This is a genomic window from Streptomyces sp. NPDC048481 (genome assembly GCF_043200075.1).
Taxonomy (GTDB): Bacteria; Actinomycetota; Actinomycetes; order Streptomycetales; family Streptomycetaceae; genus Streptomyces.
Genome location: NZ_JBICXC010000001.1, coordinates 1,086,634 through 1,316,158, shown reverse-complemented (window position 1 = coordinate 1,316,158; position 229,525 = coordinate 1,086,634). Strand labels below are relative to the sequence as shown.

General features: G+C 72.2%; 195 protein-coding genes, 2 tRNA genes and 6 pseudogenes (2 of these 203 running past the window's edge). 79 read left to right on the top strand and 124 right to left on the bottom strand.

The annotated features are described in order from the left end of the window. The 4 genes from ACGFSH_RS05620 to ACGFSH_RS05605 all read right to left on the bottom strand — a co-directional run. Positions 1–66: the beginning of a TROVE domain-containing protein gene (locus ACGFSH_RS05620; protein ID WP_393345225.1), read on the bottom strand. 1,536 nt of this gene lie to the left of the window's left edge; the window shows 66 of its 1,602 coding nt (coding positions 1–66); its start codon is at positions 64–66; its stop codon lies beyond the left edge, outside the window. 390 nt (positions 67–456) lie between these two features. Continuing rightward, a tRNA-Ile gene (locus ACGFSH_RS05615) sits at positions 457–526 on the bottom strand. 59 nt (positions 527–585) lie between these two features. Next, positions 586–2,043, bottom strand: a complete 1,458-nt coding sequence (locus ACGFSH_RS05610) for an alkaline phosphatase PhoX (RefSeq protein ID WP_393345223.1) — start codon at positions 2,041–2,043, stop codon at positions 586–588. 209 nt (positions 2,044–2,252) lie between these two features. Continuing rightward, a complete protein-coding gene (locus ACGFSH_RS05605; RefSeq protein WP_393345221.1) occupies positions 2,253–3,680 on the bottom strand; it encodes a hypothetical protein in 1,428 nt (475 codons plus the stop codon). A 295-nt stretch (positions 3,681–3,975) separates the two neighbouring features. Between ACGFSH_RS05605 and ACGFSH_RS05600 the strand changes: the two genes are divergently transcribed. Then, positions 3,976–5,802: an endonuclease/exonuclease/phosphatase family protein gene (locus tag ACGFSH_RS05600; protein ID WP_393345219.1), complete on the top strand. Its 1,827-nt coding sequence runs from the start codon at positions 3,976–3,978 to the stop codon at positions 5,800–5,802. A gap of 65 nt (positions 5,803–5,867) precedes the next feature. Here ACGFSH_RS05600 and ACGFSH_RS05595 read toward each other — a convergent pair whose 3' ends face one another. Both ACGFSH_RS05595 and ACGFSH_RS05590 read right to left on the bottom strand, forming a co-directional pair. Next, a complete protein-coding gene (locus ACGFSH_RS05595) occupies positions 5,868–6,332 on the bottom strand; it encodes a DUF3618 domain-containing protein (RefSeq protein WP_393345217.1) in 465 nt (154 codons plus the stop codon). Next, positions 6,329–6,748, bottom strand: a complete 420-nt coding sequence (locus ACGFSH_RS05590) for a phage holin family protein (protein WP_393345215.1) — start codon at positions 6,746–6,748, stop codon at positions 6,329–6,331. The genes ACGFSH_RS05595 and ACGFSH_RS05590 overlap by 4 nt, the downstream gene beginning before the upstream one ends. A 148-nt stretch (positions 6,749–6,896) precedes the next feature. Between ACGFSH_RS05590 and dapA the strand changes: the two genes are divergently transcribed. Together dapA and helR are read left to right on the top strand one after the other, a co-directional pair. Continuing rightward, positions 6,897–7,832, top strand: coding sequence for a 4-hydroxy-tetrahydrodipicolinate synthase (gene dapA, locus ACGFSH_RS05585; protein ID WP_393345213.1), 936 nt, complete (start codon positions 6,897–6,899; stop codon positions 7,830–7,832). 407 nt (positions 7,833–8,239) lie between these two features. Continuing rightward, positions 8,240–10,417, top strand: coding sequence for an RNA polymerase recycling motor ATPase HelR (gene helR, locus ACGFSH_RS05580; RefSeq protein ID WP_393345211.1), 2,178 nt, complete (start codon positions 8,240–8,242; stop codon positions 10,415–10,417). Positions 10,418–10,515: 98 nt separating this feature from the next. Here the strand turns inward: helR and dapD are convergent, their stop codons facing one another. The 3 genes from dapD to ACGFSH_RS05565 all read right to left on the bottom strand — a co-directional run bounded on the left by dapD (position 10,516) and on the right by ACGFSH_RS05565 (position 12,514). Beyond that, complete coding sequence (gene dapD / locus ACGFSH_RS05575) at positions 10,516–11,505, bottom strand: 2,3,4,5-tetrahydropyridine-2,6-dicarboxylate N-succinyltransferase (protein ID WP_393345209.1); 990 nt, start codon at positions 11,503–11,505, stop codon at positions 10,516–10,518. Between the two features lie 140 nt (positions 11,506–11,645). After that, the gene (locus ACGFSH_RS05570) at positions 11,646–12,194 is read right to left on the bottom strand and encodes a TetR/AcrR family transcriptional regulator (protein ID WP_393345207.1); all 549 of its coding nucleotides are present in this window, start codon (positions 12,192–12,194) and stop codon (positions 11,646–11,648) included. Further along, a complete protein-coding gene (locus ACGFSH_RS05565; RefSeq protein WP_393345206.1) occupies positions 12,194–12,514 on the bottom strand; it encodes a DMT family transporter in 321 nt (106 codons plus the stop codon). Before ACGFSH_RS05565 ends, ACGFSH_RS05570 begins: the two co-directional genes overlap by 1 nt. A gap of 189 nt (positions 12,515–12,703) precedes the next feature. On the opposite strand from ACGFSH_RS05565, the gene ACGFSH_RS05560 reads away from it, so the two are divergent. Beyond that, entirely contained in the window at positions 12,704–13,546 is an 843-nt protein-coding gene (locus ACGFSH_RS05560; RefSeq protein WP_393345204.1) for an AbfB domain-containing protein, read from the top strand. A gap of 128 nt (positions 13,547–13,674) precedes the next feature. Here ACGFSH_RS05560 and ACGFSH_RS05555 read toward each other — a convergent pair whose 3' ends face one another. The 8 genes from ACGFSH_RS05555 to ACGFSH_RS05520 all read right to left on the bottom strand — a co-directional run bounded on the left by ACGFSH_RS05555 (position 13,675) and on the right by ACGFSH_RS05520 (position 20,263). Continuing rightward, the gene (locus ACGFSH_RS05555; protein ID WP_020130530.1) at positions 13,675–14,007 is read right to left on the bottom strand and encodes a metal-sulfur cluster assembly factor; all 333 of its coding nucleotides are present in this window, start codon (positions 14,005–14,007) and stop codon (positions 13,675–13,677) included. Continuing rightward, positions 14,004–14,471: a Fe-S cluster assembly sulfur transfer protein SufU gene (gene sufU / locus ACGFSH_RS05550; protein WP_393345502.1), complete on the bottom strand. Its 468-nt coding sequence runs from the start codon at positions 14,469–14,471 to the stop codon at positions 14,004–14,006. The genes ACGFSH_RS05555 and sufU overlap by 4 nt, the downstream gene beginning before the upstream one ends. Before the next feature lie 19 nt (positions 14,472–14,490). After that, entirely contained in the window at positions 14,491–15,747 is a 1,257-nt protein-coding gene (locus ACGFSH_RS05545) for a cysteine desulfurase (protein ID WP_393345201.1), read from the bottom strand. Next, the gene (sufC, locus tag ACGFSH_RS05540; protein WP_069771125.1) at positions 15,744–16,508 is read right to left on the bottom strand and encodes a Fe-S cluster assembly ATPase SufC; all 765 of its coding nucleotides are present in this window, start codon (positions 16,506–16,508) and stop codon (positions 15,744–15,746) included. The genes ACGFSH_RS05545 and sufC overlap by 4 nt, the downstream gene beginning before the upstream one ends. 7 nt (positions 16,509–16,515) lie before the next feature. Continuing rightward, complete coding sequence (locus tag ACGFSH_RS05535; protein WP_393345199.1) at positions 16,516–16,848, bottom strand: non-heme iron oxygenase ferredoxin subunit; 333 nt, start codon at positions 16,846–16,848, stop codon at positions 16,516–16,518. Beyond that, on the bottom strand, positions 16,848–18,029 hold the full coding sequence (gene sufD, locus ACGFSH_RS05530) for a Fe-S cluster assembly protein SufD (RefSeq protein ID WP_393345197.1): 1,182 nt from the start codon (positions 18,027–18,029) through the stop codon (positions 16,848–16,850). The genes ACGFSH_RS05535 and sufD overlap by 1 nt, the downstream gene beginning before the upstream one ends. A gap of 72 nt (positions 18,030–18,101) precedes the next feature. After that, positions 18,102–19,523: a Fe-S cluster assembly protein SufB gene (sufB, locus tag ACGFSH_RS05525; RefSeq protein WP_393345195.1), complete on the bottom strand. Its 1,422-nt coding sequence runs from the start codon at positions 19,521–19,523 to the stop codon at positions 18,102–18,104. Beyond that, positions 19,520–20,263, bottom strand: a complete 744-nt coding sequence (locus tag ACGFSH_RS05520) for a helix-turn-helix transcriptional regulator (RefSeq protein ID WP_393345193.1) — start codon at positions 20,261–20,263, stop codon at positions 19,520–19,522. The genes sufB and ACGFSH_RS05520 overlap by 4 nt, the downstream gene beginning before the upstream one ends. A 183-nt stretch (positions 20,264–20,446) precedes the next feature. On the opposite strand from ACGFSH_RS05520, the gene ACGFSH_RS05515 reads away from it, so the two are divergent. The 4 genes from ACGFSH_RS05515 to ACGFSH_RS05500 all read left to right on the top strand — a co-directional run bounded on the left by ACGFSH_RS05515 (position 20,447) and on the right by ACGFSH_RS05500 (position 24,088). Beyond that, positions 20,447–21,244, top strand: coding sequence for an aminoglycoside N(3)-acetyltransferase (locus tag ACGFSH_RS05515; protein ID WP_393345191.1), 798 nt, complete (start codon positions 20,447–20,449; stop codon positions 21,242–21,244). Positions 21,245–21,332: 88 nt separating this feature from the next. Beyond that, positions 21,333–22,256 carry an ABC transporter ATP-binding protein gene (locus ACGFSH_RS05510; protein ID WP_393345190.1) on the top strand — a complete coding sequence of 308 codons (924 nt, stop codon included), beginning with the start codon at positions 21,333–21,335 and terminating at the stop codon, positions 22,254–22,256. Positions 22,257–22,306: 50 nt separating this feature from the next. Next, positions 22,307–23,023 carry an ABC transporter permease gene (locus tag ACGFSH_RS05505; RefSeq protein ID WP_393345500.1) on the top strand — a complete coding sequence of 239 codons (717 nt, stop codon included), beginning with the start codon at positions 22,307–22,309 and terminating at the stop codon, positions 23,021–23,023. 72 nt (positions 23,024–23,095) lie between these two features. Then, entirely contained in the window at positions 23,096–24,088 is a 993-nt protein-coding gene (locus ACGFSH_RS05500) for a heme A synthase (RefSeq protein ID WP_393345498.1), read from the top strand. 75 nt (positions 24,089–24,163) lie between these two features. Here the strand turns inward: ACGFSH_RS05500 and ACGFSH_RS05495 are convergent, their stop codons facing one another. The 3 genes from ACGFSH_RS05495 to ACGFSH_RS05485 all read right to left on the bottom strand — a co-directional run bounded on the left by ACGFSH_RS05495 (position 24,164) and on the right by ACGFSH_RS05485 (position 26,757). Continuing rightward, positions 24,164–25,270 (bottom strand): amidohydrolase family protein, encoded by a 1,107-nt coding sequence (locus ACGFSH_RS05495; RefSeq protein ID WP_393345188.1) that lies wholly within the window; start codon positions 25,268–25,270, stop codon positions 24,164–24,166. Between the two features lie 82 nt (positions 25,271–25,352). Next, entirely contained in the window at positions 25,353–25,709 is a 357-nt protein-coding gene (locus ACGFSH_RS05490; protein WP_393345186.1) for a hypothetical protein, read from the bottom strand. 94 nt (positions 25,710–25,803) lie between these two features. Next, complete coding sequence (locus tag ACGFSH_RS05485) at positions 25,804–26,757, bottom strand: heme o synthase (RefSeq protein WP_393345184.1); 954 nt, start codon at positions 26,755–26,757, stop codon at positions 25,804–25,806. Between the two features lie 355 nt (positions 26,758–27,112). Here ACGFSH_RS05485 and tkt point away from each other — a divergent pair, with 355 nt between their 5' ends. From tkt to pgl, 5 genes are read left to right on the top strand one after another with little or no spacing between them, the layout of a single operon-like run. Next, on the top strand, positions 27,113–29,200 hold the full coding sequence (gene tkt / locus ACGFSH_RS05480) for a transketolase (protein ID WP_393345182.1): 2,088 nt from the start codon (positions 27,113–27,115) through the stop codon (positions 29,198–29,200). Positions 29,201–29,232: 32 nt separating this feature from the next. Then, the gene (gene tal, locus ACGFSH_RS05475) at positions 29,233–30,351 is read left to right on the top strand and encodes a transaldolase (protein ID WP_393345180.1); all 1,119 of its coding nucleotides are present in this window, start codon (positions 29,233–29,235) and stop codon (positions 30,349–30,351) included. Positions 30,352–30,355: 4 nt separating this feature from the next. Further along, positions 30,356–31,903 carry a glucose-6-phosphate dehydrogenase gene (gene zwf, locus ACGFSH_RS05470; protein ID WP_393345178.1) on the top strand — a complete coding sequence of 516 codons (1,548 nt, stop codon included), beginning with the start codon at positions 30,356–30,358 and terminating at the stop codon, positions 31,901–31,903. Continuing rightward, positions 31,900–33,039, top strand: coding sequence for a glucose-6-phosphate dehydrogenase assembly protein OpcA (opcA, locus tag ACGFSH_RS05465; protein WP_393345176.1), 1,140 nt, complete (start codon positions 31,900–31,902; stop codon positions 33,037–33,039). Before zwf ends, opcA begins: the two co-directional genes overlap by 4 nt. Next, complete coding sequence (gene pgl / locus ACGFSH_RS05460; RefSeq protein ID WP_393345175.1) at positions 33,036–33,818, top strand: 6-phosphogluconolactonase; 783 nt, start codon at positions 33,036–33,038, stop codon at positions 33,816–33,818. Before opcA ends, pgl begins: the two co-directional genes overlap by 4 nt. Before the next feature lie 84 nt (positions 33,819–33,902). Here pgl and ACGFSH_RS05455 read toward each other — a convergent pair whose 3' ends face one another. From ACGFSH_RS05455 to ACGFSH_RS05435, 5 genes are all read right to left on the bottom strand, one after another. Beyond that, positions 33,903–34,742, bottom strand: a complete 840-nt coding sequence (locus ACGFSH_RS05455) for a carbohydrate ABC transporter permease (RefSeq protein WP_393345173.1) — start codon at positions 34,740–34,742, stop codon at positions 33,903–33,905. Beyond that, positions 34,739–36,097: an ABC transporter permease subunit gene (locus ACGFSH_RS05450; protein WP_393345171.1), complete on the bottom strand. Its 1,359-nt coding sequence runs from the start codon at positions 36,095–36,097 to the stop codon at positions 34,739–34,741. The genes ACGFSH_RS05455 and ACGFSH_RS05450 overlap by 4 nt, the downstream gene beginning before the upstream one ends. 5 nt (positions 36,098–36,102) lie before the next feature. After that, positions 36,103–37,431 (bottom strand): ABC transporter substrate-binding protein, encoded by a 1,329-nt coding sequence (locus tag ACGFSH_RS05445; protein WP_393345169.1) that lies wholly within the window; start codon positions 37,429–37,431, stop codon positions 36,103–36,105. A gap of 77 nt (positions 37,432–37,508) precedes the next feature. Beyond that, positions 37,509–39,131: an alpha-amylase family glycosyl hydrolase gene (locus ACGFSH_RS05440; protein ID WP_393345167.1), complete on the bottom strand. Its 1,623-nt coding sequence runs from the start codon at positions 39,129–39,131 to the stop codon at positions 37,509–37,511. A gap of 263 nt (positions 39,132–39,394) precedes the next feature. Beyond that, positions 39,395–40,666, bottom strand: coding sequence for an ABC transporter substrate-binding protein (locus tag ACGFSH_RS05435; protein WP_393345165.1), 1,272 nt, complete (start codon positions 40,664–40,666; stop codon positions 39,395–39,397). A 122-nt stretch (positions 40,667–40,788) separates the two neighbouring features. On the opposite strand from ACGFSH_RS05435, the gene ACGFSH_RS05430 reads away from it, so the two are divergent. The 3 genes from ACGFSH_RS05430 to ACGFSH_RS05420 are packed head-to-tail and all read left to right on the top strand — an operon-like array spanning position 40,789 to position 44,392. Continuing rightward, positions 40,789–41,304, top strand: coding sequence for a PadR family transcriptional regulator (locus ACGFSH_RS05430; RefSeq protein ID WP_329408688.1), 516 nt, complete (start codon positions 40,789–40,791; stop codon positions 41,302–41,304). After that, positions 41,301–42,050 carry an ABC transporter ATP-binding protein gene (locus tag ACGFSH_RS05425; protein ID WP_329408690.1) on the top strand — a complete coding sequence of 250 codons (750 nt, stop codon included), beginning with the start codon at positions 41,301–41,303 and terminating at the stop codon, positions 42,048–42,050. Before ACGFSH_RS05430 ends, ACGFSH_RS05425 begins: the two co-directional genes overlap by 4 nt. Positions 42,051–42,109: 59 nt before the next feature. Then, entirely contained in the window at positions 42,110–44,392 is a 2,283-nt protein-coding gene (locus tag ACGFSH_RS05420) for an ABC transporter permease (RefSeq protein ID WP_393345163.1), read from the top strand. A 72-nt stretch (positions 44,393–44,464) separates the two neighbouring features. On the opposite strand, the gene ACGFSH_RS05415 is transcribed toward ACGFSH_RS05420, so the two are convergent. The 13 genes and pseudogenes from ACGFSH_RS05415 to uvrC form a co-directional block, all read right to left on the bottom strand. Beyond that, positions 44,465–45,418 (bottom strand): hypothetical protein, encoded by a 954-nt coding sequence (locus ACGFSH_RS05415; RefSeq protein ID WP_393345161.1) that lies wholly within the window; start codon positions 45,416–45,418, stop codon positions 44,465–44,467. Positions 45,419–45,525: 107 nt separating this feature from the next. After that, positions 45,526–46,254: pseudogene (locus ACGFSH_RS05410) on the bottom strand (glucose-6-phosphate isomerase); the annotation flags it as partial. 38 nt (positions 46,255–46,292) lie between these two features. Next, positions 46,293–47,486 carry an MFS transporter gene (locus ACGFSH_RS05405; RefSeq protein WP_393345160.1) on the bottom strand — a complete coding sequence of 398 codons (1,194 nt, stop codon included), beginning with the start codon at positions 47,484–47,486 and terminating at the stop codon, positions 46,293–46,295. 227 nt (positions 47,487–47,713) lie between these two features. Then, complete coding sequence (locus ACGFSH_RS05400) at positions 47,714–48,049, bottom strand: RNA polymerase-binding protein RbpA (protein WP_003957010.1); 336 nt, start codon at positions 48,047–48,049, stop codon at positions 47,714–47,716. Positions 48,050–48,260: 211 nt separating this feature from the next. Then, positions 48,261–48,497, bottom strand: a complete 237-nt coding sequence (secG, locus tag ACGFSH_RS05395) for a preprotein translocase subunit SecG (RefSeq protein ID WP_256915905.1) — start codon at positions 48,495–48,497, stop codon at positions 48,261–48,263. A 189-nt stretch (positions 48,498–48,686) separates the two neighbouring features. Further along, positions 48,687–49,463 (bottom strand): triose-phosphate isomerase, encoded by a 777-nt coding sequence (gene tpiA, locus ACGFSH_RS05390; RefSeq protein ID WP_329408702.1) that lies wholly within the window; start codon positions 49,461–49,463, stop codon positions 48,687–48,689. A 6-nt stretch (positions 49,464–49,469) separates the two neighbouring features. Next, positions 49,470–50,681, bottom strand: coding sequence for a phosphoglycerate kinase (locus ACGFSH_RS05385; protein ID WP_393345157.1), 1,212 nt, complete (start codon positions 50,679–50,681; stop codon positions 49,470–49,472). Between the two features lie 133 nt (positions 50,682–50,814). Continuing rightward, positions 50,815–51,825, bottom strand: coding sequence for a type I glyceraldehyde-3-phosphate dehydrogenase (gene gap / locus ACGFSH_RS05380; protein ID WP_393345155.1), 1,011 nt, complete (start codon positions 51,823–51,825; stop codon positions 50,815–50,817). Positions 51,826–52,056: 231 nt separating this feature from the next. Then, a complete protein-coding gene (locus ACGFSH_RS05375; protein ID WP_393345154.1) occupies positions 52,057–55,011 on the bottom strand; it encodes a M14 family zinc carboxypeptidase in 2,955 nt (984 codons plus the stop codon). A 145-nt stretch (positions 55,012–55,156) separates the two neighbouring features. Beyond that, positions 55,157–56,146 (bottom strand): DNA-binding protein WhiA, encoded by a 990-nt coding sequence (whiA, locus tag ACGFSH_RS05370; protein ID WP_069770129.1) that lies wholly within the window; start codon positions 56,144–56,146, stop codon positions 55,157–55,159. Then, the gene (gene yvcK, locus ACGFSH_RS05365) at positions 56,137–57,204 is read right to left on the bottom strand and encodes a uridine diphosphate-N-acetylglucosamine-binding protein YvcK (RefSeq protein ID WP_329408711.1); all 1,068 of its coding nucleotides are present in this window, start codon (positions 57,202–57,204) and stop codon (positions 56,137–56,139) included. Before yvcK ends, whiA begins: the two co-directional genes overlap by 10 nt. Next, positions 57,201–58,268, bottom strand: coding sequence for an RNase adapter RapZ (gene rapZ / locus ACGFSH_RS05360; RefSeq protein ID WP_393345151.1), 1,068 nt, complete (start codon positions 58,266–58,268; stop codon positions 57,201–57,203). The genes yvcK and rapZ overlap by 4 nt, the downstream gene beginning before the upstream one ends. Beyond that, positions 58,265–60,454 (bottom strand): excinuclease ABC subunit UvrC, encoded by a 2,190-nt coding sequence (gene uvrC / locus ACGFSH_RS05355; RefSeq protein WP_393345149.1) that lies wholly within the window; start codon positions 60,452–60,454, stop codon positions 58,265–58,267. Before uvrC ends, rapZ begins: the two co-directional genes overlap by 4 nt. Positions 60,455–60,763: 309 nt before the next feature. Between uvrC and ACGFSH_RS05350 the strand changes: the two genes are divergently transcribed. Together ACGFSH_RS05350 and ACGFSH_RS05345 are read left to right on the top strand one after the other, a co-directional pair. Further along, positions 60,764–61,810, top strand: a complete 1,047-nt coding sequence (locus ACGFSH_RS05350) for a hypothetical protein (RefSeq protein ID WP_393345147.1) — start codon at positions 60,764–60,766, stop codon at positions 61,808–61,810. Positions 61,811–62,175: 365 nt separating this feature from the next. Further along, complete coding sequence (locus tag ACGFSH_RS05345; protein ID WP_393345145.1) at positions 62,176–63,096, top strand: carbohydrate kinase; 921 nt, start codon at positions 62,176–62,178, stop codon at positions 63,094–63,096. 140 nt (positions 63,097–63,236) lie between these two features. Here the strand turns inward: ACGFSH_RS05345 and uvrA are convergent, their stop codons facing one another. Beyond that, entirely contained in the window at positions 63,237–66,314 is a 3,078-nt protein-coding gene (gene uvrA, locus ACGFSH_RS05340; RefSeq protein ID WP_393345143.1) for an excinuclease ABC subunit UvrA, read from the bottom strand. A 232-nt stretch (positions 66,315–66,546) separates the two neighbouring features. On the opposite strand from uvrA, the gene ACGFSH_RS05335 reads away from it, so the two are divergent. Together ACGFSH_RS05335 and ACGFSH_RS05330 are read left to right on the top strand one after the other, a co-directional pair. Further along, positions 66,547–67,242, top strand: a complete 696-nt coding sequence (locus tag ACGFSH_RS05335) for a maleylpyruvate isomerase family mycothiol-dependent enzyme (protein WP_393345141.1) — start codon at positions 66,547–66,549, stop codon at positions 67,240–67,242. A 9-nt stretch (positions 67,243–67,251) separates the two neighbouring features. Continuing rightward, positions 67,252–67,908 (top strand): MBL fold metallo-hydrolase, encoded by a 657-nt coding sequence (locus tag ACGFSH_RS05330; protein WP_393345139.1) that lies wholly within the window; start codon positions 67,252–67,254, stop codon positions 67,906–67,908. A 285-nt stretch (positions 67,909–68,193) separates the two neighbouring features. Here the strand turns inward: ACGFSH_RS05330 and aroQ are convergent, their stop codons facing one another. After that, positions 68,194–68,667 (bottom strand): type II 3-dehydroquinate dehydratase, encoded by a 474-nt coding sequence (gene aroQ / locus ACGFSH_RS05325; RefSeq protein WP_393345138.1) that lies wholly within the window; start codon positions 68,665–68,667, stop codon positions 68,194–68,196. A gap of 98 nt (positions 68,668–68,765) precedes the next feature. Here aroQ and ACGFSH_RS05320 point away from each other — a divergent pair. After that, positions 68,766–69,334: pseudogene (locus ACGFSH_RS05320) on the top strand (LD-carboxypeptidase). Between the two features lie 64 nt (positions 69,335–69,398). On the opposite strand, the gene ACGFSH_RS05315 reads toward ACGFSH_RS05320, so the two are convergent. The 7 genes from ACGFSH_RS05315 to ACGFSH_RS05285 all read right to left on the bottom strand — a co-directional run bounded on the left by ACGFSH_RS05315 (position 69,399) and on the right by ACGFSH_RS05285 (position 78,495). Beyond that, positions 69,399–70,499: a calcium:proton antiporter gene (locus ACGFSH_RS05315; RefSeq protein WP_393345136.1), complete on the bottom strand. Its 1,101-nt coding sequence runs from the start codon at positions 70,497–70,499 to the stop codon at positions 69,399–69,401. Positions 70,500–70,701: 202 nt separating this feature from the next. Next, the gene (locus tag ACGFSH_RS05310) at positions 70,702–71,016 is read right to left on the bottom strand and encodes an antibiotic biosynthesis monooxygenase family protein (protein WP_393345134.1); all 315 of its coding nucleotides are present in this window, start codon (positions 71,014–71,016) and stop codon (positions 70,702–70,704) included. Between the two features lie 129 nt (positions 71,017–71,145). Beyond that, complete coding sequence (locus ACGFSH_RS05305) at positions 71,146–72,144, bottom strand: TerC family protein (RefSeq protein WP_393345132.1); 999 nt, start codon at positions 72,142–72,144, stop codon at positions 71,146–71,148. Between the two features lie 231 nt (positions 72,145–72,375). Further along, positions 72,376–74,394 carry a TerD family protein gene (locus tag ACGFSH_RS05300; RefSeq protein WP_393345130.1) on the bottom strand — a complete coding sequence of 673 codons (2,019 nt, stop codon included), beginning with the start codon at positions 74,392–74,394 and terminating at the stop codon, positions 72,376–72,378. Positions 74,395–74,453: 59 nt separating this feature from the next. Beyond that, on the bottom strand, positions 74,454–75,032 hold the full coding sequence (locus tag ACGFSH_RS05295) for a TerD family protein (protein WP_057580284.1): 579 nt from the start codon (positions 75,030–75,032) through the stop codon (positions 74,454–74,456). A gap of 231 nt (positions 75,033–75,263) precedes the next feature. After that, on the bottom strand, positions 75,264–77,408 hold the full coding sequence (gene uvrB, locus ACGFSH_RS05290) for an excinuclease ABC subunit UvrB (RefSeq protein WP_393345128.1): 2,145 nt from the start codon (positions 77,406–77,408) through the stop codon (positions 75,264–75,266). Positions 77,409–77,628: 220 nt separating this feature from the next. Further along, positions 77,629–78,495, bottom strand: coding sequence for an MHYT domain-containing protein (locus tag ACGFSH_RS05285; RefSeq protein WP_393345126.1), 867 nt, complete (start codon positions 78,493–78,495; stop codon positions 77,629–77,631). A gap of 274 nt (positions 78,496–78,769) precedes the next feature. Between ACGFSH_RS05285 and ACGFSH_RS05280 the strand changes: the two genes are divergently transcribed. From ACGFSH_RS05280 to ACGFSH_RS05265, 4 genes are all read left to right on the top strand, one after another. Further along, the gene (locus ACGFSH_RS05280; RefSeq protein WP_393345124.1) at positions 78,770–79,642 is read left to right on the top strand and encodes a glycerophosphodiester phosphodiesterase; all 873 of its coding nucleotides are present in this window, start codon (positions 78,770–78,772) and stop codon (positions 79,640–79,642) included. A gap of 51 nt (positions 79,643–79,693) precedes the next feature. Continuing rightward, positions 79,694–80,257 (top strand): methylated-DNA--[protein]-cysteine S-methyltransferase, encoded by a 564-nt coding sequence (locus tag ACGFSH_RS05275; RefSeq protein ID WP_393345122.1) that lies wholly within the window; start codon positions 79,694–79,696, stop codon positions 80,255–80,257. Between the two features lie 120 nt (positions 80,258–80,377). Beyond that, positions 80,378–81,286 (top strand): pseudouridine-5'-phosphate glycosidase, encoded by a 909-nt coding sequence (locus ACGFSH_RS05270; RefSeq protein WP_393345120.1) that lies wholly within the window; start codon positions 80,378–80,380, stop codon positions 81,284–81,286. Next, positions 81,283–82,227, top strand: coding sequence for a carbohydrate kinase family protein (locus ACGFSH_RS05265; protein WP_393345496.1), 945 nt, complete (start codon positions 81,283–81,285; stop codon positions 82,225–82,227). The genes ACGFSH_RS05270 and ACGFSH_RS05265 overlap by 4 nt, the downstream gene beginning before the upstream one ends. Positions 82,228–82,264: 37 nt before the next feature. On the opposite strand, the gene ACGFSH_RS05260 is transcribed toward ACGFSH_RS05265, so the two are convergent. Beyond that, the gene (locus ACGFSH_RS05260) at positions 82,265–83,059 is read right to left on the bottom strand and encodes a methyltransferase (RefSeq protein ID WP_393345118.1); all 795 of its coding nucleotides are present in this window, start codon (positions 83,057–83,059) and stop codon (positions 82,265–82,267) included. A 305-nt stretch (positions 83,060–83,364) separates the two neighbouring features. Here ACGFSH_RS05260 and ACGFSH_RS05255 point away from each other — a divergent pair, with 305 nt between their 5' ends. After that, positions 83,365–84,492 (top strand): magnesium and cobalt transport protein CorA, encoded by a 1,128-nt coding sequence (locus tag ACGFSH_RS05255; RefSeq protein WP_393345116.1) that lies wholly within the window; start codon positions 83,365–83,367, stop codon positions 84,490–84,492. A gap of 96 nt (positions 84,493–84,588) precedes the next feature. On the opposite strand, the gene ACGFSH_RS05250 is transcribed toward ACGFSH_RS05255, so the two are convergent. After that, the gene (locus ACGFSH_RS05250) at positions 84,589–85,233 is read right to left on the bottom strand and encodes a uridine kinase (RefSeq protein ID WP_393345114.1); all 645 of its coding nucleotides are present in this window, start codon (positions 85,231–85,233) and stop codon (positions 84,589–84,591) included. Between the two features lie 317 nt (positions 85,234–85,550). Here ACGFSH_RS05250 and ACGFSH_RS05245 point away from each other — a divergent pair, with 317 nt between their 5' ends. The 4 genes from ACGFSH_RS05245 to ACGFSH_RS05230 all read left to right on the top strand — a co-directional run bounded on the left by ACGFSH_RS05245 (position 85,551) and on the right by ACGFSH_RS05230 (position 90,227). Then, entirely contained in the window at positions 85,551–86,345 is a 795-nt protein-coding gene (locus tag ACGFSH_RS05245; protein WP_393345112.1) for a DUF2293 domain-containing protein, read from the top strand. A 136-nt stretch (positions 86,346–86,481) separates the two neighbouring features. After that, positions 86,482–86,961: a DUF1772 domain-containing protein gene (locus tag ACGFSH_RS05240; protein ID WP_393345110.1), complete on the top strand. Its 480-nt coding sequence runs from the start codon at positions 86,482–86,484 to the stop codon at positions 86,959–86,961. 217 nt (positions 86,962–87,178) lie between these two features. Beyond that, a complete protein-coding gene (locus ACGFSH_RS05235; protein WP_393345108.1) occupies positions 87,179–88,666 on the top strand; it encodes a glutamate synthase subunit beta in 1,488 nt (495 codons plus the stop codon). 118 nt (positions 88,667–88,784) lie between these two features. Further along, positions 88,785–90,227 carry a PLP-dependent aminotransferase family protein gene (locus tag ACGFSH_RS05230; RefSeq protein ID WP_393345106.1) on the top strand — a complete coding sequence of 481 codons (1,443 nt, stop codon included), beginning with the start codon at positions 88,785–88,787 and terminating at the stop codon, positions 90,225–90,227. A 272-nt stretch (positions 90,228–90,499) separates the two neighbouring features. Here ACGFSH_RS05230 and ACGFSH_RS05225 read toward each other — a convergent pair whose 3' ends face one another. Further along, positions 90,500–90,775 carry a DUF397 domain-containing protein gene (locus tag ACGFSH_RS05225; protein WP_256919290.1) on the bottom strand — a complete coding sequence of 92 codons (276 nt, stop codon included), beginning with the start codon at positions 90,773–90,775 and terminating at the stop codon, positions 90,500–90,502. Beyond that, the gene (locus ACGFSH_RS05220) at positions 90,776–91,636 is read right to left on the bottom strand and encodes a helix-turn-helix transcriptional regulator (protein WP_329408754.1); all 861 of its coding nucleotides are present in this window, start codon (positions 91,634–91,636) and stop codon (positions 90,776–90,778) included. It lies immediately after the preceding gene. A 269-nt stretch (positions 91,637–91,905) separates the two neighbouring features. On the opposite strand from ACGFSH_RS05220, the pseudogene ACGFSH_RS05215 reads away from it, so the two are divergent. The 3 genes and pseudogenes from ACGFSH_RS05215 to ACGFSH_RS05205 form a co-directional block, all read left to right on the top strand. Then, positions 91,906–92,424: pseudogene (locus ACGFSH_RS05215) on the top strand (ATP-binding protein); the annotation flags it as partial. A 422-nt stretch (positions 92,425–92,846) separates the two neighbouring features. After that, positions 92,847–93,293, top strand: a complete 447-nt coding sequence (locus ACGFSH_RS05210; protein ID WP_393345104.1) for a hypothetical protein — start codon at positions 92,847–92,849, stop codon at positions 93,291–93,293. A gap of 558 nt (positions 93,294–93,851) precedes the next feature. After that, positions 93,852–95,717: an ABC transporter ATP-binding protein gene (locus ACGFSH_RS05205; protein ID WP_393345494.1), complete on the top strand. Its 1,866-nt coding sequence runs from the start codon at positions 93,852–93,854 to the stop codon at positions 95,715–95,717. A 4-nt stretch (positions 95,718–95,721) separates the two neighbouring features. Here ACGFSH_RS05205 and ACGFSH_RS05200 read toward each other — a convergent pair whose 3' ends face one another. From ACGFSH_RS05200 to ACGFSH_RS05190, 3 genes and pseudogenes are all read right to left on the bottom strand, one after another. Next, on the bottom strand, positions 95,722–95,898 hold the full coding sequence (locus ACGFSH_RS05200) for a hypothetical protein (protein ID WP_393345102.1): 177 nt from the start codon (positions 95,896–95,898) through the stop codon (positions 95,722–95,724). Positions 95,899–96,381: 483 nt separating this feature from the next. Next, positions 96,382–96,924: pseudogene (locus ACGFSH_RS05195) on the bottom strand (DUF899 domain-containing protein); the annotation flags it as partial. A gap of 385 nt (positions 96,925–97,309) precedes the next feature. Continuing rightward, the gene (locus tag ACGFSH_RS05190) at positions 97,310–99,262 is read right to left on the bottom strand and encodes an FUSC family protein (protein WP_393345100.1); all 1,953 of its coding nucleotides are present in this window, start codon (positions 99,260–99,262) and stop codon (positions 97,310–97,312) included. Positions 99,263–99,660: 398 nt separating this feature from the next. On the opposite strand from ACGFSH_RS05190, the gene ACGFSH_RS05185 reads away from it, so the two are divergent. Next, positions 99,661–99,906, top strand: coding sequence for a hypothetical protein (locus ACGFSH_RS05185; RefSeq protein WP_393345098.1), 246 nt, complete (start codon positions 99,661–99,663; stop codon positions 99,904–99,906). Between the two features lie 171 nt (positions 99,907–100,077). On the opposite strand, the gene pip is transcribed toward ACGFSH_RS05185, so the two are convergent. The 4 genes from pip to ACGFSH_RS05165 form a co-directional block, all read right to left on the bottom strand. Then, a complete protein-coding gene (gene pip, locus ACGFSH_RS05180) occupies positions 100,078–101,034 on the bottom strand; it encodes a prolyl aminopeptidase (protein ID WP_393345096.1) in 957 nt (318 codons plus the stop codon). Between the two features lie 41 nt (positions 101,035–101,075). Next, entirely contained in the window at positions 101,076–101,753 is a 678-nt protein-coding gene (locus ACGFSH_RS05175; RefSeq protein WP_393345094.1) for a uracil-DNA glycosylase, read from the bottom strand. Positions 101,754–102,430: 677 nt separating this feature from the next. Then, a complete protein-coding gene (locus ACGFSH_RS05170; RefSeq protein ID WP_393345092.1) occupies positions 102,431–103,108 on the bottom strand; it encodes a class I SAM-dependent methyltransferase in 678 nt (225 codons plus the stop codon). Positions 103,109–103,265: 157 nt separating this feature from the next. Then, positions 103,266–104,180: an acyltransferase domain-containing protein gene (locus ACGFSH_RS05165; RefSeq protein ID WP_393345090.1), complete on the bottom strand. Its 915-nt coding sequence runs from the start codon at positions 104,178–104,180 to the stop codon at positions 103,266–103,268. A 237-nt stretch (positions 104,181–104,417) separates the two neighbouring features. Here ACGFSH_RS05165 and ACGFSH_RS05160 point away from each other — a divergent pair, with 237 nt between their 5' ends. Then, entirely contained in the window at positions 104,418–104,684 is a 267-nt protein-coding gene (locus ACGFSH_RS05160) for a DUF6343 family protein (RefSeq protein ID WP_393345088.1), read from the top strand. A 102-nt stretch (positions 104,685–104,786) separates the two neighbouring features. On the opposite strand, the gene ACGFSH_RS05155 is transcribed toward ACGFSH_RS05160, so the two are convergent. From ACGFSH_RS05155 to rpsA, 4 genes are all read right to left on the bottom strand, one after another. Then, on the bottom strand, positions 104,787–105,167 hold the full coding sequence (locus ACGFSH_RS05155; RefSeq protein ID WP_393345086.1) for a tetratricopeptide repeat protein: 381 nt from the start codon (positions 105,165–105,167) through the stop codon (positions 104,787–104,789). A 50-nt stretch (positions 105,168–105,217) separates the two neighbouring features. Next, positions 105,218–105,838 (bottom strand): dephospho-CoA kinase, encoded by a 621-nt coding sequence (gene coaE, locus ACGFSH_RS05150; protein ID WP_393345084.1) that lies wholly within the window; start codon positions 105,836–105,838, stop codon positions 105,218–105,220. Between the two features lie 78 nt (positions 105,839–105,916). Continuing rightward, positions 105,917–106,855, bottom strand: a complete 939-nt coding sequence (locus tag ACGFSH_RS05145) for a PAC2 family protein (protein WP_393345082.1) — start codon at positions 106,853–106,855, stop codon at positions 105,917–105,919. A 457-nt stretch (positions 106,856–107,312) separates the two neighbouring features. Continuing rightward, a complete protein-coding gene (gene rpsA / locus ACGFSH_RS05140; RefSeq protein ID WP_256920750.1) occupies positions 107,313–108,812 on the bottom strand; it encodes a 30S ribosomal protein S1 in 1,500 nt (499 codons plus the stop codon). 377 nt (positions 108,813–109,189) lie between these two features. Between rpsA and ACGFSH_RS05135 the strand changes: the two genes are divergently transcribed. Both ACGFSH_RS05135 and hrpB read left to right on the top strand, forming a co-directional pair. Further along, complete coding sequence (locus tag ACGFSH_RS05135; protein ID WP_393345492.1) at positions 109,190–110,014, top strand: class I SAM-dependent methyltransferase; 825 nt, start codon at positions 109,190–109,192, stop codon at positions 110,012–110,014. Between the two features lie 100 nt (positions 110,015–110,114). After that, complete coding sequence (hrpB, locus tag ACGFSH_RS05130; RefSeq protein WP_393345490.1) at positions 110,115–112,643, top strand: ATP-dependent helicase HrpB; 2,529 nt, start codon at positions 110,115–110,117, stop codon at positions 112,641–112,643. Here the strand turns inward: hrpB and ACGFSH_RS05125 are convergent. The 3 genes from ACGFSH_RS05125 to ACGFSH_RS05115 all read right to left on the bottom strand — a co-directional run bounded on the left by ACGFSH_RS05125 (position 112,633) and on the right by ACGFSH_RS05115 (position 115,825). Then, positions 112,633–113,634, bottom strand: coding sequence for a DUF3068 domain-containing protein (locus ACGFSH_RS05125; protein WP_393345080.1), 1,002 nt, complete (start codon positions 113,632–113,634; stop codon positions 112,633–112,635). The two genes, hrpB and ACGFSH_RS05125, sit on opposite strands and share 11 nt — an antisense overlap. Positions 113,635–113,694: 60 nt before the next feature. Then, positions 113,695–113,829: an SPW_0924 family protein gene (locus tag ACGFSH_RS05120; RefSeq protein ID WP_393345078.1), complete on the bottom strand. Its 135-nt coding sequence runs from the start codon at positions 113,827–113,829 to the stop codon at positions 113,695–113,697. Between the two features lie 205 nt (positions 113,830–114,034). Next, positions 114,035–115,825, bottom strand: coding sequence for a lytic transglycosylase domain-containing protein (locus ACGFSH_RS05115; protein WP_393345076.1), 1,791 nt, complete (start codon positions 115,823–115,825; stop codon positions 114,035–114,037). 422 nt (positions 115,826–116,247) lie between these two features. Here ACGFSH_RS05115 and ACGFSH_RS05110 point away from each other — a divergent pair. Beyond that, positions 116,248–117,096 (top strand): annotated as a pseudogene (locus tag ACGFSH_RS05110) (DUF4184 family protein); the annotation flags it as partial. A gap of 937 nt (positions 117,097–118,033) precedes the next feature. On the opposite strand, the gene polA reads toward ACGFSH_RS05110, so the two are convergent. Continuing rightward, entirely contained in the window at positions 118,034–120,760 is a 2,727-nt protein-coding gene (polA, locus tag ACGFSH_RS05105; protein ID WP_393345074.1) for a DNA polymerase I, read from the bottom strand. A gap of 346 nt (positions 120,761–121,106) precedes the next feature. Here polA and ACGFSH_RS05100 point away from each other — a divergent pair, with 346 nt between their 5' ends. The 9 genes from ACGFSH_RS05100 (at position 121,107) to ACGFSH_RS05060 (ending at position 131,239) form a co-directional block, all read left to right on the top strand. Next, positions 121,107–123,398, top strand: coding sequence for an FdhF/YdeP family oxidoreductase (locus ACGFSH_RS05100; protein ID WP_393345072.1), 2,292 nt, complete (start codon positions 121,107–121,109; stop codon positions 123,396–123,398). 49 nt (positions 123,399–123,447) lie between these two features. Continuing rightward, complete coding sequence (locus ACGFSH_RS05095; RefSeq protein ID WP_393345071.1) at positions 123,448–123,915, top strand: PaaI family thioesterase; 468 nt, start codon at positions 123,448–123,450, stop codon at positions 123,913–123,915. A gap of 261 nt (positions 123,916–124,176) precedes the next feature. Next, positions 124,177–124,614 carry a hypothetical protein gene (locus ACGFSH_RS05090; protein ID WP_393345069.1) on the top strand — a complete coding sequence of 146 codons (438 nt, stop codon included), beginning with the start codon at positions 124,177–124,179 and terminating at the stop codon, positions 124,612–124,614. Then, complete coding sequence (locus tag ACGFSH_RS05085) at positions 124,611–125,225, top strand: Tat pathway signal sequence domain protein (protein WP_393345067.1); 615 nt, start codon at positions 124,611–124,613, stop codon at positions 125,223–125,225. The genes ACGFSH_RS05090 and ACGFSH_RS05085 overlap by 4 nt, the downstream gene beginning before the upstream one ends. A gap of 287 nt (positions 125,226–125,512) precedes the next feature. Continuing rightward, a complete protein-coding gene (locus ACGFSH_RS05080; protein ID WP_393345066.1) occupies positions 125,513–126,742 on the top strand; it encodes a branched-chain amino acid ABC transporter substrate-binding protein in 1,230 nt (409 codons plus the stop codon). A gap of 108 nt (positions 126,743–126,850) precedes the next feature. Then, on the top strand, positions 126,851–127,783 hold the full coding sequence (locus ACGFSH_RS05075) for a branched-chain amino acid ABC transporter permease (protein WP_256920677.1): 933 nt from the start codon (positions 126,851–126,853) through the stop codon (positions 127,781–127,783). A gap of 5 nt (positions 127,784–127,788) precedes the next feature. Next, the gene (locus ACGFSH_RS05070; protein ID WP_393345064.1) at positions 127,789–129,615 is read left to right on the top strand and encodes a branched-chain amino acid ABC transporter permease; all 1,827 of its coding nucleotides are present in this window, start codon (positions 127,789–127,791) and stop codon (positions 129,613–129,615) included. Positions 129,616–129,620: 5 nt separating this feature from the next. Next, on the top strand, positions 129,621–130,526 hold the full coding sequence (locus ACGFSH_RS05065; RefSeq protein ID WP_393345063.1) for an ABC transporter ATP-binding protein: 906 nt from the start codon (positions 129,621–129,623) through the stop codon (positions 130,524–130,526). Next, positions 130,523–131,239 carry an ABC transporter ATP-binding protein gene (locus tag ACGFSH_RS05060; RefSeq protein WP_393345061.1) on the top strand — a complete coding sequence of 239 codons (717 nt, stop codon included), beginning with the start codon at positions 130,523–130,525 and terminating at the stop codon, positions 131,237–131,239. Before ACGFSH_RS05065 ends, ACGFSH_RS05060 begins: the two co-directional genes overlap by 4 nt. Positions 131,240–131,314: 75 nt before the next feature. Here the strand turns inward: ACGFSH_RS05060 and ACGFSH_RS05055 are convergent, their stop codons facing one another. Then, a complete protein-coding gene (locus ACGFSH_RS05055; RefSeq protein WP_030596546.1) occupies positions 131,315–131,971 on the bottom strand; it encodes an ANTAR domain-containing response regulator in 657 nt (218 codons plus the stop codon). Positions 131,972–132,073: 102 nt separating this feature from the next. Here ACGFSH_RS05055 and ACGFSH_RS05050 point away from each other — a divergent pair. Both ACGFSH_RS05050 and ACGFSH_RS05045 read left to right on the top strand, forming a co-directional pair. After that, positions 132,074–132,146: transfer RNA gene (locus tag ACGFSH_RS05050), tRNA-Leu, on the top strand. Between the two features lie 107 nt (positions 132,147–132,253). Then, positions 132,254–132,997, top strand: a pseudogene (locus ACGFSH_RS05045) (transcriptional regulator); the annotation flags it as partial. A 5-nt stretch (positions 132,998–133,002) separates the two neighbouring features. On the opposite strand, the gene pyk reads toward ACGFSH_RS05045, so the two are convergent. Next, complete coding sequence (gene pyk, locus ACGFSH_RS05040) at positions 133,003–134,439, bottom strand: pyruvate kinase (protein ID WP_393345060.1); 1,437 nt, start codon at positions 134,437–134,439, stop codon at positions 133,003–133,005. 415 nt (positions 134,440–134,854) lie between these two features. Between pyk and ACGFSH_RS05035 the strand changes: the two genes are divergently transcribed. Beyond that, positions 134,855–136,666, top strand: a complete 1,812-nt coding sequence (locus tag ACGFSH_RS05035) for a bifunctional metallophosphatase/5'-nucleotidase (RefSeq protein WP_393345059.1) — start codon at positions 134,855–134,857, stop codon at positions 136,664–136,666. Positions 136,667–136,777: 111 nt separating this feature from the next. Here ACGFSH_RS05035 and ACGFSH_RS05030 read toward each other — a convergent pair whose 3' ends face one another. Continuing rightward, positions 136,778–138,202, bottom strand: coding sequence for a lysine N(6)-hydroxylase/L-ornithine N(5)-oxygenase family protein (locus ACGFSH_RS05030; protein WP_393345057.1), 1,425 nt, complete (start codon positions 138,200–138,202; stop codon positions 136,778–136,780). Beyond that, positions 138,199–139,575 (bottom strand): pyridoxal phosphate-dependent decarboxylase family protein, encoded by a 1,377-nt coding sequence (locus tag ACGFSH_RS05025; protein ID WP_393345055.1) that lies wholly within the window; start codon positions 139,573–139,575, stop codon positions 138,199–138,201. The genes ACGFSH_RS05030 and ACGFSH_RS05025 overlap by 4 nt, the downstream gene beginning before the upstream one ends. Before the next feature lie 172 nt (positions 139,576–139,747). Here ACGFSH_RS05025 and ACGFSH_RS05020 point away from each other — a divergent pair, with 172 nt between their 5' ends. Beyond that, a complete protein-coding gene (locus ACGFSH_RS05020) occupies positions 139,748–140,341 on the top strand; it encodes a GNAT family N-acetyltransferase (RefSeq protein ID WP_393345053.1) in 594 nt (197 codons plus the stop codon). Positions 140,342–140,783: 442 nt separating this feature from the next. On the opposite strand, the gene pepN is transcribed toward ACGFSH_RS05020, so the two are convergent. Together pepN and ACGFSH_RS05010 are read right to left on the bottom strand one after the other, a co-directional pair. Further along, complete coding sequence (gene pepN / locus ACGFSH_RS05015) at positions 140,784–143,276, bottom strand: aminopeptidase N (protein WP_393345051.1); 2,493 nt, start codon at positions 143,274–143,276, stop codon at positions 140,784–140,786. 90 nt (positions 143,277–143,366) lie between these two features. Continuing rightward, positions 143,367–143,768, bottom strand: a complete 402-nt coding sequence (locus tag ACGFSH_RS05010) for a chorismate mutase (RefSeq protein WP_393345050.1) — start codon at positions 143,766–143,768, stop codon at positions 143,367–143,369. Positions 143,769–143,853: 85 nt separating this feature from the next. Between ACGFSH_RS05010 and ACGFSH_RS05005 the strand changes: the two genes are divergently transcribed. Further along, complete coding sequence (locus ACGFSH_RS05005) at positions 143,854–144,753, top strand: hypothetical protein (RefSeq protein WP_393345048.1); 900 nt, start codon at positions 143,854–143,856, stop codon at positions 144,751–144,753. Between the two features lie 92 nt (positions 144,754–144,845). On the opposite strand, the gene ACGFSH_RS05000 is transcribed toward ACGFSH_RS05005, so the two are convergent. After that, positions 144,846–145,790 (bottom strand): SDR family oxidoreductase, encoded by a 945-nt coding sequence (locus tag ACGFSH_RS05000; protein ID WP_393345046.1) that lies wholly within the window; start codon positions 145,788–145,790, stop codon positions 144,846–144,848. 1 nt (position 145,791) lies between these two features. After that, complete coding sequence (locus ACGFSH_RS04995; protein ID WP_393345044.1) at positions 145,792–146,541, bottom strand: SDR family oxidoreductase; 750 nt, start codon at positions 146,539–146,541, stop codon at positions 145,792–145,794. Positions 146,542–146,595: 54 nt separating this feature from the next. On the opposite strand from ACGFSH_RS04995, the gene ACGFSH_RS04990 reads away from it, so the two are divergent. The 4 genes from ACGFSH_RS04990 to ACGFSH_RS04975 are packed head-to-tail and all read left to right on the top strand — an operon-like array spanning position 146,596 to position 149,975. Further along, positions 146,596–147,372, top strand: coding sequence for an enoyl-CoA hydratase family protein (locus ACGFSH_RS04990; protein ID WP_393345042.1), 777 nt, complete (start codon positions 146,596–146,598; stop codon positions 147,370–147,372). Further along, positions 147,365–148,201 (top strand): CoA transferase subunit A, encoded by an 837-nt coding sequence (locus tag ACGFSH_RS04985; protein ID WP_393345489.1) that lies wholly within the window; start codon positions 147,365–147,367, stop codon positions 148,199–148,201. Before ACGFSH_RS04990 ends, ACGFSH_RS04985 begins: the two co-directional genes overlap by 8 nt. Then, positions 148,198–148,917: a CoA-transferase subunit beta gene (locus tag ACGFSH_RS04980; protein WP_393345040.1), complete on the top strand. Its 720-nt coding sequence runs from the start codon at positions 148,198–148,200 to the stop codon at positions 148,915–148,917. Before ACGFSH_RS04985 ends, ACGFSH_RS04980 begins: the two co-directional genes overlap by 4 nt. After that, positions 148,917–149,975 carry an NAD(P)H-dependent flavin oxidoreductase gene (locus ACGFSH_RS04975; protein WP_393345038.1) on the top strand — a complete coding sequence of 353 codons (1,059 nt, stop codon included), beginning with the start codon at positions 148,917–148,919 and terminating at the stop codon, positions 149,973–149,975. Before ACGFSH_RS04980 ends, ACGFSH_RS04975 begins: the two co-directional genes overlap by 1 nt. Here ACGFSH_RS04975 and ACGFSH_RS04970 read toward each other — a convergent pair. The 3 genes from ACGFSH_RS04970 to ACGFSH_RS04960 form a co-directional block, all read right to left on the bottom strand. After that, positions 149,959–151,116, bottom strand: coding sequence for an acetyl-CoA C-acetyltransferase (locus ACGFSH_RS04970; protein ID WP_393345036.1), 1,158 nt, complete (start codon positions 151,114–151,116; stop codon positions 149,959–149,961). The two genes, ACGFSH_RS04975 and ACGFSH_RS04970, sit on opposite strands and share 17 nt — an antisense overlap. Before the next feature lie 142 nt (positions 151,117–151,258). Continuing rightward, on the bottom strand, positions 151,259–151,873 hold the full coding sequence (locus ACGFSH_RS04965) for a TetR/AcrR family transcriptional regulator (RefSeq protein WP_393345034.1): 615 nt from the start codon (positions 151,871–151,873) through the stop codon (positions 151,259–151,261). 26 nt (positions 151,874–151,899) lie between these two features. Beyond that, positions 151,900–152,688 (bottom strand): SDR family oxidoreductase, encoded by a 789-nt coding sequence (locus ACGFSH_RS04960; protein WP_393345032.1) that lies wholly within the window; start codon positions 152,686–152,688, stop codon positions 151,900–151,902. 60 nt (positions 152,689–152,748) lie between these two features. Between ACGFSH_RS04960 and ACGFSH_RS04955 the strand changes: the two genes are divergently transcribed. Both ACGFSH_RS04955 and ACGFSH_RS04950 read left to right on the top strand, forming a co-directional pair. Further along, positions 152,749–153,891 (top strand): acyl-CoA dehydrogenase family protein, encoded by a 1,143-nt coding sequence (locus tag ACGFSH_RS04955; protein ID WP_393345030.1) that lies wholly within the window; start codon positions 152,749–152,751, stop codon positions 153,889–153,891. A 23-nt stretch (positions 153,892–153,914) separates the two neighbouring features. After that, positions 153,915–154,874 (top strand): acyl-CoA dehydrogenase family protein, encoded by a 960-nt coding sequence (locus ACGFSH_RS04950; protein WP_393345487.1) that lies wholly within the window; start codon positions 153,915–153,917, stop codon positions 154,872–154,874. Between the two features lie 11 nt (positions 154,875–154,885). On the opposite strand, the gene ACGFSH_RS04945 is transcribed toward ACGFSH_RS04950, so the two are convergent. Then, positions 154,886–155,377: an FBP domain-containing protein gene (locus ACGFSH_RS04945; protein ID WP_393345028.1), complete on the bottom strand. Its 492-nt coding sequence runs from the start codon at positions 155,375–155,377 to the stop codon at positions 154,886–154,888. A gap of 121 nt (positions 155,378–155,498) precedes the next feature. Between ACGFSH_RS04945 and ACGFSH_RS04940 the strand changes: the two genes are divergently transcribed. Further along, positions 155,499–156,071 (top strand): TetR/AcrR family transcriptional regulator, encoded by a 573-nt coding sequence (locus tag ACGFSH_RS04940; RefSeq protein WP_393345026.1) that lies wholly within the window; start codon positions 155,499–155,501, stop codon positions 156,069–156,071. Between the two features lie 92 nt (positions 156,072–156,163). Here ACGFSH_RS04940 and ACGFSH_RS04935 read toward each other — a convergent pair whose 3' ends face one another. Next, positions 156,164–157,834: a cytochrome bc complex cytochrome b subunit gene (locus ACGFSH_RS04935; RefSeq protein ID WP_393345024.1), complete on the bottom strand. Its 1,671-nt coding sequence runs from the start codon at positions 157,832–157,834 to the stop codon at positions 156,164–156,166. A 93-nt stretch (positions 157,835–157,927) separates the two neighbouring features. Next, on the bottom strand, positions 157,928–158,650 hold the full coding sequence (locus ACGFSH_RS04930) for a vWA domain-containing protein (RefSeq protein ID WP_393345022.1): 723 nt from the start codon (positions 158,648–158,650) through the stop codon (positions 157,928–157,930). Positions 158,651–158,768: 118 nt separating this feature from the next. On the opposite strand from ACGFSH_RS04930, the gene ACGFSH_RS04925 reads away from it, so the two are divergent. Beyond that, complete coding sequence (locus ACGFSH_RS04925; RefSeq protein ID WP_393345020.1) at positions 158,769–159,725, top strand: chitosanase; 957 nt, start codon at positions 158,769–158,771, stop codon at positions 159,723–159,725. 139 nt (positions 159,726–159,864) lie between these two features. Here the strand turns inward: ACGFSH_RS04925 and ACGFSH_RS04920 are convergent, their stop codons facing one another. The 3 genes from ACGFSH_RS04920 to ACGFSH_RS04910 all read right to left on the bottom strand — a co-directional run bounded on the left by ACGFSH_RS04920 (position 159,865) and on the right by ACGFSH_RS04910 (position 167,035). Continuing rightward, complete coding sequence (locus tag ACGFSH_RS04920) at positions 159,865–161,328, bottom strand: glutamate synthase subunit beta (protein WP_393345019.1); 1,464 nt, start codon at positions 161,326–161,328, stop codon at positions 159,865–159,867. After that, entirely contained in the window at positions 161,321–165,919 is a 4,599-nt protein-coding gene (gene gltB, locus ACGFSH_RS04915) for a glutamate synthase large subunit (RefSeq protein WP_393345017.1), read from the bottom strand. The genes ACGFSH_RS04920 and gltB overlap by 8 nt, the downstream gene beginning before the upstream one ends. Before the next feature lie 384 nt (positions 165,920–166,303). Continuing rightward, positions 166,304–167,035: a VIT1/CCC1 transporter family protein gene (locus ACGFSH_RS04910; RefSeq protein ID WP_393345015.1), complete on the bottom strand. Its 732-nt coding sequence runs from the start codon at positions 167,033–167,035 to the stop codon at positions 166,304–166,306. Between the two features lie 280 nt (positions 167,036–167,315). Here ACGFSH_RS04910 and ACGFSH_RS04905 point away from each other — a divergent pair, with 280 nt between their 5' ends. The 7 genes from ACGFSH_RS04905 to ACGFSH_RS04875 are packed head-to-tail and all read left to right on the top strand — an operon-like array spanning position 167,316 to position 175,259. Next, positions 167,316–168,398: an ADP-ribosylglycohydrolase family protein gene (locus tag ACGFSH_RS04905; RefSeq protein WP_393345013.1), complete on the top strand. Its 1,083-nt coding sequence runs from the start codon at positions 167,316–167,318 to the stop codon at positions 168,396–168,398. Continuing rightward, complete coding sequence (locus ACGFSH_RS04900; RefSeq protein WP_393345011.1) at positions 168,395–169,786, top strand: ADP-ribosylglycohydrolase family protein; 1,392 nt, start codon at positions 168,395–168,397, stop codon at positions 169,784–169,786. The genes ACGFSH_RS04905 and ACGFSH_RS04900 overlap by 4 nt, the downstream gene beginning before the upstream one ends. An 8-nt stretch (positions 169,787–169,794) precedes the next feature. Beyond that, positions 169,795–170,970, top strand: a complete 1,176-nt coding sequence (locus ACGFSH_RS04895) for an ADP-ribosylglycohydrolase family protein (protein WP_393345009.1) — start codon at positions 169,795–169,797, stop codon at positions 170,968–170,970. Then, complete coding sequence (locus ACGFSH_RS04890; RefSeq protein WP_393345007.1) at positions 170,958–172,346, top strand: ADP-ribosylglycohydrolase family protein; 1,389 nt, start codon at positions 170,958–170,960, stop codon at positions 172,344–172,346. Before ACGFSH_RS04895 ends, ACGFSH_RS04890 begins: the two co-directional genes overlap by 13 nt. Continuing rightward, positions 172,343–173,236, top strand: coding sequence for a ribokinase (rbsK, locus tag ACGFSH_RS04885; protein WP_393345005.1), 894 nt, complete (start codon positions 172,343–172,345; stop codon positions 173,234–173,236). Before ACGFSH_RS04890 ends, rbsK begins: the two co-directional genes overlap by 4 nt. Continuing rightward, a complete protein-coding gene (locus ACGFSH_RS04880) occupies positions 173,233–174,429 on the top strand; it encodes a CaiB/BaiF CoA transferase family protein (RefSeq protein ID WP_393345003.1) in 1,197 nt (398 codons plus the stop codon). Before rbsK ends, ACGFSH_RS04880 begins: the two co-directional genes overlap by 4 nt. Next, complete coding sequence (locus ACGFSH_RS04875; protein ID WP_393345001.1) at positions 174,426–175,259, top strand: HpcH/HpaI aldolase/citrate lyase family protein; 834 nt, start codon at positions 174,426–174,428, stop codon at positions 175,257–175,259. Before ACGFSH_RS04880 ends, ACGFSH_RS04875 begins: the two co-directional genes overlap by 4 nt. An 80-nt stretch (positions 175,260–175,339) precedes the next feature. Here the strand turns inward: ACGFSH_RS04875 and lgt are convergent, their stop codons facing one another. From lgt to hisI, 11 genes are all read right to left on the bottom strand, one after another. Further along, positions 175,340–176,416 carry a prolipoprotein diacylglyceryl transferase gene (lgt, locus tag ACGFSH_RS04870; protein WP_393344999.1) on the bottom strand — a complete coding sequence of 359 codons (1,077 nt, stop codon included), beginning with the start codon at positions 176,414–176,416 and terminating at the stop codon, positions 175,340–175,342. A gap of 96 nt (positions 176,417–176,512) precedes the next feature. Beyond that, positions 176,513–177,289, bottom strand: a complete 777-nt coding sequence (locus ACGFSH_RS04865) for a thioredoxin domain-containing protein (protein ID WP_393344997.1) — start codon at positions 177,287–177,289, stop codon at positions 176,513–176,515. A gap of 77 nt (positions 177,290–177,366) precedes the next feature. Then, a complete protein-coding gene (gene trpA / locus ACGFSH_RS04860; RefSeq protein ID WP_393344995.1) occupies positions 177,367–178,185 on the bottom strand; it encodes a tryptophan synthase subunit alpha in 819 nt (272 codons plus the stop codon). Continuing rightward, positions 178,182–179,465: a tryptophan synthase subunit beta gene (gene trpB, locus ACGFSH_RS04855; RefSeq protein ID WP_393344993.1), complete on the bottom strand. Its 1,284-nt coding sequence runs from the start codon at positions 179,463–179,465 to the stop codon at positions 178,182–178,184. The genes trpA and trpB overlap by 4 nt, the downstream gene beginning before the upstream one ends. 112 nt (positions 179,466–179,577) lie before the next feature. Next, positions 179,578–179,751: a tryptophan biosynthesis modulator TrpM gene (gene trpM / locus ACGFSH_RS04850; protein WP_329408864.1), complete on the bottom strand. Its 174-nt coding sequence runs from the start codon at positions 179,749–179,751 to the stop codon at positions 179,578–179,580. A gap of 21 nt (positions 179,752–179,772) precedes the next feature. Beyond that, a complete protein-coding gene (trpC, locus tag ACGFSH_RS04845; RefSeq protein ID WP_393344990.1) occupies positions 179,773–180,582 on the bottom strand; it encodes an indole-3-glycerol phosphate synthase TrpC in 810 nt (269 codons plus the stop codon). Positions 180,583–180,802: 220 nt separating this feature from the next. Continuing rightward, positions 180,803–181,237, bottom strand: a complete 435-nt coding sequence (locus ACGFSH_RS04840; RefSeq protein ID WP_393344988.1) for a DUF2752 domain-containing protein — start codon at positions 181,235–181,237, stop codon at positions 180,803–180,805. Between the two features lie 108 nt (positions 181,238–181,345). After that, a complete protein-coding gene (locus tag ACGFSH_RS04835; protein WP_393344986.1) occupies positions 181,346–181,603 on the bottom strand; it encodes an HGxxPAAW family protein in 258 nt (85 codons plus the stop codon). Between the two features lie 144 nt (positions 181,604–181,747). Next, on the bottom strand, positions 181,748–182,398 hold the full coding sequence (locus tag ACGFSH_RS04830) for a TIGR02234 family membrane protein (RefSeq protein WP_393344984.1): 651 nt from the start codon (positions 182,396–182,398) through the stop codon (positions 181,748–181,750). Between the two features lie 88 nt (positions 182,399–182,486). After that, on the bottom strand, positions 182,487–183,971 hold the full coding sequence (locus ACGFSH_RS04825; RefSeq protein WP_393344982.1) for an anthranilate synthase component I: 1,485 nt from the start codon (positions 183,969–183,971) through the stop codon (positions 182,487–182,489). Between the two features lie 11 nt (positions 183,972–183,982). Further along, the gene (hisI, locus tag ACGFSH_RS04820; protein ID WP_393344980.1) at positions 183,983–184,435 is read right to left on the bottom strand and encodes a phosphoribosyl-AMP cyclohydrolase; all 453 of its coding nucleotides are present in this window, start codon (positions 184,433–184,435) and stop codon (positions 183,983–183,985) included. 130 nt (positions 184,436–184,565) lie between these two features. Between hisI and ACGFSH_RS04815 the strand changes: the two genes are divergently transcribed. Beyond that, positions 184,566–185,201, top strand: coding sequence for a TIGR03085 family metal-binding protein (locus tag ACGFSH_RS04815; RefSeq protein ID WP_393344978.1), 636 nt, complete (start codon positions 184,566–184,568; stop codon positions 185,199–185,201). Between the two features lie 48 nt (positions 185,202–185,249). On the opposite strand, the gene ACGFSH_RS04810 is transcribed toward ACGFSH_RS04815, so the two are convergent. The 10 genes from ACGFSH_RS04810 to hisD form a co-directional block, all read right to left on the bottom strand. Then, positions 185,250–186,506 (bottom strand): MFS transporter, encoded by a 1,257-nt coding sequence (locus ACGFSH_RS04810; RefSeq protein WP_393344976.1) that lies wholly within the window; start codon positions 186,504–186,506, stop codon positions 185,250–185,252. A gap of 11 nt (positions 186,507–186,517) precedes the next feature. After that, positions 186,518–187,105, bottom strand: a complete 588-nt coding sequence (locus ACGFSH_RS04805) for an ArsR/SmtB family transcription factor (protein WP_393344974.1) — start codon at positions 187,103–187,105, stop codon at positions 186,518–186,520. Between the two features lie 134 nt (positions 187,106–187,239). Further along, entirely contained in the window at positions 187,240–187,995 is a 756-nt protein-coding gene (gene hisF / locus ACGFSH_RS04800) for an imidazole glycerol phosphate synthase subunit HisF (protein WP_393344972.1), read from the bottom strand. Next, entirely contained in the window at positions 187,992–188,390 is a 399-nt protein-coding gene (locus ACGFSH_RS04795; RefSeq protein ID WP_393344970.1) for a RidA family protein, read from the bottom strand. The genes hisF and ACGFSH_RS04795 overlap by 4 nt, the downstream gene beginning before the upstream one ends. After that, entirely contained in the window at positions 188,387–189,112 is a 726-nt protein-coding gene (priA, locus tag ACGFSH_RS04790) for a bifunctional 1-(5-phosphoribosyl)-5-((5-phosphoribosylamino)methylideneamino)imidazole-4-carboxamide isomerase/phosphoribosylanthranilate isomerase PriA (protein WP_393344968.1), read from the bottom strand. The genes ACGFSH_RS04795 and priA overlap by 4 nt, the downstream gene beginning before the upstream one ends. Beyond that, on the bottom strand, positions 189,109–189,756 hold the full coding sequence (gene hisH / locus ACGFSH_RS04785; protein ID WP_393344966.1) for an imidazole glycerol phosphate synthase subunit HisH: 648 nt from the start codon (positions 189,754–189,756) through the stop codon (positions 189,109–189,111). The genes priA and hisH overlap by 4 nt, the downstream gene beginning before the upstream one ends. After that, on the bottom strand, positions 189,747–189,911 hold the full coding sequence (locus ACGFSH_RS04780; RefSeq protein ID WP_329408889.1) for a hypothetical protein: 165 nt from the start codon (positions 189,909–189,911) through the stop codon (positions 189,747–189,749). The genes hisH and ACGFSH_RS04780 overlap by 10 nt, the downstream gene beginning before the upstream one ends. Before the next feature lie 4 nt (positions 189,912–189,915). Beyond that, positions 189,916–190,509: an imidazoleglycerol-phosphate dehydratase HisB gene (gene hisB / locus ACGFSH_RS04775; protein ID WP_393344964.1), complete on the bottom strand. Its 594-nt coding sequence runs from the start codon at positions 190,507–190,509 to the stop codon at positions 189,916–189,918. Continuing rightward, positions 190,506–191,615 carry a histidinol-phosphate transaminase gene (locus tag ACGFSH_RS04770; protein ID WP_393344962.1) on the bottom strand — a complete coding sequence of 370 codons (1,110 nt, stop codon included), beginning with the start codon at positions 191,613–191,615 and terminating at the stop codon, positions 190,506–190,508. The genes hisB and ACGFSH_RS04770 overlap by 4 nt, the downstream gene beginning before the upstream one ends. Further along, positions 191,612–192,937 (bottom strand): histidinol dehydrogenase, encoded by a 1,326-nt coding sequence (gene hisD / locus ACGFSH_RS04765; protein ID WP_393344961.1) that lies wholly within the window; start codon positions 192,935–192,937, stop codon positions 191,612–191,614. Before hisD ends, ACGFSH_RS04770 begins: the two co-directional genes overlap by 4 nt. A 167-nt stretch (positions 192,938–193,104) precedes the next feature. On the opposite strand from hisD, the gene ACGFSH_RS04760 reads away from it, so the two are divergent. The 4 genes from ACGFSH_RS04760 (at position 193,105) to ybaK (ending at position 197,131) form a co-directional block, all read left to right on the top strand. Then, a complete protein-coding gene (locus ACGFSH_RS04760; protein WP_393344959.1) occupies positions 193,105–194,694 on the top strand; it encodes an oxidoreductase in 1,590 nt (529 codons plus the stop codon). Positions 194,695–194,812: 118 nt separating this feature from the next. Further along, positions 194,813–195,856: a hypothetical protein gene (locus ACGFSH_RS04755; protein ID WP_393344957.1), complete on the top strand. Its 1,044-nt coding sequence runs from the start codon at positions 194,813–194,815 to the stop codon at positions 195,854–195,856. Between the two features lie 11 nt (positions 195,857–195,867). Next, entirely contained in the window at positions 195,868–196,608 is a 741-nt protein-coding gene (locus ACGFSH_RS04750) for an LON peptidase substrate-binding domain-containing protein (RefSeq protein ID WP_393344955.1), read from the top strand. 19 nt (positions 196,609–196,627) lie between these two features. Then, positions 196,628–197,131 (top strand): Cys-tRNA(Pro) deacylase, encoded by a 504-nt coding sequence (gene ybaK, locus ACGFSH_RS04745; RefSeq protein WP_393344953.1) that lies wholly within the window; start codon positions 196,628–196,630, stop codon positions 197,129–197,131. A 121-nt stretch (positions 197,132–197,252) separates the two neighbouring features. On the opposite strand, the gene ACGFSH_RS04740 is transcribed toward ybaK, so the two are convergent. From ACGFSH_RS04740 to ACGFSH_RS04725, 4 genes are all read right to left on the bottom strand, one after another. Then, entirely contained in the window at positions 197,253–197,951 is a 699-nt protein-coding gene (locus ACGFSH_RS04740) for a DUF2567 domain-containing protein (RefSeq protein WP_393344951.1), read from the bottom strand. 34 nt (positions 197,952–197,985) lie between these two features. After that, positions 197,986–198,810 carry an ABC transporter permease gene (locus tag ACGFSH_RS04735; RefSeq protein WP_393344949.1) on the bottom strand — a complete coding sequence of 275 codons (825 nt, stop codon included), beginning with the start codon at positions 198,808–198,810 and terminating at the stop codon, positions 197,986–197,988. Positions 198,811–198,913: 103 nt separating this feature from the next. Then, the gene (locus tag ACGFSH_RS04730; RefSeq protein WP_393345485.1) at positions 198,914–199,888 is read right to left on the bottom strand and encodes an ABC transporter ATP-binding protein; all 975 of its coding nucleotides are present in this window, start codon (positions 199,886–199,888) and stop codon (positions 198,914–198,916) included. Between the two features lie 108 nt (positions 199,889–199,996). Continuing rightward, a complete protein-coding gene (locus tag ACGFSH_RS04725) occupies positions 199,997–201,217 on the bottom strand; it encodes an NYN domain-containing protein (protein WP_393344947.1) in 1,221 nt (406 codons plus the stop codon). Positions 201,218–201,440: 223 nt separating this feature from the next. Between ACGFSH_RS04725 and ACGFSH_RS04720 the strand changes: the two genes are divergently transcribed. Further along, positions 201,441–201,605 (top strand): hypothetical protein, encoded by a 165-nt coding sequence (locus ACGFSH_RS04720; RefSeq protein WP_329408910.1) that lies wholly within the window; start codon positions 201,441–201,443, stop codon positions 201,603–201,605. Positions 201,606–201,699: 94 nt separating this feature from the next. Here ACGFSH_RS04720 and dnaE read toward each other — a convergent pair whose 3' ends face one another. After that, entirely contained in the window at positions 201,700–205,239 is a 3,540-nt protein-coding gene (gene dnaE / locus ACGFSH_RS04715) for a DNA polymerase III subunit alpha (RefSeq protein WP_393344945.1), read from the bottom strand. A gap of 214 nt (positions 205,240–205,453) precedes the next feature. Between dnaE and ACGFSH_RS04710 the strand changes: the two genes are divergently transcribed. The 4 genes from ACGFSH_RS04710 (at position 205,454) to ACGFSH_RS04695 (ending at position 210,502) form a co-directional block, all read left to right on the top strand. Continuing rightward, positions 205,454–206,779: a DUF2252 domain-containing protein gene (locus ACGFSH_RS04710; protein ID WP_393344943.1), complete on the top strand. Its 1,326-nt coding sequence runs from the start codon at positions 205,454–205,456 to the stop codon at positions 206,777–206,779. Between the two features lie 67 nt (positions 206,780–206,846). After that, the gene (locus tag ACGFSH_RS04705; RefSeq protein WP_393344941.1) at positions 206,847–207,542 is read left to right on the top strand and encodes a hypothetical protein; all 696 of its coding nucleotides are present in this window, start codon (positions 206,847–206,849) and stop codon (positions 207,540–207,542) included. Positions 207,543–207,714: 172 nt separating this feature from the next. Beyond that, positions 207,715–208,539 carry a thioredoxin domain-containing protein gene (locus ACGFSH_RS04700; RefSeq protein ID WP_393344940.1) on the top strand — a complete coding sequence of 275 codons (825 nt, stop codon included), beginning with the start codon at positions 207,715–207,717 and terminating at the stop codon, positions 208,537–208,539. Positions 208,540–208,831: 292 nt separating this feature from the next. Next, positions 208,832–210,502 (top strand): alkaline phosphatase D family protein, encoded by a 1,671-nt coding sequence (locus ACGFSH_RS04695; protein ID WP_393344938.1) that lies wholly within the window; start codon positions 208,832–208,834, stop codon positions 210,500–210,502. Between the two features lie 6 nt (positions 210,503–210,508). Here the strand turns inward: ACGFSH_RS04695 and ACGFSH_RS04690 are convergent, their stop codons facing one another. After that, complete coding sequence (locus ACGFSH_RS04690) at positions 210,509–211,078, bottom strand: dienelactone hydrolase family protein (RefSeq protein ID WP_393344936.1); 570 nt, start codon at positions 211,076–211,078, stop codon at positions 210,509–210,511. Positions 211,079–211,176: 98 nt separating this feature from the next. Here ACGFSH_RS04690 and ACGFSH_RS04685 point away from each other — a divergent pair, with 98 nt between their 5' ends. Then, positions 211,177–212,289: a mechanosensitive ion channel family protein gene (locus ACGFSH_RS04685; protein ID WP_393344934.1), complete on the top strand. Its 1,113-nt coding sequence runs from the start codon at positions 211,177–211,179 to the stop codon at positions 212,287–212,289. A 258-nt stretch (positions 212,290–212,547) separates the two neighbouring features. Here ACGFSH_RS04685 and ACGFSH_RS04680 read toward each other — a convergent pair whose 3' ends face one another. From ACGFSH_RS04680 to ACGFSH_RS04660, 5 genes are all read right to left on the bottom strand, one after another. Continuing rightward, positions 212,548–214,134 (bottom strand): Na+/H+ antiporter, encoded by a 1,587-nt coding sequence (locus tag ACGFSH_RS04680; protein ID WP_393344932.1) that lies wholly within the window; start codon positions 214,132–214,134, stop codon positions 212,548–212,550. Positions 214,135–214,200: 66 nt separating this feature from the next. Beyond that, positions 214,201–214,671, bottom strand: coding sequence for a GNAT family N-acetyltransferase (locus ACGFSH_RS04675; RefSeq protein WP_393344930.1), 471 nt, complete (start codon positions 214,669–214,671; stop codon positions 214,201–214,203). Continuing rightward, the gene (locus tag ACGFSH_RS04670) at positions 214,668–215,612 is read right to left on the bottom strand and encodes an RluA family pseudouridine synthase (RefSeq protein WP_393344928.1); all 945 of its coding nucleotides are present in this window, start codon (positions 215,610–215,612) and stop codon (positions 214,668–214,670) included. The genes ACGFSH_RS04675 and ACGFSH_RS04670 overlap by 4 nt, the downstream gene beginning before the upstream one ends. Positions 215,613–215,728: 116 nt before the next feature. Beyond that, positions 215,729–216,325, bottom strand: coding sequence for a signal peptidase II (gene lspA / locus ACGFSH_RS04665; protein WP_393344926.1), 597 nt, complete (start codon positions 216,323–216,325; stop codon positions 215,729–215,731). A gap of 67 nt (positions 216,326–216,392) precedes the next feature. Further along, on the bottom strand, positions 216,393–217,421 hold the full coding sequence (locus tag ACGFSH_RS04660; protein ID WP_393344924.1) for a TraR/DksA C4-type zinc finger protein: 1,029 nt from the start codon (positions 217,419–217,421) through the stop codon (positions 216,393–216,395). A gap of 606 nt (positions 217,422–218,027) precedes the next feature. Here ACGFSH_RS04660 and ileS point away from each other — a divergent pair. Next, the gene (ileS, locus tag ACGFSH_RS04655; RefSeq protein ID WP_393344922.1) at positions 218,028–221,171 is read left to right on the top strand and encodes an isoleucine--tRNA ligase; all 3,144 of its coding nucleotides are present in this window, start codon (positions 218,028–218,030) and stop codon (positions 221,169–221,171) included. A 199-nt stretch (positions 221,172–221,370) separates the two neighbouring features. On the opposite strand, the gene ACGFSH_RS04650 is transcribed toward ileS, so the two are convergent. From ACGFSH_RS04650 to ftsW, 9 genes are all read right to left on the bottom strand, one after another. After that, the gene (locus tag ACGFSH_RS04650) at positions 221,371–222,612 is read right to left on the bottom strand and encodes a DivIVA domain-containing protein (RefSeq protein ID WP_393344920.1); all 1,242 of its coding nucleotides are present in this window, start codon (positions 222,610–222,612) and stop codon (positions 221,371–221,373) included. A gap of 52 nt (positions 222,613–222,664) precedes the next feature. Beyond that, positions 222,665–222,949, bottom strand: coding sequence for a YggT family protein (locus ACGFSH_RS04645; protein ID WP_020129925.1), 285 nt, complete (start codon positions 222,947–222,949; stop codon positions 222,665–222,667). A gap of 82 nt (positions 222,950–223,031) precedes the next feature. After that, positions 223,032–223,673 carry a cell division protein SepF gene (locus ACGFSH_RS04640; RefSeq protein WP_329408939.1) on the bottom strand — a complete coding sequence of 214 codons (642 nt, stop codon included), beginning with the start codon at positions 223,671–223,673 and terminating at the stop codon, positions 223,032–223,034. A gap of 128 nt (positions 223,674–223,801) precedes the next feature. Continuing rightward, a complete protein-coding gene (locus ACGFSH_RS04635) occupies positions 223,802–224,521 on the bottom strand; it encodes a YggS family pyridoxal phosphate-dependent enzyme (RefSeq protein ID WP_393344918.1) in 720 nt (239 codons plus the stop codon). Between the two features lie 5 nt (positions 224,522–224,526). After that, positions 224,527–225,255: a peptidoglycan editing factor PgeF gene (pgeF, locus tag ACGFSH_RS04630; protein WP_393344916.1), complete on the bottom strand. Its 729-nt coding sequence runs from the start codon at positions 225,253–225,255 to the stop codon at positions 224,527–224,529. Then, positions 225,252–226,448 carry a cell division protein FtsZ gene (ftsZ, locus tag ACGFSH_RS04625; protein ID WP_256906829.1) on the bottom strand — a complete coding sequence of 399 codons (1,197 nt, stop codon included), beginning with the start codon at positions 226,446–226,448 and terminating at the stop codon, positions 225,252–225,254. The genes pgeF and ftsZ overlap by 4 nt, the downstream gene beginning before the upstream one ends. A 277-nt stretch (positions 226,449–226,725) precedes the next feature. Further along, a complete protein-coding gene (locus ACGFSH_RS04620; protein WP_393344914.1) occupies positions 226,726–227,520 on the bottom strand; it encodes a cell division protein FtsQ/DivIB in 795 nt (264 codons plus the stop codon). Between the two features lie 26 nt (positions 227,521–227,546). Then, entirely contained in the window at positions 227,547–228,644 is a 1,098-nt protein-coding gene (gene murG, locus ACGFSH_RS04615; RefSeq protein WP_393344912.1) for an undecaprenyldiphospho-muramoylpentapeptide beta-N-acetylglucosaminyltransferase, read from the bottom strand. Positions 228,645–228,650: 6 nt separating this feature from the next. Next, a protein-coding gene (gene ftsW, locus ACGFSH_RS04610; protein WP_329408949.1) for a putative lipid II flippase FtsW crosses the window boundary here: on the bottom strand, positions 228,651–229,525 show its 3' portion. The gene runs 490 nt beyond the window's last position; only the last 875 of its 1,365 coding nucleotides appear in the window; its start codon lies off the right edge, out of view; the stop codon is at positions 228,651–228,653.

Sequence of the window (229,525 nt, the reverse complement as noted above, 5' to 3'; positions counted from 1 at the left end):
CCGGCCCGTGGTCGTCACGGGCGAGACGGGCCGCGCCTTGCGCACACGGACATTGAAACGCGCCATGGTGAATTCCCCCGAATTCAAGAGATGTCGAGTTCGTCGTCCGACGACTCGTTTTTTCGGGGAGGCGCAACAAAGGGAAGGTGCCCGAGATCAGGGGTCGGCGACGGACTTGCCAGATGCTCTACCCGACTGAGCTACGCCGGCCCTGGGCCGACGACGGGACTCGAACCCGCGACCGTCCGATCCGATGAAGTAACCGTTGCCTGCGCACCGGGCACCCACCTCATGCTGCGCCTCCCGAGATCAGTTCGGCGGCGGCGTGGGATTCTTTTGGAGAGAAGTAGCCGCAGCCCGCGCACCGGAAGGTGCTGTGCAGTTGTGGTGTCCAGAGATCGAGGCCGGCGGAACCGACAAGGTGCTCTGCCCCTGAGCTACACCGGCGTGTCGTGCCGGTGGCGGGATTCGAACCCGCGGCCGCCCCATTATCAGTGGAAGTAGGTCCTGCCTTCGCACCTGGACAGGGATTACTTTAGGAGGGCGGCCGCGGACGGGGCGAACGAATTAATTACCGGCCGCCGCCTACCGCTTCTGCCGCTTCCAGGGTCCGGTGATCGCCAGCATGATTCCCGGCGTCTGGATGTTGGCGTAGAGGGTGCGGCCGTCGGGCGAGAAGGTGACGCCGGTGAACTCGCTGTATTCGGGCTCCTCCGCGGTGCCGATGTTGAGTTCGTTGCGGGCGATGGGGTAGGTGCGGCCGCTGTCGGTCGCGCCGAAGAGGTGCTGGACGCCTTCGCCGTCCTCGGCGATGACGAGGCCCCCGTAGGGGGAGACGGTGATGTTGTCGGGGCCGTCGAAGGCGCCGTCGGCCGACGGGTCGGGGTTCACGCCGAGCAGCACCTTCAGGGTCAGCGTGCGGCGCCGGGGGTCGTAGAACCAGACGGCACCGTCGTGCTGGACGGGGCTCTCGTCACGGGCGTAGGAGGAGACGACGTAGGCGCCGCCGTCGGCCCACCACATGCCCTCCAGTTTGCGGGCGCGGGTGACCTGCCCGGCGGCGAACTGCTTGCGCACCGGTACCGACCTCGCGTCGCGGTCGGGGACGTCGACCCAGTCGACGCCGTACACGGTGCCGGTCTTCGTGGCGCGCGAGAGGTCGTCGACGAACCGCCCGGCGGAGTCGAAGCACTTGAAGGCCTGGAGGACGCCGGCGTCGTCGGCGAGGGTGCGCAGCCTGCCCCGGCCGTGGCGGAACCCGGTCGGCGGGGTCCACCGGTAGAGCAGGCCGTTGGGGCCCGAGGCGTCCTCGGTGAGGTACGCGTGGCCGTGCCGGGGGTCGATGACGACGGCCTCGTGGGCGTACCGGCCGAACGCCTTGACGGGCTTCGGATCGCGGTTGGCGCGGCGGTCTGCGGGGTCGACCTCGAAGATGTAGCCGTGGTCCTTGGTCATGCCGTTCTGGCCGGCCTTGTCCTCGGTCTCCTCGCCGGAGAGCCAGGTGCCCCACGGGGTGGCGCCGCCCGCGCAGTTGGTGGAGGTGCCGGCGATGCCGACCCACTCGGCGACATGGCCGCCGGGACGCACCTCGACGACCGTGCAGCCGCCGGCCGCGGCCGGGTCGTAGACGTGGCCGGCGGTGAGAGGGACGGGGTACTGCCAGTCGGCGCGCGGGCCCTTGAGCTCGTGGTTGTTGACCAGCAGGGTCGCTCCGCGCGGGCCGCGGAAGGCGGCGGTGCCGTCGTGGTTGGACGGGGTGATCTCGCCGGACTCCAGCCGGGTGCGGCCGCTGTGGGTGACGACGCGGTACGTGAAGCCGGCGGGCAGCGCGAGGACGCCGGCCGGGTCGGGCAGCAGCGGGCCGTAGCCGGGCCCGTGGTGCCGGGCGGACGCCGGCTCGCGGGACACGGCCGCGGTGTCCTCGGCGTCGGTGGCGGCGAGGGCGTTCGGCGCGCTGGCCAGGGCGCCGACGCTGCCCGCGAGCGCGATCCCGGCGCCGGTGACCGCGGATCGCCGGGTGAAGTCCCTGCGGGTGAGCGACATGGTGTCTCCTGAGACGGTGGAAGTGCCGTGGAGGTGGCGGACTCCGGTTTCGGCGACACCGTCCCGTCCATGCCTGAACGGGAGTTGAACGGGGGGCGGCCACGGGGGACCTGCTTCCATGAATCCGTACGGATCTCGTCGGCAGGTCCCCGAGAAGGCCCCCGCGAGGACGGCTCCCGTGGCCGGGGAGGGCTCTCGCGCGGCGGCGGTCAGCCGCCGTGCTGCGAGCGCGCCTTGAAGGCGGCCTTGCGGGCCTCCTTGGCGATGCGCTTGTCGGGGTGCAGGCGTCCCATCGCCTCCAGGACGTCCGCGGTGGCCGGGTGGTCGACGCGCCAGGCGGCCGCGAAGAAGCCGCCGTGCTGCTGGGCCAGGCCCTCGACGAGGGCCTGGAGCTCCTCGGAGTTGCCCTCGGCGGCGAGCTGGGCGGCCAGGGTGTCGACGGTGAGCCAGAAGACGAGGTCCTCGGAGGGGGCGGGCACGTCGGTCGCGCCGAGTTCGCTCAGCCAGACCCGGGCGAGACCGCCGAGTTCGGGGTCGTCGAGCACTTCGCGCACGGCGGGTTCGGCCTGCCCGCCGACGAGGGACAACGCCTGCTGGCAGCGCAGCCGGCGCAGCGGCGCCCCGGGGTCGGAGCCGCGGGCGGCGGCGAGCAGTTCCTGTGCGGCGGCGAGGGGGTCGCGGCGGGCGAGCCAGTGCTCGGTCTCGGCGAGCGCGGCGCGCGGGCCGTAGCCGGCACCGGCGTCGAGGAGGACGTCGGCGCCCTTGTCGGCGAGGTCGCCGACGGCCGGGGCGTCGAAGCCGGCCTCCTGGAGGCGGGCGCGCAGCCCGTACAGGCCGAGCGGGGTGAGGCGGACCATGCCGTAGCGGGAGACGTCGGTGTCGTCGAGGGGGGCGGAGGGCTCCTCGTCGGCGTCGACCATCAGCTCCTCGTCGACGGGCCGGTAGGCGACGATGCCGATGGGTTCCAGCAGCCGGAACTGGTCGTCGAGGCGCATCATCGCGTCGGAGACCTGCTCCAGGACGTCGTTGGTGGGCTCGTCCATGTCACCGGGGATGATCATGGAGGCGGCGAGCGCGGGCAGCGGGACGGGGGCGTCGCCGGGGCCGTCCTCGCTGGCGGTGAGCAGGTAGAGGTTGCCGAGCACGCCGTCGAGGAACTCGGCCTCGGCCTCGGGGTTCCAGTCCAGCCGGGAGAAGTCGACCTGGCCGCCCTCGTCCATGGCCTCCATCAGGTCGTCGAGGTCGGGGACGGCGGCCTCGGCGAGGACGGTCTCCAGGGCGTCGAGCCAGACGGCGAGGACGTCGTGCGGGGCGCCGCCGGTCAGCAGGGCCAGGTCCTCGCCGGCCGCGACCGTGCCTGCCTCCTCGTCGACGACCTCCACGAGCCCGGCGTCCACGGCGACCCGCCAGGCCTCGCTCGCACAGGCGGCGGCGTCCTCGCCGGTCAGGCCGAGCGCCTCGGCGGCCGCGGCGAGCTGCTCCTCCACGAGGGAGCCCCCGGCGTCGACGCGGGTGCCGGGGCCGGCCCAGCGGGCGAGCAGGGCGGCCCGGGAGAGCAGGGGCGTGGACAGGGCGTCGCGCGCCAGCTCCGCTTCGGGGTGCAGCCGCACCGGCGGCAGGGGGGAGCTGTCTGACATCGGCTGGTTCTCCTAGGGCGCGTGGTGCCGCCGGCCCGCTGGGGCCACTGGGCCACTCAGCCTAGACGGATATGGCCCCATGCCGCCCGGTTCATCTCCCCGCCGGGCCCCGTACATGGCTGAAACCTTGACAAGTGGCCGGAGCAGGCAGGAGATTGACGCGCGTAGAAATCCACTGGACAGCTGTTCACTGTATTTTCTACGCGCGTCGCGCACCCGTTCCGCGGGCCGCGGCCCCCTCGTTCCGTGCTCCACCCTCGTCCCGGCGCTCACGTACGTCCCCGGAGGGATTCCGTTGCCGAGCAAGAAGTCCGCGCGTCTCGCCGCGCTCACCGTCGCCGCCGTCTGTTCCGCGGCCTCCACCGTCGCCCTCGGCGCACCCGCGCAGGCGGACACGGTGGCCATTCACGACATCCAGGGCACGACCCGGATATCGCCCTACGCCGGCAAGGCGGTCACGGGTGTGGCCGGAATCGTCACCGGCGTGCGCACCTACGGTTCGTCCAAGGGGTTCTGGATCCAGGATCCGAACCCGGACGCCGACCCCGCCACCAGTGAGGGCGTGTTCGTCTTCACCAGCTCCGCCCCGAAGGTCGCCGTCGGCGACTCCGTCACGGTCACCGGCACGGTCTCGGAGTTCGTGCCCGGCGGCGCGGCCGGCGGCAACCAGTCGGTCACGGAGATCACCAAGCCGACGGTGACGGTCGTCTCCGGCGGCAACGCGGTCCCGGCCGCGACCGTGGTGAACGCGCGGTCGGTCCCGGCCGCGTACACCCCGGACGGCGACCCCGCCGCCGCGGGCTCCGTCAACGGCCTGACCCTGCGCCCCGGCCGGTACGCCCTGGACTACTACGAGTCCCTCGAAGGCATGAATGTCCAGGTCGCCGACGCCCGTGTGGTGACCGCCACCGACCCCTACAGCGAGCTGTGGGTCACGGTGAAGCCGCGCGAGAACGCTACCCGCCGCGGGGGCGCCCTCTACGGCTCCTACACGTCGCAGAACACCGGCCGGCTGCAGATCCAGTCGCTGGGCGCGACCGCCGACTTCCCCGTCGCGAACGTCGGCGACACCCTCGCCGGCGTCACCGAAGGCCCCCTGGACTACAACCAGTTCGGCGGTTACACCCTCGTCGCCGGGCAGCTCGGCACGCTGAAGAGCGGCGGCCTGGAGCGGGAGACGACGCGGAAGCAGAAGCGGGGCGAACTGGCGGTCGCCACCTACAACGTCGAGAACCTCGACCCCTCGGACACCACGTTCGAGCGGCACGCCTCCGCGATCGTGAACAACCTGAAGTCCCCCGACATCGTGTCCCTGGAGGAGATCCAGGACGACAACGGCGCCAAGGACGACGGCACGGTCACCGCCGGCGCGACGGTGACCCGGCTGATCGACGCGATCGTCGCGGCCGGCGGCCCGGCGTACGACTGGCGCGCCATCGACCCGGTCAACGACCAGGACGGCGGCGAGCCGGGCGGCAACATCCGCCAGGTGTTCCTCTTCAACCCGCAGCGGGTGTCCTTCACCGACCGCCCGGGCGGCGACTCCACCACCGCGGTGGGCGTCTCCAAGGTGCACGGCAAGGCGCAGCTGACGGCCTCCCCCGGCCGCGTCGCCCCCGGCGACGACGCGTGGAAGTCCAGCCGCAAGCCGCTCGCGGGCGAGTTCGTCTTCCGCGGCCGCACGGTCTTCGTCATCGCCAACCACCTCAACTCCAAGGGCGGCGACCAGGGCCTGACCTCGCAGTACCAGCCGGTGGCGCGCAGCTCGGAGGTCCAGCGCCACGCCCAGGCGACGCTGGTCAACGCGTTCGTCAAGAGCATCCTGGACGTCCAGAAGAACGCGGACGTCATCGCGCTCGGCGACATCAACGACTTCGAGTTCTCCGGCACCGCGCAGATCCTGGAGGGCCGCGGCGAGCTGTGGTCGGCGATCAAGTCGCTGCCCGAGAGCGAGCGTTACACCTACGACTACCAGGGCAACCAGCAGGTCCTGGACCAGATCCTGGTGAGCCCGTCGATCCGGCGCGGCTGCGACCTCAGCTACGACAGCGTGCACATCAACTCGGAGTTCCACGACCAGGTCAGCGACCACGACCCGCAGGTGCTGCGCTTCGAGCCGTGACCGTCCGCCCTGTCAGGACCGGCCGAACCGTCGTCATCGGTTCGGCCGGTCCTGGCAGGCCGCTGTCAGCACCCGCGGCGCCTCGCCCGGCTTCCGCCCGGCGTCTTGCCCGTGCCCTGCGTCCCGGCCAGCACGGCGGCCACCACCGCGGCCCCGGCGAGCGCGGTCGGCCACGGATGGCGCCGCACGAAGTCCACGGGCGCGCGCAGCACGCCGGGGGCGGAGCCGTCAGCGGTGCGCGCGGCCCCGGACGCCTTGTCGTGCAGGTCGTGGCGGGTGCGCACCGCCCGCTCCTGGACGGCGTGACCGGCGCGGTTCGCTCGTTCGTGCATGTGCCGTCCCGCCTCGGCGGCCGAACTGCGCAACTGCACGCTCATCGCGCCCGCACGGTCCCTGAGGTCGGCGGCACGGGCGCGGGCGCGTCCGCGCACATCGGCCTTGGCCGCCAACTCCTCGACGGTCTGCCCCAGTTGGTGCCTCGTCTGCTCGATCTGCCGACGCAGGTCCGCCGCCGCCGCCTTGTCCGTCATCGGTGGGCCCTTTCCTTGATCTCCTCGACGTCGGCCTTCATGCTGCCGAGGGCCTCCTCGGGCGTCGGCGGCGTCGCCCGGCGCAACTGGGCACGGCCCGCCAGGCCCAGTACGGCGGCGATCACGAACAGCACCGCCGTCACCACGAGCGCCGCCGCCCAGACGGGCAGCACCAGCGAGAGAGCGGCCACGGCCGTGCCCGCGAGGGCGAGCAGACCGGCGTAGCCGAACGCGCCCGCGGCCCCGAGCAGCCCGCCGCCGCGACCGGCGCGCCGCCCCTTCTCGGCCAACTCCGTCTTCGCCAGGGTGAGTTCCTGCCGTACCAGCAGGGAGAGCTGTTCGGTGGCCTGGCCGACGAGTTCGCCGACCGTGCGATGCCCGTCCTGGACGGGCCGGAAGTCCGTGGTGCCGGTCACGGGGCTCCGCCTCCTCTCGGTTCCCGGAGCCCTTCGGGTACCCCTGCCGCCGCTCACTAAGCGAGCACCGGACGTCGCAGCATCCCTTACCCGTATCTCGTAGAAGAATTAAGTAGAGCTTCACAGTCGGTCCGCCCAGACTGCTCCCATGACGACAGCCTCCTCCGCCGCCCCGACGCCCGCCCCGATCCCCGCACCGGCCCGCACCGCGCCTTTCGGCCGGACCCTGTGCGCGATGGTCACGCCCTTCACCCCCTCCGGCGCGCTCGACCGCGACGGCGCACAGCGGCTGGCCGACCGGCTGGTGTCCGCGGGCTGCGACGGACTGGTGCTCTCGGGCACCACCGGTGAGTCGCCGACCACGTCGGACGCCGAGAAGGCGGAGCTGGCGGCGGCGGTGCGGGAGGTGGTCGGCAACCGGGCGTCGATCGTGACGGGGATCGGCACCTCCGACACCCGCCACACCGTCGGCCTCGCGCGGGCCGCCGAGAAGGCGGGGGCCGACGGCGTGCTCGTGGTCACCCCGTACTACAGCAGGCCCCCGCAGGCGGCCGTCGAGGCCCACTTCCGTGCGGTCGCGGACGCGTCCGCCCTGCCGGTCATGCTGTACGACATCCCCGCCCGCACCGGCACCCGGATCGAGCCGGACACCCTGCTCAGGCTCGCCGAGCATCCCCGGATCGTCGCGGTGAAGGACTGCTCCTACGACTTCCTCGGCACGCAGAGGGTGCTCGCGCGCACCGACCTGGCGTACTACGCGGGCTGCGACGAGCACAACCTCGCCCTGTACGCGGTCGGCGGGGCCGGGTACGTCAGCACGGTGGCCAACGTGGTCCCGGACCGGATGCGAGCCGTCCTGGACGCCTTCGACGCCGGGGACACCGCCGCGGCCGCCCGGCTGCAACGGGAGGTCACCGAGCTGGTGGCGGCGATGATGGCGTCGGACCTGCCCGGCGCGGTCACCGCCAAGGCCCTCCTGACCGACCTCGGCCTCCCCTCCGGTCCGCTCCGGGCGCCGCTGCACCCCGCGCCCCGCGAAACGGTCGGCGAGCTGCGCGCCGCCTACGAACGCCTGGTCGCCTGACCGGGCGCACGCGGGGGGGGGCCGTCCACACATCGGGCGGGGCCGGAACCGGGCGGTCGCGGGCGGAGGGCCGGTGAGGGCCGGTCGAAACGGGGCCGGGAGGGGATGCGGGGACCGGATCCCGGAAGGGGGAACGACAAAGGCAAGGAGGTCGCGCCTCCCTGCCACTTACAACGTATAGCGCACGGGGGGGCTTGCCGCAAGGCCCCCGTCGTGGCGGAGAATCCTCGGCCCGGGCCGGTGCACGGCGGACGGGCCGAGCGGCCGCGTCCGGTGTCCGCCGCCCGGTGTCCGGACCCCTTCGCCCGCGGCCGAGAACCCGAACGCTCACGAGCCGCGAGAATGGACGTACCCGGACGGCACGGACCGACCGCGGTCGCAAGCGATCTCATATCGGAGCTGATGACGTGACCCCCCTGACCACCGGGGCCTTCGACCTTCCCGAGCGGCTGGCCCACAAGGCCGACCCGAAGCTGATCGCCGGCGACGAGCGGCACTTCGCGGCGCTCGCGGAGTGCCTCGAACAGTCGATCGCCGAGGTGTCCGAGCGCCTCGACGCCGAGCGCCGGGCGCCCGGCGGACTGGGCCGCGGGGCGATGGACCGCGACACGGAGATCCACCGGCTCACCGCCCGGCTGCGCGCACTGCGCCGCTTCGGGCTCGACCTCTGCCTCGGGCACATGGTCGGCGCCGACGACGGCGAGCCCGTGTACGTCGGACGCCTCGGACTCACCGACAGCACGGGGCGCCGGCTGCTGCTCGACTGGCGCTCCCCCGCGGCCGAGCCGTTCTTCGGGGCGACCCACGCCAACCCGATGGGCCTGGCCAGCCGCCGCCGGTACCGCTGGACCCGCGGCCGGATCAGCGACTACTGGGACGAGGTGTTCGCGGCGGAAGGGTTCGCCGGGCACGCGGCGGCGCTCGACGACCAGTCCGCGTTCATCGCCAGCCTGGGCGGCAACCGCTCGGCCCGGATGCGCGACGTCCTCGGCACCATCCAGGCCGACCAGGACGCCGTCATCCGGGCGGGCTCCCGCGGCGCCCTGGTCGTCGACGGCGGACCGGGCACCGGCAAGACCGTCGTCGCGCTGCACCGTTCCGCCTACCTCCTGTACTCCGACCCCCGTCTCGGCCACCGCCGGGGAGGCGTGCTGTTCGTCGGCCCGCACCGGCCCTATCTGGCCTACGTCGCCGACGTGCTGCCCAGCCTCGGCGAGGAGGGGGTGCAGACGTGCACGCTGCGCGACCTCGTCGCCGAGGGCGCGCAGGCGCGGCCCGAGGCCGACCCGGAGGCGGCCCGGCTGAAGTCGTCCGCGCGGCTGGTGCGCGCGATCGAGAAGGCCGTCGCGTTCTACGAGGAGCCCCCCGCCACGGGGATGACGGTCACCACCCACTGGTCCGACATCGCCCTGACGGCGGACGACTGGGCCGTGGCTTTCGACGCGGCGGATCCGGGCACGCCGCACAACGAGGCGCGCGAGCACGTCTGGGAGGAACTGCTCACCCTCCTCACCGACAAGCACGACGGCGACGCCCCGCCCGCGCTGCTGCGCAAGTCGCTGCTGCAGAACCGGGAGCTGGCGGCGGCGTTCAACCGGGCGTGGCCGCTGCTCGAAGCGGCCGACGTCGTCGGCGATCTGTGGACGGTGCCCGCCTACCTGAGGATGTGCGCGCCCTGGCTGAAGCCGGACGAGGTGAACCTGCTGCAACGTGCGCAGGCCCGGGCGCACGCCTGGACGGTGTCCGATCTGCCGCTCCTGGACGCGGCGCGCCACCGCGTCGGCGACCCGGAGGCGGCCCTGCGCGCCCGGCGGCACAAGGCCGTCCTCGCTGCCCAGCGCGAGCGCATGGACCTCGTCGTGGACAACCTGATCCGGGCCGTGGCCGACTCGGGGGCCGACGGTGACGACGGCGAGGGCCTGGTGACCATGCTGCGCGGCGAGGACGCCAAGGTCAGCCTGGTCGACGACGCCGAACTGCCGGTCGCCGACCCGGACCTGCTGGCCGGCCCGTTCGCGCACATCGTCGTCGACGAGGCGCAGGAACTGACCGACGCGGAGTGGCAGATGCTGCTGCTGCGCTGCCCCTCCCGCAGTTTCACCATCGTCGGCGACCGCGCCCAGGCCCGGCACGGCTTCACCGAGTCGTGGCAGGAGCGGCTGGCCCGCATCGGGTTCGACCGGATCGGCCTGGCCTCGCTGACCATCAACTACCGCACGCCGCAGGAGATCATGGCGGAGGCCGAGCCGGTCATCCGGGCGGTGCTCCCGGACGCCAATGTGCCGACCTCGATCCGCAGCGGCGGCGCCCCGGTCGTCCACGGATCCGTCACGGAGCTGCACTCGGTCCTCGACGCCTGGCTCGCCGAGCACGCGGACGGGATCGCCTGCGTCATCGGCGACCCCACGTTCCGCGCCACCCCCCGGGTCCGCTCCCTCACCCCCGAACTGTCGAAGGGCCTCGAGTTCGACCTCGTCGTCCTCGTCGACCCGCAGAAGTTCGGCGAGGGCGTCCAGGGAGCGGTCGACCACTACGTGGCGATGACCCGAGCCACCCAGCGACTGGTCGTCCTGACGACCCCGTGAACGAACCGATCTGCCGTCGGCCGCGGGCCGGTCGGACACCCTCATGTCCGGCCGACCGGTGGCCGGCCGGGGCGGCCGCAGGTCGCGGCCGGCCGTGATCAGTTATGGCTGTGCAGGATCTCGTTCAGGCCGCCCCAGACCGCGTTGTTCGGGCGGGCCTCGACGGCGCCGGTGACCGAGTTGCGGCGGAACAGGATGTTGGAGGCGCCGGAGAGTTCGCGGGCCTTGACGATCTGGCCGTCGGGCATGGTGATGCGGGTGCCCGCGGTGACGTACAGGCCGGCCTCGACGACGCACTCGTCGCCGAGGGCGATGCCGACGCCCGCCTCCGCGCCGACGAGGCAGCGCTCGCCGATGGAGATGATGACGCTGCCGCCGCCGGACAGCGTGCCCATCGTGGAGGCGCCGCCGCCGATGTCCGAGCCGTCGCCGACGACGACGCCCGCGGAGATGCGGCCCTCGACCATGGAGGTGCCGAGGGTGCCGGCGTTGAAGTTGACGAAGCCCTCGTGCATGACCGTGGTGCCCTCGGCGAGGTGCGCGCCGAGGCGGACCCGGTCGGCGTCGGCGATGCGGACGCCCTTGGGGGCGACGTAGTCCGTCATGCGGGGGAACTTGTCGATGGAGGTGACCTGGAGGTGCAGGCCCTCGGCACGGGCGTTGAGCCGGACCTTCTCGACGTCGTCCACGGCGACCGGTCCGAGCGAGGTCCACGCCACGTTGGCGAGGTGGCCGAACATGCCGTCCAGGCTCTGCCCGTGCGGCTTGACCAGCCGGTGGGAGAGGAGGTGCAGGCGCAGGTAGACGTCGTGCGCGTCGAGGGGCTTGTCGTCCAGCGAGGCGATGACCGTGCGGACCGCGACGACCTCGACGCCACGGCGGGCGTCCGGGCCGATCGCCTTGGCCGCGCCCGCGCCGAGCAGTTCCACGGCCCGCTCGGCGGACAGCCGCTCGGTGCCGGAGGGGCCGGGCTCCGCGACCAGCTCGGGGGCGGGGAACCAGGTGTCGAGAACGGTGCCGTCGGCGGCGATGGTGGCGAGGCCGCCGGCCACGGCGCCGGTGGTGCGAGGAGCAGTCGTGTCGGTCATGAGGGCAACCTAACCGGCGCGGGCCCGCGGAGGCCAACCCGCGCAGCGGTGTCTCAGGTGGCGGTCCCACGGTCCGCGCCGACGGGGCGCGGGTCAGCGGCCCTGGACCCACAGAAGGCGTGGAGGCGGGCCGGTGCGGGTCAGCGGTCCGGGTCGGGCATGAGGCGGGAGAGCGCTTGCCTGGCGTACTCCTCGTCGTAGGGCACGCCCGTCAGCAGGACCTGGAGGCAGATGCCGTCCATCAGCGCCACCAGGGCGCGGGCGGTGAGGGGATCGGTGTGGCGGGCGAGCAGGGCGGCCGTGTCGTCGGCCCATTCGGCGGCGACGGGGCGCAGGGCCGGGCGGCGCAGGGCGGCCAGGTACAGCTCGTACTCCAGTTCCACGCCGGTGCGGTCGCCGGCGAGCCATTCGCCGAGGAGTCCGGCCAGTTCGGCGGGGAGGTCGGCGCCGGCGCCGGCCAGCCGGCCGCGCGCGGCGACCGCCTTGGCGAAGCCCTCGCCGGCCTGGCGCAGGGCCGCGGTCATCAACTCGTCGAGCGTGGCGAAGTGGTAGGTGGTGGAGCCCAGCGGCACGTCCGCCTCGGCGGCGACCGTGCGGTGGCTCAGTCCGGCCAGGCCTTTGGCGCCGACGACGCGGATCGCCGCGTCGATGATCCGCCGGCGGCGTTCGGGGTCGTGACGACGGGGCATCAGTGCGCACCTCCGAGGTTCAGCACGACGACGCCCGCGATGATCAGCAGGAGGCCGGCGGCCTTGGTGAGGGTCAGGGACTCGCCGAACAGGGTGAGTCCGAGGAGGGCGATGGCGGCGGTGCCGGTGCCGGCCCAGATGGCGTACGCGATGCCGATGCCGACGGTCTTCAGGGTCTGGGCCAGGAGGAAGAAGGAGACGACGTAGCCGACGACCGTCAGCAGCGAGGGCCAGAACCTGCTGAAGCCGTCGCTGTACTTCATGACCGTGGTCGCGGCCACCTCGGCGGCGATGGCGCCGGCGAGCGTCAGGTATCCCATGTGTACGAGCGTACACAGCGATGCGTACGCCTGTACACATCGCCGTCGGAGTCGAAAGCGTTATGGAAAGCGCTCGCTCAAACGGATGAACGCGAGCCTCCCGTTCCACTACTGTTTCACCGTTCACACACCGGGCCTTCGCAGTCGCAGCCGCGGCCGCGGTCATGGGCGCCCCTGGAGGACCAGCGCATGCCAATGAACAAGTCCCGGCCGCCCCAGGAAGAACCCTGGGAGAACGGCTGGGCCCCGGACAGTTCCCGGGCCCCCGGAACACGACGCCTGTGGTTGGCCGGCGGCCTCGCCGTGGCCACCATCGTGGCCTGTGTGACCGCCATCGCCCTGAACGACAGGCCTGCTGACGAGACGTCAGGCGCCCGGCAGGGGCGGACGCTGGCGGACGACAAGACGGAGGGCGGCGGCCTGATCTCGTTCGCCACGCCCTCCGCGGGCGCCTCGGCGACGCCCGCGCGCCACGCGAGCGGGTCCCCGTCCGCCTCGCCGTCGGCGTCCCCGTCGGCGTCGTCCTCGCCCGGTGCGCAGGGCAGTTCGTCGCCGGGCGCGTCGACCGCACCCGCGCCGAAGCCGACGAAGAAGCCGTCCGGCCCGGGGCAGGCCGCCGTCGGCCGGTCCGTGCAGGCGGTCAACTACCCGGACCGCTACTGGCATGTGAGCCAGGGTCTGGTGCGGCTCGACGCGCCGCGCGGCCCGGAGTCGCGCGCCGACTCCACCTTCGACGTGGTCGCCGGACTGGCCGACAGCTCGTGCCTGTCGTTCAGGACGGCCGGCGGCGCCTACCTGCGTCACCGCAACTTCGTCCTGCGCGCCGAGGGCAACGACGGTTCGGGCCTGTTCGCACAGGACGCCACCTTCTGCGTGGCGTCCTCGTACGGCGACACGGTGATGTTCCGTTCGGTGAACTACCCCGACCGCATGCTGCGGCACGCGGACTTCGGGCTGCGCCTGGATCCGTACGGCTACAACACGACCGGCCGCCAGGACTTCATGTTCCGACTGGTCGGCGGGCTGGGCTGAGGGCGGCCGACGGCACCGCGCGCGTCCGCCGGCGCGCGGTCCGTCCGGCGAGGGACGGCGCTCCGTAGAACTCCCTGAACAGAAGTGGCCCCCCGGCCGATTGCCGGGGGGCCACTTCTGTCGGGTCGTCAGACGTTGAAGCCGAGCGCGCGCAGCTGCTCGCGGCCGTCGTCCGTGATCTTGTCCGGGCCCCACGGCGGCATCCAGACCCAGTTGATGCGCAGTTCGTTGACCAGGCCGTCCGTGGCGGACTTGGCCTGGTCCTCGATGACGTCCGTGAGCGGACACGCCGCCGACGTCAGGGTCATGTCGATCGTCGCGATGTTCGCGTCGTCGATGTGGATGCCGTAGATCAGGCCGAGGTTGACCACGTCGATGCCCAGCTCGGGGTCGACGACGTCGTACAGCGCCTCGCGGACTTCCTCCTCCGAGGCGGGCTTCATCTCAAGGGTCTCGCTCATGCCGTGTTCCTTTCGGCTTCGGCTCCGCCCAGGGCCTGGGCCGTCGCGTCCTTCCACGCCATCCAGCTGAGGAGGGCGCACTTGACCCGGGCCGGGTACTTGGAGACGCCGGCGAACGCGACCGCGTCCTCCAGCACCTCCTCCATCGCGTCGTCGGGCTCGATCTTCCCCTTGGACTGCATCAGCTCCAGGAAGGTCTCCTGGATCTTCTGCGCGTCCGTCAGGTCCTTGCCGACCAGCAGGTCGTTCAGGACGGAGGCGCTGGCCTGGCTGATGGAACAGCCCTGGCCCTCGTAACTGACGTCCTCGATCGTCGTGCCGTCGTACTTCACCCGCAGGGTGATCTCGTCGCCGCACGTCGGATTGACGTGGTGCACCTCGGCGTCGCCATCGCGCAGACCACGCCCGTGCGGGTGCTTGTAGTGGTCCAGGATGACTTCCTGGTACATCGAGTCCAGCTTCATCCGCTCGCTCGCCAACCCCTCAGCCGAAGAAGTTCCGTACGTGCTCCAGACCGTCGACCAGAGCGTCGATCTCGGCCGGCGTGGAGTACAGATAGAACGACGCTCGTGTGGTCGCGGGAATTCCGTAGCGCAGGCAGACGGGGCGGGCGCAGTGGTGGCCCACCCGGACCGCGATGCCCTCCTCGTCGAGCACCTGGCCGACGTCGTGCGGATGGATGTCGCCGAGCGTGAAGGAGATCGCCGCGCCCCGGTCCTCGGCCGTGGTCGGGCCGATGATGCGCAGGTCGGGGACCTCGCCGAGCTTCTTCACCGCGTACTCGGTGAGCGCGTGCTCGTGGGCGAGGATCTTGTCCATGCCGATCGAGGACAGGTAGTCGATCGCCGCGCCGAGGCCCACGGCCTGGGCGATCGGCGGGGTGCCCGCCTCGAACTTGTGCGGGGCGGGGGCGTAGGTCGAGGAGTGCATCGACACGGTCTCGATCATCTCGCCGCCGCCGAGGAACGGCGGCAGGTCCTCGAGCAGCTCCTGGCGGCCCCACAGGACGCCGATGCCGGTCGGGCCGCACATCTTGTGGCCGGTGAAGGCCACGAAGTCGGCCTGGAGCGCCTGCACGTCCAGCGGCATGTGCGGCGCGGCCTGGGAGGCGTCGATGCACACGAGCGCACCGACCTCCTGCGCGCGGCGCACTATCGCCTCGACCGGGTTCAGGGTGCCGAGGATGTTCGACACCAGCACGAAGGAGACGATCTTCGTCTTCTCCGTGATGATCTCGTCGATGTTCGACAGGTCCAGCCGGCCGTCGTCGGTGAGGCCGAACCACTTCAGCTTCGCGCCGGTGCGCTGCGCCAGCAGCTGCCACGGCACGATGTTGGAGTGGTGCTCCATCTCCGTGATGACGATCTCGGTCTCGTGGTCGACCCGGTAGGGCTCGTCGGCCCAGCCGAGCATGTTGGCCACGAGGTTGAGCGACTCGGAGGCGTTCTTGGTGAAGATCACCTCGTCGCGGCTGGGCGCGTTGACGAACGCGGCGACCTTGTCGCGCGCGCCCTCGTACAGCGCCGTGGCCTCCTCGGCGAGCACATGCACACCGCGGTGGACGTTGGCGTTGTAGCGCTCGTAGTACTCGTTGAGGGCGTCCAGCACCTGGCGCGGCTTCTGCGACGTCGCCGCGTTGTCCAGGTACACGAGCTTCTTGCCGTCGTGGACCTGGCGGTCCAGGATGGGGAAGTCCTTGCGGATCGCCTCGGTGTCGAGGAGGCCCGGCAGCTGCGTCACGCGGATACGCCACCCTTCGTGTAGACCTCGTAGCCCTCGTTCTCCAGCTTGTCGGCGAGCTCGGCGCCGCCGGACTCGACGATGCGGCCGCCCGAGAAGACGTGGACGAAGTCGGGCTTGATGTAGCGCAGGATGCGCGTGTAGTGCGTGATCAGCAGGGTGCCGACCTCGCCGGTCTCGCGGACGCGGTTGACGCCCTCGGAGACGATGCGCAGCGCGTCCACGTCGAGGCCGGAGTCGGTCTCGTCGAGGATGGCGACCTTCGGCCGCAGCAGCTCCAGCTGGAGGATCTCGTGGCGCTTCTTCTCGCCGCCGGAGAAGCCCTCGTTGACGTTGCGCTCGGCGAAGGAGGTGTCCATGTTGAGGCGCTCCATGGCCTCCTTGACCTCCTTCACCCAGGTGCGCAGCTTGGGGGCCTCGCCGCGCACGGCGGTGGCGGAGGTGCGCAGGAAGTTCGACACGGAGACGCCGGGGACCTCGACCGGGTACTGCATCGCGAGGAACAGGCCGGCGCGGGCGCGCTCGTCGACGGACATCTCCAGGACGTCCTCGCCGTCGAGGGTGACGGTGCCGCCGGTGACGGTGTACTTCGGGTGACCCGCGAGCGAGTAGGCGAGCGTCGACTTGCCGGAGCCGTTGGGGCCCATGATGGCGTGCGTCTCGCCCTGCTTCACGGTGAGGTCGACGCCCTTGAGGATCTCCTTCGTGGCGTTGTCGGCCTCGACGGTGACGTGCAGGTCTCGGATTTCAAGCGTTGCCATGGGTGCCTCAGGACTCCTGGGAAAGGGAGACGAGCACGTCGTCCCCTTCGATCTTTACGGGGTATACGGGGACGGGGCGCGTCGCGGGAAGGCCGGACGGCTTGCCGGTGCGCAGGTCGAAGGAGGAGCCGTGCAGCCAGCACTCGATCTGGCAGTCCTCCACCTCGCCCTCCGAGAGCGAGACGTTCGCGTGCGAGCAGATGTCGTTGACGGCGAACACCTCGCCCGCGGTGCGGACGACGGAGACCGGCGTGCCGTCGAGTTCCACCCGCTTCGGGGTGTCCTCCTCCAGCTCGCTCAGTGCGCAGGCCCGGACGAAGCGGGCGGGGTCGTCGGCCATCAGACGGTGGCCTTCAGCTCGGTCTCGATCCGGGCGAGGAGGCGCTCCTCGATGTCGTCGACGCCGATCTGCTGGACCAGTTCGGCGAAGAACCCGCGCACCACCAGGCGACGGGCCTCGTCGGCGGGGATGCCGCGGGCCATCAGGTAGAAGAGCTGCTCGTCGTCGAAGCGGCCGGTGGCGGAGGCGTGGCCGGCGCCCACGATCTCGCCGGTCTCGATCTCCAGGTTCGGCACCGAGTCGACCCGCGCGCCGTCGGTGAGGACGAGGTTGCGGTTCATCTCGTAGGTGTCGGTGCCCTCGGCCTTGGCCTCGATGAGCACGTCGCCGATCCAGACGGCGTGCGCGGCCTCGCCCTGGAGGGCGCCCTTGTAGACGACGTTGGACTTGCAGTGCGGGACGTTGTGGTCGACCAGCAGGCGGTGCTCCTGGTGCTGACCGGCGTCCGTGAAGTACAGACCGAACAGCTCGGCCTCGGCGCCGGGGCCGGCGTACGCCACGCGCGGGTGCAGGCGGACGAGGTCGCCGCCGAAGGTCACCACGACCGACTTGAAGGTCGCGTCGCGGCCGACGAGGGCGTTGTGCTGGGCCACGTGCACGGCCTTGTCGTCCCAGTCCTGGACGGAGACGACGGTCAGCTTCGCGCCGTCGCCGAGGACGTAGTCGACGTTGGCGGCGAGCACGGCGTCACCGGTGTGGTCGAAGACGACGACGGCCTCGGCGAAGGCGCCCAGCTCGACGACCTGGTGGCCGTAGGAGACCCCGCCCTCGCCGTGCACCGTGATGCGGATCGGCTCGGTGAGCACCGTCTCCTTGGGGACGGTGATCACGCCGGCCTTCTCGAACGCGGAGTACGCCTGGGCGGCGACGCGGTCCACCGGGACGCCGGCCCTGCCGAGGCGCGCGTCGTCGCGGTCGACGAGTTCGACGACGACGCCCTCGGGGGCCTCGACGGCGACCTTGACGCCCTCGCCGGCGGCGACGGCGGTGCCGTCGTGCAGGCCGCGCAGCCGCTCCAGCGGCGTGAACCGCCACTCCTCCTCGCGGCCGTGCGGGACCGGGAAGTCCGCGACGTCGAAGGACGGGGGCGCGCTCATGCGCGTCGCGACGGTCGACTCGGCGGCCACCGCGATCTGGCCGGCGGTGGTGCTGCCCACCGGGATATTCGTAGCCTCAGCCATGGCTGTCGGTCTGCTCTCTTCCTACGTCAGAAAACTGCTGCGCTGCTGTCAGGGGCGGGACGGGGGCGGGGCCTAGCCGACCGCGCCTTCCATCTGCAGCTCGATCAGCCGGTTGAGTTCCAGGGCGTACTCCATCGGCAGCTCCTTCGCGATGGGCTCGACGAAGCCGCGCACGATCATCGCCATCGCCTCGAACTCGCTGAGGCCACGGCTCATCAGGTAGAAGAGCTGGTCCTCGGAGACCTTGGAGACGGTCGCCTCGTGGCCCATGGACACGTCGTCCTCGCGGACGTCCACGTAGGGGTACGTGTCGGAGCGGGAGATGGTGTCGACCAGCAGCGCGTCGCACAGCACGTTGGACTTCGAGCCGTGCGCGCCCTCGCCGATCTCGACGAGACCGCGGTAGGAGGTGCGGCCGCCGCCGCGCGCCACGGACTTCGAGACGATGTTGGACGACGTGTTCGGCGCCATGTGGACCATCTTGGAGCCGGCGTCCTGGTGCTGGCCCTCGCCCGCGAAGGCGATGGACAGGGTCTCGCCCTTGGCGTGCTCGCCCATCAGGTAGACGGCCGGGTACTTCATCGTCACCTTGGAGCCGATGTTGCCGTCGATCCACTCCATGGTCGCGCCCTCGTACGCCACGGCGCGCTTGGTGACCAGGTTGTAGACGTTGTTCGACCAGTTCTGGATGGTCGTGTAACGACAGCGGGCGTTCTTCTTGACGATGATCTCGACCACGGCGCTGTGCAGCGAGTCCGACTTGTAGATCGGCGCCGTGCAGCCCTCGACGTAGTGCACGTAGGCGCCCTCGTCGACGATGATCAGGGTCCGCTCGAACTGGCCCATGTTCTCCGTGTTGATGCGGAAGTAGGCCTGGAGCGGGATCTCGACGTGCACGCCCTTCGGCACGTAGATGAAGGAGCCGCCGGACCACACCGCGGTGTTCAGCGACGCGAACTTGTTGTCGCCGACCGGGATGACCGTGCCGAAGTACTCCTTGAAGAGCTCCGGGTGCTCCTTGAGCGCGGTGTCGGTGTCGAGGAAGATGACGCCCTGCTCCTCCAGGTCCTCGCGGATCTGGTGGTAGACGACCTCGGACTCGTACTGGGCCGCGACACCGGCCACGAGGCGCTGCTTCTCCGCCTCGGGGATGCCGAGCTTGTCGTACGTGTTCTTGATGTCCTCGGGCAGGTCCTCCCAGGACTCCGCCTGCTTCTCGGTGGAGCGCACGAAGTACTTGATGTTGTCGAAGTCGATGCCCGACAGGTCCGAGCCCCAGTTCGGCATGGGCTTCTTCTCGAACAGCCGCAGGCCCTTGAGGCGGAGCTTCGTCATCCACTCCGGCTCGGACTTCTTCTCGGAGATGTCCCGGACGACGTCCTCGTTGATGCCGCGCTTCGCAGAGGCGCCGGCAGTGTCGGAGTCGGCCCAGCCGTATTCGTACTTACCCAGGCCCTCGAGTTCGGGGTGGGCAGTCTCCGTGGGGAGAGTCATGCGGGGTTCCTCCCGGCCGTGCTTGCGGATGCGTTGTGGGTGCCTGTGGAAACTCTGGGGATGAACGTCGTGCAGACGCCGTCGCCGTGCGCGATGGTCGCCAGCCGCTGGACGTGCGTTCCGAGCAGCTGGGAGAAGAACTCGGTCTCCGCTTCGCAGAGCTGCGGGAACTTCTCCGCGACATGGGCGACGGGGCAGTGGTGCTGGCACAGCTGCTCGCCGACCGGTGCGCTGCGCGCCGTAGCAGCGTACCCGTCCGCGCTCAGGGCCTTGGCCAGCGCTTCGGTGCGCTCCTCGGGGGCGGCGGCCTCGACGGCCTCGCGATAGGCGTCGGCCTGCGCGGCGATCCTCGCGCGCGCGAAGGCGACGACCGCCTCGTCCCCGCCGAACCGCTCCTGGATGAAGCGCAGGGCGTCCGCGGCGAGCTTGTCGTAGGACTGGTCGAAGGCGTCGCGGCCGCAGTCGGTGAGCGCGAAGACCTTGGCGGGGCGCCCGCGCGTGCGCGCGCCGTAGACCCGCTGCTCGCGGGGCTGCACGACGTCGTCGGCGACCAGGGCGTCGAGGTGGCGGCGGACGGCGGCGGGGGTCAGTCCCAGCCGTCCGGCCAGCTCGGTGACGGTCGACGGCCCGTGGTCCAGGATGGATCGCGCGACGCGGTTGCGGGTGGACCGCTCCCGGGTCGCGAGCTCCTCCTGGGGGGTCCCCGTGGGGGTCTCCCGAACCTCGCCGACGTTTTTCACAACGCCATTGTTGCGTAATTCCTCGGAGACAGGCAAGCGCGGTCCGGCGGGAGGGGCGGTGCCCTGCGTCACTTAGGTGAACCTAATCTGACCTGGGGAAACGGTTCACCGCCGCACCGGGCGGAGCGGTCGGGCGAACAAACCGCTGGCCCCCGCGACACCGTTCGGGGACACTGCGACACCATGCCCACACCCCCTCCCACCGGCCCACTCGTCACGCGTGACTCCCTCGCGGCGGAGCTGGGCGCCCTCGGCGTCGCAACCGGAGACATCCTGCTCGTGCACTCCTCGCTGCGCTCGCTCGGCTGGGTGTGCGGGGGTGCCGTCACGGTCGTGCGGGCCCTGCTGGACACGCTCGGCCCGCACGGCACGCTCGTGGTCCCCACGCACACCGCGGACCTGTCCGACCCGGCGGTGTGGCGCGACCCGCCGGTGCCCGAGCGGTGGTGGGAGACCATCCGGGCGACCATGCCCGCCTACGACCCGCTCCTCACCCCCTCCCTGGGCGTCGGGGTGATCCCGGAGACGGTCCGCACCTGGCCCGGCGCCCGGCGCAGCGCCCATCCGCAGACCTCGTTCGCCGCGCTCGGGGCGCGGGCGGCCGAGATCACGGCCGGGCACGCGCCGGACTGCCGGCTGGGCGAGCACAGCCCGCTCGCCCGGCTGGAGGAGCGGGCCGCCCGGGTGCTGCTGCTCGGCGCGGGTTACGACGCATGCACCGCCTTCCACCTCGCCGAGTACCGCGTTGCCGCACCCCCGGTGCGGGTGGGGCGGCCCGGCCCGCACGGCTGGGAGGAGGTGACCGAGGTGTCCGTCGCCTCCGACCGCTTCGACGAGCTGGGCCACGACTTCGAACGCGACCGGACCGTCCTGCGCGGCAGGGTCGGGGCCGCCGACGCCCGGCTGTTCCCGGTCGCCGACGCGGTGGCCTACGCCGAGCGGTGGCTGCCGGTGCACCGGCCCCGCGAGGACGGGTTCTGACCGCGCCCGCCGGGTCCGTCACCCGCGGGCGGCCGGTTCGCACACCCCGCGGTCCGGGCCGTGGCCCGCGAACCTAGACTCTGGGGTCATGCGAAGCGAGCCTGTCGTCCGGGTCCAGGCCCTGGTGAAGCGGTACGGGGCGAAGACCGCGGTGAACGGCCTCGACCTGACGGCCGGGGCGGGCGTCACCGCCGTCCTCGGGCCCAACGGCGCCGGCAAGACGACCACGATCGAGACCTGCGAGGGGTACCGCAGACCGGACTCCGGCACGGTCCGCGTCCTCGGTCTCGACCCGGTCCGGCAGGCCGCCGACCTGCGCCCCCGCATCGGCGTGATGCTGCAGTCGGGCGGTGTGTACTCCGGGGCGCGGGCCGACGAGATGCTGCGGCACATGGCCCGGCTGCACGCGCATCCGCTGGACGTCGACGCGCTCGTCGAACGCCTCGGGCTCGGCTCCTGCGGCCGCACGGCCTACCGCCGGCTCTCCGGCGGCCAGCAGCAGCGCCTCGCGCTCGCGATGGCCGTCGTCGGCCGGCCGGAGCTGGTGTTCCTGGACGAACCGACGGCCGGACTCGACCCGCAGGCCCGCCGCGCCGCCTGGGACCTGGTGCGCGACCTGCGCGCGGACGGCGTGTCGGTCATCCTCACCACGCACTACATGGACGAGGCCGAACAGCTCGCCGACGACGTCGCGATCATCGACGCGGGCGGGGTCATCGCCCAGGGCTCCCCCGAGCAGCTGTGCCGGGGCGGCGCCGAGAACACCCTGCGCTTCGCCGGCCGTCCCGGCCTCGACGTCGGCTCGCTGCTCAAGGCGCTGCCCGCCGACAGCTCCGCCGCCGAGCTGACCCCGGGCTCCTACCGCGTCATGGGCAAGGTCGATCCGCAACTGCTCGCCACGGTCACCTCGTGGTGCGCGCAGCACGGGGTGATGCCGGAGCGGATCTCGGTCGAACGGCACACCCTGGAGGACGTCTTCCTCGAACTGACCGGCAAGGAGCTGCGCTCGTGACCGCCACCGGCACCTACACGCCGAAGCCCGGAGCCGCCCCCCTGCCCCGCATGATCGGGGCCCAGGCCGCGCTGGAGACCAGGATGCTCCTGCGCAACGGCGAGCAGCTGCTGCTCACCGTGGTGATCCCGGCCCTGCTGCTGGTCCTGTTCAGCGGAGTGGACATCGTGGACACGGGCGCCGGCGAGGCGGTGGACTTCCTCACCCCCGGCATCCTCGCGCTCGCCGTGATGTCGACGGCCTTCACGGGGCAGGCCATCGCGACCGGCTTCGAGCGGCGCTACGGCGTCCTCAAGCGCCTGGCCTCCTCTCCTCTGCCGCGCTGGGGGCTGATGACGGCGAAGACGCTGTCGGTGCTGGTCACGGAGGTTCTCCAGGTGATCCTGCTGACGGCGATCGCCTTCGCGCTGGGCTGGGACCCGCACGGCAACCCCGCGGTCGTCGTGCTGCTGCTGGTCCTCGGCACGGCGGCCTTCTCCGGCCTCGGTCTGCTGATGGCGGGCACCCTCAAGGCCGAGGCGACGCTCGCCGCGGCCAACCTGGTCTTCCTGCTGCTGCTCGTGGGCGGCGGGGTGATCGTGCCGCTCGACAAGTTCCCGCCCGCCGCGCAGGACGTCCTCGCCCTGCTGCCGGTCACGGCGCTCTCCGACGGGCTGCGCGACGTGCTCCAGCACGGCGCCGGCATGCCCTGGGGCGACCTGGGGATCCTCGCGGCCTGGGCGGTCGCCGGGCTCGCGGCGGCCGGCCGGTTCTTCCGCTGGGAGTGACGCGGGCCCGCCCCGGGGGACCCTCGTGAAAGCGTGCACAAGCGGCCCGCTTACGATGGGAGCGTGCTGAACGTGACCCGTGCCGACGCCGTAGCCGCCGTGCGCAACCCCCTCTCCTTCATCGCCGCACGCTGGACCCCGGCCCCCCGGACGGTCCGGCGCGCGGCCCTGTTCGCGCTCGTGATGTCGGTGGTCATCGTGGTCACCGGCGGCGCGGTCCGCCTGACGGGTTCCGGACTGGGCTGCCCGACCTGGCCCAAGTGCACCGACGACTCGCTCACCGCGACGAGCGCGATGGGCTTCCACGGCGCCGTCGAGTTCGGCAACCGCATGCTGACGTACGTGCTGTGCGCGGCCGTCGGCTGGGCGATCATCGCCGCGCGCTCGCAGAAGCCGTACCGCAGGAGCCTGACCCGGCTGGGCTGGGCGCAGTTCTGGCTGGTGATGAGCAACGCCGTGCTCGGCGGGATCGTCGTGCTCGTCGGCCTGAACCCCTACACGGTCGCGGCGCACTTCCTGGCCGCCTCGGCGTTGATCGCGGTCGCCACGGTGATGTGGCAGCGGTCCTCGGAGGGCGACCGGGAGCCCCGGGCGCTGGTCGGCCGGCCCGTGCGGCAGCTGGTCTGGTTCCTGGTCCTCGCCGCGGGGCTGCTGATCGCCGTCGGCACGGTGGTCACCGGCGCGGGCCCGCACGCCGGCGACTCCAGCGAGGTCGCCCGGATGCCGCTGGACTGGGAGACGGTGGCCAAGCTGCACGCCGTCCTCGCCTGGATCGTGGTGACGCTGACGTTCGCCCTGTGGTTCATCCTCAAGGCGGTCGACGCGCCGAAGAGCCCGCTGGACCGCACCCGGGACCTGTTCCTGGTGCTGCTCTCCCAGGGCGTCATCGGCTACGTCCAGTACTTCACCGACCTGCCGGAGATCCTCGTGGGCCTGCACATGCTCGGATCGTGCCTCGTGTGGATCGCGGTCCTGCGGGTGCCGCTGGCGCTGCGCGAACGGTCCGCCACGACGGTCGGCCTGCCGGGCCCGTCGGCGGAGGCCACGGTCGGCACCCGCGCCTGATCCCCGCGCGCGGGCCCCGCGGGCACGGCCGCGCCCGCACCCGTCACGCGTACGCGGTGACCGGTTCTCCCCGGCTCAGCCCAGCCGGTACACCCGGTGGGCGTTGCCCGCCGCGATCAGGTGGGCGACCCGTTGCGCGTCCCCCGGCGACCACGCGCCCTCCGCGACCCAGGCCCCCAGCACCCGGGCCAGGGCCTCGCGGAACAGCATCGCCCCGACCACGTGCAGCTCGGGCAGGCCGTGGGCTCCGCTGGAGAAGAGGATCTTGCCGAACGGGGCGAGTTCCAGGATCTCCGCGAGGACCGTCGCCGCGCGGGCGCCGGTGCGCACGAGCGCCGCGCCGGAGTCGGCGTAGACGTGCGGGAAGACTGCGGCGAGGTGGGCGGCGTGGCGGTGGTAGGGGTAGCCGTGCAGCAGGACGAGGTCGGTGCCGAGCCCGGCGGTCGCCCGGACGAAGTCGGTGAGCAGGGCGGGGTCGGTGCGGTCGATGCGCGCTCCGGGCGCCCCGAGTCCGGCGTGCAGCTGCAGGGGCAGCCCGGAGGCGACGGCGATCCACAGCAGGTGCCGCAGCAGCACCGGGTCGCTCAGCTCGCCGCCGGCCCCGCGAGCGGCCAGCCAGCGTCCCGCGGCAGCGCGCACCTCCCCCGGGCCGGGCGGCTCGGGCGCGAGGGCCGGCCCGTGCCGGACGCCGGCGACGGAGGTGAAGGCCACGGCGGTCGCGGCCGCCGCGTGGACCGCCTCCGCGAGGTTGGCGAGAAACGACTCGACGGTGCCGGAGGTGTCGGCGACCTGCTCGGCGAGGAGCTCCAGCCGCACGATCTCGCGGGCCTCGGCCGCTCCCGCGCCGGCCAGCTCGCCGGGCCCGGTGAGGTCCCCGGGCAGGCCGGTGTCGACGAGGTAGGTGGTGATGCCGCTGCCCCGCAGCAGCCGGCGGCCCGATTCCAGTACGCCGAGTTCACGACGCCGGGCGAGATAACGGGCGGGCGGGGCGTGCGGTTCCAGGCCGAGGAGCGGCGGGCACCAGCGGCGTACCGCGAAGCCGGTCTGCGTGTCGAAGAGCGTCGTGCCCGGCGCGGGCGGGCCCTCGGTGCGGGCCAGCTGGGCCTCGAAGGTGCCGAGGCCCAGCTCCGTTCTCAGGACGCCGTGGCAGTACTGGTCCACCAAGGACGGCGTTTCGAGCATCCGGACTCCCGGGAGATGGACCGCGTCGCTTCCACGGGTCCTAACGGGTGAACCGGGCGTCAGGTGTTGGCGTGCGGGAGGATCAGCCGTTCTTCGGTCCGCCGACCTGGAGGCCCGCCATCCGCGTCCACTCGTACGGGCCCGTGCGCACCTTGGCCGCGAACTCGCCGTCGAAGGACTCGTGGGCGGTGATCCCGGCCTTGTGCACGGCCTGTTCGGCCACCGCGACGGAGGGGGCCACCAGGTCGCCCCAGCCGCCGTCCTCGCCGACGAGCACGATGCGGGCGCCGCGCTCGCCGATGTACGCGATCTGGCCCTCGGCCCCGCCGTGCGCCTTGGAGAACGCGCTGATCCGCTTGGCGAGCCGCGCCGCCCTGCGCTCGGCCCTGGCGGCCCGCCTGGCGTCGGCCGCCTCGTCAACCTGCTTGGTGTCTGCCATGGCCAGGATGCTACCGACGGGTAGATCGAACGGCGACGGCCGGGGTGCGTGGCCTTGGCCACGCACCCCGGCCGTCGGGCCGCGAGACGGGACGTCAGCGCAGGAAGGGGTCCACCGCGACCGCCACGAACAGCAGCGACACATAGGTGATGGACCAGTGGAAGAGCCGCATCTCCTTGAGCTTGCCGCCGGTGACCTCGGCCTTCGCCCGGTTCTGCAGTCCGTGCGCCTCCCACAGCCACCAGCCGCCGGCCGCCAGGGCCACCGCGGTGTAGAACCAGCCGGTGTAGCCCAGCGGCTGAAGGAGCAGCGAGACGCCGACCATCACCCAGCTGTAGAGGACGATCTGCCGGGCGACGGTCTTGTTGGAGGCGACGACCGGCAGCATCGGCACGCCCACGCGCGCGTAGTCGTCCTTGACCTTCATCGACAGCGGCCAGTAGTGCGGGGGCGTCCAGAAGAACATCACCAGGAAGAGGACGACCGGGGCCCAGGAGAGGGAGTTTGTGACCGAGGACCAGCCGATCAGCACCGGCATGCAGCCGGCGATGCCGCCCCACACGATGTTCTGCGAGGTGCGGCGCTTGAGGATCATCGTGTAGACGACGACGTAGAAGAGGAGCGCGCCGAGGGCGAGCCAGGCCGACAGCCAGTTGACGGTCAGCCCGAACAGCAGGGTCGAACCCACCGCGAGGGTGATGCCGAAGGCGAGGCATTCACGCGGGCTGACCATGCCGGTGACCAGCGGGCGCTGCGAGGTGCGGTCCATCAGCGCGTCGATGTCGCGGTCGATGTACATGTTGAGGGCGTTCGCGCCGCCCGCGGACAGGTAGCCGCCGAGGCAGGTCAGAAGGACGAGCCCGAGATCCGGTACGCCCTGCTGCGCCAGGAACATCACCGGGACGGTGGTGATCAGCAGCAGTTCGATGATCCGCGGCTTCGTCAGCGCCACGAACGCCTTGACCCGGGCCCCGGCCGGCCGCCGGCTCGGGCTCTGGCTCGCCCCGACGATCCCTACTGGACGGGATTCAACGGCCGTCACGCACACCCCTGACAGAGACTCCCAGCAAGCCCGCGGGTGTGAACTCCCCGTAAAGGCTCGCGCGTACCACGCCACTGTAGACGTTGCCCATACCCCGATATTCGCGGGGGTGGGGTCGTGTTGGACGACGCCCGCGGAAGAGCCGGGAGGCACTCGGTTGAGCACTCGTACGAGCGGCTCCGTATTCACTTGCTGAACAGGGAACACACCGGTCGGGAGGCGGATCGCGAAGCTACCCGGCAGTCTGTAATGACTCGAAAAAATGCGCGTTCGCACGGGGGTAGGCTCGACAACGTCCGGTGGGCGCCGCGTGCACCGGCATTCGACATGCGTGACATGTGGAGAGGAGCCCTGACCCAGGGTGAGCACCAAGCCGACCACCACAGACCTCGAGTGGACCGAGCTGGACCAGCGGGCCGTGGACACCGCCCGCGTCCTGGCCGCCGACGCCGTACAGAAGGTCGGCAACGGCCATCCCGGTACGGCGATGAGCCTCGCGCCTGCCGCGTACACCCTTTTCCAGAAGGTGATGCGGCACGACCCGGCGGACGCCGACTGGGTCGGCCGGGACCGCTTCGTGCTGTCCGCGGGACACTCGTCCCTGACGCTCTACACCCAGCTGTACCTGGCCGGCTTCGGCCTGGAGCTGGACGACCTGAAGTCGTTCCGCACCTGGGGCTCGAAGACCCCGGGGCACCCGGAGTACGGCCACACCACGGGCGTGGAGACGACGACCGGCCCGCTGGGCCAGGGGGTCGCCAACGCGGTGGGCATGGCCATGGCCGCCCGCTACGAGCGCGGTCTGTTCGACCCGGAGGCCCCGCAGGGCGAGTCGCCGTTCGACCACTTCGTCTACGCGATCGCCGGTGACGGCTGCCTCCAGGAGGGCATCTCCGCGGAGGCGTCCTCGATGGCCGGCCACCAGAAGCTCGGCAACCTGATCCTGCTGTGGGACGACAACCACATCTCGATCGAGGGCGACACCGAGACGGCCGTCTCCGAGGACACCGTCAAGCGCTACGAGGCGTACGGCTGGCACGTGCAGCGCGTCGCCCCGAAGCCGGACGGCGACCTCGACCCGCACGCCCTGTACGACGCCATCGAGGCCGCGAAGGCGGTGACGGACAGGCCGTCCTTCATCGCGATGCGCTCGATCATCGCCTGGCCCGCGCCGAACGCGCAGAACACCGAGGCCGCGCACGGCTCGGCGCTCGGCGACGACGAGGTCGCGGCCACCAAGCGCGTCCTGGGCTTCGACCCGGACAAGACGTTCGACGTCGCGGGCGACGTCATCGCGCACACCCGGGGCGCCCTGGAGCGCGGCCAGGCGGCGCGCGCCGTGTGGGAGAAGTCCTTCCAGCAGTGGCGCGACAACAACCCCGACCGCGCCGCCGAGTACGACCGCGTCGCCGCGGGCGACCTGCCGGCCGGCTGGGAGGAGAAGCTCCCGGTCTTCGAGCCCGGCAAGGGCGTCGCCACCCGCGCCGCGTCCGGCAAGGTGCTCCAGGCGCTCGGCGCGGTCATCCCCGAGCTGTGGGGCGGCTCCGCCGACCTCGCCGGCTCCAACAACACGACGATCGACAAGACGTCGTCGTTCCTGCCCGAGGGCAACCCGCTGCCCGAGGCGAGCCCGTACGGCCGCACCGTGCACTTCGGGATCCGCGAGCACTCCATGGCCGCGGAGATGAACGGCATCGCCCTGCACGGCAACACCCGCATCTACGGCGGCACGTTCCTCGTGTTCTCCGACTACATGCGCAACGCCGTCCGGCTGTCCGCCCTCATGCACGTGCCGGTCACCTACGTGTGGACGCACGACTCCATCGGCCTCGGCGAGGACGGCCCCACCCACCAGCCCGTCGAGCACCTCGCCTCGCTGCGCGCCATCCCCGGCCTGAACGTGGTCCGCCCGGCCGACGCCAACGAGACCGCGATCGCCTGGCGCGAGATCCTCAAGCGCTGGACGAAGGTCTTCGGCAAGGGCGCCCCGCACGGCCTGGTCCTCACCCGCCAGGGCGTGCCCACCTACGAGCCGAACGAGGGCGCCGCCAAGGGCGGGTACGTGCTCTTCGAGGCCTCCACCGGGACGCCCGAGGTGATCCTCCTCGCGACCGGCTCCGAGGTGCACGTCGCCGTCGAGGCGCGCGAGGCGCTGGAGGCGGACGGCGTGCCCACGCGCGTCGTGTCCATGCCGTCCGTGGAGTGGTTCGAGGAGCAGGACCAGGGGTACCGGGACAGCGTCCTGCCCCCGTCCGTCAGGGCCCGCGTCGCGGTCGAGGCGGGTATCGGTCTGACCTGGCACCGTTACGTCGGGGACGCCGGCCGCATCGTCTCCCTGGAGCACTTCGGTGCTTCCGCCGACGGCAAGGTCCTCTTCGAGAAGTACGGCTTCACTGCCGAGAACGTGGCCGCGAAGGCCCGGGAATCCCTCGCCGCCGCCCAGCGCTGACGCTCACACACGACCGTAGGAGATGTAATTCCATGACAGACGCACTCAAGCGCCTCTCCGAAGAAGGCGTCGCGATCTGGCTGGACGACCTGTCGCGCAAGCGGATCACGTCCGGCAACCTCGCCGAGCTGATCGACCAGCAGCACGTCGTGGGCGTCACCACCAACCCGTCGATCTTCCAGAAGGCGATCTCGCAGGGCGACGGCTACGACCAGCAGCTGTCGGACCTCGCCGCGCGCAAGGTGACGGTCGAAGAGGCCATCCGCATGATCACGACGGCGGACGTCCGTGACGCCGCCGACATCCTGCGCCCCGTCTTCGACGCGACCGGCGGCCAGGACGGCCGGGTGTCCATCGAGGTCGACCCGCGCCTGGCGCACCACACCAAGCCGACGGTCGCCGAGGCCAAGCAGCTCGCCTGGCTGGTCGACCGCCCCAACACGCTGATCAAGATCCCGGCCACGATGGGCGGCCTGCCGGCCATCAGCGAGGTCATCGGCCTGGGCATCAGCGTCAACGTCACGCTGATCTTCTCGCTGGAGCGCTACCGCCAGGTCATGGACGCGTACCTGTCGGGCCTGGAGCAGGCCAAGGAGCGCGGCCTGGACCTGTCGAAGATCCACTCCGTGGCGTCCTTCTTCGTGTCCCGGGTGGACACCGAGATCGACAAGCGGCTCGACGCGCTCGGCACCGACGAGGCCAAGGCCGCCCGCGGCAAGGCCGGTCTCGCCAACGCCCGCCTCGCCTACCAGGCGTACGAAGAGGTCTTCGCCGGCGAGCGCTGGGCCGCGCTGGAGAAGGCGGGCGCCAACAAGCAGCGTCCGCTGTGGGCCTCCACCGGCGTGAAGGACCCCGCGTACAAGGACACCCTGTACGTGGACGACCTGGTGGCGCCGAACACGGTGAACACCATGCCCGAGGCGACCCTCTTCGCCACCGAGGACCACGGCTCGATCACCGGCAACACCGTCGCCGGCACCTACGAGCAGGCCCGCGCGGAGATCGACGCCGTCGAGAAGCTCGGCATCTCCTACGACGAGGTGGTGCAGCTCCTGGAGGACGAGGGCGTCGAGAAGTTCGAGGCCTCCTGGAACGACCTGCTCAAGTCGACCGAGGCGGAGCTGGAACGCCTCGCCCCCTCGGAGGGCTGAGAACTTGTCGCCCCTTTCCGGCCTCACCGGTCACGGAGCCAACCCGCTCCGTGACCCCGCCGACCGACGGCTCCCGCGTATCGCGGGGCCGTCGGGCCTGGTCATCTTCGGCGTCACGGGCGACCTGTCGCGCAAGAAGCTCATGCCCGCCGTGTACGACCTCGCCAACCGGGGTCTGCTGCCGCCGGGCTTCTCGCTGGTCGGCTTCGCCCGCCGCGAGTGGGAGCACGAGGACTTCGCACAGGAGGTCCACGACGCGGTCAGGGAGCACGCCCGCACCCCCTTCCGCGAGGAGGTCTGGCAGCAGCTCGTCCAGGGCATGCGCTTCGTGCAGGGCACCTTCGACGACGACGACGCCTTCGAGCGGCTGCGCGGCACGATCGAGGAGCTCGACAAGGCACAGGGCACCGGCGGCAACTTCGCCTTCTACCTCTCGGTGCCGCCGCGTTCCTTCCCGGTGGTCATCCAGCAGCTGAAGAAGCACGGGCTGGCCGACCAGAAGAACGGCTCGTGGCGCCGGGCGGTCATCGAGAAGCCGTTCGGCCACGACCTCGCCTCGGCCGAGGAGCTGAACAAGGTCGTCCACGAGGTCTTCGGCTCGGACCAGGTCTTCCGCATCGACCACTACCTGGGCAAGGAGACCGTCCAGAACATCCTGGCGCTGCGCTTCGCCAACACGATGTTCGAGCCGATCTGGAACCGGTCCTTCGTGGACCACGTGCAGATCACCATGGCCGAGGACATCGGCATCGGCGGCCGGGCCGGCTACTACGACGGCATCGGCGCCGCCCGCGACGTCATCCAGAACCACCTGCTCCAGCTCATGGCCCTGACGGCCATGGAGGAGCCGGCCTCCTTCGACGCGGACGCGCTGGCCGCCGAGAAGACCAAGGTGCTCGGCGCCGTCCGGCTGCCGAAGGACCTGGGCCGCGACACCGTGCGCGGCCAGTACGCGGCGGGCTGGCAGGGCGGCGAGAAGGCCGTCGGCTACCTCGAAGAGGACGGCATCGACCCCCAGTCGAAGACCGACACCTACGCGGCCGTCAAGCTGGGCGTGGACAACCGCCGCTGGGCGGGCGTCCCGTTCTACCTGCGCACCGGCAAGCGGCTCGGCCGGCGTGTCACCGAGATCGCGGTGGTCTTCCAGCGTGCCCCGCACTCGCCCTTCGACTCCACCGCCACCGAGGAGCTCGGCGCGAACGCGATCGTCATCCGCGTCCAGCCCGACGAGGGGATCACGGTCCGCTTCGGCTCCAAGGTGCCCGGCACTTCCATGGAGATCCGGGACGTGTCGATGGACTTCGCCTACGGCGAGTCCTTCACGGAGTCCTCGCCCGAGGCGTACGAGCGGCTGATCCTCGACGTCCTGCTCGGCGATTCGAACCTCTTCCCCCGCACGGAGGAGGTCGAGCTGTCCTGGAAGATCCTCGACCCGATCGAGCAGCACTGGGACAAGAACGGCAGGCCCGCGCAGTACCCGTCGGGCACCTGGGGTCCCGTCGAGGCCGACCGGATGCTCGAGCGAGACGGACGGAGCTGGCGCCGGCCATGAAGACAGATCTCACGGACACCACGGCCAGCAAGATCAACAAGGCGCTGGTGCAGGGCCGCCGCGCGATAGGCACCCCCGCCGTCGGCATGGTGCTCACCCTCGTCGTCGTCACGGACGAGGAGAACGCCTACGACGCCCTGAAGGCCGCCGACGACGCCTCGCACGAGCACCCCTCGCGCACGCTGGTGGTCATCAAGCGCGTCTCGCGCTCCCCCCGGGGCCGCACCCAGTCCCGCCTGGACGCCGAGGTGCGGCTGGGCGCGGACGCCGGCAGCGGCGAGACCGTCATCCTGCGGCTGTACGGCGAGGTCTCCGACCACGCCCAGTCGGTCGTCCTGCCGCTGCTGCTGCCGGACGCGCCGGTGGTGGTCTGGTGGTCGGTGGACGCCCCGCGCGATCCGGCGGGCGACCCGCTGGGCGCCCTCGGGCAGCGCCGGGTCACCGACAGCTACGCGGCCGAGAAGCCCATCGAGGAGCTGCGGGTCCGGGCCGAGAGCTACGAGCCGGGCGACACGGACCTGGCGTGGGCCCGGATCACCCCGTGGCGCTCGATGCTGGCCGCCGCGCTCGACCAGGTCTCTTGCGAGATCGTGTCCGCCGAGGTGGCGGGCGAGGAGTCCAACCCGAGCGTCGAGCTGCTCGCCATGTGGCTCGCCGACCGGCTCCGTGTGCACGTGCGGCGCGCGGTCTCGGCCGGTCCGGGTCTGACCCAGGTCCGGATGGAGACCACCGGCGGCCCGATCACGCTGCACCGGTCGGACGGGGCGATGGCGACCCTGGCGCTGCCGGGCCAGCCGGACCGCGCGGTGGCGCTCAAGCGCCGCGAGACGTCCGAGCTGCTCGCGGAGGAGCTGCGCAGGCTCGACCCCGACGACACCTACGCGTCCGCGCTGCGGTTCGGCGTGGACCGGCTCGGCGGCCAGTCGGCCGCGGAGCGCGAGGCGGAGCGGGCCGCGGCCGCGGCCCAGCCCACGCCGGCCCTCCCGGTGCGCACGGTGGCGGACCCGGCCGCCCCGGCGGACAGCGCCGGCGACGCCGCACCGGCCCGTCCGGCCGCCGTCCCGGCGAGCCAGGGCGAGACCGACCGGCCCTCCCCGGCGCAGATGCCCCCGGTCCGGAAAGCGGATCCGCAGTGAGCACCCCGCAGCTGGTCGTGCATCACGACAAGGAGCTGATGGCGCAGGCCGCGGCGGCCCGGCTGATCACGAAGATCGTGGACGCCCAGGCCTCGCGGGGTCTGGCGTCCGTGGTCCTGACGGGCGGCCGCAACGGCAACGGGCTGCTCGCCGCGCTGGCGTCCGCGCCCGCCCGGGACGCCGTCGACTGGGGCCGTCTGGACCTGTGGTGGGGCGACGAGCGGTTCCTGCCCGAGGGCGACCCGGAGCGCAATGTCACGCAGGCCCGTGAGGCCCTGCTGGACTCCGTCCCCGTGGACCCGGAGCGCGTGCACGCCATGCCCGCGTCGGACGGTCCGCACGGCGGGGACGTGGAGGCGGCCGCGGTCGCCTATGCCGAGGAGCTGGCCCGCGCGGCCGGTCCCGGCAGCCACGGCGGCGTGCCCGCGTTCGACGTGCTGATGCTGGGCGTCGGCCCGGACACCCATGTGGCCTCGCTCTTCCCGGAGCTGCCGGCCGTACGGGAGACCGAGCGCACGGTGGTGGGCGTGCGCGGTGCGCCGAAGCCCCCGCCGACCCGGGTCACCCTCACGCTCCCGGCGATCCGGGCGGCCCGTGAGGTGTGGCTGCTCGCGGCCGGCGAGGACAAGGCGCAGGCCGCGGCGATCGGCCTGTCCGGCGCGGGCGAGATCCAGGCCCCGGCGGCGGGCGCCCGCGGCAGGTCGCGCACGCTGTGGCTGCTGGACTCCGCGGCGGCCTCCCGGCTGCCGAGGTCGCTGTACCCTCCGGCCTCGCCGTGAACGACGGGCGGCGGGGGTGTCCCACCCCCGCCGCCCGCGTCGGCGTGCGCGCCCCGTCCGAGCCCGGTGCCCGGCGGGGCGGTTCTATTTGACGGACCCTGCCATCACGCCCTGCACGAAGTGCCGCTGGAAGGCGAAGAACACGGCCACGGGGACGATCAGGGACAGGAACGCGCCCGGGGCGAGGACGTCGATGTTGCTGCCGAACTGCCGTACCTGGGACTGGAGGGCGACGGTCAGCGGCTGGGCGGAGCTGTCGGCGAAGAGCAGCGCCACGAGCATGTCGTTCCACACCCACAGGAACTGGAAGATGGCGAGGCTCGCGAGGGCGGGCCGGCCCACCGGCAGCACCAGCCGGGTGAAGATCCGCCATTCGCCGCCGCCGTCCATGCGCGCCGCCTCCAGCATCTCCTTCGGTATCTCGGCGAAGTAGTTGCGCAGCAGGAACACCGCGAACGGCAGCCCGTAGGCCACGTGGAACAGCACGACGCCGGGGATCGTCCCGAACAGGCCCAGCTGCCCGAAGAGTTTGGCCACCGGCAGCAGGCCGATCTGCACGGGCACCACCAGCAGGGCCACCACGCCGAGGAAGACGGCGTCCCGGCCCGGGAAGTCCAGCCAGGCGAACGCGTATCCGGCCAGTGCCGCGAGCACCACGACCAGGACGGTCGTCGGCACCGAGATCAGCACGGTGTTCCAGAAGGCGCGTGTCATGCCCGAATCGGCGAGCAGCGCCGAGTAGTTGTCGAAGGACAGCTGTCCGGGGGCGGCGAACACCGTCCACCAGCCGCCCTTGGCGGTGTCCTGGGCGGACCGGGCGGAGGACAGGAACAGTCCGGCCAGCGGTGTCACCCAGACCAGGCCGACCAGCACGAGGACGACCTGCACGACACCGTTGCCGAGGCCGCGCCGTACGGCGTTCATCGCTGACTCCTTCGGAACCGACGGACGTTGAAGACCATGGCGGGGACGACGAGGAGCAGCAGCAGGACGCCGAGGGCGCTGCCCAGGCCCTGGTTGTTGCCGCCGCCGAACGACACCAGCCACATCTGGGTCGCGAGGACGGTGGCGTCCTCCTGCACCGGGCCGGGGGCGATGATGTAGACGAGGTCGAACACCTTCAGCACGTTGATCACCAGCGTCACGAAGACCACGGTGAGGACGGGCGCCAGCAGGGGCACGGTGATCCGCCGGAAGATCTGCCACTCGTCGGCCCCGTCCATGCGCGCCGCCTCGAGCGCGTCGCGGGGCAGCGCGGCGAGTCCCGCGCCGATGAGCACCATGGCGAAGCCGGTCCAGATCCACAGGTACGCCCCGATGATCGCCGGTGTGACGAGCGCCGGACCGAGCCAGGAGACGCCGCCGTAGGGCTGGGCGAAGTTCGACGCGGGCAGTGTGAGCGTGTACGGGCCGGCGTCCAGGCCGGTGAAGGAGAAGGAGCCGTCCGCGGCGGTGGTGGTGCTCGCGACCGTCCGGCCGTCGCGCACCGCCTCGACCTCGGCCCCCGGCAGTCCGCTCTCGCGGGGGTCGACCCTGCCCTGCTCTCCTCCTCCGCCGGGGGTGAAGTCCAGGTAGACGACGCCGCGCAGCTCGTCCGGCGCGGCCTTGCGGGCGGCCGCCGGGGATGCCGGGCGGGCGTCCGCGGGGAGGTCCTTGGGCGGGACGCCGACCAGGGGGAGGGCGAGGGAGTCCCCGGGGGAGACGCTCGCGCCCGTCCGGTAGGCGCCGTCCGCGTCCCGGGTAAGCGTTCCGCCCTCGCGGGCCCGGCCCTCTGGATACGGCGAGGTGCCCCGGAAGGCGTCGTGGACGGAGACGACGGCGGCGTTCAGGACGCCCTTGTCCGGGTCCTCGTCGTAGGCGAGCCGGAAGATGATGCCCGCGGCGAGGAAGGACACCGCCATCGGCATGAAGAGCAGCAGCTTGAAGGCCGTCGCCCAGCGGACCTTCTCCACGAGGACGGCGAGGACCAGGCCGAGGCCGGTGAGCAGGGCCGGGGCGACCACGACCCAGATTGCCGTGTTGCGCACGGCGTTGAGGGTGGCCGGGTCGTGGAACATCTCGGTGTAGTTGTCGCCGCCCACGAAGCGGGTGCCGGAGGCGTCGAAGAAGCTGCGGCCGACGGAGAACAGCACGGGGTAGACGACGAGGGCGCCGAGCAGGAGCAGCGCCGGGAACGCGAAGACCAGGGCGATGATCCGGGCCCGCCGCCGGGGGCGCCGGCGGGGGGCGGCGGCGCCGACGGGGGGCGGGGTCGCCTCTTTCAGCAGGGTCGCGGTCACGGCCGTCAGCCCTTGTAGGCCTTGGCGGCCGCGGTCTCGAGCGCCGCCGCGGTCCCCTTGGGGTCGGACGGGTCGCGCAGGAAGTCCTGGAGCAGCTTCCACTCCCCCGCGCCCTTGGTGCCGCCGAAGGCCGCCGGCGCCTGGTCGGACATGTCGAAGCGGACCGAGTCCCCGGCGCCCACGAGGGACTTGGCGGTCGCGCGGGTGACGTCGTCGCCGTACGAGGCGAGGTCGAGCGACTTGTTCGGGGACAGGAAGCCGCCGGCCTTCGCCCACACGGCCGCGGCCTCGGGCGTCGCCAGGTACTCCACGAGCGCCATGCCGGCCTTGGTGTTCTTGCCGTCCTTGAGGACGACGGCCGCGTCGCCGCCGCTGACCACCGGGGCGTCGCCGCCGTCGACCGCGGGGAAGGGGAAGAAGTTCGCGTCCTTGCCGATGGTCCTGCCGAACTGGTCCTTGGCGACCCCGGCGACGAAGTCGCCCTCGTAGACCATGCCCGCCTCGGGCTTCGGCCCGAAGACCTTCTCCACGGAGCCCGGGAAGTCGGTGTTCAGGGCCCCCTTCTGTCCGCCCGCCATCAGCTGCCGGTCCTTGAACAGCTCGCCGAGCGTGGTGAGCGCCCGGACCACCGACGCGTCGGTCCACTTGAGCGTGTGGGCGGCGAGGGCGTCGTACTTGGCGGGTCCGGCCTGGGAGAGGTAGACGTTCTCGAACCAGTCGGTGAGCGTCCAGCCGTCCTGGCCGGCCACCGAGAAGGCGGCGAGGCCGGAGTCGGAGACGGTGTGTCCGGCCTTCAGCAGGGCGTCGTAGGTGGTGGGGGGCTGGACGCCGGCCTGGGTGAGGGCGTCCGGGCTGTACCAGACGGTCGACTTGTGGGCGGCCTTGAAGTAGAGGCCGTACAGGGAGCCGTCGACGCTGCCGTAGTCGTTCCAGACCTTCGCGTAGTTGCCCTTGACGGAGGTGCGCACGGTCGGGGACAGCGGCTTGAGCCAGCCGTTCTTCGCGAACTGCTGGAGCACGCCGACCTGGGGGACCATGACCACGTCGGGTGCGTTGCCGCCCTCGATCTTGCTGCCGACGACGGTGGAGACGTTGTCGCCGGTGGACACGAACCGCGTCTTGGCGCCGGTCTTCTCGCTGAACGCGTCCAGCACCTTCTGGAAGTTCTTCTGCTCGCTGCCGGACCAGACGCCGGCAACGGTGACGGTCTGGCCGCCCAGGGCCTGGTCGCCGCCGCCGGCCGCGACCGGTTCGCCGCCTCCGCAGGCGGTCGCGCCGAGCGCGAGGACGAGGGCGGTGCAGCCGGTGAGCAGGGTGGTACGTCGTCGCATCATCGTTGATGTCCCTTCGGGGAATGGGGGAATGACGGTCGTTCGGGCCGTGCGGTGGGGTTCGGAGGCGGGTGGTCCGGTCAGAGGTCGGTGAGCCACCAGGCCGCCGTCGAACCGGGGAGCACCCCGGCCGGGCAGGGGCCGCTGGACAGCAGCGGGGTGCCGGAGACCGGTGCGGGCGTGGGCGCGGTGCCGAAGTTGACGGCGCAGACGAGGCCGTCGCCGCGGGTGAAGCCGAGGACGTCCGGGGCGGTCTCCAGCCAGCGCAGCGAGCCCTCGCCCAACTGGTCGAGCGAGGAGCGCAGTTGGAGGCCCTCGCGGTACAGGTGCCAGAAGGAGCGGGTGTCGGCGAGGGCGCGGTCGGTGGCGTGCTCGGCGAAGTACTCGGGTTGCGGCAGCCAGGGCCTCGCGCCCTCGGCGCCGGAGGTGAAGCCGAACGGCGAGGCCTGTCCGGACCAGGGCAGCGGCACCCGGCAGCCGTCGCGGATGCGGGCCCGGCTGCCGGTGCGGCGGAAGATCGGGTCGGTGAGGACGTCGTCGGGCAGGTCGACGACCTCGGGCAGGCCCAGTTCCTCGCCCTGGTAGATGTACGCGGCTCCGGGCAGCGCCAGCATGAGCAGGGCGGCGGCCCGGGCGCGGGCGGGGCCGAGGCCGCTGCCCCCGGTGGCGGGTTCGCCGTAGCGGGTGACGGTGCGGACCTGGTCGTGGTTGTTGAGGACCCAGGTGACCGTGGAGCCGGTGCCGGCGATGTCCTGCATGGCCTCGGAGACGACCTTGCGGAAGGCGCCGGCGTCCCAGGGGGCGCTGAGCAGGTCGAAGAAGAACGCCTGGTGGAGTTCGTCGGGGCGGACGTAGCGGGCGTGTTCGCGGGCGGTGGGCACGGACACCTCGCCGACCAGCAGGCGTTCGCGTCCGTCCCGCGCGGCGTAGGCGTCGCAGACCGAGCGCCAGTGCCGCCACACGTCGTGCACCTCGGGCCGGTTCCAGGCGAGCGGGTTGACCGAGTCGCGGGTGCGGGCGTCGGCCTCCGGGTCCGGGGAGTCGGGCAGCTCCGGGTGCTTGAAGAGGCCGGCCGCCACGTCGATGCGGAAGCCGTCGACGCCGCGGTCGAGCCAGAAGCGCAGTGTCCGGTCGAACTCCGCGGCCACCTCGGGGTCGCGCCAGTTCCAGTCCGGCTGCTCCGGCGTGAACATGTGCAGGTACCACTGGCCGGGCCGGCCGTCGGCCTCGGTCACGCGGCTCCAGGCCGGGCCGCCGAACATGGCGTGCCAGTTGTTGGGGGGCTCGTCGCCGTGCGGGCCGCGGCCGTCGGCGAAGTGGAAGCGGGCGCGGGCCGCGCTGCCGGGGGCGGCGGCGAGGGCCTCGCGGAACCAGGGGTGCTCGCTGGAGCAGTGGTTGGGGACGATGTCCAGGAGCACCCGGACGCCGAGCCGGCGGGCAGCCGCCATCAGCAGGTCGAACTCGGCGAGGTCGCCGAAGACCGGGTCGACGTCGCGGTAGTCGGCCACGTCGTAGCCGTGGTCGGCCTGCGGCGAGGGGTAGATGGGGCTCAGCCAGATCCCGTCGACCCCGAGCTTCTTGAGGTACGGCAGTCCGGCCCTGACCCCGGCGAGATCGCCGATCCCGTCGCCCGTGCTGTCCAGGAAGCTGCGGACGTAGACCTGGTAGATCACGGCGTCGCGCCACCAAGGGAGCCTGTTCAACCCATTGACCCGTCTCTGTGAAAGCCCTGCGGTTATGCATGCATGTTAGGTAGACGGGTCGCGAGGGTGTCAATGATGAGGCGGAAGCTACCGAAGAGTTGGCGCTTTATAGAGGGATTTGTCCTGGTCCAGACAGACACGCAGACGCCTGCCCGTTACCTAACATGTAACTAGGGCGCGTGGGGATGCGAGGGAAAGGCCGGTGCGGAGCCGGCGGCTCACGTCGTGCGCCGGGGCCCGGACGGCGACCCCGTGGCGGGACCTCAGCGGTCGGAGACGGCCGCCAGTTCGCGGGCCAGCCGCCGCACCGCGTCCTCGGGCGTCTCGTGCCCGGTCATCGCGTCGCGCACGACCGCCTGCACGACCAGGCTCACCTGGTCGTAGTGCGGGCTCTTGGGGCGCGGCGCGGCCCGGACCACGCTCGCGCGCAGGGTCGGCAGATACGGGAACGCGCGTACCAGGGCGGGATCGTCGTACAGCGCGGCACGCACGGGCGGCAGCGCGCCGCGCACCAGGACCTGGCGCTGGACGGGCTCGCTGGTCAGATAGGCGATCAGCCGCGCGGCCGAGTCGGGGTGGCGGGCATGGGTGCCGACGGCCAGGTTGGAGCCCCCGAGGACGCTCCGCCCCGGCCCGGACGGCCCGGGCAGCGGCACGGCGCCGATCCGGCCGACGACCGGGGAGCCCGGGGCCGACGCGAGGGCGTAGGCGTAGGGCCAGTTGCGCAGGAAGAGCAGGCGTCCGTCGCGGAAGGCCTGCTTGGACTCCTCCTCCTTGTACGTCAGCGCCTGCCTCGGGATCCAGCCCTCGCGCACTCCGCGGGCGAGGAAGCCGATGCCCTCGCGGGCGGCCGCCGAGTTCACGGTGACCCGGGCGCCCTCGTCGCCGAGGATCGAGCCGCCCGCCGAGTACACCGCCTCCGCCGCGTTCACGGTGAGCCCCTCGTAGGGCAGGAACTGGCCCGCGTAACCGTCGAGTCCGTGCCGCGGGGCGATGGTCTTCGCGTCGTGCTCCAGCTCGGCCCAGGTGCGCGGCGGCGGGACGCCCTCCGCGGCGAGGACGTCCTTGCGGTAGAGCAGCAGGCCGGCGTTGGTCACGTACGGGACGGCGTACAGACGTCCGTCGTAGGTGGCGGTGTCGACGACCGGCCGCAAAAACGATGTCAGCGGAAAGCGGTCGCGCGGCAGCGGACGGATCCAGCCCGCCGCGGCGAACTCCGAGGTCCAGCTGACGTCGATGTTGAGGACGTCGAACCGGCCGCGGTCGCCGCCGCGCAGGTCCGTGGCCATCTGCGCGTGGGTCTCGTCCGCGGAGTCCGGCAGCTCCACCAGCGTCACCTTCTCGCCGGGATGGGTGCGGTTCCATCCCTGGAGGAGCGGGCCGAGATAGCCGGTGAGGTCCCCGGCGGTGGCCAGGGTGAGCGGGCCGCGGTCGCCCGACGTGCCGTCGTCGGCGTGCGCGCCGGAGGCGACGTAACCGGTCAGGACGACCACCAGGACGAGAAGGCCCCTACCGGCGGCGCGCATCCACCGCATAGGTTCCTCCCTGTACACCGGCGCCGGGCGCCCTCGCCCTCCGTCAGGGGCCATGTATACCTGTTAGGTATGGGCGATACTAGGGCCTGGAGCACATTACGCAGACTAGGAGGACAGCACGAGTGCGCCTGCCCCTCCTGGCTCTCCTCGCGCGCGGCCCGGCCCACGGTTACGAGCTCAAGCAGGACCTTGAGCAACTGCTGGGGTCCGCGTACCCTCAGCCGAACGTCGGCCAGATCTACGTGACCCTCGGCCGCCTCGAGAAGACGGGACTGATCGAGGGCGAAGAGGTCGAGCAGTCGAGCCGGCCCAACAAGAAGATCTACCACCTCACCGACGCCGGCCGCGACGAGCTGCGCGACTGGTACGAGGAGACGGCGGACGAACCGCGGGTGCGGGACGAGTTCTTCATGAAACTGGCCCTCGCCCCGCAGACCGGTCTCGCCGACCAGATCGCCCTCATCAACAGACAACGGCGCCAGTACCTCACGACCATGCGCAACCTGTCGAAGCTGGCCGCCGCCGAGAACCGCGACAACCGCGTCGCGCACCTCCTCATCGAGGGCGCGATGCTGCACCTCCAGGCCGACCTCGACTGGCTGGAACGGTGCCAGGAAGAGCTGGAGGAGCCGCAGTGAGCGACAGTCCCGCTCCCGTGCTGCGCGCCGAGCGACTGGTCAAGACCCACCACGGCGAAGGCGCCCCGGCGCACGCCGTGCGCGGCGTCGACCTGCGGGTGCGACGGGGCGAGTTCGTGGCGGTCACCGGTCCGTCCGGCGCCGGGAAGTCGACGCTGCTGCACCTGCTGGGCGGTCTCCAGCGGCCGGACAGCGGCAGCCTCTGGCTGGACGGCGAGTGCACCGACGGCTACAGCGAGGCCCGCTGGGCGGTGGAACGCCGCAAGCGCCTCGGGATCGTCTTCCAGTTCTTCAACCTGGTGTCCGGTCTGTCGGTCGCCGACAACGTGGAGCTGCCCGCGCTGCTCGCCGGAGTCTCCCCCCGGCGGGCCCGCGCCGAGCGGGAGGAGCTGCTGGCCGAGCTCGGGCTGACGGGCAAGGAGCGGAGCATGCCCGGCGAGCTGTCCGGCGGCGAGCAGCAGCGGGTCGCGCTGGCCCGCGCCCTGGTCAACCGTCCGCCGCTGCTGCTGGCGGACGAGCCCGCGGGCAGCCTGGACAGCAGGGGCACCCGCGAGGTCATGCGGCTGCTGACCCGCTTCCACGGGCGCGGCCAGACGATCGTCCTGGTCACCCATGACGCCCGGCTGGCCAGCGCCGCCGACCGGGTGATCAGCTTCTTCGACGGGCGGATCGCCGACGACGCGGAACTGGACGGCGTGCCCCCGCGCGCGGCGGGCACGTCCGGCGTGCTGGAGCTCAGGGACTGACATGCCCGTTCCCGTGGACGACCGCGCCACCGCACGGCGCGAGACAAGGGGCTGAGCCGGTGCGAGCCGTCCTGCGCTGGGCGCACTCCGATCTGCGCACCCACCGCGGCGAGGCGCTGTTCCTGGTCCTCGCCACCGCCGGCATCGTCGGCTCGCTGCTGCTGGCCATGGCGCTGTTCGGTTACGCCACCAACCCCTGGCAGCGGGTGTTCGCCCAGGCGAACGGCGCGCACGTGTATCTGCACACCGGCCCGTCCGCGCGGGTGGGAAAGCTGGCCGGGCTGGACGGCGTCGAGTCGGTGGCCGGCCCCTACCCCACCGAGTCCGCCACCGTCGTCTCACGCGGCGCGCGCGCCTCCGTCGAACTGCGCGGCACGCCCGCGCGGCCCGCCGTGGGCCGGCCGCTGCTGACGTCCGGCTCCTGGCTGGACCCCGACGACGCCGACGGCGTGGTCCTGGAGAGCCGGCTGGCCCGCGCGCTGCTCGCCGAACCGGGCGACACCCTCACCCTGCCCGGCACCGCGCGCAGACTGACCGTCCTCGGCGTCGCCGACAGCGCCGAGCCCCGCTACCGGCCGGGCGAGCGGCCCGGGCTGGTGTGGGCGCTGCCGTCCGCCCTGCCCGACCCGCGGGGCGACGTGATCGGGCTGCGGCTGTCGGATCCCGGCGACACCGACTACATCGTGCAGCGCGCGGTCACCGTGCTCGGCTCGGGCGCCGTCGGCGAGGTCTCTACCTGGAGGCAGGCGCGGGCCGAGGCGCAGGGCGACAACCGCCTCCTCGGGCAGGTGCTGGCCCTGTTCGGGCTCGGCGCGCTGGTCGCCGCCGGGCTCGCCGTGCACGGGGCGATCGCCACCCGCATCCGCGGCCACCTGCGGGACATCTCCGTCCTCAAGGCGATCGGGTTCACACCGGGCCAGGTGGTCCGCGTCTTCCTGTTCCAGCACCTGACGTACGCGCTGCTGGGGGCCGTCGCCGCGGCGGCGCTCATCCGGGCGCTGGGCAGCCGGATCCCGGGCCGCTTCGGTGACGCCGTCGGCGTGTGGCAGGGACTGCCCGCCACCGCGGCGGCGCTGGTCGCGGTGCCCGCGGGGGCGGTCCTGTTCATCGGCGCGACGACCGGTCTCGCCGCGTGGCGGGCCGGACGGGTGCCGCCGGTGCCGGTGCCGCGGCCGGCCGGCGCGACGGGCGGGGCCCTCTCGGGCCTGGCACGCCGGGCGCTCGGGCTGCGGCTGCCGCCCGCGCTGGTGCTCGGCTGGCACACGGCGTTCGCCAAGCGCCCGCGCTCGCCGGCGGCGGTGGCCCGGCTGGCGCTTCCGCTGCTGCTGATCGTCGTCGCGATGAGCGCCTGGACCACCATCGACCGCTTCCGCAGCAGTCCCGAACAGGTCGGGCTGCCGGCCGCGCTCAGCGTCCGCGTCGACTCCGGCGCGAACGGCCCGGACACCCTCGCCCTGCTGGAGCGCGATCCGCAGGTGGCCGCCGCCTACCCCGGCGCCCAGGTGGCGGCACTGGTACCGGGCCAGACGGCCACCATCGCCCTGCGCGGCCTCGGCACCGGCCGCGAACCGTACCCGTACGCCCTGGCGGAGGGCGACCGGCCGCACGGCCGCGACGAGGCGGTGGCCGGACAGGGCCTGCTCGACCTGCTCGACGCGCGGGTGGGCGACTGGGTGCGGGTGACCGTCGGGGAGCAGCCGCAGATCCTGCACATCGTCGGCCGCAGCATCGAGCCCGAGAACGCCGGACGGGTCATCTCCACCTCGCTGGACACCCTGCGCGAGAACGACCCGGGCCTGGGCCCCACGCTCTACCAGCTCCGGCTGCGTCCCGGCGCGGACGCGCGGGAGGTCGCCGCCCGGCTGACCGCAGCCGGGCAGGGCCGCCTGGACGTGCACACGGTGACCAACCCGGCCGACGGGCTGTCCTCGCTGCGGGCGGTGGTCGCGGGCCTGATCGCCGTCCTCGCCCTGATCGGGCTCATCGAACTGCTCACCGTGATCGGCGGCACGGTGCGCGAGGGCGAGCGGGACCTGCTCGCCCTCAAGGCCGTGGGGCTGTCCCCCCGGCAGATCACCGCGGTCACGGTCACGGCCACCGGCTGCACCGTCCTGGCCGCGGTCCTCGCCGCCACCGCCGTGGGCACGCCCTTCGCCCGGTGGCTGATCGACGCCCAGGGCCGGTCGAGCGGCATCGGCGCCGGGATCGCGCGGGGGCCGTCGCCGGTCCTGCTGGCGCTGTTCGCCGCGGCGGCGGTGCTGGGCGCGTGCGCCCTCGCCGCGCTCCCGGCGTCCCGTGCGGCCCGGCGCAGACTCGCGGACACCCTGAGCGCGGTGGCCTGAGCACCAGGGCCTGTCGTTTGGATCACCGCCGCAGACGCGGTCGCGGCGGCCCGGCCACGCGGTTGCGGCCGGTCAGCCGCCGAGCGGGCGCCCGCCCGGATGGGGCGGCCACGGCGCGTACGGGTTCCCGCCGCCGTGCCCGTACGGGTTTCCGCCCTGGGTGTACGGAGCACCCTGCGGATACGGCCCGCGCGCGCCCGGCGCGTACGGCGCCCCGTAGGGGTGGGTCCCGGACGGCGTGGGCAACCGGGCCGGCGGCCCGGTCGGCGGCGGTGCGGGCGTCGGGGGCAGGGTCGCCGGATGGGCCGCGAGACGGATGCCGTAGCGCCGCCTGAGCCGGCGGGTCTCCACCAGGGCGATGCCGGTGACGGTCAGCGGCGCGCCCAGGATGAAGACGACGCCCATGGTGAGGCTCAGACCGTGCAGGTCGCCCGTGACCAGGTCGGGGACGGCCATCAGCCAGGTCGTCACCGTCGCCAGCAGGGGCGGCAGACAGCGGTGCACGGCGGCGGTGCCGAAGAAGTTGCCGGACAGCCGCACGGCGCCCGCCGCCACGAACACGGCCATCCACAGGCCGGCGAGGGACAGCAGGAGCCTGGGGACGAATCCCACCGCCTCGCTCGCCTGGAAGATCCCCACGGTCGCGAAGACGCAGCCGACGAAGAGCAGCAGCAGCTTCAGCGCGTCGACGAGCGGCACCTTCAGCTGCCGCACGGTGCCGGTGCGCCGCCACACGAAGAGCATCGCCCCGACCGTCGTCGGCGTGAGGAAGAACAGCACGGCGGAGGCGATCGCGGTGTTCTCCAGCATCTCGTCGAAGGCGAACCCGCCCTCCACGAAGGTGTAGACGCCGAACGCCGCCACCGCCCCGGCGACGACCCGGATCCGCTTGAGCTTCTCCACCGTCGGGTCGAGCGACGGCGGTATCCACGCCGGGTGGAACACCGCGCGCGCCACACGATGAGGCCGGAGGAGGGATCCGGCGGTCAGCGATCCGTCGGTCCATCTCCTGCGTGCACCGGTCATGTAGCGGCTCCCCCGAGTCGTCGTGCTGATGATCGCCGGGGATTCTACGGGAGGCGGACGCGCGCACACCGTCCGCCTCCCGTGCCGGGCGTTCCCGCCCGGTGCCGTCAACGGCCGCGCATCTCACGGTACTTGGCGACCAGAGCCCGGGTGGAGTCGTCCAGTCCCGGCACCTGGACCCCTTCGGTGAGCGCGGGCTCGACCCTCTTGGCGAGGACCTTGCCCAGCTCCACGCCCCACTGGTCGAAGGAGTCGATGTTCCACACCGCGCCCTGCACGAACACCTTGTGCTCGTAGAGGGCGACGAGCTGACCGAGGACCGAGGGCGTCAGCTCAGGGGCGAGGACGGTGGTCGTCGGGTGGTCGCCCTTGAACGTCCTGTGGGGCACCAGTTCCTCCGGGACGCCTTCCGCGCGCACCTCGTCGGCGGTCTTGCCGAAGGCGAGCGCCTGCGTCTGGGCGAAGAAGTTGGCCATCAGCAGGTCGTGCTGGGCGCGCAGTTCGCCGCCGAGACCGGCCAGCGGCTCGGCGAAGCCGATGAAGTCGGCCGGGATCAGCTGGGTGCCCTGGTGGATCAACTGGTAGTAGGCGTGCTGCCCGTTGGTGCCCGGCGTGCCCCAGACGACTGGTCCGGTCTGCCAGCCCACCTCCTCGCCGTCCCGGCCGACGGACTTGCCGTTGGACTCCATGTCGAGCTGCTGGAGGTAGGCGGCGAACCTGGACAGGTAGTGGCTGTAGGGCAGCACGGCGTGCGACCGGGCGTCGTGGAAGTTGCCGTACCAGATGCCGAGCATGCCCAGCAGCAGGGGGACGTTGGACTCGGCGGGCGCTGCCCGCTCGCACGGCATTGCCGCGCCGGCGCCGACCTGGTCGGTCAAGGGGCGACGCGAGTCGTCGCGGCGCCGTCGTGCGGTGCACCGACAGATACGTCCGCCCGGCCCGCGGGTATCAACGCGGCGGCCGCCAGTGCGAAGAGCAGGGCCGCGAGGAGCGCGGGCGCGTTGAGGCCGAAGTGCCGGGCCGCCGCTCCGCCGAGGAGGGCGCCCGCCGGGGCGCCGGCGGTGGACGCCGTACGGAACGCGGCGGAGACGCGGCCCACCATGGACGCCGGGCTGCGCTGCTGCATCAGCGTCGTCTGGTTGACGTTCCAGACCATGCCCATGGAGCCGAGCAGCAGCACGCCCACGAGCAGGGCGGCCAGGTGCTGGACCGCGCCCATGAGCAGCAGCGACGCCGTCTGGACCGTCCCGGCGAGCAACAGGGCCCGGGCCCTGCCGACGCGGCGGGCTGTCCGCTGGGCGAGCAGGCCGCCGGCGAGACTGCCGAGCGCGTACACCGTCATCGCGGCGGCGAATCCGGTGTCGCCCACGCGCAGCCAGCGCGTCACGTGCAGCACCAGGGTGGCGATCAGCGCGCCCATGCCGATGTTGCACAGGAGGGTGGCCAGACAGACCGGCCGCAGGACGCGGTCGCGCCGCAGATGCCGCAGGCCCTCGGCGATCTCGGCGCGCAGTGTGCTGCCCGCCGGGCGCGGCTCACGCGCGGGCGGCCGCACCCGCAGGGACGCCACCAGCCCCGCGGCCAGCAGATAGGTGCCCGCGTCGGCCGCGAACGGCGCCCACGCGCCGAGGCCGATCAGCAACGGGACGACGGGCCCGGCCGGCAGGCCGCCCGCGAGCTGCTGACCGGTCATCAGACGGGCGTTGGCCCCGCCGAGGGCCCGCGCGTCCACCAGGGAGGGAAGCAGTGCCGTGGACGCGTTGTCGAAGAGTGTCTGCAACGCCGTCAGCAGGAAGGCCAGGGACAGCAGCAGGGGGACGGAGGCGTGGCCCAGGCCCACCACGAGCGCGAAGGCGGCGACCAGCACACCGCGCGCAGTGTCCACGGCCCACATGGCGCGCCGTTGGTCGACCCGGTCGGCGACGGCTCCGCCGAGCAGCCCGAACAGCAGCCAGGGAAGATAGCCGCAGGCGGTGACGGAGGCGATGACCACGGGGTCGTCCGTGAGCCGCACGGCGAGCAGGGGCAGCGCGGTGGTGCGCAGCGCGTCCCCGAAGCGGGAGATCACCGCGGCACTCCACAGCCGTCCGAACCCCCCGCGCCACGCGGGCGCGCGGCTTTCCGCAGTGCCGACCGTCGCCACGACTCCCCCTCACGGCTGACCGGTTCACCGCGAGGGCGGGAACCGTGGGAAAACCGTAGAGGGTGCCACTGACAATCGGTCCGCGGACGGGCGGCGGCCCGCCCCGCGACGCATGCGGCCAGGCTCCCTGAGGCGCCCGGCCGGTCGTGCTGTCAGATCTCGCCCCGCAGTTTGGCGAGCGCCTCGGCGAGGATCGCCTCGCCGTCCGCGTCGCTGCGCCGCTCCCTCACGTACGCGAGGTGCGTCTTGTAGGGCTCGGTGCGCGGTGGGTCCGGGGGGTTGTCCCGGTCCTGTCCGGCCGGGAACCCGCAGCGGGGGCAGTCCCAGGTGTCGGGGACCTGCGCGTCGCTGGCGAAGCTGGGCTGCGTCTCGTGTCCGTTGGAGCACCAGAAGGAGATGCGCAGACGGGGCGCGGACTCGCCCCGCTCGGCCTCGCCCATCGGCCCCGCCCCGACCCGGCTTCCTCGGATCGCGTTGCCACTTGCCACGGTCGTAACTCCCTGCGTGATGGTGCCGCGAAGCGAGTCGGCGTTTCGCTCCGCTGCGAGCGCCTCAGTCTACGTAAGGCCCAACGCGCGTCCAGTGCTTGGAGTTACAGCTTCCACACCTGGACGCAAGCCCCATGATAGGCGGCGCTCAGCTGCGCGTACCGAACATGGGGCGTTACGTACCGGAATGTGCGTGCCTGTGAGAAGCTGATCAGTTGTTCGTCTTCATCACGATGCAGAGCACGATGATGCAGGTGAACCAGAGCAGCCCGACGACCACGGTGATGCGGTCGAGGTTGCGCTCGGCGACCGAGGAGCCGCCGACGGAGGACTGCATGCCGCCACCGAACATGTCGGAGAGACCGCCGCCCTTCCCCTTGTGCATCAGCACCAGCAGCATCAGCAGCAGGCTGAAGACGATCAGGGCGATCGAGAACCCCAAAACCACGGCTGGACCAACTTCCTCGGATTCGGATGACGCATTGGGCGAACGGTTCGGACGACAGGGGCACAGCGTCGTTGTCCCGGCGCGGCTCGGCCGCGCGGCGCTGTGCCCCCGCAAGGGTACGACGGATCGCCGCTACCGCATACTCACAGCTCGGATCACCGCGGGATCACCGGCGGATCACCCGGCGGATCACTGGTCGCGGAAGCGCACGATCTTGACGAACTCGTCGGCGTCCAGCGAGGCGCCACCGACCAGCGCGCCGTCGATGTCGGCCTGCGCCATGATCTCGGCGACGTTGCCGGATTTCACGGAGCCGCCGTACTGGATGCGGACCTTGTCGGCCAGCTCCTGGGTGTACAGCTCGGCGACCCTGGCGCGAATCGCCGCGCAGACCTCCTGCGCGTCCTCGGCGCCGCAGACCTTGCCCGTGCCGATGGCCCACACGGGCTCGTAGGCGATCACGATCGTCTCGGCCTGCTCGGCCGGCACGTCCTTGAGACCGCCGTCGACCTGGGCGAGGGTGTGGGAGACGTGGTTGCCCGCCTCGCGGACGTCCAGCTCCTCGCCCACGCACAGGATCGGGGTCAGGCCGTGCTTGTAGGCGGCCTTGACCTTGGCGTTCACGAGTTCGTCGGTCTCGTTGTGGTACTGGCGGCGCTCGGAGTGGCCGATCGCCACGAACGTGCACTTCAGCTTGGCGAGCATGGCCCCGGAGATCTCGCCGGTGTAGGCGCCGGAGTCATGCGCCGAGATGTCCTGGGCGCCGTACTTGATCTTGAGCTTGTCGCCGTCGACCAGGGTCTGCACGGAGCGCAGGTCGGTGAACGGCGCGAGGACGGCGACCTCGACGGCCTCGTGGTCCTTGTCGGCCAGGGCGAAGGCGAGCTTCTGGACGTGGGCGATGGCCTCGAGGTGGTTGAGGTTCATCTTCCAGTTGCCCGCCATCAGCGGCGTACGAGTGGTCATGCGGGGTCAGTCCTCCAGTGCGGCGAGGCCGGGGAGCGTCTTGCCCTCGAGGTATTCGAGGGAGGCGCCGCCACCGGTCGAGATGTGGCCGAATGCGTTCTCGTCGAAGCCGAGCGTGCGCACGGCGGCGGCGGAGTCTCCGCCGCCGACGACGGTGAAGCCGTCCGAGTCGACGAGGGCCTGGGCGACCGCCTTGGTGCCCTCGGCGTAGTCGGGGTGTTCGAAGACGCCCATCGGACCGTTCCAGAACACGGTCGCGGCGTCGGCGAGCTTGCCCGCGTACAGCTCACCGGTCTTGGGGCCGATGTCCAGGCCCAGCTGTCCCTCGGGCATCCGGTCCGCGTCGACGGCGGAGTGCTCGTTGGACGCCTTGGTCTTCAGGTCCGGGAATCCGGGCGAGACGACGACGTCGACCGGGACGACCAGCTCGACGCCCTGCTTCTCGGCGCGTTCCAGGTACTCGGTGACGGCCGGGATCTGGTCCTCCTGAAGGAGGGAGGCGCCGACCTCGTGGCCCTGGGCCTTGAGGAAGGTGAAGGCCATGCCGCCGCCGATGAGGATGCGGTCGGCCTTCCCCAGCAGCTGGTCGATGACGGCGAGCTTGTCGGAGACCTTGGAGCCGCCGAGCGCCACGACGTAGGGGCGCGCGACGTCCTCGGTGAGCTTCTTCAGGACGCCGACCTCGGTGGCGATCAGGTAGCCGGCGTAGTGCGGCAGCCTGCCCGGCAGGTCGTACACGGACGCGTGCTTGCGGTGCACCGCGCCGAAGCCGTCGCCCACGTACACGTCGGCGAGGGTGGCCAGCCGGTCGGCGAAGGCGGCGCGCTCGGCGTCGTCCTTGCTGGTCTCGCCCGCGTTGAAGCGCAGGTTCTCGACGACCGCGACCCGGCCGTCGGCGAGGCCGGCGACGGTGGACGTGGCGGAGTCGCCGACGGTGTCGGTCGCGAAGGCCACGTCGGCGCCGAGGAGTTCACCGAGGCGCGCGGCGGCGGGAGCGAGGGAGAAGGCGGGGTCCGGAGCGCCCTTGGGGCGGCCCAGGTGGGAGGCGACGACCACGCGGGCGCCCGCCCCGGCCAGCGCCTTGACGGTGGGCAGCACGGCGCGGATACGGCCGTCGTCGGTGATGGTCGTGCCGTCCAGCGGCACGTTCAGGTCTGCGCGGACGAAGACGCGCTTGCCTGCGACGCCTTCGGCGAGAAGTTCGTCGATCGTCTTCATTGAGTGGGCTCCCTGGAGGACGGGTGGTGCTCGTGATCCTAAGAGGGCTGGTCTGCACGTGCGTCAGGGCCCGGGCGGCGCGTCCTTGCGCCGCCCGGGCCCTGCTCTCACATGGACGTGCTCGCTCTGTGGATCAGAGCTGGTCGCCGACGAAGACCGTGAGGTCGACGAGGCGGTTGGAGTAGCCCCACTCGTTGTCGTACCAGCCGAGGATCTTCACCGAGTTGCCCTCCTGGACCATGGTCAGGGAGGAGTCGAAGGTGCAGGACGACGGGTCGCCGACGATGTCCGAGGAGACGATCGGGTCCTCGGTGTAGGTCAGGAAGCCCTTGAGGTCGCCGTCCTCGGAGGCCTTCTTGAACGCGGCGTTGACCTCGTCCTTGGTGACCTCGCGCTGGAGGGTCACGACCAGGTCGGTGGCCGAGCCGGTCGGGACCGGGACGCGCATCGCGATGCCGTCCAGCTTGCCCTTGAGCTGCGGCAGGACCAGGGCGGTGGCCTTCGCGGCGCCCGTCGTGGTGGGGATGATGTTCTCGGCGGCGGCGCGGGCGCGGCGCAGGTCCGAGTGCGGGAAGTCCAGGATGCGCTGGTCGTTGGTGTACGCGTGGACCGTCGTCATCAGGCCCTTGACGATGCCGAAGTTCTCGTCGAGAACCTTGGCCATCGGCGCCACGCAGTTGGTGGTGCAGGAGGCGTTGGAGATGACGTGGTGGTTCGCCGCGTCGTACTTGTCCTGGTTGACGCCCATCACGATGGTGATGTCCTCGTCCTTGGCCGGAGCCGAGATGAGGACCTTCTTGGCGCCGCCCGCGATGTGCTTCTCGGCGTCGGCCTTCTTGGTGAAGATGCCGGTCGACTCGATCACGATGTCGACGCCGAGGTCGCCCCACGGGATGTCGGCGGGGTTGCGCTCGGACAGCACCTTGATGGTGTGCCCGTCCACGGTGATCGTGTCCGCCGTGTGCGACACCTCGGCCTTGAGGCGGCCCAGGATGGTGTCGTACTTCAGCAGGTGGGCGGTGGTCGCGGTGTCACCGAGGTCGTTGACAGCCACGATCTCGATGTCAGCACCCTGCTCCAGCAGCGCGCGGAAGTAGTTACGACCGATGCGGCCAAAGCCGTTGATGCCTACGCGGATCGTCACGAACCGATCTCCTCGTTGGTACGCCGGCCCATGCAGTGCCGGCGAGCTGTATTTGGGATGTCCCCGACCACCACCGACCCTACCTCTCCGGGGCGGCCGGAGTGACATCGAGTCGGCCCATACACGGCACGGCGGTCCGTACCCGCCAGTAGGGGTACGGACCGCCCGGGCCGGACGGGCCCGATCACTCGATTCGGTCACGAATCTTCACGCCGAGTTGACTTCGGCGTGTCAGTCGTCAAGTGAGTGGAGCGCCTTTCCGATGAGCGTTGTGCGGTCGGCCGCCGAGGGGAGGTGCTCCAGACCGAAGCCCAGCAGCACCGTGTCGTCGGTGGTGACCGCGCCGTAGGTCTGGAAGAGCACGCCGGTGCGGGCCCAGTCCTTCAGCACGGCCGGGCTGCCCGCGGGCGGACCGCTCGCCCGCCACGCGCCCAGCGACGTCTCGAAGCCCTCGGTCTCGGTGGCCCCGCCGCCGACGACCAGGGAGGCGTCGTCGGCGAGGACGCCATGGCCGCCGCTGCCGGGGTCGGTGACATAGGCGATCGAGACCTCGACCTTCTTGCCCGCGTAAGCGCTCAGGTCGAAGCTCACCTGCTGCCATCCGCTGGACGCGCCGGTGAGCGCGTTCCACGACCCCGTGGAGCCGGTCGCGGTGCAGCCCCCGGACGTGAGGGTGAGGTAGTGCCGCAGCCACGGGTGCTCGCCGATGTAGAAGCCGGCCCCGCACTCCGCGGGCACGGCGGTGCCTGTCGCGCCGCCCGCCTCGGGAAGCGTGGTCCAGTCCTCGGCGCCGACCGTGTGGATCTCCACGACGGCGTTGTCGTAGCCGGGCTCGGTGTCCCACAGCAGCCGGGTGCGCAGCGCGGGCCTGCTCGCCGCGGCGACCCCGCCGAGGTCGATGGTGCGGGTGAGGCGTTTGTAGGCGTCGTCGGTGTGGACGGCCGCGGCCATGTACGAGCCCGCGTAGGGCCCGTAGGGGTTGACCGTCCCGGCGAACCTGCCGGCGCCGGAGGAGGCGAACTGCGGGTACTGGGCGGCGGGCAGCTCGTCAGAGGTGACCCCGTAGGTGCCGGCCTTGTCCAGCGGGTTGCCCGCGGTGGCCCCGAGGGCGCCCGTGAACCCGTTCAGCGCACCCGAACCGGTGAAGCCGGTGGCGCCGGGGGTCGACGTACGGGAGTACGCGCCCAGGTAGTACTGGCTGAAGTCGTTGGACGGGGTGCCGTCGGCGAGCGAGACGTTGCCGCCGGCCAGTTCGCCCGCCTCGATCAGCTTGCCGCCCTCGTTGAGGAAGGCGCGCAGTTCGAGCTGGGTCGGATTGCCCGGGGCGCTCGCGCCCGTGTAGTGGACGACCGTGGCGAAGTGGCTGAGCACGCCGAGCGCGTCGGGCGCGCCCCGGGTGGCGACGTCCCAGACGACCGCCCTGCGGCCGTTGGCCTTCAGCGCGTCGACGTAGGTCTGCGCCTGCGTGGCGGCCGCGCCCTCCTCGGCGACGACGAGCGTGTCGGCCCGGTAGGTAGGGGCGACCGTGTAGGTGAAGTGAGAGCTGGAGACCTTCTTGCCGGCCCCGGTCTCGCCGGTGAACCACACCTCGACCTTGTCGCCCGGCCCGCCGTCGCGCACGGTGGCCCGGTACTCGTCGTAGTGGAGGTTGTCGTCGCCGCCGTAGGTCTCGCCGCCCTTCCACGCCCGCAGGGGCCGCTCCCGCGTGCGGCCGCCGTTGACGCGGTACTTGAGCTCCTTGTCGCGGACCGCCTTGCGGACGACGACGGAGACCTCCTGGCCCGCGCCGCGCGCGTAGGAGGTGGTGAACGGCGCCGGGGTGAAGTCGGCGGCGGTCAGTCCGACCGAGGACTTCGGCCGGTCGGGGTGGGCGACGGACTCGGCGACGGAGAGCGCGAACGGGACGTTCTTGGCGAACTCGCCCTGGATCAGCTTCTCGTCGTCGGGGAAGTTGAAGACGGACTGGCAGTCGGCCGCGTTCCAGCGGTCGTCCGGGTCGGCGTCGGACGCGGTCTGGCAGGTCGACATCTCGGGGGTGAACATCCCCATGCCGTTGACGTTCCCGGCGTGGCCGTCGGCCTCGCCGTTGGTGGTGTAGAGCTCCGAGGAGACCTGCGGGTGGTAGCCCGGGACCGCGGAGTTGCCGGGGGTGCCGGCGAGCGCCCGGTAGGCGACGTCGTCCGGGGTGTCGGTGGCGACCTGCCAGCCGACGCCGTAGAGCAGCAGCTCGGCGGCCGAGTGGTAGTTGATGCCGTACGTGAAGCCGATCCGCTTCTCGAAGGCGTCGAGCGCCCTGGTCTCGGGCTCTGAGGAGGGACTCGCGCCGCGGTAGGTCTCGCTGGTCGGGTTCGGTGAGGAACCCTCGTTGTCGTAGCCCCACTTGTAGGCGAAGTTGCGGTTGAGGTCGACGCCGTCGCCGGTGGAGATCGCGCCGTCGCCGTTGACGTCCCGCAGGTTCTTGCGCCAGAGCCGGTTGGCGGGGTCCTGGAACGTGTAGTCGTAGCCGTCGGGGTTGGCCGACAGGACGAACCACAGCTCGCTGGAGTCGACGATCTTCCGGACGCGCCGGTCGGTCCGGTAGTTGTCCAGGTAGTAGTGCATCAGCCGCCGGGTCATCTCCGGGGTGATCCACTCGCGGGCGTGCTGGTTGGACATGTACAGCACCGAGGGCTTAGAGCCGTCCTTCGACTTCTTCGCGTTCGTGGTCAGTTTGAGCGCGAGGATGTCCTGGCCGCGGACGGTTCTGCCGATGGAGACGACCTTGGTGAGGCCCGGGTTCTCCCTGGCGGTGCGGAGGATCTCCTCGCGGAGGCCGCCGCTGCCGCTGTAGGGGCGGAACACTCCCCCGGCGGCCGCGCCCAGGCGCTTCTCCGCCGTGGCGGACAGGGTGTGCTCGGTGAGCCGCACGCCCTGTTTCCCGAGCTTGTCCGCCTGCTTGTCGGTGAGGTAGACCTCGACCGTGGCGGCGCCCCCGCGGGGCACCCGCTCGCTGAGTTCCTGACCGTCCTGGCCGGCCGCCAGCAGCAGGGGTACCTGCTGCCGGGTGACGTCGGCGCGGAAGACCTTCACCTCGTCGGCGTCGGGCTTCGGTGCGGTGCCGGGCTGTGCCTGGGCGACGGGTGCGAGTGCCGCTCCACCGAGCAGCAGCGCGCCGACAGCGAGGATCGATCTCGCTCTTCGTCTCATGAACCCCCCTTGCCTGAGTCCGCCCCAGCAGCGAACCCTGCCAGGCTCATGACAGTTCATGATCGAGTCAAGAGCGCGTCGGCGCCACGGAAAACGCCGGTGTGGTCGCCCGATCGGGCGACCACACCGGCGTTCTGAGGAAGCGTCAGCCGACCAGGTTGTCGGCGAGTTCGTCGCTCAGGTTGGCGTCCGTGCCCGGGATGCCGAGGTCCGAGGCGCGCTTGTCGGCCATCGCCAGCAGCCGGCGGATCCGGCCGGCGACCGCGTCCTTCGTCAGCGGCGGGTCGGCGAGCGCGCCCAGCTCCTCCAGCGAGGCCTGCTTGTGGTCCATGCGCAGCCGGCCGGCCGCCGCGAGGTGCTCGGGCACGTCGTCCGCGAGGATCTCCAGGGCGCGCTGGACGCGGGCCCCGGCGGCGACGGCCGCGCGGGCCGAGCGGCGCAGGTTGGCGTCGTCGAAGTTCGCCAGGCGGTTCGCCGTGGCCCGCACCTCGCGGCGCATCCGGCGCTCCTCCCAGGCGAGCACCGACTCGTGGGCGCCCAGGCGGGTGAGCAGCGCACCGATCGCGTCGCCGTCGCGGACGACGACCCGGTCGACGCCGCGCACCTCGCGCGCCTTCGCCGCGATGGACAGCCGGCGGGCGGCGCCGACCAGCGCCAGCGCGGCCTCCGGACCCGGGCAGGTCACCTCCAGGGAGGACGAGCGGCCCGGCTCGGTGAGCGAGCCGTGCGCCAGGAACGCGCCGCGCCAGGCGGCCTCGGCGTCACAGGTCGCGCCGGAGACCACCTGCGGGGGCAGGCCCCGGATCGGACGGCCGCGGCCGTCCACCAGGCCCGTCTGCCGGGCCAGCTGGTCACCGCCGGCGACCACGCGCACGACATAGCGCGAGCCGCGGCGGATCCCGCTGGGGGCCATCACGATCAGCTCCGAGCCGTGGCCGAAGATCTCCAGGATGTCCCGCTTGAGCCGGCGGGCCGCCATCGCGGTGTCCAGCTCCGCCTCGATCACGATGCGCCCGCTCACCAGGTGGAGGCCGCCGGCGAACCGCAGAAGGGCGGAGACCTCCGCCTTTCTGCAGCAGGTCCGGGTGACGGGGAGCCGGGAGATCTCGTCCTTCACCGCTGCCGTCATCGCCATGGGCCGATCCTTCCATGCATCCGAAAAATACGGTCGTACGCGGCGGCCAACAGCTCCGGGTCGTGCCTCGGGGTTCCGTCGGGCCGGGCCACCGGCGCCAGTTCGACCGCCGCCCCGAACCGTTCGGCGGCTTCGGCCAGCGAGTCGCGGTCGGGCACGGCGGCCTCGTCGGCCAGCACCACGTCCAGGGCGAGTTTAGGGGCGTGTCGTCCCAAAACCTCCAAATGACGCTGCGGGGAGAAGCCATCGGTTTCTCCGGGCTGCGGCGCGAGGTTCAGCGAGAGCACCCGGCGGGCCTTCGTCGCCATGAGGGCGTCCAGCAGGTCGGGGACCAGCAGATGCGGCATGACCGAGGAGAACCACGAGCCCGGTCCGAGCACCACCCAGTCCGCGTCCAGGACGGCCTCGACGGCCTCCGGGACGGCCGGCGGGTCGTGCGGGACCAGGTGCACCGACTGCACCTCGCCGCGCGTCAGCGCCACGGTCGCCTGCCCGCGGACGGTGTCCACGTCGTCCGGCCGCAGCGGATCATGGCCCTTGACCAGCGCCTGGAGCTCCAGCGGCACAGCCGACATGGGCAGCACCCGCCCCTGCGCCCCGAGCAGCTTGCCGACCAGGTCCAGGGCCTGGACGTGGTCGCCGAGCTGCTCCCACAGGGCGACGATCAGCAGGTTGCCGACGGCGTGCCCGTTGATCTCGCCCTGCGACTGGAAACGGTGCTGGATGACCCGCGCCCAGGTCTGGCCCCAGTCGTCGTCGCCGCACAGCGCGGCCAGGGCCTTGCGCAGGTCGCCCGGGGGCAGCACGCCCAGTTCGTCGCGCAGGCGGCCGCTGGAGCCGCCGTCGTCGGCCACCGTGACGACCCCGGTGAGGTCCCCGGTGATCCTGCGCAGCGCGGTGAGCGAGGCGGACAGGCCCATGCCGCCGCCGAGGGCGACGACCTTGGGCTGGGTGCCGCGGCGGCGCGGTTTGCCACCGCGCGCCTCGACCGGCCGGCTCACCCGTCCGTCGGACGCGGTCCTGCGCAGACGGCCGAGCCGCGGAGAACGTCCGGTCATTCCCGTCCCATGTCCCGGTGCACGACCACCGTCTCCACGCCCTCGGCCGCGAGGCGCGCGGCGAGCTTCTCCGACATGGCCACCGAGCGGTGCTTGCCGCCGGTGCAGCCCACCGCGATGGTCACGTAGCGCTTGCCCTCCCGGCGGTAGCCCGCGGCGACCAGCTGGAGGAGCTCCGCGTACCGGTCGAGGAACTCCTTCGCGCCCGGCTGGTTGAGGACGTACGAGGACACCTCCTCGTTGAGCCCGGTGTAAGGGCGCAGCTCCGGCACCCAGTGCGGGTTGGGCAGGAAGCGCATGTCCACCACGAGGTCGGCGTCGACCGGCAGACCGTACTTGAAGCCGAAGGACATGACGGTGGCCCGCAGCTCGGGCTCCTCCTCCCCGGCGAACCGGGCGTCCATCTTGGCCCGCAGCTCGTGCACGTTGAGGCTGGAGGTGTCGATCACCAGGTCGGCGTCGCCGCGCAGTTCGCGCAGGAGTTCGCGCTCGGCGGCGATGCCGTCGACGATGCGGCCGTCGCCCTGGAGCGGGTGCGGCCGGCGCACGGACTCGAAGCGGCGCACCAGCGCGTCGTCGGAGGACTCCAGGAACACGATGCGCCGGGTGACGTTCTTCGACTCCAGGTCGGCGAGGGACTCGCGGAGGTTGTCGAAGAAGCGCCGGCCGCGGACGTCGACGACGACCGCGATGCGGGCCACGTTGCCCTGGGAGCGCGCGCCCAACTCCACCATGGTGGGGATGAGGGCGGGCGGGAGGTTGTCGACCACGAACCAGCCGAGGTCCTCCAGACACTTGGCCGCCGTCGAACGGCCGGCTCCGGACATGCCGGAGATGATCACCAGCTCGGGGATGGCCGCGTCGGGGATCCCGGGCGGCGTGACGTCCGTACTCACCTGTGCTCCGTCTTCATGCCGTGCTTCCTGCCGGGGACCGTCCGCGCCCGCCGGGGGCGGGGCGGCGGCCTCGCCGGGCCCTTGGGGGCCTGGCCCGGTACCGGCTGTGGGCACAGTAGTGGGCGTCTGTTCCGGCTGGGCCGTGGGGTGTGCGTCGTGCTCGGTCATGTCTCCTGCCCCCGTCGTTCCTCCGGGGCGCCCGACGTGGCGGGGGCCCCGGGGGAACCCGTCGTGTCGTCGGGTTCCTCATCATCAATGATCTCTCCGGTCGCCGTGTTCACGGCGGGGGCGGGCGGAGCCGCCAGGGCGAGCGCCGCGGCGATGGTCTCCGCCGTCTTGCGGCCTATGCCCGGGACCTCGCAGATCTGCTCGACGGTCGCGGCGCGCAGCCTCTTCACCGAGCCGAAGTGCTTGATCAGCGCCTGCTTGCGCGTCTCGCCGAGGCCCGGCACCTCGTCCAGCGGTCCGGCGCGGAAGCGCTTGGCCCGCTTGGTGCGCTGGTAGGTGATCGCGAAGCGGTGGGCCTCGTCCCGCACGCGCTGGAGCAGATACAGGCCCTCGCTGCTGCGGGGCAGGACGACCGGGTCGTCGTCGTCCGGGAGCCAGACCTCCTCCAGCCGCTTGGCCAGACCGCAGACGGCGATGTCGTCGATGCCCAGTTCGTCCAGCGCCCTCCTGGCCGCCGCCACCTGCGGCTGCCCGCCGTCGACGACGACGAGCTGGGGCGGGTAGGCGAAGCGCTTGGGACGGCCGTCGTCGTCCTTGAGGCTGCCGGTGAGGGGCGCCTCACCGGTGTCGGCGAGCACCGCCGCCGCGCTCCCCCCGGACCGCACGCCGAAAGCGCCGTCGACGAGGGCGGTTCCGGTCTCCTCGGCCACGGCAGCCCCGTCGGTGACGGCCGTCCCGGTCCCGGCGGCCGCCGTGTCCGCGCCGTCGGTCCACTCGCCCGTGCGCTCCTTCTCGGCCAGGTAGCGCCGGAAGCGGCGGGTGATCACCTCGTGCATGGAGCGGACGTCGTCCTGGCCCTCGAAGCCCTTGATCTGGAAGCGGCGGTACTCGCTCTTGCGCTGGAGCCCGTCCTCGAAGACGACCATGGAGGCCACGACGTCGTCGCCCTGGAGGTGGGAGATGTCGTAGCACTCGATCCGCAGCGGGGCGCTGTCCAGGCCGAGGGCCTCGGCGATCTCCTCCAGGGCACGCGAGCGCGTGGTCAGGTCGGAGGCGCGCTTGGTCTTGTGCAGGACGAGCGCCTGCTGCGCGTTGCGCGCCACGGTCGCCATCAGGTCCTTCTTGTCGCCCCGCTGCGGGATGCGCAGCGACACGTTGGACCCGCGGCGCCCGGTGAGCCACTCCTGCACCGGCTCGACCGGGTCGGGCAGCGCGGGGACCAGGACCTCCTTGGGCACGGCGTCGCCGCGCTCCTCGCCGTAGAGCTGCTGGAGCGCGTGCTCGACGAGGGCGCCGGTCGAGACGTCCTCGACCTTGTCGGTCACCCAGCCGCGCTGGCCCCGCACGCGCCCGCCCCGGACGTGGAAGATCTGGACGGCCGCCTCCAGCTCGTCCTCGGCGACCGCGATCAGGTCGGCGTCGGTCGCGTCCGCGAGCACGACGGCGCTCTTCTCCATGGCCTTCTTCAGCGCCCCGATGTCGTCGCGCAGGCGGGCGGCCCGCTCGTACTCCATCTCCTCGGCCGCCTGCGCCATCTGCTTCTCCAGACGGCGCAGGTAGGTCCCGGTGCGGCCGGCCATGAAGTCACAGAACTCGTCGGCCAGTTCCCAGTGGTCGTCGGGCGAGATCCGGCTCACGCAGGGCGCGGAGCACTTGCCGATGTAGCCGAGCAGACACGGGCGGCCGGTGCGGGAGGCGTTCTTGAACACGCCGGCCGAGCAGGTGCGCACGGGGAAGACGCGCAGGAGCAGGTCGACCGTGTCCCGGATCGCCCACGCGTGCGCGTACGGTCCGAAGTACCTGACGCCCTTCTTCTTGTGGCCGCGCATCACCTGCACGCGCGGGTACTCCTCGTTCATCGTCACCGCGAGGTAGGGGTAGCTCTTGTCGTCGCGGTACTTGACGTTGAACCGGGGGTCGTACTCCTTGATCCAGGAGTACTCCAGCTGGAGCGCCTCGACCTCCGTGGACACCACCGTCCACTCCACCGACGCGGCCGTGGTGACCATCGTGCGGGTGCGCGGGTGCAGGCCCGCCAGGTCCTGGAAGTAGTTCGCCAGGCGCTGGCGCAGGCTCTTCGCCTTTCCGACGTAGATCACCCTGCGGTGCTCGTCGCGGAATCGGTACACCCCCGGAGAGTCCGGGATCTGTCCCGGCTCGGGGCGGTAGCTGGAGGGGTCGGCCATGTCTCACACCCTACTGGCGCGCGGTGACACTCCGGCGGGGCTGTGGACAACGCCCGGCGACCGCGGGGGGACCTCGCGCGGCGCGATCCCGAGGGCGGGGGTCCGAGGGGCCCGGACTCGGCCACCCGCACGTGCCACTCGGCCGTCAGGTGTTGTCGCGACAGGGTCGACACGCTTCAATGCGGGGGAACTCGGGGCCCTGAACGCCGCCTTACGGATGTGAAGGAGTTTCGCAGACGCGGTCACGGCCCCGGTCACTCAACGCGCGGTCCGACCAGCCGTCGTGAGCATTCACAGAGAGGCTCCTGCATGCCGCACGCCACACAGCACGCGGACGCCGCCGCCGACCCCGTCATCGCGGAACTGGACACGGCCCTGCGAGGGGGGCCCTTCCACGTGGCGCTGCGGGCCGCGATCGCGGCCCGCGGCCTGCCGTTGCAGCGCGTCCAGCACCACCTGTCACGCCACGGGGTGAAGGTCGGCGTGACCAGCCTGAGCTACTGGCAGCAGGGCGCCCGGCGGCCGCAGCGCCCCGAGTCGCTGCGCGCGGTGCGCGCGCTGGAGGAGATCCTGCGCCTGCCGGACGAGTCCCTGATCCGCCTGCTCGCCGAGTCGCACGACACAAAGGGCGGGCGTGGCGGCCGGGACGAACACGGCCGCCAGACCGGGCAGAACGGACGGAACGGGCAGGGCGACGTGGCGGGCACTCGGGCCGGGGGGCGTTCCTACCGCTCTCTCCTCCGGGCCACCAACGCCCTTGAACAACTGCTCGACGAACTGGAGTGCGCGCCGGACGACGGACTGCACACGCTGGGCCATCACGAGCGGGTCCGCGTCGGAGCCCGCCGCGAACTGCTCGGCCGCGAGTCGCAGCACATCGTCCGCGCCTACCGGGACGGCGTCGACCGGTTCGTGGCCGTCCACCACGGAGACCCCGGGTGCGCCCCGGAGAGGATGAAGGTGCACGCCCTGGAGAACTGCCGGGCCGGCCGCGTCCGGCGCCACCACGGCACCGGCGTGCTCGTCGCGGAACTCCTCTTCGACACCCGGCTGCGGGCCGGCGACACCTTCCTCTTCCGCTACGCCGTCGAGGACGGTACCGGCGGCGCCTCCACCGAGTACGTCCGCGGCTTCGGCGCGGCAGGCGGCCAGTACGCCCTTCAGATCCGCTTCGCCGAACATGCCGTGCCCGTGCGCTGCCACCGGTTCACCCAGCACTCGGCCGCGGCCCCGCGCGGCGGCCGCCAGGAACTGCCGGTCAGCGACCGGCACCGCTCGGTGCACCTCGTCGAGCCGAGGGTGCGGTCGGGCATGGTGGGCATCGAGTGGGAATGGGAGGGAGCGGGGGGCGAGTAAGGAGGGCCGGCTCCGGCGGCGCGGCCGGCTCCGATGCCTCCCATGCCTCCCATGCCTCCCGTGCCTCCGACGCGCGTCTCCCCGGCCGTATGTCACGGCGGTCCGTCCATGCGGCTCGGTCGCGGGAGACGGCGCTCACCGATTCGGCCATGTTCCGCGTCCCCCGCGTCCCGGCTCTGGTGCCGGACGCGGCGGTCGCTCGCGCGCGCGGGTGGGGCCTTACGCCGGTTTTGGGGGCCGGCTGCGAAATGGGGTAGCTTCCCGGCCGGCGGCTCACCTGCTCCTTCGTCCGATCGCACCCGGTGCCGCCGCCGCGCGAACAGCGGTCCGAGCGGTCGCGGACAGCCACAGAGAGGAACCGTCCCGTGATCGTCGTCGCCGGTGAGGCCCTGATCGACCTGGTGCCGCAGGGGACGGGCGCGCTCGCGGGTCTGCGGCCGGCGCTCGGCGGCGGTCCCTACAACACGGCGGTGGCGCTGGCCCGCCTCGGCTCCCCCACGGCGTTCGCCTCCCGCGTCTCCCGGGACGCGTTCGGCGAGGCGCTGCTGGACCGGCTGCGGGAGACGGGCGTGGACCTGTCGGCCGTACAGCGCGGCGCCGAGCAGACCACGCTCGCGGTGGCCTCGCTGGACGGCAGCGGCTCGGCCGCCTACTCCTTCTACGTCGAGGGCACCGCCGACCGGCTGTTCGCGACCCCGGACGCGCTGCCCGAGGGGACCCGCGCGGTGTCCTTCGGCACGTGTTCGCTCGTGCTGGAGCCGGGCGCGAGCGCGTACGAGGAGCTGATGCGCACCGCGGCGGCGCGGGGCCTGTTCACCGCGCTCGACCCGAACATCCGCGCCGGGCTGATAGGGGACCCCGACGCCTACCGGGCCCGCTTCAAGAGCTGGCTGCCCTCGGTGTCGCTGCTGAAGCTCTCCGAGGAGGACGCCGGGTGGCTGGGCGGCACCCCGCAGGAGTGGCTGTCCGCGGGGCCCTCGGCCGTCGTCATCACCCGGGGCGGCGACGGACTGACCGCGTTCACGCGTGACGGCGCCGTGTACACCGTGCCCGGCGAGCAGGTGGACGTGGTGGACACCATCGGGGCCGGTGACACCGTGAACGCGGCTCTGCTGCACGGGCTTGCGGCGCGGGACGCGCTGTCCCCGGCGGGCCCGGCTGCTCTGGGCGCCGCCGGCTGGCAGGAGCTGCTGAGGTTCGCGGCGCGCGCGGCGGCCGTCACCTGCTCTCGGGCGGGCGCGGAACCGCCGTACGCGGCCGAACTGGGAACCCTCGGGGAGTTCTAGGCCCGGCGTCCGCTGATCGTCGGCGACTGGGCGTCGGCTGCGGCTGCGGCTGCGGCTGCGGCTGCGGCTGGATGACGTGAACGGGCGGCGCCCCGCCGGGAGTTCCGGTGGGACGCCGCCCGTTCTCCGCCCGTGCCTTCTCAGGCCTTGCGGGCCCGCGTCGTCTTCTTCGCGGGAACCGCCTTGGCCGGCTTCGCGGCCTTCTTCGCGGTCGCGTCCTCGCCCGCGCCCGCCTTCGCCGCCGCCGTCTTGGCGGTCGCCGTCTTGGCGGTCGCCGTCTTGCGCGGGGCCGTCTTGGCGGCGACGGTCCTGGCGGCGGCCGTCTTCTTCCCGGACGCGCGGCGGGGGGCCGGCACGGACGCCGCGTCGCTGATCCGGTCGGCGTCGAGGATCTCTCGCAGGAACTTGCCGGTGTGGCTGGTCGACACGCCGGCGACCTCCTCCGGCGTGCCCTCGGCGACGACGAGGCCGCCGCCCGCGCCGCCCTCGGGGCCCATGTCGACGACCCAGTCCGCGGTCTTGATCACGTCGAGGTTGTGCTCGATGACGATGACCGTGTTGCCCTTGTCGACGAGCCCGGAGAGGACCGTGAGGAGCTTGCTGATGTCCTCGAAGTGCAGGCCCGTCGTCGGCTCGTCCAGGACGTAGACCGTGCGGCCGGTGGAGCGCTTCTGCAACTCGCTGGCGAGCTTCACGCGCTGGGCCTCGCCGCCGGACAGGGTGGTCGCGGCCTGGCCGAGCCGGACGTAGCCGAGGCCGACGTCCTTCAGGGTGTTGAGGTGCCGGGCGATCGAGGGGACGGCCTCGAAGAAGCCCGTGGCCTCCTCGATCGGCATGTTCAGGACGTCGGCGATGGACTTGCCCTTGTAGTGGACCTCCAGGGTCTCCCGGTTGTAGCGGGCGCCGTGGCAGACCTCGCACGGGACGTAGACGTCCGGGAGGAAGTTCATCTCGATCTTGATCGTGCCGTCGCCCGCGCAGTTCTCGCAGCGGCCGCCCTTGACGTTGAAGGAGAAGCGGCCGGGCAGGTAGCCGCGGACCTTCGCCTCGGTCGTCTCCGCGAACAGCTTGCGGACGTGGTCGAAGACACCGGTGTAGGTGGCCGGGTTGGAGCGCGGGGTGCGGCCGATGGGCGACTGGTCGACGTGCACGACCTTGTCGACGAGGTCGTCGCCCTCCACACGCGTGTGCCGTCCGGGGACGTTCCTCGCACCGTTCAGCTCGCGGGCCAGGTGCGTGTAGAGGATGTCGTTGACCAGCGTGGACTTGCCGGATCCGGACACGCCGGTGACCGCCGTGAAGACGCCCAGCGGGAAGGACACGTCGATGTCCTGCAGATTGTTCTCGCGGGCGCCGTGGACGGTGAGCCGCCGGGAGGGGTCCTGCGGGCGGCGGACGTCGGGCAGCGGGATCGCCTTCCGGCCGGACAGGTACTGCCCGGTCTGCGACTCCTCGTTGGCGAGCAGCTCCTTGAGGGAGCCGCTGTGCACGACCTTTCCGCCGTGCTCGCCCGCGCCGGGGCCGATGTCGACGATCCAGTCGGCGACCTTGATGGTGTCCTCGTCGTGCTCGACGACGATGAGCGTGTTGCCCATGTCGCGCAGCCGCACGAGGGTCTCGATCAGGCGGTGGTTGTCGCGCTGGTGCAGGCCGATGGACGGCTCGTCCAGCACGTACAGGACGCCGACGAGGCCGGAGCCGATCTGGGTGGCCAGCCGGATGCGCTGGGCCTCGCCGCCGGAGAGCGTGCCGGCCGCGCGGTTGAGCGAGAGGTAGTCCAGGCCGACGTCGACCAGGAACCGCAGCCGTTCGTTGACCTCCTTCAGGACCCGCTCGGCGATCTTCTTGTCGCGGGCGTTGAGCTTGAGCTCGCCCAGGAAGTCGGCGCAGTCGCTGATGGACATGCCCGACACCTCGGCGATGGACTTGCCCATGACGGTGACCGCGAGGACGAGCGGCTTCAGCCGGGTGCCCGCACAGGTGGGACAGGGCACCTCGCGCATGTAGCCCTCGAAGCGCTCCCGGCTGGAGTCGCTCTCGGCCTCGCTGTGCCGGCGCTTCACGAACGGCACGGCGCCCTCGAAGGGGGTCGTGTAGACCCGCTCGCGGCCGTAGCGGTTGCGGTAGCGGACCTCGATCTGCGTCTTGTGGCCGTGCAGCAGCGCCTTGCGGGCGCGCTGGGGCAGGCCCGCGAACGGGATGTCCGTGCGGAACCCCAGGGCGTCGGCGAGCGCGCCGATCAGCCGGCTGAAGTAGTCCTTGGTGTGGCCGTGCGACCAGGGGTGGATGGCGCCCTCGTCGAGGGACTTGTCCTCGTCCGGGACGATCAGCTCGGGGTCGACCTCCATGCGCGTGCCGATGCCGGTGCAGTCGGGGCAGGCGCCGAAGGGCGAGTTGAAGGAGAAGGAGCGCGGCTCCAGCTCCTCGAAGGACAGGTCGTCGTACGGGCAGTACAGGTGCTCCGAGTACATCCGCTCGCGCTCGGGGTCGTCCTCGGGGAGGTCGACGAAGTCGAGCACGACCATGCCGCCGGACAGCCCGAGGGCGGTCTCCACGGAGTCGGTGAGCCGGCGCTTGGCGGTGTCCTTCACCGTGAGGCGGTCGATGACCACCTCGATGGTGTGCTTCTCCTGCTTCTTCAAGGCGGGCGCGCTGGACAGCTGCACCGTCTCGCCGTCGACCCGCGCGCGGCTGTAGCCCTTGGTCTGGAGGTCGGCGAACAGGTCGACGAACTCTCCCTTGCGCTCGCGCACCAGCGGCGACAGCACCTGGAACCGGCTGCCCTCGGGCAGTTCCAGCACCCTGTCGACGATGGCCTGCGGCGACTGGCGCGTGATCGGCCGGCCGCACTCGGGACAGTGCGGCTTGCCGATGCGCGCGAAGAGCAGGCGCAGGTAGTCGTAGACCTCGGTGATGGTGCCGACCGTGGAGCGCGGGTTGCGCGAGGTCGACTTCTGGTCGATCGAGACGGCCGGGGAGAGGCCCTCGATGAAGTCGACGTCCGGCTTGTCCATCTGGCCGAGGAACTGGCGCGCGTACGAGGAGAGCGACTCGACGTAGCGCCGCTGGCCCTCGGCGAAGATGGTGTCGAAGGCCAGCGAGGACTTGCCCGACCCCGACAGGCCCGTGAAGACGATGAGCGAGTCGCGTGGCAGGTCGAGCGAGACATTCTTGAGGTTGTGCTCGCGCGCGCCACGGACGATGAGACGGTCGGCCACGCCGGTCCGCACCTTTCTTGAGAGAAGTGACAGGGGCGAGGCCCCGTCTCTTCCAGACTAGGGGGAGCCACTGACAACGCCGGTCGGGAGGATCCCGGGTTCACCGGTTCACAACAATCCCCGGCCTTCCAGCATGCCCGACGCCGCAACCGACCTTATAGCACGCGCATTCGATTTGCGGGCTCCGTCAGCCGTCTTCACCCGAAGGAGTGGCGGGACTAGGGTCATGACCATGATTGATCACGCTCATGACCTGGAGTCCGTACGCGAAGCGACCGACCGGCTCCTCAGCGCGGTCGCCCGACTGGACAACGCGTCGGTGGCCGAGCCGTCACGCCTGCCCGGCTGGAGCCGCGGACATGTCCTGGCCCACATCGCCCGCAACGCCGACGCGCTCGTGAACGTCCTGGAGGGCCGTCCCATGTACGCCGACGCCCAGGTGCGCGACGCGGACATCGAGCGCGACGCCCCGCGGCCGCTGGACGTCCAGCTCGCGGACGTGCGGGAGAGCGCGGCGCGCTTCCAGGCCGCGGGAGCGGTGCCGGCCGACTGGTCGCGCACGGTCGAGCTGCGCAACGGGGTCGTCGACGCGGCGGCCCGGCTGCCCTTCCGCCGGTGGGTGGAGGTCGAGCTGCACCATGTGGACCTCGGCATCGGCCTGGAGCTGGAGGACCTGCCCGAGGAGTTCACCGAGCGCGAGACGGAGTTCCTCGCGGAGCGGTTCGAGGGGCATCCCGAGGTGCCCCCGACCCGTGTGACGGACGGCACGCGCGTGTGGCACACCGGACGGAAGGCCGAGGGTTCCGGGGATCCCGAGGTGACCGTCACGGGTGCCCCCGCGGACGTTCTGGGCTGGCTCTCCGGTCGCCGTGACGGATCCGGTCTGACGGTCGACGGCGGCCCGCTGCCGGCCCTCCCCCCGCTATAGGCTGCGGGCATGACGTACAGCGGACAGGTGACGGTCGGCGGCCCGGCGGACGTGCACGAGCTCAAGGACCTGATGATCACCAAGATCGCGGTCGGCCCGATGAACAACAACGCCTATCTGCTGCGCTGCCGGGCGACGGACGAGCAGCTGCTGATCGACGCGGCGAACGACGCGCACGCCCTGCTCGGCACGATCGGTGACGACGGCATCGCGTCCGTCGTCACCACCCACCGGCACGGCGACCACTGGCAGGCGCTCGCCGAGGTCGTCGCGGCCACGCACGCGCGTACCCACGCCGGCCGCGAGGACGCCGCCGGCATCCCGGTGCCGACCGACGTCCTGCTCGACGACGGCGACGTGATCCGGGTGGGCGACGTGGAGCTGACCGCGCGCCACCTCGTGGGCCACACGCCCGGCTCGATCGCCCTGGTCTACGACGACCCGCACGGCCACCCCCACGTCTTCACCGGCGACTGCCTCTTCCCCGGGGGCGTGGGCAACACCCACAAGGATCCCGAGGCGTTCGCCCGTCTGATCCACGACGTCGAGACGAAGATCTTCGACGTTCTGCCGGACGAGACCTGGGTCTATCCGGGACACGGCGACGACACCACGCTGGGCGCCGAGCGCCCGTATCTGCCGGAGTGGCACGCGCGCGGGTGGTGAGCCGGACCGCAACGGGCACGGGGCGCGCGTCGTCCGGCGCGTGCCCCGTGTGAATCCCGCGCACGCGCCGGTCCCTCGCGCGCGTTCCCCGCACACGTGGTTGCGCGGTCAACTGGTGTCAGCCCCGCGCGGGATGACGGCTCCGGCGCGGATCGGGCCGCCGGTCACATCCCCGCCCTCGACCGGCGGCCCAGGCCTTCCCCGCCGTGTCCTCCCGACGCACGGCAGCGCCCGGTGCGCGGCTCGTCGCCCGCGGGTAAGGACCGGCGTCCTGGACGCCGGTCCTTACGCGTCGGCCTTTCCTGGGCCGGCCAGCGCCGCGACGCGCTCCACGGCGAACACGTAGCCCTGCACTCCGCAGCCGGCGATGACGCCGTCCGCGCGCAGGGAGACGTACGAGTGGTGCCGGAAGGACTCGCGCCGGTGGATGTTGGAGATGTGGACCTCCAGCACCGGAAGGCCGTCGCAGGCGTTGAGCGCGTCCAGGATCGCCACCGAGGTGTGCGAGTAGGCGCCCGGGTTGATCACGACCCCGCAGTGGTGCAGCCGCGCCTCGTGGATCCAGTCGACCAGTTCGCCCTCGTGGTTGGACTGCCGGAAGTCCACCGTGCCGCCGTGCGCGGCAGCCGCCCCGGCGCACATCGCCTCGACGTCGGCGAGCGTGTCGGAACCGTAGATCTCCGGCTGGCGCTGACCCAGGAGGTTCAGGTTGGGGCCGTTCAGGATCATGATCGGGGCGTTGGCCAGGCTGCGGGGCACGGTTCCTCCGGTCCGTTCGGGTGCGGCCCGTCGAGGACCGCCGCTCGGACCGGTTTATCACGGTGCATCCGCAGGACCGCGGCCCGTGTCCTGCGGGCATGCCGACGCCCGCGTACCCTCCCGAGCCGTCCCCCGGCGACCGGGTGGCTGTCGTCTCGCCCTCGTCGGGACTGCCGGAGCTGTTCCCGCGTCCGTTCGAACCCGGCCTGGCACGCCTGCGCGAGGAGTTCGGGCTGCAACCGGTCTAGTACCCGGCGACACTCCGGACGGGGGCGACGCCCCGGGAGCGGGCGGACGATCCGCACGCCGCGTTCGCCGACCCGGGCATCAAGGCGGTCGCCGCGTCGACCGGCGGCGACGGCCAGATCACCGTCCTGCCGCTGCCGGACCGGGAGTTGCTGCGCTCCCGAAATGCCCGCCGCGCGCGAGGTCTTCCGCTTTCCGCGCTGCATGGGCGAGCGCGGTCTGCTGCGGCGCTTCCCGGCGCTGTTTGCGGGGTACGCCGCCGACCAGTGGGCGGCGGTGGAGCGCGAGCTGCGCGAGTCCCCCCGACACCCTGGCCGTCTTCGACGTGGACTTCGGGCACACCGATCCGCAGCTCGTCGTCCCCTACGGCGGCACGGTCCGCGTCGACGGTCCCGCACGGCGCGTCACCGTGACCTACTGAGCCCTCCGCGCGCCGTCCGCGCCCCCACACGTGCCGTCTCCGGGCACGGCTTCGTCGTCGGCCCCTACGGGTTGATGGCCAGCTCCAGATAGGCCGCGAAGAGCACGAGGTGGACGCCGCCCTGCAGGGGCGTGGCCCGGCCGGGGACCACGGTCAGCGAGCTGACCACGACGGTCAGCGCGAGCAGGACCGTGTAGGTGGAGTCGAGGCCGAGGACGAGTGGCCCGGAGAGCCAGAGAGAGGCCAGCGCGACGGCGGGGATGGTCAGTCCGATGCTGGCCATCGCGGAGCCGAGTGCGAGGTTGAGGCTGGTCTGCACCCGGTCGCGACGGGCCGAGCGCAGCGCGGCGATGGTCTCGGGGAGCAGCACCAGGAGCGCGATGATCACGCCGACGACGGCGTGGTGGAGGCCGGCGCTCTCCACCGCCGACTCGATCGTGGGCGAGACCCCTTTGGCCAGGCCGACGACGCCGATCAGGGCCAGGCCGAGCAGGGAGAGGCTGACCAGGGTGTCCCGGGAGGTCGGGACGGAGGCGTGGTCGTCCACGGTGATCACCTCTCCCTGCCGGGTGATCGGCAGGAAGTAGTCGCGGTGGCGGACGGTCTGCGTCGCGACGAAGAGGGCGTAGAGCATCAGCGAGGACACGGCGGCGAACGTGAGCTGGACGTCGGAGAACTCCGGGCCGGGCCTGCTGGTGGTGAAGGTCGGCAGGACCAGGCTGAGCGTGGCCAGGGTCGCCACGGTGGCCAGGGCGGCGCCGGTGCCCTCGGGATTGAAGACGGCCGTGCCGTGGCGCAGGGAGGCGACCAGCAGGCTGAGGCCGACGACGCCGTTGCAGGTGATCATCACGGCGGCGAAGACCGTGTCCCTGGCCAGCGTCGCGCTCTTGTCGCCGCCGTCGGCCATCAGGGTGACGATCAGGGCGACTTCGATGATCGTCACGGCGACCGCGAGGACGAGCGAGCCGAACGGCTCCCCCACCCGGTGGGCGACGACCTCCGCGTGGTGCACGGCGGCCAGGACCGCACCCGCGAGGACGAGCGTCACCAGGGCGACGACTGCGCCGGGCAGGTCGCGTCCCCAGGTCAGGACCAGCAGGACGACCGCCAGCACCGGTACGAGGGACGTCCAGCGGGCCGCGACCGACGTGAGCCGAGCGATCATGCAGTGATCGTCGCAGAGCCGTACGGGCTTCGCATTCCGGTCCGTATCGCCCTGCGACCGGTGCCGCCCGGGCGGCCGAGGTGGCTTACGGGCGGCCGGTCGGGGCTTCCGAGCTCACCGGGGTCGGGTGCGTGGAGCGACCGGTGTGCTCGCCGGCCGGCGTGCCCGGTGGGCCCGGTGCGGGCGGGCCGGCCGGCCCGCGTCACCTGAGCTCGACGGCCTCCACCACGTCGCAGTCGGTGAAGGACGGGGATGTGGTGCACAGTGCGGCCATCGCCTGCGCGAACTTGCCCGTGTCCGGGTCGTCGTTGTTGCGCATGGCCGCTTCGTAGGAGTCGAACTCGACCACCACCAGGTAGCGGCCTGGCCGGCTGCGGTCCTTGAGGACCAGGCGCCTGACCGGACCGTCGGGCCGGCCGGCGAGACGCTGGTCGGCGTCGGCGGCCAGCGCCCGCATCTCGTCGATGCGGTCGGTCTCGAACTGGAGGATCTGCACGAACTTCTGCGGTGTACTCATGGCGCCTCCGCCCGGTCCGGCGCCCCCGGGTCGGAGGGGGGCGTCCACCTCCAACGAAGCACCGGGAGCGGCGCCCGGCAATTCGCCGCGCGCCGCTCCCGGGGGCCGTTGTCGCTACGTCGTCCGTGGTCAGGCCCCGATGCTGTCCTTCGGAGCGCCTTCGCTCTCGGCGCCCGCCGCCTCGTCCGCCGCCTTGCTGGAGGCCCGCAGGCTGGTGATCGTGGTGACGATCAGGACGGAGCAGATGACGCCCAGCGAGACCGGGATGCTGATCTCGGGGACATGGACGCCGGACTCGTGCAGGGCGTGCAGCACCAGCTTCACGCCGATGAAGCCGAGGATGATCGACAGGCCGTAGCTGAGGTGCACCAGCTTCCTCAGCAGACCGCCGATGAGGAAGTACAGCTGCCGCAGGCCCATCAGGGCGAACGCGTTGGCCGTGAAGACGATGTACGGGTCCTGCGTGAGGCCGAAGATCGCGGGGATCGAGTCGAGGGCGAAGAGCACGTCGGTCGTGCCGATCGCGAGCATCACGACCAGCATCGGGGTCATGACCCGCTTGCCGTTCTGCTCGATCCACAGCTTCGTGCCGTGGTAGCGGTCGGCCACGCCGAAGCGCTTCTCCACCGACTTGAGCAGCTTGTTCTCCTCGAACTCCTCGTCCTCCCCGTCGGCACGGGCCTCCTGGATGAGCTTCCAGGCGGTCCAGATCAGGAAGGCGCCGAAGAGGTAGAAGACCCAGGCGAAGCTGGCGAGGATCGCGGCGCCGGCGGCGATGAAGATCGCCCGCAGGACCAGCGCTATGAGGACGCCGACGAGCAGGACCCGCTGCTGGTACTGGGACGGGACCGAGAACTTCGCCATGATCAGCACGAAGACGAAGAGGTTGTCGACGCTGAGCGACTTCTCGGTGATGAAGCCCGCGAAGAACTCGCCGGCGGGCTCGCCGCCGCCGAAGAGGAGCAGGCCCACACCGAAGAGCGCGGCCAGGGCGATCCAGACGACGGTCCAGATCCCGGCTTCCTTGATGGACACGTCGTGCGGCTTGCGGCCGATGAAGAAGTCGACCGCGATGAGGGCGGCGAGGCCCACGATGGTGAGGACCCACAGGGTCAGGGAAACATCCACTGCGCCTCCGGCAGTACGTAACGGCAGGTGATCAGCGTCGTTGCGCTGCCGGAGGTCTCTTCCACCCGCCCTCTGGAAGGACGGGCCGGCGCCCCGGGATCATCGGTGATCCGTATTGACGGGTACGCCGCGGCAGGAGTACTCCCCTCCGTGAGGAAAACAGTACCTCAACCACCAAGAAAAGGTAAAGCGATTGGCAAAAGAAAGACCAAGTTACCTGTTCAGAGGCCTTTACGTGTACTTGGTGCGCGCTTTCGCCACCTCGGCGAGCACCTGCCGGAGCACCTGGCTGCCGGACGGCACGAGCGGCGGCTCGTACGTCCAGGCATGACCGACCCAGGGATCGGCGAGGTGGTCCTCGGCCACCGGAGTGAGTCGCAGCAGCCCCCGCCACAGCGGATCCAGCAACGGACCGTAGCCGCCGGCGTCCTCCCGGTCGGCGACCATCATCAGGTGCACGCCGACGGCAGGGCCCTCGTCCGCGAGATAGCGCAGCTGGGTCACCGCCCGGTCGTCGAATCCGTGCGGGAAGTCGTTGACGACCAGCAGCTGATGGGAGGTGTCGAACCCGGGCGGCAAGGAGTCGGCCGCACCGCCGCGCACCGCCATGTGCAGCAGGTCGACCCGCTCGGTGAGCTGCCCGAGGACCGCCGACACGCCTGCCGCGCCCGCCGCGGGCGGAGCCGCGAGCACGCCGCTCTGGACCAGCGGCGCGAGCTCCCGGGCGCCCGAGCCCGCCGGATCGACCACGTGCACCGTGAACTCGTCCGCGGGATGGACCGCCAGCAGACGGGCGACGTGCGCCACGGCGGACTCCATCGCCAGACGCCGCATCTCGTGCGGGTCGACGAACGCGCCGTCGACGGATGCCGGCCGGCCGCTGTCGATCCACAGGCCGCGTTCCAGCGGGAGCCGGACGAGCATCGGGATGCGCAGCGGATCGCTCTCCGGCAGGTGGAGGTCGCCCAAGCGCAGGGCCATGGGCATCTCCATGGGGGTGCGGTAGGCGTGCCAGACGGGGTTGTCCCAGCGCGCGAACGCGGCGGGCAGCGCCGGTTCGACGACGTCGGCCTCGGCCCCCAGCTGGACGAGGTCGCGTTCCAGCGCCTCGCGCGCCTGGTCGACGAGCTGCGCGCGTCTGCTCTGCGCCGCCTCGCGGGCTGCGTCGCCCTGCCCGCCGATCCTGCTGCGCGGGTCGGACAGGACCTGGTCCAGCTCCTTCTCCATGCGGGTGTCGGCGAAGTCGACGGCGCTGCGGTACGCGGCCGTGGTGCGGGCGAGGTCCTCGAACATGCCCCAGACCTGGTTGTACAGCCGCTCGTCCATCGACCACCCGGTCGCGTCGCCGGCGACGGGGCGTGCGGGCTGCCCGGGCGGCGGCGGAGGCGCGCTCGGCGGAGGCGGGGGCGGGGCCGTGGTCCGGCGACGCGGGTGGCTGTAGTCGATCGGCCCGCCGGGCGGAACCGCCGGCGTCTGCTGGGCGGCGTCCGGGTCCGCCGATGGGGAACCCTGCGGGGTCTGGGCCGGGTAGGGGCCGGCCCCGTTGTGGCCGTGCTGAGGACCGCTCGGTTGCGGGGCGCCCTGCTGCGCGGCGTACGGGGAGCCGCTCGGGTCGGGGCCGAGCGTGGGCGTCGTGGCCGTCTGGCGGGAGCGGTCCCCGTCGGCCGGGCGCGCCGGCGGGGCCGGCACCGAGCGGGCCAGCCCGCGGGCGACGGCCTCGTCGATGGCGGCGGCGACCTCGTGCGCCTGCGGCAGTCCCTGATCGGTGAGGAGTTCGGCCAGGCCGCCCGCGTAGCCCTGGCCGACGGCGCGCACCTTCCAGGCGCCCTGCCGCCGGTACAGCTCCAGCGCGACGACCGCCGACTCCGCGTCCAGACCGGTGATCGTGTACGAGGCGACCTCGGCGCCGTCGAGTCCGGTGACGGCGACGAAGGGCGCCGCGATCGAGCCGAAGCTGACCGGCCCGCCGGCGCCGGGGGGCAGCGCGAGCAGGACGTCGACCCGGTGCACGGCGGCCGGCACGGCGCCCAGGTCCACCGCGAGGCGGTGGTCGGCGGCCGCCTGCCGGGAGACCTCCAGGCCGGGCAGGGTGGGCACCCCCGGATGGGCCACCCACTCGACGCCGTGGATCCTGCCGCTCTCGTCCCCGAGTGTGGCCGCGGCCACGACCGGCCGGCCCGCCGAGACCCGGATCTCGAGCCGGACCTCGGAGAGCGGGTGGTTCTGCCCCCGCACCAGCTCGGCCACCATCGCCTGTCGTCCCCCCTGCGTGCCGTGTGGTGTCGTCGTGTGCCGCTTGCCGGGGCCTGTTACAGCGCGGGCAGGATCGCCGGCATCAGGTCCTGGAAGGTGCGGCCGTTGGCGGGCGTGCCGAGGGCCGTCATGTTCCAGCCGCCGCCGACGCGGTGCACCTTCGCCATGATCTGGGCCGTGTAGGCGCCGCCGCCCGCGAGCGTGTAGCGCGCGAGCTCCTGCCCGTTGGTCTCGTCGACCAGGCGGCAGAAGGCGTTCTGCACCTCCTGGAACGTCTGGCCGGTGAAGGAGTTCACGGTGAAGACGATCTGGTCGATGTGGACCGGCACGCGAGCGAGGTCCACCAGGATCGCCTCGTCGTCCCCGCCCTGGCCGACACCGCCGACGAGGTTGTCGCCGGTGTGACGGACGGAGCCGTCGTCGCTCACCAGGTGGCGGAAGAAGACGACGTCGACCGGCTGCTTGTCCGCGAACAGCACCGCGGAGGCATCGAGGTCGATCTCGCGGGTCCGGGAGCCGAACAGGCCGCGCCGCGGGGCCGCCTGCCAGCCGAGACCCATGCGCACCGCGGTCAGGCTGCCCCCGTCGTTCTTCTGCAGACTGATGGCCTGACCCTTGGTCATGTTGACGGTCACGCGCTGATTCCCCTCTCGGCTGTCCCCTGTTGCCGCGGTCCCCGCGGTTGACCGAAACACTACGCAAAGGCACTGACACTGCCGTAGCCAGGCCCGCGCTTTGTGTCGCTCTTGCAACACAGCGCGGGCCTGGACCGGCCACAGCCGTCGCAGCGGCCCCGCGGGAACGGTCCCGCCTCCCCGCCGGAGCGGTCGGCCCGGCCGTTCAGCCGGGCCCGCCCGCCGCGTCCGTCAGGCCAGTCCGGCCTCTCGCATCTGGCGCAGTTCCTTCTTCATCTCCGAGACCTCGTCGCGGATCCGGGCGGCGACCTCGAACTGGAGGTCCGCCGCGGCGGCCCTCATGCGCTCGGTCATCTCCTCGATCTGCCCGGCGAGTTCGGCCGCGGGACGGTCGGTCGGAACCGTCTCCGCGGCCTTGCCCTTGGCCGCCTTGGCCTTGGCGCCCTTGGCCGACTTCTCACCCAGGGAGGGCACCGGGGCCTTGGTGCCGCGGCCGTCCTTCTTCGCCCGGTAGCCGGTGCCGAGCAGCTGCTCGGTGTCGACCTCCTCGCGGGCGATCTGGGCGACGATGTCGTTGATCTTCTTGCGCAGCGGCTGCGGGTCGATGCCGCGCGCCGTGTTGTAGGCGACCTGCTTCTCCCGGCGACGGTTCGTCTCCTCGATCGCCCGCTCCATGCCCGGGGTGATCTTGTCGGCGTACATGTGGACCTGGCCGGAGACGTTGCGCGCCGCGCGGCCGATCGTCTGGATCAGCGAGGTGCCCGAGCGAAGGAAGCCCTCCTTGTCGGCGTCGAGGATCGCCACCAGCGACACCTCCGGCAGGTCGAGGCCCTCCCGCAGGAGGTTGATGCCGACCAGCACGTCGAACTCGCCGGCGCGCAGTTCGCGCAGCAGCTCGATACGGCGCAGCGTGTCGACGTCGCTGTGCAGATAGCGCACCTGGATGCCGAGTTCCAGGAAGTAGTCCGTGAGGTCCTCGGCCATCTTCTTGGTCAGCGTGGTCACCAGGACGCGCTCGTCCTTCTCCACGCGCGTGCGGATCTCGTGCACCAGGTCGTCGATCTGGCCCTCGGTCGGCTTGACGACGACCTCCGGGTCGATGAGGCCGGTGGGGCGGATGATCTGCTCCACGACGCCGTCCCCGCGCGAGAGCTCGTACTTGCCGGGCGTCGCCGACAGGTAGACGGTCTGCCCGATGCGCTCCTGGAACTCCTCCCACTTCAGCGGGCGGTTGTCGAGCGCGGAGGGCAGCCGGAAGCCGTGGTCGACGAGGGTGCGCTTGCGGGAGGCGTCGCCCTCGTACATGGCGCCGATCTGCGGGACGGTGACATGGGACTCGTCGATGACGAGGAGGAAGTCGTCCGGGAAGTAGTCGAGCAGGGTGTTGGGCGGCGAGCCCGGTAGACGGCCGTCGAAGTGCATCGAGTAGTTCTCGACGCCGGAGCAGGAGCCGATCTGGCGGAGCATCTCCAGGTCGTACGTGGTGCGCATCCGCAGCCGCTGGGCCTCCAGCAGCTTGCCCTGCTTCTCCAGTTCGGCCAGCCGCTCGCCCAGTTCCTTCTCGATGTCGTTCGCGGCGCGCTCCAGGCGCTCGGGGCCTGCGACGTAGTGGGTGGCCGGGAAGATGTACAGCTGCCGGTCGTCGCTGATGATCTCGCCGGTGAGCGGGTGCAGCGTGGACAGGGCCTCGATCTCGTCGCCGAACATCTCGATGCGGACGGCGAGCTCCTCGTAGACCGGGAAGATCTCGATGGTGTCGCCGCGCACCCGGAAGGTGCCGCGGGTGAAGGCCAGGTCGTTGCGGGTGTACTGGATGTCGACGAAGCGGCGCAGCAGCTCGTCCCGGTCGAGTTCGTCGCCCACCCGGAGGGGGACCATGCGGTCCACGTACTCCTGCGGGGTGCCGAGGCCGTAGATGCAGGAGACGGAGGCGACCACCACGACGTCGCGCCGGGTGAGCAGCGAGTTGGTCGCGGAGTGACGCAGCCGCTCGACCTCCTCGTTGATCGAGGAGTCCTTCTCGATGTAGGTGTCCGACTGCGGTACGTACGCCTCGGGCTGGTAGTAGTCGTAGTACGAGACGAAGTATTCGACCGCGTTGTTCGGCAGCAGTTCGCGGAACTCGTTCGCCAGCTGGGCGGCCAGGGTCTTGTTCGGGGCCATCACCAGGGTGGGGCGCTGGAGCTTCTCGATCATCCACGCGGTGGTCGCGGACTTTCCGGTGCCGGTGGCGCCGAGCAGGACGACGTCCTTCTCGCCTGCTTCGACGCGCTTGGCCAGCTCGGCGATGGCCGCCGGCTGGTCACCGCTGGGCTGATAGGGACTGACGACCTCGAAAGGCGCCACCGTGCGTTCGATGTGGGAAACGGGCCGCATGCCATCCACCGTACGACCCCCCACTGACAATGCGGCCCGAGCAGGGCCTGCGCGGGCGTCGGCCCCGTCCGGCGGGGCCGGGGGCGAGCGGTTTCGCGGGGTGCGGCACCGGCCCGGGGAACCGCCGGATGCCGGGCGCGAGGGCTCCGCCGGGCGGCGGCCGGTGACGCGGGACGCCGCCGCGGGCTCGGGAGGGCCGCGGGCCGCCCGGGGCGGGGGCTCAGCGGTTCTGCGGCGCGCGGGACTCGCGGTGGGCCACCCGCCGGCGGCCGCGGAGCTGGGAGCGGCGGGCGGGACGCGAGACGGGCGGGTGCGCGGGCACGCCGGGCTTGTGCTCGGCGGGGGTCCAGTCGGGCCGGCCCATGACCATCAGCGGGTCGAACATGACGACGACCCCGGCGAGGCAGAGGAAGGCCAGGGGGCCGATCAGCATCGGGGCGAGGAGGGCGGCGGGCGAGTCGCCCGGCGTCGGCGTCTCGGCGGTGTGCAGGTGAACGCTCAGGGCGGTCATGCCGGTGTAGTGCATGCCCGTGACGGCCAGCCCCATGACCAGGCTCGCGCCCACGCTCCACAGGAAGCCCCTGACCTGCCCCGCGGCCCACAGGGCGGCGGTGGCGGCGGCCATCGCTATGACGACGGAGACCGCAACGGTGAACGTGTCGTATTCGAGGTTGCCGTTGAAGCGCATCCCCGCCATGCCCAGGTAGTGCATCGAGGCGATACCCAGGCCGGTGACCGTTCCTCCGGTGAAGAGGGCGGTCCCCGTCGCGCCCCGGTAGCCGACGATGAAGATCCCGATGCCCACCATGACGACGGCGACGCCCAGGCTGGCGTAGGTCGTCGGCTTGTCGTAATGGATCGGGGCGCCCTCCACCGTGAAGCCGATCATCGCGATGAAGTGCATGGTCCAGATGCCGGAGCCGATGGCCGCAGAGCCGAGAGCGAGCCACCCCGGACGCCAGGAGTGGGCGACGAGCATGGCTCTGGTGGTGCAGCGCAGACCGAGTGCACCGCCGAGGCAGGCCATGAGATAGGCCACCAGCGGTGTGACGAGGCCGTAGCTGAAACCGTCGACCGTGCCCTGCATGCGCGGTTGCCCTTCGCCCTGTTGCCTGATCTTCGAAAACGCGCCCGCCCACGACCGTCGAGCGCGGCCAAGGCTGAGAGAGAGTATGACCCCCACCGGAATGGTCGAACGATTTTCCGGCAAAGAAACACGGCCCTCCCGCACATGTGCGCCAGTGGTGACGGGTCCCGGTCGCCCTCTTCGCGCGCCCTCGCGGTCGTTCTGCGCTCCCCCGTCGCGCACGCTCTGCTGTCACAGTGGGGCTGTAGGTGATCGCACGACGCGAGGAGTACGCATGCACGCGCGCGTTATTGCCGCCACGGCCGCCGCCGTCCTGGGCTGCGTCGCCCTGCTGTCCCCCGTTCACGAGGTACGGGCGGACACGGCCGTGCGGCCCTCGGTGATCGCCCACCGGGGCGCGTCCGCCTACGCGCCCGAGAACACCCTCGCCGCCGTCGACCGGGCAGCCGGCATGGGCGTCCTCTGGGTGGAGAACGACGTCCAGCGCACCAAGGACGGCGAACTCGTGGTGATCCACGACGACACGCTCCGCCGCACGACCGACGCCGAGCAAGTCTTCCCCGGCCGTGCCCCGTGGAAGGTCAAGGACTTCACCGCGGCCGAGATCGCACGGCTCGACGCGGGCAGCTGGTTCGGCGCAGCGTACAAGGGCACCCGCGTGCCGACGCTCAAGGCATACCTCGACCGGGTGGAGCGGCACCACCAGAGACTGCTCCTGGAGGTCAAGAACCCCGAGCTGTATCCGGGCGTCGAACGGCAGATCCTCGAGACACTGGACGACGAGGGCTGGCTGGACCGGCGGCATCTCACCGACCGGCTGATCGTGCAGAGCTTCAGTGCCACCGCTCTGCGGACCGTGCACCGGCTGCGGCCCGGGGTACGGACCGGACTGCTCGGCGCGCCGGCCGCGGCGAACCTGAGCGGCTACGCCGGATACGCCGATCTGATCAACCCGTCGCACACCGCCCTGTCCCCGGCGTACGTCGATGCCGTGCACGCGCTGACCGGGCCGCACGGGGCACCGATGAGGGTGTTCGCCTGGACCGTCGACGACGCCGCGACCGCCCGGACCGTCGCCGGGTACGGCGTCGACGGTGTCATCACCGACAAGGCGGACGTGGTGCGGCGCGCCCTCTACTGGTACTAGCCGCACTGCGACGCCCCGGGCGTTGTCGGTGGCGGGTCGTACGGTGGGCCCATGGACAGCGATGGGCAGTACGGGCGGCAGGTGGTGTGGACCGTCGTGGGCAGCGACATCGGTCCGCTGCTGCTGGCCGCGACCGGCGAGGGCCTGCTCTGCGTCGGGTTCCACGCCACCGACGCGGTGCGTGACAGGACGCTCGACCGGCTGGCGGGCCGTATGGGCGTGCGGCCCGTCGAGGCGCCGGACTCGCCGCTGCTGGCCGAGGCGATACGCCAGCTCGAGGAGTACTTCGCCGGGAAGCGGCGCGCTTTCGAGCTGCCGCTGGACTGGTCGCTGCTCTCGGGGACCTCGGGCTTCAACGGGCAGGTGCTGCGCGAGCTGGCCTCCGGGGTCCCGTACGGGGCCGTCGTCGGCTACGGCGATCTGGCCAGGCGCGTGGGGCAGCCGGGCGCGGCGCAGGCCGTGGGGGTGGCGATGGGCTCCAATCCCCTGCCGGTCGTCGTGCCCTGCCACCGGGTGGTCGAGAGCGACGGCGGCATCGGCGGGTTCGGCGGGGGCCTGGAGACCAAGCGGAAGCTGCTCGCGCTGGAGGGCGTACTGCCCGAGCCGCTGTTCTGAGCACCCCGTGCGGCCCGTATGCGCGCCAGGGCGGTGTCGTCCCCCACAGACCGCGGGGGTTTGACCGGTCGCGCCGCCCGCCAGGGATGAGGGGGAGGCCGACGGACAGGAGGCGGGTGCGTGGTGCTGGTGGTGTCGGAAGAGGTAAGGGACGCGGTCGACGCGGGTCGTCCCGTGGTGGCCCTGGAGTCCACGATCATCTCGCACGGGCTGCCCCGCCCCCGCAACCTTCAGGTGGCGCTGGAGCTGGAGGCGCTCGTACGCGCGGAGGGCGCGGTACCGGCGACGATCGCGGTGCTGGACGGGCGGCCCCATGTGGGGCTGGACAAGGGGCAGTTGGAGCGGGTCGCCAACGAGGACGGTTTCCGCAAGCTGGGCCACCGCGACCTGCCGCTCGCGGTGGCCTGCGGGGCGAGCGGGGCGACCACGGTGTCGGCGACGGCCCTGCTGGCGACGCTCGCGGGGGTGCGGGTGTTCGCGACGGGCGGGCTCGGCGGTGTGCACCGGGAGTGGACGCTCACCCAGGACGAGTCGGCCGACCTGCGGCTCCTGGCGAGCACCCGGATCACGGTCGTGTGCGCGGGCGTCAAGTCGATCCTGGACGTGCCGGCGACCCTTCAGCGGCTGGAGACGCTGGGTGTGGCCGTGGCCGGGTACCGCACGGACCGTTTCCCCGGGTTCTACCTCTCCGACTCGGGCCATCCCGTCGACTGGACGCTGGAGACTCCGCGGCAGGCCGCCGAGGTCATGCGCGCTCAGGACGCGCTCGGGGTGCCGGAGTCGGCGCTGATCGTCGCGAACCCGGTGCCCGAGGAGGAGCAGCTGGATCCGGAGCTGCACGCGCGGGTGCTCGCCGACGCGCTGCACACGTGCGCGGAGGCGGGCGTGACCGGCCAGGGCGTCACCCCGTTCCTGCTCGACCATCTGGTCCGGCACACCGACGGCGCGTCCCTGAGCGCCAACCTGGCGGCGGTACGCGGCAACGTGCGGCTGGCGGCGCGGATCGCGACGGCGTGGGCCGAGGCATGACCGGCGGGGCGCTGCTGGTCGTCGGGGACGTCGTGACGGACGTCGTCGCGCGGCACCGGGGCCCGCTGTCGCCCGGCACGGACACGGCCTCCCTGATCCACACGCTGCCGGGGGGCGCGGGGGCCAATGTGGCGTGCTGGGCGGCGCACCGGGGCTGTCCGGACGTGCGCCTGCTCGGGCGGGTGGGCGCGGAGTCGGCGGCCTGGCACGAGCGGGAGCTGACCGCCTGCGGGGTGCGGCCCCGGCTCGTGGTCGATCCGCACGCGGTCACCGGGACGGTGATCTGTCTTGTCGACACGGACGCCGCCGCCGAGCGGACGTTCCTCACCGACAGCGGCGCGTCCCTGCGGATCGCCCCGGACGACTGGTCGGACGCCCTTCTCGACGGAGTCGGCCGACTGCATCTGTCGGGCTATCTGCTGTTCTCGCGGACCGGGCGGGATCTGGTGCGCACGGCGGCGGCGTCGGCACATGCGCGTGGTGCGCAGGTGAGCCTCGATCCCGCGTCGGCGGGCTTCTTGGCGGAGCTGGGCGCGGACCGCTTCCTGGCACTCGTCGAGGGGGTGGACGTGCTGCTGCCCAGCCGCGACGAGGCCGGTCTGCTGACGGGCCTGTCCGATCCCGCGCAGGCCGCGGCCGAACTCAGCCGTCACTTCCCTCTGGTGGTGGCCAAGCACGGCCCGGACGGCGCGCTGGTGGCCCGGGGCGGGGCCGTCCTCGCCCGTGTTCCGGCCGTCGCGGCGACCCCTACGGACACCACGGGCGCCGGCGACGCCTTCACCGGAGCGTTCCTCGCCGCGCTGCTCACGGGCGCCGACGCCGAGGCGGCAGCGGCCGAGGGCTGCCGGGCCGGGGCGGAGGCGGTGGAACGCGTCGGCGGCAGACCGCCCACCTCCGTGGACACGACAGCGACGACGACGCGGTCGGCGCACGTCCACTGAGAGGACCACCGGGGCCACCGGGGGACCACCGGAGCCGCTACGCCTTGCGGCCCCAGGCCGAGATCATCGGTGCGGTCGCGAGGTCCATGCTGCCGGAGGCGACGTTCGCGAGGTGCCGGTCGATCTCCTCGTCGGTCGCGAGACCCGCCTCGACGAGCTCGTCGCGGATCTGACGGACCGTCGCGGACTCCAGCGCGGTACAGGCGGGAGAGGTGACGGGGAAGTAGGCGTCGGCCTCGACCCGGACCAGGCCGGCCTCGCGGAGCAGACGCGGGAGCCTGCGGCCGTAGGAGAGGTCGGCGCCCCGGCCCGCGAGAAGCTGACGGAAGCCGTGGCGCAGGCGGTTCGCCAACTGCTGTTCGGGGCCGTGCTCGTCGGGGCAGAGCAGGGGCTGCAGGGCGGGGTCGGCGTCCTCGATGAGGATCCGCCCGCCGGGGCGCAGGGCCGCGACCATGGAGCGCAGGGCGCGTTCCCGGTCGGGGACATGGACCAGGACCAGCCGGGCGTGCACCAGGTCGAGCCCCTCCATCGGCGGCTCGTCGACGCCGACGTCGTGGACGCGGACCTCCACCGGCGGGCGGGCGACGGACCGCAGGCGGGAGGTGTCGATGTCCGTCGCGAGGACCTTGCCCGTCGGACCGACCTTCTTCGCCAGCCAGGACACGACGGAGGGGCCGCCGGCGCCCGCCTCCCAGCAGCGCCAGCCGGGGCCGATCCCCAGTCCGTCGAGATGGCGGAACGTGGTGGGGTCGAAGAGGGCGGCGAAGGCGTCGAAGCGCTCCCCCGCCTCCGGCTGCCGGTTGTCGAGGAGGTAACGGTCGGATCGCGTCATGCGGCGATCATCCCAGCCGTCCGGCGTGCCGACCGTGGTCGACGCGGCCGGAGGCCCGGCCTCGCAAACCCCGCTCTTGTGACGCGTACGACATCACGTCGCCGCCGCGGCGGAGGCGGCCGAAGTCCCGCTGCTCATAGGCAGGAAGCCCCGTCGTCCACCGGCGTTCGGCCCCCGTCGTCCACTGGCGGGAACAAAGCGGAACCTTCCGTTTCCACAGGCCTCCGCATCGAATGTCCGGGCCTGGCAGACTGGCGCGCCAGGCGCAGGAATGCGGCGCGAGGAGATCATGCGAGGAGACCCGGATGACCATGGCGGGGAATCTGCGGAAGGTCGCCGGCTTGGGCAAGGCCGGCGGGCTGCGCACGGTGGCACGGCTGGCCCGACGGCGTCCGCGCGTCGACCTCAGCCACCACGCTCGTTCCCCGTTGGGGTCGTCCGTGGTGAACTGCGTGACGTATCAGGACGGCGTCCGGGCCCCGAGCGGCGGTGACCTGGTCGAGACGGTGGAACGGACGCGCAGGAACGGCCACGGTTTCGTCTGGCTCGGCCTGCACGAGCCGACCAGCGACGAGTTCGCGGGCATCGCCGACCTCTTCGACCTGCACCCGCTGGCCGTCGAGGACGCCGTCGAAGCCCATCAGCGGCCGAAGGTCGAGCGTTATGGCGAGGCGCTGTTCGCGGTGTTCAAGACGGTCTGCTACGTCGAGCACGAGGAACTCACCGCGACGAGCGAGGTGGTGGACACCGGCGAGATCATGGTGTTCGTCGGCCGGGACTTCGTGATCACGGTGCGCCACGGACGGCACGGTTCGCTGGGCCCGCTGCGTGAGGCGCTGGAGTCGGACACGGCCCAGTTGGAGAAGGGCCCGTCGGCGGTGCTGCACGCCGTCGCGGACCATGTGGTCGACGACTACCTCAACGTCATCGACGCGGTGCAGTCGGACATCGACCAGGTCGAGACGGACGTATTCGCCGAGAACGGCGCTCGGCTGGACCCCGGGCGCATCTACCAGCTCAAGCGGGAACTCCTGGAGCTGAAGCGGGCGGTGGTGCCGCTCGGCCGGCCGCTGCTGGATCTGGCGGACCGGCCGGTCCGGGTGGTCGACCCGGAGATACAGGCCTACTTCCGGGACGTCTCCGACCACCTGCTGCGAGCCACCGAGCAGATCGCCGCCTTCGACGAACTGCTCAACTCGATTCTGCAGGCGCACCTGGCGCAGGTCACGGTCGCGCAGAACGAGGACATGCGCAAGATCACCGCATGGGCGGCGGTCATCGCGGTGCCCACGATGGTCTGCGGGGTGTACGGCATGAACTTCGAGCACATGCCGGAACTGCACTGGAGATTCGGTTACCCCCTGGTCCTCGGCGTGATAGCCGTGGCCTGCCTGGTCCTGCACCGCGGCTTCCGGCGCAACGGCTGGCTCTGAGCGGCCCCGCCTCCGCCGATCCGGTCACACCCACACGCGTGTGGGCGAAGGGGCGAGGGGGCGACGGGGCCGGGGGGGGCGGGGGCGGGAAGCCTGTCAGCCGCCGCTCCAGGCCGGATGGCGGGGGTCGTCCGCCCGCACGAGGACGTCGGCCGTGACAGCCGGGTCGGTCTCCTGGTCGTAGCGCGCGAAGGCGGGCAGCGTCCAGTGATCGGCTTCCGCCGTGCGCCGGCGCAGGGCGGCCGGGGAGAGCAGCACATGGACGCTCAGGTCGAGGGGGAACCAGTGGCGCAGCAGGAAGGGACCGTGCAGCAGAAGGAAGCCGCCGCGTGGCAGCACGACATAGGGGTTACGGGTGGCGCGGTCGGTGACGGGATCGCGGAGATCGGGCAGGACGCGTCCGTCGCCGTCAGCGTCAAGGGGATTGAAGACCTCGCGCCACAGCGCGCCGGTGTCGAACCAGCCGTCGTAGTAGGCCTCGACGTCCTGGCGGCCGTGTTCCAGGCGGAGCGAAGCGGGCCGCAGGAACCCGTGCGTGTCCACCACCTGTGCGGGACGGCCACGGGCGCGCAGCGCCTCGGCGACACGAGACGCGAGATCTCCCGGGCGGGCGGCCGGGGCGCCGTCGAAGGCGATGCGCGGCCAAGGGCTCCCGTCGTCCGGCTTCAGGTCGAGCAGCCGCTCGGCGAGAAGATCGCCGAGCCGTTCCCAGGTGATCGCTTCGAGTCGCACACGGCCCATGATGCGTCAGTCGCCGGTCGGAATGCGTCACAGCCGGAGACCGCCGCAGGGCCGGGCCCCGGGGGCGCGGGGAGCGGCCGTCGCCGCGGACGCCGTGCGGCGGCGGCCGGCGAACGCGCGCCCGGCCGGCGGACGAGCGGCGGTGACCGGGCCGTCGGGGAGGGGGCGGCACGCGGGCTGGTCCGGCGGTTCGGCGGTTCGGCGGGCTGATCCGGCACTCCGGCACTCCGGCACTTCGGCAGGTTGATTCGGCGGTGGGGCACAGCCGGGGCCGTCGGTCGGGGTGGCCTGGGTGTCCGCCAGGGAATGAAGCCCGTATGGCACCCGCAGCTCCCACCGTCCCCGCGCCGCACCGCCGGATCGTCGTCGTCCAGCCGCTCCGGCGGAAGCTCTGCGCCGGGTGCCGTCGCGGACCGTTGGCGATGCTCGTCCTGGAGGACGCCGCGCCCCGCTGCCTCGACTGCGCCGACCTCGGCCACCTGGTCTTCCTGCCGCGCGGTGACACGGCACTGACCCGCAGGGCGCGTGAGGAGAGCGGGCTGTCGGCGGTGGTGGTCCGGTTCAACCGGCGCAAGGGGCGCTACGAGCGGCAGGGCGTCCTCGTCGAGGAAGACGCGCTCGGGCGGGCGGAGGAGCGGTGCCTCGCGGACGCCGAGGCGCGGCGGCGACGTCGGATCCGGGACGCCCGACGACGGGCAGCGCACGACGCGCGGTTCGCGGAGGCGTTCGCGGCGGAGATCCTGCGCCTGTTTCCCGGCTGCCCGCAGGAGCGGGCAGCCGGGATCGCCGCGCACGCCTCGCTTCGAGGCAGCGGTCGGGTCGGACGCAGTGCCGCCGGCCGGGCGCTGACCGAGGGCGCCGTCGGCTCGGCGGTCGTGGCCTCCGTACGTCATCTCGACACGGCGTACGACGGGCTGCTGATGAGCGGGCTGCCGCGCTACGAGGCACGCCGGCAGATCGCGCCTGACGTGGAGGCGCGGTTGCGGGCTTGGCGGGAGGGGCGGGAGGGACGGGAGGGGGCTCCAGTCGCTCCGGCGGGTCCGGTTGCTCCGGCGCGCTCGGCGGGTCCGGCGGGTTCAGTTGCTCCGGCGGGGCCGGCGGCGTCTGGCTGAGGCCGTCGGGCCGGATGACGCACGTGTGCGCCGGTGCGCGTTTCGGCCATGGTCACGCAGCGCGGACAGGATTTCACTTGAGGCGACGGAGCGCACCGGGCAGGATCTCCGCTCGACCGTGGGAGTTGACGTTGTCATGATCGATGGACCGTATCCGGTGCTCGCGATGCTGGGCGCGCTGGCGACGGGGCTGATGGCCGGGCTCTTCTGCGCCTTCTCGCTCCTGGTGATGCGCGGGCTCGCCGCGCTGCCGGCCGCTCAGGGCGTGGCGGCGATGAACGCGATCAACTCCTCGGCCATGAGAGCGGCGTTCATGGTTCTCTTCCTGGGCGTGGCCGTCCTGTGCGCGGTGATCGCCGTCGTGACGTTCGTGCTGTGGCCGGCCCACGGGACGACGCACCTGCTGCTCGGCAGCGCGCTGTATCTGTGCGGCGCGTTCGGCGTGACCGTGGTGGCGAACGTGCCGCGCAACGAGGCCCTGGCGAAGCCGGCGCCGGACGCGCCGGAGGCCGTCGCCTACTGGCCGACGTATCTGCGCGAGTGGACCGGATGGAACCATGTGCGGGCGGTGGCATCGGCCGCCGCCGCGCTCGTCTACGCCCTCGCCCTGATCTGATCCGGCCTTATGCGATCCGATCTGATCGCGTACGCCCGCACGCTGACCCCGATCTGATTCGATCCGATCGGCCGGCACCGGAGGGGTACGCCCCGGAACCTTCGGTGAAAGCGCTGTCCCGCCCCTCTGCGTGGGCGGCCGGCGGCACGTATCGTGGCCGGAAGAGTGCCGCCCGATGACGCTCGGCCTGTCGTACGCGTAGGCGAGGAACACGCCCATGGCCGATCCCAAGGGATTCATGACGACACCCCGCCAGGACTGGCCCCGCCGGCCGGTCGAGGAGCGGGTGCGGGACTGGGACGAGGTGTACGTCCCCGGGGCGCTGCTGCCCCTGATCAGCAAGCAGGCCGACCGCTGCATGGACTGCGGGGTTCCGTTCTGCCACGACGCCTGTCCGCTCGGCAATCTCATCCCCGAGTGGAACGACCTCGTCTCGCGGGAGGACTGGCGGGCCGCGAGCGACCGGCTGCACGCGACGAACAACTTCCCCGAGTTCACCGGCAGGTTGTGTCCCGCTCCGTGCGAGGCCGGATGCGTGCTCGCCATCAACCAGCCGGCCGTGACCATCAAGAACGTCGAGGCGGCGATAGCCGACCGGGCCTGGGCCGACGGGCTCACGCCACCGCGGCCGCCGGACCGGCTCTCGGGCAAGACGGTCGCCGTGATCGGTTCCGGGCCCACCGGGCTGGCCGCGGCTCAGCAGCTGACCCGGGCCGGGCACACCGTCGCCGTCTACGAGAAGGACGACCGGATAGGCGGGCTGATGCGGTACGGCATCCCCGAGTTCAAGATGGAGAAGCACCATCTGGAGCGGCGGATCGAGCAGATGCGGGCGGAGGGCACGAAGTTCCGTACGTCGACCACCGTCGGGCGGGACGTCATGGCAGGGGATCTGCGGACGCGCCACGACGCCGTCGTCATCGCCACCGGTGCGACCGAGTGGCGCGAACTACACGTGCCCGGACGGGAGTTGACCGGCATCCAGCAGGCGATGGAGTATCTGCCGCTGGCCAACCGGGTGTGCGCGGGCGATCTGGAGGCGTCCCCGATGTCCGCCGCCGGCAAGCACGTCGTCATCGTCGGCGGCGGTGACACGGGGGCCGACTGTCTGGGCACGGCGGTGCGCGAGGGCGCCGCGTCCGTCACCCAGCTGGACATCTACGCGCAGCCCGGGGTGGAGCGCGACGAGGACGCCGATCCCTGGCCGACGTACCCGAAGATCTACCGTCTCTCGGCGGCGCACGAGGAGGCGCGCGACCTGGAGTCCGCGCCGGCGGCGGACGCCGACGCCCGGTTGTTCGCGGCGTCCACGCTCCGCTTCACCGGTGACGCGACCGGGCACGTGCGGTCGCTGCACCTGGTCGAGGTGGACGCGCGGCGACGGCCGGTGGAGGGCACCGCACGGGCTCTTCCGGCGGACCTCGTACTGCTCGCCCTCGGCTTCTCCGGTCCCGACCGGGAGGACGGTCTCGTCGAACAGCTCGGGCTGGCCCTGGAGCCGCGCGGCACGATCGCGCGGGACGGCGACTTCGCGACCAACGTGCCCGGTGTGTTCGCCGCGGGCGACGCGGCGCGCGGACAGTCGCTGATCGTGTGGGCGATCGCGGAGGGCCGGGCGGTGGCGGCCGCCGTCGACCGTCATCTGACCGGGAGTTCACGGCTGCCGTCGCCGATCGGGCCGTACGACCGGCCGATGAGCGTCTAGGACACCCACCGGAGCGGTCGTCCACTCGGGGGTCGGACGGGGATCGCACCGGATGGAGTCGGACGGCCGGGCGGCGCCGGCCGACGGGCTCGATTGACCGCCTGTAGGGTGCGTTTCCATGGGGGATTCATGGGTCGATTCCGCGGAGCGGATCGGCGCCGACCTGCACTTGGAGCCGACCGGACCGGGCGGTCGGCGCGCCGCCCTGATCCGGGCGCTGCGCGAGGCGGTGCGCGGTGGGCGACTCGCTCCCGGGACGCGGCTGCCGCCCTACCGTTCGCTCGCCGCCGACCTCGGCGTGGCCCGCAACACGGTGGCGGACGCGTACACGGAACTGGTCGCGGAGGGCTGGCTGACCGCCCGGCAGGGATCCGGCACCCGGGTCGCCGACCGGGCCGCTCCGCTGCGCCCAGCCGAACGCCCGCCCGTCCAGGCGCCCACGCGCGCGCGTGGCCCGCGGCACGACCTGCTGCAAGGAACGCCGGACGCGTCGTCGTTCCCGCGCGCGGCCTGGCTGGCCTCCTACCGTCGGGCTCTGCAGCAGGCGCCGAACGAGGTGTTCGGCCCCGGCGACCCCGCCGGCCGCCCGGAGCTTCGCGAGGCCCTGACGGAATACCTGGCCCGCGCGCGGGGCGTGCGCACCGACCCCGGACGCATCGTGATCTGCTCGGGCTTCGCCCACGCGCTGCGTCTGCTGTTCGCTCCGGGTGGTGCGGGGCTGCGAGGTCCGCTGGCCGTGGAGGCGTACGGGCTGGGGTTCCACCGCGAACTGCTGGCTGCGGCGGGCGTGCGCACGGTGCCGCTGCCGCTGGACGAGGACGGGGCGCGCGTCGACCGTCTGGGGCGCGAACGGGCCGTCCTTCTCACTCCGGCGCATCAGTTCCCGACCGGTGGCCCTCTGCACGCGGCGCGCCGGGCCGCCGTCGTCGACTGGGCACGCGCGCGTGGCGGGCTGCTCGTCGAGGACGACTACGACGGGGAGTTCCGTTACGACCGCAGGCCCGTCGGCGCGGTGCAGGGGCTCGATCCCGAGCGGGTGATCTACATCGGTTCGGTGAGCAAGAGCCTGTCGCCGGCGGTGCGCCTGGGCTGGATAGTGCTCCCCGAGCGGTGCGTCGACGGCGTCCTCGCCGCCAAGGGCGAGCGGGAGGCCTGGGCGAGCGTCCTGGACCAGCTGAGTCTGGCCGACCTCATCGCGTCGGGCGCGTACGACCGTCATGTACGGCGTATGCGGCAGCGCTACCGCGCGCGCCGGGACCGGATGGTCGAGGCGCTGGCCGCCCGGGCGCCGCACGTCGAGGTCACCGGCGTGGCGGCCGGTCTGCACGCGGTGCTGCGGCTGCCGCCCGGCACCGAGGAAGCTGTGGTCGGGGCGGCCGCGGAACAGGGCGTCGCGCTGGACGGGCTGTCCGCGTTCCGGCATCCGGCGACGGACATGGCGGCCCACGACGGTCTCGTCGTGGGCTACGCGACACCGTCGGAGCACGCCTACGGCGCGGCGCTGGACGCCCTGTGCCGGGTGCTGTCGTCCGCTGTGCGCCCCGGCCCCGCCTCCGCGTGAGACGGGCAGCCCTCAGCCCCCGCTGAAACGGTGGGTGATCACGTCTGTACCGACCTGGACGTCAGGCCACGTCACCAAATCAAGAAATGCAGTACATACATCACTGAGAAAACAAAATGGGACAAGGCAAAAGAGGAGAAGAGAGGAGAGAGCAATCGGGACGGGTGAAGGAGTGACGGGAGCGCGGGACGGGAGGAGAGGGGGGACGGGGAGACGGGATGCACAACAATGCAGAGAAACGGGCCGGACGGCGTCGTGGCCGCACGGTCGGCTCATGAGAGCAGGAAGTCCGCCTCCCCCGCCTTGGCGCCCTGGATGAAGGCGGTCATCTCGTCGGACGTGTAGATGAGGGCGGGGCCGTCGGGGTCGGTGGATTGGCGGACGGCGATCCGGCCGTCGGCAAGCTTCATGGCCTCCAGGCAGTTCCCTCCGTTGCCGCCGCTCCACGGCTTGTGCCAGCCCTCGCTGCCCAGGTCCCGGGCGGGCATGCCGTTGTAGATCCGCTGAGCGCGGCCCCGTGGCCTGGACTGGGTCTTGATGCGGTCCATTCACAACTCCTTGCGGACATCCCGGAGGATCTCCTTCGTGCGATGTGCTGTAGCGGCCTGCGCCGCCATGCGGTCCATGACCTCCAGGTGGGTCGCCACCTCGGTGCGCGCGTCGAGATAGACGGCGCCGGTCAGGTACTCGCTGTAGACCATGTCCGGAAGCTCCGGCATGGCGAATCGGAACAGCACGAAGGGCCCGTACGTGCCCGGATGCGGCCCGTTGGCGAACGGGGCGACCTGCAGCGTGACATTGGGCAGCTTCGCGGCCTCGAGCAGTTTGTCGATCTGCCCGCGCATCACCTCCGGGGCGCCGACCGGGCGGCGCAGAACGGTCTCGTCCATCACGACCCACAGCCTGGGCGCGTCCTCGCGGGTGAGCAGCCCCTGGCGCTGCATGCGCAGGTCGACCAGGCGCTCGATGTCCTCCGGCCTGGTCTGGCCGATGGCGCCGGAGCGGAGCACACCGCGCGCGTAGTCCTCGGTCTGGAGCAGGCCGGGGACGAAGTGGGGCTCGTACTGGCGGATGAGGGCCGCCGCGCCCTCAAGGCTGACGTGCATGGAGAACCAGCCGGGCAGGACGTCGTGGAACCGCTGCCACCAGCCGGGCCTGTTGGCCTCCTCCGCGAGCTGGACGAAGCCTTCGGCCTCCTCGTCGGTGATCCCGTAGGCCTTCAGCAGCAGCTGGAGGTAGGGGATCTTGAGGCTGACCTCGGCCATCTCCATGCGGCGGACCGTGGCGGGCGCGACACGCAGGATGCGGGCGGCCTCCTCGCGCTTGAGCCCGGCGCGTTCCCGCAGGTCCAGCAGACGCCGACCGAGGACGACCTGTCCGACCGTCGGCGCGGACCGCGGTTCGCTCACGCTCCACCTCCACGAAAGAGCCCGGCCGGCCGCGCGCCCGGGCCTCACGGGCCCCGATCCGGCCGGTCACGAAAAGAATCCCGACAGCCCTACGGCGCCCGTCGAGGACCGATCGGACGATCCGTGCGAATGTGCACGGATCTCCGTTGATCCCGACAGGCGCCGTTCAACGTGCTGTTGCGAGCAGTGTGCCACGGCCCTCGACCGCGTCACACAGCACTCTGCAATTTTCAGAGTGACACTTGCCAAGTGTTCATGGCGGGGCGATAGTGGCAAGCGTGATTCCGTCCGCGCCCTTAGGAACAGACGCCGCCGCAGGCCGCCCCCAGGGTCTCGGTGCCAGCGCGGGAGCAGGCCCCGACCAGGCCGCTGCCGAGCGCCGGTTCCGATTCGAACTGGCCGCCCATCCGGGTTCCCCCGCCCAGGCCAGACGCCTGACGAGGGCCCGGCTGACGGGCTGGTCGGTGTGCGAGGACACCTGCGACACGGCCGCCCTGGTCGTCTCCGAGCTGGTCACCAACGCGATCGTGCACACCGCGAGCGACGTCGTCGTCTGCGAGCTGCACGACGGCGACGACCTGGTCCGCATAGCCGTGCGGGACCAGGGCTGCTCGCCGGACGAGCCCCACCCCTCACCGCAGCGCCCCGAGGAGGAGCACGGCAGGGGGCTGCTGCTCGTCGAGGCGCTCTGTCACGCGTGGGGCGCCCAGGAGCACGGGCTCGGCCTGCTGGTCTGGGCCGATCTGCTCCGCAAGGCCGACGCCCCGCGCGATCCCGCCGAACCCCGCAACGACCTCGGCGTCACCCCCGCCGTCGACGCCCACCACTCTGCCGACGCCCACCGCGGCGGCCTCGCCGAGCTCCTCGACACCCTGGACGAGTTCCCAGGCGATACGTCCGAGCCGCACGGCGACCCGGACGAGCCGCGCAACGACCTCGGCTGGGGCGCCCGCCCGAAGCCCGGCCCCGTCGACGGCTCGGACGACGACAACGAGCGCCCCGAGCAGCGGCACGGGAGCGGCGCCCACCACCCGGCCGTGCCCCGGCCGCACGCCTCCGCCCCGACGCCCGCGGACAGACCGCTTCCGCGCGTCGCGCCGCAGTGGCACCGCACCGCCGACCACCAGGGATCCGACGGCCGCGGCGGATGGACGCCCGGCCACCCCGCCCGCGCCCTGCCCCTCGGCTACGGCCGCGAGCGGGGACGAATATGAGCACCGTGCCCCGCCGGGCACCCCTGCTCACCCTCGACACGCTCGTGCGCCTGAGGCGTGAGACGGGCGCCTCCTCAGCCGCCGAACCCGTCCGCCGGCTGACCCTGCCCGAAGGCATGACGGCACCCCTGGGCTGCGACGCCGTCTCCGTCCCGACCCGCCTCGGACGTCTCCTCATGCCGAGGTTGCAGCGGACGGGATGCGTCTACGCCGACCGGACCCACTGGTGGTGGCTGGTGCCGTCCGACTCCGACTACGCCCTGGAGTGGCCCGCGCCCGCGCAGTACGTCACGGGCGCGATCCTCCCGGACGCCTCGCGCGCCCCCGAGCTGATGCACCGACCGGACGGCACCCTCCCGTACACCCCGCCGATCCCCCTCTATCTCACCCTGTGCCGCCTCACCGGGGCGACGCCCACCTGGTCGCGGCCGATCAGCGCCTGACCGGCACCGCCCCCCTCAGCACCCGGCCCGCCCCGCTCGCCCGGCCCGGTCGACAGCACCGGCCCGGCGCACGCCCGCGCGTCCCGCCTTCCCCCTCCTGCGCCCTGCCCCCACCCGGTCCCGTCCCGCGATAGTGGCCGTCGTCCGGCTATCGCGATGGGGAGGCCGACGGTGGGACAGGTACGGCGGCGGCAGGGGCAGACGCAGGAACACGAGCAGGGGCGAGGGCAGGGACGGAGACAGGGGAAGAGGCAGGGGCCGGGACGGGGGCAGGGGCAGACGCAGGGGCCGGGGCAGGAGAGCACGGCACGGCAGACGGAGCAGGCGGACCAGGAAAACCAGGCGGACGCGACACCGCAGTACGGGCGCGAACAGCCAGAGGCGGGCACGGCGCAGGCGGGCACTGCTCAGCACGCGGACACGGGACAGCAAGCGCGTACGGCTCAGCAGGCGGGCGCGGCTCAGCAGGCGGAGAACACCGGCAGTCAGGGCGCCGACGACGAACGGGACGTCTCCGACTCGGAGCACCTGCTGTTCGGCGGACCGCTGCGTTACGACATGGGCTGGAACCAGCACACGGACGCGTTCCTGGAGCTGAACTTCCGCGCCATGGTGACTCGGCTGCCCTCCCTGCTCACCGCCAGTCTGCGCCTGGCCCGGCAGGCCGACCCGGTGGCCGCCCGGATCGTCCTGTCCGCCGAGATCGCCCGGGGCGTCATGCAGGCGATCAGCCTGCTCGCCGTGAACACCGTGCTGGGCCGGCTCATCACCGGCGGCCCGATCGACGAGCGGCTGCGCGGCGCCGTCCCCGCCCTCGCCGTGATGGCAGCCGTTCTGCTCGCCGGAACGCTGCTGCGGGCCGCGTCGACGTACGCCACGGGACGGCTGGAGCCCAAGGTGGAACGGGTGGCGACCGAGCTGTACCTGGAGCGGGCGGCCGCGGTGGAGCTCGCCGCGATCGAGGACCACGCCTTCCACAAGCTGCTGGACACCGCGCAGTACGGGGCCCGTTCCAGCCGCTACATGATCAGCCACGGCACGCGCGTGGTGAACGCGATGATCTCGCTGGCCGCGTCGGCCGGCGTGCTGACCGTGCTGCATCCGCTGCTGCTGCCGCTCCTGGTGACGATGACGCTGCCGAGCGCCTGGAGTGCCCTGACGAACGCCCGGCGGCGCTACGAGTCCTTCCACACCTGGGTGCAGCACGCGCGCGCGGGGCACCTCATCGCCGGGCTGCTCACCGAGCCGGCGGCCGCGCCCGAGATCCGGGTGCACGGGGTCGGCCCGTTCCTGCTGCGGCACTTCCGCGCGATGTCGGAGACCGCGGAGGCGGAACAGGCCCGGCTGGCCCGGCTCGCCGCCCGCACCGGACTGATCGCGGCCACCTGGACGGGACTGGCGACGCTCGCGACGTACGCCACCCTCGGCGCACTGCTGCTCACCAAGACGATGGCGCTGGCGGTGGCGGGCACGGCCGTGATCGCGATCCGGGGCGGCTCGGCGAGCCTGAACACCCTCGTCCTGGAGGTCAACCAGCTGCACGAGGAGGCCCTGTTCGTGGGCGATCTGCAACGGCTCTACGTGGAGGCGGCGGAACGGGCGATCCCGGTCGGCGGCGTGGCCCTGCCCGACGACCCGCGCGAGGTCCGCTTCGAGCACGTCTCCTTCGGCTACCCCGGCGAGTCGGCACGCCCCGCCCTCGACGACGTCACGCTGTCCCTGCCGCTGGGCCGCATCATCGCGCTGGTCGGCGAGAACGGCTCCGGCAAGACGACCCTGGTGAAGCTGCTGGCCGGACTGTACAAACCGGACCGGGGGCGCATCCTGTGGGACGACGTGGACGCGGCGGACGCGGACCGGCACGCGCTGGCCGAGCGCATCGCGATGGTGGCGCAGGACTTCAAACGATGGCCGTTCACGGCCCGCGTCAACGTGGCCGTGGGCCGCTCCGCCGCCCCGCTCACCGAGGAGCGGATGGCCGCCTCCATCGCCGAGGCGGGCGCCGAGGAGGTGGTCGCCGACCTGCCGCGAGGCCTGGACACCCTGCTGGCCCGGCATTTCAGCGGCGGCCACGAGCTGTCCGGAGGCCAGTGGCAGCGCCTCGGCATCGCCCGGGCGGCCTACCGGCGCGGGCGCATCCTCATCGTGGACGAGCCGACAGCGGCCCTGGACGCGCGCGCCGAGCTGGAGGTCTTCGAGAAGATCCGCGCCCTGGCCGACAGCGGCCAGACGGTCGTCCTGATCACCCACCGGCTGGCGTCGGTCCGGCACGCGGACCTGGTGCACGTCCTGGACCAGGGGCGGCTGGTGGAGTCCGGCACGCCGCAGGAGCTGCTGGCCGACGGAGGTGTCTACGCCGAGCTGTACGCACTTCAGGCCGAGCAGTTCACGGTGCAGTCGCCCGCCCCGTCACAGGCGGGCTGACCGCTCACTGCGGGGCTTCGCCGCCCCGCACGACCACCAGGAACGTGTCCGAGGCGAGGTCCATGACGACCTCGGCGGCCAGCCCCTCCATGCGCCGGGCATGCGCGAACTCCTCCGCCGGCCACGAGCCGCGCGGCCCGCCCGCGGGAAAGCGTTCGAGCACCGTTCGCCCGTTCACCATCTCGCCACCTACCTCCGATAAGCATGGTGCTTGTAGGAGTTAACGCTCTTGGGAGGTGGAACGCCTCGGCCAGTTGCGGGACTGAGACGTAGTTGACACGGGTTCACCGCGGAGCGTGAGAATCCGGTCACCTTGCGAACGCGCCCGACACCCTTCGTGTCAGAAGTCGTACTCGTCGTGATACCGGACGGGAACGCCCGGCGCGGCCCCCGACACCGTCAGCTCCAGCAGACCGACCACCGAACCCAGCCGACCGAGACCCCCCTCCCGCGCCCCGCACATCCTGAATTTCCCGTATTCGTCCCGTTCTTCGAGGTCCGCGCCACGCCCCCCGGCATCCCCGCCCGGTTCACCGCCCGGCTCGACGTTCTCCTCGGGTCCCCCGGTTCCGTACGTCCCCCCGAGCCCGTGCCGGGCGTGCCGACGGTTCTCGTATGCGTCGCCGCTCCCGTACGCGTCGCCGCTCTCGTACGCCTCGTAGTCCTCGAATGTCGAGTAGGTGTGGAAGACACGGTCGCCGTCGCGCAGGAAACAGCTGATCCCGGCCCGCTCGACGAGTGCCCCGCCCCGCCGCAGCGTCGCCTCGAAGTCGTCGTTGAAGTCGTCCTCGTACGAGGAGTACCAGGGCAACGGCCAGCCCATCCGCGCCTTGAAGGGCAGGATCGCGGTGAACGGCGCCCGGGAGACGACGGCGAACGACGTGTCACGCGCGTGCAGGTGCGCCAGATGCCCGACCTGGTCGAGGAAGGCCGAGCAGCCCGGGCAGCCCCCCTCCCACCCGGGCGCGAACATGAAGTGGTGGACGACGAGTTGCCTACGGCCACGGAACAGGTCGAGGAGCCCGGCCTTGCCGTCGCCGCCCTCGAAGACGTACTCCCCCGCGACCTCCACCATGGGCAGCGCCCGCCGCTCGGTGTTCACGGCGTCCCGCGCGCGTGCCACCGCGTCCTCCTTGGCCCGCAGTTCCCGCCGCGCGGCACGCCACTCCTCACGCGAGACGATCTGCGGCAGCTCCGGATACGCCATGCCTGCCCCTTCCGTGCAACGGTCCGTCGCGGGGGAAGACTTGCGGGCGGCGCGGAACTCATCGCCGTCCCGGAACGTATTCCAGACATCCCCGCCGGGTTGCGACTGGCCGTGCGGCGGGGATGCGGTGCGGTGAGGCGGCGAGCGGTGCGGTGAGGCCGCGGTGGGGCCGAGGGCTGGGCAGCGGTTCGGACGGGGGTCGTGGTGCGGGCGGTGAGTGCGGTGCCGGGCGAGCGGTGGGTGCGGTGCGGGCTGTGGGTGCCGTGAGGTACGGGCGGTGGGTGCCGTGCGGATCGAGGGGGGCGTGTGGGCGGCGGACCACGTCTGTGTCGTCCGTCGCCCCTCGTCCGTCATCCGCCATCCGGCATCCTCCATCCGTCGCCCCTCATCCGACCGGTTGCGGCTGTGGTGCGGGCTCGGGCAGTCCCACCCGTCGTCTGCCCTCCGCGAGTTCGTCGAGGAGTTCGGCGAGCCGCTCCCGGTGCTCGTCGGTGAGCGTTCCGGTGTCGTCGAGGTGGACGGCGCAGGCGGTGGTCGTGTCGACGAGCCGTTCGAGGACGGCGGCCACCTCGTCGGTGCCCTCCGTGTGCCGGGCCACGGCGGGCAGTTCGTGAGCGGCCAGGGCGCTGGCCGTGCGGGCCTCGGCAAGCGTGCGATAGGCCTCACGACGCAGGGTCCAGCGGGCGGCGCGCCCATCGGAACCGACGTCACGCACGGAACCGTCCTCACGCACGGAGCCGTCGTGGCGCACAGGGCCGTCGGAGGCCTCGGAGTCGGCGAGGACGTGCACGAGGTAGGCGTGCGCGGCGTCAGCGGCGGCGGCGAGCCGGGCGCGCACCTGCCCGCCCCGCTCCCCCGGCATCGGCAGATGTCCGACGATCAGGACGATCGCGCAGGCCAGCAGGGTCTCGGCGATCCGCGCGGCGGAAGCCTGCGGTTCCCCGCCCACCATCACCAAGGACAGCACGAGCACGGTGGCGACGGCCGTCTGCGCGGCGAAGTGCCGGATCGACACGGGGATGAGCGCCCCGCACAGCGCCACCAGGGCCACCAGGCCTCCGGGCCGGGGCAGCACCGCGGCGAGGCCGGCGAAGAGCAGTGCTCCCAGCACGGTCCCCGCGGCCCGGCACAGCACACGTGACGCCAGCGGCCCGAGGTCGGGTTTGACCAGGAAGACGGCGGTGGCGGGCAGCCAGTACCAGTGGGTGTGCCGGCCGTACCACTGGGAGTGGTACAGGGCCTGCGCGACGGCGGCGCTGGCCCCGAAGGAGAGCGCCACCCGCAGCCCGTACTCGCGGCCGCCCGCCCCGAAGGCGGCACGCAGCAGTGCGCGTGCGCCGCGCCGACGCGTGTGCAGGTCGCCCCCGCCGCCCTGATCGAACGCGTCGGCGGCCCGCAGCAGGGCGTCGTCCAGGGCGCGCAGGGCGGGCCCTGACCGAGAGGGCGCGGGCAACGGCCCGGCGGGCGCGTTCTCACGCACGGCGGAGGCGAGCTGCCGGGGCCCGGCGGAGGACCGTTCGGAGAGGGGCTCCCCGGCCCACGCGAGCGCCGTCGCCGCCTCGGCGAGCGGCAGCGCGGCGGCGTACTGCGCGTGCAGCCTGCGCTCGGCCGAGGAACTCGCGTGGCGCCGCAGCCGTGGGCCCGCCAAGGCGTCCTGGGCGTGGTCGAGGGCGGCGGTGAGCGCGGCACGGCGGGCGAGCGCGTCCTCGGCGCCGGCCGCGTCGATGAGCTCCGCGACCGCGTCGTACACGCGGGCCACCGCGTCGCGTTCCCCGTCGAACCGGAAGTCCCCCGTCATCGCGCCGGGCGTGGGCAGCACCAGCCTCAGGGCGAGCAGCCAGCCGGCTCCGGCGAGAAAGGCGAGGGCACGGGACCAGCCGGACTCCGGAACCGGCATCCCCGCCCCGATCGCCGCGCCCACCAGCAGCTGGGTCCCCGCCCCGGAGGCGACCGGCCCGACCGCGCTCATCCTGCCCGCCAGGAGCCCGAGGCCGGTGAGGACGGCGGTCAGCGCGACGGCGCCCACCCGGTCCCCGACGTACACACCGGCCAGGAGCCCCGCCGCCCCGGCGAGCGCGGGCGCACCGAGCCGCTTCACGGACACCCGCCGGCCGCCGGGACGGTCGTTGATCCCGGCCAGCATGGCGGCGACCGCGGCGACCACCCCGAGTGAGGTGCGGTCGGCGAGCACCGCGGCCAGCAGCAGCGGCCCCGCCGCCAGTGCCCCTCGGGTGACGGCGTTCCAGGGGACGGGCCCGCGCTGGGCGCGCAGGGCGTGCGCGAGCCAGGGCGGCAGAACGGAGTGTGCGCGAGCGGAATCATGCGGGCGCGAGGACACGGAGCTCCTGTCGAGACGAGGGCGGGGTGCGCCTTCGGGCGACGGTGGCCGGGGCGGTCAGCTGTGGCTGGGTGTCCACGGTATGCGGTCGACACGCACAGATCGGGCCGGTTGCGTTTCAGCCAGGTGACGAGTGCGCCGAATCCCGCGTTCTTTATGAACGCAACCCCGGACCGCACGTGAACCGGCGATCCGGCGTCCGGCTGTGGGTGCCGCGGACCAGTGGCGGGAGCTCGGGTCGCCACCTGCTTGGGCCGACGCGCCCCGCCCACGGCGGCGAGGACGGCCCGGGACGGCTCAGCGGCGCTCCGCCTCGGGGGCGTTGTCAGTGGGGCGCGCTTCAATGGAAGACGTCGTCACAGAGTGTCACCATCGAGTGCGGGCGGGGGGAGCGAACCTTGGCGAGGTACGAGGAGGACGGACGGCGGTACGTATCGCTGGCCGGGCTGCGGATGCGGGGTTGGACCGGTGCGCTGGTGCACCGGCTGCTGGGGCCGCCGGACCGGCTCAGCATCGACCCCCGCGCGCGGGCCGCGCCCCGACTGCGCCTGTACCGCGTCGAACGGGTCGAAGCGGCCGAGCGCGGGGAGGAGTTCCGGGCGGGACGCGCCCCTCAGGCACACGGACCCGAGGAGCACCCGTGACCACGGCGAGACAGTCGCCGACTCTCCGCCTTCGCCCTCGGCCCTGACAGCCCACGTCCTCCGCATGCAATCGACGGCCCCACCGGCCAGCCCACGTCCTGCAACCGCGCCTTCGGCCAACGGCCCCACCGGCTCCGCCAGTCGGCGTCGCCGCGCGGGCGGGCGTCGGCCTTACCGCCCGGCGTATTTGTCGGTGGCCGCCACCAGCGTCTCGGCCATGCCCCGTCCCCGCGTGCCATGCCCCGCGTGGTCGACGACGATCAACTCGCTGCCCGCCCAGGCGTGCTGAAGCCGCCAGACGATGCCCAGGAGGTTCCCGAAGTCGAGACTGCCCTGCACGAGGGTGCCGGGCACGCCGTCGAGGAGACGGGCGTCGCGCAGCACGGCCTCCTCCCCGTCCAGGAAGTGACCATTGCCCCAGTAGTGGGTGACCGTGCGGGCGAAACCCGCCCTGAACACCGGGTCCTCGAACCGCTCGACGGACCTCGGCGGGGCCGGGATCGTCGCCGTCTCCCAGTCCGTCCATGCTCGCGCGGCCCGTTCACGCACACCGGCGTCGGGCGACTCGAGCAGCCTGCTGTAGGCGGCCGCGAGATTGCCGTCCCGCTCCGCGCCCTCCGGCACCTCCGACACAAAGCGCTCGAAGGCCTCCGGAAACACCTTTCCCAACCCGCGCGTCAGCAGCTCCACTTCCGCGTCGGAACCGGTCGCGACGCCGGTCAGCACCAGCTCGCTCACCGCCGCGGTACACGTCTGCGCATACCGCAACGCCAGCACCGACCCCCACGACACCCCCCACACCAGCCAGCGCTCGATCCCCAGAGTCCGCCGCAGCAGTTCGAGATCGGCCACGAGATGCGCCGTCGTGTTGACGCTCATGTCGGTGCCGTACACGCTCGCATGCGGCGTCGACCGGCCACAGCCGCGCTGGTCGAGCAGCACGATCCGGTAGGCGGCGGGGTCGAACAGCCGCCGCATGTACGGAGTCGCCCCGGACCCCGGACCGCCGTGCAGCATCAGCGCGGGCTTGCCCCGCGGATTCCCGCAGGTCTCCCAGTACACGTGGTTGCCGTCCCCGACGTCCAACATGCCGTGCTCATACGGTTCGATCTCCGGATACAGACCCATCGTGACACCGTACGATCCCCGCAGCGCCCCCGTCGCAAGGATTACCGGCCCGCGGGCTCGGCGGTCCCTCCCGCATCGGCGGCCTCAGCAGTCTCAGCGGCCGTGCGCAACACATCCCGCAGCATCGCCGGGGTGAGCCTGCCGGTGAAGGTGTTGCGCTGGCTGACGTGGAAGCAGCCGAAGACGTCCAGACCGCCGCCGCCCTCCAAGTCGTCGAGCGTCACGCGCACCCCGTGCCCGAAAGCCGGCCGCGGCCGGGGGACGCTCCAGCCCGCCTCGGCGAACGCGGGCAGGGCGGCCTGCCAGCCGAAAGCTCCGAGCACCACCACCGACCGCACCGTCGGCCGCAGCAAGCGGAGCTCCTGCACCAGCCAGGGCCGGCACATGTCCCTCTCCCCCGGGGTCGGCTTGTTGGCCGGCGGCGCGCAGTGCACGGGCGCCGTGATGCGCACCCCGTACAGCTCCAGCCCGTCGTCGGCGGCGACCGAGGTGGGCTGCGAGGCGAGCCCCACGTCGTACAACGCCTGGTAGAGGACGTCGCCGGACCGGTCGCCGGTGAACATACGGCCCGTACGGTTGCCGCCGTGCGCCGCCGGGGCGAGCCCGATGATCAACAGCCGGGCGTCGGACGGACCGAATCCGGGCACGGGCCGCCCCCAGTACGTCCAGTCCGCGAAGGCCGCCCGTTTCGTACGGGCCACCTCCTCACGCCACTCCACCAACCGAGGACACGCACGGCACCCGGCGATCCGCCGGTCGAGCAAGCCCAGGGCGGAAGAAGCGGGAGCAGATCCGGAAGCGGAGGCAAACCCGGGAGAGGGGGCAGGCTCAGAAGAGGGGGCTACGGAGCCTACGGGGGATGCGTCGGCTGCTGACGGGGTTGGAGCCGGATCGGAGGGAGTGGAGGCGTCCATGTCTCCACCGTAAGACGAGGTCGGAGGAACCCAGACCAGGGAGGGGCCCCCTCCCCCTCCCCCACCCCCGCCCTCCCACCTCTCCCCGGCCGGCTCATCGAGCCGCCCGACCAGCCCGGCTCGCGCGGCCCGGCGGCCCCACTAGACGCCTCGACGCGCCCGGCACCCTCACCGCGGGGCACGCCCACTGCCGGCATGCCCACTGCGGCCGGACGCCGACCGCCGCTGACACCCCCACCACCGAGGGCCCCGCCGGCGACACCCCCACCACCGCCGAACGCCCACCGCCACCGATGCGCCCAAGCACCGCTGGTGCGCCTACCACCACCGAACGCCCACCACCGCTGGCACGCCTCAGCGCCCGGCCACGCCCGTCGCCCCCGACCCGCGCCGCACGCCCGTCACTCTCGACCCGCGCCGCACGCCCCGCACGTCTCGCGTCGCCTTCGCTGTCCTCACGCTCCTCGCCGCTCTCACTGCCCTCATTGCCGCACTGCCCGCACCCAGATCCGGTCCTGGGTCAGGTACCGGTCCACGCGCAGGCCCGCTTCCGCGAGCGCTTCTTCGAACTGGTCCCTGGTCAATGGCCGCGTCCGGAAGGTCTGGGTCCAGACGGCGTCGGGGAATTCGTACTCCGCGCGGACGGTGTGCACGCCGCTTTCGGCGGGTCCGGCCGAGGTTATGCGCACGGTGAAGCCGCTGGGGTCGACGCGTTCGCGGGGCAGGTCGGAGTGGTAGTTCTCGCCTTCACGTTGGATCAGCACGCAGCCGCCTTCCGCGAGGTGGCGTGTGCAGGCCCGGAGCATCCTTCGACGTGTGTCGATGTCGCCGTTGTGCACGAGGAACGACGCGAGCATCACCACGTCGAACGTCTCGCCCAAGTCGAGGTCCTCGATCGGGCTGCATATCGTGTGTGCCCCGTGGACTCGTTCCAGCATGTCGGCGGACTCGTCCACCGCTGTGACGGTGAACCCGCGTTGCAGCAGGGCATGCGTCACCCGCCCGACGCCACTGCCCAGTTCGAGGATGTGGGCGCCTGGGGGCACTGCTGAGGAGATGATGTCCGGCTCGTCGCCCACTGGCAGGCGGGAGTAGAACTCGACCGCGCAGCCGTCCGGGGTGATCGCACCGGGCCCGGTTCCCTCGTATCCGTCTCGCATGTGTGGCGTCATGTATGGCGAACGGACGGGGTGGGGGCGGCTGTTCCGGGTTGGGCGGGGTTCACTCGTTCGAGGGAGCGGTTGTTCGTTCGACCCCGGGCCCGCTGCTCGGCAGTGGCGACGCCGGTTCAAGGGCGGGGCGGATCGCAGTTCCGGGTCACAACTCGAGCCAGCCGCGTCCGACGTACCAGTGGCCGCCCTCCTGGAGGTGGTCGAGGACGGCTCGTTCCAGGACGGTTCGGCGCGGCAGCCGGTCCAGGGGTATGTCGGTGGTGCCGAAGACGAACCGGACGGCTTCCATGTCGTCAGGGGCTCCAGAGGTTCCGGGGGCCGGGCGACTGGCGTGGAACCGTTCCTGGAAGCGGACGATGTTGGAGTCGGCCGGCAGGTGTCGCTTGAGCTGGGGATCCAGTAGCCAGGATGCGCAGGTGGCCACGGAGTAGGTCTCGTCGGGGTAGTGGCGGGCGAAGAACGTCCGGGCGAGGGCGAGGGACCGTTCGACGGCCTGTGGGGTCAGAGGACCCATGAAGTCGGGTATGTGGACGGCGAGTCCCGGGTCTCCGGGGCCGTGGGGCAGTCCCGCCGCCGTGATGGAGGAGCCCGTCCGCTTGCCGATGCGGCTGCGCTGGAACTGCAGTCGTCCCAGTTGGTACAGCTCGCCGTGGAAGTGCAGGGTGAGCCATTCCGGGCTGAGCAGGCCGCCCGTGCCGTGCCACCGTCGGTGCCAGGCGACGCATCGGCCGACGTCGGCGAGCGTGCGCCGGCTGACCTCGTCGGGGATGCCGCGTTCGCGGTGGTGGGCCCGGATGTGGGGCAGGGCGGCGACGAAGACGTACAGGGGGAAGAAGCGGGCGGCCGCGGTGGAGGGGCCGGGGAGGGTGGGAACGGCGTCGGTCGCCCCCCGGATGCGTCCCATGTCCTGGACGAGGTCTGTCACGGCCGATTCCAGGCGGCGCAGGGTCTCGCGGTCGTTCGTGACGTGTCGGCTCAGCCGGACCGCTTCCTCGATGTCCTGGTGCGCGACGGCGAGGTCGAGGAGTACTTCCGCCAGCTCGTCGGTGTCCGGCAGCATGGTCGCCCTTCTCTCGATGGTCCGCTCATCCCGGCTGTCGTGGCAGTCGTCGCGGCCGAAGCATTCGTTGCGGTCGTCATGGTCGTCACACCTGTCATGCCCCTGCCCTCCCTGCCCCTGCCCTGCCCGTGCCCGGTCCCGTCGCCCCGTCGCTGTCGCGCGGTCCTCGGGCGTCGGGTCTCTGTGGAGAACGTCCGAAGCGAGGAGTACGTTGCAGGAAGGAGCGGTGTTTTCACGATGCGTACAGGTAGTGAGCCGGTGACCGCGCGCAGTGCGCTGCGGCTGCGTCTGGGGCTGGCCCTGTGGGGTGTGGCCTGGACGCTCTTCGGGACGGTCGCGTTCGCTCTGGTGGGGCGTCCGGGCTGGGCTGCCGTGTGCGGGGCGCTGTGGGTGGTGATCACCGTGGATCTGGCGATGGTGATCCGGCACATCCGGCAGGGCCCGCACTATCAGCCGGGCCGGGACATTCCGCCGTATCTGCCGCCGGAGCAGCGGCGCCGCTGAGGTCGGCCGGTGGGGTCTGCCGATGGGGCGGCGGCGGGCTCGGGGCGCGGGCGGGCCGGTGGGCCGGACGTCCCTCGTCCTCAGGGTGTCGTCGAGACGTCGTCAGGTGTCGAAGCGGGCTGCTTTCAGGTATTGCGGGTTGGGGTCGAGTGCCGCGGCCAGCCGGAAGTGGCGTTTGGCCTGGTCGCCTCGGCCTTGGCGTTCGTAGGTGCGGGCGAGGGCGAAGTGGGCGAAGGCGTTGTCCGGTTCGCGTTCCAGCACCACGGTGAACTCGAGTTCGGCGGGCCGTAGTTGCGCGGCGGCGAAGAAGGCGCGTGCGCGCAGCAGGCGGGCGGCGGTGTTCTCGGGGTGCGCGGCGATGACCTGGTCGAGCAGTTTCACCGCGCCCCGCGGGTCCCGTGCGGCGAGCAGTTGCTCCGCGGCGCGGAAGTCGATGACGTGTGTCTCCGGAGTACGTCCGGTCGAACCTGCGGTATCGGGCACGGAAAAATCCTTCCCTTGCTGGAAGGGTTCAACGCGCGCAGCCGTGTGCCCTATTCCTGGGTGGTCCCGTGGGTGGCGCGGGCTCTGCGGACAAGGTCGTTCCAGACGTCGGTGACGCGCCGGTGGAGTTCGGGGAGGGGTACGTCGTTGTCGATCACGATGTCGGCGATCTCGCGGCGTTGTTCGCGTGTGGCCTGGGCGGCCATGCGGGCGCGGGCGTCCTGTTCGGTCATGCCGCGCAGGCGTACGAGGCGGTCGAGCTGGGTGTCGGGGTGGGTGTCGACGACGATGACGAGGTCGTAGAGGGGGGCGAGGCCGTTCTCGGTGAGGAGGGGGACGTCGTGGACGACCACGGCGTCGTCGGGGGCGGACGTCTCGAGTTCGCGGGAGCGGGCGCCGACGAGGGGGTGGACGATCGAGTTGAGGAGGGCGAGTTTCTCGGGGTCGGCGAAGACGATGGAGCCGAGGCGGGGGCGGTCGAGGCTGCCGTCCTCGGTGAGGATGTCTTTGCCGAAGGCGTCGACGACGGCCGCGAGGCCCTCGGTTCCGGGGGCGACGACGTCGCGGGCGATGCGGTCCGCGTCGATCAGCACGGCGCCGTGTTCGACGAGCAGCCGGGACACTTCGCTCTTGCCGGCGCCGATTCCGCCGGTCAGGCCCACCTTCAGCATGACGGGAAGCTTAGGGCCTGCCGGTGACATCGCGCCCGGCAGGCCCTGGATCGCCGCCGCGGGGGCGGCGGCAGCGGCTCAGGCTTCGCCCTCGCGTTCGGCGAGGAATCGTTCGAATTCCTGGCCGATCTCGTCCGCGGAGGGGATGTCGACGGGTTCGGCGAGCATGTTGCCGCGGCTGTCGGCGCCGGCCGCCGCGTCGTACTGGTGCTCCAGTCCTTGGACGAGGCTGGTGAGTTCCTCGTCGCCTTCCTGGATCTGGCGGTCGATCTCGGTCTGCGTGCGGTGGGCGTCGGTGCGCAGCGAGTGGGCGACGCCGGGCAGGACGAGGCCGGTGGCCGCGGTGATCGCTTCCAGGACCGTGAGTGCCGCGTCCGGGTAGGTGGAGCGGGCGATGTAGTGGGGGACGTGCGCGGCGACTCCGAGGATGTCGTGGCCGGCTTCCATGAGGCGGTATTCGATGAGGGCCTCGGCGCTGCCGGGGACCTGGGCCTCGTCGAAGGGGCTGCGGTGGCCGGGCATGAGGTCGGTGCGGTTGCCGTGTGGGGTGATGCCCACGGGGCGGGTGTGGGGGACGCCCATGGGGATGCCGTGGAAGTTCACGGAGAGGCGGACGCCGAGCCGTTCGACGATCTGCTTCACGGCGACGGCGAAGCGTTCCCATTCGACGTCCGGTTCGGGGCCGGAGAGCAGCAGGAAGGGTGCTCCGGTGGTGTCCTGGACGAGGCGCACTTCGATGGCGGGCTCTTCGTACTCGGTCCACCGGTCGCGCTTGAAGGTGAGCAGCGGGCGGCGGGCGCGGTAGTCGACGAGCCGGTCGTGGTCGAAGCGGGCGACGAGTTGGTGGGGCAGCGAGTCGAGCAGCCGGTCGACGATCTGGTCGCCGGTCTCGCCCGCGTCGATGTATCCGTCGAAGTGGTAGAGCATGACAAGGCCGGCCGATTCCTGGGCCAACGCCATGTCGACGACTGCCAGGCCTTTCGGCTCCCATGCGTACAAACCCTGCGGATCAAGCACTTGGACCGCTCCTCCTCGTGTTCTTAGAGGACAACGCGCTTGGCGGCGTGGGCATTCCCGCCGGACGATCAAGATCGGCGGCCCCGCCACTGCGACTGCTCGGCCGCGGTGGTTGCTCGTTGTGCCGTCGCTGCCCGGGGCCGGGCGCTGTGTGACGGGTGGGGTCGACCGTCGGTCGCACGATCCGGGCGGTGGTCGCACGAGCCGGGCGTTGGTGGCACGATCCGGGCGGTGGTCGCACAGCCCGGCTGTCAGTCGTACATCGGGACGGTACCCGGCGGGCGGTGGCCCAACCGGGCGGGCGCCAGGTCGTCGGCGGGACGGGGACGCCGAAGGCCCGCACCTCGGGAGGTGCGGGCCTTCGGGTACTGCCGGTTACTACTGGTACCGCCGGTTACTGCTGGTTGCTGGCGCTACTGCTTGCCTGCTCAGCAGCCGACTCTCCCGGTGGGGGAGGTCAGCTCTGGCCGCCGGCGAGCTTCTCGCGGAGCGCGGCGAGCGCCTCGTCCGAGGCCAGCGCGCCGGAGGTGTCGGCGCCCTCGGAGGAGTAGGAGCCGCCACCGCTCGCGGCCGGAGCCGCACCGGCGGCTTCGCCGCCCTCGGCGGCAGCGGCCTCGTCGGCCTCGCGGGACTTGATGACCTGGGCCTGGTGCTGCTCGAAGCGCTGCTGCGCCTCGGCGTACTGGCCCTCCCACGCCTCGCGCTGGGTCTCGTAGCCCTCGAGCCAGTCGTTGGTCTCGGGGTCGAAGCCCTCGGGGTAGATGTAGTTGCCCTGGTCGTCGTACGACGCGGCCATGCCGTAGAGCGTCGGGTCGAACTCGACCGAGGCCGGGTCGGAGCCGAAGGACTCGTTGGCCTGCTTGAGGGACAGCGAGATCCGGCGACGCTCGAGGTCGATGTCGATGACCTTGACGAAGATCTCGTCGTTGACCTGGACGACCTGCTCCGGGATCTCCACGTGGCGCTCGGCCAGCTCGGAGATGTGGACCAGGCCCTCGATGCCCTCGTCGACGCGGACGAACGCACCGAACGGAACCAGCTTCGTGACCTTGCCGGGGACGACCTGGCCGATCTGGTGCGTGCGGGCGAACTGCTGCCACGGGTCTTCCTGGGTCGCCTTCAGCGACAGGGAGACGCGCTCGCGGTCCATGTCGACGTCGAGGACCTCGACCGTGACCTCCTGGCCGACCTCGACGACCTCGGAGGGGTGGTCGATGTGCTTCCAGGACAGCTCGGAGACGTGGACCAGACCGTCGACGCCACCCAGGTCCACGAAGGCACCGAAGTTGACGATCGAGGAGACCACGCCGGAGCGGACCTGACCCTTCTGGAGGGTCGTGAGGAAGGTCTGGCGGACCTCGGACTGGGTCTGCTCCAGCCAGGCGCGGCGGGACAGGACCACGTTGTTGCGGTTCTTGTCCAGCTCGATGATCTTCGCCTCGAGCTCCTTGCCCACGTAGGGCTGGAGGTCGCGGACGCGGCGCATCTCGACGAGGGAGGCCGGAAGGAAGCCACGGAGGCCGATGTCGAGGATGAGACCACCCTTGACGACCTCGATGACGGTACCGGTGACGATGCCGTCTTCTTCCTTGATCTTCTCGATCGTGCCCCAGGCACGCTCGTACTGAGCGCGCTTCTTGGACAGGATGAGGCGGCCTTCCTTGTCCTCCTTCTGGAGGACGAGGGCCTCGATCTCATCGCCGACGGCGACGACCTCGTTGGGGTCGACGTCGTGCTTGATGGAGAGTTCGCGGCTCGGGATCACGCCTTCGGTCTTGTAACCGATGTCGAGCAGGACCTCGTCCCGGTCGACCTTCACGATGACGCCGTCGACGATGTCGCCGTCGTTGAAGTACTTGATCGTTTCGTCGATCGCGGCGAGGAAGGCTTCCTCGTTACCGATGTCGTTGACCGCAACCTGCGGGGTGGTGGCGGTGGTCTCGGTGCTGCTCGTCATGTGGGAAAGGGCTCCGGTTACGGACAGAAAGTCGTAGGTACTGCTACGCCGGGAGCCCGTATCGCTCTGAAGAAGCCGGACAGCCAAGGAAGCGCCCCACCAGAGAACTGGTGACGACGCCTCGAGAACCGAGGGGACTACAACAGATGCGAGCGCAGCCTGCTACGTCTGAGGTGCGCAGGCCCGCAGCGCAACTTGTAGCATACGGGGGCAGCCGGGCAGGGTCAATGCGCGAAGGCGCACACCCGGGGCGGATCACCGCATACCCGGCACACAACCTTTCTCCCGAGGCCACGCAGGCAAGGGCGAAGCCCCTTCGGTGACACCTTGGTGCCGCCGTCGGGCGGGTTGCACGGAAGAGTACGACGAGGGAGCCGATCATCCAAGAGCCCGCATCGTCCGAGACGGCCTTCGAGCCGGAAGCCACCCGACGTGACGCCGACGTCACCGAGAGCACCCGGGCCAACCGGGGCTGGTGGGACCGCAACGCGGACGAATACCAGATCGAGCACGGCACTTTCCTGGGCGACGACCGCTTCGTGTGGGGTCCGGAGGGCCTGGACGAGGTGGAGGCGGAGCTGCTCGGCCCGCCGGAGGAGCTGAAGGGGCGGGCGGTGCTGGAGATCGGCGCCGGCGCGGCCCAGTGCTCGCGCTGGCTCGCCGCGCAGGGCGCGCTGCCGGTCGCCCTGGACATCTCGCACCGCCAGCTCCAGCACGCGTTGCGCATCGGCGGCGCGTTCGGGCTGGTGTGCGCCGACGCGGGCGCGTTGCCGTTCGCGGACGGCTCCTTCGACCTGGCGTGTTCGGCGTACGGGGCGCTGCCCTTCGTCGCGGATCCGGTGCTGGTGCTGAAGGAGGTGCGGCGGGTGCTGCGGCCGGGCGGCCGCTTCGTGTTCTCGGTGACGCATCCGATCCGGTGGGCGTTCCCGGACGAGCCGGGCCCGGAGGGGCTGACGGTGTCGTCGTCCTACTTCGACCGCACGCCGTACGTGGAGCAGGACGAGCAGGGCCGGGCGGTGTACGTGGAGCATCACCGCACGATCGGGGACCGGGTGCGCGACGTCGTGGCGGGCGGGTTCCGGCTGGTGGACCTGGTGGAGCCGCAGTGGCCGTCGTGGAATTCGTCGGAGTGGGGCGGCTGGTCACCGTTGCGCGGCAACCTGATTCCGGGGACGGCCGTCTTCGTGTGCGAGCGGGACTGAGCGCGGAGCGGGCGGGAGCGGTGGGGCGGGCGGTGCGGCTGCCTGCGGTGGCGCACGCGCGTGGGGGGCGTGTCCGGCCGCGTACGACACTGGGGGCGTGATCCTCCGTGACGACGCCCTGGACGCGCTGCCCGTGCGGGCGGCCCTGCCCGCCCTGAACGACGCGCTGGACGGGCACGGGGCGGCGGTGCTGGCCGCCCCGCCCGGGACGGGCAAGACGACGCTGGTGCCGCTCGCCCTGGCGGGGCTGCTGGACGGGGGGCCGGCCCGGCGGGTGGTGGTGGCCGAGCCGCGGCGGATCGCGGCGCGGGCGGCGGCCCGGCGGATGGCGTGGCTGCTGGGCGAGCGGACCGGGCAGGCCGTCGGGTACACGGTGCGCGGGGAGCGGGTCGTGGGGCGGCACACGCGCGTGGAGGTCGTCACGACCGGTGTCCTGCTCCAGCGTCTTCAGCGTGACCAGGAGCTGACGGGCGTGGACGTGGTGGTGCTGGACGAGTGCCACGAGCGGCATCTGGACGCGGACACGTCGGCGGCGTTCCTGTGGGACGTGCGCGAGACGCTGCGGCCGGAGCTGCGCTTGGTGGCGGCCTCGGCGACGACGGACACCGCCGGGTGGGCGCGGCTGCTGGGCGGGGCGCCGGTGGTGGAGGCGCGGGGCGCCGTGTTCGACGTCGAGGCGGTGTGGGCGCCGCCTGCGCGTCCGGTGCGTCCGCCGCACGGGATGCGGGTGGATCCGGCACTGCTGGCCCATGTGGCGTCGGTGGTGCGGCGGGCGCTGGCGGAGCGGTCGGGGGACGTGCTGTGTTTCCTGCCGGGTGTCGGGGAGATCGCGCGCGTGGCGGGGCTGCTCGGGGCACTGGACGGGGTGGATGTGCTGCAGGTGCACGGGCGGGCGCCGGCGGCGGTGCAGGACGCGGTGCTGGCTCCGGGGGTGCGCCGGCGGGTGGTGCTCGCGACGTCGGTGGCGGAGTCGTCGTTGACGGTGCCCGGGGTGCGGGTGGTGGTGGACTCGGGTCTGGCGCGGGAGCCGCGGGTGGATCACGCGCGTGGGCTGAGCGCGCTGGCGACGGTGCGGGCCTCGCGGGCCGCGGGGCGGCAGCGGGCGGGGCGGGCCGGGCGTGAGGGGCCGGGGGTGGTGTACCGGTGCTGGGCGGAGGCGGAGGACGCGCGGCTGCCGTTGTTCCCGGCGCCGGAGATCAAGGTGGCCGATCTCGCCTCGTTCGCCCTTCAGGCGGCGTGCTGGGGCGATCCGCAGGCGTCGGGGCTGGCGTTGCTGGACCGGCCGCCGGCGGGGGCGATGGCGGCGGCAGGGGAGCTGCTGACGGTGATCGGTGCGGTGGACGCGGCGGGGGCGGCGACGGAGCGGGGCGTGCGGCTGGCGCGGCTGGGGCTGCATCCGCGGCTGGGTCGGGCGCTGCTGGACGGGGCGGTGTCGGTGGGGGCGGAGCGGGCCGCCGAGGTGGTGGCGTTGTTGAGCGAGGAGGCTCCGCGGGAGTACGGGGACGATCTGGCCGCCGCTCTGCGCGCCGCCCGGCGTGGCGGCGACGCCTATGGCGGGCGGTGGCGAGCCGAGGTGCGGCGGCTGCGTGCCGTCGTCGGCCAGGAGACCCCCCGGCCGTCCGAGGCGCACTCCCCCGGCGCGGCCGGCGACGGGGGCGAGGAGGGTCTTGTGGGGCTCGTGGTCGCTCTCGCGTTCCCGGAGCGGCTCGCCAGGGCGGACGGCGGCTCGTACCTCATGGTGTCCGGGACCCGCGCGGAGACCGGTCCGGGCACGGGGTTGCGGGGGGCGTCCTGGCTGGCGGTGGCGGTCGCCGACCGGCCCGTCGGCCAGGCGCACGCGCGGGTGCGGCTCGCGGCGGCGGTGGACGAGGGGGTGGCCCGTCGTGCGGCCGGTGCGCTGCTGCGGGAGCGGGACGAGGTGCACTGGGCGGACGGCGACGTGGTGGCGCGGCGGGTCGAGCGGCTGGGTGCGGTGGAGCTGGGGGTGCGTGCGCTGCGGGACGCCGACGCGTCGCTGGTGCGCGGTGCGCTGGTGGAGGGGCTGCGGCAGGAGGGTCTGCGGCTGCTGCGGTGGTCCCCGGAGGCGGACGCCTTGCGGCGGCGGCTGGCGTTCGTGCGGGCGCACAGGGGGGACCCGTGGCCGGACGTGAGCGACGAGTCGCTGCACGCGCGCGTGGACGAATGGCTGGAGCCGGAGCTGGGCCGGGCCCGGCGGCGGGCCGATCTGGGGCGGATCGACGCCGGGCAGGCGCTGGGACGGCTGCTGCCGTGGGCGTCCGGCGAGGCGGGGCGGCTGGACGAGCTGGCGCCGGAGCGGATCACCGTGCCGAGTGGGTCCGCGATCCGGGTCGACTATGCCGATCCGCAGCGGCCGGTGCTGGCGGTGAAGCTTCAGGAGATGTTCGGGATGCAGGAGTCGCCGCGGGTGGCGGGGGTGCCGCTGGTGGTGCATCTGCTGTCCCCGGCGGGGCGTCCCGCGGCCGTCACGTCCGATCTCGCGTCGTTCTGGCGGGACGGCTACCGGGCGGTGCGGGCGGAGCTGCGGGGCCGCTATCCGAAGCATCCGTGGCCGGAGGATCCGGTGGGCGCGCAGGCGACGCGCCACACCAACGCGCGGCTCAGGCGGTGACGGACCGCGGCGCGGCGGGTTCGGCAGGTTCGGCGGGGGCCGGGCGGCGCGGACGGCGGGAGCGGGCCTCCAGGAGGAGGGAGAGGGACGTCAGCGCGCCGCCGAGCAGCAGGAAGCCCCAGGGCAGGTAGGACGTCAGGAGGAGGACGAGGGTGCGGTTGGAGCCGACCAGGGCCACCGTGTGCGCGATGTAGTCCTCGCGCATCTTGACGTGTCCGGCGAACGCGGTGACCTTGGCGCGGCCACCGAGGAGGGTGCCGCCGCGCAGTTCCTCCCGGTGGATCTCCTCGCCGTTGACGGGCGCTCCGGTGACGGGTTCGACCCAGAACCTGCGGACTGTGGTGTACCAGCGGGTGGTGCCGGTCCTGGCGATCGTCTCGGGGGTGATGCCCTGGACGGGCATCGTCCTGGGCATGGGGACCTGGGTCCAGGGGACGGTCTGCTCGAAGTAGTAGACCTTCAGGCCGCGGAAGTCGCGGGTGCCCCGGTAGTGGATGGGGGCGCTGGTGCGGGTCTGGGCGTCGAAGTACTGGTAGTCCCGCTTCTGGGTGAGGAAGGGCCATTTGAACTCGATGCCCGTGCGGCGGACGGGGGCGCCGTCGACCATCTCGCCGGTGGCGTGGACGGGCTCCTGTGTGTGGGCGTCGAAGATGTAGCGCTCGGGGACCTTGGAGACCATCTTGCCGTCGGGTCCCTGGACGTAGGACAGGCCGTCCCAGACGACGACGTCGCGGCCCGCGGTCTTCTCGATCTTCTCGGAGGCCCGCACGTCGCCCTTGAGGGTCTGCACGATGGTGACCTTGGGGACCGTGCGGGCGGTCATGGTGCCGTAGTCGAGGAGGGTGGCGTTCTTCGCCTCCAGGACCATCGTCTGGTACTCGTCGGCCGGGATCTTCGCCAGGCGCGGATAGGCGTACCAGCGCAGCAGCGGGGCGAGCGCCGCGAAGAACACGGCGAGGGCGAGCAGGACCAGGGCGGCGGTGCGGCGCATCTCGGCCTCCTTCGCGGGCGGGGGCTGCGTGCGGGGGCGGTCAGGGGCGGTCAGGGGCGGTCAGGGGTGGGCGGGGACCGTCGTCAGGAGGGGTTTCGGGGAGGTCGTGCCGGTGGGGGTGCCCAGGGCGGTGAGGGCGAGGACGAGGGCGAGGGCGACGGCGAGGCCGGTCGCGGCGGCGATGAGGGCGCGCATCGGGCCTCCCTGCGCAGCGGGCACGGGATCGGCTGCCGGAACCGGCCGGGGCACCGGCAACATTCCTGACAGGTCGTCAGATGCGGCACCGTAGCAACGGGCGCGCGAGATGAGAACACGTCGCACACGACCTGCCGAACGCGGCGACGGCACCCTCGCGTTTCGCGGGGGCGCCGTCGCCGGGGTGCGGGCGGGGTGCGCGTCGTTACGAGCCGGTGGCCGTGGAGGACGACTCGGCGGGCGTCGACGGCGACGCGGTCGGCGTGGACGGCGACTCGCCGGGGTCGGGGCTCGGCGACGTGGTCGCGGCGGCCGTGACGGTCAGTTCGACGGTGAGGGTCGCGCCGCCCTCGGTGGTGATGCGCAGCAGGTACGTTCCGGCGCTGTCGTCGGCGTACAGCTTGGGCAGGTGCAGCAGGCCCTTCGCGTCCGTCGTGACCTGCCAGGTGCGCACGGGATCACCGGCGGCGTCCTTGAAGTAGGGGCCCTTGTCGTTCGCGCTCGGGTCGTCGGCCGACTTGACCAGGGTCGCCGTGGCCGCGACCTTGTCCGCGACGACGCCCTTGTAGGTGGCCTTGACCTCGACCTGGTCGGCGAACTCGCCGCCGGCGACGCAGGTGAGCGCGGTGGTCCCGGTGCGGGCGAGGGCGTCGGCGGCGCGCGCGGTGACGGTGGCCCGGTAGTCGAGCGCGGAGAGCGTGCGCCCGGCGAGGGTGGCGCGGACGGTGAAGGCGCCGGTCTTCTCGCCCGCCGTGAGCGCGGGCGCGAGGGCGACGCCCTTGTTGTCGGTGGCGACCACGGCGACGTTCTCGCCGCCCGCGAAGACGGCGTCGGTGTCGCCGACGATGGTGAAGCGGACCCTGACCTTGGCGACGCCCTTGCCGGCCGCGGTCTGCGCCCGCGCGCTGATCCGCTCGGTGTAGGCGTGGCCCGCCATGGCGGTGAGGGTCGCCGTGCCCGCGTCCTCCAGGTGGTCCACCGTGTCGGTCGGCGTGGGCGCCGGCGGTTTGGGCTTGCCGGGCGTCTGGGTCGGCGGCTTGGGCGGGGTCGCCGGCTTGCCGGGCGTCGTCGGCTTGCCCGGCGTCGTCGGGCCGCCCGGCGTGGCGGGCGTCGCCGGGGCGGACGGCGGGGTGGGCGTGCTCGGGTAGTCGTCGCTGCGGTTGCCGGGCACGCTGCCGGTGCCGTTGGGGATCTCGTGCGTGCCCTTGCGGTAGTACTCCAGCCACGACAGGACGGTGTTGAGGTAGTCCGTCGAGTTGTTGTAGCTGAGGATCGCGGTGCGCATGCCGGCCGTGGTGGCCATGTCCCAGTTGTAGCGGCACAGGTAGTGGCCGGCGGCGAGGGCGGCGTCGTAGACGTTGTTGGGGTTCTTCTTGCCGTCGCCGTTGCCGTCGCGGCCCGCCCACGCCCAGGTGGAGGGGATGAACTGCATGGGGCCCACGGCGCGGTCGTGGATGCGGTCGCCGTCGTAGGAACCGTTGTCGGTGTCCGTGATGTTGGCGAAGCCCACGCCGTTGAGGACCGGTCCGAGGATCGGGGTGACGGTCGTGCCGTCGGCGGTGACGTTGCCGCCTCCGGCCTGACCCGACTCGACCTTGCCGATGGCGGCGAGGAGTTGCCAGGGCATGTTGCAGCCCGGCTTGGCCTGCGCGAGCGCCGCCTCCGCCTTCTTGTAGGCGTCCAGGACGGTCGCGGGAATGCCGGCCTCGGCGGTGCCCGCGGCGACCGGGGCGGTGCTCGCGCCGCTGGTCGGGGCGGGGGCGGGGCTCTTCAGCGGGGGCAGGTCCGTGTAGTACGGCGAGTTGCCGGTGGCGCTGTCGGCGGTGCCCGTGCCCGCGCCGGCGTCGGCGGAGGGGGTGTCGGCGGCGGTCTGTCTGCCCTGGCCGTCGGCCGTGACGTCCGGTGCCTGGGACGCGGCCAGAGCCGCGACGGCCAGTGCGGCCACGGTCGTGTTGACCGCTCCCTTGCGCAGTCTCGTGCCGAAATGCGCCGACATGAAGTGAAACCCTCCCGTGGACGTCGAACGCCCGTCTTCGCCTGTACTGCCGTGCCGTTGCCGGCGCCGGGTCACCCGGTCCGCCCGGAGCCCGGCCGCTGCCTCGCCCTGCTTCTCGTCCTGCTCGTGCTGTCGTTGTGCTGTGGTGCCGGTGGTCACCGTTGCCACTGGTGGGACGGTCCACCCGCCACGAGGGTTGCACCCGCAAGGGGTTTGCCCTGATTTTGTTTCCTTGTCCGACCCGTTCGGGACGCGGCGACCCAGGCGACCCTACGACAACTTCTTTTGGACCGGCACCCGTTCGAGCGCCGTTTTCACCGGCTGCTCACGTGCCGTCGGCCCGCGAACCGTGCCCCGCATACTGGACGTCGTCCGAAGTCCGGGCCGCTCGGGCCCGCCAACGTCCGCCTCGGGGAGCACTGTTGCCGTTCACGCTGAGTCATGCCGCGGCCGTGCTGCCCGCCGTACGCGCCGACGGGTCCGGCCGCGGGCGGCTGGCGCCGGCCGTCCTGGTGGCGGGGTCGTTCGCTCCGGACATGACCTACTACGCGGCGAGCGTCCGGCCGGAAGCGATGGAGTTCGGGGACGTCACGCACTCCTTCGCCGGAGTGTTCACCGTCGACGTGGTGATCGCCTGGGCACTGGTGGGGGTCTGGTCGCTGGTGCGCGAGCCCTTGGTGGCGCTGCTGCCGCGCGGCCGGCAGGGCCGGGTGGCGGCCCTGACCCGCTGCGGTTCGCCCCGCGCGCGGGTGCGGCCCCCGCTCCTGCTCAGGTGGTACGTCAGCGCGGCTGTGGGTGCGCTGACGCATGTGGTGTGGGACGCGTTCACGCACCTCGACCGCTGGGGCATGCGCCTGTTTCCCGTCCTCGGCGAGCAGATCGCCGGTTCGCCGCTGTACTGGTACCTGCAGTACGGGGGGTCGGCCGTGGCCGCGGTCGTGATCGCCTGGTTCGTCACGCGCGCGTTGCGCCGGGCGCCCGGCGCGGCACGACCGGCGGGCGTCGCGCTGCTCTCGGCGCGGGACCGCTGGTGGGCGGGCGCCCTGATCGCCGGGTGCGCGCTGGTCGCCGCGGTGCGGAGGGCGACACGGTGGTGGCAGTACTGGGGCGCGCGCGAGGCCAGGCCGTGGGAGCTGGTGCCGACCCTGTGCTTCGGTGCGGGCGCGGGTCTGGCGCTGGGCGTGCTGCTGTACGCCGTCTGCGTGCGGCTGTGGCGACGGCCGGCCGTTGCGGACGGGAGCGCCGCACGGCGGGGCGGGACGGCGGGCGCGGAAGCGGACGCGGACGCGGACGCGGACGCGGACGCGGACGCGGACGCGACCAAGGACACGGCCGTGGGCACGGGCGCCGGCGCGGTCATAGGTGCAGGCGCAAAGGGGACCGCGGGCCCTGAAGCGGGCGCCGGGGCCGGAGCCGGGGGGAATGCGGTCAGGGGGCGGTGGGTCGGTCCGGGCGGCGTCTGACAGGCGGCGCGGTCACGACGAAGACGGCGATCGGGCGGTTCCTGCGGGGTCCGAGAGGCCTGAGCGGCCTGAGGAGGCCGAGGAGCCGTTCGAGGACGCCGAGAGCGAATGCCGGCAGGGCGCGCACCGCCTCACGCCACGGACGCCTGACGCCGCCTCGCGGCAGCACCCGCAGGAGGAGCGGGACCAGCCGTGCGGGCACGAGGCGGGCCGGATCCGGACGGCGCGGGTGCCCGGCGGCCCCGCGCAGGGCCCGCAAGGCCGAGCGCAGCACCGTGGCGGGGGTTCTCGGGATCCGGGGGGTCGCGGCGCGGGGCGCGAGGGCGGGGCGTGGACGTCTCCAGGGCGCCGTGCCGGGTTCGGCCCGGGTGCCGGCGGCGGCCGTGGCGTGAACGCGTGCGTGGGCCTTGCGGCGGTGAAGCATGCGTATACCCATGGCCGCATCCTGGCGGTCGGCGGCGGCCGGGGGCCTGTTCTCGGCGGCCACGCGGGTGAGGGCCCTTCGGGGGATGACCGGCGGTGACGACGCACACCGAGGGGGCGGCGGCTCGACGCGGGCGGGGAAACGGAGGCCACGGGCAGAGGGGAACGGAGACGGAGGGCGGGCGCCGGCCGGCTCGAGTGCGGGCGCGAGAGGCCCGGAGAGGCGCGGAAAGGCAGGGAGGGGCCCGTCCGGCGGACCGGGCCCCTCCCTGCCTCCCTGCTTCTCTGTCGGACTTCCCGGCTTCCGCGGCCGGCGCCCGTTCTAGTGGGCGGCCGACTCCCAGTCCGGGCCGGCGCCCACCGACACGTCCAGCGGGGCCCGGAGGTGGACGGCGCCGGCCATCTCGCGGCGGACGAGTTCCTCCGCGGCTTCCCGCTCGCCGGGGGCGATCTCCAGGACGATTTCGTCGTGGACCTGGAGCAGCATGCGTGAGGAGAGGTTCGCGGCGCGCAGGGCGGCGTCCACCTTGAGCATGGCGATCTTGACGATGTCGGCGGCGGTGCCCTGGATGGGGGCGTTGAGGGCCATGCGCTCGGCTGCCTCACGGCGCTGCCGGTTGTCGCTGTTGAGGTCGGGCAGGTAGCGGCGGCGGCCGAACAGGGTGGCGGTGTAGCCGGTCGCCCGTGCCTCGTCGACGGCGCGGCGCAGGTAGTCGCGGACGCCGCCGAAGCGCTCGAAGTACGCGTCCATGAGGGCGCGGGCCTCGCCGGCCTCGATGTTCAGCTGCTGGGACAGGCCGAACGCCGACAGTCCGTACGCCAGGCCGTAGGACATGGCCTTGATCTTGCGGCGCATCTCCGCGTCCACCGCGCCGCGTTCGACGCCGAACACCTGGGAGGCGGCCGTGGTGTGGAGGTCCTCGCCGGAGGTGAAGGCCTCGATGAGGCCGGCGTCCTCGGAGAGGTGGGCCATCACCCGCAGCTCGATCTGGCTGTAGTCGGCCGTCATCAGCGACTCGAAGCCCTCGCCGACGACGAAGCCGCGGCGGATGGCGCGCCCCTCGTCGGTGCGGACGGGGATGTTCTGCAGGTTGGGGTCGGTGGAAGACAGCCGGCCGGTCGCGGCGACGGTCTGGTTGAAGGTGGTGTGGATGCGGCCGTCGGAGGCGATCGTCTTGATCAGGCCCTCGACCGTGACGCGCAGTTTGGCCTGCTCGCGGTGGCGGAGCATGACGACCGGCAGCTCGTTGTCCGTCTGGCCGGCCAGCCAGGCCAGGGCGTCGGCGTCGGTGGTGTAGCCGGTCTTGGTCTTCTTCGTCTTCGGCAGGCCCAGCTCGCCGAAGAGGACTTCCTGGAGCTGCTTGGGCGAGCCGAGGTTGAACTCGTGTCCGGCGGCGGCGTGGGCCTCCTTGACGGCCTGCTGGACGGCCCCGGCGAACATCTGCTCCATGGCCTCCAGGTGGGCGCGGTCGGCCGCGATGCCGTGGCGTTCCATGCGGGCCAGGAGCGCGGAGGTGGGCAGTTCCATGTCGCGCAGCAGGTCGGTGGCGCCGACCTCCTCCAGACGGCCGCGGAACGCTTCCCCGAGGTCGACGATCGTGCGGGCCTGCACCATGAGGGCCTCGGCCTCGGCGCCGTCGTCCGCGCCGAAGGCGAGCTGGCCGTCGGCCGTCGCGGCCGGGGCGAGTTCGCGGCCCAGGTACTCCAGGGACAGCGCGTCCAGGTCGAAGGAGCGGCGGCCGGGCTTGACCAGGTAGGCGGCGAGGGCGGTGTCCATGAGGACGCCGGCGACGGACCAGCCGTGCTCGGCGAACACGCGCATGGCGCCCTTGGCGTCGTGCAGGACCTTGGGGCGGTCGCCGGCGGCGAGCCAGGCCGCCCACGCGTTCTCGTCGGTCTCGTCCAGTTCCGCCGGGTCGAACCAGGCGGCGGCTCCGCCGGTCGCGGCGAGCGCCACCTCGGCGACCGAGCCCGCGCCCAGCGCCCAGGTGTCGACGGTGGCCACGCCGAGCGTCTGCGTGCCGTGCTCGGCGAGCCAGCCGGCCAGCTCGCCCGTGGCCAGCACCGTGCCCTCCAGCTCCACGCCGGCGGTGATCACCGGGGTGGCCTCGGCCTCCACGCCGCCGGGGTCGACGGCGAACAGCCGCTCGCGCAGGGACGGATTCCTGATCTCCAGGGTGTCCAGGATCATCGCGACGGCCGTGCGGTCGTAGGGGGCGCGCTCCAGCTCGGCGACCGCCTTGGGCAGCTCGACGTCACGGACCATCTCGGTGAGGCGGCGGTTGAGCTTCACGGCCTCCAGGTGGTCGCGCAGGTTCTGCCCGGCCTTGCCCTTGACCTCCTCGACCCGTTCGACGAGCTGCGCGAACGAGCCGAACTGGTTGATCCACTTCGCGGCCGTCTTCTCGCCGACGCCGGGGATGCCGGGCAGGTTGTCGGACGGGTCGCCGCGCAGCGCCGCGAAGTCGGGGTACTGGGCGGGCGTCAACGCGTACTTCTCGAAGACCTTCTCCGGGGTGAACCGGGTCAGCTCCGAGACGCCCTTCGTCGGGTACAGGACGGTGGTGTGCTCGGACACCAGCTGGAAGGAGTCGCGGTCGCCGGTGACGATCAGGACCTCGAAGCCGGCGGCCTCGGCCTGGGTGGCGAGCGTGGCGATGACGTCGTCGGCCTCGAAGCCGTCCACCGCGAACCGGGAGACGTGCATCGCGTCGAGGAGCTCGCCGATCAGCTCGACCTGCCCCTTGAACTCGTCGGGCGTCTTGGACCGGTTGGCTTTGTACTCGGTGAACTCCTCCGAGCGCCAGGTCCTGCGGGAGACGTCGAAGGCGACCGCGAAGTGCGTGGGCGCCTCGTCACGCAACGTGTTGGCGAGCATCGACGCGAAACCGTAGATCGCGTTCGTCGGCTGACCCGTCGCGGTGGTGAAGTTCTCCGCGGGCAGCGCGAAGAACGCGCGGTACGCCAGCGAGTGCCCGTCCATGAGCATCAGGCGCGGGCGGCTTGCGCCGGTGGGGGTCTCGGTCGTCTTCGCTGCTGTCTCTGCCACGCCCCCGATCCTGCCACGCCGCACTGACACTCGGCTCCGGCCGCCGCGGACCCGCCCCGTCCCGCCGTCGTCCGCTTGTCCGCCGGTCCCCGTGCCTCCCCGCCCCGGCCCCGTCTTCCCGGCCCGGCACCGCCCGCTCGCCCGCTCGCGGAGTCTTCCGGGGCACGTGAGCAGCACCACACGGGATCGTTGTCGGCGCCGCGTGCGAGGATCGCTGCGGCGGCGCGCACGGCATGACGCGCGCCCTGCCCGCCGGAGGGCCTGTACGCCACCCGCCCACGGCACCCCGCCCACTCGGGACGGCCCTAGGGACACGGCCCGCACACAGGTCGAAGGAGAGCGCGCGATGGCATCGAAGCCGCCCAAAGCCGATCCGGTCCAGGACGCGCCCCGGGTCGCCGGGCCCCAGCACGCGGCGGCGGGCCTGCCGGCCGTCGGGCACTCCCTGCGGATGGCCAGGCAGCAGATGGGCGTCAGTCGCACCGCGCTGACACTGCTGCGCGTCAATCAGAAGGACGGCTTCGACTGCCCCGGCTGCGCCTGGCCCGAGCCCGAGCACCGGCACACGGCGGAGTTCTGCGAGAACGGCGCGAAGGCGGTCGCCGAGGAGGCCACCCTGCGGCGGGTCACCCCCGAGTTCTTCGCCGCGCACCCCGTCGCCGACCTCGCCGGACGCAGCGGCTACTGGCTCGGCCAGCAGGGGCGGCTCACCCACCCCATGTACCTGCCCGAAGGCGCGGAGCACTACGAGCCGGTCACCTGGGAGCGCGCCTTCGACATCATCGCCGAGGAGACGGCCGCCCTCGCCTCTCCCGACGAGGCCGTCTTCTACACCTCGGGCCGCACCAGCAACGAGGCGGCGTTCCTCTACCAGCTGTTCGCCCGTGAACTCGGCACCAACAATCTGCCGGACTGCTCCAACATGTGCCACGAGTCGTCCGGCTCGGCCCTGTCGGAGACGATCGGCATCGGCAAGGGCAGCGTCCTGCTGGAGGACCTCTACCAGGCCGACCTGATCATCGTCGCCGGCCAGAACCCGGGCACCAACCACCCCCGCATGCTCTCCGCCCTGGAGAAGGCCAAGGCGGGCGGCGCGAAGATCATCAGCGTCAATCCGCTGCCCGAGGCGGGCCTGGAGCGCTTCAAGAACCCGCAGACCCCGCAGGGCATGGTCAAGGGCGCCTCCCTCACCGACCTGTTCCTGCAGATCCGCATCGGTGGCGACCAGGCGCTCTTCCGCCTCCTCAACAAGCTCGTCCTGGAGACCGAGGGCGCGCTCGACGAGGCGTTCATCGCCGAACACACCCACGGCTTCGAGGAGTTCGCCGAGACGGCCCGAGCCGCCGACTGGGACGAGACGCTCACCGCGACCGGCCTGAGCCGCGCACAGATCGAGGAAGCCCTGCGCATGGTGCTCGCCTCACGGCGCACCATCGTCTGCTGGGCCATGGGCCTCACCCAGCACAAGCACTCCGTGCCCACCATCCGCGAGGTCGTCAACTTCCTGCTCCTGCGCGGCAACATCGGCCGCCCCGGCGCGGGCGTGTGCCCGGTGCGCGGCCACTCCAACGTGCAGGGCGACCGCACCATGGGCATCTTCGAACGGCCCGCACCGGCCTTCCTGGACGCCCTGGAGAAGGAATTCGGCTTCGCGCCCCCACGCGCGCACGGCTTCGACGTGGTGCGCGCCATCCGCGCGCTGCGCGACGGAGAGGCGAAGCTGTTCTTCGCCATGGGCGGCAACTTCGTGTCCGCCTCCCCCGACACCGACGTCACCGAGGCCGCCATGCGGCGCGCCCGGCTGACCGTGCACGTGTCGACCAAACTGAACCGCTCGCACGTCGTGACCGGGGCGCGCGCCCTGATCCTGCCGACCCTCGGGCGCACCGAGCGCGACGTGCAGGGCGGCGGCGAGCAGTTCGTCACCGTCGAGGACTCCATGGGCATGGTGCACGCCTCCCGCGGCCGGCTCGCGCCCGCGAGCGCGCACCTGCTGTCGGAGCCCGCCATCGTGTGCCGCCTGGCGCGCCGGGTGCTGGGCGAGCGCAGCGCGACGCCGTGGGAGGAGTTCGAGAGGGACTACGCGACGATCCGCGACCGCATCGCGCGCGTGATCCCCGGCTTCGAGGACTTCAACGCGCGCGTGACGGACTCCGACGGCCGCCCCGGCGGCTTCACCCTCCCGCACGCCCCGCGCGACGAGCGCCGCTTCCCCACGGCCACCGGAAAGGCCAACTTCACGGCCGCGCCGGTCGAGTACCCGAAGCTGCCCGAGGGCCGCCTGCTGCTCCAGACCCTGCGCTCGCACGACCAGTACAACACCACGATCTACGGCCTCGACGACCGCTACCGCGGCATCAGGAACGGCCGCCGGGTCGTCCTGGTCAACGCCGAGGACGCGCGGGCCCTCGGGCTCGCCGAGGGCGGGTACGTCGACCTGGTGAGCGAGTGGAAGGACGGGGTGGAGCGGCGCGCGCCCGGCTTCCGGGTCGTGCTGTACCCGACCACGCGCGGGTGCGCCGCCGCGTACTACCCGGAGACCAATGTGCTGGTCCCGCTGGACGCCACCGCCGACACGAGCAACACCCCGGCCAGCAAGTCCGTCGTGGTCCGTCTGGAACAATCGGCCACCGACTGAGCGTTTGCTCAGCGACGCCGGATGTGATCGACGAACGGAGCAGGACCCCATGGGCGAGCAGCAGCACGTGAAGTTCCCGCAAGAGGTCATCGACGAGTACGCCGCCCTGGGCATCGACATCGCCGCCCTGTTCTCCGCCGGGCATCTCGGCTCCCGCATGGGCGTGCAGATCGTCGAGGCGTCCGCGGACCGCGTCGTGGGCACCATGCCCGTCGAGGGCAACACCCAGCCCTACGGACTGCTCCACGGCGGCGCGTCCGCGGTCCTCGCCGAGACCCTCGGCTCGGTCGGCTCGATGCTGCACGGCGGCAGCGCCAAGATCGCCGTCGGCGTCGACCTGAACTGCACCCACCACCGCGGCGCCCGCTCCGGCCTGGTGACCGGCGTCGCCACCCCGGTGCACCGGGGGCGCTCCACGGCCACGTACGAGATCGTGATCAGCGACGAGGAGGGCCGCCGCGTGTGCACCGCCCGGCTCACCTGCCTGCTGCGCGACGCCCCCACCGCCACCAGCTGACACCCAGCGCCGGACACCCGACGCGGACACCGGACGCCCGACGCCCGGACGCCGGACGGCGGCCCTCGCGGTCACCTTCCGGCCCCCGGCGCCCCTGCGGGGCCGCCGCATCGCCACGCCGCCGCACCCCCGCACCCCCGCACCACCAAGAGCGGACGTCCGGCAGCCGGCGCGCGGCGCCCGCGGCCGCCGACCCACGCCCGCCGACCCGGGGCTGCGCCACCGTTGCCCGGCGCCGCTCCGGCGGCCTAGCGTCACGGCATGACGACGGCGAGCACACCGGGAGCGAGAGCGACGGCACGACGGCTCGCGCCGGCCCTGCTGGCGGCGGCCTTCGCGGCGGCGACGGTGACTGCCTGCGACGACGGCGGCCCCGAACACGCGGCGACCGCCTCCCCACCCCCGGCCACCTCTGCCCCGTCCCCCACCTCCGCCTCCACCTCCCCCGAGGAGCTGTGCACCCGGATCGTCGCCCACTGGTCGCGCGCCATGCTCGACAGCGACACCTACGGCGACTACCAGTCCATGGGACTGTCCAACGGCCAGTACGACATCCTGCGTTCGGTCGTGGACGCCGCCCGCGCCGAGAAGAAGCGCCAAGGGCAGGCGGCCGCCGAGAAGTTGATCGCCCGTCAGGCCCACACAGGCTGCGTCGACCGGTATCACTCCGGCGACCCCGGCGAAGGCCCGTGGCAGTGAACGCCATAGGCCCGGTCGAGCCCGGCGAGGGCACCCGGGACCGACCGCCCGGCGTTCCGGTACCCCACGGGCCCGCGGCCTGGACGCTCACCGGGTTCTACGCGGCCCACCGCCGCGCCGCCCACGGCCTCCTCGCCACGGCCCTCCTCCTCGCCGGCTGCGGCTACCTGTACGCGACCCGGCCGCCCGCCCCGCGCCCCGTCAGGGCCGAACTGCCCTTCCCCGCCCAGACCGTGGACATCAGCTACCTCGGCCAGACCACCGTGCCGCCCGGCGCCCGGCCGCGCACCTTCGCCTTCGAAGTGCTGCTCGGGGTCGAGTCCGGCCCCGCGGTCACCGTGACCCGGCTGACCCAGCCGTACGACGGCCTCTCCGTGACCTCGACCCCACGGCCGCCGTTCCGGACGAAATCGGGCGCGGCCCGCAAGATCGTCGTCACCATGCACGTGACGGAATGCGAAAAAGTGCCGAGGGACGCCGGACTCCCTTTCCTGGATGTAACTCTACGTAATACGCGCGCAATGCAGGTGCAGAGTTTCATCCTGGGCCCCCGCTATGCCCGTGACCTCTCCCACGCCCTACAGGTAGCCTGCAGCAACGGTTTCCCGTAATCACCAAAATGCTCGAGACACCTGACGACACCCGAGGTCGTCCTGCACATTCTCACCATGCGGACAGGGCGAATCGGCGTGAATTCCTCCGTTCCACCCACCAAGTACCGCTCTGCATTACCTCGTGTCATAACAAGAGCGTCACAGCCTTCGTCAGACCCTCCTCCACGTTCCCTTCACCCGCTTAGAGTCACGCCCAGTCACCGCGCGGCTGGAATACCCCTCCAGGTCAGCGCTCGACTCGGCCTCTTCCAGCGGGGAGAGCCGCCCAGGGAAAGGACTGGAACGTGCGTCAACGTTCGCTCATCGCCATCACCGCCGCGCTGTCCGCGGGAGCACTCACCCTCACCGCCTGCGGCTCGCGCGACAGCGACGACAAGGGCTCCGACAGCGGCGGCGGCACCACCGTCACCATCGGCGTCGACGCCCCGCTGACCGGCGACCTGTCCGCGCTGGGCCTCGGCATCAAGAACTCCGTCGACCTCGCCGCCAAAACGGCCAACAAGCAGAAGCTCGTCGACGGCGTCACCTTCAAGATCGAGGCGCTCGACGACCAGGCCCAGCCGTCCTCCGGTCAGCAGAACGCCACCAAGCTGGTCGCCGACAAGTCCGTCCTCGGTGTGGTCGGCCCGCTGAACTCCTCCGTCGCCGAATCGATGCAGAAGGTCTTCGACGACGCCAAGCTGGTCGAGGTCTCCCCGGCCAACACCAACCCGGCGCTCACCCAGGGCACCGACTGGGCGAACAGCAAGAAGCGCGTCTACAAGTCGTACTTCCGCACCGCGACCACGGACGCCATCCAGGGCCCGTTCGCCGCCCAGTACCTGATCAACGACGCCAAGAAGAAGAAGGTCTTCGTCATCGACGACAAGAAGACCTACGGCGCCGGCCTCGCCGGCACCTTCACCGCGGAGTTCAAGAAGCTCGGCGGCGCGGTGGCGGGCACCGAGCACATCAACCCCGACAGCAAGGACTTCTCGGCCATCGCCACGAAGGTCAAGAACTCCGGCGCCGACGTCGTCTACTACGGCGGCGAGTACCCGCAGGCCGGCCCGCTCAGCAAGCAGATCAAGGCCGCCGGCGCCAAGATCCCCGTGGTCGGCGGCGACGGCATCTACAGCGCCGACTTCATCAAGCTGGCCGGCGCCTCCGCCACCGGCGACCTCGCCACCTCGGTCGGCGCGCCCGTCGAGCAGCTGCCCTCCGCCAAGGAGTTCGTGGCCAACTACAAGAACGGCGGCTACAAGGAGGCCTACGAGGCCTACGGCGGCTACTCCTACGACTCGGCCTGGGCGATCATCGAGGCCGTGAAGAAGGTCGTCGCCGACAACGGCGGCAAGCTCCCCGACGACGCCCGCGCCAAGGTCACCGAGGCCATGCAGAACGTCTCCTTCGACGGTGTGACCGGCAAGGTCTCCTTCGACGAGTTCGGTGACGCCACCAACAAGCAGCTCACCGTGTACGCAGTCGAGAACGGCACCTGGAAGCCGGTCAAGTCCGGCACCTACTCCGGCTGACCCAGCCCGCATCACGAGCCGCGCGGGGCGCTGTTCCACTGGCGCCCCGCGCGGACCCACATCCGGACACATCCGTCGAAAACATCCGAACGTCTCGGAGGACATGCGGTGAACGAACTGCCGCAGCAGCTGGTCAACGGCCTGCTACTGGGATCCATGTACGGGCTGGTCGCCATTGGCTACACAATGGTCTACGGCATCGTCCAGCTCATCAACTTCGCCCACGGCGAGATCTTCATGACGGGCGCCTTCGGGGCACTCTCCGTCTACCTCTGGGTCGTACCCAGCGGCACGACCATGTGGATAGCCCTGCCGCTCATGCTCATCGGCGCCATCCTCGTCGCCGTCCTCGTCGCCATCGGAGCGGAACGGTTCGCCTACCGCCCCCTGCGCGGCGCACCCCGCCTCGCCCCCCTCATCACCGCCATCGGCCTCTCCCTCGCCCTCCAGCAGGCGGTCTGGGCCTGGTACCCCGAGGCGAAGTCCGCCCGCACCTTCCCCCAGATCGACGGCGGCCCCTTCCACATCGGCGACGTCACCATCCAGACCGGCGACATCTTCCTCCTCGTCGCCGCCCCCATCAGCATGGCCGTCCTCGCCTACTTCGTCATGAAGACCCGCACCGGCCGCGGCATGCAGGCCACCGCCCAGGACCCCGACACCGCCAAGCTCATGGGCGTCAACACCGACCGCATCATCGTGGTCGCCTTCGCCCTCGGCGCCGCCTTCGCCGCCATCGGCGGCGTCGCCTACGGCCTGAAGTACGGCCAGATCGACTACCGCATGGGCTTCATCCTCGGGCTCAAGGCCTTCACCGCGGCCGTCCTCGGCGGCATCGGCAACATCTACGGCGCCATGATCGGCGGCGTCGTCCTCGGCATCGCCGAAACCCTCGCCACCGCCTACATCGCCGACATCCCCGGCATGGACAAGTTCGGCAGCCAGTCCTGGGCCGACGTCTGGGCCTTCGTACTTCTCATCCTCGTACTGCTGTTCAGGCCACAAGGTCTGCTCGGCGAACGCGTCGCGGACAGGGCGTGACACCGATGACCACACAGACCACCACAGCCGGCACCCCCAGCACCCCCACCACCGGGTCGTCCACCGGCCTCATCGGCATCCCCGCCCAGGCCGGCCGCGCCCTCGCAACCGGCGGCGGCGCCCTCACCGTCATCTCCACCTTCCTCGCCTGGACCTGGACCTCCGCCTTCCCCGGCGACCTCACGGTCTACGGCTACCCCGGCGGCCTCCAGGTCCTCGCCCTCATCGGCGGCGCCCTCACCACCCTCTTCGGCCTCTCCTCCTACGGAGTCAAGGGCCTGCGCTGGCTCACCCCCGCCGGCGCCGACGGCGCGCTCAAATTCGCCGCGCTCGCCGCCTACGCCACCGTCTGGTACACGATCATCGCGATCACCGTGGACCTCGGCGGCATCGTCAACCTCGAGCCCGGCGGCATCATCGCCGCCCTCGCCTCACTCGCCGCGCTCCTCGGCGCCCTCGCCCTCCCCTTCGAGCGCCCCGAACCCGAACCCCACGACCCCGACGACACCGGCTGGGAACTCTTCCGCCACCGCCTGCGCAGCGGCCGGGACATCACCAAGGCAGCCTTCTCCGGCGGCACCGCCCGCCCGATCGGCACCCTCCCCTCCTACGCCGAGATCCTCATCATCGTCGCCATCCTCGGCCTCGGCCTCACCGTCTTCACCTACGGCATCGGCACCGAGTACGACGAACTCTTCATCGGCTTCCTCATCACCGCCGGCTTCGGCTTCGCCGCACTCAACAAGTCCGGCCTCGTCAACCAGGCCTCCCAGATCACCGCACGCCACCAGAACATCACCATCTGCGGCGCCTTCGTCGCCGCCGCGATGTTCCCCTTCACCCAGACCGACGACCAGTACGCCACCGTCGGCGTCTACATCCTGATCTTCGGCACCGTCGCCCTCGGCCTCAACATCGTCGTCGGCCTCGCCGGACTCCTCGACCTCGGCTACGTCGCCTTCCTCGGCGTCGGCGCCTACGCCGCGGCCATGGTCTCCGGATCCCCCAGCTCCCCCTTCCACGTCCACTTCCCCTTCTGGGCTGCGGTCCTCGTGGGCGCCGCAGCCTCCCTGATCTTCGGCGTCCTCATCGGCGCCCCCACTCTGAGGCTGCGCGGCGACTACCTCGCCATCGTCACCCTCGGCTTCGGAGAGATCTTCCGCATCACCGCCAACAACCTCGACGGCACCTCCGGCCCCGACATCACCAACGGCTCCAACGGCATCTCCTCCATCCCGAACCTCAACATCCTCGGGTTCGACTTCGGAGCCGAACACGCCATCGCCGGATTCACCATCGGCCGCTTCGCCAACTACTTCTTCCTGATGCTCATCATCACGGCCGTCGTCGTCCTCGTCTTCCGACGCAGCGGCGACTCCCGCATCGGCCGCGCCTGGGTAGCCATCCGCGAAGACGAGACCGCCGCCCTCGCCATGGGCATCAACGGCTTCCGCGTCAAGCTCATCGCCTTCGCCGTCGGCGCCTCCCTCGCCGGACTCGCCGGCACCGTCCAGGCCCACGTCACCTACACCGTGACCCCCGAGCAGTACCTCTTCGCCGGCCCGATCCCCCCCAACTCCGCCTTCCTCCTCGCCGCAGTCGTCCTCGGCGGCATGGGCACCATCAGCGGACCCCTCATCGGCGCCGCACTCCTCTTCCTCATCCCCAACAAGCTCCAGTTCCTCGGCGACTACCAGCTCCTCGCCTTCGGCCTCGCGCTCATCCTGCTCATGCGGTTCCGCCCCGAGGGCCTCATCCCCAACCGGCGCCGCCAGCTCGAGTTCCACGAGGACGCCGAAGCTCCCACCGTCCTGACGAAGGCAGGGGCCTGACCACCATGACCACCGACACCACCACCACGGTCGCCCCCACCGGCGAAAAGGTCCTCGACGCCCGCGGCGTCACCATGCGCTTCGGCGGCCTCACCGCCGTCCGCAACGTCGACCTCCACGTCAACGCCGGAGAAATCGTCGGCCTCATCGGCCCCAACGGCGCGGGAAAGACCACCTTCTTCAACTGCCTCACCGGGCTCTACATCCCCACCGAAGGCGAAGTCCGCTACAAGGACAAGGTCCTCCCCCCCAAGTCCTTCAAAGTCACCGCCGCCGGCATCGCCCGCACCTTCCAGAACATCCGCCTCTTCGGCAACATGACCGTCCTGGAAAACGTCCTCGTCGGCCGCCACACCCGCACCAAGGAAGGCTTCTGGTCCGCGGTCCTGCGTCTCCCCGCCTTCCACAAGGCAGAAGCCGCCTCCCGCGAACGCGCCATGGAACTCCTGGAGTTCATCGGCCTCGAAAACAAGGCCGACCACCTCGCACGCAACCTCCCCTACGGCGAACAGCGCAAGCTCGAGATCGCCCGCGCCCTCGCCAGCGAACCCGGCCTCCTCCTCCTCGACGAGCCCACCGCCGGCATGAACCCCCAGGAAACCCGCGCCACCGAAGAACTCGTCTTCGCCATCCGCGACAAGGGCATCGCCGTCCTCGTCATCGAGCACGACATGCGCTTCATCTTCAACCTCTGCGACCGAGTCGCCGTACTCGTCCAAGGCGAAAAACTCGTCGAAGGCGACAGCGCCACCGTCCAGGGCGACGAACGCGTCGTCGCGGCCTACCTCGGCGAACCCTTCGAAGACGCCCCCGGCGACGAAGAAGTCGCCGAAGTCGAGGCCGCCGAAGCACACGCCGACAGCGCCGACACCCTCACGGACGCCGCGCCCGGCAAGGAGAACGACCGATGACCGCACTGCTCGAAGTCGAGGACCTCCGAGTCGCCTACGGCAAGATCGAAGCCGTCAAAGGCATCTCGTTCAAGGTCGAAGCCGGCGAGGTCGTCACCCTGATCGGCACCAACGGCGCCGGCAAGACCACCACCCTGCGCACCCTCTCCGGCCTCCTCAAGCCTGTCGGCGGCCAGATCAAGTTCAACGGCAAAAGCCTCAAGAAGACCCCCGCCCACGACATCGTCGCGCTCGGCCTCGCCCACTCCCCCGAGGGGCGGCACATCTTCCCGCGCATGACGATCGAGGACAACCTCCGCCTCGGCGCCTTCCTCCGCTCCGACAAAGCAGGCATCGAGAAGGACATCCAGCGCGCCTACGACCTCTTCCCCATCCTGGGAGAACGCCGCAAGCAGGCCGCAGGAACCCTCTCCGGCGGCGAACAGCAGATGCTCGCCATGGGCCGCGCCCTCATGTCGCAGCCCAAACTGCTCATGCTGGACGAGCCCTCCATGGGTCTCTCCCCCATCATGATGCAGAAGATCATGGCCACCATCGCCGAGCTGAAGTCCCAGGGCATGACCATCCTGCTCATCGAGCAGAACGCCCAGGCCGCCCTCTCGCTCGCCGACCACGGCCACGTCATGGAGATCGGCAAGATCGTCCTGTCCGGCACCGGCCGGGACCTCCTCCACGACGAGTCCGTCCGCAAGGCCTACCTCGGCGAGGACTGACCCACCCCCCTCACACACGACGAGGCCCGCTCCCCTTCTCCGGGAGCGGGCCTCGTCATGCACACAGCGAGCGAACTAGCCCTTGTTCGCCTTCTTCTCGTCCGCGTCCTGAATGACCGCCTCCGCCACCTGCTGCATCGACATCCGGCGATCCATCGACGTCTTCTGGATCCACCGGAACGCCGCCGGCTCCGTCAGCCCGTACTCCGTCTGAAGAATCGACTTCGCCCGGTCCACCAGCTTGCGCGTCTCCAGCCGCAGGGTCAGATCCGCGACCTCGTTCTCCAGCTCACGCAGCTCCGTGAACCGCGACACCGCCATCTCGATCGCCGGCACCACGTCGCTCTTGCTGAACGGCTTCACCAGATACGCCATCGCACCCGCGTCCCGCGCCCGCTCCACCAGGTCGCGCTGCGAGAACGCCGTCAGCATCAGCACCGGCGCGATCCGCTCCTCGGCGATCTTCTCCGCCGCCGAGATGCCGTCCAGCTTCGGCATCTTCACGTCCAGGATCACCAGGTCCGGCTTGTGCTCGCGGGCCAGCTCGACGGCCTGCTCACCGTCACCGGCCTCGCCGACGACGCTGTAGCCCTCCTCCTCCAGCATCTCCTTGAGGTCGAGACGGATCAGCGCCTCGTCCTCGGCGATGACGACACGGGTCGTCAGCGGAGGCACGTGCGACTTGTCGTCGTCGGGCGCGTCTACGGGCTGGGGCGACTCGGGGGCGGTCACGGGGGCTCCTCGTTCAGGGGCGGGGGTACAGCTGACAAGAGCCTACCTAGCTGCGGTAAGGTGGTGACACAGCGGGTGACCGCTGACCTTCGTTTCGAAGGGGCCCCGGTAGCCCAGCGGTAGAGGCCATGGATTCAAAACCCATACAGCGTCGGTTCGAATCCGACTCGGGGCACTTTTCCTTGGTTCCCAAGGTCACACTGAAAAAAGCGGATGTCCACGTTCTCGTGAACATCCGCTTTTTGCTGCGTGTCGTCGAAAACCCGCTCACACAGTGGACCCCTGTACGACGTCAGCACACGCAAGCGCGCACTCGCCCTGGTCTCGGAGGGGCACAGCCTCAACTCGGTGAGCCGTCTTACGGGCATCTCCCGGGCAGCAATTCGATCCTGGCAGTCCCGACTTGAACCGCTGCCCCGAATGGCGCCACCCCTCCCCGGGCCACCGAGTGATAGGAACGCCTATTCGTACCTGCTGGGGCTCTATCTGGGTGACGGGTGCATCAGCCCTCATCCGCGCGGAGCCGGCCATTACCTGCGCATCGCCTGCGCGAACGCCTGGCCGGGCCTCATCGACGCCTGTGAGGCCGCCGTCCGAACCGTCAGCCCCGCGCACACCGCGTACCGCGTCAAGGCTCCAGGGTGTGTGGCCGTGGTCGGCTATTACGCCCACTGGCCGCACCTCTTCCCGCAGCACGGTCCCGGCAAGAAGCACGAGCGGCGGATCGCCCTCGAGCCCTGGCAGCAGGCCATCGTCGACGAACATCCCTGGCAGTTCGTTCGCGGCCTCATCCACTCGGACGGCTGTCGGATCACCAACTGGACCGAGCGGACCGTCGGCGATGAACGCAAGCGCTACGCGTACCCGCGCTACTTCTTCACGAATATGTCGGGCGACATCATCGGCCTGTTCACCGATGCCCTCGACCGGCTCGGAGTCGAATGGAGAATGCAGAACCCGAGGAACGTGTCCGTCGCCAGGAAAGTCTCCGTCGCTCTGCTCGACGCCCACGTAGGCCCCAAGTACCGACCCTACCGAGGGCTGTCGTCCTCGCCCACGTGGTGGACCCTGACCAGGTTCGTCGAGCCGGCGACGCCGGGTGGGGAGCCCGCGGTGATCACGATGACGTCGCCCTTCGCGCAGCGTCCGTACCGCAGCAGCAGTTCGTCGACCTGGTCGACCATCGCGTCGGTGGAGGCGGCCGTGGGGCCGAGGAAGGTCTCGACGCCCCAGGTCAGGCTCAGCTGGGAGCGGGTCGCGGGTTCCGGGGTGAAGGCGAGGAGGGGGATCGGGGAGCGGTAGCGGGAGAGGCGGCGGACGGTGTCGCCGGTCTGGGTGAAGGCGACGAGGAACTTGGCGCCGAGGAAGTCGCCGATCTCGGCGGCGGCGCGGGCGACGGCGCCGCCCTGGGTGCGGGGTTTGTTGTCGTCGGTCAGGTCGGGGAGGCCCTTGGCGAGAAGGTCTTCCTCGGCGGCGGTGATGATCTTGGCCATGGTGTGGACGGTCTGGACGGCGTGTTTGCCGACGCTGGTCTCGCCGGAGAGCATGACGGCGTCGGTGCCGTCGATGACGGCGTTGGCGACGTCGCTGGCTTCCGCTCGGGTGGGGCGGGAGTGTTCGATCATGGAGTCGAGCATCTGGGTGGCGACGATGACGGGTTTGGCGTTGCGTTTGGCGAGTTTGACGGCGCGTTTCTGGACGATGGGGACTTGTTCGAGGGGCATTTCGACGCCGAGGTCGCCGCGGGCGATCATGATGCCGTCGAAGGCGGCGACGATGTCGTCGATGTTCTCGACGGCCTGGGGTTTCTCGATCTTGGCGATGACGGGGAGGCGGCGGCCCTCTTCGTCCATGATGCGGTGGACGTCGATGATGTCGCGGCCGGTGCGGACGAAGGACAGGGCGATGGCGTCGAAGCCGGTGCGCAGGGACCAGCGGAGGTCTTCCTCGTCTTTTTTGGAGAGGGCGGGGACGGAGACGGCGACGCCGGGGAGGTTGAGTCCTTTGTGGTCGGAGACGATGCCGCCTTCGAGGACGCGGGTGTGGACGCGTGGGCCGTCGACGTGGGTGACTTCGAGGCAGACTTTGCCGTCGTCGACGAGGATGCGTTCGCCGGGGGTGACGTCCTGCGCGAGGCCGGCGTGGGTGGTGCCGCAGAGGGTGTTGTCGCCTGCGGTGCCTTCTTCGACGGTGATGGTGAAGGTGTCGCCGCGTTCGAGGAGTACGGGTCCTTCTGTGAAGTGGCCGAGGCGGATCTTCGGGCCTTGAAGGTCGGCGAGGACGCCGACGCTGCGGCCGGTTTCGTCGGAGGCCTTTCGTAGGTGGTGGTAGCGCTCCTCGTGTTCGGCGTGGGTGCCGTGGCTGAGGTTGAAGCGGGCTACGTCCATTCCGGCGTCGACCAGTGCTTTGAGCTGGTCATATGTGTCGGTGGCGGGGCCCAGGGTGCAGACGATTTTCGCTCGGCGCATGTTTCGAGTTTATGTCTTACCGATGGGTAGCGAATTGGTGGGAAGCGGCGGCTCAACATCCTTTGGGTGAAGGTCTGTTGACAACTTATAAATTGTGCGGCCGGCCGCTCCGATGAGCATTTTCTCGAATGGGTGAATTGCGGTGGCGGGCTGGTCGGGGTGTGGGGCAGGTCGGCTCGGCCTGCGGGCAGGGGCGGGGCAGCGACCGGGGCTGGGCGGCCGGTCGGCCGGAGGAGGTCAGGTGGCCTGCGGGACGGGGTGGTCTTACGTCCTGCCTTGTCCCGGCTTTCGCTGTTTCCCGGGCGTAGTTGAGGGTGCTGGTCACCCAATCGCAACCTCCTGGATCTGTTGCGGTCGGTGGTGGCCGGGTCAGAATCTACGCGCGTTGTTCCCCTTCCCCCGAGGAGTACGAGAGATGCCGTTGAACCGCCGGAAGTTCCTGAAGAAGTCCGCAGCGACCGGGGCGGGGGTGGCGATCGCGGGTGCGGTGGCGGCTCCGTCGGCGCAGGCCGCGGCCGGTGGGAAGCCGGGGAAGCCGGGGAAGCCGAAGCGGTACGAGCTGACCGTGATGGGGACGACGGACACCCATGGGCATGTCTTCAACTGGGACTACTTCAAGGACGCGGAGTACAAGGACGCGGCGGGCAACGCGCAGGGTCTGGCGCGCATCTCGACGCTGGTGAACCGGATCCGTGCGGAGAAGGGGCGGGAGAACACCCTGCTGCTGGACGCGGGTGACACGATTCAGGGGACGCCGCTGACGTATTACTACGCGAAGGTGGATCCGATCACCGCCAAGGGTGGTCCGGTGCATCCGATGGCGCAGGCGATGAACGCGATCGGGTATGACGCGGCGGCGTTGGGCAATCACGAGTTCAATTACGGGATCGAGACGCTGCGGAAGTTCGAGTCGCAGTTGCGTTTCCCGTTGCTCGGGGCGAACGCGGTGGACGCGAAGACGTTGAAGCCGGCGTTCACGCCGTATGTGATGAAGACGTTCTGCGTGAAGGGGGCGCCGCCGGTGAAGGTGGCGGTGCTGGGTCTGACGAATCCGGGCATCGCCATCTGGGACAAGGCGTATGTGCAGGGGAAGCTGGCGTTCCCGGGGCTGGAGGAGCAGGCGGCGAAGTGGGTGCCGCGGTTGAAGTCGATGGGTGCGGACGTGGTGATCGTGTCGGCGCATTCGGGGTCGTCGGGTACGTCGTCGTACGGTGACCAGGTGCCGTATGTGGAGAATTCCGCGGCTCTGGTGGCGCAGCAGGTGCCGGACATCGACGCGATTCTGGTCGGGCATGCGCATGTGGAGATTCCCGAGTTGCGGGTGACGAATGCGAAGACGGGCCGGGCGGTGGTGCTTTCGGAGCCGCTGGCTTTCGCGGAGCGGTTGTCGGTGTTCGATGTGTCGTTGGTGTTCGAGAAGGGGCGGTGGGTCGTCGAGTCGGTTTCGTCGAAGGTGTTGAACTCGAATTCGGTGGCGGACGACCCGAAGATCACGAAGTTGCTGGGTGACGAGCACGCGAAGGTCGTGAAGTACGTCAATCAGGTGGTGGGGTCGGCGACGGAGACGTTGACTACGGTGGATGCGCGGTTCAAGGACGCTCCGATCATCGATCTGATCACGAAGGTGCAGGAGGACGTGGTGCGGGCCGCGTTGGCGGGGACGTCGTATGCGTCGCTGCCGGTGATCGCGCAGGCGTCGCCGTTCTCGCGGACGTCGGAGATTCCGGCCGGTGCGGTGACGATCCGGGATCTGTCGAGTCTGTATGTGTATGACAACACGTTGGTGGCGAAGCTGCTGACGGGTGCGCAGGTGCGGGCGTATCTGGAGTATTCGGCGGAGTATTTCGTGCAGACGGCGTCCGGTGCGGTGGTGGACGTGGAGAAGCTGACGAACGCGAATGGGCGGCCGGATTACAACTACGACTATGTGTCGGGGTTGTCGTACGACATCGATGTGGCGCAGCCTGCTGGTTCGCGGATCAGGAATCTGATGTTCGAGGGTGCTCCGTTGGCGGATGGTCAGCAGTTCGTGCTGGCGGTGAACAATTACCGGGCCAATGGTGGTGGGGCGTTCCCGTTCGTGGCGTCGGCGCAGGAGTTGTGGTCGGAGTCGACGGAGATCCGGACGCGGATCGCGGAGTGGGTGACGGCGAAGGGTGTGCTGGATCCGAAGGACTTCGCGTCGGTGGACTGGAGGTTGACGCGGGACGGTACGCCGGTGTTCTAGGCGTCCGGACGTCTGGGGTTTGGTGGGAGCGAGGGCGGTGGTTGCGCGGTGGCCGGGTGGGCTGTCGCGTGGTCACCGCCTTTCGCGTGGGTGGGCGGGGGTGGGTGCCGGTCAGCGGTGGTCGGCGAGGGGGGTGAGGGGGGTTGCTTGTCGGGCGGGTGTGACGCGGTGCTGGGGTTGTTGGTGGAGGCCGAAGGTGGTGAAGGCGGTGCGGGTGGGGAGGGGGTAGGGCTGTTCGGTGGTGAGGGTGTTGAGGATGGTGGCGCTGCGCCAGGCGGTGAGGCCGAGGTCGGGGGCGCCTACGCCGTGGGTGTGGCGTTCGGCGTTCTGGACGTAGACGTTGCAGCCGGTGGCGGTGACGGAGGGGTCGAGGACGAGGCGGAAGTGTTCGTCGATGCGGGGGCGTTCGCTGTTGTCGCGGCGGATGTAGGGGTCGAGGCCGGCGAGGATGCGGTCGAGGGGGCGTTCGCGGTGGCCGGTGGCGAGGACGACGGCGTCGGTGGTGAGGCGGGTGCGGGTGTTCTGCTGGATGTGTTCGAGGTGGAGTTCGATTTTGGTGGTGGCGATGCGTCCTGCGGTGCGGACGCGGACGCCGGGGGTGAGGACGGTGTCGGGCCAGTCGCCGTGGAGGGTGCGCCGGTAGAGCTCGTCGTGGATGGCGGCGAGGGTGTCGGCGTCGATGCCTTTGTGGAGTTGCCATTGGGCGTCGGTGAGGCGGTCGCGGACGTTCTCGGGGAGGGCGTGGAAGTAGCGGGTGTAGTCGGGGGTGAAGTGTTCGAGGCCGAGTTTGGAGTACTCCATGGGGGCGAAGGCGGGGGTGCGGCCGATCCAGTGGAGTTGTTCGCGGCCGGTGGGGCGGTGGCGGAGGAGGTCGAGGAAGATCTCGGCGCCGGACTGTCCCGAGCCGACGACGGTGATGTGGCCGGCGGCGAGGAGGGTGTCGCGGTGGGTGAGGTAGTCGGTGGCGTGGACGACGGGGACGCCGGGGGCGTCGACGAGGGGGCGCAGGGGGTCGGGGATGTGGGGTCGGGTGCCGATGCCGAGGACGACGTTGCGGGTGTGGGTGCGGCCGAGGGCTTCGGCTTCGCCGTCGGTGTCGAGCTGGGTGAAGTCGACTTCGAAGAGGTCGCGTTCGGGGTTCCAGCGGACGGCGTCGACCTGGTGGCGGAAGCGGAGTGCGGGGAGGTTGTCGGCGACCCAGCGGCAGTAGGCGTCGTATTCGGCGCGGTGGGTGTGGAAGCGCTCGGCGAAGTAGAAGGGGTAGAGGCGGTGGTGGGTTCGGAGGTAGTTGAGGAAGGTCCAGGGGCTGGTGGGGTCGGCGAGGGTGACGAGGTCGGCGAGGAAGGGGACTTGGACGCGGGCGCCGTCGATGAGGAGGCCTGGGTGCCAGTCGAAGCGGGGGCGTTGTTCGTAGAAGGCGGTGTCGAGGGTGGTGAGGGGGTGGGCGAGGGCGGCGAGGGAGAGGTTGGCGGGGCCGATGCCGATGCCGACGAGGTCGCGGGGGGTGTCGGTGTCGTGGGGTGGGGGCGTGTTCATGTGGGGGTGTTTCCTTCCACCAGGTGCAGGAGGGCGGTCAGGTCGGCGGGGCGGGTGTGGGGGTTGAGGAGGGTGGCTTTGAGCCAGAGGCGGCCGTTGTGGCGGGCGCGGCCGAGGACGGCGTGGCCGTCGGTGAGGAGGCGGCGGCGGGTTTCGGCGACGGCGGTGTCGGTGGCGTGGGTGGGGCGGAAGAGGACGGTGCTGATGGTGGGTGGGGCGTGGAGTTCGAGGCGGGGGTGTGCGGTGATGAGGTCGGCGAGGTGGTGGGCGTGGTCGCAGACCTGGTCGACGAGGGTGGCGAGGCCGGTGCGGCCGAGGGTTTTGAGGGTGACGGCGATTTTGAGGACGTCGGGTCGGCGGGTGGTGCGCAGGGAGCGGCCGAGGAGGTCGGGGAGGCCGGCGTCGGTGTCGTCGGTGGCGTTGAGGTAGTCGGCGTGGTGGTGCAGGGCGGTGAGGTCGTTCGGGTCGCGTACGGCGAGGAGTCCGGCGGCGGCGGGTTGCCAGCCGAGTTTGTGCAGGTCGAGGGTGACGGTGTGGGCGGTGTCGAGGCCGGTGAGGAGGGGGCGGCGGCGGTCGCTGAAGAGGAGTCCGCCTCCGTAGGCGGCGTCGATGTGGAGGCGGGCGCCGTGGGCGTGGCAGAGGGCGCCGATGGCGGGGAGGGGGTCGATGAGACCGGCGTCGGTGGTGCCGGCCGTGGCGGCGACCAGGACGGGGGTGTGGGGGTCGGGGAGGGTGGCGAGGGCGGTGGTGAGGGCGGTGGGGTCGAGGGTGCCGGTGGGGGTGGGGAGGATGTGGGGTGCGGGGAGGCCGAGGAGCCAGGCGGCGCGGGGCAGGGAGTGGTGGGCGTTGGCTCCGCAGATGAGGCGGAGGGCGGGCCCGTGGGTTTCGCGGGCGAGGAGGAGGGCGAGCTGGTTGGCTTCGGTGCCGCCGGTGGTGACGAGGGCGTCGGTGAGTCCGGCGTGGGCGGCGAGGGTGCGGGTGAGGAGGGCTTCGAGGGCGGAGGCGGCGGGGGCCTGGTCCCAGGAGTCGAGGGAGGGGTTGAGGGCGGAGGCGGCGAGGTCGGCGGCGGTGGCGACGGCGAGGGGCGGGCCGTGGAGGTGGGCGGTGCAGTGGGGGTGGGCGGGGTCGGCGGAGCCTTCGGCGAGGGCGTGGACGAGGGTGTGGAGGGCGTCGGGGTCGCCGTGGGTGGGGAGGAGGTCGCCGACGGCGTGGTGGAGCCGGGCGGTGACGGCGTCGGGTCCGCCGGCGGGCAGGGGGCCGCCGCGGGCGCGGGCGCCGGAGTCGAGGGCGTCGAGGACGGTGGCGAGCAACGGCCTGAGAGCGTCAGGTCCTTGGGGGCCCGAGGCGAGGGGCGGCGTGCTCTTGGGGGGCATGGGGCTGGGTTCTCCGGGCTGGCGCGGGGGGCGGGGTTCCAGCTTGTCGGGATCGCTGCGGGTGCGCCGGGAAGCCCGGGGATCGGTACTCGAAAGGGGGTACTCCCGTAGGGGTGATGCGGTGGGGGCGTCCGCCCTCGCCGGACGTCTGCGGTCGAGCGAGGTGGGACGCGTGGCGGAGCCGGAGTGCGGGTGGGTGCCGGAGTCGGGGTGGGGGTCGCCGTGGGAGGCGACGGCGGAGTGCGAGGGTGAGCCGGTGGTGCTGCGGGAGCCGGGGCCCGGGGACGAGGCCTCGCTGCTGGCGCTGTTCGAGGAGTGCGAGGACTGGTTCGTCGCGGCGACGGGGCTGCCGTCGGCGCCGGGTGACGTGCAGAGCCTGTTCTATGCGCTGCCGGAGGGGGCGGCGGCGCGGGACAAGGTGCTGCTGGTGGTGGAGTGGGCGGGGTCGGTGGCGGGGGTGGTGGACGCCGTGCGGGATCACCCGGAGCCGGGCGCGGTGGCGGTGGGGATGTTCCTGATCGCACCGGGGGCCCGGCGGCGGGGGCTGGGGCGGACGGTGGCCGAGGCGTTGCTGGCGCGGGCGCGGGACGTCACGCGGGTGACGGCGACGGTTCCGCCGGGGTGGGTGCCGGGGGAACGCTTCCTGGAGCGGTCGGGCTTCGTGCTGGAGGACGCGGGTCCGGCCCCGGCCGCCGGGGTGGGAAACCGGCGCGAGGGACCGCGCGAGCGGGGCGTACGCAGGGCGGAGCTACGCCGGGACCGGTAGCTGTAGGGACTTCTTGCGGGCCGGCCCCGTCCCGGATCGCCCGTCCTCGGTGCCGGGTGCCGGGTGCCGTCCGCCCGGTGGATGGACCCGACGCCAGGTATGCGCGGGCTGCGTCGCGCCGGAACCGGCCCGACGGCTTCCGGAGTCGGCATGCGCCCAGGCACGTTCTCGGTCTGTCATGGCCGGTCCACGGGCCGGTCGCGGGCGGTTCCCGCGACCGGCGGGCAGTCCTCCGCCGGCCACGGGCACTCCCCCGACGATCACGGGCGCCCCCGGCCGGTCACCGGCGTCCCGGTCCGTCGGCCACGGCGAGTTCGCGGCCGGTCACGAGCGCTCCCCCGCCGTCACCGGCGCGCCCCCACCGGTCGCCGACGGTAGCCCGGTCGGCGGCGGCCACGGCGGGGTCGGCGGTGGGGCACGGGTGGTCGGCGACCGGTATCGGTCAGGGGTGGTCGGTGGTGCGGACTCGCAGGGCTCGGGTGAGATCGTCGAGCTGGTCGACGAGTTTGCGGCGCAGGGCCGGGGTGGGGCCGGTGGTCGCGAGGCACTGTTCGCCCAGGCGGAGGGTTTCGGCGTCGACGGCGTGGGCGGGGAAGGCCCAGCGTCCGACGGCTTCGGCGATGGCGGGGCCGCGGCGGGCGGCGACGGTGACGGCGTCCTCGAAGAAACGGGGGACGTAGTCGCTGACGAGGTCGGCCTGTTCGGGTTGCCAGAAGCCCTGGGCGGTGGCGTTGAAGAGGTAGTTGGACAGGCCGTCGGTGGAGAACATCGCGGCCCAGGCGCGTTCCTTGGCGGCGGGGTCGGGGAGGGCGGCGCGGCAGCGGGCCGCGCCTTCCTGGCCGGTGGCGGAGGGGTCGGCGGCGAGTTCGGCGGCGATGGCGTCGGCGTCGGTGGCGCCGAGGGCGGCGAGGCGGGCGAGGACGCGCCAGCGCAGGTCGGGGTCGAGTTCGGGTCCGCCGGGGACGGTGCCGTCGGCGAGCCAGGCGGCGATGGTGTCGGGGTGGGCGGCGACGGCGATGAACTGGCGTACCGCGATGAGGCGCAGGCCGGGGTGGTCGCCGTCCTCGGTGCGGCGGATGAGGTCGCGGCACAGGGTGGTGAGGCCGGCGAGGACGGCGGGGCGCTGTTCGGGGGTGACGTAGCGGTCGGCGATCTGTCCGGCGGCGAAGGAGAGGACGCCTTGGGCGACGGCGAGGTCGGTTTCCTGGGGGAGGTGGGTGCGGGCTGTTTCGAGGTAGGCGGCGGGGGCGAGTTCGCCGTCGCGGACTGCGTCGCGCAGGGCGTTCCAGACGACGGCGCGGGTGAGGGGGTCGGGGAGGCCGGAGAGGTTGGCGCGCAGGGTGGTGAAGGAGTCGGGGTCGAAGCGGATCTTGGTGTAGGTGAGGTCGCCGTCGTTGAGGAGGAGGAGGGCGGGGAGTTTGCCGATGGGCTGGGGCGCGCTCTGCGGGATGTCGACTTCGAGGCGTCGGCGCAGGGTGAGGTGGTGGCCTTCGTCGGCGAGGTCGAGGTCGTAGAGGCCGACGGCGACGCGGTGGGGGCGGGTGCCGTGGTGGGTGACGGTGAGGGTGCGGTCGCCGTTAACGCCGCTGACGGTGGGGGTGAGGGTGTCGACGCCGGTGGTGCGCAGCCAGGCGTCGGCCCAGGCGTGGACGTCGCGGTCGGTGTGGGCGGCGAGGGAGTCGATGAAGTCGGCGAGGGTGGCGTTGGCGAAGCGGTGGCGGGCGATGTGGGTGTTGATGCCGGCGAGGAAGTCCTTCTCGCCGAGCCAGGTGACGAGTTGGCGCAGTGCGGAGGCGCCCTTGGCGTAGGAGATGCCGTCGAAGTTGAGGAGGGCGGAGGCGGTGTCGTCGACGTTCTCGGGGGCGACGGGGTGGGTGGAGGGGCGCTGGTCGGCGTCGTAGCCCCAGGCTTTGCGGACGACGCCGAACTCGGTCCAGGTGCCGTTGAAGCGGGTGGCTTCGGTGAGGGTCTGGTAGCCCATGTACTCGGCGAAGGACTCGTTGAGCCAGATGTCGTCCCACCATTGGAGGGTGACGAGGTCGCCGAACCACATGTGGGCCATTTCGTGGGCGATGACCATGGCGCGGGTCTGGCGTTCGGTGTCTGTGACGGCGGAGCGGTAGACGAATTCGTCGCGGAAGGTGACGAGTCCGGGGTTCTCCATGGCGCCGGCGTTGAACTCGGGGACGAAGGCCTGGTCGTAGGAGTCGAAGGGGTAGGGCTCTTCGAACTTCTCGTGGTAGCGGTCGTAGCAGGCGCGGGTGATGTCGAGGAGTTCGTCGGCGTCGGCGTCGAGGTGGGGGGCCAGGGAGCGGCGGCAGTGCAGGCCGAAGGGCAGTCCGCGGTGTTCGGTGCGGACGGTGTGCCAGGGGCCGGCGGCGACGGCGACGAGGTAGGTGGAGACGAGGGGGGTGGGGGCGGCCTGCCAGCGGCCTCGGCCGAGGTGTTCGGTGACGCTGTTGGCGAGGACGGTCCAGTTCTCGGGGGCGGTCACCGAGACGTCGAAGACGGCTTTGAGGTCGGGCTGGTCGAAGGCGGCGAAGACGCTCTGGACGTCGTTCATGAAGAGCTGGGTGTAGACGTAGGTCTCGCCGTCGGTGGGGTCGGTGAAGCGGTGCATGCCTTCGCCGGTGCGGGAGTAGCGCATGGCGGCGTGGACGCGCAGTTCGTGTTCGCCTGCGGTGAGGCCGTCGAGGGCGAGCCGGCCGGCGTCGAGGGCGCCGGGGTCGAGGGGTTCGCCGTCGAGGGTGACGGAGTGCAGTGTGTCGGGCCTGACCTCGACGAAGGTGTCACCGTTGGCGCGTGCGGCGAACCGGATGACGGTGACGGACTCGAAGGTGTCGTCGCCGGTCGTCAGGTCGAGCTCGATGGTGTAGCGGTGGACGTCGAGGAGCTTGGCACGGCTTAGCGCTTCGTCGCGCGTCAGTACGGACATGCACGACATGCTGCCTGATGCCGCAGGCGGGGCACAGGGGCGGATCGGTACGCGCGTTATGTCGGTTCCCGCGCCGGGGCGCCCGGCCGGTCAGCCGTCGGCGGGGGTGGCGGTGTCCTCGGCGATGCGCTCGTGGTGGCGGATGACCTCGGCGATGATGAAGTTGAGGAACTTCTCGGCGAAGGCCGGGTCGAGTTTGGCGTTCTCGGCGAGGGTGCGCAGTCGCTCGATCTGGCGGGCCTCGCGGGCGGGGTCGGCGGGGGGCAGGTGGTGGCGGGCTTTGAGGTGGCCGACCTGCTGGGTGGCTTTGAAGCGTTCGGCGAGCATGTGGACGACGGCGGCGTCGATGTTGTCGATGCTGTCGCGCAGCCGGGCGAGTTCCTCGCGGACGGCGGGGTCGACGGCAGTGCGTCCGGCGGGGCCACCGGGGCCGGTGCCGGTGGGGGTTCCGGGGCCGGGGGCGTCGCTGGTGGGGGTGTTGCTGGTGGTCATGGGCGATCACCCTAGGGCATGCCTGCGCGGGGGGACGGGGTGCCCGTAGAGTGGGATCGGGTGCACGCGTCCTGGGGGTGGTGGCGTGGCCGACGGCGGTCCGGTGGTCCACGGTTTTCCGCATCTGGAGACGGTGCGGGCGGCCGTCACGGCGTTGTACCGGCGGTTGTCGTACGACACGGTCCGGCAGTTCGCGGCGAGTGTTCCGCCGGCCGATGTGGCGTTCTGCGACGCGGACGATCTGCATCTGGGTGCGCAGCGGGTGGCGCGTGAGCTGGTGCGGCATTTCCGGTTGCCGGACGCGCGGATGATCGTGGCGTTCCGTGGGATGGAGCATGCGGCGAACGTGGAGCTGACGGCGGGGCCGGAGTACTTCGTGGAGCTGAACGACCGTTTCCGGGGGCATCGGCGGGACATCGGGGCGGCTCTGGCGCACGAGATCATGCATGTGTATCTGCACCGGCTGGACCTGTCGTTCCCGGGGACGCGGGACAACGAGATCCTCACGGACACGGCGACGACGTATCTGGGGGCGGGGTGGCTGCTGCTGGACGCGTACCGGGAGGACGGGGCGTCGTCGCAGAAGCTGGGGTATCTGACGCCGGAGGAGTTCGGGTACGTGCTGGCGAAGCGGTCGCTGGCGTTCGGTGAGGATCCGTCGGTGTGGTTCACCAGTGCGCAGGCGTACGCGGCGTACGGACGGGGGCTGGAGCGGGCCCGGCGTGACGAGCGGGTGCCGCCGCTGACGGCGGCGGGCTGGGCGGGGCGGCGGCGGTACGCCCGTGACCGGCGTCAGGCGCAGGGCCACGGGGGCGGGGGCGCGGGCGCGGGGGATGTGTCGTACGCGTTCGCGGCGGACGCGGGCGGGCCGCTGCGGGTGATGTTCCCGTGTCCGACGTGTCACCAGCGGATCCGGGTGCCGGTGCAGGGCCGGGTGCGGGTTCGGTGCGGGTTGTGCCGCACGGTGCTGGAGTGCGACACCTAGCTGGGTCTGTGGGGTGGGCGGGGGGTGAGCCGGTGTGCGGGGTGGGCGGCCGGTCTCGTCCGGTCCCGGTCCCGGTGGTCAGGTGCCGGTGGTCAGGTGCCGTAGACCGGGCCGGGGGGTGTGGCGTCGGCGAGGAGCCGGCGGACGGCCTCCCCGGCTTCGGCGGGGGTGCGGCGGGTGCCGTGGTCGGCGGTCGGGCCGGGACGCCAGCCGTCCATGACGGTGATGCGGCCGCCCTCGGTCTCGAAGACGCGTCCGGTGACGCCCTGGCTGGCGGTGGAGCCGAGCCAGACGACGAGCGGGGAGACGTTCTCGGGGGCCATGGCGTCGAAGCCGGTGGCGGGGGCGGCCATGGTCTCGGCGAAGGTGTGCCGGGTCATGCGGGTGCGGGCGGCGGGGGCGATGGCGTTGACGTGGACGCCGTAGCGGGCGAGTTCGGCGGCGGCGACGAGGGTCAGGGCGACGATGCCGGCCTTGGCGGCGCTGTAGTTGGCCTGTCCGAGGGAGCCGAGCAGCCCGGCGCCGCTGGAGGTGTTGACGACGCGGGCGGCGGGCATGCGGCCGGCCTTGGCCTCGGCGCGCCAGTGTGCGGCGGCGTGTCTGAGGGTGAGGAAGTGGCCCTTGAGGTGGACGCGCAGGACGGCGTCCCAGTCGTCCTCGTCGAGGTTGACGAGCATGCGGTCGCGCAGGAAGCCGGCGTTGTTGACGAGGGTGTCGAGGCGGCCGTAGGCGTGCAGGGCGGTCGTGACGAGGGAGGCGGCGCCGTCGGTGGTGGCGATGTCGCCGCCGTGGGCGATCGCGTCGCCGCCGGCCGCGCGGATCTCCGCGGCGACGGCGGCGGCCGCGCCGCCGGAGCGGGGGCCGGGGGCGGGGGCGCCGGTGGGGCGGGGGGTGTCCGGGGTGCCGTCGAGGGCGACGTCGAGGTCGTTGACGACGACGCGGGCGCCCTGCGCGGCGAAGGCGAGGGCGTGGGCGCGTCCGAGGCCGCGTCCGGCGCCGGTGACGACGACGACGCGGCCGTCGCACAGTGCGCTCATCTCAGGACTCCTTGTCCGGTTGCCGGGCCGTCGCGGTGTCGAGGAAGGCGGGCCGTTCGCCGCCTCCGTGCAGGAGCAGGCTCGCCCCGCTGATGTAGCGGGCGGCGTCGGAGGCGAGGAAGACGGCGGCCGCGCCGACGTCGGCGGGTTCGGCGAGGCGGCCGAGCGGGACGGTACGGGCGACGGCGCGCAGGCCGTCGTCGTCGCCGTAGTGGAGGTGGCTCTGTTCGGTGTGGACCATGCCGACGACGAGGGTGTTGACGCGCACCAGGGGGGCCCATTCGACGGCCATGGAGCGGGCGAGGTTCTCCAGTCCGGCCTTGGCGGCGCCGTATGCGGCGGTGCCGGGTGAGGGGCGGGTCCCGCTGACGCTGCCGACCATGAGGACGCAGCCCCGCGCGCGGGCGAGGTGGTCGTGGGCGGCGAGGGACACGGTCAGGGGGGCGAGGAGGTTGAGTTCGATCACGCGCGCGTGCCGGTGGGCGTCGGCGTGGGCGAGGGGGCGGTGCGGGGCGCCGCCGGCGTTGTTGACGAGGACGTCGAGGCGGGGCAGCGCGGCGAAGAAGGCGTCGACGGCGGCGGCGTCGCGTACGTCGAGGGGGAGGTAGCGGGCGTGGGTGAGGGGGGCGGGCGGGGGGCGGCGGGCGCAGACGACGACGTCGGCGCCGGCGCGGGCGAGGGAGCGCGCGATGCCGGCGCCCACGCCGCGGGTGCCTCCGGTGACGACGGCGACCTTTCCGTTCAGCTCCATTCGCTGCTACCTTCCGCCTAACAAACGTTTGGTGGAAAGGTAGCTGATGCTTCCATGGGTGTCTCCACCTCGTCCCCGGAAAAGGGGATTTCGCTGGTCGTGGTCGACTTCCCGCCGGTGAACGCGCTGCCGGTGGCGGGCTGGTTCGCGCTAGCGGACGCGGTGCGCGCGGCGGGCCGGGATCCGGCGACACGGTGCGTGGTGCTCGCGGCCTCGGGCCGGGGGTTCAACGCGGGCGTCGACATCAAGGAGATCCAGGCGCGGGGCGGGCCGGCGCTGGTGGGCGCGAACCGCGGCTGCTTCGAGGCGTTCGCGGCGGTGTACGAGTGCGAGGTGCCCGTGGTGGCGGCGGTGCGGGGCTTCTGCCTGGGCGGCGGGATCGGTCTGGTGGGCAACGCGGACGTGATCGTGGCGAGCGAGGACGCCGTGTTCGGGCTGCCGGAGCTGGACCGGGGCGCGCTGGGCGCGGCGACGCATCTGGCCCGGCTGGTGCCCGGGCATCTGCTGCGGGCCCTGTACTACACGGCGCGCACGGTGTCGGCGGCCGAGCTGCACGCGCACGGCTCGGTGTGGCGGGTGGTCGCGCCGGACGGACTGGAGCGGGCGGCGCTGGAGCTGGCCGGGGAGATCGCGGCGAAGGACGGTGAGCTGGTGCGGCTGGCGAAGGCCGCTCTCAACGGCATCGATCCCGTCGACGTGCGTCGCAGTTACCGCTTCGAGCAGGGCTTCACCTACGAGGCGAGCGTCGCCGGCGTCGCCGACCGGGTGCGCAGCGCGTTCGGTTCGGCGGCCGACGGAAGGGGCCGGGATGAGCGACAGGACGATGAGTGACAAGACGATGAGCGCCGAGGAGGCCGTCTCCCGGCTGGAGAGCGGCATGACGGTCGGCATCGGCGGCTGGGGCTCGCGGCGCAAGCCGATGGCGCTGGTGCGGGCGCTGCTGCGCTCGCCGGTCACGGACCTGACGGTGGTGTCGTACGGCGGCCCGGACGTCGGCATGCTCGCGGCGGCCGGGCGGGTGCGCAGGGTGGTCGCCGCGTTCGCCACCCTCGACTCGATCCCGCTGGAGCCGCACTACCGGGCGGCCCGTGAGCGGGGGGCGTTCGAGCTGACGGAGGTCGACGAGGCGATGTTCCTGTGGGGGCTGCGCGCGGCGGCGCACCGGCTGCCGTTCCTGCCGGTGCGCGCGGGCGTCGGCTCGGACGTGATGCGGGTCAATCCGGGGCTGCGCACGGTGACGTCGCCGTACGAGGACGGGGAGACGTTCGTGGCGATGCCGGCGTTGCGGCTGGATGCGGCGCTGGTGCACGTCAACCGGGCCGACCGGCGGGGCAACGGGCAGTACCTGGGCCCGGATCCGTACTTCGACGACCTGTTCTGCGAGGCCGCGGACGCGGCGTACGTGAGCTGTGAGCGGATCGTCGACACGGCGGAGCTGACGAAGGAGGGGCCGCCGCAGTCGCTGCTGATCAAGCGGCACACGGTGACGGGGGTCGTGGAGGCGCCTCAGGGCGCGCACTTCACGTCGTGCGCGCCCGACTACGGGCGGGACGAGGCGTTCCAGAGGGTGTACGCGACGACGCCGTGGCCGCAGTTCGCGGCGCGCTTCCTCACGGGGGACGAGCGGGCGTACCGGGCGGCGGCCGGGGAGGCGACGTGAGCGCGGTGACGCGGGCGGAGTACTGCGTGGTCGCGTGCGCGGAGGCGTGGCGGGGGGCGGGCGAGATCCTGGCGAGTCCGATGGGCGTGATCCCCTCGGTCGGCGCGCGGCTGGCCCTGCGCACGTTCTCCCCGGAGCTGCTGCTGACCGACGGCGAGGCGCTGCTCGTGGGGGTGGACGGCGCGGTGGAGGGCTGGCTGCCCTACCGGTCGCATCTGGAGCTGGTCACGGGGGGCAGGCGGCACGTGATGATGGGCGCGAGCCAGATCGACCGGTACGGCAACCAGAACATCTCCTGCATCGGCGACTGGGCGAAGCCGGTGCGCCAGTTGCTGGGGGTGCGGGGTGCGCCGGTCAACACCTTGAACAATCCGACCAGTTACTGGGTGCCCCGGCATTCGCGGCGAGTGTTCGTGGAGAAGGTCGACATGGTGTGCGGGGTGGGGTACGACCGTGCGGGCGGCGCGCGGTATCACCGCATCCCGCGGGTGGTGTCCGATCTCGGCGTCTTCGACTTCGCGACTCCCGACCGCTCGATGCGGCTGGCGTCGCTGCATCCGGGGGTGAGCGTGGAGGAGGTGCGCGGGGCGACGGGGTTCGAGCTGGCGGTTGCGGCGGATGTGCCGTTCACGAGGGAGCCGACGGCCGAGGAGCTGCGGTTGATCCGTGAGGTGATCGATCCGGACGGGGTCCGCGCGCGGGAGGTCGCCGGCTGATGGAGACGGCCTTGACCCGGCTGGTCGGGGTGCGCCACCCGATCGTGCAGACCGGGATGGGATGGGTGGCGGGGCCGCGTCTGGTGTCGGCGGCGGCGAACGCGGGGGCGCTGGGCGTGCTGGCGTCGGCCACGATGACGCTGGACCAGTTGCGGGCGGCGGTGCGGGAGGTGCGGGCGCGCACGGACGCGCCGTTCGGCGTCAATCTGCGGGCCGACGCGGCGGACGCGGGCGACCGGGTGCGGATCGTCGTCGACGAGGGGGTGCGGGTGGCGTCGTTCGCGCTCGCGCCGTCCCGTGAGCTGATCGCCGAGCTGAAGGGGGCCGGTGTGGTCGTGATGCCCTCGGTCGGGGCACGCCGGCATGCCGAGAAGGTCGTCGCGTGGGGGGCGGACGCGGTGATCGTGCAGGGCGGGGAGGGCGGCGGGCACACCGGCGAGGTGGCGACGACGGTGCTGCTGCCGCAGGTGGTGGACGCGGTGGACGTGCCGGTCGTGGCGGCGGGCGGGTTCTTCGACGGCCGGGGGCTGGCGGCGGCGCTGGCGTACGGTGCCGCGGGCGTGGCCATGGGGACGCGGTTCCTGCTCACGTCGGACTCGCCGGTCCCGGACGCGGTGAAGGCGCGCTATCTGGCGGCGGGCGTGCGGGACGTCACGGTCACCCGGGCGGTGGACGGACTTCCGCACCGCATGCTGCGCTCGGAGCTGGTCGGGGCGCTGGAGGACGCGGGGCGTGCCGCGGCCCTGCTGCGGGCGGTGCGGCACGCGGCCGCGTTCCGCAGGCTGTCGGGGCTGACCTGGCGGCAGATGGTCCGCGACGGGCTGGCGCTGCGGCACGGCAGGGATCTGTCCTGGAGTCAGGTGCTGCTCGCGGCGAACACGCCGATGCTGTTGCGGTCGGCGATGGTGGAAGGGCGCACGGACGCGGGGGTGATGGCGGCCGGTCAGGTCGCCGGGGTGATCGGCGACCTGCCGTCGTGCGCGGAGCTGGTGGGGCGGGTGATGGGGCAGGCGGAGGGGGTGCTGGCGTCGCTGGAGGGCTTCAGAGCCGTTCGATGACGGTCACGTTGGCCTGGCCGCCGCCTTCGCACATGGTCTGGAGGCCGTAGCGGCCGCCGGTGCGTTCGAGTTCGTGCAGGAGGGTCGTCATCAGTTTCGCGCCGGTCGCGCCGAGGGGGTGGCCCAGCGCGATGGCGCCGCCGTTGACGTTGACCCGGTCGGGGTCGGCGCCGGTCTCCTTCAGCCAGGCCAGGACGACGGGGGCGAAGGCCTCGTTGATCTCGACGAGGTCGATGTCGTCGATCGTGAGGCCGGTCTTCTCCAGGGCGTGCGCGGTGGCCGGGATGGGGGCGGTGAGCATGCGGACGGGATCCTCGCCGCGTACGGAGAGGTGGTGCACGCGCGCGCGGGGGCGCAGCCTGTGAGTGCGCACGGCGGCCTCGGAGGCGAGCAGCAGGGCGGCCGCTCCGTCGGAGACCTGTGAGGAGCAGGCCGCGGTGACGGTGCCGCCCTCGATGACGGGCTTGAGCGCGGCCATCTTCTCCAGGGTGGTGTCCCGGCGCGGCCCTTCGTCGGCGGTGACGTCGCCGAGGGCGGCGGTCTCGCGGGTGAAGCGGCCCTCGTCGAGGGCGCGGACGGCCCGGCGGTGCGAGCGCAGGGCGAACTCTTCCTGGTCGCGGCGGGTGATGCCCCACTTGGCGGCGATCATCTCGGCGCCGGCGAACTGGTTGACGGGCCGGTCGCCGTAGCGGGCGCGCCAGCCTTCGCTGCCCGCGAAGGGGCCCTCGGTGAAGCCGAGCGGTGCGGCGGCCTGCCGGGTGGCGAAGGCGATCGGGATCTGCGACATGTTCTGCACGCCGCCCGCGACGACCAGGTCCTGGGTGCCCGACAGGACGCCCTGCGCGGCGAAGTGCACGGCCTGCTGCGAGGATCCGCACTGGCGGTCCACGGTCACGCCGGGCACCTCCTCGGGCAGTCCCGCGGCCAGCCAGCAGGTCCGCGCGATGTCCCCGGCCTGGGGTCCGACGGTGTCCAGGCAGCCGAAGACGACGTCCTCGACGGCGGCGGGGTCGACGCCCGCGCGGGCGAGGAGTTCCTTGAGGACGTGCGCCCCGAGGTCGGCCGGGTGCACCCGGGACAGACCTCCCGCGCGCCGCCCCACGGGGGTACGGACCGCTTCGACGATGTAGGCCTCGGCCATGGCGACTCCCTCGGGGGAAGGGGCGGTTGCTCGGACTGTTCACCTGCGGCTGTGCTGGTGCGGTCGTCGGTCTGCGCTGCCGGTCGGCGGTTGTTCGGTCGGGGCGGCCGCCGGTGTGCGGCCGTTCGGCCGGGGCCGGCCGTTACGGCTGTCGTACGGCGATGCCGTCCAGCACCATCGACAGGTACTGGCGGGCGATCTCCTCGGGGCTGTGCTGTCCGCCGGGCCGGTTCCAGGAGGCGGCGACCCAGACGGTGTCGCGGACGAAGCGGTAGGTGAGCCGGACGTCGAGGTCGGCGCGGAACACGCCGTCCGCCACGCCGCGTTCCAGTGTGGACAGCCACGCCTTCTCGAACCTGCGCTGCGACTCGGCGAGGAACGCGAACCGTTCCTGCGCGACGAGCTGGCGGCTCTCCTTCTGGTAGATCGCGACGGCGGCGCGGTGCCGGTCGATCTCCCGGAACGACTCGGTGACCAGCGCTTCGAGGGTCTCGCGGGGGCCTTCTCCGGCGGCGAGGACGGTGTCGTAGCCGCTCCACAGCTCGTCGAGGAAGGTGCGCAGGATCTCTTCGAGCATCGACTCCTTGGAGTCGAAGTGGTAGTAGAGGCTGCCCGCGAGCATGCCCGCGTGGTCGGCGATCTTGCGCACGGTGGTGGCGTTGTAGCCCTGCTCGGCGAAGACCTCGGCGGCCGTGTCGAGCAGTTCGCCGCGGCGCGCGGGCGCGGCGGTCACCTGGGGCTTCTTCTTGGTCGGCACGGGTCCATTGTGGGCTGCTCCGGTCGTCAGGCGTGCTGGCTGCTGACGGCGACGACCTCGCCCGTCATGTACGAGGAGTAGTCCGAGGCCAGGAAGACGATCACGTTGGCCACCTCCCAGGGCTGCGCGTACCGTCCGAAGGCCTCGCGTTCGGTGAGCTGTTCCAGCAGTTCGGGGGTGGTGACCTTCACCAGGTGGGGGTGCATGGCAAGGCTCGGCGCGACGGCGTTGACGCGTACCCCGTGGGGGGCGGCCTCGACGGCGGCGCAGCGGGTCAGGGCCATCACGCCCGCCTTGGCGGCGGCGTAGTGCGCCTGTCCGGCCTGGGCGCGCCAGCCGGCGACGGAGGCGTTGTTGACGATGACGCCACCGCCGCTGGTGCGCATCAGCCGCAGGGCGGCCCTGGTGCAGCGGAAGGTGCCGTTGAGGGTGACGTCGAGGACCCGTGTCCACTGGTCGTCGCTCATGTCGGCGAGCGGTGCGGTGCCGCCCAGTCCGGCGTTGTTGACGACGACGTCCAGGCGTCCGTGGGCGGCGACGGCGGCGTCGAACAGGGCGCGCACCTGGCGCTCGTCGGTGACGTCGCAGGGTTGTGCCGTGACCGCTCGGGGGCCGAACTCCTCGGCGAGTTCCGCCTCGTGGGCCTTGAGCCGGCGCGGGTGGGCGTCGCTGATCAGGACGCGTGCGCCCTCTTCGAGGAAGCGGCGGGCGGTGGCCGCGCCGATGCCCGTGCCGGCGGCGGCGGTGACGACGGCGCTGCGTCCGTGGAGCAGCGTGTGCCCGGGAACGTACGGCGGACCCTCGACGTTCGTCATGACAGCACGCTAACCTACCAAACACTTGTTAGGGAAGAACGTCCGGGAAAGAGGGTGGCCGTGGACCTCGCACACTCCCCCGCCGACGAGGCGTTCCGCGCCGAGGCAAGGGCCTGGCTGCGCGCGCACGTGCCGGCGGAGCCGCTGCCGTCCCTGGAGACCGCCGAGGGCTTCGCCGCGCACCGCGCGTGGGAGGCCGAGCTGGCGGCCGGCGGCTGGTCGGCGGTCAACTGGCCGGCGCGCTACGGCGGCCGGGACTGCGGGCTGACGCGCTGGCTGCTGTTCGAGGAGGAGTACTGGGCGGCGGGCGCGCCGGGCCGGGTCGGCCAGAACGGCGTGAGCCTGCTCGCCCCCACCCTGTTCGAGCACGGCACCGAGGAGCAGCGCTCCCGTGTGCTGCCCCCGATGGCCGCCGGCGAGGTCGTCTGGGCGCAGGCCTGGTCGGAGCCGGAGGCCGGCTCGGACCTGGCGTCGCTGCGCGCGAGGGCGGTCCGCGCGGACGGCGGCTGGCGGCTGAGCGGGCAGAAGGCGTGGTCCTCGCGCGCGGCGTTCGCCGACCGGGCCTTCGGCCTGTTCCGCACCGATCCCGGCGCGGACGCGCCGCACCGGGGCCTGGGCTACTTCATGTTCGACCTGCGGGCCCCCGGCGTCACGGTCCGCCCGGTCGGCCGCCTGGACGGGAAGCCGGCCTTCGCCGAGCTGTTCCTGGACGACGTGTTCGTGCCGGACGAGGACGTGATCGGCCGGCCGGGCGACGGCTGGCGCATCGCGATGTCGACGGCGGCCGACGAACGCGGGCTCACCCTGCGCTCCCCCGGCCGCTTCCTCGCCTCGGCCGCGCGGCTGCACGCGCTCTGGCAGGACCGGGGCGGGCCGCCCGAGGCGGCGGACCGGGTCGCCGACGCCCTGATCGGCGCGCGCGCGTACCAGTTGTTCACCTGGGCGGCCGCCTCGCGCGTCCTGGCCGGCGAGCGGCTCGGGCCGGAGTCGAGCCTGAACAAGGTGTTCTGGTCGGAGTACGACATCGCGCTGCACGAGACCGCGCTGGACCTGCTGGGCGAGGACGGGGAGACGGGCGACACCCCGTGGGCCGAGGGGTACGTCTTCGCGCTGGCCGGGCCGATCTACGCGGGCGCCAACGAGATCCAGCGCGACATCGTCGCCGAGCGCCTGCTCGGCCTGCCGAAGGGACGCCGCACATGACCTCCTCGCAGGCGCCCGTGCCGGTGCGGTTCCTGCTGGACGCCGAACAGCGGGCGTTCGCGCGGTCGCTGGACGCGATGCTGGGCGCGGCCGGCACGGCGGCGGCGGTCCGCGACTGGAGCCGCGGGGACCGGGCGCGCGGGTGGGCGCTGTGGTCCCGGATAGCGGATGCGGGCGTGTTCGCCCTGGCGGTCCCGGAGAAGTACGAAGGGCTCGGGCCCCGGCCGGTGGACCTGGCCGTGGCCTTCGTGGAGCTGGGGCGGCACGCGGTTCCCGGCCCGCTGGTGGAGACGGTCGCCGCGGCGGCCCTGCTGTCCGGGCCGGGGCCCGCCGAGCGCTTCCTCGCGGGGCTGGCCTCGGGCCGCTCGGCGGCCACGGTCACCCACGAGGGCCGCCACGCCCTGGACGGCGACGCGGTCCCGCTCCGGCTGGCGCTGGCCGCCGACGGCCTGCGGCTCGCGCCCGGTCACGGCCCGGTGCGGCCATCCCTGGACCCGGCCCGGCGGCTGACCCGGCTGTCGCCGGGCGGCGAACTCCTCGACGCGGCGCCGGACGTGGACCGCGCGCTGCGGTGGGCGCGGCTCGCCACGGCCGCCCAGGCCCTCGGCGTGGGCCTCGCGCTGCTGGAGCGGACGGTGGAGCATGTGCGCCGGCGTGTGCAGTTCGGGGCGCCGATCGGCTCGTTCCAGGCGGTCAAGCACCGGCTGGCGGACGTGAAGATCGCCCTGGAGTTCGCCCGTCCCCTGGTGCTGGGGGCCGCCGTGACGATGACGGCGGCGGACGTGGCGGCGGCGAAGGCGAGCGCCGGCGAGGCGGCCTACGCCAGTGCGCGCGCCGCGTTGCAACTGCACGGGGCGCTCGGCTACACGGCGGAGTACGACCTGTCGCTCTGGCTCACCAAGGCAGCCGCCCTGCGCACGGCCTGGGGCACGCCCGGCGAGTGCCGGGCCGAGGTGCTGCGGGCCCGCGGCCAGGCGCACTGATCACGAGCGCCTCACGCGGTCACCTTGGCGACGAACGCGGCGAGGTTGGCCACCGTGCGGGCGATCTTCTCCTCCAGCGTGATCGTCTCGTGCAGCCGGGCGCCGGCGCCCGCGTCCCGCTTGCCCCGCACATACAGCGAACAGGCGAGGTCGCTGCAGATGTAGGCCCCCACGGAGTTGCCCTGCTGGCCGGCCCTGCCCGCCTTGGGGGCGACCATCAGGCTGACGCCCCCGGAGTGGGTGGTCAGGCACATCGTGCACATGCTGCGCCGGGACTGCCCCCAGCCGGAGGCGGTCGCGCGCAGCTGGAGCGCTCTGAGGCGGCCGTCGAGTTCGACCGCGAGGTAGGCGCGGTCGGGGGCCTGGGGGTCGCGCCAGCCGAGGTAGTCCAGGTCGTCCCAGGGCCGGTCGGCCAGGTCGCGTGGCACGGCCAGGCGCTTGGCCTCGCCCTTGGTGCAGTTCACGAACGTGGCGCGGATCTGCTGTTCGGTCAGCGGCTTCATAACGGTCAGGCTAATTTGCCTAAAGGTTTTAGGCAAATGCTTAAGTCGTTACGGGTAGCGCATAATGGCCGTCGGCGGACGGCGCGCTGCGGCGAGCCACCAAACCGGGCGGGAGACGACCATGGGGCGCGTAGGGCTGAGCACGGAACGCCTGGTCAGGGCAGGTGCGGAACTGGCCGACGAGGTGGGCTTCGACCAGGTGACCGTCTCGGCGCTGGCCAGGCGCTTCGACGTCAAGGTCGCGAGCCTGTACTCGCACGTGAAGAACTCCGACGATCTGCGGACCCGGATCGCCCTGCTGGCGCTCGCCGAGCTGGCCGACCGGGGCGACGTCGCGCTGGCCGGGCGGGCCGGCAAGGACGCCCTGACCGCGCTGGCCGACGTCTACCGCGACTACGCCCGCGAGCACCCCGGCCGCTACGCCGCGGCCCAGCTGCGGCTGGACCCCGAGACGGCGGCCGCGAGCGCGGGCGGCCGGCACGCCCGGATGACCCGCGCGATCCTGCGCGGCTACGACCTCGCCGAGCCCGACCAGACGCACGCCGTCCGCCTGCTCGGCAGCGTCTTCCACGGCTACGTCAGCCTGGAACTGGGCGGCGGCTTCAGCCACAGCGCCCCCGACACCCAGGAGACCTGGACCCGGATCCTGGACGCCCTCGACGTACTGCTGCGCTCCTGGCCCACAGAGCGCTGAGGGCCGGGCGGGGGCCGGCGGGGGCGGACGCAGGCCGGGTGTTCCGGGGGGGGCGTCAGTGCCCGGCCCCGGCCCCCTCCCTGCCCGTGCCCCTACCTGTGGCCGTGCTCCTGCCCGTGCCCCGCGGTCAGCTCCCGGTACTCCCGCGCGGTCGGCTTGGGGATGTGGCTGCCGGCGCCGAACATGGCCCGCGCCAGACGCGCCCGCACCCGCTCGCCCACGGTGACCGGCCGGCGCACACCGTTGTCGTCGACGAGCGGACCGATCGCGTACGGCGGGTGCTGCTCGTGCTGGGTGAGCGTGAACAGCGCGCCCTGGCCGAGGGGTTCGTGGACCTCGACGTACTCGCCGTGCGGCAGCCGCCTGATGGTGCCCGTCTCCCGCCCGTGCAGCACCTTGTCGCGGTCGCGGCGCTGGAGCCCCAGGCAGATCCGTTTGGTCACGGTGAAGACGATCACCGGGGCGGCGAACACGGACACCCGCACGAACCAGGTGATCGCATTGATGGACAGATGCAGATGCGTGGCCACGATGTCGTTGCCGCCGCCGATCAGCAGCACCGCGTACAGCGCCAGCCAGGCCGCCCCGAGCCCGGTGCGCACGGGCGCGTTGCGCGGCCGGTCCAGGATGTGGTGCTCGCGCCGGTCCCCGGTGATCCACGCCTCGACGAACGGATGGACGCCGATGGCGAGCAGGATCAGCGGGAAGAGGCAGAACGGGATCAGCACGCCCAGCTCCAGGGTGTGGCCCCAGGCGTTGATCTCCCATCCCGGCATGACCCGGATCAGCCCCTCGGAGAAGCCGAGGTACCAGTCGGGCTGGGCGCCGGTCGTCACCAGGTCCGGGCGGTAGGGCCCGAACGCCCACACCGGGTTGACGCTCGCGATCGCGCCCATCACCGCCAGCACGCCGAAGACGAGGAAGAAGAATCCGCCCGCCTTGGCCATGTAGACCGGCATGAACGGCATGCCCACCACGCTCTTCTGGTCGCGGCCCGGCCCCGGGTACTGGGTGTGCTTGTGGAAGAACACCAGGATCAGGTGGGCCACGACGAGCCCCAGCATGATCCCGGGCAGCAGCACATGGATCGGGAAGAACCGCGAGATGATGTCGTGCCCCGGGAACTCCCCGCCGAACAGGAAGAACGACAGGTACGTGCCGACGATCGGCACGGACAGGATCGCCCCGTCCGCGAACCGCACCCCGGTGCCGGACAACAGGTCGTCCGGCAGCGAGTAGCCGGTCAGGCCGGTGAGGATCCCGAGGAACAACAGCAGCCAGCCGAACACCCAGTTGACCTCGCGCGGCTTGCGGAACGCGCCGGTGAAGAACACCCGCATCATGTGCACGAGCATCCCGGTGACGAAGACCAGCGCCGCCCAGTGGTGGATCTGCCGGATCAGCAGCCCGCCGCGCACGTCGAAGCTGATGCGCAGGGTCGACTCGTAGGCCTTCGTCATGGTGACGCCGTTGAGCGGGACGTACGTGCCGTGGTACACGACCTCGGCGCTGCTCGGCTCGAAGAACAGGGTGAGCCAGACGCCGGTCAGGAGCAGCACGAGGAAGCTGTACAGGCAGATCTCGCCCAGCATGAACGACCAGTGGTCCGGGAACACCTTGCGCAGATTGGCCTTCGCCAGCGTGTACAGGCCCAGCCGGCCGTCGGCCCAGTCGGCGACCCGCTCACCCCGGCCGGGCTCGCCCCTTCTCCCCGAACTCCCCCCGCCCGCGCCCTCGTTCACCGATCGCGCGCTGTCAGCCATGCGTCGTCGCCTCCCCCTCGGATCAACTTCCTCAGGGTGCCACGGGGGACCGGCCGAGCCAACGGTGCGGACGTCGGCGGGCGGCGGGCCCGGCTACGCCGTGACGATCCCCCGGGCCCGCGCGGCCGCCAGCCACTGCGGGAACTCGCGCACCAGCCGGTCGTACAGTTCGGCGTCCGCGACCGCTCGCGGATCCGGGCCGGCATGGAAGAAGCCGGCGTTGTCGACGGCCCGTTTCGCCGGCACGGGCAGTTCGTCGAGCCTGCGCAGGAAGTCGAACTGCTTGCTGCCGCGGTCGCCGAAGCCGACGAACTGCCAGAACAGCGGCAGCTTCGAGGCCTTGCAGAGATACCGTTCGGCGGCGAGCTTGTTGATGGGCCCGCCGTCGGTCTGGAAGACGACGAGCGCGGGCATCTTGGAGCCGCTGTCGAGGTAGTGGTCGATGACGGCGTCCATGGCCACGTGGTAACTGGTCCTCCCCATGTGCCCGAGCCCGGCCACGATGCGGTCCACGCGGCCGAGGTGGTCGTCGAGGGCGATCTCGGCGACGGCGTCGATGTCGGTGGAGAAGAGGACGACCGGCACCCTCCCGTCGTCGTCGAGGTGCGCCGACAGCCCCAGCACCCGTTCGGCCAGGGCCTGCACGGTGCCGTCCCGGTAGTACGGCTTCATCGAGCCCGAGTGGTCGAGGACGAGGTACACGGCGGCCCGCAGGTCGTCGAGACCATGCTCGGCGAGGGACGCTCCGGCGCTCTTGTAGAGATCGACCAGCGCGGGCGCGGCCTGCTGGACCTTCGTGAGACTGATCGCGGCCATGGCGCACAGCCTCCCACACCGGCCGCTGTTCGCCCGTCTGTTCGCCCGTCTGTGCGCACATGGGCCAATGAGGATGAAATGACAAAGAGCATGACATGCCCGCTCTAGGGTGTGCGGCATGAAACGTGCCGCCGCCCTGGTCTGCGCCGCAGTGGCGTCGACGGTGTACCTGCTCATCCCCTCGCAGACCTCGGGCCCCTCCCAGGACGAGGACCCGGTGCGGCGCGAGCGCCCCGCACAGGCCGAACGCCGCCCGCAGCCCGCCCGTCCGGCGTCTTCCGCGCCGCCCGCACGGTCCGCGCCGGCGTCGCCCCCCGCCCGGCCCGTGCCGCCCGCCCGGCCGGCGGCCGGCACGGGGGCGGCGGTGCCCGGTCTCGCCGCGCCGGCCCGCAAGGAGGTGGCCCAGCAGATCGTGGCCAGCGCGGAGAACGGCACCCTCGACTGGCGCGGGGCGTACGGCTACGTCGAGGACATCGGCGACGGCCAGGGCTACACGGCCGGCCTGATCGGCTTCTGCACCGGCACCAGCGATCTGCTCTCCCTCGTCGAGGACTACACCCGCGCCCACCCCGACAACGCGCTCGCCCCGTATCTGCCCGCCCTGCGCCGCGTCGACGGCACCGACTCGCACGAGGGCCTCGACCCCGGCTTCCCGGAAGCCTGGCGCGCCGAGTCACGCGTCCCCGCCTTCCGGGCGGCGCAGGACGCCCAGCGCGACCGCGTCTACTTCGATCCGGCGGTGCGCCGGGGCCGGGCCGACGGGCTGGGCGCGCTGGGCCAGTTCATCTACTACGACGCCCTCGTCTTCCACGGCCCCGGCACGGGACCGACCAGCTTCGACGGCATCCGCGCCCGTGCGATGCGCCAGGCCCGCACCCCGGCCCAGGGCGGCGACGAGACCGCCTACCTCGACGCGTTCCTCGACGCCCGCCGCCGCGCCATGATCGTCCGGCACCCCGGCGTCGACACCTCACGCGTCGACACCACCCAGCGCCGCTTCCTGCGCGAGGGCAACCTCGGCCTGCGGCCGCCGTTGCGCTGGCAGGTCTACGGAGAGACGTTCCGGGTCCCGTAGGGGAACGCCCGGCCGCAGTCCCCCGGGGCGCCGTGGACATGCCGCGGCGCCTGCCGGTCCGGTCGGGGACGTGGCAGGCGCCGCGTGTGTTCCGCACGCCTTTGTACGGGACGTTTCGGGGTTCCCCCGATGCGGGGGATCAGACCATCAGCGAGCGGTCCGTCGGGCGGATCGGGGCGGGCAGCTCGCTCGCGCCGGTGAGGAACCGGTCGACGCCGCGGGCGGCCGAGCGGCCCTCCGCGATCGCCCACACGATGAGCGACTGGCCGCGGCCGGCGTCACCGGCGACGTACACGCCCGGCACGTTGGTCGCGAAGTCGGCGTCGCGGGCGATGTTGCCGCGCTCGTCGAGCTCCAGGCCGAACTGCTCGACGAGACCGTTGTCGCGGTCCGTGCCGGTGAAGCCCATGGCCAGCGTCACCAGCTGGGCGGGGATCTTGCGCTCGGTGCCCGGCTTCTGGGTCAGCCTGCCCTCGACGAACTCGACCTCGGTGAGGTGCAGCCACTGGACGTTGCCGTCCTCGTCGCCCTCGAAGTGGGTGGTGGAGACGGAGTAGACCCGCTCGCCGCCCTCCTCGTGCGCGGAGGTCACCTTGTACAGCATCGGGAAGGTCGGCCACGGCTGGGACACCGCGTCCCGCTCCTCGCCCGGGCGGGGCATGATCTCCAGCTGGGTGACCGAGGCCGCGCCCTGGCGGTGGGCGGTGCCCACGCAGTCCGCGCCCGTGTCGCCGCCGCCGATGACGACGACGTGCTTGCCCTGGGCCGAGACCGGGGGCGCCACGAAGTCGCCCTCCTGCACCTTGTTGGCCAGCGGCAGGTACTCCATCGCCTGGTACACGCCCTTGAGTTCACGGCCGGGGACCGGCAGATCGCGGGCGGTGGTGGCGCCGGCGGCGATGACGACGGCGTCGTAGCGCTTCTTGAGGTCGGTCGCCTTGAGGTCGCGGCCGATCTCGATGCCGGTGCGGAAGCGGGTGCCCTCCGCGCGCATCTGCTCGATGCGGCGGTTGATGTGCCGCTTCTCCATCTTGAACTCGGGGATGCCGTACCGCAGGAGGCCGCCGATGCGGTCCGCGCGCTCGTAGACGGCGACCGTGTGACCGGCCCGCGTCAGCTGCTGGGCGGCGGCCAGACCGGCCGGGCCCGAACCGATGACCGCGACGGTCTTGCCGGACAGGCGCTCGGGGGCCTGCGGGGCGACGTCCCCGGTCTCCCACGCCTTGTCGATGATCGAGACCTCGACGTTCTTGATGGTGACCGGCGGCTGGTTGATGCCGAGCACGCACGCCGACTCGCAGGGAGCCGGGCACAGCCGCCCGGTGAACTCCGGGAAGTTGTTGGTGGCGTGCAGCCGCTCCGACGCCGCCGACCAGTCCTCGCGGTAGGCGTAGTCGTTCCACTCGGGGATCAGGTTCCCCAGCGGACAGCCGTTGTGGCAGAACGGGATGCCGCAGTCCATGCACCGGCTGGCCTGCTTGCCGATGATCGGCAGCAGCGAGCCGGGGACGTAGACCTCGTTCCAGTCCTTCAGCCGTACGTCGACGGGACGGGACTTGGCGACCTCGCGGCCGTGGTTCAAAAAGCCCTTCGGGTCAGCCATTGGTCGCCGCCTCCATCATCTTCTCGGTGATCTCGGACTCGGAGAGTCCCGCCTGCTCGGCGGCGTCCTTGGCGGCGAGCACTGCCTTGTAGGCACTGGGAATGATCTTGCTGAAACGCTCGGCCGCCGCGTCCCAGTCGGCCAGCAGCTTCTCGGCGACCGTGGAGCCGGTCTCCTCGGCGTGGCGGCGCACCACGTCGTGCAGCCACTGCTTGTCGGCCTCGTCCGGCGTCTCGACGGCGGCGAGGTTGCCGGCGTTGACGTTGTCGCGGTTCAGGTCGATCACGTAGGCGATGCCGCCCGACATGCCGGCCGCGAAGTTGCGGCCCGTCTCGCCGAGGACCACCGCGTGGCCGCCGGTCATGTACTCGCAGCCGTGGTCGCCCACGCCCTCGGAGACGACCGTCGCGCCGGAGTTGCGCACGCAGAACCGCTCGCCGGTGCGGCCGCGCAGGAACAGCTCGCCGCCGGTCGCACCGTAGGCGATGGTGTTGCCCGCGATGGTGGAGTACTCGGCGAGGTGGTCGGCGCCCCGGTCGGGACGGACGATCACCCGGCCGCCGGACAGGCCCTTGCCGACGTAGTCGTTGGCGTCGCCCTCCAGGCGCAGCGTGACGCCGCGCGGGAGGAAGGCGCCGAAGGACTGGCCGGCGGAGCCGGTGAAGGTGATGTCGACGGTGTCGTCGGGCAGGCCCGCGCCGCCGAACCGCTTGGTCACCTCGTGGCCGAGCATGGTGCCGACCGTGCGGTTGATGTTGCGGATGGAGACCTGGGCGCGCACCGGCTGGGCGTCGGTCGCGGAGTCCGCGGCGAGGGCGTCGGCGGCCAGCTTGATGAGCTGGTTGTCGAGCGCCTTCTCCAGGCCGTGGTCCTGGGCGACGACCTGGTGCAGGGCGGCTCCCTCGGGCAGCGCCGGCACGTGGAAGAGCGGGGCCAGGTTGAGGCCCTGGGCCTTCCAGTGGTCGACGGCGCGCTCGACGTCGAGGACCTCGGCGTGGCCGACGGCCTCCTCGATCGAGCGGAAGCCCAGCTCGGCGAGGAGTTCGCGGACCTCTTCGGCGATGAACCTGAAGAAGTTGACGACGTACTCGGCCTTGCCTGCGAAGCGGTCGCGCAGGACCGGGTTCTGGGTGGCGATGCCGACGGGGCAGGTGTCCAGGTGGCAGACGCGCATCATGACGCAGCCGGAGACGACGAGCGGCGCGGTCGCGAAACCGAACTCCTCGGCGCCGAGCAGGGCGGCGATGATCACGTCGCGGCCGGTCTTGAGCTGGCCGTCGGTCTGGACGACGATCCGGTCGCGCAGGCCGTTGAGCAGCAGGGTCTGCTGGGTCTCGGCGAGACCGAGCTCCCAGGGGCCGCCCGCGTGCTTGAGCGAGGTGAGCGGGGAGGCGCCGGTGCCGCCGTCGTGGCCGGAGATGAGCACGACGTCCGCGTGAGCCTTGGACACGCCGGCGGCGACGGTGCCGACGCCGACCTCGGAGACCAGCTTCACGTGGATCCGCGCCTGCGGATTCGCGTTCTTCAGGTCGTGGATCAGCTGCGCCAGGTCCTCGATGGAGTAGATGTCGTGGTGCGGCGGCGGGGAGATCAGGCCGACGCCCGGGGTCGAGTGCCGGGTCTTGGCGACCCACGGGTAGACCTTGTGGCCGGGCAGCTGGCCGCCCTCGCCGGGCTTGGCGCCCTGGGCCATCTTGATCTGGATGTCGTCCGCGTTGACCAGGTACTCGGAGGTGACGCCGAAGCGGCCGGAGGCGACCTGCTTGATGCTGGAGCGGCGCGCCGGGTCGTACAGGCGCTCCGGGTCCTCGCCGCCCTCACCGGTGTTGGACTTGCCGCCCAGCTGGTTCATGGCGATGGCGAGGGTCTCGTGCGCCTCCTGGGAGATGGAGCCGTACGACATGGCGCCGGTGGAGAAGCGCTTGACGATCTCGGAGACGGGCTCGACCTCCTCGAGGGGGATCGAGGGGCGGTCCGACTTGAGGCCGAACAGGCCGCGCAGCGTCATGAGGCGCTCGGACTGCTCGTTCACGCGGTCCGTGTACTTCTTGAAGATGTCGTAGCGGGCCGTGCGGGTGGAGTGCTGGAGGCGGAAGACCGTCTCGGGGTCGAACAGGTGCGGCTCGCCCTCGCGGCGCCACTGGTACTCGCCGCCTATGTCGAGCGCGCGGTGCGCCGGGGCGATGCCGGAGGCGGGGTAGGCCTTGGCGTGGCGGGCGGCGACCTCCTTGGCGACGACGTCGATGCCGATGCCGCCGATCTTGGTGGCGGTGCCGCTGAAGTACTTCTCGACGAAGGCGTCGTCGAGGCCGACGGCCTCGAAGACCTGGGCGCCGCGGTAGGAGGCGACGGTGGAGATGCCCATCTTGGACATGACCTTCAGGACGCCCTTGCCGAGGGCGTAGATCAGGTTGCGGATCGCCTGCTCGGGCTCCATGCCGTCGAGGAAGGTGCCCGCGCGCAGCAGGTCCTCGACGGACTCCATCGCCAGGTACGGGTTGACGGCGGCGGCGCCGAAGCCGATGAGCAGGGCGACGTGGTGGACCTCGCGGACGTCGCCGGCCTCGACCAGCAGGCCCACCTGGGTGCGCTGCTTGGTGCGGATGAGGTGGTGGTGGACGGCCGAGGTGAGCAGCAGCGAGGGGATCGGGGCGTGCTCGGCGTCGGAGTGGCGGTCGGACAGGACGATGAGGCGGGCGCCGTTGTCGATGGCGGCGTCGGCCTCGGCGCAGATCTCCTCGATCCGGGCGGCCAGCGCGTCTCCGCCGCCGTGCACCCGGTACAGGCCGGAGAGCGTGGTGGCCTTGAAGCCGGGCATGTCGCCGTCGGCGTTGATGTGGATGAGCTTGGCCAGCTCGTCGTTGTCGATCACCGGGAAGGGCAGGGTGACCGAGCGGCAGGACGCGGCGGTGGGCTCCAGCAGGTTGCCCTCGGGGCCGAGGGAGGAGCGCAGCGAGGTGACGAGCTCCTCGCGGATGGCGTCCAGCGGCGGGTTGGTGACCTGCGCGAACAGCTGCGTGAAGTAGTCGAACAGCAGGCGCGGGCGGGCGGAGAGCGCGGCGATGGGCGAGTCGGTGCCCATGGAGCCGAGGGGCTCGCCGGCGGTCTTGGCCATCGGCGCGAGGATGATGCGCAGCTCTTCCTCGGTGTAGCCGAAGGTCTGCTGGCGGCGGGTGACCGAGGCGTGGGTGTGCACGATGTGCTCGCGCTCGGGGAGGTCGATCAGCTCGATCTCGCCGGCTTCGAGCCATTCGGCGTAGGGGTTCTCGGCGGCGAGCTGGGCCTTGATCTCGTCGTCCTCGATGATGCGGTGCTCGGCGGTGTCGACGAGGAACATGCGGCCGGGCTGGAGGCGGCCCTTGCGGACGACCTTGGCGGGGTCGATGTCGAGGACGCCGACCTCGGAGCCGAGGACGACGAGGCCGTCGTCGGTGACCCAGTAGCGGCCGGGGCGCAGGCCGTTGCGGTCGAGGACCGCGCCGACCTGGGTGCCGTCGGTGAAGGTGACGCAGGCCGGGCCGTCCCAGGGCTCCATCATCGTGGAGTGGAACTGGTAGAAGGCGCGCCGGGCCGGGTCCATGGAGTCGTGGTTCTCCCACGCCTCCGGGATCATCATCAGCACGGAGTGCGGCAGGGAGCGGCCGCCGAGGTGGAGCAGTTCGAGCACCTCGTCGAAGGACGCCGAGTCGGAGGCGTCGGGGGTGCAGACCGGGAAGATCCGCTCGATGGCCTTGTCGTCGGATCCGAACACGTCGGAGACGAGCTGCGACTCGCGGGCGCGCATCCAGTTGCGGTTGCCCTTGACGGTGTTGATCTCGCCGTTGTGGGCGACGAACCGGTAGGGGTGCGCGAGCGGCCACGAGGGGAAGGTGTTCGTGGAGAAGCGGGAGTGGACGAGCGAGACGGCCGAGGCGAAGCGGCGGTCGGACAGGTCCGGGAAGAAGGGCTCGAGCTGGCCGGTGGTCAGCATGCCCTTGTAGACGATCGTCCGCGCGGACAGCGACGGGAAGTACACGCCGGCCTCGCGTTCGGCGCGCTTGCGCAGCACGAACGCCTTGCGGTCGAGGTCGATGCCCTGCGAGCGGCCGTCGGTGACGAAGACCTGGCGGAAGGCGGGCATCGTGGAGCGGGCGGTGGCGCCGAGCAGCTCGGGGGCGACCGGCACCTCGCGCCAGCCGAGGACGGTGAGGCCCTCGTCGTCGGCGATCGTCTCGATGCGCGAGACGGTGTCGGCGAGGCCGTCCTCGGGGAGGAAGGCGATGCCGACGGCGTAGTGGCCGGCCTCGGGCAGCTCGAATCCGGCGACCTCGCGGAAGAAGGCGTCCGGGACCTGGGTCAGGATGCCCGCGCCGTCGCCGGAGTCCGGCTCGGAGCCGGTGGCGCCGCGGTGTTCGAGGTTGCGCAGAACGGTGAGCGCCTGCTCGACCAGCGCATGGCTCGCCTCGCCGGTGAGGGTGGCCACGAAGCCGACGCCGCAGGCGTCGTGCTCGTTGCGGGGGTCGTACATACCCTGCGCAGCAGGGCGAGCATCCATGAAGGACCAGTTCTGGCCATTCGCGGAATGCTGGGACGGCTGGCGCGGCGTACGCATCGGCTCTCCCGTCGTCGTCTCAAGTGGCATGTCTGCTGGCGAAGGGACGACGTTGGCCCTCTGCGTAACGCAAAATTTCGTGCAGGTTACATGATGGAGCGGTTCTCGGGAACCGGATACTCCGTTCCAGCATGCGGACGCCACGGGCCGTCGGAGGGTGCCGCGGACGTGGCCGAAAAGTATGTGGGGACCGGACGGGAGGGGATCGGTCTGATCATGGCCCGCCGGGCCGGAAGGGGGGCGGAGGGAGCGGCGTCACCCACTCCGCGAGTGCGCCGCAGGCCTCATTGCCCACAGCGCTTACGGCTCATGCCCGGTGGCCGAGCCGCCGAAACCAGTCGGTAACAACTACTTATGCGTCCCACCGCATAAGTAGCATCCGGCCTATCCTACGGCCGTTCCGAACAACGTGCCCAGGGCGTACGTCACACCGGCCGCCGCGCCGCCGAGGACGAGTTGGCGCAGTCCGCTGAACCACCAGGTGCGCGCGGTCACCCGGGCCACCACCGCGCCGCAGCCGAACAGCCCGGCCAGTGCGAGCAGCACGGCCGGCCACAGCGAGGCGGCCCCCAGCAGATAGGGCAGCACGGGCAGCAGCGCGCCGAGCGCGAAGGCCCCGAAGCTGGAGACGGCGGCGATCAGCGGCGAGGGCAGGTCGGAGGGGTCGATGCCCAGCTCCTCGCGGGCGTGGATCTCCAGCGCCTGGTCCGGGTCGCGCGAGAGCTGCTGCGCGACCTGCCGCGCGAGTGCGGGCTCGACGCCCCGCGACTCGTAGAGCGCGGCCAGTTCGGCCTCTTCGTCCTGCGGGTGCTTCCTCAGCTCCCGCCGCTCCACGTCCAGTTCGGCCTCGACGAGTTCACGCTGCGAGGCGACGGAGGTGTACTCGCCGGCGGCCATGGAGAAGGCGCCGGCGGCGAGCCCCGCGAGACCGGTGATGACGATGGTCTGCTGCCCGACGGATCCGCCGGCGACGCCGGTCATCAGAGCGAGGTTCGAGACCAGACCGTCCATCGCGCCGAACACGGCGGGGCGCAGCCAGCCCCCGTTGACGTCCCGGTGGGTGTGGTTGTCCCGGTGCGCCTCGTGCAGCGTCGCCTCGGTCTCGATGATGGCCATGCGGAATCCCCCTGGGACGGAAAAGGTAGCTAAGCCAAAGCTAACTTTGGACACGTTCTAATTTGTGACAACACCAAAGTACGCCTGCGGATTCCGGGTCGCCAGCAAGGAAAGGCTCGGCTAACCTGCGGCTTTACCTTCGAGCGCTCATTCGAGAGAAAGCCTGCACAGATGTCGACCGGGTGACAGAGGGGAATTCGCGCTCGGGTCAACCGCCGACGGTGGGACACATCCGCAGACGGCTCCGCGCCCGTGCGGACCCCCGGAGGAGAGGCCGCCCATGCCGACGATCCGTGACCGAGCCCGCGGGGCCCTCCTCGGCCTGGCCGTGGGCGACGCCCTGGGCGCCCCCGCGGAGAACCTGAAGCCCTCCGAGATCCGCGCCCGCTGGGGCCGCATCACGGGGTACGTCACCGACCGGCCGGCCGGCACCGATGACACCGAGTACGCGATCTTCTCCGGGCTGCTGCTCGCCCGGCACGGCTGCGCACTCACCCCGGCCCACGTGGAGGCCGCCTGGCACCAGTGGATCGCCGACCTCGACGAGGGGCCCTTCCGCGGGGCCGGCTTCAGCGAACGCGGAACCCTGGAGAACCTCCGCCGGGGCCTTGCCGCACCGATCTCGGCCCAGCACCGGCACGCGTGGAGCGACGGCCTGGCCATGCGCGCCGCGCCCTTCGGCGTCTTCGCCGCAGGCCGCCCGGCCGAAGCGGCCCGGCTGGTCGCGATCGACGGCTCGGTGAGCCACGACGGCGAGGGCATCCACGGCGGACAGGCGGTCGCGGCCGGGGTCGCGGCGGCCATGGCAGGAGCGCCGACGGCCGCGGTGGTGGCCTCGGCGCTCGCCGTGATCCCCGAGGACTCCTGGACGGCGCGCTCCCTGCGCCGGGCGGCGGCGGTGGCCCACCGCGGCGAACGGGCCGTCCGCTCCGCCGTCGTCATCGGCGGCTACCCGTGGACCGACCTCGCCCCCGAGGCGGTCGCCCTCGCCTTCGGCGCGTACGCGGCGGCCGACGGCGACTTCCGCGAGGCCGTCCTGACGGCGGTGAACATGGGCCGCGACGCCGACACCACGGCGGCCGTGGCGGGCGCCCTGGCCGGGGCCGCGCGGGGGGCGGGCGCGATCCCGCCGGACTGGGCGGCCGCGATCGGCCCGGCCCGGGGAAGCTGCCTGCCCTCCATGGCCGGACATCACGTCCTCGACGTCGCGGAACTGCTGGTGCCCGAGGAGGGCGGCAAATGGGGCGAGGGCGTGGTCGTCGCGGAACTCGTGCCGAGCCTGATGGGCCTCGCCCGGCCCCCCGCCCCGGACGCGAACGCCTTCACCCTGGCGGCCACCGACGGCACGGAGGCGGGCGCATGACGACCGAGACGCTCGCGTCCCCGGCGGACCCGGACGAGCCCGCACCCACCGGCGCCCGGACAGCGCCCGCGCGGGACACCCGCGCGCACGACGCCTCGACCCCGGCCACCCGGGCGCTGGACGCCTCGCCGAGGACGCCCGGACCGGCCCCCGCGGACCGCACGGGCGAGGCGGAGGGAGCCCGCACCCTGGCCGTCGGCGGCACCCGCGGGACCGAGGAGGGAGCCGCGGCCGCCGGCCGTTCAACCGGCGCGCACCCGTGCGGTCCGCGTCCCGCGCGGCGGGTCGTCGGGTTGCTGCTGGGGCTCGCCGCGGGGGACGCCGCCGGGTGGCCCGCCGCCCGGCACCGCGCGGCCCGGATGCCCGAGTGGACCCGCCGCCTCACCCGCGAGCTGGACACCTTCGCCGAGCACAGCGCGACGACCACCCTCCCCGTGCCCATCGCCCTGAACCAGCCCCCCGAGCCCCTGCGGCTGGGCCCCTCAGACGACGCCGAGTGGGCGGCGTTCGCGGCCGAGGCGGTACTGCGGGCCGGAGACGACACCGCCCTGGGCGACCTGAGCCGGGAGCGCCGCACACGCGCCGCGATCGACCTCGCCTGGAACGCGATCGCCTGCGAGGTCGCCGCGGCGGCCGACCGCGCGCCCGAGGTGGAGTCCGCCGTCCTGCCGCTGCGCGCCCGCATCTCCGTCCGGGCCGGCCTGGGCAACCTCGCCGCCGGTCTGCGCCCCCCGGCCACCGGCCACGACAACCCCCACTACTTCGACGACGCGGCCTGCGTACGCGCCTGCGTCCTGGCGGTGGCCCACCCCGGCGACCCCCGGCTCGCCGCCGAACTGGCCGAGTTCGACGCCCGCTACACCCAGGACGGCGACGGCGTGCACGGAGCGCGCGCGATGGCGGCGGCCCTCGCGCTGGCCCTCGTGGGCGCGGACACCGAGCGGTGCGTGACGGCCGCGCTCGCCGAGCTCCCCGAGCACACCGAGATCGGCCGCAACGCCCGCCACGCGCTCCGCCTGGCCCGGGACGCCGACAGCGCCTTCGCCCTCGTCCCCCTGCTGGAGCACCAGATCGTCGACCACGTCTACAGCTACGGCATCGCGGCGGCGGAGACGGTCCCCGTGGCGCTCGCGCTGGCGACCGCGTCCGGCGGCCGCGTCGGCGAGGCGGTCCCGGCCGCGGCCTGTCTGTCCCGGGTGGCGGACTCGGCCCCCGCGCTCGCCGGCGCCCTGACCGGCGCGCTGGGCGGCGGCGACGCGATCCCCGCCGCGTGGCGCGACAGCTGCCGCGTCCTCTCCGGCTGCGCGCTCCCCCGCCTCACCGGGACCGACCTGGTGGAACTCGCCGAACTCCTGGAAGCCGCGCAACCGGCCCCGCCAGGAGGATGATTCGGGGCATGACGCCCAAAGCATCACAGAGCAATGGCGCGACCCTGGACGAACGCGTCACCGGCGCCCTCGTGGGGGCCGCCGTGGGAGACGCCCTCGGCGGCCCCGTCGAGGGCTACTCCCCCGAGCAGATCCTCCAGCGGCACGGCGGCCGGATCCACGGCATCGTCGGCCCCTGGGACGGCGACGACTGGCGCACCGCCCGCCCCCTCGCGCCGTACCACAAGGGCGACGGACACGTCACCGACGACACCTTGATGACGCACGCCCTGATCAGGGTCTACGCCACCGTGCGCGACCACCTGGACGCCTACGCCGTCGCCGACCACCTGGTGGCGGACCTGATGACGACACCCCGCTGGATCCCGGAGCTGGAGGCGCAGGCGCTCCCCCTGCACCGGATCTTCCTCGCGGAGAAGTGGCTGGTGGCCCGGCTCCACTACGCTCACGCCGACCCGCGCGAGGCCGGCGTCGGCAACATCGTCAACTGCGGCGCCGCGATGTACATGGCCCCCGTGGGGCTGGTCAACGCGGCCGCCCCGGCGCGCGCGTACGCCGAGGCGCTGGACGTCGCGGGCGCCCACCAGTCGTCGTACGGCCGTGAGGCGGCAGGGGTCTTCGCGGCGGCCGTGGCAGCGGCCTGCGCACCGGGGGCGACACCGGATTCGGTGGTCGCGAGCTGTCTGTCCCTGGCGAAGGACGGCACCCGCGCGGCGATCGAGGCGGTCTGCGAGACGGCCGCCCGTCACACCGACGTCGAGTCCGCGCTCGTCCCGCTGCGGGAGGCGGTGGCGCCCTTCGACACGGTCGGGCCCGACTACCGCCGGCCCTCGCTGGCCGCCCGCCGGCCCTCCCGGATCCACGCGATCGAGGAACTCCCGGTCGCCCTCGGCATGTTGCTGGCGGCCGGCGGCGACTACCGGCAGGCGGTGCTCGGCTCGGTGAACTACGGCCGCGACTGCGACTCCATCGCCACCATGGCGGGAGCGCTCGCCGGCGCCCTGGGCGCGCCGGTCCCGGACGAGTGGTCCAAGCAGGTCGCCGACGCCAGCCGGCTCGACCTCTGGCAGCCCGCGGCGACGCTCGCCCAGGTCGCCCGGGAGGTCTTCGCCCGCGACGTGGACCGCCGTCGCGCCCACGAGCAGGCGTTTCGCGCACTGGGAGGCACGACATGCTCCGACTGACCTGGGTCCAGCCGGAGGACCTCCTCGGCCACGAGCTGCGCCAGGCCGCCGAGGACGGCCGGGAGGCGGGCGCGATCGCGGCCCGCTGGAAGGCCGCGGGCGGCTGCGAGGCCCCGGAGCGGGCGGGCGCGTCCCCGCAGCGCGCCTCCCGCTATCTGCGCCTGCTCGCCGAGGACCTCCTGGACGAACTGGCCGACCTGCCCGGCAGATCGACGGAGGACGAGCCGACGGAGCTGGAGCGGATCAGGGCCCTGTGCCCGCAGTGGCCGGCCCGGCCGGACGGCGCCCCTCCCCCGGCCGTCACGCCGCTCCGGCTGGAGGCGGCCTGGCTGGGGCGGGCCGTCGGCTGCCTGCTCGGCAAACCCGTCGAGAAGCTCCCCCTGGACGCCGTCCGCGCTCTCGCCCGCGCCACCGGGAACTGGCCCCTGGCCGGCTACTTCACCGCCCGGGGAGTCCCCGGCGCCCTCCTCGAGGCCCACCCCTGGAACCGGCGCTCGGCCGGCACCTCCCTCGCCGAGAACATCGACGGCATGCCCGAGGACGACGACCTCGACTACGCGCTGCTCAACGTGCTCCTGCTGCAACGCCACGGCAGGGACTTCACCACCGAGGACGTCGCCCGGCTCTGGCTCGACCACCTCCCGCCCGGCCGCGCCTTCACCGCCGAGCGCATCGCCCTGCGCAACCTGCTCTGCGGCGTCGAACCCCCGCACACCGCCCGCCACCGCAACCCCTTCCGCGAGTGGATCGGCGCCCTGATCCGCGCCGACGTCCACGGCTGGACCAACCCCGGCGATCCGGCCGCCGCCGCGGAACAGGCCCACCGCGACGCCTGTCTCACCCACACCGCCAACGGCGTCTACGCGGCGATGTTCACGGCGGCCGTCATCGCCGCGGCCGCGGCCGGCGACCGGGACGTCCACGCCTGTCTGCGCACCGGACTGACCGTCGTCCCCCCGCGCTCGCGCCTCCACCGGGCCGTCACGCACGCCGTCCGGCTCGCCGGGGAACACCCCGGCCCCGACGGCTTCGACACCGTCGTGGACGAACTGCACGCCGTGCACCGGGCGTCCCACTGGGTCCACGCCGTCCCCAACACCGCCCTGATCGCCGCCGCACTCACCCACGCGGACGGCGACTTCACCCGCTCCGTGCACGGCGCCGTGGCCGGCGGCCTGGACACCGACTCGGCCGGTGCGACGGCCGGCAGTGTCGCCGCCCTCCTCGCCGGCGACCCGGCCGCCCTGCCCGACCACTGGACGGCCCCCCTCAAGAACCGGCTGGCCACCTCCGTCGCCGACCTCGACGGCGTCGGCTTCGACACCCTGGCCCACCTGACCTGGTCCCTCACCCACCGGGAGGCGTCCCGCCCATGACCGACATCGTCGTGCTCGGCAGCACGAACATGGACCTCGTCGCCTACGTCGAGAAACCCCCGCAGCGCGGAGAGACCGTGACGGGACGGGAGTTCCGCACGATCCCCGGCGGCAAGGGCGCCAACCAGGCGATCGCCGCCGCCCACGCGGGCGGCACGGTCTCGATGATCGGCGCCGTCGGCAACGACGCCTTCGGCGCGCGGCTGCGCTCCACGCTGGAACACTCGGGCGTCAACACCGACCACCTGCGCACTGTCGAGGCCCCCTCGGGCACCGCGCACATCGTCGTCGACGACGAGGGCGGCAACGCCATCGTCGTCGTGCCCGGCGCCAACGCCACCGTCGACCACCTCGCCCCCGGCGACGAAGGCCTCATCGCCTCCGCCGACGCCCTTCTGCTGCAACTCGAAGTCCCGGTGGCCGCGGCCGTCGCGGGCGCCCGGGCGGCCCGCTCCCACGGCGTCAGGACGATCCTCACCCCCGCCCCCGCCCAGCCGCTGCCGCACGGACTCCTCGCCGCCACCGACCTGTTGGTCCCCAACGAGCACGAGGCCGCCGCACTCACCGGGCGCACCGACCCGTACGAGGCGGCCCTCGCCCTGCTGGACAGCGTGCCGGAGGTGATCATCACGCTGGGCGCGGCCGGCAGCCTGTACGCGGCCCGAGGCGCCGAGCCCCTGACCGTCCCCGCCCCGCGCGTCACCGCCGTCGACTCGACCGGCGCGGGCGACACCTTCGTCGGCGCCCTCGCCGTGGCCCTGGGCGAGGACCGCCCGGTGCGCGAGGCGCTCGCCTGGGCGGCCGCCGCTGCCGCCCTGTCGGTGCAACGCCCCGGCGCGTCCGCCTCGATGCCCTACCGCTCCGAGATCGAGACGCAGTACGCCTCATGACCGGGACGACTCCTCCCCTGCACGGTGTGCGCGTCCTCGACCTGGCCACCCTCTTCGCCGGGCCCCTCGCCGCCACCCTGCTCGGCGACTTCGGCGCGGACGTCGTCAAGGTCGAGCACCCGGGCCGGCCCGACCCGTCCCGCGGTCACGGCCCCGCCAAGGACGGCGTGGGCCTGTGGTGGAAGCTCCTCGGCCGCAACAAGCGCACCATCACCCTGAACCTGTCCAGGTCCGGCGGGCGCGCCACCCTGCTGCGGCTGGCCGCCACCGCCGACGTGATCGTCGAGAACTTCCGGCCGGGCACCCTGGAGAAGTGGGACCTCGGCTGGGAGGAGCTGTCGGCCGCCAACCCGCGGCTGGTCCTCGCCCGGGTCACCGCCTTCGGCCAGTTCGGCCCGTACGCGCACCGCCCCGGCTTCGGCACCCTCGCCGAGGCGATGAGCGGGTTCGCGGCCATCACCGGGGAGCCGGACGCCCCGCCGACCCTGCCCCCGTTCGGCCTGGCCGACTCGATCGCAGGCCTGGCCACGGCCTACGCCGTCATGACGGCCCTCGCCGCCCGCGACCGCACCGGCGAGGGCCAGGTCGTCGACATGGCGATCATCGAGCCCATCCTCACCGTGCTCGGACCCCAGCCCCTCTGGTACGACCAGCTCGGCTACGTCCAGGCCCGCACCGGCAACCGGTCCGCGAACAACGCGCCCCGCAACACCTACCGCACGGCCGACGGGGAATGGGTCGCCGTGTCGACCTCGGCGCAGTCCGTCGCGGAACGGGTGATGCGCCTGGTCGGCCGGCCCGACCTGATCGACGAGCCCTGGTTCGCGACGGGCGCCGACCGGGCCGCGCACGCCGACGTCCTCGACGACGCGGTCGGCGCCTGGATCGCCGCCCGCACCCGCACCGACGTCCTGGCCGCCTTCGAGAAGGCCGAGGCGGCCGTCGCGCCCGTCCAGGACGTGCGGGACGTGATGAGCGACCCCCAGTACCAGGCGCTGGACACGATCACCGCCGTCGACGACCCGGAGCTGGGCCGCGTCCGCATGCAGAACGTCCTCTTCCGTCTCTCGGCGACCCCCGGCGCGATCCGCTGGGCCGGCCGGCCGCACGGCGCCGACACGGAGGCCGTGCTGACCGAGCTGGGCCTGACGCCGGCCGAGCTGACCGCCCTGCGCGCGGAGGGCGCCGTATGACGACACCCCAGCTGACCTGGTTGTACGTCCCCGGCGACCGTCCGCGGACCGTCACCAAGGCCCTCGCCTGCGGCGCCGACGTCGTCATCGTCGACCTGGAGGACGCGGTCGCCCCGGACCGCAAGGAGTACGCCCGCGCCGCCACCGCCGAGCGCCTGAGCGAACCCCAGCCGGTCCCCGTCCACGTGCGGGTCAACGCCCTGGACACGCCGTTCGCCGCGGCGGACCTGCGCACGCTGGCCGCCCTGCCCGGCGTGCACGGCGTGCGCCTGCCCAAGGTGACGTCGCCGCACCAGATCGTCCGCGCCGCACGGACCGCGTCACGGGCCGACGGCGCGGCCGTCCCACTGCACGCCCTCCTGGAGACCGCCCTCGGCGTCGAGCACGCCTACGCCATCGCCTCCGCCCACCCCGCCCTGCGCGGCATCGCCCTCGGCGAGGCCGACCTCCGCGCCGACCTGGGCGTCCGCGCCGACGCCGGTCTCGACTGGTCCCGCTCCCGCGTGATCGTCGCCGCCCGCGCCGCGGGCCTGGCGCCGCCGCCCCAGTCGGTCCACCCCGACATCCGGGACCTGGACGGCCTCGCCGTCAGCTGCGCCCACGGCCGCACCCTCGGCTTCCTGGGCCGCGCCGCCATCCACCCCCGCCAGCTCCCGATCATCGAACGGGCCTACCTGCCCACCCAGCAGGAACTGGAGGACGCCGAGACGATCGTGAAGGCCGCCGCCGCCGACCAGGGCGCCCAGGCCCTCCCGGACGGCCGCTTCGTCGACGCGGCGGTGGTGGCGGCCGCCCGGCGCACCCTGTCGCTCGGGGCGCGCGGCGACTGAACGCGCCCGGACACACGGCGAGGGGCGCCCGGCAGAACCCGGGCGCCCCTCGTCTCGTACGGTCGTCGGACCGTCGGCCGTCAGGCCTTCTTGCCGGCCGACTCCGCTTCGTCCTTCTTCACGCCGTCGCCGGCGGTGCCGGCCCCGGCCTCCCGCGCGCCGTCGCCCGCCTCGTCCGCCGCGCCGGTCCCGGCGTCCGCGCCGGCCTTCGCGTCCGCGGGCTTGGCTTCCGATGCCTTCGCGGCGGCGGAGTCGTCCCCGGCGTCGTCCTTCGACGCGGTCTCGGCGGCCTCGCCGCTCTCGCCGTCCGTGCCGGTCCCGGCCGTGTCGCCGGAGGCGTCCGCTCCCGGCTCGACGACCGCCTCACGCCCGGGGCGCTTCTTCGCCGAGACGACGATGTACGCCACCGCGAGCAGGAAGACGACCAGGGCGGTCCAGTCGTTCAGGCGCAGGCCCAGGATGTGGTGGGCGTCGTCGACCCGCATGTACTCGATCCACGCGCGGCCCACGCAGTACGCCGCGACGTACAGGGCGAACGCCCGGCCGTGGCCCAGCTTGAAGCGGCGGTCGGCCCAGATGACGAGGAGGGCGACGCCGACGCACCACAGCGACTCGTACAGGAACGTCGGGTGGTAGTAGCCCGGCACCCGGCCGTCCGCGGAGGACGTGATGTGCAGGGCCCAGGGGAGGTCGGTCTCCTTGCCGTACAGCTCCTGGTTGAACCAGTTGCCCCAGCGGCCGATGGCCTGCGCGAGGGCGATGCCGGGCGCGATGGCGTCGGCGTACGCGGGCAGCGGGATGCCCCGGCGCCGGCAGCCGATCCAGGCGCCCACCGCGCCGAGCGCGATCGCGCCCCAGATGCCGAGGCCGCCCTCCCACACCTTGAAGGCGTCCACCCAGTCGCGGCCCTCGCTGAAGTACAGCTCGTAGTCCGTGATCACGTGGTAGAGCCGGCCGCCGACCAGGCCGAAGGGCACCGCCCAGACGGCGATGTCGGCCACCGTCCCGACCCGCCCGCCCCGGGCGACCCAGCGCCGGTTGCCGAGCCAGACCGCGACGAAGACGCCGATGATGATGCAGAACGCGTAGCCGCGCAGCGGTACGGGGCCGAGGTACAGCACCCCGTGCGACGGGCTGGGAATGTAGGCAAGTTCCATGGCAGGGTCGACGCTACCGTGCCGGGCCGGGCCGACGGCGGGCAGCCCGGCTACGGCTCCATAACGGGCGGGTGTGAACGGGCCTCACCTCCGTGCTCACCCCTGGTCGGCCTCCTCAACCATCTTCTTCAGCTTCGCCGGTGTCATCGACTGGTCCTGGTAGATGTTCTTGCCGTTGAACAGCACGGTGGGCGTGCCGCCGAAGTGGCCGTTGCGGAAGGCCTGGTCGGACTTCACGACCCAGGTGTCGTGCGTGCCGTCGCGGACGCAGGCGCGGAAGGCGGGCGTGTCGAGTCCGTCGACCTTGCCGGCCAGCTCGATCAGCCTGTCGTTGTCGGCGTAGGCGTCCTTCGTCTCCTCGGGCTGGTTCTCGTACAGCACGTCGTGGTAGGCGGCGAACTTGCCGACGTCCTGGGCGCAGGCCGCCGCGTTGGCCGCCCGGCGGGAGCCGCTGCCGCCCATGTTCCCGTCGATGAGGGTGGCCAGGTGGTACTCGACCTTGAGCTTTCCGGCGTCCGCCAGCTCATGGACCGTGGACCGGTACGCCGTCTCGAAGCCCTTGCAGGCCGGGCAGCGGAAGTCCTCCCACACCGTGAGCGTGGACTTGGCGCCCTCCTTGCCCACGGGGATCGCCAGCGCGTCCTGGCCCTGGGCCCCGGAGGGGGCCACGACCGGGCCCGCCTTCTTCGCGCTGTCGTCCTTGCCGGAGTTCGCGGCGACGACGCCGATCACCGCGGCCAGGCCGAGCATGCAGACCACGCTCGCGCCGACGATCAGTGTGCGCCGGCGCCGTTCGGCGGCCTTGTGCTTCTCTCGCTCCGCGGCCAGCCGCTCGCGGGCGTTGCGCTTTCCGTCACGATTCTTCTCGCTCACACCCCCAGAACGAACCGGGGAGGCGCATTGCGCCTCCCCGGCCCCAGGTCCACCCGTTCGGGTGACCGACCCTCTGGTCACGCCTGGCGGCGCACGCCCTTCGCCAGTTCGCCCGCGAGGGCGCGGACCGCTTCGACGCCGGCCGCGTCGTCCGGAGCGTCCAGCATCCGCTTGACGAAGGCCGAGCCGACGATCACGCCGTCGGCGAAGCCGGCCACCTCGGCGGCCTGCCGTGCGTCGGAGACGCCGAGGCCGACGCAGACCGGCAGGCCGGAGCCGGTGGCCCGGGTCCGCTCCACCAGGTCGTGGGCCTGCGCGCCCACCGACTCACGGGTGCCGGTGACGCCCATCAGCGAGGCCGCGTAGACGAAGCCGCTGCCCGCCCCGGTGATCTGCGCCAGGCGCGCGTCCTGGCTGCTCGGCGCCACGACGAAGACGGTCGCGAGACCGTGCTTGTCGGCGTGCTCCCTCCACAGCGCGGACTCCTGCACGGGCAGGTCGGGCAGGATGCAGCCCGCGCCGCCCGCCTCGGCCAGCTCGGCGGTGAACCGCTCGACGCCGTAGCGGTCGATGGGGTTCCAGTACGTCATGACCAGGATCGGCCTGCCGGTGGCCTCGAACGCCTCGCGGACCGTGCGCATGACGTCCGCGATGCGCACCCCGCCGCGCAGGGCGATGTCGTCGGCGGTCTGGATGACCGGCCCGTCGAGCACCGGGTCGCTGTGCGGCAGTCCGACCTCGACCACGTCCGCCCCGCCGTCCAGGACGGCCTTGACCGCCTCGATGCCGCCGTCCACGGTCGGGAACCCGGCCGGGAGGTAGGCGATGAGCGCGGCGCGGTCCTCGGCCTTCGCGGCGGCGAGGGTGTCCGACAGCAGCTGGATGTTCCCGCTCACTTGGCGTCCCCCTCGATCTCCGCGGTGTCGGCCGCGTCGGCGGCGACCTCGGCGTCGGTGTCGTACAGCCCGAAGTAGCGGGCGGCCGTGTCCATGTCCTTGTCGCCGCGACCGGACAGGTTGACGACGATCAGCCCGTCCGGGCCGAGTTCCCGCCCGACCTCCAGGGCGCCGGCCAGCGCGTGCGCGCTCTCGATGGCCGGGATGATGCCCTCGGTGCGCGACAGCAGGCGCAGCGCCTGCATGGCCGCGTCGTCGGTGACCGCGCGGTACTCGCCGCGGCCGGTGTCCTTGAGGTAGGAGTGCTCGGGGCCGATGCCCGGGTAGTCCAGACCCGCCGAGATGGAGTAGGGCTCGGTGATCTGGCCCTCGTCGTCCTGGAGGACGTAGGAGCGCGAGCCGTGCAGGATGCCGGGCTCGCCCGCGGTGAGGGTCGCCGCGTGCTCGCCGGTCTCCACCCCGTGTCCGGCCGGTTCGCAGCCGATCAGGCGCACCCCGGCGTCCGGGATGAAGGCGTGGAAGAGGCCGATGGCGTTGGAGCCGCCGCCGACGCAGGCGACGGCCGCGTCGGGCAGGCGTCCGGCGCGCTCCAGGATCTGGCGGCGGGCCTCGACGCCGATGACGCGGTGGAAGTCGCGGACCATCGCCGGGAAGGGGTGCGGTCCGGCGACGGTGCCGAAGAGGTAGTGGGTGCGGTCGACGTTGGCGACCCAGTCGCGGAAGGCCTCGTTGATGGCGTCCTTCAGCGTGCGGCTGCCGGACTTCACAGCGACGACCTCGGCGCCCAGCATGCGCATCCGGGCCACGTTGAGGGCCTGGCGCCGGGTGTCGATCTCGCCCATGTAGATGGTGCAGTCGAGCCCGAAGAGGGCGCAGGCGGTGGCGGTGGCGACGCCGTGCTGGCCCGCGCCGGTCTCGGCGATGACGCGGGTCTTGCCCATGCGCTTGGTGAGCAGCGCCTGGCCGAGCACGTTGTTGATCTTGTGGGAGCCGGTGTGGTTGAGGTCCTCGCGCTTGAGGAACACCCGGGCGCCGCCGGCGTGTCCGGCGAACCTCGGCACCTCGGTGAGGGAGCTGGGGCGGCCGGTGTAGTGGACGAGCAGGTCGTCCAGCTCACGGGCGAACTCGGGGTCGTGCTTGGCCTTGTCGTACTCGACGGCGACCTCGTCCACGGCGGCGACGAGCGCCTCCGGGATGAACTTGCCGCCGAACGCGCCGAAGTAGCCCTCGGCGGTGGGCACCTGACCCTCGGGGTCGGGAATGAAGAACTCGCTGGGCATGCGGAAACCTCACGGTGGGACGGTCTGGTGTGCGGACACGAAACAGCGCCGTGGGGCGGGGGTCGTCGGACGGCTGTCGGCCGTCCAGGCTTGACGTGCAGTTCCCCGCGCCCTAGGGGCGCGGCTGCCATCGCATGCCGTTCACCTGACCGGGCTCGTCCCCGATGACGTAGCGCACCCGGCGGCCGTGCACCCGGCGGGCGGGCGCGCGGCAGCCACGGGGGCGGCAGCCGCGCGCGAGGCGGGCGTACCGGTCCGTGGGCGTCCGGGAGGGCGTGGGAGTCATCGGGGCAAGCCTAGCGAAGGATCAGCCGCGGCCGTGGCGCAGTGCGGGGTGTTCGCCGGCCGCCACCAGGTCGGCGACCGCGGTCTTCGGGTCGCGCCCGGTCACCAGGGACTCGCCCACCAGGACGGCGTCGGCGCCGGCGTTGGCGTAGGCGATGAGGTCGTGCGGGCCGCGCACCCCGGACTCGGCGATCTTGACGATGTGCGCCGGGATCTCGGGGGCCACCCGCTCGAAGGTGCCCCGGTCGACCTCCAGGGTCTTGAGGTTGCGCGCGTTGACGCCGATCACCTTGGCGCCCGCGTCGACCGCGCGGTCGACCTCGTCCTCGTCGTGGACCTCGACGAGCGGGGTGAGGCCGATGGAGACGGCACGCTCGATCAGCGATTCGAGGGCCGACTGCTCCAGGGCGGCGACGATCAGCAGGGCGAGGTCGGCGCCGTACGCGCGGGCCTCCCACAGCTGGTACGAGGTGACGATGAAGTCCTTGCGCAGCACGGGGATGTCGACCCGCGCGCGGACCGCTTCGAGGTCGGCGAGCGAACCGCCGAAGCGGCGCTGTTCGGTGAGGACGGAGATGACGGCGGCGCCGCCCGCCTCGTAGTCGGCGGCCAGGCCGGCCGGGTCGGCGATCGCGGCCAGCGCGCCCTTGGAAGGGCTGGAGCGCTTGACCTCGCAGATCACCTTGACGCCGTCGCCACGGAGCGCGGCGACGCCGTCCTTGGCCGCGGGGGCCTTGGCCGCGCGTTCCTTGAGCTCGTCGAGGCCGACGCGCGCCTGCCGCTCCGCGAGGTCGGCACGGACTCCGTCGATGATCTCGTCGAGCACACTCACGCGAGCGGCCCCCTTCCGATGCCTGCGAGACGGTGGACAGTTCCAGCGACCCGTGGAGAAAAAGGTGGTCACTGCGATGGTATCCGGAGGAGGGCGAAGGCCTCGCATCCGGTCGGCGTCGGTCGCCGCGCGCCCTCTGAGCAGCCGCGTCCCGTGGCGGGCGGAGGCGACGCCGCCACGGGACGTCCGCCCGTCCGTCACGAGGGCGCCCGCCCGGCGGTCACGGGTGCAGCAGGCCGCCGAAGGGCAGGTTGCGGACGACCGTGAAGGCCAGCAGGACCGCGCCCAGCGTCCACAGCCGCACGGGAGTGAGCTCCACGCTCATGGGGCGTCCGCGTGCCGCGCGGATCGCCCAGACGGTCCACAGGACCGCGAAGCCCAGGTAGGCGACGACGGCCATCGCGTTGTCGTGCAGGGCGCCGGCGAGGTCCCCGTGGACGAAGGCGTGCGCGCTGCGCAGCCCGCCGCAGCCGGGGCAGTACAGGCCGGTGACGCGCAGCAGGGGGCAGACGGGATAGTGGCCGGGTTCGTGGGGGTCGACGGCGCCCACGTACGCGAAGGCGGCGACGACGGCCGCGAGGATCCCGGCGGGCACGGCCAGTCTGCCCGCGGCGGTCGGCGTCACGCGCCGGGTGTCGGCGTTCACGCCTCGCATTCTGCCCCGGCGGTGCGCCACGCGCGCGTGAGGGGCGGCCGGCCGGATGCCGGCCTACCGCCCCTCACACGGTCAAGAGGTCACGCGGTCACGCGGTCCTGCGGGGCTTCAGCCCTCGACGCCGGCGGGCTTGGCGGTCGCCGAGACCTGGGCGGCCGGCACGGGGTGCGTATCCTTCGGCTGGCCCAGGCCCGCGGCGCGCATGGCCGCGCCGACGACGCCGCCGAGCGCCACGATCACCATGCCGGCCCAGAAGCCGATCGGCTCGGCCATCACCATGAACAGGCCCGCGACGGCGAAACCGATGAAGGCGATGGTGACACCGGTCCAGGCGGCCGGGGTGTGTCCGTGGCTGCTGCCCGCCATGACTTGCTCCTCATTGCTGTCTCTGTGTCCGTCCGAGCCGGACGCTCGTCGTCCATTGTCCCGTACGCGCGGGCGCGCCGGACGCGGGGGTCGGGGTCCCGTCGAGTCTGTTTCGCCACACCGCGGGGCGGGGCGGCGGGCCGGTCAGGCCGGGTCCATGCCGGTCGGGTCCTCGCCCCGGTCCAGGGCCTTCCACATCTCCTCGGGCCGCTCGGGGTCGGCGGGCCGGGCCGCGCGGCGCGGGCGCGGGGAGCCGTCGCGTTCGTAGCGGCCCGACATGGCGGGCCAGCGGCGGCCGTGGCGCAGGGCGAGCAGTCCGGCGAGGAGGATCAGCGCGCCGCCCACGGCCGCGGCGTAGGGCCACGCGGTGTGGCTGAACGAGGCGACGGCGGCGGAGGTGTCGCCGGTGGCCCTGGCGGCCTGCTCGTCGAGCGCGGAGCTGTCGCCGGCGCCGATGAGGGCGGCGGCCATGATTCCCGCTCCGGAGAGCGCGAGCAGGGCGGAGACGGCGAGCCGGCCGGCCCGGCGGACGGCGAAGACGGCGACGAGCGCGGCCAGGCCCACTATGGCGAGCGCCGCGGGCACGCCCGTGACGTCGCTGCCCCGGGCGGTCAGCGAGAAGGGGCCGCCGGCGACCGTGGCGGTGCCCTCGGACCAGCGCTGGCGGGTGGCCAGCAGGGTCACGGCCGAGCCCAGCGCGCCGCTCAGCAGGGCGACGGCGAGGCTTCGGCGGCTCGACCGGGCGGCGGGGGATTCGGGGCGTGGGGGAGGAACGGCAGCAGTCACGTACTCCACTATCGCCTGAACCCCGGGCGGACCGGCACCCGGGGCTCACGTGAGACGCGTCCTATCTGTGCGCGGACCCGGCCGCGAGGCGCCCCTGTCAGCCGAGCCGGTTGGCGGTGTGGACGGCGCGCAGGACGGCCGCGGCCTTGTTGCGGCACTCCTGGTCCTCGGCGACCGGGTCGGAGTCGGCGACGATGCCGGCCCCGGCCTGCACGTAGGCGGTGCCGTCGCGCAGCAGGGCGGTGCGGATGGCGATGGCGGTGTCGGAGTCGCCCGCGAAGTCCAGGTAGCCGACGCAGCCGCCGTACAGGCCGCGCCGGGAGGGCTCCAGCTCGTCGATGATCTGCAGGGCGCGCGGCTTGGGCGCGCCGGAGAGGGTGCCGGCGGGGAAGCAGGCGGTGAGGACGTCGAAGGCGGTGCGGCCGGGCGCGACCTTGCCGGTGACGGTGGAGACGATGTGCATCACGTGCGAGTACCGCTCGACGGACATGAAGTCGACGACCTCGACGGAGCCCGGCTCGCAGACCCGGCCCAGGTCGTTGCGGCCGAGGTCGACGAGCATGAGGTGCTCGGCGCGCTCCTTGGGGTCGGCGAGGAGTTCGTCGGCGAGGGCCTGGTCCTCCTGCGGGGTGGCCCCGCGATGCCGGGTGCCGGCGATGGGGTGGACCATGGCGCGGCCGTCCTCGACCTTGACGAGGGCCTCCGGGGAGGAGCCCACGACGTCGAAGCCGTCGAAGCGGAAGAGGTACATGTAGGGCGAGGGGTTCGTCGCCCGCAGGACGCGGTAGACGTCCAGCGCGCTCGCCGTGCACGGCGTCTCGAAGCGCTGGGAGGGGACGACCTGGAAGGCCTCGCCCGCGCGGATGCGCTCCTTGATGTCCTCGACGGCCGACCGGAAGTCGGGGCCGCCCCACAGGGCGGTGTAGTCGGGCAGTTCGGAGGGCGGCAGCACGGCCGGGGGCTGGGCGACCGGGCGCGAGAGGTCGGCCTCCATGGCGTCGAGGCGGGCCACGGCGTCGGCGTAGGCCTCGTCGACGCCGGTGTCGAGGTCGTTGTGGTTGATCGCGTTGGCGATCAGCAGGACGGAGCCCTCCCAGTGGTCCATGACGGCGAGGTCGCTGGTCAGGAGCATGGTGAGTTCGGGGAGCCGCAGGTCGTCGCGCTCACCGGGGCCGACCTTCTCCAGGCGGCGCACGATGTCGTAGCCGAGGTAGCCGACCATGCCGCCGGTGAAGGGCGGCATGCCCTCGGTGTGCGGGGTGTGCAGCGTCTCGATGGTGGCGCGCAGCGCGGCGAGCGGGTCCCCGTCGACGGGGACGCCGACGGGCGGGGTGCCGAGCCAGTGGGTGCTGCCCTCGCGCACGGTGAGCGTGGCGGCGCTGCGGACGCCGACGAAGGAGTACCGGGACCAGCGAAACGCGGTGCGGCCGTTCTCCGCGGACTCCAGGAGGAAGGTGCCGGGGCGCTCCGCGGCGAGCTTGCGGTAGAGCGCGACCGGGGTGTCGCCGTCGGCGAGGAGCTTGCGGGTGACCGGAATGACGCGGCGGTCGGAGGCCAGCTTGCGGAACGTCTCGAGGTCCATGGCGGCTGACCTTACTGACCCGGGGCCGGGAGGCCGGAATCGGCGGCCGCGGCGTCGGTGGCGGGGGCGGCGACGGTGGCGGCGGCGGCTTCGGTGAGGAGGACGTCGGCGTCGAAGCAGGTGCGGGCGCCGGTGTGGCAGGCGGCGCCGACCTGGTCGACCTTGACGAGCACGGTGTCCGCGTCGCAGTCGAGGGCGACGGACCTGACCCACTGGTAGTGGCCGGAGGTGTCGCCCTTGACCCAGTACTCGCGGCGGCTGCGGGACCAGTAGGTGCAGCGGCCGGTGGTGAGGGTGCGGTGCAGCGCCTCGTCGTCCATCCAGCCGAGCATGAGCACCTCTCCGGTGTCGTACTGCTGGGCGATGGCGGGGACGAGTCCGTCCGCGCTGCGCTTGAGGCGCGCGGCGATCTCGGGGGCGAGGGCGCTGCTCGCGGGACGGGCGGGCTCGGGCGTGCTGGTCATGGGTGCCATTGTGCCGCGCGCCACTGACAGTGACGGCGGGGTGTCCAGTGGGTGGGCGGCGGCCGGCGGGGCGGTGGCGCGATCCCGACGGGTGGGAGCGGCCTCGGCGTCGCCGCCGTAGGCTGGCCGCATGTCGACTTTCGCCAAGCGTGAACGGCTCCTGCTCGCCGACCTCTTGGAAACGGCCGGCCCCGACGCGCCGACCCTCTGCGAGGGCTGGCTGACCCGGGATCTGGCGGCCCACGTGGTGGTGCGCGAGCGCCGCCCGGACGCCGCGGGCGGGCTGCTGATCAAGCAGCTCGCGCCCCGGCTGGAGCGGGCGATGGAGGAGTTCGCGGCCAAGCCGTACGAGGAGCTCCTTCAGCTGATCCGCACCGGTCCGCCGCGCTTCTCGCCGTTCCAGCTCAAGCAGCTGGACGAGGCGTCGAACACGATCGAGTTCTTCGTCCATACGGAGGACGTCCGCCGGGCGCGGCCCGAGTGGACGCCGCGCGCCCTCGACCCGGTCTTCCAGGACGCCCTGTGGACGCGGCTGGAGCGCACCGCCCGGCTGATGGGCCGCGGCGCGCCGACGGGCCTGGTGCTGCGCCGCCCGGACGGCCGTACGGCGGTCGCCAACCGTGGCACCCCGGTGGTGACGGCGACCGGGGAGCCGTCGGAGCTGCTGCTGCTCCTGTACGGCCGGCAGAGCGTCGCCGCGGTGGAGCTGGACGGCGAGAAGGAGGCCATCGAGCGGCTGCACGGCGGCAAGCAGCTCGGCATCTGACCCGCTGGGCTCCGGCCCTCCGGGGCTCCGGGAGCGCTCCGCCGGAGGTCAGCGCGGGAGTTCCGCGTGGCGCAGGGCGGGCACGGCGAGGGCGACGACCCCGCCGAGCCCGCAGACCGCGGCGCTGACGACGAACACCGGGCCGGTGCCCCAGACGCCGACGGCGGCGGCGGACAGCGGCATGCTGAGCGGCGTGAGCCCGAGGCTGACCAGGCTGGCGACGGCGGTCACACGGCCGAGGTAGGCCGGGTCGGCCTGGGTCTGGAGCAGCGCAGCGCACACCGCGCCGCTGAGCCCGGCGAGCAGCCCGATGAGCACCGCGGTGCCGACGGCGGCGGCGAGGGCCGGCGCGTAGGCGAGGGCGCCGATGGCGGGCGAGCCGGCCAGGAGCGACCACCCGGCGACCCGGCCGGCGTGCGGGAGCCGGCCTCGCAGGGTGAGCAGGAGTGAGGCGGCGCCCGCGCCGGCGCCGAACCCGGACAGCACCCAGCCCATGCCGGAGGCGCCCCAGCCGCGTTCGTCGGCGAGCAGGGTCAGGCCCACGTTGAGCGGTCCGACGAAGCCGAGGTCGCCGAGGGCGATGGCCACCGTGAGCGGGGCGAGGACCGGGTGGCGGCGGATGTGGCGCAGGCCGGCCACCAGGTCGGCCCGGGCGGTCCGGCCGCGGGCGTCGGGGGCGTCGTCCGGCGGAAGTTCCCGCATCCGCACCCGGAGCAGCAGGGGCAGGGACAGGGCCGTCAGCAGTCCGGCGAGCCCGAACGCGGCGGCCGCGCCGCCGAGGGCGACGCCGAGCCCGCCGAGGGGCGCGCCCGCGATGACGGCGAACCGGTAGGCGAGGCCGCGCATGCCCTGGACGCGGGCGAGCTGGCCGCGGTCGGCTATGCGGGCGGGCAGCGCGCCGACGGCGGGGACGAACACGGCGTCCACCGTGCCGAAGACCAGGGCGAGCACGGTGAGCGGCCACAGGCTGGGGCCGGTGAGGAACAGCAGTGCCGCCACCGCGAGCACGGCCGCGCAGCGCACGGCGTCACTGCCGATGACGACCCGGCGCGGCCCGAACCGGTCGGCCAGCACTCCCCCGCCCAGCATGAGGACGGCGCGCGGCAGCGCACTGACGGAGAGCACCAGTCCCGCCTGCGCGGGGGTGCCTGCCTGGACGGCGGCCCAGGACAGGGCGACGTAGTAGACGCCGTCGCCGGCCATCGAGGAGGCGTAGGCGCCCAGCCAGCGCAGGACGTTGCCGTCGCGGTGGGCGGGGCGCTCGTCGGCGGCGCGGGCGGCGGACGTCCGGGATGCGGTGGTCATGGCCGGGCCTCTCAGGTGCGGAACGGGAAGCCGTACAGGTGCAGGGCGACGTTCTCGCGCCCCTCGGTGTCGCCCGCGGCCTCGGCCGCGCGCCCCTTGTCGACGTAGCGGGTCATCAGGGCGTCCACCTCGCGGGCCAGCTCGGCCAGTTCGGCGGAGGTCAGCCGGGAGAGGTACTCGGAGTCGAACGAGGCACTGTTCCACTCGGGGCCCCAGAAGGGGCGTTCGTCGAGGTGGCGGTGGTACAGCTCGCTGCGGTGCGCGAAGAAGAGCCGGGAGGCGGCGCGGTGGGCGGCGGCCTTCTCCGGCGCGTCGCGGAAGTCCTCGTCGTGGATGCTGACGCCGTCCGCGGCGGGCCGCCACCAGCGCTCGCGCCCGTCGGCGCTCTGCGGTTCCGCCGGTTCGACGAGTCCGTGCTCGGCGAGCTTGCGCAGGTGGTAGCTGACGAGCGAGACGGCCTCGTCGACGAGTTCGGCCAGCCGTGAGGCCGTGGCCACGCGTTCCAGGTACAGGGCCCGGTAGAGGTTAAGCCGCAGGGGGTGGGCGAGCGCCTTGAGCGTGCCCACGTCGGTGATCCGCTGGTTCTCCCTGCCCGTCATGCCCCCACCGTAGAAACGAAGGGGAAATTGCGCAACTCTTCTTGCGCAATTTTCCTTTCGCATCTCGCGACGAGCGGGCCCCGACCGCTCCGTGCGGCCGGGGCCCGTTCACGTCGGCGCGCTCGCGCGAACCGTCACCGCACCGGGTGACCGGCTTCGCGCAGCGTGTCCTTGACCTCGCCGATCCTCAGGTCGCCGAAGTGGAACACCGACGCGGCCAGCACCGCGTCCGCGCCCGCCTCGACGGCCGGCGGGAAGTCCGTGAGCCGCCCGGCTCCGCCGGAGGCGATCACCGGGATCCTGACGTGCCGGCGGACCGCCGCGATCATCTCCAGGTCGTAGCCGTCCTTCGTGCCGTCCGCGTCCATCGAGTTGAGCAGGATCTCGCCCGCGCCCAGCTCGGCCGCGCGGTGCGCCCACTCGACGGCGTCGATGCCGGTGCCCTTGCGGCCGCCGTGCGTCGTCACCTCGAAGGACCCCGACGGCGTGCGCCGGGCGTCGACGGACAGCACGAGCACCTGGCTGCCGAACCGCTCGGCGATCTCCCTGATCAGCTCCGGGCGGGCGATCGCGGCGGTGTTCACGCCCACCTTGTCGGCGCCGGCCCTCAGCAGCCTGTCGACGTCCTCCGGGGTGCGTACCCCGCCGCCGACGGTCAGCGGGATGAACACCTGCTCGGCGGTGCGGCGCACCACGTCGTAGGTGGTCTCGCGGTTGCCCGAGGAGGCGGTGATGTCCAGGAAGGTCAGCTCGTCGGCGCCCTCGGCGTCGTAGACCTTGGCCATCTCGACGGGGTCGCCCGCGTCGCGCAGGTTCTGGAAGTTGACGCCCTTGACGACGCGTCCGGCGTCCACGTCCAGGCAGGGGATGACCCGTACGGCGAGCGTCATGCCGAGACCTCCCCGCGGAACGCCTCGACCTCGACCTCGACGACCAGGCCCGGATCCACCAGACCGGAGACGATGAGCATCGACGCGGCGGGCCGGACGGCGTCGAACAGCTCCTTGTGCGCGCGGCCGACGTCGTCCACGTCCCGCGCGTGGGTGAGGTACATGCGGGTGCGCACGACGTCCTCGCGCCCGAGGCCCAGCTCCGCCAGCGCCGCGAAGGCGACGTTGAAGGCGTTGAGCGTCTGGTCGTAGGGGCCGCCGCCGGCGATCTGACCGTCCACGACCGAGGTGCAGCCGGAGACCAGCACCAGGCCGCCGGGAAGCTCCACCGCGCGCGAGTAGCCGAAGGCGTCCTCCCAGGGCGCGCCGGTCGCGACGCGTCGCAGCGCGCTCACCGGGCCACCGCCTCCAGGGCCTCTTCGAGGGTGAACGCCTTGGCGTACAGCGCCTTGCCGACGATGGAGCCCTCGACGCCGAGCGGCACCAGCTCGGCGATGGCGCGCAGGTCGTCCAGGGACGAGACGCCGCCGGACGCCACGACCGGGCGGTCGGTCACCGCGCACACGTTGCGCAGCAGCTCCAGGTTGGGGCCCTGGAGGGTGCCGTCCTTGGCGATGTCGGTGACGACGTAGCGCGCGCAGCCCTCCTTGTCGAGGCGGGCCAGCGTCTCGTAGAGGTCGCCGCCGTCGCGGGTCCAGCCGCGGCCGCGCAGGGTCGTTCCGCGCACGTCCAGGCCGACCGCGATCTTGTCGCCGTGCTCGGCGATCACCTTGGCGACCCACTCGGGCGTCTCCAGGGCGGCCGTGCCCAGGTTCACGCGGGTGCAGCCGGTGGCCAGCGCGGCGGCGAGGGTGTCGTCGTCGCGGATGCCGCCGGAGAGCTCCACCTTGATGTCCATCGCGCCCGCGACCTCGGCGATCAGCGCCCGGTTGTCGCCGGTGCCGAACGCGGCGTCCAGGTCGACCAGGTGCAGCCACTCGGCGCCCGAGCGCTGCCAGGCGAGGGCGGCCTCCAGCGGGGAGCCGTAGGAGGTCTCGGTCCCGGACTCGCCGTGCACCAGACGGACGGCCTGGCCGTCGCGGACGTCGACGGCGGGGAGGAGTTCGAGCTTGCTCACAGTGTTCCGATCCAGTTGGTGAGGAGCTGGGCTCCGGCGTCGCCGGACTTCTCGGGGTGGAACTGCGTGGCCCACAGGGCGCCGTTCTCCACGGCGGCCACGAACGGCCTGCCGTGCGTCGACCAGGCCACCTTGGGAGCGCGCATCGTCGGGTTGAGCACTTCCAGGGACCAGTCCTGGACGGCGTAGGAGTGCACGAAGTAGAAGCGCGCGTCCGCGTCCAGTCCGGCGAACAGCTCGGAGCCGGCCGGGGCGTCGACGGTGTTCCAGCCCATGTGGGGGACGATCTCGGCCTGGAGCGGCTCGACCGCGCCGGGCCACTCGTCGAGGCCCTCGGTCTCCACGCCGTGCTCGATGCCGCGGGCGAAGAGGATCTGCATGCCGACGCAGATGCCCATCACCGGGCGGCCGCCGGAGAGCCTGCGGCCGATGATCCAGTCGCCGCGGGCCTCCTTCAGGCCGCGCATGCAGGCGGCGAAGGCGCCGACGCCCGGCACCAGGAGCCCGTCGGCGTTCATGGCGGTGTCGAAGTCACGGGTGATCTCGACGTCGGCTCCGGCGCGGGCGAGGGCGCGCTCGGCGGAACGGACGTTGCCGAAGCCGTAGTCGAAGACGACGACCTTCTTCGCGCCGCTCAATTCCACACCTCCAGCCGCACGACGCCCGCCGCGAGACACATCGCGGAGCCGATCGACAGCAGCACGATCAGGTTCCTGGGCATCTTCTGCTTGACGAAGGAGTAGACACCGCCGGCGAGGAAGAGGCCGACGACGATCAGGACGGTGGACAGTCCGCTCATGGGGTTACAGCGCGCCCTTCGTGGAGGGGAGGATGCCGGCCGCGCGCGGATCGCGCTCACAGGCGTAGCGCAGGGCCCGGGCCAGCGCCTTGAACTGGCACTCCACGATGTGGTGGGCGTTGCGCCCGTAGGGCACGTGCACGTGCAGGGCGATCTGCGCCTGGGCGACGAAGGACTCCAGGATGTGCCGGGTCATCGTCGTGTCGTACGCGCCGATCATCGGCGCCATGTTCTCGGGCTCGGTGTGCACGAGGTAGGGGCGGCCGGAGAGGTCGACGGTGACCTGGGCGAGCGACTCGTCCAGCGGGACCGTGCAGTTGCCGAAGCGGTAGATGCCCACCTTGTCGCCGAGGGCCTGCCGGAAGGCGGCGCCGAGCGCGAGGGCGGTGTCCTCGATGGTGTGGTGGGAGTCGATGTGCAGATCGCCGTCCGTCTTGACGGTGAGGTCGAACAGACCGTGACGGCCGAGCTGGTCGAGCATGTGGTCGTAGAAGCCGACGCCGGTCGCCACGTCGACCTTGCCGGTGCCGTCGAGGTCGATCTCGACGAGGACCGACGTCTCCTTCGTGGTGCGCTCTGTACGTCCTACGCGGCTCATGCGCTCTGCTCCTTCTTGACTTCACGGACCGCGTCGAGGAACGCGTCGTTCTCTTCGGGGGTTCCGGCGGTGACCCGCAGCCGGCCGGGCACGCCGTTGTCCCGGACCAGGACGCCCCGGTCGAGGATCTGCCGCCAGACGGCGTGCGCGTCCTCGAACCGCCCGAACTGCACGAAGTTGGCGTCGGACGGCGTGACCTCGTACCCGGCGGCGAGCAGCCCGCTCACCAGCCGGTCGCGCTCCGACTTCAGCTGCTCCACGTACTTCAGCAGCGTGTCGGTGTGCTCCAGCGCGGCCAGCGCCGTCGCCTGGGTGACGGCCGACAGGTGGTAGGGCAGCCGGACGAGCTGGACGGCGTCGACGACCGCCGGGTGCGCGGCGAGGTAGCCGAGGCGCAGTCCCGCCGCGCCGAAGGCCTTCGACATCGTCCGCGAGACGACGAGATTCGGCCGTCCTTCGAGCAGCGGCAGCAGTGACGCGCTGTGGCTGAACTCGACGTAGGCCTCGTCGACGACGACCATCGACGGCTTGGCCGCCTGGGCGGCCTCGTACAGCGCGAGGACCGTCTCGGCGGGGACGGCGGTGCCGGTGGGGTTGTTGGGGGTGGTGACGAAGACGACGTCCGGGCGGTGCTCGGCGATCGCCTTCTCGGCGGCGTCGAGGTCGACGGTGAAGTCCTCGTTGCGGGGGCCGGAGATCCAGCCGGTCCCGGTGCCGCGCGCGATGAGCGCGTGCATCGAGTAGGACGGCTCGAAGCCGATCGCGGTGCGGCCGGGCCCGCCGAAGGTCTGCAGCAGCTGCTGGAGGACCTCGTTGGAGCCGTTGGCCGCCCACACGCCGGCCGCGGTGACCGGGTGCCCCGTGGTGTCGGTGAGGTACTCGGCGAGCCGGGTGCGCAGCTCGACGGCGTCCCGGTCCGGGTAGCGGTTGAGGTGGCGGGCGGCCTCGCGCACGCGCTCGGCGATCCGCTCGACCAGCGGCTCGGGCAGCGGATAGGGGTTCTCGTTGGTGTTCAGCCGTACGGGGACGTCGAGCTGGGGAGCGCCGTAGGGGCTCTTGCCGCGCAGTTCGTCGCGGACCGGGAGATCGTCGATTCCGATGTTCACTGGACCGTCGGCACCTTCCACCCGAACCTCGCCTTGATCGCCGCGCCGTGCGCCGGCAGGTCCTCCGCCTCCGCCAGCGTCACCACGTGGTGGGCGACGTCGGCGAGCGCCTCGCGCGTGTAGTCGACGATGTGGATGCCCCGCAGGAAGGACTGCACGGACAGCCCGGAGGAGTGGCAGGCGCAGCCGCCGGTGGGCAGGACGTGGTTGGATCCGGCGGCGTAGTCGCCGAGGGAGACCGGCGCCCAGGGGCCGACGAAGATCGCGCCCGCGTTGCGGACCCGGTCGGCGACCGCCGCGGCGTCCGCGGTGTGGATCTCCAGGTGCTCGGCGCCGTAGGCGTCGACGACCCGCAGGCCCTCCTCGACGCCGTCGACGAGGACGATCGCCGACTGCCGGCCGGCGAGCGCCGGGACGATCCGGTCTTCGACATGCCGGGTGGCCGCGACCTGCGGTTCCAGTTCCTTCTCGACGGCGTCCGCCAGCTCCACGGAGTCGGTGACCAGGACGGCTGCCGCCAGCGGGTCGTGCTCGGCCTGGCTGATCAGGTCGGACGCGACGTGCACCGGGTCGGCGGTGGCGTCGGCGAGGACGGCGATCTCGGTCGGGCCCGCTTCGGCGTCGATGCCGATCTTTCCGGTGAAGTAGCGCTTGGCGGCGGCCACCCAGATGTTGCCGGGGCCGGTGACCATGTCGACCGGAGCGCAGGACTCGGTGCCGTACGCGAACATCGCGACGGCGGTGGCGCCGCCGGCCGCGTACACCTCGTCGACGCCCAGCAGCGCGCACGCGGCGAGGATCGTGGGGTGCGGGAGGCCGCCGAACTCGGCCTGCGGCGGCGAGGCCAGGGCGATCGACCCGACGGCCGCCTCCTGGGCCGGCACCGCGTTCATGACGACCGACGACGGGTAGACCGAGCGGCCGCCGGGCGCGTACAGCCCGACCCGCCCGACGGGCACCCACTTCTCCGTCACCGAGCCGCCGGGCACTACCTGGGTGGTGTGCGTCGTACGGCGCTGCTCGCGGTGGACGAGACGGGCCCGGCGAATGGACTCCTCCAGGGCCGCGCGCACGGCCGGGTCGAGCCGCTCCAGCGCCTCGGCCATCGCGCGCGCGGGGACGCGGACGGATTCCAGCCGCACCCCGTCGAACTTCTCCGCGAAGTCGATCAGCGCCGCGTCGCCCCGATGATGCACGGCCTCGCAGATCGGACGCACCTTCTCCAGGGCGGCCGAGACGTCGAAGTCGGCTCGGGGCAGCAGGTCGCGCAGGGCGGGGCCCTCGGGGAGGGCGTCGCCGCGCAGATCGATTCGGGAGATCACGTGGTCAATTCTCTCAGACCGGGATCGGGGGTCGTCCGCGCGTATCAATGGCTGATACAGAACATGGCCGGAATCCGGAAGATCCTCTTCGCCTCCGGAGTCCGGGGGCCGCCGACCGGGCATGAACAGCCGTGCGAACGCAGTGCGTGAGGGAAGAGGAGCGTGGAGTGACCGAGGGGGCGGGCATCCGAACGGGCGGCGACGCCGGAGAGCTGCCGGACGATCTGACGGCCGCCGAAGCCGGCATGTGGCAGGCCTTCCGCAACGGCAGCGTGTACGACCTGAGCTGCGGGGACACGGTCGTCGACGATCCGCACGGCGGGCATCCGTGGGGTCCTTCGCGCACCGTGCGGGCCCGGATCGTCGCCTGGCTCCTGCTGGCCGGGCCGCCCGCGCTGTCCGGCCGGGTGGCCTCGCTGAAGCTGGCCGGCGTGCAGATCAGCGGCTCCCTGGACCTCGCGGGCGGCACGGTCGTGCCGTACGTGGAGATGAAGCGCTGCCGCTTCGAGCGCGAGGTGCGGCTGCCGGAGGCCCGGTTCGCGACCCTGCGGATGGTGGACTGCTCGGTGCCGCGCCTGGAGGCCGCCCGGCTGCACACCGAGGGCGATCTGCATCTGCCGCGCTGCCGGTTCCACAACGGCGTGCGGCTCACCGACGCGCACATCGGCACGGACCTGCTGCTCAACCAGGCGATCGTCTACCGCGACCGCACCGGCCGCTCGATCGCCGCCGACGGGCTGACGGTCGGCCAGGACCTCCAGGCCGAGCTGCTGGAATCGCACGGCGAGCTGAGTCTGCGCAGCGCCAAGATCGGCGTCTCGCTGAGCCTGCGCGGGGCGCGCCTGGCCAACCCGTACACGCGGCTGGCGCTGAACGCGCCGCAGCTCACGGTGGAGCGCTCGCTGTATCTGACCCCGGCCGGCGTCGGGGGCCAGGCGCTCAGCGGCACGACCCCCGCGCGCGGGACGCGCATCCAGCGCTTCGAGTGCCGGGGCGGGGTGCGCCTGGACGACGGCCGGTTCGGCGACGCCGTCGACCTGGAGCGGGCCCGGTTCGCCTTCACGGACGACCAGGAGCTGTCGCTGCGCCGGGTGCAGACGTCCGAGCTGCGCTTCCTCGGGGAGCAGCCGGGGCGCGGCAAGGTGGTGCTGTCCGGCGCGCGGGTGGTGAACCTGGTGGACCGGGCGAGCGCGTGGCCGGGGCCGGGCAGTCTGCACATGGGCGGCTTCGCGTACGAGAACCTGGTGCCGCAGGGCCCGTTCTCGCTGGCGGACCGGCTGCGCTGGGTGGCCGCCGCGACCGCCGAGTACGCGCCGGAGCCGTACGAGCGGCTGGCGGCCGTGCTGCGGGCCGGCGGGGAGGACGAGGACGCCCGCGAGGTCCTGCTGGCCAAGCAGCGCCGCCGGCGCGAGACCCTGCCGCCCGCCGCGAAGCTCTGGGGTTACGCGCAGGACTGGACGGTGGCCTACGGGTACCGGCCGGGCAGGGCCGCGGTGTGGATGGCGGTGCTGTGGGCCGTCGGCTCGCTGGCCTTCGCGCACGCCGCGCATCCGGCCGTCGACCCCGGCGGGCATCCGCCCTGGAACCCGGCGCTGTTCGCGCTGGACCTGCTGCTGCCGGTCATCGATCTCGGGCAGGTGGGCCAGTGGCAGCTGCGCGGGGGCTGGCAGTGGCTGTCGGCGGCCCTGATCCTGCTGGGCTGGGTCCTGGCGACGGCGGTGGCGGCGGGCGCGACGCGTCTGCTGCGCCGAGGCTGACCGCGGCCGCGCCGGGGCCTGCGCGACCGCCCGCCTTTACCCTCCCTTGACCTGACGGCGTACAACTTTCCGCGGGTTGCCCGCACCCTCTGGCGCGATCTGAACCTGCGGCTTTTCAATGGTCGGCACCATGGCTCTGCTGCCCCCCTTCATCCGCGCCTCCCGGACGTCCCGGCCGGCACGGTACGTCGCCCCCCACAGCGCCGCCGGGCTCCCCACCGACGACGAGGTGCTCCTCGACGTGCCGGACGACCGGCTCGGCCCCGCGCTCGTCGCGGCCGGCCTGGGCGCCTACGCACCCGCCGCCGCCCTGCTGCTTCGCACCCGCGAACGCGCCGAGTGGGAGTACCGCGACCGGTACGCCGTCCGGCTGGCGTCCTTCGCCCTCTCCCGCCCGGAGTGGTTCGAGGACTGGCGCGCCGCCGCCCCGCGCGACCCCGACGTCCTGCTCGTCTCCGCGCAGCTCGCGGTGGCCCGCGCGTGGGACTCGCCGGCCCGGGCCGAACTGCTGCGCGAGGTGAGCCCGCTGATCACGGCGGCCGCGCAGAGCGACGTCCGCGACCCGGTGCCGTGGCGGATAGCGCTGGACCACGCCCGCGGCGCCCGCGCCGGGCACAAGTACTTCGGCGAGCTGTGGGCGGCCGCGGTGCGCCGCGCCCCGCACCACTACGGCTGCCACGTGGCGGCCAAGCGCTATCTGGCCGAGTCCTGGCACGGCTCGCACCGCGAGTGCTTCGACTTCGCCGACCGGGCCGCGCAGGACGCGCCGGCCGGCTCCCTCGTCCAGGCCCTGCCGGCCCGCGCGGCCTTCGCCTACCTGGCCGACGGCTGCGGCCCCGAGGTGCCGCGCGAGCGGCTGGAGGCGGCCGCCGACCGGGCCGTCGAGCTGTCGGCCCGCTTCCCGGCGGCCGACCCGTGGCCGGCCGAGATACGCAACGTGCTCACGTACGTCCTGGTCCGCCTCGGCCGCCGCGACGAGGCCCTCGCCCAGCTGCGGCTGATCGGCCCGTACGCCACGTCCTTCCCCTGGGACCGGTTGTCCGACGACCCCCTCGGGCACTTTCTGGCGGTCCGGGAGGAAGTGGTCTCGGGACCGTCCGGGGAGCCTTCCAAAGGGCCGGGGAGCGGGCACGGCGGACGAGCCCGCCCGCCGGACCACTAGGCTTCTGCGTCGTGACCACCGTCCGTCTGCCGCTCTTCCCCCTGAACTCGGTGTTGTTCCCGGGACTCGTGCTCCCGCTCAACGTCTTCGAGGAGCGTTATCGCGCCATGATGCGCGACCTCCTGAAGACCCCCGAGGACGAATCGCGCCGGTTCGCCGTCGTCGCCATCCGCGACGGCCACGAGGTGGCGCCCAGCTCCCCCGGCCTGCCCGACCAGACGGCGCTGCCCGAACGCGGCCCCGCGGCCGGTTTCGGCGACGACCCGGTCAAGGCCTTCCACGGCGTCGGCTGCGTGGCCGACGCCGCGACCGTCCGCGAGCGCGCCGACGGCACCTTCGAGGTGCTGGCGACGGGCACGACCCGCGTGAAGCTGCTGTCGGTGGACGCCTCCGGGCCCTTCCTGACGGCGGAGCTTCAGGAACTGCCCGAGGACCCGGGTGAGGAGGCGGGCGCCCTCGCGGAGGGCGTGCTGCGGTCCTTCCGCCAGTACCAGAAGCGGCTGGCGGGCGCCCGCGAACGCTCGCTGACCACGGGCGCCGACCTCCCGGACGACCCGTCGGTGGTGTCGTACCTGGTGGCCGCGGCGATGATGCTGGACACCCCCACCAAGCAGCGGCTGCTCCAGGCCCCCGACACGGCCTCCCGGCTGCGGGACGAGCTGACCCTGCTGCGCGCGGAGACGGCGATCATCCGCAACCTGCCCTCGCTGCCCGCGGCGGAACTGACCCGCGGCCCGACGAGTCTCAACTGACGTCACCGAGAAGGCCCGTATGGCGAAGAAGTCGAAGAAACAGCAGCAGTCCGGGGGCACGCCCGCGACGGTGGCCCTGACGGCGGCCGGCGTGGAGTTCACGGTCCACGCCTACGACCACGATCCGAACCACCCGTCCTACGGCGAGGAGGCGGCCCAGGCGATGGGCGTCTCCCCCGACCGGGTCTTCAAGACCCTGGTCGCCGACGTCGACGGGGCGCTCACCGTGGCGGTGGTCCCGGTGGCCGGCTCCCTGGACCTGAAGGCCCTGGCGGCCGCGGTGGGCGGCAAGCGCGCGGCGATGGCCGACCCCACCCTCGCCGAGCGCACCACCGGATACGTCCGGGGCGGCATCTCCCCGCTGGGCCAGCGCAAGCGGCTCCCGACGGTCCTGGACGACTCGGCGACCGCCCACGCCACGATCTGCGTCTCGGCGGGCCGCCGGGGCCTGGAGGTGGAGCTGTCCCCGAAGGACCTGGCGGAGCTGACGGCGGCCGTCCTGTCCCCCATCGGCCGCGGCTGAGCCGCTTCGGCGCATCCTCGCCGACCGCCTCGGGGCCCGGGCCCGGGCCTGGGTCGCGGCCGGACACGGTCCCGGGCCGGACACGGTCCCGGGCCGGAGATGGTCCCGGGCCGGAGATGGTCTAGGACAGGGGTGACCCGTATCCGTCTTTACCGTGTGCGGCGGCCGGCCCGTAGGGCTGGTACTGCTCGGGGTCGCGCGGTCCGAACAGCGCCGTGAGCCCCAGATGCACCAGCGCGGCGGCGAACGGCCAGGCCAGGAGCGCGCCCTTCGCCCCGAGCTTCAGCGGCGCGGAGAACGTCACCCCCTTGCCCACCGACCGCGCGTGCGCGATCACGTCGGAGTCGGGCCCGAGCCACAGCCCCAGCCGCCAGGCCAGCAGCGAGCCGAGGAAGCCGCCGAGCGCGAGCGCGACGACGAGCGGGACTCCCCCGCGCCGCCGCAGGCAGAACACCGCGACCGCGCTCACCGTGCCGCACGCCAGGCCCAGCAGCGCGAACGTTCCGTCCACCCCGATCGCCTGCTCGCCCTCGGTGTCCTTGAAGTAGACGACCCACTGGTCGTCCGCCAGGTCGCCGACGAGCGGGACGTTCGGGGCCAGCCACGCCCACAGCAGCCCGAGCAGTACGCCCGCGACGGCGACCGCGACCGTGATCACGGCGGCCTCGCGCAGTTCGGTCCTCATCCCGGGCCCGTCCTGTCCGTACGCGACGTCGTGGGGGGCGGCGGCCGGACCCGCGTGCCCCGCGGGCGACGGCGGCCAGGTCCCGTGCGAGGACGGTTCGTGCGGCGGCGGGGGCGGAGTCAGCGGTGCGGTCACCCTGACATCGTGCCAGGCCCGCCCGGGCGGCGCTTCATCGGACGGCGGCCCGGCGGTACGCCCAGGTGGCGACGGCGAGCGAGACGACGCCCACCCCCGCGCACACGGCGAGGTCGCCGAGCACCAGCGCCCAGTCCGGATCCGTCCCGAAGGTCCGGGCGAACGCCTCGACCCCGTAGGTCGAGGGCAGCAGGTCGCGGGCGAAGCGCACCGCCTGCGGCATGCGGTCCGGCGGCAGCACGCCCAGCAGCAGCGCGGCCGACATGCCGAGCTGGCCGAGCACCGTGGCCAGCTCCGGCCGTGGCGCGAGCAGCCCGAAGGCCGCGCCGAGCCCCGACAGGGCGGCGCCGGCCAGTGGGATCACGGCCGCGAGGACCCACAGATGCGTCAGGGGCAGCCCGAACAGCACGCATCCGAACACGGCGGTCACCAGCGTGCCGGGCACCGTGAAGGACGCGTACGCCCCCGCCGCGCCCAGCACCACGGCCGCGGGCGGCACGGGCAGCGTCGCGTAGTGGTCCAGTCCCCCGCTCGCCCGCAGCTGCCCGAAGTACTGGGCGAGCAGGTTCAGCGCGACGAAGGCGACGACCAGCACCGCGGACCCCGCGACCACCGACTCGGCCTCGTGACCGCCGTCGACCACGCCCCGCATCATGATCAGGATGCCGACCGACTGGAAGGTCGCGACGAACAGCAGCGGGATGCGCGCCACCCGGGCGCGGGACAGCTGGGCCCGGTACACGGCCGCCAGCGACGGCCACAGCCGGGCGCGCGGCGCGAGTTCGGCGGCGCCGGCGGGGGCGGTCCGGGTGACGCCCCGGGCGCCGCCCGGCAGAACCTCGGCGGGTACGACACTCACGTGACGCTGCTCCTTTTCCCTACGGTTCTCATACCGTCCCATACGGCCCCGCCGTCCCGCCCGCTCACCCCGGGGCGCCTCGGCCTCCCCGTCTCCCGCTCGCTCACGCGCGCACCAGCCCCTGCCGTGCCGCCCCGCCCAGCGCCAGGTAGACGTCCTCCAGGCTCGGGGTGGCCAGGGTGAAGTCGTCCAGGGCGGCGAAGGCGGCCCCGCCGGTGACGGTGGCGACGACGGCCCGGGCCTCGTCGGGGGCCAGGCGCAGCGTCCAGCGGCGGCCGGACTCCACGGCCCGCTCGCGCAGCGCGGCGACCTCCGGCACGTCCAGCGGCGCACGCTCGCGCCACACCAGCTCCACCCGCACCTCGCCGGCGACCTGCTCCTTGAGCCCGGCGGGGGTGTCGCAGGCGATGACCCGGCCCCGGTCCAGGACCGCGACCCGGTCCAGGACGGTCTCGGCCTCGATGACGTTGTGGGTGACGAGCAGCACGGTCGTCCCGCGTTCGGCCCGCCGCCGGTCGACGGCGGCCCACACGGCCCGGCGCGCGACCGGGTCCATTCCGGTGGTCGGCTCGTCGAGCACCAGCAGGGGCCGCTCGCCCACCAGCGCGGCGGCGAAACAGGCGAGTCGGCGCTGTCCCCCGGACAGTTTGCGCAGCGGCCGTCCGGCGAGCGGGGTGAGGCCCAGTTCGTCGAGGACGGCGTCGCGCTCCCGGCGGGCGGCGTGCACGTCCAGGCCGCGCAGCCGGCCGGTGGTCTCCGCGGCCAGCGAGACGGTGAGTTCGTCGAGGGCGGTGGACTCCTGGCCGAGGTAGGCGAGGATCCGGGCGGCCCGGTCGGGGTGGCGGACGATGTCGTGGCCGAGGATCTCCACCCGGCCCGCGTCGGGCCGCATCAGGCCGGTCATCTGACGTACGAGGGTGGTCTTGCCCGCGCCGTTGGGGCCGAGGAGCCCGAAGATCTCGCCGCGCCGGATGTCCAGCCGCACGTCGTCCGTGGCCCGGACCTCGGGGGTCGCGGGAGCGCCGCGCCGGCCCCGGACCGCCGGGTAGGACTTCGTCAGCCCGCGCACGGCGCACACGACCTCGTCCCCGTGCCGAAGTGCCGATGCCGCGCGCGTACTCACAAGGCACGAGACTACGGGGTCGGGGACCTCCGCTCGCCGTCGGGGGCGGGGGCCGGACCCGGTTCAGTCCCCCGCCGGAGCGTGCTCGGCGGCCGTGCGGACGTCGATCTCGCGCCAGAAGCCCGCCCGGATGGCGTAGCGGTCGTGTTCGTCGATCTGGTCGTCCTTGTGGGCGAGCAGGCCGAAGCGGGCGGCGTACCTGAGCAGCTCGCCGTCGATGCGGTGCGGGATCCGTGGATACATGCCGGACAGCTTCTGCAGATGGCCCTGGTCGCCGAGGCGGCCGATCCAGCGGCGGGCGAAGACCTGGCCCACCTCGTAGGGGTCGCCGCCGACGGTGGTGATGTCCTCCTCGCGGTCGGCCCACCGCTGCTCGGCCGTGGTGACCTGCGCGAGCGTGGGCATCGAGGCGATGTCGGGGGGCTCGGGGGCGGTGCCGGGGCGGTCGACCCAGCCCTTGTCGGAGGACCAGCGCAGGGTGGCCGTGGCGGGGTGCGGGGCGGTGTGGGCGCCGGGCGCGCGCAGGGCGGCCAGGTCCTTCGGGGTGGGCACGCCCTTGGGGGCCGGTACGCGCTCCTGGACGCCGTTGTCGGAGCCGCCGCCCCCGGAGGGGTGCTCGGGCTCGTCGGGGGCGCGTTCGGCGGTCGGCGCGAGACCGGAGTCGGGCAGCGGGGCGGAGAGGATGGCGGCGATCTCGGGGCGGGGGACGGGCGGCGGCGCGCAGATCCCGCCCAGCTCCTTGGCGCGAACGGCCTTGGTGATCCAGGTGCGGTCCAGGACGCGCCGTTCGTCGGCCTCGGCGACCAGGTCCTCGGACTGGTTGTAGTCGCCGTCGGCGGCCTGCACGGCCCACAGGTGGACGGCGACGCCGTGCTCCTTGGCGGCCATCATCCCGGGCAGCAGATCGCCGTCGCCGGTGACGAGGACGACGTCGGAGCAGGCGCGGTTGCGGGCCAGCTCGGTCAGCTCGGCGTGCATGGCGGCGTCGACGCCCTTCTGGGCCCACCGCCCGTCGCTGCGGGTCAGGGCGCCCAGCCGGACGGTCACCCTGGGCATCACCCGCAGTCTGCGGTGCTCCGGCTGCGGAACGCGGTCGGGTGCGCCGTCGAACCAGTAGATGCGCAGCAGCGGCCGCTCGGTCTCGGACTCGGCCTGTTCGCGCAGGCCCTGGACGAGGGCGGCGTGGTCGACGGTGATACGGGATCGCGAGGGCTCTCCGGCGAGGAGACTCGCGGCCGCCCCCAGCAGATACCCGGCGTCCACCAGGACGATGCAGCGGTCCACACGACTCACCCTCTTTCCGGGAGGTTTGCTTCGGGCTTCCTTCGAGTCTGCCCGACGGCGCGGAGGTTAACGGCCCGAACTCGATCTTCGGCGTGGCGTTTCGAGCACGTGCGCGCCGACAACCCCTGTTACAGACGGTAATTATCCGAAATGCGTCGTAAGTCAGCCTATGTGAATCTGGTCCCGGCCCTGGCCCCTAGATCCCCCCAGGAGGCAGAGCACCATGGCCAAGAACAAGAAGCAGGAACGTAAGCAGCCGCAGTCCGAGCGTGGTCAGCAGACGGCACGGCCGTCCACGATGGAGACCCAGGCCGAGCAGCACATCGCCCAGGTGACACCCGCCGACATGGCCCGCAAGGGCCGCCAGAAGCGCTTCGGCCACAACTGACGTCGGCACGACGGGCTGTTGCAGCCCGGACACAGCGAGGGGCGCATCCGGTTGCGGATGCGCCCCTCAGCCGCGTGGTCGCGTGGTCGCGTGGTCAGCCGGCCAGGCAGGACGGGCCGAGCAGCACCTTGAGGTCGCCGAACAGGGCGGGATCGGGCTTGACGCGGTGCCGGTCCAGACGCAGCACGGTCGTCTTCGTCGGGCCCTGGAGCCTGATCCGGACCTCGCTGTCGCCGCGGTGGTGGGTGAGGATCTCCCCGAGGCGGTTGATCATCGGCGGGGTGACCCGGGTGGCGGGGATGGTGAGGATCACGGGCGCGTTGGTGCCCGCGTTGGACAGGTCGGGGACCTGGAGTTCCATCGCGACGAGCCGCGGCACGTCCTCGCGCTTGTCGAGGCGGCCCTTGACGAAGACGACGGCGTCCTCGACGAGTTGGGTGGAGACGAGCTGGTAGGTCGCGGGGAAGAACATGCACTCGATGGAGCCCGCGAGGTCCTCCACGGTGGCGATCGCCCAGGCGTTGCCCTGCTTGGTCATCTTGCGCTGGAGGCCGGAGATGATGCCGCCGATGGTCACCACCGCGCCGTCCGCGTGCTCGCCGCCGGTGAGCTGGGCGATGCCCGCGTCGGCCTTGTCGGACAGCACGTGCTCCAGGCCGAAGAGCGGGTGGTCGGAGACGTACAGGCCGAGCATCTCCCGCTCCTGGGCGAGCAGATACGTCTTCTCCCACTCGTCGGTGGTGAACTCGACGTCGAGTCCGAAGCCGGGCTCGCTCGTGTCCTCCTCTCCCATCCCGCCGAACAGGTCGAACTGGCCCTCGGCCTCCTTGCGCTTGACCGCGACCACGTTGTCGATCATCGGCTCGAACTGCGCGGTGAGGCCCTTGCGGGTGTGCCCCATGGTGTCGAAGGCGCCCGCCTTGATCAGCGACTCCGTGGTGCGCTTGTTGCAGGCGACCGCCTCGACCTTGTCGAGGTAGTCGGGGAAGGAGGCGTATTTGCCCTTGGCCTTGCGGCTCCTGATGATCGAGTCGACCACGTTGGTGCCGACGTTGCGGACGGCCTCCAGCCCGAAGAGGATCACGTCGTCGCCCTGGGCGGCGAAGTTGTGCACGGACTCGTTGACGTTCGGCGGGAGCACCTTGATGCCCATGCGCCGGCACTCGTTGAGGTAGATCGCGGACTTGTCCTTGTCGTCCTTGACCGAGGTGAGCAGCGCGGCCATGTACTCGGCCGGGTAGTTCGCCTTCAGATAGGCCGTCCAGTACGACACCAGTCCGTACGCGGCGGAGTGCGCCTTGTTGAACGCGTAGCCGGCGAACGGCACCAGGACGTCCCACAGGGCCTGGATCGCCTCGTCGCTGTAGCCGTTCTTCTGGGCGCCGGCCTGGAAGATCGTGAAGTTCTTCGCCAGCTCGTCGGGCTTCTTCTTGCCCATCACGCGGCGCAGGATGTCGGCCTCGCCGAGCGAGTAGCCCGCGATGATCTGGGCCGCCTTCTGCACCTGCTCCTGGTAGACGATCAGGCCGTAGGTGACCGCCAGGACCTCTTCGAGCGGCTCCTCCAGCTCCTTGTGGATCGGGGTGATCTCCTGGAGCTTGTTCTTGCGCAGGGCGTAGTTGGTGTGCGAGTCCATGCCCATCGGGCCGGGCCGGTACAGCGCGGAGACGGCGGAGATGTCTTCGAAGTTGTCCGGCTTCATCAGGCGCAGCAGCGAACGCATGGGGCCGCCGTCGAACTGGAAGACGCCCAGGGTCTCGCCGCGCTGGAGCAGTTCGAAGGTCTTGGGGTCGTCGAGCGGGAGGCTGAGCAGCTCCAGGTCGACGCCCTTGTTGGACTTCACCATCTTGACGGCGTCGTCCATGATCGTCAGGTTGCGCAGGCCCAGGAAGTCCATCTTCAGCAGGCCGAGCGACTCGCAGCTCGGGTAGTCCCACTGCGTGATGGTCACGCCGTCGGTGTGCCGGACCCAGACGGGCACGTGCTCGGTGATGGTCTCGCTGGACATGATCACGCCGGCGGCGTGCACGCCCATCTGCCGGACCAGGCCTTCGACGCCCTTGGCGGTGTCGATGACCTTCTTGACGTCCGGCTCGTTCTCGTACATCGCGCGGATCTCGCCGGCCTCGCTGTAGCGCGGGTGCGAGGGGTCGGTGATGCCGTTGAGGTCGATGCCCTTGCCGAGGACGTCGGCGGGCATGGCCTTGGTGAGGCGGTCGCCCATCGCGTACGGGTAGCCCAGCACGCGCGCGGAGTCCTTGATGGCGTTCTTCGCCTTGATCTTGCCGTAGGTGCCGATCATGGCGACCTTGTCGGCACCGTACTTCTCGGTCACGTAGCGGATCACCTCGACGCGCCTGCGCTCGTCGAAGTCGATGTCGACGTCGGGCATGGAGACGCGCTCGGGGTTGAGGAACCGCTCGAAGATCAGGCCGTGCGGGATGGGGTCGAGGTCGGTGATGCCCATGGCGTAGGCGACGATCGAGCCGGCCGCGGAGCCTCGGCCGGGGCCGACCGCGATGCCGTTGTTCTTGGCCCACATGATGAAGTCGGCGACGACGAGGAAGTACCCCGGGAACCCCATCTGGATGATGACGTCCATCTCGTACTCGACCTGGCGCTGCCGGTCGTCGGGGATGCCGCCGGGGAAGCGGCGCTCCATGCCCCGGCGGACCTCCTCCTTGAACCAGCTGACCTCGGTGTAGCCCTCGGGGATGTCGAACTTCGGCATGAGGTTCTTGGCCTCGAACATGCCGGTGGTGTCGATCTGCTCGGCCACCAGGAGGGTGTTGGCGCAGCCCTCCTGCCAGGCGTCCGAGGAGTCGATGGCGTACATCTCCTCCGTGGACTTCAGGTAGTAGCCGGTGCCGTCGAAGCGGAAGCGGTCCGGGTCGGAGAGGTTCTTGCCGGTCTGGATGCACAGCAGCGCGTCGTGCGCGGTCGCCTCGTGCGCGTACGTGTAGTGCGAGTCGTTCGTCACCAGCGGCGGGATGCCGAGCTTCCTGCCGATCTCCAGGAGGCCGTCGCGGACCCGGTGCTCGATGTCGATGCCGTGGTCCATCAGCTCCAGGAAGTAGCGGTCCTTGCCGAAGATGTCCTGGTACTCGGCGGCCGACTTCAGGGCCTCGTCGAACTGGCCCAGGCGCAGCCGGGTCTGCAGCTCGCCCGAGGGGCAGCCGGTGGAGGCGATGAGCCCCTCGGACCACTGGGAGATGGTCTCCTTGTCCATCCGGGGCCACTTCTGCAGCCAGCCCTCGGCGTACGCGTCCGAGGACAGCCGGAAGAGGTTGTGCAGGCCCGTCGCGTTCGCCGCCCAGATCGTCTTGTGGGTGTAGCCGCCGGAACCGGAGACGTCGTCGCGCTTCTGGTGCGGCTGGCCCCACTGGATCTTGCGCTTGTTGCGCCGCGACTCCGGGGCGACGTACGCCTCGATCCCGATGATCGGGGTGACTCCGGCCTTCTTCGCGGAGTGGAAGAAGTCGTAGGCCCCGTGCAGGTTGCCGTGGTCGGACATGGCGATGTGCGTCATGCCCATCTCGTTGCACGCGTCGAACATGTCCTTGAGCCGCGCGGCACCGTCCAGCAGCGAGTACTGGGTGTGGACGTGCAGGTGCGTGAACGGCGGCTTCGACACGGGTGCGGCCTCCAGGGAACCAGGGGTCTACGGGCGTCCCACGGGTTGCGGACGGTCCGGGGGACAGCGTCGAAGTCTATGCCTCGCCACTGACACCGCGGGCTCTCCCCCGCGTACCTTCACAGCGAGGGGCACGGGCACTTTCGCACGGCTCCGCCCGTTGGAGACGGCAGAAACGCTGTCGTACACGTCATGCACCAGGAGGCACCCAGCGATGTCGGTTCCGCAGCTCGACGACGAGCACCGCGGCGAGCAGATCCTCGCCGTCTTCGACACCGCGTTCGGCGAGCTCCTGGCCGCCGACCCGGCCGCGTTCCGCGTGAAGTTCCGGAAGATGGCGGCCTCGGCGTTCGCGTTCTACCGGGGCACGGCGGGCCTCTTCTACCACGACCTGGACGCGGAGAAGCGGGGCGGCCCGTTCCTGGACGACCGCACCTCGCGCGTGTGGATCCACGGCGACCTGCACGCGGAGAACTTCGGCACGTACATGGACGCCACGGGCCGGCTGATCTTCAACGTCAACGACTTCGACGAGGCGTACGTCGGCCCCTTCACCTGGGACCTCAAGCGCCTGTCCGCCTCGCTCGCCCTGATCGGATACGCGAAGGCGCTGTCCGACGACCAGATCAGCGAGCTGGTGGAGATCTACGCGGGCGCCTACCGCGAGCGCGTGCACGCGCTGGCCACCGGCGCCAAGAGCGACGAGGTGCCGCCCTTCACCCTGGACACCGCCCAGGGCCCGCTGCTGGACGCGCTGCGCGACGCCCGCTCGCTGACCCGTTTCGGGTTGCTGGACTCGATGACGGAGATCCGCGACTTCGAGCGCCGCTTCGCACCGGGCGGCGGCTCCATCGAGCTGGACGCGGCGACCCGCTACAAGGTCCTGGCCGCCTTCGACGGCTATCTGGAGACGCTGCCGGAGTCCTCGCTGGCCCGCCCCGACTCCTACCGCGTCAAGGACGTCGTCGGCCGTCGCGGCATCGGCATCGGCTCGGCCGGCCTGCCGTCGTACAACATCCTCCTGGAGGGCAACAGCGACGCCCTGGAGAACGACGTGGTGATCTACATCAAGCAGGCCCAGACCCCGGCCGTCTCCCGGCACATCACCGATCCGGCGATCCGGGGCTACTTCCGGCACGAGGGCCACCGCACGGTGATCTCCCAGCGCGCCCTCCAGGCGCACGCCGATCCCTGGCTGGGGTGGACCGAGCTGGGCGGCGCGGGACAGCTGGTGGCCGAGGTCTCGCCGTACGCGGTCGACCTGAACTGGGGCGACATCGACGATCCGGAGGAGATCGCGGGCGTCGTGGCCGACCTGGGGCGGGCCACGGCCACCATGCACGCGGCCGCGGACGACCAGTCCGGCGAGTCGCTGGTGCCCTTCTCCACCGAGCGGGCCATCGACGCCGCCATCGCCGCCGACGAGGACGGCTTCGCGCCGCTGCTGGTCGACTTCGCGCACTCCTACGGCGCCCGCGCGCGTGCCGACCACCAGATCTTCGTCGACCTGTTCCGCAACGGCCGGATCCCAGGTCTCTAACGGTCCGCCGCTCACAGGGACCCTTTAGCGGCTTCCTACAGCGGCACGTGGCACACTCTCCTGCGCAATGGACATATCCGGGACCCGCCTCAGAGCCGTACGCGCGGCACTGTTCACGGCCTTCGTCGTGACACTCAGCAGCGCGTCGCACGTGCTGCTGTCGCGGGCCCCGCTGCCGCTCAACACGGTGGCCGCCGTCGCGGCCGCCGTGTTCGCCCTCGCGTACGCCCTAGCCGGCCGCGAGCGCGGCTTCGGGCGCATCGCCGCCCTGCTGATCCCGCTGGAGCTGGCCGCCGACACCGTCTTCACCACCGGGCAGCACGTCTGCTACGGCCGGGCGGGCGGCCCCGTGGCCGGCCCGCTGGCCTCGGTCGGCTGGGACGTGCTGTGCGGCGACGGGACGCCGGTCGGCTCGCCCCTGGCACAGGTCGCGGGCGGTCCCGGCTCCACGGGGCTGGGCGGCCACCTCGCCCAGGTCCACCCGGTCACCGCCTGGCTGCTGCTCGCCGCGCACATCGGCGTCGGCCTGCTCGCCGCCGCCTGGCTGCGCCGGGGCGAGCGGGCTCTCGTCCAGTTGCTGCGGGCGGCCACCGCGACCACCTTCCGGCCCCTGCTGATCGCGGTGGCCGCCGTGAACGTACGACGCGCCCCGGCGGCCCGCCGCCTGCCGCGGCCCGCGCACCGCGCGGCCACCGCCCGCGACCGGCTGCTCGTGCACTCCCTGGGACGGCGTGGACCGCCGCGCTCGCCCGCCACGGCCTGAACGGACCACACGTCCGCGCGACGACCCGTCCGCGCCAAGACGCGCCCGCACGGACGCGCGTCTGCACGGACGGGTCCGCGTGGTCCTGCGACGCCGGGCACCACCTCCAGTACCTGAAGTCCCCACACGAACTTCCGCGCACGAGACGTGCGCGTCCCCTTTGGAGATCACCATGAGCAAGCGGAACAGCGCCTCGGCGAAGACGGCGGCACGGGAGCGGCTGCGCATCGAGCGCGAGCGCGAGGCCAAGCGCGCCAAGACCAAGCGCCAGGTCATCGTCGCGCTCTCGGTCGTCGGCGTCCTGGCCGCGGCCGGCGGCATAGGCTACGCCGTCGTCCAGGCCAACAAGCCCAGCGGCTGGGACGCGGTGAAGAAGCAGAAGCTGGTCAAGCCGGCCAACAGCACGGGGGCGGACGGTACGACCGTCGTCGTCGGAAAGAGCACCGCCAAGAAGACCCTCGTGATGTACGAGGACCCGCGCTGCCCGGTCTGCGCCCAGTTCGAGCAGACGGTCGGCCCGACGGTCAAGCAGGATCTCGACGCCGGCAAGTTCAAGATCCAGTACGTCGGCGCCACGTTCATCGACAACAACATCCCGGGCGAGGGCTCCAAGAGCGCGCTGAGCGCACTGGGCGCGGCCCTGAACGTCAGCCCCGAGGCCTTCCTCGAGTACAAGACCGCTCTGTACTCGGCGAAGTACCACCCGGACGAGCAGGACGACAAGTTCAACAGCGACGACTACCTGATCAAGGTGGCGGACACGGTGAGCGCCCTCAAGGGCAACGCGGCGTTCCAGAATGCCGTGAAGAAGGGGACCTACGACAAGTGGGCCCTCGTGATGAGCAGCAAGTTCGACACGGACGCGAAGAAGTACGGCTTCCAGGGAACCCCGACCCTCCTCATGGACGGCAAGGCCCTCACCGGCGGCGACGGCAAGAGCGCCCCCATGTCGGTCGCCGACTTCAACACGGCGTTGCAGAAGGCTCTCGGCTCCTAGCCCGGCAGCCCACGGGAGGGGGAGGTGTCCCGGGCCGGCTTCAGGCCCGGGACACCTCCCCCTTCGGCTCAGGTGCTCGCGCGTCGGGCGATCCGTTCCGGCCGGTTCCGCGACTGCCCGGCACGCCCCCTCGGAGTTCCCTCATCGGGTCCGAGGGGGCGTTTCGTCGTTCCCGGGGCGACGCCGAACGGCCGGTACGGCCGAAGGGGGCGCGAACCCGACAGGCCCGCCGGGCATTCTGATGCGAAAGTTCACTTACGCGCTGGGGTACCGATCAGTAACCTGATGCGCCGTGACCAGTCGATACAGAGCCTCCACATCGCCCGAGGGAGTCAACTCCCTCTCCCCGCGCCGCCGTACGGTCGTCAAGGCCGCGGCGGCGACCGTTGTCCTGGCCGGCCCGCTCGCCGCCGCCCTGCCCGCGCGTGCCGCCACGGACACGCCCGCCTTCCTTCACGGCCTCGCCTCCGGCGACCCCCTGCCCGACGGCGTCCTGCTGTGGACCCGGGTGACGCCGACCGCCGAGGCGGTTCCGGGCTCCGGACTCGGCCCGGACACCGAGGTGAGCTGGGTCGTCGCCCGGGACAAGGCGCTGACGGACGTCGTCTCCCGGGGGACGACCACCGCGACCGCCGCCTCCGACCACACCGTCAAGGCCGACATCCGCGGCCTCGCGCCCGCCACCGACTACTGGTTCCGCTTCTCGGCCGGCGACGTCGACTCCCCGGTGGCGCGCACCCGCACCGCGCCCGCGGCGGACGCGGCGGTGAGCGGCCTGCGTTTCGGCGTGGTCTCCTGCGCCAACTGGGAGGCCGGCTACTTCTCCGCGTACCGCCACCTCGCGGCCCGGGGCGACCTGGACGCCTGGCTGCACCTCGGCGACTACATCTACGAGTACGGCACCGGCCAGTACGGCACGCGCGGCACCGTCGTCCGGCAGACCGCGCCCGCCCACGAGATCCTCACCCTCGCCGACTACCGCACCCGGCACGGCAAGTACAAGACCGACCCGGACCTCCGAACGCTGCACGCCAAGGCCCCGGTCATCGCGATCTGGGACGACCACGAGTTCGCCAACGACACCTGGTCGGGCGGCGCGGAGAACCACACCGAGGGCGCCGAGGGCGCCTGGTCGGCCCGTCAGGCGGCCGCCAAGCAGGCCTACTTCGAGTGGATGCCGGTCCGCCCCGCGATAGCCGGCACCACCTACCGCCGGCTCCGCTTCGGCAAGCTCGCCGACCTGTCGCTGCTCGATCTGCGGTCCTTCCGCTCCCAGCAGGTCGCCGTCGGCAAGGGCGCCGTGGACGACCCGGACCGCACGATCACCGGCCGCGCCCAACTGGACTGGCTGAAGGCCGGGCTGACGGCGTCCGACACCGCCTGGCGGCTGGTGGGCAACTCGGTGATGATCTCGCCGTTCGTGATCGGCTCCCTCTCCGCGGACCTGTTCAAGCCGCTCGCCAAGCTGCTCGGCCTGCCCGAGGACGGCCTCGGCCTCAACACCGACCAGTGGGACGGCTACACCGACGACCGCCGTGAACTCCTCGCCCACCTGCGCGCGAACGCCATCCGCAACACGGTCTTCCTGACCGGCGACATCCACATGGCGTGGGCCAACGACGTGCCGGTGGACGCCGGCACCTACCCCCTGTCGGCCTCGGCGGCCACGGAGTTCGTGGTCACCTCGATGACCTCCGACAACCTCGACGACATCGTGAAGGTCCCCGAGGGCGTCCTCACCGCGGTCGCCTCCCCGGTCATCCGGGCCGCCAACCGGCATGTGCACTTCGTGGACACCGACCGGCACGGCTACGGCGTCCTGGACGTCACCGCCGAGCGCGCGCAGATGGACTACTACGTCGTGTCCGACCGGACCGACCCCACCGCGACCTCCTCGTGGTCGCGCTCGTACCGCACGCGCAGCGGCACGCAGAAGGTGGAGCGCACGTACGACCCGGTGTAGTTCCCGTCACAGTGTGCCGAGGAAGCCGAGCGCCACCCTCCAGGTGGCCTCGGCGGCCTCTTCGTCGTAATCGGGCAGGCCGGGGTCGGTGTACAGGTGGCCGGCGCCCGCGTACCGGTAGACCTCCACGTCGGCGCCGGCCCTGCCCATCTGGAGATACCAGGCGCTCAGCCAGTCGTCGGTCTCGAACGGGTCCGGCTCGGCCACGTGCAGCTGGACCGGCAGGTCGTCCACCGTGACGTTCGGCGCGAGGTCCGAGGTGCCGTGCAGGAGCAGCAGGCCGCGGGCCTTGTCGTCGCCGAGGGCGAGGGTCTGGGCGATCGACGCGCCCAGCGAGAACCCGGCGTACACCAGCCCGCGCTCCGAATAGGGCGCGGCGGCCAGCACGGCTCTCCTCAGCAGCTCGTCCTTGCCGATCTCCTCGTTGTACGCCATGCCCTCCTCGACCGTGTCGAACGTGCGCCCGTCGAAGAGGTCCGGGGTGCTGACCTCGTGTCCGGCGGCGCGCAGCCGGTCCGCCGCGGCGGACACCGCGGGCCGCGGACCGTAGGTCGAATGGAAGAGCATGATGTTCATGCGCCCATGGTGCCAGCCTGCTCGGACAGCGCAGCGCGTGCGCCTCCTCACAGAAGTGGCAGGTTCAAGGCCGGGTGGACCCGGTTACGTTCGAAGGCATGGAGAACCTGCTCCGCCCCGTGATCGTGGTGGGCGGATCGGTGGTGCTCACCTTCCTCATCGGCTGGGCCACCGACCGTCTGCTGTGCAAGGCCGACCGACGGCACCCCGAGACCTCTCTCTGGGGGCTGCTGCGCCGTGGTCGCATCCCGTATCAGCTGGTGCTGTGCGCGGCGATGCTGAGAGGCTCCTACGACCAGGCCCAGATGCTGGAGGACCACAAGGTCGGCATCGGCCGCACCCTCACCCTGGTGCTGATCGGCTCGGCCGCCTGGCTGGTGATCCGGATCGCCGGGGCGGTCGTCGAGACGTCGTACTCGCACTACGCGCGCATGCACCGCGACGCGGCCCGGGTCCGCAGGGTGCGCACCCAGGTGTCGCTGATCATGCGGGTCGTCTCGGCCGTCGTCGGCACGGTCGCCGCCGCGGCGATGCTGCTGACGTTCCCCGCGATGCGCGCGGCGGGCGCCTCCCTGCTGGCCTCGGCCGGGATCCTCGGCATCGTCGCCGGTGTGGCCGCCCAGTCCACGCTGAGCAACCTGTTCGCCGGTCTCCAGATCGCGTTCGGCGACATGGTGCGCATCGGGGACACAGTGGTGGTGGACGGCGAGTGGGGCACGGTCGAGGAGATCACCCTGACCTTCCTGACCGTGCGCACCTGGGACGAGCGCCGCATCACGATGCCCGTGTCGTACTTCACGTCGAAGCCGTTCGAGAACTGGTCGCGCGGCACGCCGCAGATGACCGGCATCGTCTACTGGCACGTCGACCACGCGGCGCCGGTGGAGGCGATGCGGGAGAAGCTGCGCGACATCCTGCGCGAGTGCCCGGCCTGGGACGGCCGTGCCTGCGGTCTGGACGTCACGGACACCACGCCCAACACCATGCAGGTGCGGGCGCTGGTCACGGCCAAGGACTCCGACGACATCTGGACGGTACGGGTCAGGGTCCGCGAGGAGATGATCCGCTGGCTGTCGAAGGAGCATCCGTACGCGCTGCCGCGGGTCAACACCGCGCACGCGGTCCTACCTCCGGGCCGTCTGCCGGCCCAGAGCTCCTCCCCCGACGGCGTGGAACGCCGCACCCCCGAATCACCCCGCCTGCCCCGCTGAACGCCGGAGCCGTCCCACCCGGCGCCCCCGCCGGCCGGGACGGCTCCGGCGGCCTCCACGGCTGCGACGGACGGAACGGCCTCAGCGGTCGGAGTGGCTGCGCGGACCGAGGGGTCGCGGGTCCGGCGGCGGGCGGGCGGCACCGGGTGGCGGCCCTCGGCACCGGATGGCAGTCGTGCCGCGAGGCCCGCGCCGCCTGCCGGTGCGGGCCTCGCCGACGGGCCGTCCGCACAGCCCCGGCCGGGCCGGCCGTCGGTCTCAGCGCAGGCTGCGCACGTCCAGGTGACGCAGCACCCGGTCGACGATCTCGGGGTCGGCGCCGGTCTCGTTGCGGGCGGCGACCACCTCGTGCCGGGCCGCGCTCAGCATCTCGTTCTGGATCCGCCGGACCCGCTTGAGCCGGCGCACCCGCTGCTCGTGCCCCTCGCGCCGCTCGTCCTCCCCGACGTCCGGACTGATCCGCAGCCCGATGTCGAAGGCCCGGCGCAGCATCTGCTCGGCCAGCTCCTCGGAGAGATCCTCCTCGGCCTCGATCTCGCGCAGCCGCTTCTTCGCCGCCGTCGCGGCCCGCACCGCCAGCTCCTTCTCGAACTCCTTCTCCCGGTCGGTGTCGGCCTGCACACCGAGCCGCTTCACCAGCCACGGCAGGGTGAGCCCCTGGAGCACCAGCGTCGCCATGATCACGCCGAAGGCGATGAAGATGATCTCGTCCCGGTCGGGGAAGGGGCTCCCGTCGTCGATCTTCAGCGGGACGGCCAGCGCCAGCGCCACCGAGGCCACCCCGCGCATCCCGGACCACCACATGACGACGGTCTCGCGCCAGTTCGTCGGGATGTCCTCCAGGTGGTCCTTCCTGGCGTGCAGCCGTTGCGTCAGCCAGGTCGCCGGCATCAGCCACAGCAGCCGTACGACGACGACCACCGCCACGATCACCCCGGCCCACCCGAGCATCTCCTCCCAGCGCCCGGCGGCCGTGCGGATCGCGTTGTGCAGTTCCAGGCCGATCAGTCCGAAGGCGACACCCGTGACGAGGGTGTCGATGATGTCCCAGAAGGTGTGGCCGGCCAGCCGGGTCAGCACGTCGTCGGGATCGGTGGCGTACTGGGCGAGGAACAGGGCGGTGGTCAGCACGGCCAGCACGCCCGACCCGTGGAACTCCTCCGCCAGCACGTACGAGGCGTAGGGCACCAGCAGCGTCAGGCCGATCTGCAGCGTGGTGTCACCGAGGACGTCCAGCAGCCGGTTGGCGCCCCAGCCGAGCGCGACGCCCACGACCACGGCCACCACGGCGGACAGCACCAGGTCGAGCCCGGCCCGCCAGGGCGAGAAGCTCCCGCTCACGGCCGCCGCGATCGCGACGTGGTAGAGCACGATGGCCGTGACGTCGTTGAACAGCCCCTCGCCCTCCAGGATGGACACCAGCCGGCGGGGCAGGCCGAGCTGTCCGGCCACGGCGGTCGCCGCCACGGGGTCCGGCGGCGCGACGAGCGCCCCCAGCGCGACGGCGGCGGCCAGCGGCAGGCCGGGCACGATGGTGTGGGCCACGGCCGCCACGCAGATCGTGGTGACGAAGACCAGCGCCACGGCGAGCAGGAAGATGGGCCGCACGTTCGCGGCGAACTGCCGCCATGAGGTCCGCCGCACCGCCGCGTACAGCAGCGGCGGCAGCAGGAGGGGCAGGATCAGGTCGGGCGGGACTTCCACGTTGGGCACGAAGTCGAGCACGGCGAGGACGATGCCCAGCAGGGTCATCAGCACCGGCGCGGGCAGTCCGAACCGGTCCCCCACGGGGACGCTCACCACGGCCCCGAGCAGCAGGACGAACAACAGGGCCAACTGATCCACGGTCAGCGCTCCGGGTCTAGACGATCAAGAACATCCGGACCCCCAGCGTCGCACGCCTCGCGCCCGCTACAGCGAACGCCGCATGGACCGGTGCGCAATGCCCGCCTCCAGGTCCTCCGGTCCGTAGGCCTTGTACCCCAGCCGTTCGTAGAATCCCAGCGCGTGCGTCTGCGCGTGCAGGTCCACCGCCGCGAGACCGCGTGCGCGTGCCGCGTCCTCGATGCCCCGCACCAGCGCGGCGCCGACGCCCAGCCCGCGCGCCTCGCGGGTCACGGCGAGCCGCCCCAGCGAGCCGGTCGAGGGATCGCCGGTCCTGGGCGCGGCCGCCTCGCCGTACAGCAGGCGTCCGGCGCCGAGCGGCCGCCCGTCGTCGGCGACCGCCAGCACGTGCACGGCGCCGGCGTCGTGCTCGTCGTACTCCAGGTCCTCGGGGACGCCCTGCTCGCCGACGAAGACCTCCTTGCGGACGGCGAAGCACGCCTCCCGGTCGGCGAGGTCCGCGGCGACGCGCACCGTGTACGCGGGCGCGCCGGTCATCCGTAGGTCTCCTCGCGGACCTGGTCGAGGGCCTTGGCCAGGTCCTCGGGGTAGTCGCTGGAGAACTCCGCCCACTGCCCGTCGCCGGGGTGCTCGAAGCCGAGCCGCACGGCGTGCAGCCACTGCCGGGTGAGTCCCAGCCGCTTGGCGAGGGTGGGGTCCGCGCCGTACGTCAGGTCCCCCACGCAGGGGTGACGGTGGGCGGCCATGTGCACCCGGATCTGGTGCGTGCGGCCCGTCTCCAGCTTCACGTCCAGCAGGGAGGCCGCGCGGAACGCCTCGATCAGGTCGTAGTGCGTGACGGACGGCTTGCCCTCGGCCGTGACCGCCCACTTGTAGTCGTGCTGGGGGTGGCGGCCGATGGGGGCGTCGATGGTGCCGCTGGTCGGGTCGGGATGGCCCTGGACGAGCGTGTGGTAGCGCTTGTCGACCGTGCGCTCCTTGAACTGGCGCTTCAGCGACGTGTACGCCCGCTCCGACTTGGCGACCACCATCAGGCCGGACGTGCCGACGTCGAGGCGGTGCACGATGCCCTGGCGCTCGGCCGCGCCGGAGGTGGAGATCCGGTAGCCGGCAGCGGCCAGCCCGCCGATCACCGTCGGCCCGCTCCAGCCGGGCGAGGGGTGCGCGGCCACGCCGACGGGCTTGACGATCACGACGACGTCGTCGTCGTCGTGGACGATCTCCATGCCCTCGACCGGCTCGGCGACGATCTGCACCGGCGCCGGGGCCTGGGGCATCTCGACCTCCAGCCAGGCGCCGCCGCTGACCCGCTCGGACTTGCCGACCACCGAGCCGTCGACCGTGACCTTCCCCGCCGCGGCCAGCTCGGCGGCCTTCGTACGGGAGAAGCCGAACATGCGGGAGATGGCGGCGTCGACGCGCTCGCCCTCCAGGCCGTCCGGCACGGGCAGGGTACGGATCTCGGGAATCGTGCTCACCCGTCGAGTATGCAGGACGGGCACGACACCGCCGTACGGCCCTGTGGACGACCGCCCCGCCGGACGGCCGGATCGCGGCCCCGGGAGGCCGCTCCGGACCCCCGCGCGCGGGGGCTTCAGTCCTTGTGGACGGTGCCGTCCGGGTCCAGGCCGCGGAACGACAGCAGCACGATCAGGATGCCGCCGCACACGATCGCGGAGTCGGCGAGGTTGAAGACCGCGAAGTGCTTCGGCGCGATGAAGTCCACGACGGCGCCCTCGAAGACCCCCGGCGCGCGGAAGATCCGGTCGGTGAGGTTGCCCAGCGCACCGCCCAGCAGCAGGCCCAGGGCGATCGCCCAGGGCAGGCTGTAGAGCTTGCGGGCGAGCCGGGCGATCACCACGATCACGGCCGCGGCGATCACCGTGAAGATCACGGTGAAGGCCTCGCCGAAGCCGAAGGCCGCGCCGGCGTTGCGGATCGCCTCGAACCGGAGCCAGTCCCCGACGATCTCGATCGGCGCGTGGTGCTCCAGCCTGGCGACCACGAGCATCTTGCTCACCAGGTCGAGGGCGTAGGCGAACGCGGCCACGGCGAAGAGCACGGCGATACGGCGCTTGCCCCTGGGCCGCGCCCCGGCGCTCTCCTGCTCGCCCGGGCCGGACGACTGCTCCGGCTCGGATCCCGTCTCTGGGGTGTCCGGCGTACCGATGACGCGCTCCGCCTCTGCCACGTGAGTCCCTCAACCTAGGTGCCTGACTGAGGACGAGGGTACGGCACACCCCCCGGCCGTCAGGCGATCAGTACCGGCGCTCCTGCTTCTGCTTGCACTCGACGCACAGGGTGGCCCGCGGGAAGGCCTGCATGCGGGCCTTGCCGATGGCGTTCCCGCAGTTCTCGCACAGTCCGTAGGTGCCGGCGTCCAGCCGCTCCAGGGCGTGCTCGGTCTGGTCGAGCATCTCGCGCGCGTTGGCGGCCAGCGCCAGTTCGTGCTCGCGCGTGATGTTCTTGGTGCCGGTGTCGGCCTGGTCGTCGCCGGCGCCGTCCCCCGAGTCGCGCATCAGGCCCATCAGGGCCGCCTCGGACGAGGACAGTTCCGCGCGCAGCCGCTCCATCTCGGACTGCAGCTCCGCGCGGGCCTCCTCGACCTCCTCCGGCGTCCACGGATCCTCACCGGGGCGCACCGCCAGCTCGCCCGGCTCCGCCGCCGCGAGGCGTGCCTTGGGGACGGCGGTCTTCGCCGCCGTGGCCGTACCCGGAGTCTTCTTCGCAACCACAGTCGTGGCTCCCGTCTGCTCCGCGGCCGAGGCCGCGCCCACCTTCTTGGCCGTGTTCTTCCTGCCCGCGCTGGTCGCCGCCACGCCCTTGGCGGCGACGGCCTTCCCGGCCTCCGCCTTCCTGGCCGCGGTCTTCCCGGCGCCCGCCTTCTTCGCCGCCGTCCTCCCGGCGGCCGTCTTCCCCGCGGCCGCCTTCTTCGCCGCGGCCTTCTCCGCGGTCTTCTCCGGGGTGGTCACCGCCACGGCAGGCGTCTGCGGGACGGCCTCCTCCGACGCGGCTCCCTCCGGGACGGTCCCCTCCGGGACGGTCCGCGCCCCGGCGGTTCTCTTCGCCGCGGCCCTCTTCGTGGCGGGCGCCCTCGCGGCCTCCGTCTTCTCGGCCGCCGTCTTCGCGGCCGTGGTCTTCCCGGCCGTCGTCTTCGCGGTCTTCGCCGCGGCGGCGGGCCGCACCGTCTTCACGGCCCGCCCCGCCTTCGCGTCCCTGGCCGCGCCGGAGGCACCCGTGTCCCGGTCGGACGCCGACTGCTGTACGGCGGTCTTCTTCGCCACCATGGCCGCGGCCCCTTCACATATTGTGATCTTGCACGCGAATCGTGCTGGGACGATAAATCGACTTGGAGCCCGCGGCAACGGGGCACACCGCCCGATTCGCCCGCCTCGCGCACGCCACGCGGCAAGCCTGCCTGCGTTGTGCCCAGCTCCCCGCCGGGTAATCCGCCGGGCCGGACGTCCTGCGATCCGAACACGCGCCCCTCCCCTTCCCGCCACCATTCGGGGCATAACGGACCAGCCCTCCCGTCGCGCCCGGGGCCGCCGCAAACCGGTCGGCCGCTGTCGTCGTCGCGCCGTACACTGGGCGCAGCGAGAAGCGTGGATGGGGACGAGTAGCGGCGTACGCAGCCCAGAGCGACCCGGGGACGGTGGGAGCCCGGGGGCGAGCGCGACGTGAAGATCACCCCGGAGCCGCCGGAAGAAGACCCCGCAGGGGTTGGTAGAACCGGCATCGCGACCCCAATGAGAGGGCTCACCGGAGCGCAGGACGCCCCGGCGGGCCAAGGAGGGTGGTACCGCGGGAGCGCGCCGCACACGGCGTAGACAGGCAAGAAGGCTCTCGTCCCTCCGACGGAAGGCAGCACGTCCGCCGGAGGAAGCTCGCAGATGACAACGCCGCAGTACCGCCAGGTGCCCGCCCAGGTCGACCTGCCCGCCCTCGAGCACGCGGTGCTCGACTTCTGGCGCGAGCAGAAGATCTTCGCCAAGAGCCTGGAGCAGTCCGAGGGCCGCCCCGAGTGGGTCTTCTACGAGGGCCCGCCCACCGCGAACGGCATGCCGGGCGCCCACCACATCGAGGCGCGCGTCTTCAAGGACGTCTTCCCCCGCTTCCGCACCATGCGCGGCTACCACGTGGCCCGCAAGGCCGGCTGGGACTGCCACGGGCTCCCGGTGGAGCTGGCGGTCGAGAAGGAACTCGGCTTCAGCGGCAAGAAGGACATCGAGGCGTACGGCATCGCCGACTTCAACGCCCGGTGCCGCGAGTCCGTCCTGCGGCACACCGACGCCTTCTCCGACCTGACGACCCGCATGGGCTACTGGGTCGACCTCGACGACGCCTACGTCACGATGGACCCCGAGTACATCGAGTCCGTCTGGTGGTCGCTGAAGGAGATCTTCAACAAGGGCCTGCTGGTCCAGGACCACCGCGTCGCCCCCTGGTGCCCCCGCTGCGGCACCGGCCTGTCCGACCACGAGCTGGCCCAGGGCTACGAGACGGTCGTCGACCCGTCCGTGTACGTCCGTTTCCCGCTCACCTCCGGTCCGCTCGCCGGCCAGGCAGCGCTCCTGGTGTGGACGACGACCCCCTGGACCCTGGTGTCCAACACGGCCGTGGCCGCGCACCCGGAGGTCACCTACGTCGTCGCCACCGACGGCGAGGAGAAGCTCGTCGTCGCCGAGCCGCTGCTCGCCAAGGCGCTCGGCGAGGGCTGGGAGACCACCGGGCAGACCTTCACCGGCGCCGAAATGGAGCGCTGGACCTATCAACGTCCGTTCGAGCTCGTGGAGTTCCCGGCCGAGGCGCACTACGTCGTCAACGCCGAGTACGTCACCACCGAGGACGGCACCGGTCTGGTCCACCAGTCCCCCGCCTTCGGCGAGGACGACCTCAAGGTCTGCCGCTCCTACGGTCTGCCCGTGGTGAACCCGGTCCGCCCGGACGGCACCTTCGAGGAGTCCGTCCCGATGGTCGGCGGCGTCTTCTTCAAGAAGGCGGACGAAAAGCTCACCGAGGACCTCCAGCAGCGCGGCCTGCTGTTCAAGCACATCCCCTACGAGCACAGCTACCCGCACTGCTGGCGCTGCCACACCGCGCTGCTGTACTACGCGCAGCCCTCCTGGTACATCCGCACGACGGCCGTCAAGGACCGTCTGCTGGCGGAGAACGAGAAGACCAACTGGTTCCCCGACACCGTCAAGCACGGCCGGTTCGGCGACTGGCTGAACAACAACATCGACTGGGCGCTGTCCCGCAGCCGCTACTGGGGCACCCCGCTGCCCGTCTGGCGCTGCGAGGACGACCACCTCACCGTCGTCGGCTCGCGCGCGGAGCTCACCGAGCTGACCGGCACGGACCAGTCGGAGCTGGACCCGCACCGCCCGTTCATCGACGCCGTCACCTTCGCCTGCCCGCACGAGGGCTGCGGCGCGACGGCCACACGCGTGCCGGAGGTCATCGACGCCTGGTACGACTCGGGATCGATGCCGTTCGCGCAGTGGGGCTACCCGTACAAGAACAAGGAACTGTTCGAGTCCCGCTACCCGGCCCAGTTCATCAGCGAGGCCATCGACCAGACCCGCGGCTGGTTCTACACGCTGATGGCGGTCGGCACGCTCGTCTTCGACAAGTCCAGCTACGAGAACGTCGTCTGCCTCGGTCACATCCTCGCCGAGGACGGCCGCAAGATGTCCAAGCACCTGGGCAACATCCTCCAGCCGATCCCGCTGATGGACCAGCACGGCGCCGACGCGGTCCGCTGGTTCATGGCGGCCGGCGGCTCCCCGTGGGCGGCCCGCCGGGTCGGCCACGGCACCATCCAGGAGGTCGTCCGCAAGACGCTCCTGACGTACTGGAACACGGTCGCCTTCCAGGCCCTGTACGCCCGTACGTCGGGCTGGGCGCCCAGCGGGGCCGACCCGGCCCCGGCCGAGCGCCCGCTGCTCGACCGCTGGCTGCTGTCCGAGCTGCACGCCCTCACCGACCAGGTGACGCAGTCGCTGGAGGCCTACGACACCCAGCGCGCCGGCAAGCTGCTCTCCGCCTTCGTCGACGACCTGTCCAACTGGTACGTCCGCCGCTCCCGCCGCCGCTTCTGGCAGGGCGACAAGGCGGCGCTGCGCACCCTGCACGAGGTCGTCGAAACGGTCACCAGGCTGATGGCGCCGCTGACCCCGTTCATCACCGAGCGGGTCTGGCAGGACCTGGTCGTGCCGGTGACTCCCGGCGCCCCGGAGTCGGTGCACCTGTCGTCCTGGCCCGAGGCGGACCTCTCGGCGATCGACCCGGAGCTGTCCAGGCAGTTGGTCCTGGTCCGCCGTCTGGTGGAGCTGGGCCGCGCCACGCGCGCGGAGTCGGGCGTGAAGACGCGCCAGCCGCTGCGCCGCGCACTGGTGGCCGCCGCCGGGTTCGACGCCCTCTCCCCCGAACTGCACGCGCAGATCACGGAGGAGCTGAACGTCGAGTCGCTGGCCTCGCTTTCCGAGGTGGGCGGCTCGCTGGTCGACACCACCGCCAAGGCCAACTTCCGCGCGCTGGGCAAGCGGTTCGGCAAGCGCGTCCAGGACGTGGCCAAGGCGGTCGCGAACGCCGACGCGGCCGCGCTCTCCCTCGCCCTGCGCGAGGGCACGGCGTCCGTCGAGGTCGACGGCGAGACGATCACGCTGGCCCCCGACGAGGTGATCATCACCGAGACCCCGCGCGAGGGCTGGTCGGTCGCCTCCGACTCCGGCGCCACGGTCGCCCTCGACTTGGAGATCACCGAGGAGCTGCGCCGCGCGGGCCTGGCCCGTGACGCGATCCGGCTGATCCAGGAGGCCCGCAAGAACAGCGGCCTCGACGTGGCCGACCGCATCGCGCTGCGCTGGAGCGCCGGTGACCCGGCCACGGCCGACGCCCTGTCCGGGCACGCCGGTCTCATCGCCGACGAGGTCCTCGCCACGGACTTCGCCCAGGGCGAGGCGGACGACTCCTTCGGCGCCCCGTTCACGGACGAGGCCCTGACCCTCACGTTCCGCCTGCGCAAGGCCTGAGGCCGCACGAAGGGCCCGGCTCCCCTCGGGGGGGCCGGGCCCTTCGTCGTGCCGGCGCAGGGACGCGATGCGGGCGCGGGCGCCGTCCGCCGTAGTCGACAGGTACGTCAACACGCGTAAAAGGGGCGGGGCCCCGGATCGTGATCCGGGGCCCCGCCCCTTTTGAACGCTGCCGACGCCTAAGGCGTACTACTGGCCGTCAGTTGTCGTCCTCGTCGATGAGGAAGCCGCGCATCGGCGAGGGAGCCTGGCCCATCGGGGAGGGACCCTGCGGACGTACCGGAGCCATCGGCTGAGTCATGGCCGGGGACATCTGCTGCTGACCGCCGTAGGACGGGGCGGCCGGGCTGGGAGCGCCCATGCCCGGGTTGCCGCCGTACGACGGGGCGCCGGCGCCGGCCGGAGCCATCGAGGGCGCCGGGGACGGCGGCAGGGAAGCCGTGGCCGGGGTGCGCGGCGGAGCGAGCGAGTCGTCGGCCTGGGTCTCCAGCTGGCGCAGCTGGGACTCGAGGTACGACTTCAGACGCGTGCGGTACTCGCGCTCGAAGCCGCGCAGGTCCTCGACCTTGCGCTCCAGCGTGGCGCGGGCGGACTCCAGGGAGCCCATCGCGACGCGGTGCTTCTCCTGCGCGTCCCGCTCCAGGGCGTCGGCCTTGGCACGGGCGTCGCGCTCGAGACCCTCGGCACGCGAACGCGCCTCGCCGACGATCTTGTTGGCCTCGGAACGGGCCTCGGCGATCGCCTGGTCGGCGGTCTGCTGGGCCAGCGAGAGGACACGCGCGGCGCTGTCGCCACCGGGACCCTGACCGGGGCCGCCCATCGGACCGCCCATGGGGCCGCCCATCGGACCGCCCATCTGCTGCATGGGGGGCTGGCCGCCCATGCCCTGGCCCATGGGGCCACCCTGACCCATCGGACCCTGGCCCATCGGGCCGGGACCCTGCGGGCCACCCTGTCCGCCGGGACCGGCGGGCAGCTGCGGGGCACCGCTCGGCAGCTGGGGCGGGCCGCCCATGGGGCCGCCCATCTGCTGCTGCGGCGGGCCAGATATGCCGGCGGGCACCGGAGCGCCCGGACCTCGCATGCCCTGCTGCGGCATCCCCTGCGGAGGCATCCCCTGCTGGGGCATGCCGCCCTGCTGCATACCGCCCTGCTGCATGCCGCCTTGCTGCATGCCGCCCTGCTGCATACCACCCTGCTGGGGCATGCCGCCCTGCTGCTGGTCCTGCTCGGGGGGCTTGCGCATGTTCTGCTGGTTCTGGGCGGCAGCGCGCGTGGCCGCGGCCAGTTTGGCGCGCAGGTCCTCGTTCTCGCGGAGCAGGCGCGTCAGTTCGGCTTCGACCTCATCGAGGAAGGCATCGACCTCGTCCTCGTCATAGCCTTCTCGGAGGCGGACGGTCGTGAACTGCTTGTTCCGCACGTCCTCGGGGGTCAACGGCATCTCTTCACCTCAACGTAGTCGTCGGCATCGGCAAGACGGTAGTTCACATCGCTCACAGCCGGCTCACGATCGAGATCAGGATGTAGACGATGATCATCAGTACGAAGAAGGACAGGTCGAGCGCCACGCCCCCGAGACGCAACGGCGGGATGACCCGCCGCAGAAGCTTGAGCGGTGGATCGGTGACAGTGTAAGTGGCCTCCAGAACGACCACCATCGCCTTGCCGGGCTGCCATGAGCGGGCGAACTGGAAGACGTAGTCCATGACCAACCGGAAGATGAGCACGATGAGGAAGACCATCAGCGCGATGTAGACGACATCCAGGACCACGCTCATGTTCGGTGCTTCCCTCTCCCCTGCTCTGTGCCGATCTGTACTGCTTGGTGCTGCTCTGTACTGCTTGTTCCGGTCGTGCGTCTCAGCTCTGGTTGAAGAACCCGCCCTCTGCGATGCGGGCCTTGTCCTCCGCCGTGACATCGACGTTAGCAGGCGACAACAGGAACACCTTCTGCGTCACCCGCTCGATGCTGCCGTGAAGACCAAACACCAAACCGGCCGCAAAGTCGACAAGTCGCTTCGCGTCTGTGTCATCCATCTCAGTCAGATTCATGATCACCGGGGTGCCCTCACGGAAGTGTTCCCCGATGGTACGGGCCTCGTTGTAGGTCCGGGGGTGAAGCGTGGTGATCCGGTAAGGCTCTCGTTCGGACACGACCTTGGGCATGATCACCGGTGCGTTCTTCTCCAGGGACTGACGTTCTTGTGTGATGGATGCCACGGGCGCGATACGCGCCGGACGTCCGGATTCCGCGGGGAGCGAAGCGGAACGGGCCGCCGGCTCACGCGGAGCGGGCGGCTGCACGATTCGCACCTCTTCGTCCCTTTGGGACTGATGCGCTCCGTGTGACTGGTGGGACGGCTCGTGCCGCCGGTGATCCCGTTCGGGTTCCGGGTCGAGCTCGGGTTCGAAGTCGTCGTCGGGGTCGAATCCCCGGCCGTCGTACCCATCGTCCTCCACGAGGCCGAGGTAGACCGCCATCTTGCGCATCGCGCCGGCCATGCTCTGAGTCCTCCGCTCTGTGGTGGATCGACTTCCGACTGCCAAGTCCCGCGATCCACGTGGCCCTTCTGTCCGCCTTTCGGCGGTAATGACCATATTTTCTACTGTGGTCCGACTTCCTGGCGACGTTACCCGAGCCCGGCGCGGACTCCGAGTACCGCGGTGCCGACGCGTACATGTGTCGCTCCGGCCGCCACGGCCTCCTCGAGGTCCGCACTCATCCCTGCGGACACCATGTTCGCAGCAGGATGGGCTCGGCGCAGGTCAGTCGACAAATCCATCAACCGCCCGAACGCCGCCCGTTGGCGCCCCGCGTACTCCCCGGTCAGAGGTGCGACGGTCATCAGTCCGTCGATCCGCAGCCCCGGTGAGCCGGCGATCAGGTCCGCCAACTCCGCGACGCCGCCCGGGCCCACGCCCCCGCGCTCGCCCCGCTCGCTCGACCCCGCGTCCAGGGCGACCTGGACGAGGCAGCCCACCTCGCGGCCGGCCCGCACGGCCTCCTTCGACAGGGCCGTCACCAGCCTGGCGCGGTCCACGGACTGCACCACGTCCGCGTAACCCACCACGGAGCGCACCTTGTTGGTCTGCAACTGTCCCACGAAGTGCCAGCTGAGCGGCAGGTCGGAGCACTCGGCCGCCTTGGGCGCCGCGTCCTGGTCCTTGTTCTCGGCGACGTGCCGCACGCCGAGCCCGGACAGGATCCGCACGTCGCTCGCCGGGTAGGTCTTGGTGACCACGATCAGGGTCACGTCCTGCGGCGCGCGCCCGGCGGCCGCGCACGCGGCGGCGATGCGCTCGCGCACCTTCGCCAGATTCGCGGCGAGTTCGTCCTCACGGTCCGTCATGTGCATCAGTCCAGCCAGACATATCCCGCGAGTCGCCCCGTGGCGCGATCGCGGCGGTACGAGAAGTGGTCGTCCGACTCCCGTGTGCACACGGGCGAGGACTCCCGGTCGTGCACCCCGAGCCGGTCGAGCTGCGCGTGCACGCCGGCGCTCACGTCGAGCGCGGGAGTGCCCCAGCCCGTCTCGGCGTGCGCCGCCGGCTCGACGGCGGCCACCTCGGCGCGCATCGCCTGCGGCACCTCGTAACACCGGCCGCACACGGCGGGTCCGGTGCGGGCCACGATCCGGGCGGGGTCGGCGCCGAGCCGCTTCATGGCGTCGACGGCGGCGGGGACGATCCCGGCGACCATGCCCGGCCGTCCGGCGTGGGCCGCGGCGACCACCCCGGCGACCGGGTCGGCCAGCAGCACCGGCACGCAGTCCGCCGTCAGCACGGCGAGGGCGAGTCCACGGGCCGCGGTCACCAGTGCGTCGACCGCGGGGACGTCCGCGGTGGTCCACGGACCGGCGACCTCGGCCACCTCATTGCCGTGCACCTGGTTCATCCAGACGACCCGGGCCGGGTCCAGCCCGAGCGACGCGGCCGCCAGTCCGCGGTTGGTCCGCACGGCGTCGGGGTCGTCGCCGACCGCTCCGCCGAGGTTGAGCTGCTCATACGGAGCGGCGCTCACCCCGCCCCACCGGTCGGTGAAGGCGAAGTGCGCGCCGCTCACGCTCTCGCGCTGTCCTATCACTTCAGGAAGTCCGGCACGTCCAGTTCCTCGGCCGCGCTGTCCGTGTAGGTCCGCGACGGCGGCACCGGCGGGGAGACCGAGAGGTCGGCCGCGGGCTCGGGGGCCGGCTCCGGCTCCTCCTTCGGCGTGACGCTGCCGAGCGAGCCGAACGACGGACGGCTCTCGGGCTGCCGTACGGGGGTGGGCTCCTCCCGGCGGGCCGAGGACGAGGACGAGCCCATGACGGTCTCCCGGCGGGCCGGGGGCTGGCCCCCGTCGAAGCCGGCCGCGATCACGGTGACCCGGACCTCGTCGCCGAGCGCGTCGTCGATGACCGCGCCGAAGATGATGTTGGCCTCGGGGTGGGCGGCCTCGCTGACCAGCTGGGCGGCCTCGTTGATCTCGAACAGGCCGAGGTCGGAGCCGCCGGAGATGGAGAGCAGCACGCCGCGGGCGCCGTCGATGGAGGCCTCGAGCAGGGGCGAGGAGATCGCCATCTCGGCGGCGGCCACCGCGCGGTCGTCCCCGCGGGCCGAGCCGATGCCCATGAGGGCCGAGCCGGCCTCGGACATGACCGACTTGACGTCGGCGAAGTCGAGGTTGATCAGGCCGGGGGTGGTGATGAGGTCGGTGATGCCCTGGACACCGGAGAGCAGGACCTGGTCGGCCGACTTGAACGCGTCCAGGACCGAGACCTGGCGGTCCGAGATGGACAGCAGCCGGTCGTTGGGGATGACGATGAGGGTGTCGACCTCTTCGCGGAGTTCGGCGATGCCGTCCTCGGCCTGGTTGGCGCGTCGCCGGCCCTCGAAGGTGAAGGGGCGGGTGACCACGCCGATGGTGAGGGCGCCGAGGTTGCGCGCGATGTTGGCCACGACGGGCGCGCCGCCGGTGCCGGTGCCGCCGCCCTCGCCGGCCGTCACGAAGACCATGTCGGCCCCCTTGAGGACCTCCTCGATCTCCTCGCGGTGGTCCTCTGCGGCCTTGCGGCCGACGGCCGGGTTGGCGCCGGCGCCGAGTCCGCGGGTGAGTTCGCGGCCGACGTCGAGCTTGACGTCGGCGTCGCTCATCAACAGCGCCTGCGCGTCGGTGTTGATGGCGATGAACTCGACGCCCTTGAGACCGACCTCGATCATCCGGTTGATGGCATTGACACCACCGCCGCCGACACCGATGACTTTGATGACTGCGAGGTAGTTCTGCGGTGCTGCCACGTCGAAGGCCTCTCGCCTCGAGTTACGTGTCGTCGGCTCGCAGGTGGTGCGATGCGACGACTGATGCCGAATGGGACGGTCCGTTTCGCCGACCCGAACCCTAACGCTGAAGTTTAGGGTTACCAGTGTGTCCGTTCCTTGAAGTCTTCTGAACAGGACACTAAGTCGACAAGTGGCGCCCGTTCAACGAACACGCCGAACCTCCCGTTTTTCTTTTCACCCTATGTGATCAGCCGTGTCACTGCCCAACCAGGGTGCTGGCCTGCGCTGATGTGCGTCAACTCCCCGATGACGCAGGGGCGGTGGGAGCACTCACGTCGAAGTGCCGCGCACCCGGGGCGGCTTTCATGAGAGCGGTCAGCGCGCGGCCCTTCGCGGCGCCGTTCTCGGCGCTTCCCCAGGCGACCGTGCGGCCGCGCCCCAGGTCCAGCGAGATGTCGTCGTAGGAGCGGACCTTGACGACGCGGGTCTCCCGCGCGACGGCGGACGGGAGGGAACGGGCGGCCGTGACCGCCTCGCGCACCAGTCGCTCCGCGCCGAAGCGGCGCAGGCTCGCCGCGGCCGAACGCGAGGAGGAAAGGACCGTTTCGAGAAGGGGCACCCCGGCGGGGGCTTCGGAAACCGTGGCGAAACGGACTCCCTCGTCGTCGACTTCCACGAATTTCGCCCCCTTTCGCACCAGCAGCACCGGAGTGCGTTCGGTCACTTCCAGGTCGATTCCGTGGGGCCAGGAACGCACCACGTCGACCGAGTCGATCCGGGGCAGTTCCCTGCGCAGCCGCGCCTCGATCGCGCCGGTGTCGACGGAGACCAACGGCGCCCCGACCGGCACGTCGGCGGCCTCGCGCACCTGCTGGGGCGTGAGCACCGCCGTGCCCGAGACGCCGACGCTGCGCACCCGCAGCCACTGCGAGCCGTACAACGCCCAGACGGCGCCGGCGCCGAGGAGCACGACGGCGCACGCCAGGATGATGATCGTACGAAGTCGACGCGTCATCCGTCGCCGGGCGAGGGGCGGGCCGGAGGACTCCCGCTGGCGTGCACCGCGCTCGGCGGTGTCTGGTCCGGCCACGCTCCCTGCCCTTTCGTCGGACGTGCCTAGCGGTGTGCGCGAGAGGCGGCGATCGCCTCGTACACCATGCCGACGAGCAGGTCGTCGGCGTCACGGCGGCCGAACTCACCGGCCGCGCGGGACATCTCGTACAGCCGGTGCGGGTCGGCGAGGACGGGCAGGACGTTCTCCCGGACCCAGTCGGGAGTCAGTTCCGCGTCGTCGACCAGCAGTCCGCCGCCCGCCTTGACCACCGGCTGGGCGTTCAGCCGCTGTTCGCCGTTGCCGATGGGCAGCGGGACGTAGGCGGCCGGGAGCCCGACGGCGGAGAGCTCGGCGACGGTCATCGCGCCCGCCCGGCAGAGCATCATGTCGGCGGCGGCGTACGCGAGGTCCATGCGCTCGACGTACGGTACCGGGATGTACGGGGGCATCCCCGGCATCTGCTGCACGTGCGGCAGTTCGTTCTTCGGGCCGACCGCGTGCAGGATCTGGATGCCGGCCTGCTGGAGCCACGGCGCCACCTGCTGGACGACCTCGTTGAGGCGGCGCGCGCCCTGCGAACCGCCCGAGACCAGCAGGGTCGGCAGGTTGGGGTCGAGGCCGAACATGTGCCGGGCCTCGGGGCGGGCCGCGGCGCGGTCCAGAGTGGCGATGGAGCGGCGCAGCGGGATGCCGATGTAGCGGGCGTCGCGCAGCTTGCTGTCGGGCGTCGAGACGGCGACCCGGGCCGCGTAGCGCGAACCGATCTTGTTGGCCAGGCCGGGGCGGGCGTTGGCCTCGTGGACGACGATCGGCACGCCGAGGCGCTTGGCGGCGAGGTAGCCGGGCAGGGCCACGTACCCGCCGAAGCCGACGACGGCGTCCGCCTTGGTGCGCTCCAGGATCTGCTCGGCGGCCTTGATCGTGCCGCGCAGCCGGCCCGGGACGGTGATCAGTTCAGGGGTGGGCTTGCGCGGCAGCGGAACGGCGGGAATCAGCGCGAGCTCGTAGCCCCGCTGCGGGACGAGCGTGGTCTCCAGGCCGCGCTCCGTGCCCAGGGCCGTGATCCCCACACCGGGGTCCTGCCTGCGCAGGGCGTCCGCGAGGGCGAGCGCGGGCTCGATGTGGCCGGCGGTCCCCCCGCCGGCGAGTACGACATGCACCGAAATTCACCGCTCTCCGGACGGGCGCGCCGCCGAGGCACGCCGTCGCATCGTGTTCCATCTCCGGGGGCTTCGGTCGAACGCCGAGCCCCCCGACCCCCGCTTTCTACCAAAGCGGGGGTGCCGCATCGCAAGCGCCGCCCGCGCAGCGGGCTCGTCGCGTGCGAAGGCGATCAGCAACCCGATGGCGAACATGGTCGGAAGCAGGGCGGAGCCCCCGTAGGAGAACAGCGGGAGGGGGACGCCGGCGATCGGCAGCAGGCCGAGCACCGCACCGATGTTGATCACCGCCTGAGCGGTGATCCAGGTGGTCACACCTCCCGCGGCGTACCTCACGAAGGGGTCCTCCGTGCGTCCGGCCACGCGGATACCCGCATAGCCTAGAGCCGCGAACAGGGCGAGCACCGACAGCGTCCCCGCCAGACCCAGTTCCTCGCCGGTGATGGCGAAGATGAAGTCGGTGTGCGCCTCGGGGAGTTGGCCCCATTTCTCCACACTCGCACCGAGTCCGGAGCCGAAGATCCCGCCGGAGGCCAGGGCGTAGATCCCGTGCACGGCCTGCCAGCAGGCGTCGCCGGGGCCGGGGTCGGTGGCGCCGATGCACTGAAGGCGGGCCATGCGGTTCGGGCTGGTCTTGATGAGGATCACGCCGAGGGTGGCGGCGATCGACAGGACCCCGACGAAGAGCCGGGTGGGCGCCCCCGCGAGCCACAGCAGGCCGAACAGGATCGCCGTCAGGATGATCGCCGTGCCCATGTCGCCGCCCAGCATGATCAGCCCGAGCAGCATGAACGCGACCGGCACCAGCGGCACCAGCATGTGCTTCCACTGCGCGAGCAGGTTCCGCTCCTGTTTGCGGGCGAGGAGGTCGGCGCTCCACA

Bases quoted from the DNA above. Each gene is read 5' to 3' on its own strand.
- pepN (WP_393345051.1), bottom strand. From the start codon at position 143,276: ATGTCCGTACTGACGCGCGACGAAGCGCTAAGCCGTGCCAAGCTCCTC.
- ACGFSH_RS05565 (WP_393345206.1), bottom strand. From the start codon at position 12,514: ATGGGATACCTGACGCTCGCCGGCGCCATCGCCGCCGAGGTGGCCGCG.
- ACGFSH_RS04970 (WP_393345036.1), bottom strand. From the start codon at position 151,116: ATGGCCGAGGCCTACATCGTCGAAGCGGTCCGTACCCCCGTGGGGCGG.
- ACGFSH_RS04815 (WP_393344978.1), top strand. From the start codon at position 184,566: ATGTCGACTTTCGCCAAGCGTGAACGGCTCCTGCTCGCCGACCTCTTG.
- ACGFSH_RS04720 (WP_329408910.1), top strand. From the start codon at position 201,441: ATGGCCAAGAACAAGAAGCAGGAACGTAAGCAGCCGCAGTCCGAGCGT.
- ACGFSH_RS04660 (WP_393344924.1), bottom strand. From the start codon at position 217,421: ATGGTGGCGAAGAAGACCGCCGTACAGCAGTCGGCGTCCGACCGGGAC.
- ybaK (WP_393344953.1), top strand. From the start codon at position 196,628: ATGGCGAAGAAGTCGAAGAAACAGCAGCAGTCCGGGGGCACGCCCGCG.
- ACGFSH_RS04920 (WP_393345019.1), bottom strand. From the start codon at position 161,328: ATGGCTGACCCGAAGGGCTTTTTGAACCACGGCCGCGAGGTCGCCAAG.
- ACGFSH_RS05250 (WP_393345114.1), bottom strand. From the start codon at position 85,233: ATGGGCCGTGTGCGACTCGAAGCGATCACCTGGGAACGGCTCGGCGAT.
- ACGFSH_RS04930 (WP_393345022.1), bottom strand. From the start codon at position 158,650: ATGGCCGCGATCAGTCTCACGAAGGTCCAGCAGGCCGCGCCCGCGCTG.
- hisB (WP_393344964.1), bottom strand. From the start codon at position 190,509: ATGAGCCGCGTAGGACGTACAGAGCGCACCACGAAGGAGACGTCGGTC.
- ACGFSH_RS05225 (WP_256919290.1), bottom strand. From the start codon at position 90,775: ATGGACCGCATCAAGACCCAGTCCAGGCCACGGGGCCGCGCTCAGCGG.
- ACGFSH_RS05165 (WP_393345090.1), bottom strand. From the start codon at position 104,180: ATGCTGCCGGACACCGACGAGCTGGCGGAAGTACTCCTCGACCTCGCC.
- ACGFSH_RS05235 (WP_393345108.1), top strand. From the start codon at position 87,179: ATGGCCGATCCCAAGGGATTCATGACGACACCCCGCCAGGACTGGCCC.
- tpiA (WP_329408702.1), bottom strand. From the start codon at position 49,463: ATGACCACTCGTACGCCGCTGATGGCGGGCAACTGGAAGATGAACCTC.
- ACGFSH_RS04650 (WP_393344920.1), bottom strand. From the start codon at position 222,612: ATGCCGTTGACCCCCGAGGACGTGCGGAACAAGCAGTTCACGACCGTC.
- ACGFSH_RS04975 (WP_393345038.1), top strand. From the start codon at position 148,917: ATGGAGACGGCCTTGACCCGGCTGGTCGGGGTGCGCCACCCGATCGTG.
- ACGFSH_RS05230 (WP_393345106.1), top strand. From the start codon at position 88,785: ATGGGGGATTCATGGGTCGATTCCGCGGAGCGGATCGGCGCCGACCTG.
- rapZ (WP_393345151.1), bottom strand. From the start codon at position 58,268: ATGACCGAGCACGACGCACACCCCACGGCCCAGCCGGAACAGACGCCC.
- ACGFSH_RS05310 (WP_393345134.1), bottom strand. From the start codon at position 71,016: ATGAGTACACCGCAGAAGTTCGTGCAGATCCTCCAGTTCGAGACCGAC.
- rbsK (WP_393345005.1), top strand. From the start codon at position 172,343: ATGACCGACATCGTCGTGCTCGGCAGCACGAACATGGACCTCGTCGCC.
- ACGFSH_RS05125 (WP_393345080.1), bottom strand. From the start codon at position 113,634: ATGCGCCGCACCGCCGCCCTGGTCCTGCTCGCCCTCGCCGTGTTCTTC.
- tal (WP_393345180.1), top strand. From the start codon at position 29,233: ATGACAGACGCACTCAAGCGCCTCTCCGAAGAAGGCGTCGCGATCTGG.
- ACGFSH_RS05255 (WP_393345116.1), top strand. From the start codon at position 83,365: ATGACCATGGCGGGGAATCTGCGGAAGGTCGCCGGCTTGGGCAAGGCC.
- rpsA (WP_256920750.1), bottom strand. From the start codon at position 108,812: ATGACGAGCAGCACCGAGACCACCGCCACCACCCCGCAGGTTGCGGTC.
- ACGFSH_RS04780 (WP_329408889.1), bottom strand. From the start codon at position 189,911: ATGAGCGGACTGTCCACCGTCCTGATCGTCGTCGGCCTCTTCCTCGCC.
- trpM (WP_329408864.1), bottom strand. From the start codon at position 179,751: ATGACTCCCACGCCCTCCCGGACGCCCACGGACCGGTACGCCCGCCTC.
- ACGFSH_RS04875 (WP_393345001.1), top strand. From the start codon at position 174,426: ATGACGACACCCCAGCTGACCTGGTTGTACGTCCCCGGCGACCGTCCG.
- ACGFSH_RS04985 (WP_393345489.1), top strand. From the start codon at position 147,365: ATGAGTGACAAGACGATGAGCGCCGAGGAGGCCGTCTCCCGGCTGGAG.
- ACGFSH_RS05560 (WP_393345204.1), top strand. From the start codon at position 12,704: ATGCCAATGAACAAGTCCCGGCCGCCCCAGGAAGAACCCTGGGAGAAC.
- ACGFSH_RS05335 (WP_393345141.1), top strand. From the start codon at position 66,547: ATGATTGATCACGCTCATGACCTGGAGTCCGTACGCGAAGCGACCGAC.
- ACGFSH_RS05445 (WP_393345169.1), bottom strand. From the start codon at position 37,431: ATGATGCGACGACGTACCACCCTGCTCACCGGCTGCACCGCCCTCGTC.
- ACGFSH_RS04925 (WP_393345020.1), top strand. From the start codon at position 158,769: ATGAAACGTGCCGCCGCCCTGGTCTGCGCCGCAGTGGCGTCGACGGTG.
- gltB (WP_393345017.1), bottom strand. From the start codon at position 165,919: ATGCGTACGCCGCGCCAGCCGTCCCAGCATTCCGCGAATGGCCAGAAC.
- ACGFSH_RS05535 (WP_393345199.1), bottom strand. From the start codon at position 16,848: ATGGCCGACGACCCCGCCCGCTTCGTCCGGGCCTGCGCACTGAGCGAG.
- ACGFSH_RS04640 (WP_329408939.1), bottom strand. From the start codon at position 223,673: ATGGCCGGCGCGATGCGCAAGATGGCGGTCTACCTCGGCCTCGTGGAG.
- ACGFSH_RS05115 (WP_393345076.1), bottom strand. From the start codon at position 115,825: ATGTCGGCGCATTTCGGCACGAGACTGCGCAAGGGAGCGGTCAACACG.
- ACGFSH_RS05570 (WP_393345207.1), bottom strand. From the start codon at position 12,194: ATGCCCCGTCGTCACGACCCCGAACGCCGCCGGCGGATCATCGACGCG.
- ACGFSH_RS05245 (WP_393345112.1), top strand. From the start codon at position 85,551: ATGGCACCCGCAGCTCCCACCGTCCCCGCGCCGCACCGCCGGATCGTC.
- dapD (WP_393345209.1), bottom strand. From the start codon at position 11,505: ATGACCGACACGACTGCTCCTCGCACCACCGGCGCCGTGGCCGGCGGC.
- ACGFSH_RS05510 (WP_393345190.1), top strand. From the start codon at position 21,333: ATGCGAAGCGAGCCTGTCGTCCGGGTCCAGGCCCTGGTGAAGCGGTAC.
- yvcK (WP_329408711.1), bottom strand. From the start codon at position 57,204: ATGACCGGACGTTCTCCGCGGCTCGGCCGTCTGCGCAGGACCGCGTCC.
- ACGFSH_RS05505 (WP_393345500.1), top strand. From the start codon at position 22,307: ATGATCGGGGCCCAGGCCGCGCTGGAGACCAGGATGCTCCTGCGCAAC.
- coaE (WP_393345084.1), bottom strand. From the start codon at position 105,838: ATGCTGAAGGTGGGCCTGACCGGCGGAATCGGCGCCGGCAAGAGCGAA.
- ACGFSH_RS04960 (WP_393345032.1), bottom strand. From the start codon at position 152,688: ATGACGAACGTCGAGGGTCCGCCGTACGTTCCCGGGCACACGCTGCTC.
- ACGFSH_RS05595 (WP_393345217.1), bottom strand. From the start codon at position 6,332: ATGACGGACAAGGCGGCGGCGGCGGACCTGCGTCGGCAGATCGAGCAG.
- ACGFSH_RS05260 (WP_393345118.1), bottom strand. From the start codon at position 83,059: ATGACGCGATCCGACCGTTACCTCCTCGACAACCGGCAGCCGGAGGCG.
- ACGFSH_RS04755 (WP_393344957.1), top strand. From the start codon at position 194,813: ATGGTCGGCACCATGGCTCTGCTGCCCCCCTTCATCCGCGCCTCCCGG.
- ACGFSH_RS05495 (WP_393345188.1), bottom strand. From the start codon at position 25,270: ATGCTCGAAACGCCGTCCTTGGTGGACCAGTACTGCCACGGCGTCCTG.
- ACGFSH_RS04840 (WP_393344988.1), bottom strand. From the start codon at position 181,237: ATGCGAGGCGTGAACGCCGACACCCGGCGCGTGACGCCGACCGCCGCG.
- ACGFSH_RS05095 (WP_393345071.1), top strand. From the start codon at position 123,448: ATGGGCGAGCAGCAGCACGTGAAGTTCCCGCAAGAGGTCATCGACGAG.
- ACGFSH_RS04810 (WP_393344976.1), bottom strand. From the start codon at position 186,506: ATGACCACCGCATCCCGGACGTCCGCCGCCCGCGCCGCCGACGAGCGC.
- ACGFSH_RS05280 (WP_393345124.1), top strand. From the start codon at position 78,770: ATGCACGCGCGCGTTATTGCCGCCACGGCCGCCGCCGTCCTGGGCTGC.
- ACGFSH_RS05160 (WP_393345088.1), top strand. From the start codon at position 104,418: ATGCGTACAGGTAGTGAGCCGGTGACCGCGCGCAGTGCGCTGCGGCTG.
- ACGFSH_RS04635 (WP_393344918.1), bottom strand. From the start codon at position 224,521: ATGACGGACCGTGAGGACGAACTCGCCGCGAATCTGGCGAAGGTGCGC.
- ACGFSH_RS05010 (WP_393345050.1), bottom strand. From the start codon at position 143,768: ATGACCACCAGCAACACCCCCACCAGCGACGCCCCCGGCCCCGGAACC.
- ACGFSH_RS05200 (WP_393345102.1), bottom strand. From the start codon at position 95,898: ATGGTGAACGGGCGAACGGTGCTCGAACGCTTTCCCGCGGGCGGGCCG.
- ileS (WP_393344922.1), top strand. From the start codon at position 218,028: ATGACAACGCCGCAGTACCGCCAGGTGCCCGCCCAGGTCGACCTGCCC.
- ACGFSH_RS05205 (WP_393345494.1), top strand. From the start codon at position 93,852: ATGGGCTGGAACCAGCACACGGACGCGTTCCTGGAGCTGAACTTCCGC.
- ACGFSH_RS05490 (WP_393345186.1), bottom strand. From the start codon at position 25,709: ATGGCAGACACCAAGCAGGTTGACGAGGCGGCCGACGCCAGGCGGGCC.
- ACGFSH_RS04995 (WP_393345044.1), bottom strand. From the start codon at position 146,541: ATGGAGCTGAACGGAAAGGTCGCCGTCGTCACCGGAGGCACCCGCGGC.
- ACGFSH_RS05415 (WP_393345161.1), bottom strand. From the start codon at position 45,418: ATGACCGGTGCACGCAGGAGATGGACCGACGGATCGCTGACCGCCGGA.
- ACGFSH_RS04940 (WP_393345026.1), top strand. From the start codon at position 155,499: ATGGGGCGCGTAGGGCTGAGCACGGAACGCCTGGTCAGGGCAGGTGCG.
- ACGFSH_RS04835 (WP_393344986.1), bottom strand. From the start codon at position 181,603: ATGGCGGGCAGCAGCCACGGACACACCCCGGCCGCCTGGACCGGTGTC.
- ACGFSH_RS04700 (WP_393344940.1), top strand. From the start codon at position 207,715: ATGAGCAAGCGGAACAGCGCCTCGGCGAAGACGGCGGCACGGGAGCGG.
- pyk (WP_393345060.1), bottom strand. From the start codon at position 134,439: ATGCGCCGAGCGAAAATCGTCTGCACCCTGGGCCCCGCCACCGACACA.
- ACGFSH_RS04685 (WP_393344934.1), top strand. From the start codon at position 211,177: ATGGAGAACCTGCTCCGCCCCGTGATCGTGGTGGGCGGATCGGTGGTG.
- sufB (WP_393345195.1), bottom strand. From the start codon at position 19,523: ATGACTCTCCCCACGGAGACTGCCCACCCCGAACTCGAGGGCCTGGGT.
- ACGFSH_RS04690 (WP_393344936.1), bottom strand. From the start codon at position 211,078: ATGAACATCATGCTCTTCCATTCGACCTACGGTCCGCGGCCCGCGGTG.
- ACGFSH_RS05035 (WP_393345059.1), top strand. From the start codon at position 134,855: ATGCCGTTGAACCGCCGGAAGTTCCTGAAGAAGTCCGCAGCGACCGGG.
- lgt (WP_393344999.1), bottom strand. From the start codon at position 176,416: ATGGAACTTGCCTACATTCCCAGCCCGTCGCACGGGGTGCTGTACCTC.
- ACGFSH_RS05610 (WP_393345223.1), bottom strand. From the start codon at position 2,043: ATGTCGCTCACCCGCAGGGACTTCACCCGGCGATCCGCGGTCACCGGC.
- trpB (WP_393344993.1), bottom strand. From the start codon at position 179,465: ATGCCCAGCGAGTTCTTCATTCCCGACCCCGAGGGTCAGGTGCCCACC.
- pip (WP_393345096.1), bottom strand. From the start codon at position 101,034: ATGGGTCTGTATCCGGAGATCGAACCGTATGAGCACGGCATGTTGGAC.
- ACGFSH_RS05060 (WP_393345061.1), top strand. From the start codon at position 130,523: ATGACCGCACTGCTCGAAGTCGAGGACCTCCGAGTCGCCTACGGCAAG.
- uvrB (WP_393345128.1), bottom strand. From the start codon at position 77,408: ATGCGGCCCGTTTCCCACATCGAACGCACGGTGGCGCCTTTCGAGGTC.
- ACGFSH_RS05265 (WP_393345496.1), top strand. From the start codon at position 81,283: ATGACCGGCGGGGCGCTGCTGGTCGTCGGGGACGTCGTGACGGACGTC.
- ACGFSH_RS04895 (WP_393345009.1), top strand. From the start codon at position 169,795: ATGACGCCCAAAGCATCACAGAGCAATGGCGCGACCCTGGACGAACGC.
- ACGFSH_RS05555 (WP_020130530.1), bottom strand. From the start codon at position 14,007: ATGAGCGAGACCCTTGAGATGAAGCCCGCCTCGGAGGAGGAAGTCCGC.
- ACGFSH_RS04645 (WP_020129925.1), bottom strand. From the start codon at position 222,949: ATGAGCGTGGTCCTGGATGTCGTCTACATCGCGCTGATGGTCTTCCTC.
- ACGFSH_RS05210 (WP_393345104.1), top strand. From the start codon at position 92,847: ATGAGCACCGTGCCCCGCCGGGCACCCCTGCTCACCCTCGACACGCTC.
- ACGFSH_RS04935 (WP_393345024.1), bottom strand. From the start codon at position 157,834: ATGGCTGACAGCGCGCGATCGGTGAACGAGGGCGCGGGCGGGGGGAGT.
- ACGFSH_RS05300 (WP_393345130.1), bottom strand. From the start codon at position 74,394: ATGGTGGCCGAGCTGGTGCGGGGGCAGAACCACCCGCTCTCCGAGGTC.
- ACGFSH_RS05000 (WP_393345046.1), bottom strand. From the start codon at position 145,790: ATGAGCGCACTGTGCGACGGCCGCGTCGTCGTCGTCACCGGCGCCGGA.
- sufD (WP_393345197.1), bottom strand. From the start codon at position 18,029: ATGGCTGAGGCTACGAATATCCCGGTGGGCAGCACCACCGCCGGCCAG.
- ACGFSH_RS05285 (WP_393345126.1), bottom strand. From the start codon at position 78,495: ATGCAGGGCACGGTCGACGGTTTCAGCTACGGCCTCGTCACACCGCTG.
- sufU (WP_393345502.1), bottom strand. From the start codon at position 14,471: ATGAAGCTGGACTCGATGTACCAGGAAGTCATCCTGGACCACTACAAG.
- ACGFSH_RS04825 (WP_393344982.1), bottom strand. From the start codon at position 183,971: ATGGACCTCGAGACGTTCCGCAAGCTGGCCTCCGACCGCCGCGTCATT.
- ACGFSH_RS05275 (WP_393345122.1), top strand. From the start codon at position 79,694: ATGGACAGCGATGGGCAGTACGGGCGGCAGGTGGTGTGGACCGTCGTG.
- ACGFSH_RS05070 (WP_393345064.1), top strand. From the start codon at position 127,789: ATGACCACACAGACCACCACAGCCGGCACCCCCAGCACCCCCACCACC.
- hisI (WP_393344980.1), bottom strand. From the start codon at position 184,435: ATGACCAGCACGCCCGAGCCCGCCCGTCCCGCGAGCAGCGCCCTCGCC.
- ACGFSH_RS05385 (WP_393345157.1), bottom strand. From the start codon at position 50,681: ATGAAGACGATCGACGAACTTCTCGCCGAAGGCGTCGCAGGCAAGCGC.
- ACGFSH_RS05330 (WP_393345139.1), top strand. From the start codon at position 67,252: ATGACGTACAGCGGACAGGTGACGGTCGGCGGCCCGGCGGACGTGCAC.
- ACGFSH_RS04900 (WP_393345011.1), top strand. From the start codon at position 168,395: ATGACGACCGAGACGCTCGCGTCCCCGGCGGACCCGGACGAGCCCGCA.
- ACGFSH_RS05435 (WP_393345165.1), bottom strand. From the start codon at position 40,666: ATGCGGTGGATGCGCGCCGCCGGTAGGGGCCTTCTCGTCCTGGTGGTC.
- ACGFSH_RS04710 (WP_393344943.1), top strand. From the start codon at position 205,454: ATGTCGGTTCCGCAGCTCGACGACGAGCACCGCGGCGAGCAGATCCTC.
- ACGFSH_RS04905 (WP_393345013.1), top strand. From the start codon at position 167,316: ATGCCGACGATCCGTGACCGAGCCCGCGGGGCCCTCCTCGGCCTGGCC.
- ACGFSH_RS05240 (WP_393345110.1), top strand. From the start codon at position 86,482: ATGATCGATGGACCGTATCCGGTGCTCGCGATGCTGGGCGCGCTGGCG.
- uvrC (WP_393345149.1), bottom strand. From the start codon at position 60,454: ATGGCCGACCCCTCCAGCTACCGCCCCGAGCCGGGACAGATCCCGGAC.
- ACGFSH_RS04675 (WP_393344930.1), bottom strand. From the start codon at position 214,671: ATGACCGGCGCGCCCGCGTACACGGTGCGCGTCGCCGCGGACCTCGCC.
- ACGFSH_RS05100 (WP_393345072.1), top strand. From the start codon at position 121,107: ATGGCATCGAAGCCGCCCAAAGCCGATCCGGTCCAGGACGCGCCCCGG.
- dapA (WP_393345213.1), top strand. From the start codon at position 6,897: ATGACGACAGCCTCCTCCGCCGCCCCGACGCCCGCCCCGATCCCCGCA.
- ACGFSH_RS04945 (WP_393345028.1), bottom strand. From the start codon at position 155,377: ATGAAGCCGCTGACCGAACAGCAGATCCGCGCCACGTTCGTGAACTGC.
- ACGFSH_RS05025 (WP_393345055.1), bottom strand. From the start codon at position 139,575: ATGCCCCCCAAGAGCACGCCGCCCCTCGCCTCGGGCCCCCAAGGACCT.
- ACGFSH_RS04910 (WP_393345015.1), bottom strand. From the start codon at position 167,035: ATGGCCATCATCGAGACCGAGGCGACGCTGCACGAGGCGCACCGGGAC.
- ACGFSH_RS04805 (WP_393344974.1), bottom strand. From the start codon at position 187,105: ATGACGGGCAGGGAGAACCAGCGGATCACCGACGTGGGCACGCTCAAG.
- ACGFSH_RS04890 (WP_393345007.1), top strand. From the start codon at position 170,958: ATGCTCCGACTGACCTGGGTCCAGCCGGAGGACCTCCTCGGCCACGAG.
- ACGFSH_RS05065 (WP_393345063.1), top strand. From the start codon at position 129,621: ATGACCACCGACACCACCACCACGGTCGCCCCCACCGGCGAAAAGGTC.
- ACGFSH_RS05120 (WP_393345078.1), bottom strand. From the start codon at position 113,829: ATGCGCGCCCTCATCGCCGCCGCGACCGGCCTCGCCGTCGCCCTCGCC.
- sufC (WP_069771125.1), bottom strand. From the start codon at position 16,508: ATGGCAACGCTTGAAATCCGAGACCTGCACGTCACCGTCGAGGCCGAC.
- ACGFSH_RS04705 (WP_393344941.1), top strand. From the start codon at position 206,847: ATGGACATATCCGGGACCCGCCTCAGAGCCGTACGCGCGGCACTGTTC.
- ACGFSH_RS05515 (WP_393345191.1), top strand. From the start codon at position 20,447: ATGCCCACACCCCCTCCCACCGGCCCACTCGTCACGCGTGACTCCCTC.
- ACGFSH_RS05090 (WP_393345069.1), top strand. From the start codon at position 124,177: ATGACGACGGCGAGCACACCGGGAGCGAGAGCGACGGCACGACGGCTC.
- ACGFSH_RS05375 (WP_393345154.1), bottom strand. From the start codon at position 55,011: ATGAGACGAAGAGCGAGATCGATCCTCGCTGTCGGCGCGCTGCTGCTC.
- opcA (WP_393345176.1), top strand. From the start codon at position 31,900: ATGAAGACAGATCTCACGGACACCACGGCCAGCAAGATCAACAAGGCG.
- whiA (WP_069770129.1), bottom strand. From the start codon at position 56,146: ATGGCGATGACGGCAGCGGTGAAGGACGAGATCTCCCGGCTCCCCGTC.
- ACGFSH_RS04990 (WP_393345042.1), top strand. From the start codon at position 146,596: ATGGGTGTCTCCACCTCGTCCCCGGAAAAGGGGATTTCGCTGGTCGTG.
- ACGFSH_RS05315 (WP_393345136.1), bottom strand. From the start codon at position 70,499: ATGATCGCTCGGCTCACGTCGGTCGCGGCCCGCTGGACGTCCCTCGTA.
- ACGFSH_RS05170 (WP_393345092.1), bottom strand. From the start codon at position 103,108: ATGCGAGACGGATACGAGGGAACCGGGCCCGGTGCGATCACCCCGGAC.
- ACGFSH_RS04880 (WP_393345003.1), top strand. From the start codon at position 173,233: ATGACCGGGACGACTCCTCCCCTGCACGGTGTGCGCGTCCTCGACCTG.
- hisF (WP_393344972.1), bottom strand. From the start codon at position 187,995: ATGACGCTCGCCGTACGGGTCATCCCCTGCCTGGACGTGGACGCCGGA.
- ACGFSH_RS05605 (WP_393345221.1), bottom strand. From the start codon at position 3,680: ATGTCAGACAGCTCCCCCCTGCCGCCGGTGCGGCTGCACCCCGAAGCG.
- ACGFSH_RS05455 (WP_393345173.1), bottom strand. From the start codon at position 34,742: ATGAACGCCGTACGGCGCGGCCTCGGCAACGGTGTCGTGCAGGTCGTC.
- ACGFSH_RS05350 (WP_393345147.1), top strand. From the start codon at position 60,764: ATGCCGCACGCCACACAGCACGCGGACGCCGCCGCCGACCCCGTCATC.
- ACGFSH_RS05030 (WP_393345057.1), bottom strand. From the start codon at position 138,202: ATGAACACGCCCCCACCCCACGACACCGACACCCCCCGCGACCTCGTC.